Here is a 230,686-nt window from a genome sequence, read left to right on the forward strand (position 1 = left end):
GCCACGCGCTCGATATCCAGCGCCTCCTCATAGGGCATGTAGGGAATACCAAAGCCGCCGCCTAGATCGAGCTCTTCCAGCGTCACACCCAGCTCGGTATAAATCTGGCGGTACAGCCCCATGACGCGCTCCGCGGCAAGTTTGAATCCCTCCGCATTAAAAACCTGGGATCCCACGTGGCAGTGCAGGCCGCTCAGGTGCAGGTTGTCCACCTCCAAGCAACGCTTGGCCGCAGCAAAGGCCGCGCCCGTGGCGAGCGAAATACCGAACTTTTGATCCTCATGCGCCGTGGCGATGAATTCGTGCGTATGCGCATCAACGCCCGGCTTGACGCGGATCATCACCGGCTGGACCTTGCCGGCCTCGCCCGCAATGCGATTGAGCTCTTCCAGCTCGAGCTCGTTATCAATGACCACATGGCCCACACCGGCGTCTACGCACAAACGCAGGTATTCCTCGTCCTTATTATTGCCGTGCGTGGTGATGCGCTCGGCCGGGAACTCTGCGGCCAAGGCAATCTTGAGCTCATTGAGCGAGGCCGCGTCCAAGCACAGGCCTTCCTCATTGACCCAGTTCACGATCTTCTTTGAGATGAATGCCTTGGAGGCATAGTGCACGTGCTCGGGTCCACCGAAAGCGCGGGCCATGTCCTGGCAGCGGGACCGGAAGTCATCTTCATCGAAGACATAGAGCGGGGTCTGGAATTCCTCCGCCAAATCCGGCAGCGGAACACCAGCAATGGTTACTACGCCGTCTTCCTCGCGCTTTGCATTGCGCGGCCAGACGTGGGCCGGCAGCTCATTGAAATCCGCCACTTACATCTTCTCCGGGGTGCTCACGCCCACCATGGTCAAGGCATTGGCCAAGACCACGCGGGAGGCTTGTGCCAGCGCGAGGCGGGCACCATGGATAGGAGCTTCATCCTCGCCAGCCTTGGGCAGGACCTGGCAGGAGTCATAGAAGCGGTGGAATACCGCGGCGAGGTCCTCGGCATAGCGGGCGATGCGGTGCGGCTCGCGCAGCTGCGCGGCTTCTTCCACCACGGCTGGGAACTCACCCAGGGTGCGGATGAGGTCGCCCTCGCGATCATGGGTGAGCAAGGAAAGATCCGCGCCTTCCGCATCGACGCCCAGCTCGGCTGCCTTGCGGCCGATAGAGCACAGGCGGGCGTGGCCGTACTGCACGTAGTAGACGGGATTATCGGAAGACTGCGTCTCCCACAGGCCCAAGTCAATATCGATGGTTTGATCCACGGAAGAGCGCACCAGGGAATAGCGCGAAGCATCCACGCCAATGGCGGCGACGAGATCCTCCATGGTGATGACCGTGCCTGCGCGCTTAGACATGCGCACCGGCTTGCCATCACGCATGAGGTTAACCAGCTGGCCGATAAGAACCTCGACGGCATCGGCGTCGTAGCCTAGGGCAGCCGCTGCCGCCTTCAAACGCGGCACATAGCCGTGGTGGTCTGCGCCCAGCATGTAGATATTCAAATCGTGGCCGCGATCAAACTTATCGGCCACGTAGGCAATGTCACCTGCAATATAGGCTGCATTGCCATCGGACTTGACCACCACGCGGTCCTTGGAGTCGCCATAGTCGGTGGACTTGAGCCACCACGCATTCTCGGCCTCGTACATATGGCCTTCGGCCTTGAGCTTTTCCAACGCTGCATCCACAGCACCGGAGTCAAAGAGGGAGTTCTCGTGGAAGTAGACATCAAAGTCCACGCCAAACTCGTGCAGGGACTGCTTAATCTGCGCAAACATCATCTCCACGCCGTCTGCGCGGAAAGCTTCCTGGACCTCTTCTTCGCTGCCCTCTAGCGCGGATGGGTTCTTCTCCACAACAGCCTGGGCGATGTCCTGGATATAGGCTCCACCGTAGCCATCCTCCGGAGTCGGCTCGCCCTTCGCGGCAGCCACCAGGGAACGGGAGAAACGGTCAATCTGGCCGCCATGGTCATTGAAGTAATACTCGCGGGTAACCTCCGCGCCAGAGGCCTCCAGCACGCGGCCCAGGGAATCGCCTACGGCCGCCCAACGGGTGCCGCCAAGGTGGATCGGGCCGGTCGGGTTCGCGGAGACAAACTCTAGGTTGACTTTCTTGCCCGCAAAGGCATCATTATTGCCATACTCCTTGCCTGCGCGGAGAATCTGAGCGACGATTTCTCCCTGGGCGTCGGCAGCGAGGCGAATATTAATGAACCCAGGTCCCGCAATGTCAGCCTCGGCAACGGCATCATTGTCTGCCAAGGCCTCTGCCAACCAGCCGCCTAGCTCGCGCGGATTAGCACCGGCCTTCTTGGCCACCTGCAGCGCCACGTTGGTGGCATAATCGCCGTGCTCAGGGTTGCGCGGACGCTCAACGGTTACCGTTTCTGGCAAGACAGAGGAATCAAGCTCATGGCTTTGCATGACCTTAACGGCAGTTTCTTTAATCAATGTGGCCAAATCAGCTGGTGTCATGTCGCACGATTCTAGTGGACTGAAAAGTCAAGTGTGAAAAGGGCCGCGCCAGAATACTCCCCTTTGCAGCGCAAACGGTGGATAGCAGTTTTCTACAACACTAATATTGCGAAATAATTGCTGGTCAAGCGGGGGACGCATTACGCACATACTACTTAAAGGGAGTAAGGTCGTGCCTACCCCATGTAAAAAATCAACGAGGAGCACCGTATGCGCATTGCGCTATTTTCCACTTGCATTGGTGACGCCCTTTTCCCGGACGTACAAAAGGCAACGGCACTGGTTCTCTCCCGCTTGGGCCACGAAGTGGTCTTCCCGGAGGAACAGACCTGCTGTGGCCAGATGCACATCAATACCGGCTATCAGAAGGAAACCCTGGGAATGATCCGCTCCTATGCGGATGCCTTTGCCGACCCCTCCATTGATTATGTCGTCGCGGCCTCCGGCTCCTGCGTCGGCGCCGTTCGCGAGCAGCACGAGCGCATCGCTGACCGATTTGGCAACTCCGCCGACGTCGACGGTGCACGCAAGACCACTCAGAAGACCCTGGATCTCCCAGAATTCCTAGTGGATATCGCCGGTGTGACCAACGTCGGCGCATTCTTCCCGCACCGCGTAACGTACCACCCCTCCTGCCACGGCCTGCGCTTTTTGAAGCTGGGAGACCGCCCACTGCAGCTTCTCCAGGAAGTAGAAGGAATTGACCTAGTCACACTTCCCAATAAGGAAGAATGCTGTGGCTTCGGCGGTACCTTCGCCATCAAGAATGCAGAGGTATCCCGTGCGATGGTCACCGATAAGACCCGCCACGTCAAGGAAACCGAGGCTGAATACGTCACCGGCGGTGACTCTTCCTGCCTGATGAACATCGGTGGTGCCCTCAGCCGCCAGCGTTCCGGTATTCGCGCCGTTCACATGGCTGAGATCTTGGCTTCCACCAAGGAGCACCCATGGACTCCTACCTCCGCCGCTTACTCCAAGGAGACGATGCTCTAATGACCTCTTTCCTCGATACCACCCCACCGCGCGCGCCGGAAGGCTACGGCAACCTGCGCGGCAGCAAGGCCTTTGTTCCCCTGGCACACGTTGGTCTGAATAACGCCACCCAGCGCCACAACCTGCAACACGCCACCACCTCCATTCGTGAGAAGCGCTCCAACGCTGTGGAGGAGCTGGACGATTGGCAGGAGCTGCGCGCTGCGGGTTCCGCCATCAAGGAAGATGTTGCCGCTCGCATGCCAGAACTGCTCGAGCAGTTCGAAGAGGCAGTCAAGGCTCGCGGCGGCATCGTCCACTGGGCACGCGATGCCAAGGAAGCTAACCAGATCATTGAGGGTCTGATTCGCGCTACCGGCGAGACCGATGTGGTCAAGGTTAAGTCCATGGCCACCCAGGAAATCGGCTTGAATGAACACCTGGAGGCCGCGGGCATCAATGCTCGCGAGACCGACCTGGCCGAGCTCATCGTGCAGCTAGGTGAGGATAAGCCGTCCCACATTCTGGTTCCGGCTATCCACCGCAACCGTGCGGAGATTCGCGATATCTTCGTCAACAAGATGCCGAATACCGATGACACCCTGCAGGCTGAGCCGGCAGAGTTGGCCGAGGCTTCCCGCCAGTTCCTGCGCGAGCAGTTCATGCAGGCCAAGGTTGCCATTTCCGGCGCCAACTTCGGTGTAGCAGAAACCGGCACCATCAACATCGTGGAGTCCGAGGGCAATGGCCGTATGTGCCTAACCCTGCCGGAGACCCTCATTACCGTGATGGGCATTGAAAAACTGGTTCCAACCTTCCAGGATTTGGAGGTCTTCCTCCAGCTGCTGCCACGTTCTTCCACCGCGGAGCGTATGAACCCGTACACCTCCATGTGGTCCGGCGTTACTGAGGGCGATGGCCCGCAGAACTTCCACTTGGTGCTGCTGGATAACGGCCGTACCGCGGCCCTGTCCTCCCCGATTGGCCACCAGGCCCTTAAGTGCATCCGTTGCTCGGCTTGCCTGAATGTTTGCCCGGTCTACGAGCGCGCCGGCGGCCACGCCTACGGCTCCGTCTACCCTGGCCCCATCGGTATTTCCCTGACGCCGCAGCTGACTGGTATGAAGGACCACAACGATCCTTCCGCCAGCCTGCCTTATGCGTGCTCCCTGTGCGGCCGCTGCGACGAGGTGTGCCCGGTGAAGATTCCGCTTTCCGACGTCATTTTGGAAAACCGCCACCAGAAGGTCACCCACGCCACCCCACCAATCGAGCCGAAGCTCTTCAAGACCATTCAGTTGCTGTGGAGCAACCCGAAGCTGTGGAACAAGGCAACCCACATGGTCGCCTTGGGCCGCATCTTGGGTGGCACCAATAAGACCATCGAATCCCTGCCACTGTTTATGTCCGGTTGGTCCGAGGGCCGCGACACCGCGGTTCCGCCAAAGAAGTCCTTCCGCCAGTGGTTCGAGTCCGAAGAAGGCAAGGAACTTCTTGCCGAGGCCCGTGAGGAGTCCAAAAAGTGAACGCAAAGCAGGAAATCCTAAGCCGCATCCGCTCCGCCCAGAAGCAGGCTGGTCTCCCCGACCACGTTGATGCCCCGCGCGACTACCACCACGAGGGCACTCTGAACGCGGACGAACTGCGCGATATGCTCATTGACCGACTCGAGGATTACAAGGCCGAGGTGCACGTCACCGAGGAAGGCGAACTGAAGCAGGCCATCGCCAAGATCCTCAATGACCGCAAGTGCAGCGACATCCGCTACGCCGAGGGCATGGACGCCGCCCTCTTCGAGGGCTTCGACGCCAAGCCGGACGATAAGTCCGTCGATCCGCGCACCCTGAACGAGACCGACGCTGTGGTCACTTATTCCCACGTCACCTCCGCGCAGACCGGCACCATCGTCCTCCAGTCTGACGAGCGTTGCGGCCGTCGCGCACTGACCCTGGTTCCGGACCGCCACCTGTGCATCGTCCACCAGAATGAGATCGTCTACGGCATCCCCGAGGTCATCTCCCGCATGAACCCGGAGAAGCCAGCGACCTGGATCTCCGGCCCGTCCGCTACCTCCGATATCGAGCTCACTCGTGTCGAGGGCGTACACGGCCCGCGTGACCTCATCGTTGTCATCGTTAAGTAGTACTGCGTAGCCCCTCTCCTGCCTCGGCCGGTGAGGGCACCCACCTACTGTGAGTATGATGCCAAAAGCATCAAAAAAGCATAGGCTAGGTCTACCAATTACTTTTATTCTGGAGACCTAACCTATGCTTTCTTTTTCTTCTAAGCTTGCGGCCACACTCGGTGCTGCTGCGGTCGCCATTGGTGTCACTGCGCCGATTGCCACAGCCGCGCCAGCCCCCGCGCCGCAGGACACCAAGCCCGCCATTTCCTGGGAAGACTGCCCAGAGCAGGTAGACATCGACAACGCCGAATGCGGCCGCATCGACGTGCCTACGTATTACGACAACCCTGAAGCCGGCACCATTAGCGTCGGCTTCGTGCGCGTTCCCGCCGCCAACCCAGGCGCCCGCCGTGGCGCGTTGTTTACCAACCCTGGTGGCCCAAGTGGCGATGCCTACGGATGGGCCGGCAATAGCGCTATTCCGTGGCCACAGGCCGTGCGCGATGAGTGGGACACCATCGGTGTGCAACCGCGTGGCCTGCCTGGCTCCACGCCAGTAAAGTGCGATGCCACTGCTACCAGTAATCCGCTCCAAGGCAGCCTCCAGGTAGGAAAGCTCACCCGCGATGCATGCGAAAAGCACACCCCGGGCTATACCAACTCACTGACCACTGCGAATACCCTGCAGGATTGGGAAATGGTGCGCCGTGCTTTGGGTGAAGAAAAGATTGACATCGCCGGCACCTCCTATGGCACCTACCTCGGCTCCGCCTACGCCACCAAGTATCCAGAGCATACCGGCAAGGTACTGCTGGATTCGGGTATGAGCCCCAAGTTGGCGTGGAATGGCATCTTTGCTTCGCAACAGCGAGGCTATGAAAAGGGACTGCACGACCTCTTCGGGTTCATTGCTAAAAATGACGCCAAGTACCACCTCGGCACCACCCCATTGCAGGTCTATGAAAAGTGGTCACAAAAGGTAGCCCGCGAGGCCGGCGTTCGCCCCACGGTCTTACCCCCGAATGCCAAGATTGGTGACCTCCCACCAGGGCTCGAATTTGCCGGACAGCCTGGCGCGGACATCATGACCGCCACCGGCCCGCTGCGGGTGCAGGCGGAGTTCCTCAGCCAGAAGATTCAGCACCCCAATGCCGTGCAAGTGTCCTCCCCGCTTTTGGGCATGACGCGCGTCGTTGTTCCGGTTCCTGCGCAGTGGGATGCCTTTGCCAAGCACTTAAATGGCAGCGAGCCTTTGGATTCCGATCAGTCCGATCCGGAGGCAGTGCGCAAGGAGCAAGAATCCGTGGCTCAGGCGATGAATATGCAAAACCTCATCGTCTGCAATGAAAACACCGTGCCGGGCAATCCGCTGCTGTACCCGAGCTACCTGTGGGCCAATTTCGTCAGCGTTGACCCCTTTACCCTCATCAATTCCCTCTACGGCTCTGGTGCGGGTTGTGGCGGCCGCGCCCCGGTGACGGGACAGGCACCTCTCGACGGCTCTAAGCTCGCCACCAAGCCCCTCCAGATCCAGGCAACGGGCGACCCACAAACGCCGTATCAGTACCACACCAGCCTCTCAAAGCCGATGCAGTCTCGAGTTGTCACCGTCCATGGCCCTGGCCATGCCCACTTCGCATCCAAGAATAAGGTCGTCGATGATATTGGCGTGCACTACCTGCGCACCGGCGAAGTCACTACTGCCGACGCCCCTGGGTTGATTTAGTCCCCCACTAACCCATGCGCTAGAATCACATCGTTGGGAATTCTCCCAGCGATGTCTCCGTAGCTCAGCGGATTAGAGCATCGGTTTCCGGTACCGAAGGTCGCAGGTTCGATCCCTGTCGGGGACACACTCACCGCTGACCACCAGGACTTTCTGGTGGTCAGTGGTTCATTTTTCCTCCGGCCAGCTAGTCTTTCCTGGCTGGACACGAGCCTTCTATTGCCACTCCGGGTTGTCGGTATCCACCCCTTGTGCCTTAGCCGCATGCTCAATTGCGTCTGCCAGCCACTGCGCCAACCCCTCCTGCTGCGCCTCATAGTGGGCACGGAAGCGTTCATCAGCCACATAGCCGCGCGAGATTAAGAAGTGCTTTGCCGGCGTGACGGGAAAGAAGGCACTGAGTGCTGCGCGGTGCTTGTCGACGAGCGCCTGTGCCTCCTCCGACCCAGCAGCCACACCGTCTGCTACGGCCTGGGCCAGCTCCTTTTCCACCTCAGCGACGCCGGTTTGCGCATCGCTCCAGTTCTTCTCCGACCAGCCGGCAGTGCGCTGCTGATACATAGCCCAATCCTCAGTCGATCCGTAGGCCTCCTCGGCTTCTTGTTGATGCGCGGCGAAGTTGGCATCGCCGACAATTTGTCCGATTTCTTCGGTGGTGAGCTTTCGGTTATTCATTGCATCCTCCATCAAGGTGTCAATTGCTGCCAGCATGTCGCTAAGACTGTCTCGCTGCGCGAGCAGGCTTTCTCTTTGCCTCCGCAAATGTTCCAGATCGGAAGCATCGCCATCTAGCAGCTGTTTAATATCGGTCAATTTCATACCGGTAGCGCGGTAGATCAGAATCTTCTGCACGCGGGCGCAGTCTTCCTCGGTGTACAGCCGGTAATTGGACCAGCTGCGCCACGTGGGAGACAGCAAGCCTTGTGCCTCCCAGTGGTGCAAGGTGCGCACCGTAATGCGGAAGAGCGCTGCTACCTCGCCAACGGTATAAAGAACTTCATCGATGTCGTCCATGGCTTCATTGTCGCGCCTAACGCCACGTCAGGGTCAACCCCAGAGAAAATCTGCAGAAACTGTTGCCAGAGTGTTGGGTTTATGCAACACTTGAATGCATGACAGCAAACGACGCCCCTGTTTCAACAACGATCCGCGCCGAACGGTTCCGCAGGCCCGGCCCCACCCGTGGATTAATCGCGGCAATGTATGGCTGCGTGGCCGTATCCGCGATTTTCCTCATCCTCGCATTGGCGATTTCTTCTTACTGGGCACTGTTAGGAATGTCTATCGCAATGGTGCTTTCTTGCATTCCGTGGACCATTCTGCGGGTATCAATTGATTCCAAAGACCGCAAGCCGCTGTCCTCTCTTGATGAGTATGAGGCCCAGGTTCTCGACCAGTGGCGCCGGAAGGCTTTGCAGCTGTCTAACGCGTTTCTTTTTGCCGGCGGTCTTGTCACCCTTCTCGTAGGCAATTGGTTCCTAGGCGGAGGAATTACCGGCACTATTGGCACCAAATATTTGCTTGGAGCTGGCTACTACCTGCTCTTTAGTTACTTCATCTCTGCCACGTTGCCCGCTGTCGGATACGCGCTAACCTTCAACCAGAACTCGGAGGACTAACTCATGCCCACCTTGACCATTGACCACCTCAATAAGTCCTTCGGGGAGACTCAAGCCCTGCGGGATATGACCTTTAGCGTTGGTGACGGCGAAATCTTCGGTTTCGTCGGTTCCAACGGCGCCGGAAAGTCCACCACCATGCGCATTGCGCTTGGTGTGCTGGCCAAAGACTCTGGCGAGGTCTACTTCGATGACGCCCCAATCAATGACGATAACCGCCGCCGCATTGGTTATATGCCAGAAGAGCGCGGGCTCTACGGCAAGGAGCCGCTGCTTAGCCAGCTGGTTTTCCTCGGCACGCTGCACGGCATGGATAAGCCCGCCGCCAAGCGCGCCGGCATTGAACTACTAGAACAGCTGGGGCTGGGCGAGCGCATGGACGATAAGCTCGATGACCTCTCCTTGGGCAACCAGCAGCGAGTACAGCTCGCGGCCTCCCTTATCCATGACCCAGACATGCTGATTCTGGACGAGCCCTTCTCCGGGCTGGACCCGGTGGCGGTCAACGTCATGTCAGACATGCTGCGCGAGCGCGCCAATCGCGGTGTGCCCGTTATTTTCTCCTCGCACCAGTTGGACCTGGTGCAGCGCTTGTGTGACCGCGTGGGCATTGTGACGAAGGGGCATATGGTGGCTGAAGGGGGCGTCGATAAGCTGCGCAGCCAAGGCCCTCCCCGCTTTGAGGTCGCTACCCCAGCGCGCGGCTGGTATCCGGAAGGCACGGAGCTGGTGGCAGAAACTGCCGATGCCGTCGTGCTCGAGGCCGATGAAACCATCGACGACCAGGCAATCCTGCAGGCAGCCCTAGCCGCAGGCCCGGTACATTCCTTCGGACGTAAGATTCCGGATCTCACCGAGCTATTCCAAGACGTCGTCACCAGCAACCAGAACGAGGAGGCCTAAGCCATGCAGTATTCCACAATGAAGACCATCGGGGTCGTAGCCAAGCGTGAGATGGCGGTCGCGCTGAAGTCGAAGATGGTGGTAGGCACCATGCTGCTGCTCATCCTCGGTGCCATTATCGCCCCTATCGCTATCAATTTCTTCAGCGGCGATGACGAACCGGATTCCGTAGCCGTCGTGGGGATGGAAGCGTCTGCTTTTGATGATTCCGGCATCGATGCCACTGCGGCAAATGACCGCGCGGAAGCCCAGCAACTGGTGGAAAATGACGAGGCCGATGCCGCCCTGGTGCCGGCCGAGGATGATGGCTGGGATCTCGTGAGCAAGGGGGATGCCCCAGCATCCGTGTCCACTACCGTCAACCAAATCGTGTCTTCTCAAGCACAAGCAACGGCGCTGAATAAGCTAAATATCGACCCACAGGACCTAGCAGACGCTACCCCATCCACCACGGTCAATCAGGTGAACTTAGAAGAAGAGGACGGCACGGAACAAAAGATGGCCGGCGTAGCCACGGTCCTCATTGGCGCAATGGTGGTCGTCTTTTCCGTCATGACCTTCGCCGGCCTCATTGGCGGCCGCGTCACGGAGGAAAAGTCGTCCCGAGTGGTGGAAATTATCTTGTCTTCCGTGCGTCCGGTGGACTTTTTGGCCGGCAAGATTCTGGGCAATACCATCGTTGGATTCCTAGCCACGCTGCTCATTTTGGGCGGCGGTGCAATCTCGCTTGCTGCGACCGGCCTGGCTAGTGACATCGAGCTGGACTATGGCTTGGTAGCCGTGCTCCTTGTTGGCGAGATTCTAGGCCTGCTCTTCTTTGGCAGCCTCTACGCTGCAGCCGGCTCGATGGTGCAGCGCACCGAGGATCTCCAGTCCACGCAGGCACCTATCCTGTTCCTCGTCTTTGCCACCATGTATGTACCGATGTTCGGCTGGATGCACCTGGACGCCACGTGGATGCAGGTCATGACCTGGTTGCCGCCAGTCTCCATGCTGGTCGCTCCGCTGCAGGTGGCCGGAGGCAACCTCAGCTGGCTAGGCCTTGCCGCAAGCTACCTACTGATGGCCTTGACCACTGCACTTATTATCGTCATGGTTGGCCGCATTTACCGCCGCGCCATTTTGAACAATGGCCGCAAGATGACCTGGCGCCAAGCACTGAGCAAGTAAAAATAATCCGGCTCCCCGCCGATTGTGTGGGAGCCGGATTCTTTTATGTGCCGAAGCTACTGAGTAATGAACTCGTTGGTGATCGGCTGGGTGATGTCCAAGGTGCCGTGCTCGATGTAGTACATACCGAAGAACATGGCTGCCAGCATCACTACGGATAGCAGCATGGAAGGGATCCATTGAAGGAATACGGGAACCCAGCCATTGCCCTTATCGCGAGCTGCCGCTTCGCGCTGTTCCTGAGCCTCACGCTCGTTCATAATGATAAAACCTTTCGATCCACCGAGGATTAACTACGGATATCTTAACAGTTAAGTGCTTACAAGGCCGCATTCCTCGCACTTTTGATTGACACCGAAAATCGGCGATTAAATTCCTGGGTCCTCATCATTGAGCAGCGCCTCTACGAAGGACTCGCGGTCACCAAGCATGCGCTCAATGTCCTTTTCCGCGCCGACGATCCACAGCTCAGTGTCTTGGTCATAGGTGAGAGCGGAATCTGGGTAGGCCTCTAGTGCCTCCTCCATGGCGGCAACCTGGTCCTCGCTAGCTGCGTCGTCCAAGTGCACCTCTGGATCGCCGATGCGCGGGCTAAGCTCCTCCAACGCGGTGATCCCGTAGGTCTTATATTGCTTCTTCGGGTGCTCAAAGAGCTCTTGTCCCATCATGGAGCTTAATCCTTTCCGTGTAGTAGCGAATCGGGCACGTACCCCTCATAGCCCGGGATGTTTTTGACCTGAAGAACTCCGGTGAAAAAGCGCCGCAGCGCCGGTACGTCCTCGGGTTGCAGATGGTCAAAGACCATACGGCGCACGGATTCCACGTGCTCCGGAGCGGCACGCCGCAGGTGTTCTAGGCCAACGTGGGTCACGCACACGTTGATGCCGCGAGCATCTTCCTCGTCCGGTTCTTTAGTGAGCAGGCCGCGCTTTTCCATCCTGGTTACTTGGTGGGAGGCGCGGGAGCGATCCCACTCCAACTGCGTGCATAGCTCGTGCAGGCGCAGGCGTTGTTCCGGTGCCTCGGACAGGGCTACGAGCACGGCGAACTCGGAGGCAGATACCTCACCGCCGGCCTTAAGCGTCTCATCCATTCCCCTATCGATCTTGCGCACGGCGCCAAGGAGCAGGCGCCATAGCTCCTGCTCTTCGTCGTTTAACCAGCGAGTTTGATAAGGCATGGGACCTAGATTACCCCTTTGAGGGAAGCTATGCCGCGCTCATCGCGTCCCGGCACCCGGGAGTAGCGCTCTGGCATGCAGGTAAAGACCAATACCTGATTATCCCGGCCGACATGGGAAAAGAGCGTAGCCATAAGTTGCAGACGGTGCGCGTCAGTAGAGCCCAGCGCATCATCGACGATGACCGGCACCGACTCCGCCCCCACTAATTGCGCAATGGCAAAGCGGGTAAGGATGGCCAGTTGCTCGCGGGCACCACCAGAAAGGCTAGCCAGACTTACCGTCTCATCGTCCTGGGTGCGGGTGGTCACGCGGAGGTCGTCATCCAGCTCAAAGGTGATTTCGCCACCATAAACGGTGCGCGCCAACTGTGAGAGCGCGGCCACGAAGGGCGCGGCATAGCGCTGGCGGGCGGCATCGCGATGCTTGAGCAAAAGTTCGCGCAGGTAGCGGGCGGCTTGCGCACGCTTGTCCACACTCTCGTACACGGCCCGGGCCATCTCCACCCCCGCGGTGGCCTGTTGGGCGCGCTCGGCGGCACCGGAATGGAAATTCACCTCGCTAGAAAGCCGGCCAAGATCCACCTCGCAGCGTTGGATGCGTTCGGTGAGGTAATCCAGGTGGGATTGCGCGCCTTCTACCAAGGAGTTGGCGGTATTGAGGTCAACAGCTTCCATTTGTTCGAGCTGCCCGCGCAGGTCTCCCACGACGCCTTCTAGGCGGGTGACCTCGGCGCCCAGGTCCTCGTCGGCGGCGCGTTCGCGTGCGGAGGAAAGGTCTCGAGTCACGCGCTGCGCGTTTTCCCGGGCCGCAGCATGTTCGGCATCCAGGCGAACTACCTCATGAGCTAGGCGGCTTTCGCGGTACGGCAGGAGCTCGCGGTCGAGCGCATCGACCTTTTCGCTGGCTGCTTCCTCCGCGGCTTCGGCGGCGGCGAGGTCTATCTCTTTCGCGTCTGCAAGGTCCGCGGCTTTCTCAGCCAGTGCGGCATGCTGGGCACGCAGCTCGCCCAAATCATCCGGTCCCAGTTCCGCGGCAAGGGCACGGGTGGCGGCATCGAGGGCGTCGTTCTGTGCACGGTGCACCTCATGGGCTTCCTCGGCCGCGGCCACTGATTCTACGCCGAGGGTATCGAGCAGCTCGTGCAGCCGGGTGCGGGCTTGTTCCACATCGCGCTGGGTGTCCTCCGCGGAATAGGAACCGGCCGAGAAGCGGGCGGTGATATCGCCGATGGTGATTACTCGGGAATCGACAAGCTCGACGGCGGTATCCTCCCCCACCTCGATGTCCTCGCCATCGACTCGGATGGTGGAGCCGGCAGGTCCGGAAAAATGCACCTTGGCGGCGGCAGCCTCGTGCAGGCGCTCTGCCACCGACAACGCCGAGTCCGCTTTATGCAGGCCGGTGATATCGGCCGCGGTGACCTCGCGGCCGCGCTGAGCGATGGCCGCACGTGCCTGGTCTACCTCGGCGGCTAGGCCGTCAAGCGAATCCAGCCGGGCGCTGAGCTGTTCAAACTTCTGCTTATCCTGTAGGCGACGTGCCTGCTTCAAAGTGCTGCGGGCCGCGGCATAGTCCTCCTTGGCCTCCGCTAGTTGCTTCTCCAGCGATTCTTTGGACGCGGCTTCTTCTTTCGCCTTGTCTTGGGCGGCGGTCAGCTTATTCTGGGCGGCCTCGGTGGCCGCGGCAGCTTCCTCGGCCGCGGTGACGAGCCCGGCGCGCTCGGAAACGGCGGCTTGCACACGGGCAAGATCCTCTGAAGCACGGGCGAGGGTGGCCTTATGGGAGTCCAGGGTGGCCTGCGCGGTAGCGGCTTCTTCGGCCTGTGCCTGTTTTTCGGTGAGATCAGCGCGGGCGGCGGGGAGCTCTGCTTCAGCGGCGACTTGGTCGCGCTCGAGTTGCTCGTAACGCTCGACCACGGAATCGAGCTCGCGCAGAACCCGGGTAGCTTCTGTGTATTCCTCTTCGGCGCGGGCTAGGGCTGCGGCGGATTCCTTGTACTCGCCTGCTGGATTACCCTTCGCCGCGGTGAAGTAGCGCTGATATTCCTTATCCACTCGGGCCAACAACGCGGAGTCATCGCCGGAGACTTCTTCCTCAGCCAGGCCGGATTCGCGCTCTAGCGCCCGGGTTAGGCTGGGTATGCCGACGGCAGAAATGGCCTCGCCGGTGTCGTCTTGGCGCATAAAGAGGGCGTCGACAAGCGAGCGATCCAAATGCTCAGAGAGGATGCGCTCCAGCTCATCATCGGCTTGGCTGCCGGTAAATTGCGCCGGCCGGGGTGCGGTGATAGTCAGCTCGCAGGACTTTTTGGACAGCCAACGCTTGGCAATGCGGAAGCGGTACTCGCCTACGCTTAGCTCGGCCGTAACTTCCGGGGCAACGTCCTTGCCCACCGGCTGCAGGGAGCGAATTCGCTTGGAGCGGCCGCTGTGCTTTTCGGTGAGCACCACGTCGAGTGCCTCCACGATGGTGGACTTGCCGGCCTCGTTCTCGCCATGGATGACCACGACGCCGGTCTCGGGCAGCTCATCGAGGACCAAGTGCTCAATGCCGCGGACGTTGGTGAGTTCTAGGCGGTGTATGCGCATTAGGACTGTCCCTCCAGGCGGAATAGCAGGTTGGCGGCGTCGCGGGCGACGGGATCCTCGCGGTTATCCAACAGTTCATGCAGCGCCTCAGCCGCGTAGCCGGAGATATCGAGGCTGGCTAGTTCTTCCTCGTTGGGCTCCAAGTAGAGATCCATAGTGCGCTCGCGCGGGCGCAGGGAGGCAAATACGGCTTCGTACTCATCCAGGCCACGCTGCAGACGGGCGTGGGCCTCGACTCCGAGCGTGCCGCGCAGACTATATTTCACGGCTGTGCGCACCTTATCGGGGTACTCGCCTAGGCGCGCGAGGAAGCGTTCCACGTCTTCGGCGGAATCCACGGCGGCATCAATGGTTTCAAAGGTCCAGCGGCCAATACGGCGCTTGTCGACGTCCACCTTATCCCCCACGCGCACCACCAACGCATTGCCGGAATCGGCCTCGCCACCGCCGGTGCTCGTTTCCTTATAGTCCGTGGTTTCCGGACTGCCGGAAAACCACACCCGGCCGGTGGCGCCGAGGCTGGCGGTGGAGTGGGTATCTCCCAGCGCCAGGTAGTCGATCACCCCTCGGTCCAGGCAGCCCTCGACAAAGGCAAGGTCGATGGTATCGGCGTCATCCTCGCCGGAGCGGGAATCCACCTGGCCGTGGCCGACGGCGATGCGAATGCCCGCGGCCGGCTCCAACGCTTCGAGCGCTTGGCGGACCAAGTCGTGGTTCGCGCGCTTGGACAGGTACGGCGCGCCGACCAGCTCCACGCCGGGTGCGACCTCGATGGGCTCCGAGTCTGCGATGACGTGGACATTCTCCGCGCTGGTCTTATAAAAGACCGAATCCGCCACCAGCGGGTCGTGATTTCCCGGCAGGACATAGACCGGCACCGGCAGGCGCTTAAACATCTCCGTGGCGCGGGCAAGGATGTCGCGCGAGAGGGCATTGTGCTCAAAGACGTCGCCGGCCACGACGATGAACTCCGCGCCGGTCTCCTCGGCCAGCTCGCCTAGCCGCACGATGGCGGCCTCGCGGTCATCGTTAAAACGGCCTTGTGCTTCCCCCTTCAGAAACCACCGGGTCATGCCCAGCTGAAAATCGGAGGTATGGATAAACGTGGTAGCAGTCATTAGTGCGAGAGGTGGTAGTAGAGGTCTTCAATATCGGATACCGCGCGCAAGAGATCCAGGTTGGTATGCGAGACCGAGCGCATGGCCTTGCGCAGCAGGTCCGGATCGGAGTCATCGATGGCCGGGGCGACCTTGGGCTGCGGCAGCTTCGGCAGCTCGCGGCCGTTCCAGAAAATGTCATTCTTTTCTTCCTCGGACAGATCGCTCGGGGTGAAGCTTTCGCGGCTGACCGCCTTGGCCTGCTCTAAGACCATACGTTCCAGCCGGGCAAAGTCCAGCCCGCGCATATTAAAGATGACGGCCGGGTCCGCATCGGCGCGAGTGGCGAGCTTATCGCCCACCGCCACGATGTGCTTGCATACGTACTCGCCGTCGGGGCAGTCACAGGTCAGGCGCAAGTCTTCGGCCTCGTGGGCGAAGAGGGTGTCTAGGGCGGCGTCGGAAAGCATGCCCTTGCGCGCATTGGCCACGGAATTGGGGGTGCGGGCGAACTCGGTGGCTAGCTGGGCAATATCGTCGTTATTGCGGTACGGCAGCTGGATGAGCACCGCAAAGGGCTCGTTCTGGGAGCCGGCCACGCGGCCATGGATGGCGCCATTGCGCACCTCGAGGCCTACGACGTGGCCGCCCTCGGCATACTGACGGCCGCGAGTAATTCGGCCGCGATCCGCGCCATGCGAGGTAAAGGCCGCAATCCGCGCAGCCGTGGTGGACAGTATGCGCCCGCTGCGATCAACGTGATTGACCTCGGCCGGGGTGCTTACTCGTTTTCGGGTACCAAAATTGGCATAGATGACGTTGTCGTCGCCTTTAACAGCCATGGATTACTCCCTCCCCCGGTAGCTCATGAGTGCGGCCAGCTGATCTGGGTCTAGCTCGGTAAGCCAGCCTTCGCCCTCGCCCACCACGGCACCGGCCAGCTGCGTCTTACCGTCCAAGATGTCCTGGATGGATTCCTCCAGCGTACCTGCGGTGATCATCTTATACACCTGCACATTGCGGCGCTGGCCAATGCGGAAGGCACGGTCCGTCGCCTGGTTTTCCACCGCCGGGTTCCACCAGCGGTCCATGTGCACGACGATAGAGGCGGCCGTGAGGTTCAAGCCAGTGCCGCCCGCCTTGAGCGACAGGATCATCGCCGGCGGGCCGTCCTCGGACTGGAAGTCCTCCACCATCTGGTCGCGCTTATTCTTGCTTACCCCGCCGTGGAGAAAGGGGATCTCCCGGCCGAGCTGGTCGCTTAAGTAGGGCTGCAGGATATCGCCAAAGGCCTTGTACTGGGTAAACACCAGGAGACGCTCGCCGGATTCGGTGGCCTCGTCCACGATGCGCATGAGCTCTTTGACCTTGCCGGAGCGGTGCTTGCCCTTGAGCGTCACCGGCGAGTTATCGCCCAGGTAGTGCGCGGGGTGATTACAAATCTGCTTAATGCGGGTGAGAGAGGCCAGCACCAGCCCGCGCTTATTGATGCCCGTCGCTTCCTGCAGGTCCTTCTTGACCTGATTGACCAGCGCCTTATACAAGGCGGCCTGCTCGGTGGTCATGGAAACGGTAAGGATCTGCTCGGACTTTTCTGGCAGATCATCGATGATATTCGGGTCCGTCTTTACCCGGCGGAGGATAAACGGCGCGGTGAGCTGGCGGAGGCGCTCGGACATCTCCTCGTCATTATTGCGCTCGATGGCCTTGGCAAAGTGATTGCGGAAAAATGATGCGGAGCCCAGCACGCCGGGATTGCAGAAATCCAGGATAGAGCGCATCTCAGAGAGCCGATTTTCCACGGGAGTGCCGGTTAGCGCCACGCGGTGTTCCGAGGGCAGCGAGCGCACGGCCTTGGAAGAGCGCGTCGCGGAGTTCTTAATCGCCTGGGCCTCATCGAGGACAACGCGCTGCCAGCCGACCTCGCCCATGTCCTTAAAATCGCGGCCCACGGTGCCGTAGGTGGTAATCACGAGGTCGGATGTGGCGGCGGCCTGGGCAAAGTCCTCGCCACGCGGACGGCTCGAGCCATGCTGCACCATAACCTTGAAGTCTGGGACGAAGCGCTGGGCCTCGCGGGCCCAGTTGCCCACCACGGACGTTGGTGCCACCACGAGCGTGGGGCCGGTCTGCTCACCGCGGTCCTTTTCTACCGCGAGGAGGGACAGTAGTTGGAGGGTTTTGCCGAGCCCCATGTCGTCGGCAAGCACTGCCCCAATGCCATTGCGTGACATCCAATACAGCCAATCGACGCCGCGGCGCTGGTACTCGCGCAGCTCCGCCTGCACAGTCGTAGGAATCTCCACGCGCTCTGGGGCAACCTTGTCCACCCCGCCGAGCAGCGCCGTGTGCCAGGTGCTGCCGGTGAACTCAATGGGCTCTTGGGTCATGGACTCCAACGCCAGCTCGCGCAGCTCAGCCACGGTGACCTGCTCGTGCTCCTCGCCGCCCTCGTTGAATTCTTGGCGGCGGCGCTCCACGTCCGCCATCAGGGCTTCCCACCCTGGCTCGTCGAGCTGCTTGGCCATCTCCGCGGAGGCGGCTAGCTGCTCGAGCTCCTTCTTCTTGCGCGCGATGGCCTTCTCCCGCAGCGCGTCCATGTAGCCGGAGACTTGGGAGACGACCTGCTTATCGGCCATGACCCACTTGCCGCGCAGCTGGATGAGGCCGGACTTGGAATTGACCAGGTCCTCCATCTCTTCCTCGGTCAGCTCCACATCGCCCACGGACATGCGCCAGTTATAGTCCACCAGCTTATTCATGCCGATGTGCTTCTTCGTGGCGGCCTCGGCCGGATCGCGGGCCTCGTGGGTTTCTAGCTTGGCCTTAGTCTCCATCTGCGCCCATGCTTTGGGAAGCATGACGGTCACGCCGCTGGCCTTGAGCTTATCCACCTCGTGGGTAATAAAGTGGGTGAGCTGGTGGGTTTCAAGGTAGACGTCCCAGTCGCCGTCGCCAGGCTGCGGCAGTTGCGCGGTCTCCCTCAGTGTGGGTGCGATGCGCACTGCTTTGCGGTGAGCCTCGCGCAGCTTTTCCACACTCGCCCTATCCAAACTCTGCGCCGACACCGGCCGCGGAGAATCCGTGCCCGAGCGAACCCGCACGCGCACTGGCCACTTGGCCGTATCCGGGTCATCGTCAAGCGGCTCCTCCACGATGTAGACCAGCTGGAGCTCTACCTCGTAAATGGAGTTCTTCCACTCATTGAGCCCGCGCAGCAGCTGCGATCGCCCCCGTCGGATCGGCCGCGTATCGAGCAGGGCGCGAGCAAACTCGTGCCATGGCATCGGCCGCGGCGCCTCCGCCACGGGCCGCAGCTCGCGGAAGGCAATCCAGTGGGTAAGCTCATCGGCCATATCATCCGACAGCGCACGGTTATTAACGTGCAAGATTCCTGGCGCGGCCGCCATCATCTCCGCGAGCCAGCCGCGCTCGCCCAAGCCGGAGGCCAGCTGCCACATGGGGAACCACTCATTGGCCTGGTAAGCCAGCCGGAAGGTCACCCGCCCGGCGCGCACGAACTTGCACAGGCCGCTGTAGGCATGGATCAGCCACTGGAGGTCGGGCGCGATGGTGGCGGGCGGCTTGTGGTTCAGGTGCTCCATTTGGGCAAGCGCCGCCACGGCCTCTTCTGGGCCAAACATCGCCATCGGCACCATCAGGGAGACATCCTTGCCCTTGGGCGTACGCAGGGAAACCCGTGCCCGATTGCGGAAGGACTTTTTCCCCAAGATGGACTCCACCGCCGGCGGAAAGGTGCCCTCAGGAACAGCGTTGGGCATGACGATCTTGTGCCCTTCTACCTGTTCAATCCATAGACCTAGTCCCGTAACGGGGAGCCACAGTCCATGCACGAGGTAAGAAGCCATAGCCGCCAGCATAGCAGCCCATTTGATTTTGTTACACGCTCGTTATGTTCCGTTCTTTTCCCAGTTGAACGACAGAAAATCCAAACGGAGATCTGCGCCACACCTGTATTTTCGCTTGGGTTAACCTTGTGACCTCGTTAACGTAAGAATGTCCTTTACAAAATCTACAAGGAGCAAAACGTGCAAGAATCAACTTGGTACGTCATTGCGATGATCGTGTATCTCCTCGCAATGGCAGCCATTGGCTATTGGAGCTACAAGCAAACCGATCAATATGACGATTATGTTTTGGGCGGCCGTGGCCTGCACCCATTCGTAGCGGCACTGTCTGCCGGCGCCTCCGACATGTCCGGCTGGCTGCTCATGGGCTTGCCAGGCGCACTCTTCCTCTCCGGCATGTCCGAGCTATGGATGGCTATCGGCCTGCTCGTTGGCTGCTGGGCAAACTGGAAGTGGGTCGCGCCGCGCCTGCGCTCCTACTCGGAGATTGCGGCCAACTCAATTACCGTGCCGTCCTTCTTTGAAAACCGCCTGCACGATAAGTCCCGTCTGCTGCGCATTATTTCCGCAGCCATCATCATCTTCTTCTTTACCTTCTACGTCTCCTCCGGCATGGTCTCCGGCGGCCGCTACTTTGAGTCCACCTTCGGTGGCGACTACCTCACCGGCATGCTCGTTATCGCCGCGGTGACCATCTTCTACACCTTCGTCGGTGGCTTCTTGGCGGTGTCCTACACGGACGTCGTCCAGGGCGTGCTTATGTTCGTCGCCCTGATGATCGTGCCGATTATGGCAATCGTCTCTCTCAGCGATCCTGCTTCCATCTTCTCTTTCGCAAGCAATAATGCCTACGGCACCGATGGCGTAGTGGAAAATGACAACTACTTCTCCATGTTCGCGGGCGTTTCCGCTGGCGTTATCATCGGCAACCTTGCCTGGGGCCTGGGCTACTTTGGCCAGCCGCACATCATCGTGCGTTTCATGGCGCTGCGCAAGCCTTCCGACGCCCGCCAGGGCCGCTTCTACGGCGTCACCTGGATGGGCCTATCCGTCATCGGCGCTATCTTCGTCGCCCTATCCGGTACCGTTTACTTCACCCAGACCGGCCACAGCATCACCGACCAGGAGAACTTCGAAACCATCTTCCTGGATATGGCGCAAGCCATGATGCACCCACTGCCCGCAGGCTTCGTCCTGACCGCGGTTCTGGCCGCCATTATGTCCACCATGTCGTCCCAGATGCTCGTCGTCTCTACTTCCCTCATCGAGGACCTCTTCCTCATCTTTGCTAAGAAGAAGCCAGGCGAGCAGGTCCTCATTAATCTCTCCCGCACCGCCATCGTCGCCATCGCGGTCATCGCCGCCCTGCTGGCAATCAACCCATCTGACTCCATTTTGGGTCTGGTTGGCTTCGCTTGGGCAGGCTTTGGTTCTGCCTTCGGCCCGATCATCTTGCTCTCCCTGTACTGGAAGCGCCTCAACTCCGCCGGTGCCATTGCAGGCATGCTTACCGGTGCAATCGTTGCTATTGGCTGGGGCATGTCTCCGCTTTCCGACGTCCTCTACGAAATCGTCCCAGGCTTCTTCCTGGCCCTCATCGTGGCGGTTATTGTCTCCAAGCTCACGAAGGAGCCTAAGCCAGAGGTTGTTGCCGAATTCGAAGAGTCCACCAAGCTGGCCAAGCTCGTGGAAAATGACTCCAACCTCGACTTCGAGGAAGCCGCAGAAAAGGTCACCGATAAATAGTCGGAACCACCCTGCGCTCCGCGCAGTCCAATAGGACATGAAGTCCTATTACTTGGCCGCGCTATCATGCATTACCGTTCTCATCGGCGCATGGTATGCGTGGCCTTTTCCACGTTTTGATGTTGCCACTCTCCCAGCTCGCCCCGAGGCCACCGGCTACGACCGCGAAGACTTCGGCATCTGGCAGCCCCACGGCGCCTGCACCACCCGCGAGGTCATTCTAGAAAGCCAATCAAGCGATCCCCTCCACGCCTGCCACGCCCGCAGCGGGACTCTTTATGACCCCTATAGTGGCACCACCATTCCCGCTACCTCTCCCATTGAGATCGACCATATCTTTCCCCTCTCCGCGGCCTATGACCTTGGCGCTTCCGAGTGGGACCGCGAAACCAAGGTCCGCTTTGGCAACGACCCGCTCAATCTCGTAGCTACCAGCCGTGAGCTCAACCAAGAAAAGTCAGACTCCCTCCCTGCGGATTGGCTTCCTCCCGCCAACCGCTGCGGTTATTCCCGGCGCCTCGCCGACATCGCTCGAAAGTACTCCCTTCCCCTGCCTTCCAAGGACGTGCGGGTTATGCAAAGGCAATGTCGGTTAGCCGTACTCACCGGGAATTGATTAGGGTTGACGTGGCAACTTTCCGCGATTGAAGGGTTCTTTCAATGACTTCTTTCCTTGTATTCCTCCACGTGGCCGCAGCCATTCTCTTGATCGGCCCAGTATGCGTATCCACCTCCAGCTTCCAGACCCAAATGGCCAAGGCGGCACAAGGCGACCACGCGGCGCTCGGTTCCGCTCGCGCCCTGTATAACATCACCAATACCTACGGCTACATCTCTGCCATCGTGCCTATCCTCGGCCTCGGCGTATTTCTGTCCGATATTGACGCTTACAAGTCCGCGGTCAATTTCCACATCGCCATCTTGGTTGCCATCGTCGCATGGTGCCTGCTCTTCTTCGTCATTCTGCCAAAGCAGAAGAAGGCAATGGCCGCCCTCGAGTCCACTGAATCCTTCGACTACGCGGCAGCAAAGAAGCCGCTGTCCGCATTCGGCGGCGTATTCAACCTCCTGTGGATCATCTGCCTCATCCTGATGTACGTCAACTTCTAAGTGGCCTTTTAGAGAGCCATTTATTCTTCTGGGACAGTGTCTTCACTGTCCCTTTTCTCGTTTTCTAGCTCTTCCTTCAGCTTTTGCGCATCCTCGTGCGCATTTTGCCGACGCCGCTGCGTCGCCTGTGCCACAGTCTGCGCCCATCTCCGATTCTTCGGCGCGAGCGGTCCGCTGGCTTCGTCATAGACCCAAGTCGAATCTTCAAAGAGCCAGACGACGTCCCCGCTAATCGGGTCCTTGATATAAAACGCCCGCCCATCAGTCTTAATGTTGTGGTGATGTTGACACAGGCAGGTCAAGTTCGCCGCCGAAGTAGGTCCCCCGTCAGCGAAATCATGCCGATGGTCCATCTGGGAAGCCATCGCCGGCCGCGTACATCCGGGCCACCGGCAGGTTCCATCGAGCCCCTCCACAAAGGCACGGATATGCGGCGGAGTTACATAGTTTCCGCTTTCATCCTCCGCTGCTGTATCCATGTCGCGGACGGTCGTGGCCCGCGATTGCATGTCATCGGCAACCTCCGGTGAAACCCACCCCAAGCTTTGGACGAAGGCCGGAGCATCCGGCAGATCGCAGCGGTACATATTGAGCACCACCTTCGCCTTGGCTTCGGCCTCGCCGGTGAGCAACTCGACCGCAGCCTGAGCCAAGGAAATGTCCTTCTCCGTGGCCACACCGCGAATATTTCGGTCGATGATTTCGGCAGTCTCTAAGCCCACATCGAGGCACACTGCGGCCCACTCCCCGCCCGTAGGCTCGAGGTGATAGGACTCCTTGCGCCGCGGGTCGCGTGCGGCGATGGTGGGATCAAGGCGGACAATGAGCTCCCGCAGCTTTCGCCGCAGGTTGCGATGGGACGGTAATTTTTGGTTGGGACGTTTGGGGGTGAGGTAGGTGGTTAATTCGGCGTCGATAAGCAGGCATTGTTCGGTGCCAATCTCGCCCAACTTGGACAGCGTCTGGTCGATGGTAATTAAGCGGTCTAAATCTAAGTGGTAGTGCTCTTCCTGCCGGGCTTTAAGGCGCGGCAGCTCCTGTAATCGCTCAAAGGCGAAAATGATATTTCTAATTCGGGACTGCCGCGTTCCGGTGAGATCTGACAGTGATTGGCTAATTATTTCGATATCATCATCCGGGTCTGGATGCAGGCGCTTCCAGAGGAGGTATTCGGCCTTGCGGATGTCTGTTGCTGCTTGTGAGGTGGAATTTGCTGGATTGGTATTGGCAAAGTAGGGCGCATTCATGGACTTCCCCCGCAGAAGTTTCTCTAGAACATGTTTGCGCTTTCAGTATACAAAACCCCTCCGACACACTACCCCCGTTTATAGTAAAACCGCAGGTCAAAAGGCACGAAAAAATGGGCCTCCGAAAAGGCCCATTCAGTCGAAAATGCTAGTCTCGCCAGCGTCCACCGCGCTTGCGTCCGCCGCCGTGGTCACGGCGTGGCGGGCGGCCGGTGTCCTTTTGAATCTTGATCAGCTGGCCGGAAATACGGGTATCCTTCAGGCGGTCCAGCACTGCCGGGTCAAGGTTCTTTGGCAGGTCAACCAGGGTATGGCCCACCGCGATGGTGATGCGGCCGAAGTCCTTGGCCGACAATCCGCCTTCATTGGCGATGGCACCCACGATAGCTCCCGGGCGCACATTTTGCCGCTTGCCGACGTCCAGTCGGTACGTCTCAAAGTCTCCGTCCGGCCGCTTGGGGCCGCGGCCCTTGCCGCCGCCCTTGAAATCACGCTTGCGATCGTCGCGGCGTTCGCGGTCGCGCTTCGGCTTGGGAAGCGGCTTGTCTTCCATCAGGAAGTTCTTGCCGCCCTGCAGCATGACGGCGAGGGCTGCGGCAATGTCATCCATGGCCGCGTTATTGTCCTCGGAGTATTTGCGCACCAAGGTGCGGAAGAAATCCGCCTGCTTATTGTCCATGGAGTTGGTAATGGACTGCGCAAACTTTTCCTTGCGCTTTTCATTGACCTCATCGACGGACGGCAGGTCCATCTCTTCCAGGCGGGCGTTGGTCACGCGCTCGATGGAGCGCAACATGCGGCGCTCGCGCGGGGTGACGAACAGGATGGCTTCGCCGGAACGGCCCGCGCGGCCGGTGCGGCCGATGCGGTGCACGTAGGACTCGGTATCGTTCGGGATATCGAAGTTGACCACGTGGGTGATGCGCTCAACGTCGAGGCCACGGGCGGCGACGTCGGTAGCCACGAGGATGTCTAGGCGGCCATCCTTAAGCTGATCGACGGTGCGCTCACGCTGCGCCTGGGCGATATCGCCGTTGATGGCGGCGGCGCTGAAACCACGGTCACGCAGGGTCTCAGCCACTTCTTCGGTCTCGTGCTTGGTGCGGCAGAAGACGATGATGGCGTCGTAATTGATGACCTCGAGGATGCGGGTGAAGGCATCCATCTTTGCGCGGTGCGGGATGAGAAGGAAGCGCTGCGTGATGTTGTCATTGGTGCGGCGCTCGGACTTCACCGTGACCTCGGCGGGGTTGTCGAGGTACTGCTTAGACAGGCGCCGAATAGCGTTCGGCATGGTAGCCGAGAAAAGCGCCACCTGCTTGCGGTCCGGGGTGTCTTCCAGGATGCGCTCGACGTCTTCCTGGAAGCCCATGTTCAGCATCTCATCGGCCTCATCGAGGACGAGGAACTGCAGCTGGGACAGGTCCAGCGAGCCTTTCTCCAGGTGGTCGATGACGCGACCCGGGGTACCCACGATAACCTGGGCACCGCGGCGCAGACCGGAAAGCTGAATGCCATAAGCTTGGCCGCCGTAAATAGGCAGCACCTCGACGCCCTTGAGGGACTCGGCGAAGGATTGGAAGGAGTCCGCCACCTGCAGGGCCAGCTCGCGGGTTGGAGCGAGCACGAGGGCCTGCGGATGGCGGGCTTTGGTGTCAATCTGCGACAAAACCGGCAGCGCAAAGGCTGCGGTCTTGCCGGTACCGGTCTGGGCGAGGCCGACAACGTCGCGGCCTTCCATCAAGATCGGGATGGTTTCTTCCTGAATGGGGGAAGGCTTGGTGAAGCCTACTTTCGCAACGGCCTCCAGAATTTTCTCTGGCAGGCCAAGATGCGCGAACCCCTGGGAGTTGTCGTTGGCTGAATCTTCGGACTCAGCGCCGGTGTCCTCAGAAGTATTCGCAGCCCTGGTGTCCTTGGTGACACCTTGCGAGTTGTCCTGAGATTCCGACTTATTAAAATCTTCCGGCTCGTTGACGCCGCCGGTGGCGTTATCGGTAATGCTCATTGCTTCACCAACCCTACGCGATTGCAGCCACAAACTCCATTGCGCAGCTCCTCGGCTTTCCTAGCCCAGATTTCCTGCAATGTTCGAAGCAGTTCGAAAACACCGAAGCGTGGCGTCGCGTCCTTCTTCTAAGGTGCAGTTCATGTCTCATCCACGCCCACGGTTCCTTTACGACCAAGCACGTATCCGTGCCAAGCTAAGTTCGTATCCAGGGTTCAGCACGGAACTGGACCCTCCGGTAGATCTTTATCTGTCCTCGCTGTCTACGGGCCTGATCTACCCCACTAGGCGCAGCCGTCGGCCACAGCATGGCGAGTTTGTACACATTACAGACCGCCGCTTTCACCTAAACCCCGTTTTTCGCATAACTAAGGTGGAGGACAATTTTGAGTTTTATGTGGTGGAGCTAGATCCAGTGCGCTTTCACCGCACTGAATACGCCGCACGTCCTAAGCTTCTTAGCCTTGGCAGCGTGGTGGACAACGAGAAAACTACTTACTTTCCGGTGGAGTTTGATTTCGCATCTCGTGCCAAGTTTGTGACTTTTAGTGCTGTTGATAAGCCTAAGGTAGGCCGCCTATACTCCTGCTTTACTTCACGGCCTCGGCACCCTTTATGCCTGCGCATAGAATCCACGGAGGACAACAATGGGCTGGTGCGCGCCCAGGTGAGCGAGCTCTATAGCGACTTTGAGCGCGGAGAAAGAAAAGGACCGCGAAAGGACTACGGCCCCGATAACCTCCCCTACCGGCCACCGGCTATCACCCGCACGGACGTAGAGATAGAGCTAGGGCGCTTCCGTCGCCTCTACGACCCAGAGTCATGGACTGTTCATGGTGCACAAGACGAAGAAACCCTCTTTATGGTAGAAGATCCGGATGGATCGCGGGCGGTCTTTATCGGCAAAAAAGACGCGTGGCTGCATATGACAAAAGAAAAAGGCCGCCGACTATATCAGATAGCGGCGACCTTTCTAGAGGAGCGCTAGGCTCCGGCGATAAAGGTGCGATAGCTCAGTGGCATGCCTGGGCGGTAGGCCAAGTGCACGGCGCTGGGGGCGTCGAGCACGTGCAGGTCCGCGGCGGCGCCCTCCACAATGGTGCCCTTAGCGGGGCGGCCCTGCGGGTCGAGGCCGTTGCCAACGTTGTGGCGGCGCAGGGCGGTCGCTCCGCCGGTGGTGGCGGCGTGGATGGCCTCATCGACGGAGAGGTGTTGCTGCAGGACCGCGGTGGTCACGCAGTAATTCATCGAGGAGGTATAGGACGTGCCGGGGTTGAGGTTGGAGGCGATGGCGAGGGTAGCGCCGGCGTCGAGAAGCGTGCGGCCCGGGGCGAGCGGCTCGCGGGTGGACAGGTCGCACGCCGGCAGCATGGTGGCCACGGTATCGGAATTGGCCAGCAGCTCGACGTCCTCGTCGGTTAGGTGATTGACGTGGTCTACCGAGGCCGCGCCCAGTTCGACGGCGAGGGCAACGCCCGGTCCCTCGCCTAGCTGGTTGCCGTGCACGCGCAGGCCGAGGCCCAACTTTTTACCGGCCTCCAGCACGCGGCGGGATTGTTCCTCGTTGAAGGCGCCGCGCTCGCAGAAGACGTCGATCCACTGCACGTAGGGAGCAACGCCCTCGAGCATGGGGCCAACGACCTCGTCGAGGTACTCCTCCGCGTCCGCACCCGGCGGGACCAGGTGCGCGCCCAAGAAGGTCACGTCATCGACGTGGCGGGAGGCAACCTTTGCGGCCTCCACCTCGGACTCGGTATTGAGTCCGTAGCCCGTCTTAGTCTCGAAGGTGGTGGTGCCTCCGCGGCGGCCGGCGGCCACGCGGTCCGCCACCAGCTGGTCCAGGCGATCGGTCCCGGCCTGGCGGGTGGCGTCCATGGTCACCGCGATGCCGCCTGCTTCGTAGGAACCGCCGGAGATGCGGGCCTCGAATTCGGCGGAGCGATCACCGTCGAAGACCATGTGGGTGTGCGAATCTACCCAGCCGGGCAGGACGGCGCGGCCGCCTAAGTCCACCTTCTCGTCGGCGGCCGGTGCCTCGGAGGCTGGGCCGACCCAGGCGATGGTGCCGGATTGGGCGATAATGGCGGCGTCGTTAAGCGTGCCACGCTCGCTGACTGTACGGAGTTCTGAAATGCCGGTAAAAAGTGTGCTCATCTAGTCCCTTGCCTTGAATTCCATCGGAATGCGGACGCCGCGCTCGTCGGCGACCTCCTTCGCGCGAGTGTAGCCGGAATCGACGTGGCGGATAACGCCCATGCCCGGGTCATTGGTGAGCACCGCGCGCAGCTTGGCCGCGGCGAGCTCGGTGCCATCTGCAACGGTGACCTGGCCGGCGTGGATGGAGCGGCCCATGCCCACGCCACCGCCGTGGTGGAGGGAAACCCAGGTAGCGCCGGAAGATACGGCGGTCATGGCGTTGAGCAGCGGCCAGTCAGCCACGGCATCGGTGCCATCGAGCATGGCCTCGGTTTCGCGGTATGGGGATGCCACGGAACCAGAATCCAGGTGGTCACGGCCGATGACGATCGGCGCCTTGATCTTGCCCTCGCGGACCAGGTCATTAAAGAGCAGGCCGGCCTTGTGGCGCTCGTTGTAGCCCAGCCAGCAAATGCGTGCCGGCAGGCCCTCGAATTCGACGTATTCTTCGGCGGCGTCGAGCCAGTTGTGCAGGTGCTCGTTGTCCGGGAAGAGCTCCTTGAGTGCTTGGTCGGTGACCTTAATGTCCTCTGGGTCGCCGGAAAGCGCGGCCCAGCGGAAGGGGCCCAGGCCCTCGCAGAAGAGCGGGCGGATATAGGCCGGAACGAAGCCCGGGAACTCGAAGGCGCGCTGGTAGCCGGCCTTGCGGGCCTCATCGCGGATCGAGTTGCCGTAGTCGAAGACCTCGGCACCCTCATCCTGGAACTCGACCATGGCCTGGACCTGGGCGGCCATGGACTCGCGAGCCTTCTTGGTAAAGGTGGTCGGATCCGCCTTGGCCTCGTTGTGCCAGTCGTCCATGGTGATTTCAGAAGGCAGGTAGGACAGCGGGTCATGTGCGGAGGTCTGGTCCGTGACGATATCTACGGTAAATTCCCCGGCGCGCTGGCGGCGCAGGATCTCCGGAAAGACTTCAGCGGCGTTGCCCACGAGGCCGACGGACAGGGCTTTCTTGTTTTCCTTGGCATCCAGGACCAGCTTCAGGGCCTCGTCGAGGTCGGTGACAACCTCATCTAGGTAGCGCTTGTGCTGACGACGCTTCAGGCGGGTCTCGTCCACGTCCACGATGAGGCAGGCGCCGCCGTTGAGGGTGACGGACAGCGGCTGTGCGCCACCCATGCCGCCGCAGCCACCGGTCAGGGTGAAGGTGCCGGCCAAGCTGCCGCCAAAACGCTTCTTCGCCACAGCCGCGAAGGTCTCGAAGGTGCCCTGCAGGATGCCCTGGGTGGCGATGTAGATCCAGGATCCGGCCGTCATCTGGCCGTACATCATGAGGCCCTCGTCCTCGAGCTTGCGGAAGTGCTCCCAGTTAGCCCAGTCTCCCACGAGGTTGGAGTTAGCGATGAGCACGCGCGGTGCCCACTCGTTGGTCTTCCAAATGCCTACCGGCTTGCCGGACTGCACCAGCAGGGTCTCATCGGACTCGAGGTCCTTGAGGGATTCAACGATGGCGTCGAAGGCTTCCCAGCTGCGTGCTGCGCGGCCGGTGCCGCCATAGACCACGAGGTCCTCGGGGCGCTCGGCAACCTCGGGGTCGAGGTTATTCATGAGCATGCGCAGGGGCGCTTCGGTCTGCCAGGACTTGGCGGACAGTTCGGTTCCGCGCGGCGCGCGTACTTCGCGTGGTTGAGACATGGGCTTCCTTTCGTCGTGCTTGTTCGACGCCTTCCCAAGCCCCCTAGGCCGGTGTCCCGGGGCTGTCCCCGAGGACTTGTTCAGCGTCACATGTCACAAGGTACTGTGACCTAGCTCTGTGTACCATGCCACACGAACCCGAACTGTCTCGTATATGAGACACCCGCGGAGTGATCTACGATGGCCTGCATGCGTCGGTTCATCCCCCTCCTTTCCGTGGCTCTCCTCGCCGCTTGTTCCACCCCCGCCGAGGAACCGCAGCCACCCCACTATGTCGCGCTGGGGGATTCCTATGCGGCCATGGGCTCAACCACACTGCCGCTCGATCCGCCCAATACCTGCGTGCGCGCGCAGGATTCCTACCCCGAGCTTGCAGCCAAGGAAATGGACGCGGAGCTCACCAATGTAGCCTGCCAGGGCGCTAGCACCCTCGACGTACTTTCCTCGGCCGGCGAGCACCCTGCCCAGGTGGACGCCCTACGCGAGGACACCGACCTGGTGAGCCTGTCCATCGGCGGCAATGACGCCAGCTTCGTGCGCCTTACCCAGTGCGCCACGGATGATATTTGCCAGGCGGAATCCGGCGCGCAGATAGACCTGGAAATTCGCGATCTGCCCCGCCGGCTCGACAAGGTCTACGAGGAGATTCACCGCCGCTCCCCTAACGCGAAGATCCTTGCCACCGGCTACCTTCCGCTGATCAAGCGTGGGGAGACCTGCCCCTACATAGAAAAAATCCCGGCCAGTGACCGGGAGTGGTTGGCTCGCTCCATCGAGCGCATCAACCAGGCGGTGCGCGAGGCCGCCGAGCGCAATGGGGCTACTTACGTGCTTGCCGACGCCGCCCTAGACCACACCGCCTGCTCCCCCTCGCCGTGGGTGGATTTTACGGGCGAGGAGACCAATTCCTTCCCCATGCACCCCACCCACGCCGGACAGGTAGCCATGGCCAAGGAGCTACGCGCTGCCCTCTAGCCCGGCGCGCGCGGCGTCATCGGAACCGGGAACGCGCATCTCGAACCGCTCTGTGACCACGGTGTAGTCAAAGTAACCCATGCGCGCAATGGGCTTAATCTTGAGGATGTCCAGCTTGCCGTCCTCGTCGATGACGGATTCATCGATGTGAATGGTCTTAACATCCGCTACCACGAGGTCGATGGTGCCCACCTTGGAGTTGCCTGGCACGCGCAAGGTGGTCTTGTACTGACACTCGAACTTCACTGGCGATTCCTTCACCATGGGAATGCGGTGATTGTCCGCGTACTCCTTGGTCACGGAAAGGCGATCCCATTCGCTTTCGCCATAATCCAGTACTTGGGCGGATTTATTGACCTCTTCACGCAGGTCATAGGTGGCCATATTCCATACGAACCAGCCGGTGTCCTCGGCATTGAGGACCGTGTCCTTGCGGCGACCATCCGGGTACTGGTTAGCCGAGAACATCACCATGGGTGGATCGAAGGTGAGGTTTTGCCACTGGCTATAGGGGGCGATATTTTCGCGACCTTGACCGTCAACGCTGGAGAGCCAACCAATAGGTCGTGGCACCGTGCTCGCCTTAAAGGGCGAAAATGGCAAGGGGTTAGGTTCGGTCTGTGGATGCCAGGAAATGGTCGACATATTAACCACGCAGCTTTCCAGTAGCGTTCTCGACGGCGTCGATAAGAGCGCCTTCCTTGACTAGGCGTACAGTCTCCTCGATTTCCGGAGACAGGTAGCGGTCCACACCTGGACCCTTGACGGTTTCACGCAGCTTCTCAATCACCGCGCCGGTTCCCTTGGCCGGGGTGCCCTCGCGCATGTCGATGGCGCGGGCGGCGGTGAGGATCTCTACAGCGAGCACGCGCTGTAGGCCATCCACGGCCTTGCGCAGCTTGCGGGCGGCGGACCATCCCATAGACACATGGTCTTCCTGCATGGCCGAAGACGGAATGGAATCGGCCGAAGATGGGTTGGCTAGGCGCTTCATTTCGCTCACGATGCCGGCCTGGGCGTACTGGGCAATCATGTGGCCGGAGTCAACACCAGGGTCGTCGGCAAGAAAGGCATTCAGCCCGCGGTTGCGCGCCGGATCCAGAAAGCGGTCGGTGCGGCGCTCAGAAATGGAGGCCATGTCCGCGGTGACAATAGCCAGGAAGTCGAGCGCATAGGCTACCGGCGCGCCGTGGAAGTTGCCATTGGAGACCACGCGACCATCCTTGGTTACCACCGGGTTATCCACCGCGGCGGCGAGCTCGCGCTCGGCCACCTGGGTGGTATGCGCCAAGGTATCGCGGAAGCCTCCGGCTACCTGCGGGGCGCAGCGCACGGAGTAGGCATCTTGTACCTGATTCTTTTTGAACTCCTCGAGTGCAGCTTCCAAGATCTGTGATCCCTCGGCTACCTGGAGGATATTGGCCGCGGCATCAGCCTGACCTGGGTGCGGGCGCAGCTGCTGCAGGTCATCCGCAAAGACCACGAGGGTACCCAGCAGGCCCTCCACGGTCATGGCGGTGGCAATATCGGCGGTCTTTGCGGCCGCGCGCAGGTCAGTAATGGCCAGGCAGAGCTGGCCGAGCATGCCATCGGTGCCGTTGATAAGCGCTAGGCCTTCCTTCTCGCGCAGCTGCAGCGGCTCGATGCCGGCCGCGACCAGGGCGTCGCGCGCATCCTGCAGCTCGCCGTTTACGCGCACCTCGCCTTCTCCTAGCAAGGCGAGCGCACAGTGAGCAAGCGGCGCCAAATCGCCGGAGCAGCCCAGTGAGCCATACTCTCGCACCACCGGCACAATGCCGGCGTTAAGGGCCTTGGCATAGGTTTCCACCACCACGGGGCGCACACCGGTGCGGCCGGTGCACAGGGTAGACAGGCGCAGCAGCATCAGTGCGCGGATAACTTCTTCTTCTACCTCTGGGCCGGTGCCTGCAGCGTGCGAACGCACAAGGGAAAGCTGCAACTGGGCGCGCATCTCCTCTGGGATATGCCGGCGAGCGAGCGCGCCAAAGCCAGTGGAAATGCCATACACCGGGGTGGGATCTTGCGCGAGTTCTTCTACGCGCTCGCGGGTGGCGGCCACCTCTTCTAAGGCTTCGGGCGCAATCTCCACCGTCGCCCCATAGCGGGCAACGGCAACGACATCCTCGATGCTCAGCGCGCCAATGTTAACGGTCACGGTAGTTGGGTAGGCGTTAGGCATGGCAAAAACTCCTTTAAATAAGGGATCAATAAATTCCATGTGTCACGCGACAGCCTAACGCGATGAATGTATGCTACATCATATTTTCACCATGCGAGGGCTCGGCCGTTAATCTGCCGCCTTCTTGCCATAAATGCGACGCGAAAGTTCTGCAGCCAAGAGCGCCAGCCGGTCAACCACCGCGGCTTCCCTGGCAAGGTTCTCCTCGTTGATGGAAAACGTGACCGCCAATGCCGCCGACGGCCGGGCGAGGTGATCCTTGACTGCCACCGCAACCGTGGCCTGCCCCTTAGATACCTCTTCCCTCTCCTCCGCCCAACCGCGCGCACGCAAGGTGCCCACCTGCTTTTTATACGGAGCGAAATAGGCAGATGCCCCCTTATCCGAAAATGCAGCGCGCACTTCACTCTCCGATTGAAAAGCCATCATGATCTTTCCGGAAGCAGTTTTATAGGCCGGCAATCGAACCCCCTTATCCGTCACCAGAGACACAGCGCCCGGCGCGCGAACCTCTTGCAGGTAGACAATTTCAGCACCAGACATGCGGGCGATGTGCCCGGAGCCAGCCACGAAAGTGGCAATGTCGCGCAGCTGGTTTGTCGCCAAGCGCACGAGGGGCTGCTGGGTCGAATAAGCCGAAGCCATGGAATATGCCGCAAGACCAAGTCCGTAGGTTTGATTTTCCTCAATATGCACCACGAATCCGGATTCCACCATTTCATTAAGCAAGTGATAAGTGGACGAGCGGGGAAGGTCCAGTTCAGAACGGATGCGACTGGCGGAGATTGGGACATCAATAGTGGAAAGCAGCCGCAAGATAGCGAGCACGTTTCTCGCCGCTGGAACATGAGATTTAGCCACGGTCACCTACCTCCACTATGGAAATAACTATTACTGTACAGAAATAACTTACTCCTTAACGGTCTCATATACAAGACTTTCCGCCCAATTCGACTAGTGCTTTCCTATTCCGCTCACCGTAGTCTATCTCACACAGAGTGTTACAGGTTACATTCTGTCACCGAATGTGTGTTGTCTAACTTATTGGATTGGAGAACCCTATGCCCGGCCGCTACCCAGACGGAGACTTTTACGGATTCGAACAGGACCTACCCGCGGAAGAACTTGAGATTCTCCACAAGGTCCGCGACTGGACCCACGACAAGGTTCGCCCCATCGCCACCGACTACTGGAATCGCTGCGAATTCCCCCACGAGCTACTCCCCTCTATCCAAGAACTCGACATCATCAGTTTGGTTCGCCGCCAAGGCCGCTCCCATCTGCTGGCTGGTCTAGTCACGGCGGAAATTCACCGCGCCGATGCCTCCGTCGGAACGTTTTTCAGTGGCCAGGATGGTCTGTTCACGGGATCCATTGAGCTGCTCGCTTCCGAGGAGCAAAAGGAGCGGTGGCTCCCAGACATCTACGCGGTAAAGAAAACCGGCGTCTTCGCCATCACCGAGCCGGACGCCGGTTCCGACGTCGCGCAAGATATGTCCACCACCGCCACGAAGGTCGACGGCGGGTGGATCCTCAACGGTGCGAAACGCTGGATCGGCAACGCCACCTGGTCCGATTACGTCGTAGTTTGGGCACGCGATCCTGAAGACAACCACGTCAAGGGGTTCCTCGTCGATACCTCCTGGGAAGGCTACAAAGCCACCCTCATGCGCAACCGCATTGCGCTTCGCGCTGTGCAAAATGCCGATATCACGCTTAACGACGTCTTTGTTCCAGATGATTACAAGCTGGCCCACGCCAATACTTTTAAAGACACCAACAAGGTGTTGAAGTCCGCCCGCTCCACAGTGGGCTGGCAAGCAGTAGGACTGCAAATGGGTGTACTGGATACTGCCTTGGACTACACCGGCAAGCGCAATCAATTTGGAAAGCCACTGGCTAGCTTCCAGATTAACCAGTCCAAACTTTCCACCATTTTGGGCAACCTCATCGCTTCCGAATCCATGATGGCGGCCCTTACTCGCCTGGAGGCCCGGGGAGACACCCGCGGCGAGCACTCTGCACTAGCTAAGGCACACGTATCCAAGTTGATGCGCGAGTCCGCCGCACTTGGCCGCGAACTCCTCGGCGGAAACGGCATCATTTCTGACTACACCGCCGCCAAGCACTTCTGCGATGCCGAAGCAATCTACTCCTACGAAGGCACCTTCGATATCAACCAACTCGTTGCCGCCCGTTCCATCACCGGCATTTCCGCCTTTGTCTAAACCATTTCCCCGGAAAGGAGCTCCCCATGGTCGATACTGGACGCCCACACTCCCTCGAAGGCCTGCGCGTGCTGGATATGTCACGCGTGCTGGCAGGTCCCTTTTGCTCGATGATTCTGGCTGACTTAGGGGCCGAGGTCATCAAAATCGAAACCCCCTGGGGTGATGACTCCCGCAATTTTGGCCCAGATTTCAAAGGTGACTCCGCCTACTACCGGCTATTTAACCGGTCTAAGAAGGGCATCACCTTGAACCTCAAAGAAGAGGCAGACTTGAACACGTTGCGCGAGTTGGTTCAGCGTGCCGACGTACTGGTAGAAAACTTCCGGCCCGGCGTAATGGAAAAACTGGGCATTTCTCCAGAATCCCTTATGGAACTCAACCCGCAGCTCATCGTCACCAGCATCAGTGGCTTTGGCCAAAGCGGTTCTATGAGCAAGGCCCCTGCCTATGACCTTGTGGCACAAGCGATGAGCGGAATCATGTCTGTAACCGGCTGGCCAGGCGGGCGCCCCACCCGTGTAGGCATCAGTCTGGGAGATCTGATCCCCGGACTCTATGGTGCTATCGGCACGCTCGGCGCCTTGCAGGAGCGCCATCGCACCGGCCATGGACAGCACGTTGACGTCGCCATGTTTGATTCCTTGGTATCCATCCTGGAATCAGTCGCCATGCGAGACCTGTATGAAGAAGAGGTACCCACGGCCGTTGGTAGCGACCACGCCATGACCGTCCCCTTCAGTACTTACCGTGTGGATGACGGTGAGGTGGTCATCGCCATCTTGAATGAGAAGCTCTTCGGATGCCTGACTCGCGCCTTGGGCTTGGAATACATGGTCGATGATCCGCGGTACAACTCCAATCCCGCCCGCAAAGAGCGCCGCGAAGAAGTCCGCTCCATTATTGAGGACGCCCTGCGGGGCAAGACCGTCGAGCAAGCGCTCGCCCTCTTCCAAGAACACGGGGTTCCCACCGCGCCGGTCCATTCCGTTGACGAAGCCCTGCACGGAGATGTAGGCACTGAACGCGAAGTTCTCTTTACCGAATCCGATGGATTTACTACCTTAAGCTCTCCCCTGCGTCTGACTGGCTCGCGCCAGCCGGAGCCAGCACCGCAACTAGGAGAGCACAACGCCCATATCCCCGAATGGCTCGCTGAGCCGGTGCGCGGATGATTCTGAAATGGAAACACCATGACTGACACCACAAATCCTCGCACTAAAACCTCCACCCCTCCAGTGAAAAACACCTGGCGATTCTTTGTATATAGCGGACTCGGCATCTTCGCCTTCTTCGTCCCCTTTCCCTTCGGAGGAGAAAACACCATCCTGCTCGATCACCTGGTGGGTTGGATTTCTGACACCCTAGGTAGCGGCTCCAAGTACGTAGTGCTGCTGCTCATCGTTGCCGGTGCCATCGCCCCATTTGCCACGGGCACATGGAAGTCCTCTGCCGCACGCATGGTCTTCGCCTTCTTGAATATCTTGGCGGTGCTCATCACGGCCATGCTGGTGTTTAATTTCGGCCCCGCCTTCGTCTTTGAAGAAGACCTCGGTCCATTTCTCCTCAATAAACTAGTCATCCCCGTAGGCCTCTTAATCCCTGTGGGTGCCATTTTCCTCGCCCTACTGGTTGGCTTCGGCCTCATGGAGTACATGGGCGTGTGGGTCCAGCCCATCATGCGGCCGCTGTACAAAACACCTGGGCGCTCAGCTATTGATGCAGTGGCCTCCTTCGTCGGCAGCTACTCGCTAGGCCTGCTCGTGACTAACCGCGTGTATAAGGCCGGTGGATATACCGGGAAAGAAGCGGCCATCATCGCTGCTGGATTTTCTACCGCCTCCGCCACATTCATGGTGGTCATCGCCCGCGCCCTTGACCTTATGAGTGTGTGGGGAATGTATTTCGGAGCCACCCTTATCGTCACCTTCCTGGTGACAGTAATAATGGTGCGCATTCCACCCATCGCTACCATCCCAGAAGACTACTACCCCGGCGCGGAACCCAACCCGGAATCCGAGGTCGATGACAGCCGTGCGCACGCTGCCTGGGAAGAAGCTAAGACAGTTCTCCGTGATTCGCCACCGCTCTGGAAGGTACTTTGGCACAACTTCCGCGATGGCCTGCTCATGACCATGCAGGTTCTACCAGGCATCATGTCCGTAGGTTTCCTTGGCTTGGTAGTGGCCTTCTACACCCCGTTCTTTACTTATTTTGGCTACCTGTTCTACCCAGTGCTGTGGATTTTGGGAGTACCGGATCCGGGCCTTGGCTCCGAAGCACTTGCCATTGGCCTATCTGAGCTCTTCCTGCCAGCCACCTTGGTTGCCGGCGCGGAGTCCGATGTCCTAAGGCTTATTATCGCCATGGTGTCAGTCTCCCAGGTATTCTTCTTCTCCTCTATGGTGCCTTCCGTGCTGGCCACGGACATTCCACTGAGCATTAAGAACATCATCATAATCTGGTTCGAGCGCGTCATTTTGTCCACCGTCATCGCCGCACCGTTTGCCTACGGCATCGCTGCGCTGATGTAATTCCCCGCCTAACATCGATAACCATGAACACCGAAAAAGCTGAACTTTTCACCCCCGCCCCCGAATGGTCCGGCCGCTCCGATGGCCCTGGCCCAGAACATGCCCGTTGGCATAGCGTTATCAATCAGTCCACCGACTCCCCCGCCCCGGTAACCCTCCTGGGCTTTGCCTCCGATGAGGGTGTGTTGCGCAATGGCGGCCGCCAAGGTGCAGCCGCAGGCCCGGCCGCGCTGCGTTCCGCGCTGGGTTCCTTGGCGGTGCACCATGCGCATGCGCTTGCCGACGCCGGCACGATCACCACCCAAGCCGACGACCTCGACGGCGCCCACGATGCGCTCTCCGATAAGGTGCAGGAACTCGTCGAAGCCGGCACCCTCCCCATCATTCTGGGCGGCGGTCACGAAACAGCTTTCGGCTCACACCGCGGCCTTTACCGTGCGGTGGGCGCCACCAAGATCATCAACCTGGACGCCCACTTCGATCTGCGCCACGCGGACCACGCCACCTCCGGCACCCCGTTCAAGCAGATTTCAGAGCTCACCGATGACTTCGACTACACCGTGCTGGGCATCTCCCGCCCCAATAACACCGCGGTGCTTTTCGACGAAGCCGAGTCCCTCGGCGTGGCCATCACCCTGGACGAAGAGCTGGTCAACCTCTCCCCGGCCGAGTGCGGCGAGCTCGCTGCCCGCGCCACGGAGGGCAAGGACAAGGTCCACCTGTCCATCGACCTCGATGTGCTTCCGGCATCCACCGCGCCGGGCGTATCCGCCCCGGCTTCCCTAGGCGTATCCTTTGAGCGCATCCGCGCCATGGCCGTAGCTATTGCGCGGACTGGAAAGCTGGCCTTGGTGGACGTCGTCGAGCTCAATCCCACCTTTGACATAGATAACCGCACCGCCAAAGCGGCGGCGCGGCTTATCGACGACATCGCCACGGCGCACCTCACTAGCTAAACGCCAACGGCGTTGGGGTTTACCCGGGCCGTGCAGTTTATCGGGTAGCTTTCTTACTCATCCAGCGTTGGACTCCCCACCACATAGCGGGAGTAAAGGCAACGGCGATGAGCCAGTAGACAAGCCAGAAGCTACCCGCTAAGCCAGTCACCACAATGCCTATGAGCAGCAAAAGCGCTGCGCCAGCACTTGCGAGGACACATTGTGTGAAACTGCGCTGGTCATCTTTGGGCCCTTTGCGAGTGCTGGCGCCAGAAACTTTCTGGTCAACGAATCCAATAATGTCTTTGCCGAAGACAACCGAGAAAGCAATATAAAAGGCCGCGAAGCCGTGCATGAATTCGGCCGTACCGCCTTGGCTCAGGCTCACATAGAAAAATACCAAGAGCAGCAGGTCGATGATGGGGGTCGCGGCCATAAGTATCAAGCCGAGTTTGCGCAGTTTAAAGACGTAGCGCGAGAGGCAGCCAGCCACTAAGCAAAGCCAAAAAGCTACCTCAGCTGCGATAGTGGCTATAAGCATCATTGCCCTCCAGCGATATCGATCCTCTTAACCGTCTCGGGTTCAACTTATCAAAACAGCAGGTGGGCAATCGGCGTGGCGATAAGAATGGTCAGCGCCACGCGCTCGAACCAGATGATGACCAGGTGGGTCAGCTTCACCGGGATCTTGGTTGCCAGGATGCACGGCACCAGAGCGGAGAAGAAAATGATGGCAGAAACTGCCACCACTCCGATGACGAACTTGAGCACCATGCTGTCGCTGCCTGCCACTGCGGTGGCGGGCAGGAACATCTCCGCAATACCCATGGCCGCGCCCTTTCCAGCCTGGACCGGCTCCGGCAGCTGCACTACCCACGCGAACGGATAAAACAGGTAGCCAATCCACTCGAAGATGGGCGTAAAGCGCGCAAGCAGTAGGCCAATAAGGCCCACCGACATAATGGAAGGCACGATGGCCGCCGCCATGCGCACGCCATCGCGCAGATTCTCCCAGATGGACTCCCACAAGGACGGCGCGCGCTGCAGTGCCAGCATTGCTTCGCGCCACGCGTTCTTGATGCGCGAGCCTTCCACCGGCTTTTCCGGGTCTGGGTGTGCTTCTGCAAAGTACTCATCCGGAATGGTGCGCAGCGGCGGAATGCGCACGGTAATGGCCGTCACCACAAAGGTCACGATGAGCGTGACAATAAAGTAGGTGCCCCAGATTTTCATCAGGTCAAGCTGCTTGGCCACAATGACCATGAAGGCCGCAGAGACCGTCGAAAAGCCGGTGGCAATAATGGCCGCCTCGCGCCCGGTGTAGCCGCCCTTTTGGTAGACGCGGTCTGTCACCAAAATGCCCAGCGAGTACGAGCCCACGAACGAGGCCACCGCGTCAATGGCGGAGCGCCCCGGCGTCTTCCACAGCGGCCACATGATGGGCTGCATGAGCACGCCAACAAATTCCAGCAGGCCAAAGCCAATGAGAAATGCCAGGAACGCCCCGCCGATAGGCACGATGAGGCCTACCGGAATCGCGATGGAGTTCCACAGGAACGGCACCAGGTCTTCATCGCCGAGCACCCACGGCAACGCATCGATGACCATGAGGAAAGAGACCACCGCGCCCACAATGTTGAGCACCGCAAAGACTGCCTGCAGCGCGCTTTCCTTAAACGCCCCAGTGGTAAAGCTGCGCACCGTGCCATAGACCGCAAGCGCAAAGATAATCCACGGCACCGCCGCTGGAATCCCCTCGCGCACCATGGTGACCATGTGGTCCAAAGGAATGGAGCGCTTATCCTGATACGTCACCGGCAGGAAGAATACGAACGCGCCGATGGCGCTATATAAAAAGAGTTTCCACCGTCCCCCAGGCTGCGGGATTTCCCCGTCGTGGCTCTGGTGCGAGGTGTAGACAGATTCGGTAGAAGTCACAGTAAAACCGTCCCCTCAAGCTTGCATACAAAAATCAAGCCCGCGTGACAGCCTTACGCGAACATTGGGGATATGTTATCTAAGTAACAGCTCACTGTCTAGATGTTTCCGAGATCCAAGGCACAATGGAGTCATGTCTAACCCCATTCGCGTCGTTGGCGCCGTCTTCCACGACGGCGAGCGGTTCCTCGCCTGCCGCAAGAAACCAGGCAAGCCACTGGAAGGCCATTGGGAGTTTCCGGGTGGAAAGATCGAGCCTGGTGAAACCCCTGAGCAAGCTCTAGCTCGTGAAATTCGCGAGGAGCTCAACCTCATCGCCGAGGTCGGCCAGAAAGTGACGACAACAACCTATGAGTATGATTTTGCGACCATTGAGCTAACCACTTTCTACTGCACGCTTGTCGACGGCGACCTACGCCTGACCGACCATGACGATACAAGATGGGTTACCTCCGCAGAGGCCGCGCATCTGACGTGGGCCCCCGCTGATATCCCGGCAGTAGAAGTTATTGCTTCTAGTCACAGCTAAGGAAAGAAAGATTCTTCCTCTCGTATCCTCCTTCTGCCAGCATGCGGCGGATATCCTCTGCTAATCGCACTACCAATTGCGGGTCGGATTCCGCTAATGCTGCGATTTCCTGCGTTGCCTTCCCTCCGTTTGTCGTTTGTCCTTCATAGGAGGGGCGCGCCGAGTAGAGATCAAAATATTTCCGCCTCACGCCATTGACATTCCTAAATTTAGGACCTGGCTGGAACTCGGCTCCATACATGACTCCCCTGGCCAGAAGATTGGAAACCCGAGATATTTCCTCCTTAGGTCCTGAAGCCGGCCATCCTAAACGGATTCCGATTTCAGCCACCAACAGAATCTCATCTCGTAGCCACTTTGGACTTCTCAATCCATTCTCCAATCAAAAGGGATAAAAATTTAGACTGCTGGGATTGCACTTCTTAATCGAGTTCAAAGTCTCTGAGGAGTGCAAACAATGAAGATCACTTTAGGGCAACACCGTCTGGAGAAAATTAATTCGCCAATCCTTGAATCAGCCAATTTGCATTCCGAAGCCTTTAAAATTTGGTCATTATGAGTACTAACCCCGACTCTTCCCTACCTTTCGGCGTTTACGAGACCCCTATTACGGCCCGAATCCGTGAACGCATGAACGAAACGTTAAGCCAACATCCTGCTGCAGGATTCGGTATTGGAAGAAGCTCCGACGAAGAAGCTCATGGCCGCTATACCTCGGCGGTTTCACACCACATTGGTTCACTTCTAGAACGACGGCTATACGCTTTGAAGTCACCCGAAGACCGGGTTGCCCTAATCAATAACATCGCGCTTCTACTGGGCGAAGATGAGGAAATTGATTCCGAAGAACTCCTCTACGCCGTATACAACTCCGGATTGGCGGACCCTCCCCTGCTTCCGGATGTGTCTCTCACCAAGAGTGCACTATTCACTAACGCCCAAGGAGAATCTAGTTTAACCAGCGAAATCGAGAGAGAAATCAAAACTGCTGATTCGGTTGATTTGCTCTGTGCGTTCATCAAGAACTCCGGCATCAGCGTTCTTGATAGACAACTCGAGTACCTTCGCGATAACGAGATCCCTTTCCGTCTACTCACTTCTACCTACTGCGGTGCGTCCGACGCAGCTGCGCTCAAGCGATTGGTTGACAAGTATCAGGCCGAAGTAAAGATTTGCTATGAGCACAAATCCACTCGTCTTCATGCCAAAGCTTGGCTATTCCGCCGAAAAACCGGATTCGATACTGCCTTTATCGGAAGTTCCAACCTTTCCCGATCTGCTCTCGTCGATGGTTGGGAGTGGAATGTCCGCGGGTCCAATACCGCGACTCCTGAAGTAATCGATAAATTCATCAAGACTTTCGATAGCTACTGGCACGACAGCCATTTCAAGACCTTCGACCCAAATCGCGACATGGAGAGACTCGAGCAGTCTCTCCGCGTTGCCAAGGGTAGTGAGGCCTCCGGAGCACTTCGCCAACTGGAGTTATCTGGCCTTGAGGTAACTCCTTACCCCTACCAAGAAGAAATGCTCGAGGCTCTACGCTCAGAGCGTGAGGTAAAAGATCGGCATAGGAACCTCCTGGTTGCTGCTACAGGAACAGGAAAAACAGTAGTTGCCGCACTGGATTACCGGAACCTATGCGAACAATGGAAGCGACGCCCTCGGCTGCTTTTCGTTGCACACCGGAAAGAAATTCTTCAACAAGCCCGCCGGACATTCCAGGAAGTGCTTAAAGACGCGGACTTTGGCGAGCTGCTAGTCGACGGCGCTCAGCCTCGCCGCTGGGACTATGTGTTCGCCAGTGTGCAATCTCTCAGCGCTTCCCGTTTACAAAACCTAAATAGCAAGCATTTTGATGTCGTAGTAATCGACGAGTTTCATCACGCACAGGCCCCCACTTATAGAGCACTTTTGGACCACCTCCAGCCTCAAGAGCTCCTGGGTTTAACGGCAACACCAGAACGTGGTGATGGCGAAAACGTACAGAAGTACTTTGACTATCGCGTAGCTCATGAACTGCGTTTATGGGATGCCTTGCGTCTACAGCTCTTAGTCCCTATGCATTACTACGGGATTGCCGACGGAACGGACCTTTCCTCATTGACTTGGAGCCGAGGAAAAAAGGACTACAACACAGAAGAGCTCTCCGAGTTCTACATCAAAGCGGGAGAGAAGCGCACCCGCTTCATTGTTAACGAGCTAAACCGACGCATCTTCGATCTCTCAGATATGAAAGCTATCGGCTTTTGCGTCACGATTGCTCACGCAGAATATATGGCGCGCCAATTCCAGCAATTTGGCATCCCAGCGCGAGCGGTCACAAGCGATCTCACCGCCACCGAGCGTGCTCAGGCCATTAAAGATCTGGAGACTGGCGACGTCAAAGTCCTGTTCTCAGTAGATATATTTAATGAGGGCGTTGATATCCCTGCTGTAAACACCCTTCTTTTGCTCCGCCCGACACAAAGCCCTGTGGTCTTTCTACAACAACTGGGTCGCGGTCTTCGTCTATCTCCAGGCAAGGACTCCTGCGTCATTCTCGATTTCATTGGCCAGCAGCATGTCGATTTTGATTTTGAGAGAAAGTTCCATGCCTTAACCAGAAAACGCGGCAAGCGCTTGGTTGAAGAAATTGAACAGGGCTTTCCCACCGCCCCACCGGGTTCGCATATTCAATTCGATCAATCGACGACCGAGCAGGTTCTCCGAAACGTCAAGAAGGTCTCACGAAATTCCTTACGCAAAGTGCGGGCATTGCTCTCGGAAATTCGAACCACGAATCTCAAAGAGTTCCTTGAGGATTCTAACCTGCAACTAGAGGATATCTACCGCCCGTCGAAATATTCGTGGACACGGCTTCTTCGAGAAGAAGGCCTACTAGAGCAAAACGCCGATGAGACCGAATCATTTCTACTTAACAGAATTCGAGTCTTCCTTCACGTCAACGATCCACACCGAATCGATGCCTATCTGCGCATCCTTTCCACCCCAAGTCTTCACTACGCCGACATGGAGCCATCCGACCAGGCCTTCACCCGAATGCTCGTACTCGGATTCTGGGCAAACTCAAATTCTCCGCACCCTGGTTCCTATGACGCGGCCCTGACGATTTTGCGCCAATACCCACAAGTTGCTTGGGAGTTGAAACAGGTTATGCAACTGAGCAGTGACTCCTCGCGTATCGTTCCACAGCATAGCGATAGTTCAGTTTTGGAAACGCATGCGGATTACTCGTTGGCCGAGCTTATTGGCGCTTTAGAGTCAGGAAGCCTTCAGCAGCTTGTAAACCTGCCACGCGAAGGTGTGAAATATTTTCCCGATATCAACACTGATCTTTTCTTGGTGACGTTCCAAAAGGACGAACAAGTTAGTGCCTCCACGAACTACCGAGACTATCCAATATCACCCGATCTCTTGCACTGGGAATCTCAATCAACAACGACTTTGAAATCAAAGGCGGCTAGGCGATATATCGGCCATCAGGAACGTGATGGGAAAATCCTCATTGCCTCGCGCTTTACCAAGAAAAACGAAGTAGGGACAGCGAGCGCATATACCTACCTCGGTGCAGTGGATTATGTTTCCCACCATGGGGAAAAGCCGATCCAATTTGAGTGGAAGCTCCAGAGGTCGATGCCCAAGGCTCTTTATGCTGCGGGAAGAACGGTGGCTTAAATCTCCGCTCGAGGAATTGAATTCCTCGTTTTCCTGATACTAGGCAGCACTCTCCCTATAGTGATTAGAAACACAATCAATCGAGAGGGTGCTATGAGCCAGACCAGCGAATCGAATTCCGCCCGGCCTGCAGGGGGCAAGCACGACACAGAATCAACCGACCAGACAAGAGTGAAATGAACCCTGGTTGGTCCGGGACTTGTTGCGGCAGCGACGGGTGTCGGCGCAGCCGACCTAGTTGCCACCATGATTGCCGGTCAACGCTATGGCTACGCTCTCCTGTGGGCGGTCATTATCGGAACAATAATGAAGATTGTGCTGGTCGAAGGCGTCGGTCGGTATAGCCTTGCTACCGGAAACACGATGTTCCATGGTTGGCGCGAGTTGGGACGGTGGACTTCTTGGTATTTTGCCCCTTATATCGTTATTTGGGGTCTTGTCTACGGTGCCGCATCGATGTCCGGCGCTGGTCTCGCCCTTAGCGCTCTTTTCCCAGGTACCAGCCTAGAAATGTGGGCAACTATTGCCGGAATATCCTGCTTTACTCTAACTTGGCTTGGGCGATATCAGCTTTTCGAGAAGCTATCAGCCATCTTGGTCGGAATCATGTTTGTCACCGTGGTGGGTATCGCAGCCATTACGGCCCCGAACCTTCCCGAAGTCATCGGCGGTTTGGTACCGCAGATTCCGGATGGCTCCTTCGTCTACGTGTTGTCCATCGCCGGCGGAGTGGGCGGCACAATCACGCTTGCCGCTTATGGCTACTGGCTGAGAGAAAAGGAATGGTACACACCGAAATGGATGCAGGTCATGCGCATGGACAATGCGGTGGCTTACGCTGTTACCGGAATTTTTGTCTTGGCCACACTCGCACTGGGTGCCGAACTACTCTACAGCGCCAACGTCGCGGTCTCCGATAATGATCAGGGGCTCGTTGATATGGCAGACGTTCTCGAGGACCGCTACGGAACGTTCATGTCTAAGTTGTTCATCGTCGGGTTCTTCTCCGCCGCGTTCTCTTCCTGCCTTGGTGTTTGGAACGGTGTATCCCTGATGTTTGCCGACTACATAGGTCACCTCAAAAAGATCCCGCAAGGCGATCCCCGAACCAGTACTGGTGGAAAGTACTACCGCGCTTACCTCATCTGGCTAACCTTCCCACCAATGCTGCTTTTGCTCCTCGGAAAGCCAACCGGCCTTATCATCGCCTACGGAGTCCTGGGCGCTTTGTTTATGCCGTTCTTAGGCCTTACGCTTTTGGTCCTACTCAATACCAAACACACCCCAAAGCAATGGAGAAACGGTTGGATCGTCAACACGTTGATGGCGGTAATCTCCGTTGCCTTCGTTTATCTATGCGTTTCCCAATTGGCTGAAATTCTCTAGCCGAGAATAAGTGCCTACTTCCCCTGCGGCACTCGCTTGGGCTTGTTCCCCACCCCTGCGTGCGGGTCGCGGCCGAATGCCCAGGCAATGATGCCGATGAAGGCGATGGCGCCGCAGACGGTGAAGGCGAGGGGGAAGCCGGAGGCGTCGGCAAGCAGACCAATGAGCATGGGACCCAAGATTTGACCGAAGTCTCCGGCCATCTGGAAGGTGGATAGCACCTTGCCGCCGGAGCGATCATTTCCCACGATGTCACCCACCGCGGCCTGCTGGGAGGGGTTGATTAGCCCGGAAGAGGCGCCGGCAAAGGCAGAGACGAGCAGGAGGAACCACACGCTGGTAGCCATGCCCATGAGCACCATGAAGATGGCGGAGCCAAGGAGGCCGATGAGGATAAGTGGCTTGCGGCCGTGGATATCGGACCACTTGCCAGAGAACTGCAACACAATGGCGTTGCCGGCCGCAAAGACTGCGAGTGCCAGGCCGGAGGCGGCCGCGCCATTGTGGAAGATGGAGGCCGCAAAAAGCGGCAGGACGGATACGCGCACACCCATATTGATCCAGCTATGGGCAAAGTTGGAGGTCAGCACCGCGCGGTAGGCAGTATCGCCCCAGGCCTCCTGCAAGCGCATGGGTGGCAGCTTATCCTTGCTGGCTTGTTTATGGTTCACGCGAGGCATTTGCCACCAGACGACGAACGCGGCCAGCGCCACGCCCACGCCGTAGATGAAAAAAGGCCAGCGGAACCCCAGGAAGGACAGGCTGGCACCAAGAACTGGGCCGGCGACGTTACCGAGCAGGAAGGCAGTGGCGTAGGTGGCAGAGCACTTGCCGCGAATCGTCGGTGGGGACATGCGCACGATAAGGCCCATGGCGGAGACAGTGAACATGGTCGAGCCAATGCCGGCCAGGGCACGCAGGGCCACGATGTGCCAGTAGCTTTGCGCAATGGAGACTAGGCCCGTGGTCACCGCGACGGTCATAAGCCCGATGAGGTAGACGCGGCGCGAGCCGACGCGATCCACAAGCGATCCGGACATGGGCGCGAAGATAAGGCGCGAAGCTGCGAAGATGGAGACCACAAGACCCGCGGCAGCCATGGAGACATCAAAGCTCACCACGAACTGCGGAAGCAGCGGGGCGATGAGGCCGTAGCCCAAAGCGATAATAAAGGCGGCCGTGACCATGACCCAGATTTCGCGCGGAATCTTGGGCGCTTCCTCGTGTTCTACTTCCCCACTGCGTGTATTCATCATATCGGCTGCAACTCTAATCCTTGGCGTCAGGGAAAGCCATTTGCGACTTATGTTCGAACAGGTGTTTGTTTTTGGTGGGGTTGTGTCCGCGTTGAGTTCTAGTGTGATGGCCATGCACAACGTACAAAAGAAGTTTCCCCAGCCCACCGCAATGAATCTGCCCCAGTCCGCTTCCGAGATTGCGGCGGACTTGCTCTACCACGAATATGACACCATCAATTCCATCGCCGCCATCATGCACCACCCGCGCTCCCTGGCGCGCCCTACTCCCACCTGGCGCCCGCCGATAAAGCAACTGCCGACGCCCGCCGGTGGACCGGGCGGAGAGTATTGCATGAGCATTACCCGCCACCGCGTGGGCGCGCGCGTGAAGGCCCGCGTGCGCGGCTTTGGCCAAGACCGCATTCCGGCGTATCTGATTACTATCCGCATTACCGAGAACTTTGGTCAGACGGTAGAGCCGGCCGTGGCCGAGGGCTGGGTGCGCACGCTCGTGCCGGCAGAGATGGTTGGTGCAGTCCACGAGGTCTCCCGTGGCCCGAACGCCACTTACGTATGGCTCGTGGATAGCTCCTATCAGCCGGTCCACTCCCCCGAGTCGCTCTTCGCCGGCTTCAGCCAAGCCGCCTAGGCGGTCGCTCGCTGTTGTGTTGACTGCGCAGATGCGTCTGGTCCTGCATGCGGGTCAGGCGCGTGGAGCACCTTCCTCATCACCTCGTGGTTGAAGGTCACCGTGTAGTGCCGGGCAATTACCTTTGGCATAAAGCGCAGGACCAAGCAGGCGATGAGGACGGTAAAGACCTTATCCAAAATGTCCGAGGTAAGGCCCTGCAAGATGATGGCCAGGCGCTCGTCTTGGAAAATCATCTCGTAGAACTTGGTGAGGTTTTGTGGCCCCTTGCGTGGGTGACCGCTGAAGGAAAAGATGAGTACGTACACGCTCATCACGCCGGAGCCGATGCCTATTCCGAGGCCGGAGAAAATGATCCAGGACAGCTTGTTGAATACCCCGCGGCGAGCCAGCAGGCCTACTGCGGCACCGATAAAGATACCTACGGGCGCAAAGGCGAGATTATAGGCAAAGTACGCTCCGCCCAATACGGTGGTGGTAAGCCCCGTGGCCATGCCGAGCACGGGACCGGCGATGATGGCGACGATGGCGGTGCCGACAGCATCGAAGAACATCGGCACCTGCGTGCGCACCGTCAACGAGCCCAACAGCAGGTTGATGGAGGCGCCGAAGATCGGATACAGGAGGATGCAGTTAGGCACCAGCCCATGCTGCGAGGTATATAGCAGCACCGCGGCCGCTAGGAGGAGGACCCAGACGCTGGCGGTCAGGTAGGACTCGAAAGTCATATTTACCGTGGAGTACACCCCAAAGACGGTGCAAAACCACGCGGCGAGCGAGAGTGCCACGGCGACCACGACAAGGACGTAGCGCCACGTGGTATCGCGGGTCATTGCCATGGTCTTCTCCTCCTCACACGGCTTGGTTCAGGGCGGATTCCCAGCTGGACGCTGGGATTGCCCTAAAGCCTAATTGGCGGCGCGCGAAAGTAGCAACACAAAAGGGCCTCTAAAACGGGAAAGACCCAGCCTGACCGCGGAAGGCGGCGGGGCTGGGCTTTCGGAAGGCCGGGATTACTTCTCGTCGGCTTCGGGGGCGTCGGATTCATCATCCAGGTCGGCATCGTCGCCGTCCAGGTAATCCTCGTCATCGTCCTCGTCGTCTTCGCCGAAGATATCGTAGACATCGGGCTCTTCGTAGTCTTCGTCATCGAAGGAAACGAGCTGTGCTTCCCAGTCCAGGGCCTGCTCGGAGACGAGGCCTAGGACATCAAAGAGGCGATCGAAGTCGGTGTAGGTGCCAAGCTCGAGGGCCTCGGCGGGAACCTCCACGATGGGAACGTCATCAAACTCGGCGTTATCAAAGAGGGCAAGGCGGTCAGCCTCGTCGAGGTCCTCATCCTCTTCGTCCACTTCCCAGGCGAGGGCGACTGCCTCATCCTCCATGTCATCGAGATCGTCTTCGTCGAAGTCGAAGGCAAGGAAGCGCACAATGGCGGACGGGACGCCGTCAATGGTTTCCACGAGCACGCGCAGCTCCGAGTCATTGGCCACTTCAGCCACGACGAGATGCGGGTTGAGCTCATCTTGGGCAAATTCTAGTTCCGCGATGCGCTCATCGGTGCCCTCCAGCAGGTCCCGCAGGACGGTGACCACCTGGTCGGTAGCGATGTGGCGGGACACCGCCTCCACGGCGTCATCTACAGAGAAGGCGACGGAGACGAGAACTGCCTCAAATTCTTCATCGTCTTCATCAACATCCGCCGCGGCAATGTAGACGTTCGCAGCGGGGAGAAGCGGATCGATTTCAATAAATTGGATTTCCAGATCAGAGGTGATTGGAACGAACATGACGTCATCGTTGACGCGGGACTCGATGCCCTCGGCATCCAATGCAGAAGCAATATCTTCGAAAAAGCTCATGGTGGTTTAAAATCCATCCTTCGGAAGCAGAGGTTCCCACGGTAGGCAAGCCGCCGCCCGCGGTCACTGTGGAGTCTACCGTTATTCCCACCCGGATGGTTGGAAGCCCAAAGATCTCACCAGCTCCGGGCGCCCACTTCCCCATTCCAACATGTGGTATCCCTCCCAGGCTTGCCGCTTGAGCTCGTGCGGCGCGTGTTCAATATAGGCCTCGGCATCGAAGATCATGGTGGCGCGCTGAGTGAACCCGTAGCGTGGCCAACTCATCTCCGGGCGGCCGCCGTGGATAAAGGCGGACCAGTGTCGCTGCATGGTGGCGGTAAGTTCCTCCATCGCCGCGCGCGAGCCCCAATTGGTAAGGAAAGACGCGCGCGAGGAATAAGGGTCACCAAAGACGTTGCCCAGTTCCATCGAATGCATCGCGCCGAGGCCCAGCCATTTGAGGACAGCAGAGGCGAAGTCGAAGCGATACATCCACGTTGGCGCCGCCTGCGCATGGGCGGTGGCGATGCGGGTGGAGGGTGCCCAAAAGAGGGCGTCGGCAAGCAGGTGCGCAAAGTCCTCCCGGGCCACCGCACCGTCATAGGCGGCCACGACCTCGGGGGCGTGCTGGGGATCGAAGGAAGCCAGAAGGCGCAAGGCGGCGCGCTCGCGGGAGCTTTGGCGCTGGAAGAGGAATTTGCCAAAGCTAGCCTCGTCCGAGTTCGTGCCAATGAGCAGCGGAATCTGGTGCTGGTGCCCATTTTCAAAGGCGGCGATGGGATGTTCTGGAATGAGCTCATCATCCACCGTGGGCGCGTAGCAGGAATTGAGGTGAATGAGCTCGCCGGCCCGCCACATCATGGATTGGCCCGAGCGCACCAGATCGGCAAAGTTTTCCTGGCGCAGGTCCTCCACCGAGGTGCGCCGGGGCAAGGCCATGCGGTGGACCAGCTCGCGTGCCCACAAGGTGGACTGGGCGCGAGAATGGATCATGGCAATCGGCGGGGACTGGGCAATGGCGCGGTGGAAGAGGCCCTCCGCGGCCGGGCTCGTCATGAGGGTGAGAACCGCCGCGCCACCGGCCGACTCTCCCATGAGGGTGACAGAATCTGGGTCGCCGCCAAAGGCCGCAATATTGTCGCGCACCCACTGCAGCGCCAGGATCTGATCGGCCACCGCTGGGTTAGCGCAGCAGTCCCCGCCCAGGCTGCGCAGATCCAAATAGCCCAGGGAGTTGAGGCGGAAATTAATGGATACGTAGACCACGTCCATGCGGGTGGCCAGCTCAAAACCGCGGAGCATGAGCATGTGGGACGAGCCCATAATGAAGCTGCCGCCGTGTAGGTAGACCACCACGGGAAGCTTTTCTTCGGTGCGCGGGCGCACGATGTCGAGGTGAAGGCAGTCCTCGGAGCCGATAATGCGGTCGGTCCAGGAATACGTTGGTTGCGGGGCAGGTGGGCCGAATTGGCTGCAATCGCGCACACCCTCCCAGGCCGGTGCGGGCTGCGGGGCGCGGAAGCGGTTGTCCCCGGCGGTGGTATCGCCGAAGGGGATGCCGCGCCAAGTGAGCACCGGACCGGCGCTAATGGGGAGATCGGTGCGCAGGTCCTCCTCTATAACGCCGCGCACCCACCCGGAGGTGGTGCGGACGGTGAGCTCATCTGCCAGGGCGTTTTGGGCCTCTTCGTGCGCGCGGCGGGCGCGTTCGTGGGCCTGCTCTGCTTTGAGGCGCGCCGCCGCGAAAGACTCCTCCGGAGGGAAACCCCCGGAGTCGCGGTTGTTCTCGTGCGGCGTAACCATACCTACTAGCTTAGGTGGCTTGCACGCCCTCGGCGATCTCCTTGCGGCGCGGCGGCGCATTAATAGAGCCTTTACTATGCTGGGCGCAGATAAGTTTTAGCGAAAGAGAAGGAAAATGGGGCTATTTACTAAAGACAAAAAGGACAACTCCTCCGAGGTCGATACCGTCGATACCTATGACATCGATCCGGAAGATACCAACCGCTTTACCTCTGCCCTACTCAATTCCCTGGACCGCGCAGTGGCCGTGCAGTCCAGCGTCATTATCAAGTACGTAGAGAACCTGAAGAAGCGCAATAAGGACGCGAGCCCGCAGCAGCTACAGGAGCTCATTGACAAGCACTTCCTCAATATCACCTCCGGCACCGGTGCGGCCGCGGGCGCTTCCGCTGCCATCCCTGGCGTCGGTTTGGTAACCGGTGCAGCTACCATCGCCGGCGAATCTGTGGTCTTCTTGGAGGCTGCCGCGTGGTACATCTTGGCTTCGGCCTACCTGCATGGCGATGACATCAAGTCCCCCGAGCGCCGCCGCGCCCTTGTACTTTTGGTGCTGACCGGTTCGAAGGGCTCCGCTTTGGTGGATACCTTTGTGGGTGATCTCAATAGCGTGGCGGGCATGCGCTCGGCCGCTAGCCTGTCCCGTTTCTCCGGCCCGACGCTGTCTGGAATCAACGGCCGCCTGACCAAGCTTTTTACCAAGCAGATCACCAAGCGCCTGGAGTGGGCGTGGATCAGCAAGCTCATGCCCATGGGCATCGGCGCCGTGCTCGGCACTACCGCCAACCGCAAGCTGGCCAAGCAGGTCATCGAGCACGCCAGCGAGCAGCTTTCTCCCCTCACCCAAGCCTAGGGGTAGCCGGGAACCGATAAGTGGGGCAATTGATACCCCTAACATAGTGAGTTTAGGGGTATGACCCGTATCATGTAGGCAGACTCTTTGGCGAGTGACGCATGCGCTCGTGCAAAGGCCGCACTAAAGTCGAATAAACGACCATTTTAAAGCAGAGAAATGAGGCGAATACCTGCCGTGAGCACATCGAATATCTTCGGCCCCAATGCGTGGCTGATAGACGAGCAGTTCCAGCAGTACTCCAAGGACCCTAGCTCCGTAGATAAGGAGTGGCGCGACTACTTCGAAGCAAACGGCGCGCCCAAGTCTGAGGCACCTGCCAAGGAAGCCCCGAAGAAGCCGTCTAAGCCTGCCGCGAAGAAGACTGAGGGTACGACTACCGCCCGCAAGCAGGAGGCCCGCGAGACCAACGTGGATAAGTCCGTGGCCAAGGCGCAGGACAAGACCGCCAAGGCAAAGCAATCCGTAAAGAAGCCCGAGTCCCCGCTCGACCGCATTGCGGACTATAAGGGCGGCGAGGAGCGCCAGCTCAAGGGCATGTTCAAGGCCATTGCCAAGAACATGGAAGAATCCCTGGAGATTCCTACCGCTACCACCGTGCGCGATATGCCGGTCAAGCTCATGTGGGAAAACCGCTCCATGATCAATGACCACCTCAAGCGCACCCGCGGTGGCAAGATCTCCTTTACCCACATCATCGGCTACGCCATGGTTAAGGCCGTACAGCTGCACCCAGACATGAACGTGCGCTACGAGGAAAAGGATGGCAAGCCTTTTGTCATCCAGCCGGAGCACATTAACCTGGGCCTGGCAATTGACCTTCCGCAGAAGGATGGCTCCCGCGCATTGGTCGTCGCCGCCATCAAGGAGTGCGAGACCAAGTCCTTCTCCGAGTTTGTTGAGGCCTACGAGGACATCGTTACCCGTTCTCGCAAGAACAAGCTCACCATGGATGACTTCTCTGGTGTGACCATTAACCTCACCAACCCAGGCGGCATCGGCACCCGCCACTCCATCGCCCGCCTGACTAAGGGCGCCGGCTCCATTATCGGCGTGGGCTCCATGGATTACCCGGCCGAGTTCGCCGGCGCTTCCGCGGACCGCTTGGCAGACTTGGGCGTCGGCCGCCTGGTTACCCTGACCTCCACCTATGACCACCGCGTCATCCAGGGTGCGGAGTCCGGCGAGTTCTTGCGCACCATTGGCCAGCTGCTTGTCGACGGCGCCTTTTGGGACGACCTCTTCTCCTCCATGGGCGTGCCTTATGAGCCGTTCCGTTGGGCACAGGACGTGCCGAACTCCGGCGTGGACAAGAACACCCGCGTCATGCAGCTCATCGAGTCCTACCGCTCCCGCGGCCACCTGCTGGCTGATACCAACCCGCTGGGCTGGGTACAGCCGGGCCTGCCTAACCCGGACCACCGCGACCTCGACATCGCGACCCACGGCCTGACCATCTGGGATCTGGACCGCACTTTCAACGTCGGTGGCTTTGGCGGCAAGGAGCAGATGACCCTGCGCGAGGTGCTGTCTCGCCTGCGCGCCGCCTACACCCTGAAGGTCGGCTCAGAATACACCCACATCCTGGACCGCGATGAGCGCGGCTGGCTGCAGGACCGCCTGGAGGCGGGTATGCCGAAGCCGACCAACGCGGAGCAGAAGTACATCCTGCAAAAGGTCAATGCCGCCGAAGCATTCGAGAACTTCCTGCAGACCAAGTACGTGGGCCAGAAGCGCTTCTCCCTCGAGGGCGCCGAGACCCTCATTCCGCTGCTGGATTCCATCATCGATACCGCCGCCGGCCAGGATCTGGACGAGGTTGTCATCGGCATGCCGCACCGCGGCCGCCTGAACGTCCTGTTCAATATCGTGGGCAAGCCACTGGCCGATATCTTCGGCGAGTTCGACGGCAACTACAAGGGCGGCCAGCTCGGCGGCTCCGGTGACGTGAAGTACCACCTGGGCTCCGAGGGCCACCACCTGCAGATGTTTGGCGATGGCGAAATCAAGGTCACCCTTGCCGCCAACCCATCCCACCTCGAGGCCGTGGATCCGGTCATGGAGGGCATCGCCCGCGCTAAGCAGGACATCTTGGACAAGGGCCCAGAGGGCCACACCGTTGTTCCGGTCATGCTCCATGGTGATGCTTCCTTCACCGGCCTGGGCATTGTTCAGGAGACCATCAACCTGTCCCAGCTGCGCGGTTACACCAACGGCGGCACCGTCCACATCGTGGTCAACAACCAGGTAGGCTTCACCACCACCCCGGACTCCGGTCGCTCCACCCACTACGCCACCGACCTGGCCAAGGGCTTCGACTGCCCGGTCTTCCACGTCAACGGCGATGACCCAGAGGCAGTGGTCTGGGTTGGTCAGATGGCAGCCGAGTACCGCCGCCAGTTTGGCAAGGACGTCTTCATCGACCTCATGGTCTACCGCCTGCGCGGTCACAACGAGGCCGATGACCCATCCATGACCCAGCCGGAGCTCTACTCCGTCATCGACGAGCACAAGGCAGTGCGCGAGCACTACACCAACGACCTCATCGGCCGTGGTGACCTTTCCGCTGAGGATGCCGAGGCAGCCGCACGCGACTTCCACGACCAGATGGAATCCGTCTTTGCCGAGCACAAGGAAGCCGGCAAGGCTCGCCCGAAGGAGCAGACCGGCATCACTTCCTCCCAGGAGCTCACCCGCGGCCTGGATACTTCCATCACCGCCGAGGAACTCGCCGAGCTGGGTGCCGCCTACGGCAACCCACCAGAGGACTTTGAGTACCACAAGCGCGTGGGCAAGGTAGCCAAGGAGCGCGAGAAGTCCTCCCGCGAGGGCGGCATCGACTGGGGCTGGGGCGAGCTCATCGCCTTCGGTTCCCTGGCCGGCGAGGGCAAGGTTGTCCGCCTGGCCGGTGAGGATTCCCGCCGCGGTACCTTCACCCAGCGCCACGCCGTCACCTTCGACCCGCGCAACGGCAACGAGTACAACCCGATGCACGCGGTCGCCACCTCCAAGGGCAACGGCGGCAAGTTCATGGTTTACAACTCCGCTCTGACCGAGTACGCCGGCATGGGCTTCGAGTACGGCTACACCGTGGGCAACCCAGACGCTCTCGTGGCCTGGGAAGCACAGTTCGGTGACTTCGCCAACGGCGCCCAGACCATCATCGACGAGTACATCTCCTCCGGCGAGGCGAAGTGGGGCCAGCTGTCCAGCCTGGTACTCCTCCTCCCACACGGCTACGAGGGCCAAGGCCCGGACCACTCCTCCGCCCGCATCGAGCGCTACCTACAGCTGTGCGCTGAGGGCTCCATGACCGTGGCTCAGCCTTCCACCCCGGCTAACCACTTCCACCTGCTGCGCCGCCAGGCACTCGGTGAGATGAAGCGCCCGCTGGTCGTCTTCACCCCGAAGTCCATGCTGCGCAACAAGGCGGCCACCTCCGCCGTGGAAGACTTCACCGAGGTCAAGCGCTTCCAGTCCGTTATCAATGACCCGAACTTCGTTGATATCAACGGCAAGAAGGTCGGCGATACCGACAAGGTCAAGACCATCATGCTGGTCTCCGGCAAGCTGTACTGGGATCTGGAGAAGAAGCGCGAGGCCGATGGCCGCGATGACATCGCCATCGTCCGCGTGGAGATGCTCCACCCGATTCCGTTCAACCGCCTGCGCGAGGCATTCGAGGCTTACCCGAATGCCACCCAGGTCCGCTTCGTTCAGGACGAGCCGGCCAACCAGGGCCCATGGCCGTTCTACAACGAGCACCTGCGCACCCTGATTCCGGATATGCCGGAGCTGGTTCGCGTTTCCCGCCGTGCTCAGTCCTCGACTGCCACCGGTAACGCCAAGGTGCACCAGATTGAGCAGAAGAACCTGCTGGAAGAGGCCTTCGACATCTAGTCGCCTCTACCCCGTTTAAACCCCAGTGAGGACCTCCTCACTGGGGTTTATTCACGCCGACGCCAGCATTAATCCTGCTTCTGCTCTTGCTTCTGCCAGAGCACTTCCTCGGCCTTCTTGCCCTCTCACGTCCGTTCTCATCTCCCAATCCTTCGCGCTCACCAGCGGACCACTATTCTCTCGGTGATCGCTTTCCCATGAGAGCAAAGGGAGCGGGTTAAGAATTAGCGCGCCTACTTGATATGCCCAATCGTGTCGCGGATGCATGCCACTAAAACCAGGCAGCAATCCAAAGGCATTAGCGTCGGTATTCACAAGCGAGGAAGTGTTCCACGTCGAGTCACATGTGTGCTTGAGGGGTCGACTCCTGTGGAGCTGTTGGCCTGCCGGTTACTAACCGTCAGGAGCTCCGAACTGCCGACAAGCCCGGGAAACTCACACAAACCTGCCAACAGTCAAATATTAAGAACCAGTGAGATTCGACCCGCCGGAAGAATCGGAGTCGCCCTCTTCATGGGCGATGTCGACGCCGGAGGAATTCATCCAGGAGCGCACGACCTTCTCCACGCTGATGTCGTCGTTTTCTACCTCTTCGGCCATGTCAGAGATGTCTTTTTGGGTAATGAACTTAGTCAGCGAGGCCACTGCCTGGCGCTCTTCGCGGTCAAAGAGATCGTCTTGATAGAGCACCACGAAATTCTCTGGTAATTCGGGCTCGGCATCCTCGCAACCGCTTGCACCGGAAGGCTCGACCGTGGAGGTATCCGTGGGCAAGCTCGACATGAGCGCAATGTGGGTGCGGGCCAGGTAGTCCTCGCCGCCGGGCTCGGAGGCTTTCTGTGCCTTTTTGTAATCCTTAGAAATCGCCCGCGCCTCACCGGGATTGAGGATATTAAGGAACGCGCCGGTGCAGCCCACATAGAAATTGCCGCCCGGGTTCATGGAACGCCCACCCTTGGTCTCTTGGAAGATGTCTTCCTTCACAATGGACGCCTCGCGGCCCTGCCCCATCAGCTCCTGGCGGAAGATTTCCGCAAGGACAAGCTGGTCGGTCTCATTGGTATCCACCAAAATGCCAATGGGCTCGCTCTGGGGACTCTCGGCAAAGGGGTTGGTATCGAACTGGGAAGAGCAGCCGGAAAGCAGCGTTGCTGTCAACACCACACCGGCAACGGCGCGGGCGGGGCGGGTAAAGCTGCGCATAGCGATACTCTTCTCCTTATAGTTAGCGGCGCGTGAGCGTCTAGCTGATTCTACACCGAGGGTGTGTTTACCTCCTGTTGCGGCGTGACTAAGATGGCAAGGGTTATGTCTAGCGTTATTACTGAATCCGCCGTACGCGAGGCACTCTCCCGCGTCGAAGACCCCGAAATCGGCCGCCCCATCACCGAGCTCAACATGGTGAAGTCCGTTACCGTCACCGGTAATGACGTGGCCGTGGAAATTTACCTCACCATCGCTGGCTGCCCCATGAAGTCCACCATCGAGTCCAACACCCGCGCTGCGGTAGAGGATATCGAGGGCGTTGGAAACGTCACGGTGACGATGGAAGCCATGAGCGATGAGCAGCGTCGCGAGCTCAAGAAGAAGCTCCGCGGCGGCCAAGCCGAGCCGGAAATCCCGTTTGCAAAGCCTAATTCCACCACCCGCGTTTTCGCGGTGGCCTCCGGTAAGGGCGGCGTAGGCAAGTCCTCCATGACCGTAAACCTTGCCGCAGCGCTGGTCCAGAAGGGCCTCAAGGTTGGCATTGTGGACGCCGATATTTACGGCCACTCCGTACCTAACCTCTTGGGCTGCACCGACGGTCCTACCGTGCTCGATGATGAGATGCTGCTGCCACCGATTTCTCATGGCATCAAGCACATTTCCATCGGGCAGTTTGTGGAGGGTAATGCCCCAGTGGTCTGGCGCGGGCCCATGCTCCACCGCGCCCTACAGCAATTCCTGGCTGACGTATTCTGGGGCGACCTCGACGTGCTGCTCTTGGACCTGCCTCCGGGCACTGGCGACGTCGCCCTGTCCGTAGCCCAGCTCATCCCGAACGCGGAGCTACTCATTGTCACCACCCCGCAGGCCGCGGCGGCAGAGGTGGCAGAGCGCGCCGGTTCCATCTCCCAGCAGACCCGCCAGCGCGTGGCCGGCGTAATTGAAAACATGGGAGCCATGGTGATGCCGGATGGCTCCACCATGGATGTCTTTGGCTCCGGCGGCGGACAGATTGTGGCCGATCGCCTAGGCGTTATCTTGGGCCATGAGGTGCCGCTGCTGGCATCCGTGCCGCTGGATCCCACTTTGCGCAGCGGTGGCGATGCCGGCACGCCGATTGTTCTCGATTCCCCCGAGTCCCCCGCCGCCCAACAGATTCAGGCGGTGGCCGATAAGCTGGCCATCCGCTCCGATTCCCTGGTGGGCAAAAACCTCAACCTAGGCGTGAACTAACCCCCTAAGTTACATCGCCCCACAAGCCGCCGCCGGTGGATTCTTCCCCACCGCGTGGCGGCTTTTTCTCGGGCGCGGGCTGCTCCGTCGGCTGGGAGGCTTCGGTGTGTTGCTGCGGCTGGGGCTCTGGCTGCGGCTGCTCGGCATAGATCTGGGAGTAGTCGAAGCTCGGGCGCTGCTGCTGCGGTTGGGACTGCGGCTGTTGCTCCGGCTCCTGTGGCGCGGTAGCGGTTTTGACGTTTTCTGCCATTTTCTTGGGGTTGAAATCGTCCCAGGCGGAATCGTCGCCGTCGAAAAGCGCCTTGGTAATTGCACCCTTAGGGCCTAGGCGCGTCCACTGGGCAGCTTGGGTGAGCGGGCCGCGGATGTCATCGAATTCCGAGGTAATCGAGCCCATCTCGCCGTTGAGTTCCGCCTTGGCGTTATTGATAGCCTTGCGCGCCGCGTAGATGGCCGCGCGCACATCCTTAATCACCTCGGGCATGCGTTCCGGGCCGATGACGATGATGCCCAAGAGTACGATGACGAAAATCTCGGGCCAACCAATGGAAGAAAACACGGTTAAATACTAGTCCCTCACTCTTAGCCGCGCTGATTGTGCTTGATTGCGCGAACCACCATCTCCACCTTGTCCAAAAAATCCTGCTGCGGCCGGTGCACGGGCGTTGCCGCATCCGGCCCGGGCGCAACCTCTTCGGTGGCAATGCCCGCGAGTTTTGCCAGCAGGGATTGCGGCGCCTTGACCTTCGCGGAATCCGCGCAGTGGCGAACCCACTCCGAGGCATGGCGCTGCTGGTGCACATCCGCGCGGCATTCGGCGCAGTGCACCAAATGGATGCGCACGCGGTGCATGAATTTCGGCTCCATCTCCCCGTCGACGAAGGCAACGACAGCCTCAGGGCCAAGGTGCCCGATGGTATCGCTGCGCCGCGCCTTGGCTTTCGCCTTATCGCGGGCCTTGGCCTGGGCGGCATCGAATCCGCCGCGCACGCTCAGCGTGGACACGGTCCGGCGTCCTCGCAGCGAGTCCATCGACACCCTCCTCCACTAGTTGCTTGGCCTTCAGTGACACGGAAAGTCCCCGCCGGCAGCGGGGACTATGCAGTTTCTTTAAAGTTTAGCGCGCGGTGGTTTAACGCGTGCGCAGCAGCATGCGGGTTTCCGCATTGGTTTGCGCTTCCTTTTCGAGTGCCGCACGCAGCTGCGAGCGGCCACGGTGGATGCGAGAGCGCACCGTACCCATCTTGACGCCCAGGGTCTCCGCAATCTCGTCATAGCTCATGCCAACCACATCACACAGCACCACCGCCACGCGGAAATCGGGAGCCAGGCCATCGAGCGCGGACTGCAGCGCCGGGTCCAAGTTGGCCACAGTATAGGCCTGCTCTGGGGTCATATCCGTGCCGGGCACGCGCTCATAATCCTCCGGCAGGGCCTCCATGCGGATCTTGGAGCGATGGCGAACCATATCCAAGAAGAGGTTGGTGGTAATGCGGTGCAGCCAGCCTTCAAACGTACCGGCCTGGTATTTATCCAGGGAGCGGAAGACGCGCATGAAGGTTTCCTGGGTGAGATCCTCTGCATCGTGCTGGTTGCCGGAGAGGCGATACGCCAAGCGGTAGACGCCATCGGCATGTTCGGCTACGAGGTCACCCCAAGCGGGCATGTCGGCTTCGCCGGCATCGAACGCCGCGGTACCGGTCAACGCCGCCTCAGGGGTGGCGGACTGAAGGGATTCGGCATCGCGCTTCGTTGTTGTCATGCATGTCATCTTTCTATACTTCAAAGTGAAACTCCAGCCACAGTGCTGATAATTTCCTGTGAGTCCGTCACATCGTCCCCACCCACCACAACCTCGCTGGCTAGGCGCGTTTTTGCCACATCGGCGGACACTTTTCCCTAAGGTCTATTACGTGACTACTACCGCATATGAAGCACTGCGTTCTTATATCGAGACCACCAGCGAGCCCTCCGCAGCCCTGCGTGGCGCGCGCGACCACGCCGATGAGTACGGTCTACCCGTTCCAGATGAATCAACGGGCCAGCTGCTCACCACGCTGACGGCCGCCTCGGCCGGCTCTACCGAACGCCCCCAGTCCGTGGCGATCACCCCGGCCGCCAATGTGGTGGGCCTCTACCTGCTTGCTGGCATGCCCGATAATGGCATTCTGACCTGCATCGACCCCGAGGCTGAACACCAGCGCAGCGCTAAGACCGCCTTCCGCGAGGCCGGCTATGCGCCTTCGCGCGGCCGCTTTCTGCCGTCTCGCCCACTCGAGGTCATGGGCCGCCTGGCTAATGATGCCTACCAGGTCATCTACGCCGACGTCGCCGCGCTCGAGCTGCCCGCCATCATCAAGGCAGCGTGGCCACTGCTGCACCAAGGCGGCACACTGGTCTTGGCTAATTCTTTGCTCGATGGCACGCTTGCCGACGTCTCCCGGACCGACCGCGACACCGCCGCCGCCCGCGAAGCAGACGAGTACCTGCGCGAGCTCGAGGGCGCGAACGTCACCCGCTTGCCGTTGGGGTCCGGGCTCACCCTCGTTACGAAGCTCTAGACCTTCTGGTTTTTGCCGACGACAACCACGCCGCCGTCAGAAACCTTGAAGCGCTCCTCATCGCGCTCGCGGTCCACGCCGATAATTGCGCCATCGCTGACGACGACGTTCTTATCAAGGATCGCGCGGCGCACCACCGCACCACGGCCGATGCGCACGCCCGGCAGGATGACCGATCCTTCGACCGTGGCGCCATCGGCCACGTGGACATCGGACGCCAGCACGGAATTGCGCACCGTGCCGCCAGAGACGATGCAGCCCGGCGCCACCATCGAGGACTGCGCGATGCCATTTTGCACGAACTTCGCCGGCGGGAAATTGGAGTCATCCGTGGAGTGAATCGGCCAATTTCGGTTATAGAGGTTGAAGATCGGGTGCACCGAAATCATGTCCATGTGCGCTTCATAGAAGGAATCGATGGTGCCCACGTCGCGCCAGTAGCCGTGATCGCGCTCGGTAGACCCCGGCACCTCATTGGCCATGAAGTCATAGACATGCGCCTGCCCACGCTCCACAAAGTACGGGATAATATCGCCGCCCATATCGTGGGCGGAGTCCTCGTTCTTTTCGTCCTCCAAGAGGGCGTCAATAAGCGCCTGCGCCGTAAAGACATAGTTGCCCATCGAGGCATAGCTCATATTCGGATCATCCGGCGTGGCCGGTGGGTCCGCAGGCTTTTCCACGAACTCCGTGATGGTTCCCATGCCATCGGCCTGGATGCATCCGAACGCCGTTGCCTCCGAGCGCGGCACGCGAATGCCGGCCACCGAGCAATCCAGCCCCGTGGCAATGTGCTCTTCTACCATCTGCGCCGGATCCATGCGATAGACATGGTCTGCGCCGAAGACGATGACGTAGTCCGGATTCTCGTCATAGATGAGATTAAGCGACTGCACAATGGCATCCGCGGAGCCGTTGTACCACCGCTTGCCGCGGCGCTGCTGGGCAGGCACCGAGGCAATGTACTGCGGCGTCGGCCCTGCTAAGTTCCACGCCTGGGAAATATGGCGGTCCAGGGAGTGGGATTTGTACTGGGTCAGCACCGCAATCTTGAGGAAACCGGCGTTGACCAGATTGGACAGGACAAAGTCAATGAGGCGGTAGGACCCGCCAAAAGGCACGGCGGGTTTAGCGCGGTCTTCGGTCAGGGGAAAAAGACGCTTTCCCTCGCCGCCGGCGAGGACGATGGCTAGGACATTTGGCAGGCTTCTCACGTTTCCAAACCTAACCGCAAATCCCACATTTCGCAGCAGATATATGCACATTTCTACCCCCATCCCGTATTTCTGCACGCGGCACCAGAGATACGTATTCTGGGTGGGCATGAGAGCCGGAATCTTTTCCAAAGAATACCCGCCGGAAATCTACGGCGGGGCCGGAGTTCACGTAGCTGAACTCACCCGTTTTATGCGCGATATCATCGATGTCTCCGTGCACTGCATGGGCTCCCCGCGCGAAGAAGAAGACGTATTTGTCCACGGCGTGGACCCCGCACTTGAGGGTGCTAATGGCGCGCTTAAGACCTTGTCCACTGGGCTTCGCATGGCCGATGCCGCCTCCGATATCGACATCGCCCATTCCCACACGTGGTACACGGGTCTTGCCGGCCACCTCTCCGCCCAGCTCTACGATATTCCGCATGTGGTCACCGCCCACTCGCTGGAGCCGCACCGCCCGTGGAAGCGCGAGCAGCTTGGCGGCGGCTATGACGTTTCCTCGTGGTCCGAGAAGAACGCCATGGAATATGCCGACGCCGTCATCGCCGTCTCCGCCGGTATGAAGGACTCCATCCTTGATGCTTACCCACGGATCGACGCCTCCAAGGTCCACGTTGTCCTCAACGGCATCGACACCGAGCTGTGGCAGCCGCGTGAGGGGGATGTGTTGGACAAGCTGGGCGTCGATAAGCAACGCCCCATCGTTGCCTTCGTCGGCCGCATTACCCGGCAAAAAGGCGTGAAGCACCTGTTGCAGGCGGCGCAGAAATTCGACCCGGACATCCAGCTGGTGCTGTGTGCCGGCGCGCCCGATACGCCCGAAATCGCGGCGGAGACCGAGGCGCTGGTGGATGAGCTGCGCGCCCAGCGCGATGGCATTTTCTGGGTCAAGGACATGCTCCCGCGCAACGAGGTCCAGCAGATTTACTCCGGCGCGGATGTGTTTGTCTGCCCGTCCATCTACGAGCCGCTCGGAATCGTCAACCTGGAAGCCATGGCCTGCGGCACGGCCGTTGTCGCCTCCAACGTAGGCGGCATTCCGGAGGTTGTGGTCGATGGCGAAACTGGTGTGCTGGTGCCTTACGACGCCGCCGCTACCGCCGCCTTCGAAGCCGACCTCGCCGCCGCCGTCAATGACCTCGCCGCCGATAAAGAGCGCGCCGCCGATTTCGGCCGCGCCGGCCGCGAGCGCGCCATTCGCGATTTCTCTTGGGCTACCATTGCCGCCCAGACCGTCGATATCTACCGCAGCTTGATTTAAGGAAGGATAGCCGTGACAACTCACCGCCCCGAACTGCATTTTGTCCCCGAAGACGGCGTCCTCGACGCCCCCGCTGGTATCCTGCGCGACGGCGATACCTGGCACCTGTTCTACCAGTACCGCCCCACCGCAGACTCCCCTGCCCGCTGGGGACACACCTACTCCGAAGAGTCTCCCTTTGATTGGTTGGACTGCGACGATGCCCTCGCCCCCGTCGGCGGCGAGCTCTCCCTGCGCGCAGGTTCCGTAGCCCAAGGCCCGGACGATATCCATCTCTACTTCACCTCCGTGACCGCCGCCGGAATCGCCGTTCACCTCGCCCGCTACGCTGACGTGGACGAGATCTGCGAGGTCTCCGACGACCCTCAAGCGCTCGACCCCAATGTCGTCCGTTTTGGCGAGGTCGTAGGCAATACCCGCAACTTTGATCACTTCCGCTCGCCCTGCGTGGTGCCCGATTGGGCCTCCGAGGACCGCGATGCCGGCCACGATGGCTGGCTCATGCTAGCGCTCACCGGCCACTCCGACGCCCCGGTTCCCGTCATCCTCGAGTCCGCCGATGGCGTGTCTTGGCACCTGCGCGGCGGCCTCAAGTTCGACGGCAACCCTGGCTTCCTCGAGGGCGAAGTCCCCGCCACCTCGCCCATCCCGCCGGTCGTCTCGCCGCGCTTGGTCCGCCTGCGCGATGAGGTCGACGGCAATATCTACGACGTCCTCTTCGTCACCCTAGAGCGCGGCGGCCGCGACGTCTCCGGCTACCTCGTCGGCCGACTGGAGGGCACCACCTTTACCGTGGCCTCCGGCTTCCGCCGGGTGGACTTCGGCCATGATTTCTCCCGTCCGCGCAGTACCAACACCACCACCGGCACTCTCAACCCAGAGCAGCGCTACGAGCGCGCTGTCATCGTCGGCCTCCTCAACGGCAACGGCCGCGGCGACGACGCCACCGCGCACGCCTCCTGGGAGGCCGAAGGCTGGGCCAATGCCCTGTCCCTGCCTCGCCGGGTCACCCTCGAGGGCGGCGTCCTCTACCAAGCACCCGCCCGCGGCCTGCCCGATGCCGTCAAGCTGTCCGATTACGCCCGTTCCTGGACCGGCGTCATGGAGGTCCCTTCCGGTTCCTGCGTAACGGTCACTCTTCTCGACGGCGCCGGTGACCCCGCCGCCACCATCTGCCACTCCGGCGATGACATCAGCCTCGATCGCTCCATGAACAAGGCCTTCGACCACTGTTTCGCTGATTCCGACCCCGCCACCGCCACGCTTGCCGAAGGCGACTCCGATACCCTAACCATCATCCAAGACGGCTCCACCGTTGAGGTATTCGTCGACGGTGGCCTCATCGCGATGGCCTCCCGCGTCTACTTCGAAGGCGGCTGCTCCGGCCTGCGGGTCGAGACCTCCGGCGAGGCCGTCATCGAGCAGGACTGGCAGCGCTCCGGTTCCAAGCTCTAACCCCCCAGCTCTCAGCGCCGCCTCACCCGGCCCGTCCCTCCCCGCCCTTCGCGCTCACCGGCGTGGCCGCCCAGCGCGGTTCCGCCTCTCCTGGTGAGCGGCAAGGGCGGGGTTGCGCGTTTTCGGCCTCACTCCGCTGGGCCGCGTCTCCCCTCGCTCCCTCACACGCGTCCTTCGCGCTCACGGGAAGATGCTGGGGCGTCGGAAAGCGTGTGCCGGTGAGCGGCAAGGGGGAAAACCTCCCCTCGCGCTCACTGGGGAGACGAAAAGAACCACCCCACGCGCTTCCGGTGAGCGCGAAGGGCGGTGGAGGTGGCTGTGGCCGACCGGGAGCTAGACGGCGCGGAGGCGATCCAAGCGGGCGCGGGCGGTGACCGTGAGCGTCGGGGGCAGCGCGGCCATGCGCTCGGCGAGTTCGCCGGCGCTGATGTGGCGCGCGGACGGGCTCATGCCCACCTGAGCTGCGACGGAGGCCTTATCAAGCTCGATGGGGAACGAGATATCGACCGGGTCGGCCGCCTGCTCGAGGAAGCCCTCGGCCTGCTCATACATGCGCTCGACCTTGCCTTCTTCCACGCCGAGGATGCCGAGCGGCTCGCGCAGCTCATCCAGGTGTCCAGCGCCGGGCGTCAAGACGATGACCTGGCCGCCCGGGGCGAGCACGCGTTGGAATTCGGCGGGATTGCGCGGGGCGAAGACGACGGAGATTGCGTCGACGGACTCATCCCGGATAGGCAGGCGCTCCCATACATCGGCCACGACGGCGCCGACGCGCGGGTGGCACTTGGCCAAGTGTTTCGCGGCGTGCGGGGAAATGTCGAGGCCGACGCCGCGGGCCTCCGCGATGGAGTCCAGAGTATGGGCCAGGTAGTAGCCGGTGCCGGCGCCCACCTCGAGGAGGGAGGCGGGCTTGGACTCGGCCAAGGAGGCGGAATCCAGTGCGTCCTGGACGGCCCCGGTTACCGCCTCAACGAAGGGCGCGAAGTGGCCCATGGCCAGATAGGTCTCACGAGCGTTGACCATATCCATGTCATCGCCCTTGTGCTTGAGCCCGGCGCCAGCGGCAAGGGTGACATAGCCCTGCTTGGCCACATCAAAAGAGTGGCCGGATTCCGAGACGAGTCGAGAGAAATCATCGGCACCAGAAAGCGCGGTGCCATCGTTGGGATCGGCCAGAATGTCGACGATATGAGAAAGCATGTACCTAGACTAGCTAGAAACCTCGGTCAACAGGGAACCGAGCTCGGCGGCTTCGTCCTTGCTCAGCTCGATGACGATGCGTCCGCCGCCATCCGAGGGGATGCGCATTACAATTTTGCGGGACTCCTCTACTGCTTCCATTTCTCCGCCCGTGGTGCGCGGCTTCATTGCTGCCATAGTGAGTCTCCTTTAGTTAACTTCTTTTCCTTCCAGCTTAGACCTTTTCTGCGCGGAAGATAGTTGTTCCTCCAGTTGCGCGAGAAGATCGTCCACCTGATCCTGGCGGTATCCACGGGGAACAACCTCAAATTTTACCTGGTCAAGGCGGCCTTCACGGAGGGCGGCGCGGTTATTTTCCCGCACCTTCTGCGGCTCGTCGAGCGGGTGCATGACCTCGCCGCGGCCAAAAATGGAGCCCCAAACCCAGGTACCGATGACGGTCAGGGCGATCAGGACGAGGAGGAGCATAATCCAAGACAGCATGGCTTAAACCTTACCTTTTAGCGGCGGGCGTTGAGCAACGGGCGCGAGGACCCCGGCGCGGGCGAGCAGCGTGCGCGCGACTACCTCGGCCATCGGCACCAGCTCGTGCAGCGGCCGGTTGCGGTGTACCCGCGTGCCCAAGTCTACCTGTGCCACTACGCCCCGCTTGCCGACGTCCACCAGTAGCCCCGCTTCCACCCCATACCCCTCCACGAAGGGCAGTTCTAGGGCGGTGGCGCGGCGCAGGGCGTATTCGCCTCCAAGAGGCTGATCGATGTGGGCGAGATCGGGAAAGAACTGCTTAATGAGCGGCTTGGCAGTCAGTTCAGTCACGCGGCCGCCGCCGGTGGGCTGGCCGTTGAGGCTGCGGCGGTAGCGGGCTTTGACCATCTCCACCGCGGGGTCGGCGAAGGGCGCGGCCAAGGCAGTGACCATGCCGGGCGCGGCGGATTCGAGGTCGGCGTCGACAAAGACGACGATATCTCCCTTCGCCGCGGCAACCCCGCGCCAGAGGGATTCGCCCTTACCGGGTCGCGGTTCCTCAGGGAGGATATCGCGCCAATTGCGCACATCCGCTCCGGCAGCGGCAGCGCGGGAGGCGGTGGCGTCGGTGGAGTCGGCGTCGATGACGAGCACCTCGAGCGGTTCATCGGCGAGGCAGGCGCGCACGACGTCTGCGACGGTACCCTCCTCGTTGAGCGCTGGAATGATAACGGAGACGGTCATGCAAGGCCTCGCGTGGTTGCTAGCGGGGCGACCTCGCCTTGGATGGCGGCAGTCATACGGATGACATCGGCAGTCTCGGCCACCTCGTGCACGCGAAAGGCGGCCACGCCGCGGGCGGCGGACCACGCGGTGGCGGCCAGGGTGCCGGCCACACGCTCGCCTACCCCGCGGTCGAGCGTCTCGCCCACGAAGTCCTTATTGGATAGCGCCATGAGCACCGGCCAACCGGTGGCCACGACCTCGTCGATACGCCGCAGGAGCTCGAGCCCGTGGAAGGTGTTCTTGCCAAAGTCATGCGTCGGATCGATGAAGGTCAGTTCCTCCGGGCAGCCGAGGGAGGCGGCGCGCTCGGCCAGTTGGGTGGTTTCCGCGATGACATCGGCCACCACGTCGTCGAAGTGGACGCGATGCGGTCTGGTGCGCGGGGTGATGCCGCCGGTGTGCGAACACACGTAGCCCACACGGTGGTGGCCGGCGACCTCGATGAGCCCGGGGTCCCAGCCGGCCCACGTGTCATTGACTAGGCCGGCGCCGGCTGCGACGGCGGCCTCTGCCACCTCGCTGCGCCAGGTATCGACGGAGATGAGCACATCCGGGTGGCGCTCGTGCACCTCCTCGATGATCGGCACCACGCGGTCGATTTCCTCCGCCGCGTCCACGGCCTTGCCAGGACCAGCCTTCACGCCACCAATATCGACGATTGACGCACCGGCCGCAATCACCTCATCGCAGCGGCGCAGCGCCGGGTCAAGGTCAAAGGTTGCGCCCTTGTCATAGAAGGAATCCGGGGTGCGATTGACAATCGCCATCACACGCGCGAGGCTCAACGCGGCTCCCTAATGCGCTTATCACTCATGACTTGGTGGCGCTGGATGATGTGGGAGAGGGCCTCATCGGGGTCGTCGGTAAGCAGGAAAAGCTCCCGGTCGCCCTCGTTGATATACCCGCTGGCCGCGAGCGTGTTGTCCATCCATTCCAGCAGGCCGGACCAGTACTCAGTGCCCATGAGCACGATGGGGTAATTGGTCACCTTTCCGGTCTGCACCATGCACATGACCTCGAAGAACTCATCCATCGTGCCCATGCCACCAGGTAGGCAAATGAAGGCCTGCGAGTACTTCAAGAACATCGTCTTGCGAGCAAAGAAGTAGCGGAAATTCAGGCCCAGATCCACATACTCGTTAAGCCCCTGCTCGTGGGGCAGCTCGATGCCCAGGCCCACGGAGAGCCCGCCGGCCTCATGGGCGCCGCGGTTGGCTGCCTCCATGATGCCGGGGCCGCCGCCGGTGATGACGGCATAGGAGTGCTCGGCCAGCTTGCGGCCAACCTCGACGCCCAACTGGTAGCTCGCATCCTCCGGCGTGGTGCGCGCGGAGCCGAAGACGGTAACGGCCTTCGGCAGCTTGGAAAGCGCATCGAAGCCAGCGACGAACTCGCCTTGGATGCGCAGGACGCGCCACGGATCAGCATGCTGCCACTCATGGTCCGCGCCGGACTCCAAGAGCCGCTGATCAAAGGTGGAGGCCTGCTCGCCTTCGGTGCGCAGCAACATCGGGCCGCGCAGGGTGCGCATCTGCTCAGGGGTCATGGTCTATCCCTTCAGGTAGTTCAAGAGGGCGGTGGATACTTCGGTGATCTGCGCGGTAGGAACCTGCTCGTCCTTCTTATGCGCAAACCCGGGGTCACCAGCGCCGAAGTTTACTGCCGGGGTGCCCATTTCGGAGAAGCGGGCGACGTCGGTCCAGCCATACTTGGCGCGGACGTTGCCCCCAACGGCGTCGATAAGCGCCTTGGCCGCTGGTTGGCCCAAACCGGGCTGGGCGGCCGGTGCGATGTCATCGATCTCGATGGTGATGTCTTCTTCCTCGCCGATAATGGACTTCATGTAGTCCAGCGCCTCGTCGCTCGTGCGATCCGGCGCGAAGCGGAAGTTTACAAACATCCATGCTTCATCCGGCAGCGTATTGGTGGCCACGCCGGACTCGAGGTGGACGATGTTGAGGCCCTCGCGGTAGGTGCAGCCATCGATGGTGACATCGCGGGATTCATAGGCGGCGATGCGGCTCATAATGGGCGCGAGCTTGTGTGCTGCGTTGGAGCCGAGCCAGGCGCGGGCCGAGTGCGCGCGGGTGCCGTGGGCGGTAACGCGCAGGCGGATGGAGCCCTGGCAGCCAGCCTCCACCATCGCGCCGGAGGGCTCACCCAGCAGCGCGAAATCGCCCTCGAGCCACTCCGGGTGGTCCTTTTGCAGGTGGCCCAGGCCATTAAATTCAGTTGCTACTTCTTCGCCCTCGTAGGCGATGACGGTGAGGTCATGCTTGAGCTCGTCCGCTTCGTGCAGCTGGGCAAAGGCATTGAGGTAGACTGCCATGCCGGACTTCATGTCCACAGTGCCGCAGCCCCACATAACCTCTACCCCGTCTTCAGAGGTTTCCATGTGATGCGGTACATTTTCTGCCAACGGAACGGTATCAATGTGGCCGGCGAGTACTACGCGGGAATCTAGCCCGCGGTTCGTCCGGGCGCACACGGTATTGCCGTAGCGGGCAACCTCGACGTCCAATCCGCGCAGCGCTTCTTCGATGGCGTCTGCGATGGCCTCCTCATGGTGGGAGGGGCTCGGAATATCCACGAGCGCCTTGGTTAGTTCGATGGGGTCTGCATATAGATCTAAAGTCACAAAGCGCCATGCTAGCGCTCCGCGCAGCTCACCGCATTGTGTAAAGTTCACTTCACTGCAAATAATTCGTCCTCCCTAAGGTGATAACAATGGCCGAAGCCACTCAATTGAAATCCCGTCATCTCACGATGATGGGCCTTGGCTCCGCCGTGGGCGCAGGCCTCTTCCTCGGCGTGGGCCTCGGCATCCAGATTTCCGGCACCTCCGTCCTCATCTCCTATGCCGTAGCCGGCGCGCTCATCGCACTAGTGATGTGGATGCTGGGTGAAATGGCCGCCGCCCGCCCCTCTTTGGGGTCATTTTCCACCTACGCCGGCCAGGCCTTCGGTCACTGGGCGCGCTTTACCATGGGGTGGATTTACTGGTTCATGCTGATCATGGTCATGGGCGCCGAAATCACCGGCGCGGCCGCCATCATTTCCAACTGGTTCGATATTGCCCCGTGGATTCCAGCGCTTATTGCCGTGGCCTTCTTCGCGGTGGTCAACTTCGCGGCCGTGGGCGGTTTTGGTGAGTTCGAGTTCTGGTTCGCCATCATCAAGGTCGGAGTCATCGTCGCCTTCCTAGTCATCGGCGCACTCATGGCGCTGGGCATCCTGCCGGGCATGGATGTCTCCTTGGCCGGTACCAATTTCACCGATAATTTCCTGCCTAATGGCATGCCGGGCTTCGCCGCCGGATTGCTGGCCGTCGCCTTTGCCTTCGGCGGCATCGAGCTGGTGACCATCGCGGCCGCCGAGTCCGAGGATCCGGCGCATAACGTCGCCACCGCGGTGCGCGCCATCATCGTGCGCATCATGATTTTCTACATCGGCTCTATCGTGGTGATCACCATGGCGCTGCCGTTTAGCTCCATCCAGGACGCCGATGTCGCGGCCGATTCCCCCTTCACCCTAGTGCTCGCGGCCGCCAAGATTCCCTTCGCGGCAGGCTTCATGGAGGCCATTATCGCCCTCGCCCTGCTCTCCGCCTTCAACGCGCAGATTTACGCCACCTCCCGCCTGGTCTTTGATATGGCCAAGGACCACTGCGCCCCGGGATTTTTCCTCAAACAAAATCGCGCCGGCTCCCCCATCAACGCAGTCATCTTGTCCATGGTCTTCGCCTTCGCTTCGGTGGGTCTACAGTTCTGGAACCCGCCGGGACTCCTGGCATTCCTCTTCAACGCCGTTGGCGGGTGCCTGCTGGTCATCTGGTCCTTCATCGTGGCTTCCTTTATTAAGCTGCACCCCGTGCTGCGCAAGAACGGCGAGCTGACGGAAATCCACGTGCCCGGCTTCCCCTGGCTACCCTGGATCACGGCCGCCGCCCTGGGCGGACTAACCCTGCTGATGCTCTTTGATCCGGCCGCGCGCAACCAGGTCATCTCGGTTCTCATCCTGGCTGCGGTGCTCGTCATCTTGTCCTTTGTGCTTCCCACCGGCCAGCGAGCGGGGGCGCAGAATTAGTTGCTAAGCTAGCGGGCATGACTTCTGCATCCGCACGCGGCCTAGCAACCATTACCCATGACGGCACCGTCTTGGACGTATGGTTCCCGGCCGTATACACCGATAAGAACGTAGAGACCACCGAAACCAAGCGCTTGGAGGAGGTACCCCAGCAGTTCTCCGCACTGGCAGGCCCGGACGAGGAGCGTGGCGTGGCCCGCGTTGCCGTTGAGACCTCCATCAAGGATCTGGATGACGCCCCCGTCGATACCTACGATGCTTACCTGCGCCTGCACCTCCTGTCCCACCGCGCGGTCAAGCCACACGGCCTGAATATGGACGGTATCTTCGGCCACCTCAATAATGTGGTCTGGACCAACTACGGTCCGTGCGCCGTATCCGATTTCCAGATGGTGCGCGGCCGCCTGGCCTCCCGCGGTCCGGTCGTTGTTTACTCCGTGGACAAATTCCCCCGCATGGTCGACTACGTTGTGCCGTCCGGCGTCCGCATTGGTGACGCAGACCGCGTGCGCTTGGGCGCCCACCTGGCTGAGGGCACCACCGTCATGCACGAGGGCTTCGTCAACTTCAACGCCGGCACCCTGGGTGCCTCCATGGTGGAGGGCCGCATCTCCGCGGGCGTCGTCGTGGGCGATGGCTCCGATATCGGCGGCGGCGCGTCCATCATGGGCACCCTATCCGGCGGCGGCAAGGAGGTCATCTCCATCGGCGAGCGCTGCCTCCTCGGCGCCAACTCCGGCATTGGCATTTCGCTTGGCGACGACGCCGTGGTCGAAGCCGGCCTCTACGTCACCGCCGGCACCAAGGTAGCCGTCTTTGGCAAGGTGGCGGAAGCACTGGGCGTCGACAATGGCGAGAGCGTCAAGGGTTCTCAGCTCTCCGGTGCCTCCGGCATGCTACTGCGCCGCAACTCCGTCTCCGGTGCGGTTGAGGCCGTGGAGTGGAAGGCCGAGGCCGTCGCGCTCAACGACGAGCTGCACAAGAATTAACACCCCCGATTCCTATCGCCCAATCGGGCAAAATAGGATGGAGGGGTGACTGATAACTCCTCCACCCTCGGTTCTGGCCTGAAGGTCCGCCACCTGACGATGATGGGGCTAGGCTCCACCATCGGTGCCGGACTTTTCTTGGGCACCGGCGTCGGCATTTCCGCCGCCGGCCCCGCCGTGCTCCTCGCCTACGTCATCGCTGGCTTTCTGGCCATTTTGGTGATGCAGATGCTGGGCGAGATGGGCACTGTTATCCCCGCCTCCGGCTCCTTTTCCGAATACGCCGAACACGGCATCGGCCGCTGGGCGGGCTTTACCCAGGGCTGGATTTATTGGCTAGCCACCGTCGCCGTGCTCGGCGCCGAAATCACCGGCGCGGCCGGCTTCATCGGCTCCTGGTTCAACGTCTCGCCGTGGATCCCCGCCGCCATGTGCGTGGTCCTCTTCGGCATCGTCAACCTGCTGCGCGTGCGCAGCTTCGGCGAATTCGAGTATTGGTTCGCCCTCATCAAGGTCGTTGTCATCGTGGCCTTTCTCATTATCGGCGTGCTGCTCATCCTGGGCCTCCTGCCCGGCCATTCCTTTATCGGAACCTCCGTCTTCCTGGAGGACGGCTTCATGCCCAATGGCCTCGGCGGCGTCGCGGCCGGCCTGTTGGCCGTAGCCTTCGCCTTCGGCGGCATCGAGGTGGTTGCCATCGCTTCTGCCGAATCCGAGGACCCCGAAAAGTCCCTAGTCAACGCCGTGCGCTCCACCATCTTGCGCATCTCCGTGTTCTACCTGGGCTCCGTCCTCGTCATCACGTTCCTCTTGCCCTATTCCATCCTGGGCGGTGCCTCCTCGGCCGCGGAATCCCCCTTCACCATGGTCCTCGAACGCGCCGGCATCCCGGGCGCGGCCGGCATCATGGAAGTCGTCATCGTCCTCGCGCTACTCTCCGCCTTTAACTCTCAGATCTACGCGTCCTCCCGCATGATGCACTCCCTAGCCTCCCGCGGCGAGGCCCCGCGCATCTTCACCACCACCAATAAGGACGGCGTTCCCACCACCGCCATCGGCCTGTCCGTCCTCCTCTCGGCCATCATGGTGGTGCTCAACTACGCCGATACCGGCTGGCTCCTTACTTTCATGCTCAACGCCGCCGGCGCCTCCCTGCTCATCGTCTGGGTCTTCATCGCCGTCAGCCAACTGCGCCTGCGCCGCCGGCTCGAGGCCCTCCATCCCCTCCCCATCCGCATGTGGGCCTTCCCCTACCTCACCTGGTTCGCCCTCGCCCTCTTTGCGGCCATCGCGGTGCTCATGCTTACCGACGCCACCGCCCGCACCCAACTCCTCTCCGCCGCCGCCATGTTCGCGGTGCTCGCCCTCGCCGGCGTCATCAATTCCAAAGTTCGCGGCATCAACCCGACCTCGACGCTGCCCCTCACCTAGCCCCTTGTCCTAGGGAGCTCACCTCGCCTCCTCCCTCCCTCTCGGCTACTCCCCGCCCCGCCCTTCGCGCTCACCGGCACGAGGCTGGGTCTCTCTTTTCGCCCCCTCGTGAGCGCCAAGGGCGAGCTTTCCCACGCCCCTCCCGCCGCGCTCACGGGGAGCACAAATCAGGGCCACCCGGGGTCGCCGGTGAGCGCGAAGGGCAGTTATCCACAGCCATCCGGACCACCAGCAGAAAATCGCCCCCCCGAACCCCGGGTTATCCACAGGATGCTGCGACGCGCATAGCTCCAGCCGGACACGACCGCTTAGGTTAAGTCCCATGGGGGAATGGACTACCGCGGAACTACGCGGGCAAGGTTTGAGCAAGGATGCGATTCGTCGCAAGGTGCGCGAGGGGACGCTCTTTCGCGTGCATCGGGGGATTTATACCGATGAATGGACGCCCTGGGCGGTGGCGCGGGCGCTGGCGCATGGGCTCAGCCGCATCCATTTCACGGGAAAGACGGCGCAGGAGATTTACCTCGGCCGGCAGCTGTCGTTTCCTCTGGAAGCGGAGGGACCGCGCACTTTGAAGGGGAAGAACTTTCGCGTTTCGCACTCGCGACTTCAAGCCACGCACAATGTCAACGGCCTTCCGGTGGTGCAACCGTTGTGGGCCGCGCGTAAGATTTCGCGGGCCTGCAGGCCTCTTTTGGAAGAACACTACCGGGGAAAGCACGGACCCGGCCGTCTAGAAAAGGACCGTCGGCGAATGCGGCGCGTCCCGAGGTCCCTAAAGGAGACGATCCGGCACGCCGCGATTGGAGCGGATAGCCCACCGGAGCGCATTTTAAGCAGAAAGCTGCGCACTGAAGGAATTCTCCCAGAACACAATGCTCTCATTGCGGGGTACCGCTTTGATCTCAGGATTGGAAGGCTCCTTGTAGAAGTCGATGGCTGGGAATACCACAAACACAGCGTGGCCTTTCAAGCCGACCGCTCCAAACAAAACGCGGCCGTCGCCCACGGATATACGGTCTTGCGCTTTACTGCCGACGACATCAACTACCACCTCAGCGAAGCCATACTTCTCATCAAAGCCACCCTTGACGTGCTAAAAGGCCGCAACCCTGAGCTTCCGACCTCAGCAGCTCAGCCTTATTGGAAGTGGCATCTATGTGTGAAACATTTGCCTTAATAACAACTACCCTTTACATTAGGACATGTAAGCAAGACACAGAGTAAAGGAGTCCAGATGGCCGACCACCCCAACATGGTCCGCAAATGGCGCCGCTGGCTCGAATTATCCCAAGCCGAACTCGCTGAAAAAGCCGGCGTCTCCCGCCAGACCATCGCCAATATCGAACGAGGCAATTACTCCCCTTCCGTGCACCTCGCACTGGACATTTGCCACGAACTAGGTAAATCCGTCGAAGAAATCTTTGGAGCTGAACAACATGATTAACGCCATTGCCAACTACTCCCTCAATGAAATCGAGCGCGCCACTCGCGATGAATTCGAACGCGACACGCTCTATAAAGCCTGCGCAATCGGCATGACCCCGATCCCATTCCTCGAGCTCATCGTTGCCGCGATCCTCGCCTGGGTACTCCCTAGCCAAATGAGTATGCTGTGCTTCCTCGCGCTCGTACCATCCATCCTCGGCAATTCCATCGGCACAGCTTGGATGCGCAAGCGCGTCGCCACCCCGCTAGTGAGCCGCAACTGGACGGCAATGGCCGTCTACTTCATCCCGCTCATTGCCATGTTCACCGGCATTGCCTATAACGCCTACGCGCCTGCCGACGGCCACAGCCCCGCCTCTTACCTCCTCGGCGCCGCCGTCGGTGTCATCACCGTCCTCATCCTCACCCCCTTCATTCGTCGCCGCCAGCACCGCCGCGACCAGGCTCGCCTGGATGCCGAGCTCGAAGACTAATCCCCCTCCCACCCCTTCCCTTCACCCGCCCTTCGCGCTCACCGCGGACGGCGGGTTCTCTCGTTTTCACCCCCGCCGTGAGCGCGACGGTAGGTTCCTCCCCTTTGCCGCTCACCGAGAGCAAGAAAAAGCCCCACCACCGTGCGCTGGTGAGCGCGAGGGGCGATGGGGTGGGGCGAAGCTTGACAGAGGGCCAGGCTAGGCAGGCTCGGTTTCGTGAATTACCTGCGGCGTCTTCGGCTTCGAGCGGAAGGTCCACAGCTTATTCAAAATGAAATTGATCGGCATGGCAGCAATGATGGAAATTGCCGATGCCCAGTACACCTTTGTACGCAGACCGGTTGAATCATCCAGAATGTCTGAGGGCAAATGCAGCGGCGAAGTCGGGTTCATCAACAATGTCGCCACGACTTGGCTTACGAGGAAAGCTCCAACGCCAGCGAGCAGGAATGGGAAGAAGCCACGCAGCCAGGACACTTTCGTGACTGAGCGGAAGGTCCACATTCGGTTGAGTTGGTAGTTCCAAGTGTTCGCGACCAAGAAGGCGATAGTCAGGAACACGTGATACCAGCGGATATGAAAAACGGAACCAAAGAGGTTGATAAATGGATCGTCCGCATCAATGCCGCCGGACCACCAAGTAATCTTTCTGCACAAGTAAACTACGAAAAGATTGACAACGGCACCGGAACCGCCAACGATGCCGAATTTGAGAAACTGCCCAAAATTGGACACAAAGCGCGCGACGCTGAGATCTGCCATGGGCCGCCTTTCTAGCCAGTGATTGAATAACTACTCGATTGTAGTTCTTAAGGCCTGGGAACTGAAAAATTGACGCTCGGAATGTGATAGAGGATCTATAAAAGTTATAGCCTCGTGGAGCAGGGCGAGCGGGGTTCGGAAGTCATAGAGGTCGAGCTCGCGCGGGGTGGGATAGGTATCGTCGCCGAGCAGCGGGTGGCCGAGGTGATTGAGCAGCACCCGCAGCTGGTGGGTATGTCCGGTGCGCGGCCACATGGTCACCTCCCGGCCGGCGGCGCGCACATACGTGGAGGTCAGTGCGCCTTCGGGGTCCACGAGCACCTGGCGCGACCCGCAGGGCTTGTGCATGCGCAGGGCAATTTCCCGGTCCACGAAAAGCGGCTGCTTGACGATGCCCCGATACTTCTTCACCGCACTCCCCTCCAGGAAGATGCGCTGGTAAGCGGCGCGGGTTTCGGGATTGCGGGAGCAGATAACGAGGCCAGCGGTCAGGCGATCTAGGCGGTGCAGGGGTACGATGTCGTCTTCACCAAAATCCACGCGCAGGCGGGTTTGCAAAGTTTCGCGCTGGAGTCGGCCGTTGGTGGTCGTGGGGAGGAAGTGCGGCTTATCGACCACGATGAGGTCGCGGTCGACGTGGACCACGGAGTAGTCGAAAGGAATCGGGCGCTCCGGAGGAACGGAGGGGTGGTACCAAGCGGGCACGGGGTGCGGGAGCGCGGCGCCGGGCGGCAGCACGGTGCCGGGCGAAAAGGGAGAGTCGCCGGCACGGGCGACGAAGTACTCCCCTTCTTCCGGAACGCGGCCGCGCAGGACCGTTTTGCGCGGCGAAATGCCCGCGCGGCTGGGAGGCCTGCCGGAATTAGGCACCGGCGAGGCGGTCGACGGCGGCATCGATGCGCTCATCGGTGCCATTGAGGCCGATGCGCACGTGCTTCTCGCCGGCTGGGCCGTAAAAGTCACCCGGGGCCGCGAGGATGCCCCGCTCAGCAAGCCAGTCGATGGTGTCACGGCAATTCTCGCCGCGGGTGGCCCACAGGTACATGCCGGCATCGGAGTGATCGATGGTAAAGCCGGCGTCGACAAGCGCGTGCATGAGCACCGCACGGCGGGAGGCGTAGCGGTTGCGCTGGAGGGCCTCGGTGGCGTCGTCGTTTAGCGCGGCGACCATGGCGGCCTGGATGGGACCTGGAACGATGAGGCCGGCGTGCTTGCGCAGCTGGAGCAGCTCGGCGATGAGCTCGTTATCGCCCGCGAAGAAGCCGGCGCGGTAGGAGGCCATATTCGCAGTCTTAGACAACGAATGCATGGCGATGAGCCCGGTGTTATCTCCATCGGTCACGCGCGGATCGAGGATGGATACCGGCGGATTATCGTCGTTCCAGCCCAGGCTCATATAGCACTCATCGGAGGCGATGATGGCGCCGGTCTCCCGCGCCCACGCCACGATGCGGCGCAGTTCCTCCACGCCGAGGACGCGGCCGGTGGGATTGGACGGCGAATTCAAAAAGACCAGGGAGGCATCCTGGAAATCGGAATCCGCGCGCAGCGGCGTGGCGCCGGCGAGCAGGGCGCCCACCTCATAGGTGGGATAGGCCACCGAGGGGAAGGCGACGGTCTCGCCGCGCATGCCCAGAAGCGTGGGCAGCCAAGCGATGGCCTCTTTGGTGCCGACCACCGGCAGGACGCGGTCAACCTGCATGTTATAGCGGCGGGTGAGCGCGGCGGCGATGGCTTCGCGCAGCTCCGGGGTGCCGGCGGTCTGCGGGTAACCAGGGTTCTGCGCGGCCGCGGTCAACGCGAGCTGCACGCCTGGGGACACAGGGTCAACGGGGTTGCCCACCGAGAGGTCAACGATTCCACCCGGGTAGGCCTGGGCTTTCTTCTTGGCGCCAGCCAGCGAATCCCAGGGGAAGTCTGGAAGCGTCTTTCCTAGCGGTGTGCGTGCCATGTCTTACTCCTGATTCTGTGGCGGAAGCGCGGCAATCATCGGGACGTCAAAGTCCTGTGGGCCGAGGGCCGCCGCGCCGCCCGGGGAGCCCAGGTCATCGAAGAAGGCTGCGTTGGCGTCGTTGTAGTCCAGCCACTCATCGGGAACATCATCCTCGTAGAAGATGGCCTCGACCGGGCAAGCTGGCTCGCAGGCGCCGCAGTCCACGCACTCATCTGGGTGGATGTAGAGCATGCGCTTGCCCTCGTAGATGCAGTCAACAGGGCATTCCTCAACGCAGCCGCGGTCCATTACGTCAACGCAAGGCTGTGCGATCGTATAAGTCATGGAGATTCCTTGAAGCTTCCTGATTTCTCGGATTTGGGATGTTTAACAGTATGTCACTTCTGCTTGAAAAATGGCCAAACGCCCCCGCCTATCCCGGCCAAAAGCAGGAGCAGGCTGAGAATATTATTGGCCAAGAGCATGTCTCCTGTCATCGGCACGAGGAGCATGAAGGCGAAAAAGCCCAGGCTCCAGACGATGAGCGGGATGGCGCCGACCATCGGTGCGGAGCTCCATAGCCGGGCGGTGCGGGTGAGCACGGAGTTGAACCACCACGCAAGCAGGATGGTGATGGGAAAGGCCACGCTCGCGCCGTTGGATAGCGGGATGCGCGCGGTGAGGTAGATGACCTCGAGGAAGACCGATAGCAACGCGCCGATGGCCAGCCACACTAGGCCGGTGACTTGCTCGCCGCGGCTAAAATCCGTGCGCATTACAGGCCGCCCAGCAGGTCATCGGCCGGCTCGCCCTGTCCCAGCTGGAAGTACTCGGCGCGCAGCAGGGGCATGACCAGCAGATTGGATAGTCCATAGGCCCCGGGCACCTGCTCGGGTTCGTGCAGCGCGGCCACGGCGGCCTCGGGGTTGGTGCGGGTAGTGGAGCCATCGGCCACCCAGATTTGGGAGGCGTGGGCGCGCATGGCGCAGCGCTTGGCGTCAAGGGCGGCGTCGGAAAGAGCGACGGTGACATCGGCGCCCTCGTTGGTGAAATTGTCTAGGTACTCCTGGCTGGGCTTGGTCCACCCGGCCGGCGCATCCAGGGTGTCCAGGCCGGCATAGTTGGCGGCGCGTTCAAAAATGCCGTACCAAATGCGCGTGCTTGGCGCAGCCGCCTTCATCACCGCCTCATGCACCGCAATGTGGTCCGGGTGCCCGTAGCCGCCATCGGGCCCGTAGGTGAGGATGGCGTGGGGCTGGATGGCCTCAAGCTCGTCGCTGAGAAACTCGGCCGCCTCCTCGATGCGATTGACCAGTGCACGCGGGTTCTCGTGCGAGGGAGAACCCGCCATGCCGGAATCGCGGAAATGCCCGAATCCGCCCAATTGAGCTCCCTTGACGCCCAGGGCATCGAGGGCATTGGCCAATTCGCGGGCGCGGTAACCGCCCAGCTGATCGTGATCGGCCAGGCCTTGGTAAGGCTCGCCGATGACCTCGCCGTCCTCGCCCAAGGTAAGCGTAATAACGGTAACCTCGGCGCCGCGTGTGGCAAGAGTGGCCAGGGTGCCACCCATAAAGAGGGTTTCATCATCCGGGTGGGCGTGCACTGCCACCACGCGGTACCCGGTTAAGTCCTTAGTCTTCATCTATCCTCCAGCGGGGCGCGGTGATAAGACCTTCGTCCCAATCATCAATGCTTTGGCCGGGGCCTACAATACCCTGCCCGAGCGCGTGGATACGCGTCTCATCCACCAAAGGCACGTAGAGGGCCTCCTTATAGTTCACATCGCGAATGCGGGCGAGCGCTTCCTTCGGGCTCATGGCGCCGGACAAAATCTCTTCGCGAATCTCATCCGCGTTCTCCGGGCAGATTCCGGACAGGTCGCCGGCGAGCGGCTGTTTGTCATCGCAGCTGAAGATATTCGCCGCGGACACCGAGTTCAGGGAGATATCCTCCCAGGTCACCACCGCATCTACCTCGCCTTCGGGCAGGAGCTTGGAGGTGATCGTGGTCAGGCGCTCGGACACCACCTCGGCAGCGATCCCGTGGGCTTCGAGGACGTCATAAAGAGTATTGGCCGCGGCCAAGGCGGTGGGGCTGGTGGGGTCTACCGCAAAGCGAATCGGCTTCTTACTAGCGCGGGTGCGCAGCGCAGTGAGATCCGTGTCCTTACTTATAGGGTTATTCCCCGGTTCAAGGTTGGATGCGCGGCCGGTGGCCAAGCGCGCGACTTGGTCCGTATCAATCAGCGAGGCCAATCCGCGGCGCGCTGCCCTTTCTTCTAATGCTCCAACCGCGGTGGACATATGCAGGCGCAGTTGGCGCGGGCGGGTCAGTGCTTTATCGGACACATGCCCTAAAAGGCTCAGTGCCTCCTGCGAGGTTTGATCCGGGGTGAAGTCCGCGAACCCAATCTGCCCAGAGCGCAGCATATTAAGCGCCTGGGTGCTATCGCGCACCTCGCGCAGCTGAATGACGTCCACCTGGGCCGGATTAGCACCCCAGAAGCGGTCGTTTCGGTTCAAGGTAATGACTCCGCGGCCGCGGTCCACGCTATCGACGAGGAAGCGCCCGGCCGATGCCGGAATCTTATCGGCTAAGGCAGAGCCAAAGTTATCGTCCTGCAGCAGGTGGGAAGGCAGCAAATTATGGAAAAGCAGGTGCCAATCTTTCACCTTCTGAGAAAAGTCCACGGTGACTACGCGGCCACCATCGGAGGTATTGACGGCCGATATGGCGTGGTAGCCGGCGGGATCGCGCACACCAGCGGTGGTGGTCATCTGCTTCCACAGGTAGCTAAAGTCCGCGCCGGAAATGGGGGTGCCATCGGACCATTGTGCGGGCGAGGCAATGACGTAGCGCACCCGCTGCGCCACGCCCTTAGGCGCGGTGACCTCAGAGGCGGATTCGAGGATATCGGCGTCCCTTTGCCCGTTGTGGAACGCTGAGGGCAAAACCAGCTCGGCAATTTGATCCACCAGCTCGGAGTTATTGGCCACCAAGTGCGGGTTCAATCCCGCGCGCAGAGGGTCCACACCCACCGAGATGGTGGGGCGCTTGGCGGAGTCGGCATCCTGCGGCTGCTCTTCTTCCGGGGTAGGCGTGGTGGTGGTCTGATCTTCTTGCAGCGCGGAGGCATTGTCCCCCACCACCGGTGGTGGGCCGGGGTTAGCCGCGCAGGCGCTAAGTATTGCAAGGCTGGCGGTGCTGAGTACCGCTGCGATTGCCGACGCCGCGCGCCTTGGTGAAGCCGGATTCTTTTTCATCGCGGACTACTTTAGTCCCTCTACCCCGCCGAAACGAAGATTTTTGGCGCTAGACTTGGCCACAGACCGCAACTATTAAGGAGACCCCAATGCTCATCTGCCAAGAAATGTTTCTTCTACTGACCAAGGACAACGGCAAGAAGGAAGACTGGGTGTCCAATAATGAGGCCGCTCTGCGCGCCACCGTACTCGCGGACCTGCTACTGGGCGGGCACGTAGAGCTCGGTGAGAAAAAGAAGGTAGAGACCACTCCACAGCGCCCAGAGCACCCCGTGTTGGCGTGGGCTTGGGAGGAGCTGCAGCAGCACAAGGCCACCAGAATGCAGAGCCTCTTGGAGGCTTCGTGGTTCACCCCGCGGGAAATCATCGCCTTGGATTTCCACGCGAATGGACAGCTCGACGTGGAAAAGGCCAAGTGGTGGCAGATAAGCGGCGACCGCTACATCATGACGGACCTAGAGCTGGAAAAGGAACTGCGCGAGCGGTTGGTTGCGGTGCTGGAGGCGCAGCGCCCAGCCGCGGTCAATGACGTCATTATCCTGGATATCCTCCGCGAGGTCAGCGGCGCCTATACCCTGTTGAAAAACGATGCGGAGGGAATGAAGCGCCGGGAGATGCGGGCGCGCATTCAGGAAATCAAAAAAGAGGTGGAGTATGACAAAACCGCCTCCTCTGCGGTCAAGGCCGTAGTTGAGGAGGCGGCAGCGGTTGCGGCGATGGTGGCCACGTCAGCGGCAATCACCACCACCTAGGGTGCGGCTTATTACTTATTCATCTGCTTCGCGCGGGCGGCGGCACGCTTGCGGTCGGTAGCGGAAAGCTCCACCTTGCGCACACGCAGGACGTCCGGGGCGACCTCGACGCACTCGTCGTTGCCACAGAACTCCAGCGCCTCTTCCAGGGAAAGGGTGTGTGCCTTAGCAAGGGTGACCGTGGCATCCGCGGTGGCGGAGCGCATATTGGTCAGCTTCTTTTCCTTGGTGATGTTGATGTCAATATCCTCATCGCGGTTATTTGCACCAACGACCATGCCCTCATAAGCCTCAGCGCCTGGCTCGACGAAGAAGTTACCGCGGTCAGCCAGCTGCATCAGCGCGTACTGGGTGATCTGGCCGGTGCGGTCAGCTACCAGGGAACCGGTTGGGCGGGACTTGATCTCGCCGGCCCAGACATCCAGGCCGTCAGAAATGGAGTTTGCGATGCCGGCACCGCGGGTCTCCGTCATGAACTGGGTGCGGAAGCCGATGAGGCCGCGGGCAGGAACACGGAAGATCATGCGTACCCAGTCGCCCTCGCGCACGTCCATGGCCTGCATCTGGCCCTTGCGGGAGGCCAGCAGCTGGGTGATAGCACCCTGGTGCTCGGACGGGGCGTCAATGGTGAGGATCTCGTATGGCTCGTAGGTCTTGCCGTCGATTTCCTTGGTCACAACCTGCGGCTTGCCGATGGTCAGCTCAAAGCCCTCGCGACGCATGGACTCGATGAGCACGGACAGCGCCATCTCGCCACGGCCCTGGACCTCCCAAGCATCGGGACGCTCGGTAGGCAGCACGCGCAGGGAAACGTTACCGATAAGTTCCTGCTCCAGACGGGCCTTGACCATACGTGCGGTGAGCTTATCGCCGCCGCCCTGGCCTGCCATCGGGGAGGTGTTAACGCCGATGGTCATGGAGATGGCCGGCTCGTCCACGGTGATGCGCGGCAGGGCCTCAGGGTGCTCCGGATCGGCGATGGTGTCACCAATCATGACGTCAGAAATGCCGGAGATCGCCACGATGTCTCCGGCGATGGCTTCCTCGGCCGGCTGACGCTCGAAGCCGACGGTGCGCAGCAGCTCGGCGACCTTCACGGTCTTGGTGTGCTGGTTGCCATCCTCGTCGTAATGGATCCAGGCCACCTGCTGGCCTTTCTTGATGCGGCCGGCGTAGATGCGCAGCAGCGCGATTCGGCCCAGGAAGTCGGAGGCGTCCAGGTTGGTCACGTGCGCCTGCAGCGGGGCGTCGACGGTAGCGGAAGGCTCCGGGAGGACGTTGTAGATGACGTCGAAAAGCGGCTGCAGGTCCTCACCCTCTGGGACGTTGCCATCGCCTGGGTTTTCGGTGGAGGCAACGCCAGCACGGCCGGAAGCGTAGAGAACCGGCAGGTCCAGCAGCTCCTCGGCGGCGGCCGCAGCTTCCTCGTCTTCCAGGCCAGCGGCGATTTCCAGCAGCAGGTCCTGGGACTCGGAGACAACCTCGTCGATGCGGGCATCCGGGCGGTCAGTCTTGTTCACGCAGATAATAACCGGCAGCTTGGCTTCCAGCGCCTTGGTAAGCACGAAGCGGGTCTGCGGCAGCGGACCCTCGGAGGCATCGACGAGCAAGACAACGCCATCCACCATGGAAATACCGCGCTCGACCTCGCCACCGAAGTCGGCGTGGCCCGGGGTGTCGATAACGTTAATAATCAGGTCCTGGCCATCCTTGCCCAGGCCCTTGCGGTGAATGGCCGTGTTCTTGGCCAGAATGGTAATGCCGCGCTCGCGCTCCTGATCATTGGAGTCCATGACGCGGTCCGTGTGTTCACCGTGGTCACCAAAGGCGCCGGACTGCTCCAGCATGCCGTTGACCAGGGTGGTCTTGCCATGGTCAACGTGCGCGACGATGGCAACATTACGGAACTCGGTATTACTCACTAGTGGGGTTCTCCTTCGGAGGATCTACGGCGCTTGCGCGCGCGAAATTGATCTTGAACGAGCTCCCACGATACCCCCTTAAAGGGCCAAGTGCAGCATTGGGGATGACTTTACCCCGTAACGCACCGTATAGAACGGGCGAAAAATCTTATAGATTGCCAAAGCACTTGACACTCCCCCAGCCATCACTATCGTTACTGTAGGTAATATTGTTACAAATGTGACACCTGGGGTTAAACCCCTTCCCGAGACCGCACCCAAGGAATTGATAACGTGAGCCACGCCCGCACCACTTGGCGCCTGTCCGGCCGTACCAGTTATATCGCCGCTGCCACGGCCACGCTCATTGGCCTCGCCTCTCCCCTCGTCGCCCCAGCGCAGGCTTCCGCACCGGATCTTTCTTCCTTGGTGCAGCAGGCATCCTCGCATAGCCCGCTGGACGAGCTCGGCCGCCCCAACCAGGAAACCCAAGACCGCATCCGCGCTTTTGCGGCACAACCGTGGATTCCCGAGGATGTTCGCAACGCCATCTTGTCGGGCCTCGCGTTCTTCGCCGGCGGCGGCGATGGCAAGGGCGGCGTAGCCATGCCAGAGGGCAATAACCCGAACTTCCGCCAGTTCTACTGGCCCACGGTCTCCGCACACTGCATCGGCGGCACGAGCGATGCCATGGGCTCGGCAATCGCCGTTCCTGGCCCCACCGAAATGCCAGCACCGGGAGCAAAGCCTGGCGAAACCGTCTTCCTCTTCACCGCCCTCGGCACCCCACCGGCCGCACGCGAACAAGGCGGGATGAACGTGCAGTGGTTCAACCTTGACACCCTGCGCAGCGGCGTCACCCCACTGAATAACAACGGCATCAATCAAGACGGCCCTACCACCTTGTCCGGCACCGCCCAGACTGGCAAGGGCACCGTCATCGCGCTGCTTTCTGGCGGCGTGAACACCCAGGAATCCCGCTGCAATTTTGCCCCCACCGCCGCCTTCCTTGAGGTGAAGTAGATGCCGGTGGATCTCCATCCGGTCAAGCGCGAGACCTTTAATACCGCCGAGTACACCAATACCGACCCCAAGGGGTTCCTGCGCGAGGTCGACACGTACACCGAGACGGATTTCGGCCTCTACATGGCTCGCGGCGCCGATCACCCGCGCTTTGGTTACCTGGAATCGTGGCTGCTGCCCGATCTCAACCTGCGCGCCAATATCTTCCATTTCCGCCCTGGTGTAGACGTCCACCAGGACTTTTATATTGATGTGGCCGAAATCCAGCGCGATGGCGCGGTGTGGACCACCCGCGACCTTTATGTGGATCTGGTTGCCACGCGCGGCGAGCCCATTTCCGTGCTCGATATTGATGAACTCTCTGCCGCTACCTCCGCCGGCTTGATTTCCGCCGAGGACGCCGAGAAGGCGATCGACACCACACTTGCCGCGGTCGAGGGCATTACTCGCAGCGGTGATGATGCGATGGCTTGGCTGGCGCATCAGGGGATACACTTAACGTGGTCCGATACCATCACCTTAACCCCAGAAGGATAATTTATGGCCGGTGGCCTTTTTGCCCTGCTTGACGACGTCGCCCTGATCGCCCGCTCCGCTGCCTCTAGCGTTGACGATGTGGCCGCCCTTGCGGGTAAGACCTCCGTGAAGGCCGCAGGTGTGGTAGTCGACGATGCTGCCGTAACCCCACAATACGTGGAGGGAATTAAGCCGCAGCGCGAGCTGCCGATGATCTGGCGCATTACCAAGGGCTCGCTCATCAATAAGCTCGTTATCATCTTGCCCATCGCCATGATCCTCTCCTGGATTGCGCCGTGGGCGCTCACGCCCATCTTGATGTGCGGCGGAACTTTCTTGTGCTTTGAAGGTGCGGAGAAGATCTTGCACCACGTTCTCCCCCACCGGGAAAAGGAGACCGAGTCAGTCCAAGAAAAGGGCGCCGATGCCGAGGACAGCCTAGTTAAGTCCGCTATCACCACCGACCTCATCTTGTCTGCTGAGATCATGGTCATTTCCTTGAATGAAGTCATCAACGAGCCATTCTGGATGCGCCTCGGCGCCCTCATCTTCGTCGGCATCATGCTGACCCTGGGTGTCTACGGCGCCGTAGGCCTCTTGGTCAAGATAGACGATATTGGCATGGCCCTCAATAAGCGCCACAATGGCAACTCCACCATCGGCACCGCTCTGGTCAAGGGCATGCCGGTCGTACTCGATATCATCGGCGTCATCGGTACCGCCGCCATGCTGTGGGTAGGCGGCCACATCGTAGTCAAAGGCCTGCACGAATTCGGAATGGATCAGCCACACGAGTTCATTGCCTCCGTGACCGAAAATATTTCCAACGGCGCCCTGGCGTGGCTGGCAGATACCGGTATGTCCATGGTCTGCGGCCTGGTGCTTGGCACAGTGGTTGCCACCATCGTGATGGCGGTCAAGGCCTCCTTTGGCAAGACCTCGGCCACCTCCGCCCAGCCGGCGGAGGCTTAAAACGCCGTAGCCCGGCTGCATAGCCGGCTACATAAATAGCATCAGCGAAACCGCCATCACGGCCATGCCGGCAATCAAGCCGTAGATAGCGTGATGGTGCTCGCCGGTCTCCTCAGCAGTGGGTAATAGCTCATCCAGCGAGATGAAGACCATAATGCCGGCGATGGCGGCGAAGCTAATGCCCATCGTCGCCGGCCCAATAACCGGCAAGAGAAGGCCGAAGCCGATGAGCGCGCCGAGCGGCTCGGCCAGGCCAGACAAGGTGGCCCACCAAAAGGCCTTCTTGCGGGAGCCAGTGGCCTCGCGCAGCGGAACAGCCACCGCAATGCCTTCCGGGATATTGTGAATGGCGATGGCCACCGCCACCGGCACCGCAACTTCCTTAGAATCCAGGCCGGAAAGGAAGGTGGCAAACCCCTCGGGGAAATTGTGCAGGCCCAGCGCGCAAGCGGTAAACACGCCGGTTTTCATTAGCTTTTTGCGGCGGGCTTCTTCGGCCGTGGTGGCCGGCTCATGGGGGTTAATCTCCTCCGGCACGAGCCGGTCAATGATGGCGATGACGGCGATGCCAGCAAAGAACGCCCCGACGGCGGCCCAGGTGCCGGTGGTTTCGCCGCCGAGGGCGTCGGAAAGCTGTGCAATGCCCTCCGGCAGGATCTCCATGAAGGAGACATACAGCATCACACCGGCCGAAAGCCCCAGTGCAGCGGCCATAAAAGCCGGCCCCGGCTGGCGCCTTCCCACCGCCAAAGCGCCGCCAATCGAGGTCGATAGACCCGACAGCAGCACCAAGGCGAAGGCAAAGGCAAAGGTACTAAAAGTCATAGCTAGCACCCTACCTGCCAATGATTGTCAAGTATTAATTTTCTTCCTTATCTTCCGGTACCGGAGAGATGAACTCGCCATTCTTGATAGATGGATCGTTGTCCACATACTCGCCTGCCTCATAGTCATAGCCCACGGCGCGGCCCTCTTCGTCCGTGCGCGCGTACCAATCGGTCACCTCTGCTGCAGTGGAGTTAAAGTGCGCGCCCGTTGCGTAGTCGCCGTCCGTCGGCTCGATAGACAGGGCAAAGTTATCGCCATAATCGCGCACGCCCCGCACGATCGCATTAGAGACCGCTTCGTCCTCGTAGAAATGACGGATGGAGGCAGGATCATGGCGCAGCTCGCGCACCAACGCGATGCACATGAGCACGATGATGACCGCGAAAGGCAGGGCCGTCACCGTAATAAGATTCTGCAGGCCCTGCAGCGCATTGCGGCCGCCGGCAAGCAAAATGACCACGGCAATGCCAGCCATACATACCACCCAAAAGACCGTTACTGCCGGGTTGGGCTTGGGGTTGCCGCGCTGGGTGAGCTGCGAGTTCACAATGGATGCGGAGTCAGCCGTGGTAATGAAGAAGACCACCAGCATGACGATGACGATGGGCGCCATCCACTCCGCTCCTGGGAAGTGATCCAAGACCTTGAAAAAGATGTCTTCTGCCGCCGGCATGGAATCAATGGTGCCATCTGGGGCGATATCGCCATCGCGGCGCTGCAGCCAAATGGTGGTGCCGCCCAGGATGGTAAAAGCGGCAACAATGATAGCCGAGGGAATAAGCAACACACCGAGCACGAACTGGCGGATGGTTCGCCCGCGGGAAATCTTGGCTACGAAGACGCCCACGAATGGCGACCAGGATACCCACCAAGCCCAGTAGAAGGTGGTCCAGGAGGACAGGAAGGCCACCATGTCTTCCCCCTCGCCCATGTTGGCCGAGAGCATCTGTGGCATTTCATCGAGATATTCAATCACTACGGCCGGCAACATATTGGCCAAGAAGGCGGTCGGCCCCACGACGAAGAAGAACAAGGCCAGCGCCATGGCCAGCACCAGGTTGATATTGGAGAGCCACCGAATGCCCTTGGCCACGCCGGAGACGGCCGAGAAGATCGTTCCGATGGACAGCACTACGATGATTACCAGCGCCGCGGTGTTGCCGGTGGTAGACCAGCCGCTGACCAATTCCACGCCGCGACCGATCTGTAGCGCACCGATGCCCAGCGTGGCGGCGGTGCCGAAGAGAGTGGCAATAATGGCTAAGCCATCGATGATGCGCGCGGGCAGGGAATCAGAGGAGCGATTACCAAAAAGCGGCATCAGGATGGAGCTCATCAGCGGCACACGGCCGCGGCGGAAGGACACGTAGGCCACGCATAGACCCACGATGGCATAAATCGCCCAGGCATTAAAGCCCCAGTGCATGGCGGCCTGCGCCATGGCCCCCAGCACCGCTTCATCGCTCGCGGCCTCATAGGCACCAGGGCGCGGCGAAAGGTAGTAGCTCAGCGGCTCGAAGGGGCCGAAGAAAATAATGCCGATGCCAATGCCGGCACCAAAGAGCATCGCCGCCCAGCTCACCGTGGAAAATTCCGGCTTCTCTCCATCTAGCCCGAGAGGGATTTTGCCGTACTTCGAAAATGCCAAGATGATGAGCAAAAACATCAGGAACGTCGCCAAGGCGGTAAAGATCCAGCCCAAGTTACGCATCACCCAATCGAGCGCTGTCGAAGAAGCATCGAAGACCTGCTCGGGTGCAATCACACCCCAGATTACGAAGGCGACGACCAGTCCGCCGACCACAAAGAGGATCGGTTTATCCACGCCGTACTTGACCTTCTGGTCCTCAATGGAGACGCCCGGTACCAGCGCGGGGTGGATATTATGCGGGTACATAATGTCCTTTAAGATGCGCTTGGCGTTGCGGGTGCGCTTTTTGCTTTCCTCCGAATTATTCACCCCACGCACAGGGCGGGGTGAGGAAGACGGTGAAGAAGAGATGGTTCTACTCCTATTCTGTTTTCCGGGTTTCACTTTTAAGAGAGCTGTCTACACATTAATAAAAACTCGCAGGATATAAAGCTGGCGTCAGCCCTATCCCCCATATGCGTAAAATGAGCTACGCATTGTTTACCGGCCTTTAACCTTGGGAGTGACTTTCTATGGCGCTTTACCCGCTCGCGACTAGTTACTTCGGTGTGGAGCATGTTGCAGTCCTCGAGCACCCAGTGCTGGGCACCGCATTGAGTATCCCCGGCGTGGCGAAGCACGCTGCGCTTGTCGACGTCTCCCTAGAGCCCGATACCTATACCAACGGCTGGCGCGTTCGCTCGGACTTCGGTTTCTTAGGGTTCCTGGACGAGGTCGAGGCGGCGGAATACCCCGCCTTGGAGCGCTTGAAGGCCTCCTCCGCCCAGCCGCAGACGATCGCCACCGTGGAGGTAGTTGACGGCCAGGTCGAGGTTGCCGTGTCACTGGGCCTGTGGCCGTGGATGGTGCCGGTCAACGACCAACCGCAAGGAACCGCGCTGCTCTCCGGTGGGCAAGGCGTGCTCATCGATGCCGCCGCCGGCGACCTATCGCCCGCCCAGCTGGAGAGCATGGGCACGCAGCAATTCTTCGTCACACTGGAAGACCTTGCCGGCACCGCAGTGGCCACCTGCGACGATATAGTGCTCGGCCCCATCGGCGACATTCCTGCGTTCCCCGGCCTGCGCGCCGCGTTCGCCGCGGCCAGCGGCTCTGGAGCGGGGCTTTCCGCCCGCGCCTATGCGAGCCACGGCATGCTTGCCGTCGATATCCCCGCCAATGAGGCCACCCCCGAGGAGCTCTTCTCCCCCGCTGTTCCACCGCTGCGCGTGCCCGCGCCACAACCTGCGATTCCCACCGCTGCGCCCGCAGCCACACCGGCTCAACCCGAGGTCTGGGAGCACACGCTCTCCGCCGAGGCCATCGTGACGGCGCTGCCCACCGGCTCACGCCGCCCGAAAGGGCCACAGGCCCAGCCGGCTGCACCCACTGAGCCAGATGCGCCAGCTCAGCAGCACAATGAGCAATCACAACAACCGCAGGCCAGCGCCAAGCTGGCGGAGTTGGTCTCCTCCATCCCGGGCGATCAGAATTTCAGCTGGCGTGCGCTGCCGGTAGCCGAAGAACCGGGCCGCTTTTCCTCCGAATCCGCGCGCGTGCGAGCCCGGCGCGTGGCCCGCGAAACCTCTCACCACCGCGGGGGCAATCACCGTAAATAAGTGCGGCGACCGGTCACAGGGGCCTTGTTAGCGCAGGGTTCTTTGGCCCCCGTCGCCGCGCCGGGTAATCCGCTGGCCGTCGAGGTATTCCAGCAGCGGGATGGCTACCCGCCGCGTGGTACCTAGCGCCTGGCGGGCAGCCGAGAGAGTAAAGGGTTGTTCCAGTCCGGCAAGGCGCCGGCGCGCCTCCTCAGGAGCTGAGGGCAAGAGCACGATTCCCTGCTTCAGGCGCAGGAGGCGCCCGGCGCGCTCGGCGGCAGCAAGCTCCTTGGGCCCCAGGCCTAGCTCCGTGAGGTCATCTGCTTCGGGTGCCACAAAGGGTTCTGCCTTGAGTCTTTCCTCAATGGCAGCGATCCCGCGCTCCGCCGCGCCGAGGTCCGCCCGCTGCCCGGGAAGGTGCAGCACTCCCTCACTGCTTTCCACCTTCGCAGCGGCGATGGCAAGGCCCAGCAAGCCTTCTTCTTGCAGGCCGAGGGCGTCCATGGCCGCCTTGCGGGGCATTCCCGGAGCTAGGGGATGGGCGGCGGTGTGGGCATGCAGGGCGTCGGTAAGCGCGTGCTTCCACCGCGTAACTTGGGAAGCGGCAATCCACCAGTCGCGGAAGGCGATAATGCCTTGCGGCGGCGCTGCGGTAGTAAAGCCATCGCGGGCTAGGTCATCCACACGGGCGAAGCCGACGCGGTGCAGGTAAGAGGCAGGATCACGGAATGAGTGCTGGGCACTGAGCTCTTCTGCGCGGCGGCGGGCAGCACCGCGCCGGTTAAGCTCCGGCGGGCGCAGATCGACTGCCTCTACCCCGGCGACGACGTGCCGGCCACCAGGGCTGCGCACTACGAAGCGATCAAGGAGCTGCAGCGGCAGCGGGTGCGCCAGACTGATGCGCGCGAAAACGGCAGACAGGGGGCGAAGGTGGGCCTCTACCCCGGCGGTACCGGTGTGCACGACGAGGTTATCGGGCAGCCCGTCGAGCTCCGCGCCAAAGGTGCGGCGGACATCGAGGTGGTCCACTAAGCGCCACGCACTCGGGGTAAGCAGCACGTCGCCGCGGTGGATACCGGCGGCATCCGCCCCTCGCAGGTTGACGGCCGCGCGGGTGACGGGGCCGAGTGAATCCTGCGCGCGATTTTCACTATGCAGGCCACGGACTTCCACGTCCCTTTCCCCACCAGCCGTGGCTACCTTGAGGCTATCGCCTACGCGCAGAGTGCCCGCCGCGAGCGTTCCGGTCACCACGGTGCCCGCACCTTTCACGCTAAAGGCGCGGTCCACCCACAGGCGCACGGGCGCCTGCGCATCGGGAACGGGCACAGCGGCAAGGACCTCATCGAGCGCCTGCCGCAGCGCCGCAATGCCTTCGCCGGTAGGGGCGGATACGGGGATAATGGGGGCGTCGGCAAGCGGGGTGCCGGCCAGCTGCGTCCGGATTTCTGCGGTGCGGTCCACGGTGGCGCGGTCGCTGCGAGTGAGCGCAATAATGCCGTGCTCTACTCCCAGCGCGCGCAAGGCATCGCGGTGGTCGGTGGACTGGGCCTGCCATCCCTCATCGGCCGCGACGACAAAGAGGACGACTGGGGCTGGGCCCACGCCAGCGAGCATATTGCCTAAGAATTTTTCATGGCCGGGCACATCTACGAAAGCCACATCCGCGCCAGAAGGCAGCGTAGTCCAGGCAAACCCCAAATCAATGGTGAGCCCGCGGCGCTTTTCTTCCTCCCAGCGGTCCGGGTCCATCTCCGTAAGTGCGCGCACCAGGGTGGACTTGCCGTGGTCCACATGACCGGCAGTAGCGACGACGTACACCTACCCCACCGCCTTAATAGCGGCAATAACTGCGGCGTCGTGGTCGGCAGGAACGCAGCGAATATCCACCAAGCAGCGGCCCTGATGCACGCGGCCTACCACGGGCGGGTCCTGGCGGCGCAGCGCGTCCGCATAGCGCTCGGGCAGGCTCACCGCGAAGCCGGGCAGCGGGTACTCGGGCGCCCCGCCACCGCCCACGCGGCCATCATGAGACACCACTTCTGCCCCGACTGCCTGTGCAATGGATTCCGTGCGCTCGCGGTGTGTCTGGGGATCGAGGTGGAGGGCGTCCTGCACCGCATTCGAGGGCGTCGAAATGGCCGCCTCCAGCGCGTTGAGGCGCAGCTTATCTATGCGCACCGCACGCGCCAGCGGGTGCTTCTTCACCGCGGCAATCGCTTCCTTGGTACCGAGTAAGATTCCTGCCTGCGGACCGCCAAGCAGCTTATCGCCGGAGGCTATGACGATATCGGCGCCGGCGCGCAGCTGGGCCTGGATATCTGGTTCTTCTGGCAGCGCCGGGTCATGGGTGAGCAGGCCGGAGCCCAAGTCCACGATAAGTCGCGTATCGTGCTCCACCGCTAGGCGGTGCAGTTCCTCTACCCCGACTGCGGAAGTAAATCCCTCGATGCGGAAATTGGAAGGATGCACCTTCAAGATGGCACCGGTGTTATCGCTCAGCGCGCGCTCGTAGTCGGCCAGGTGCGTGCGGTTAGTCGCCCCAATTTCTTTAAGGCGCGTGGCCGTGGACTCGATGAGCTCCGGCAGGCGAAAACCAGCTCCTATCTCAATGAGCTCGCCGCGCGAGATGATGACCTCTTTGCCGGGGGCGAGCGCGGCGGTGGCCAGCAGCAAGGCGCTGGCGCCATTATTGACCACGAGGGCATCTTCTGCACCGGGGCAGGCCGCAAGCAGCGCGGCCGTGGCGCCGGCACCGCGGTTTCTTGATCGCTTGCCCGAGTCCAGGTCCATTTCCACATCGGTATAGGAAGCGGCGGCTTGGAGGGCCTCTACCGCGGCGCTGGGAAGCGGGGCACGCCCTAAGTTCGTATGAATGATGACGCCGGTGGCGTTAATGACTGGCTGCAGGGAATGCGCATTCTTTTGTTCCAGGCGCTGCGAAATCTCTGCGGGTATATCGCTGACCGGCAGCTGACCGCGGCGCGCTCGGGTGACTGCGCCCTGGATTATCGCACGGATGATGTGCTCGGCTAGGCGGTGGCGCGCGGATTCTACTTCCGGCAGCTGGAGCAGCTCGTCCATGCGGGGAATATTCCTGCGGGGATCCGAGCTGGCAGCAGGCGTGGGCGTGGGCACTGTGGCATTCCTCCTTGCGCGCGGGTGGCGGAGACGGACAGGAATCGAACCTGCCAGACCGAGATGCTCGGCCTCACCGGTTTTGAAGACCGGGGCGCCCACCAGGACACGTACGCCTCCGTATGCTCACCTTACACGGGCATTCCTCGGTACCGAGACACCTACCAGACGCTACATTCACCACGGTGCGCCACGGTGGCTCCTGCGGCGCCCGAGGAGATTCCTTTGCTGCGCACTATTCCCCCGTTAATACGCAGCAAGAAGCTCCCGTAGAACTAGTAAAATAGCCGTATGACCGAAGATATTAAGCTCACCTCTTTCGCGGCCGGTGGCGGCTGCGCCTGCAAGATCCCCGCTGGACAGCTGGAATCCGCCGTCGAAGGCCTCATTGGTAAGGCCGACCCCAACGTGCTGGTCGGCTTGGACGATGGCGATGATGCCGCAGCCGTAAAGATTCAAGATGGCCTGGCGGTTATCTCCACCGCGGACTTTTTTACGCCCATGCTCAATGACCCCTATGACTGGGGGCGGGTAGCCGCGGCCAATGCGCTCTCTGATCTCTATGCCATGGGTGGCACCCCGGTTACCGCCATCAACCTGGTGGGCTGGCCCAATGAAAAGCTTGGCCTGGATGTGCTGCGCGAGGTCTTGCGCGGCGGCATGGATATAGCCACCGAGGCCGGCATCTCCGTAACGGGTGGGCACTCCATCACCGCGCCCGAGCCGCTCTACGGCATGGCAGCTACCGGCATCGTGGCCCCCGACAAGCTCATGCGCAATGACGCCGCCGAGCCCGGCCTGCCCATCACCCTGACCAAGCCCATTGGCGTGGGCATCCTCAACAACAAGCACAAGGCCACCGGCGAGGTCTCCCAGGCCGCGGTCGATTCCATGACCACCTTGAACCGTGAGGCCGCCCGCGCCGCGGTGGAGGCGGGCGTGCGTGCGGCCACGGACGTCACCGGCTTCGGGTTGCTCGGCCACCTGTACAAGATGTGCCGAGCCTCCGGCATCGCCGCGGAGCTCGACTTTTCCGCCGTGCCCACCATCGAAGGCGCGAAAGAGGCGCTGGCGGAGGGCTTCATCCCCGGCGGCTCCCGCCGCAATCTGGACTGGGTGCGCCCACACCTCGATACCTCCTTGAGCGAGGAAGAGCTGGTGCTGCTTGCCGACGCCCAGACTTCCGGCGGCCTCCTCCTCATCGGCGAGGTTCCTGGCTACCCCATCATCGGCCACACCACCGAGCGCACCGGCGATGCGTTCATTAAGGCCTAAGATGCGCCGACGCCTCCCCGCTTTCCTCGCCCTCGCCTCCATCACCCTTGCCGGGGCGGGGCTGGTGGGGTGCTCGTCCGAGGGGGCATCGCCAAGCGGATGCTCCCCTGTTGATAGTGCCGCGGTGCGCGAGGCCCTGCCAGATTCGCTCGGCAAGTCGAAGCTCGACCCACACTCCACCGACAAGGATGAACATTCCTTCTCAGTGCTCTACCGTGCACAGGATAAGGAGCAGGTCAGCCTGCTGGGGACGAAGTATGAGGCCGAAGGCTCACCCGTCTGCCCCGATGACCCCGATGAGGCGGCGCAGCGCTACTTAGAGCTGCTACACGACGACCTCGATGCCAAAAACGCCGCCCAACAGCGCCCCGCCAATGAGTACTCCCCCTTCGAGTTCACCGCCGCTGACAGGCGCTTTTATTGCTCCGCCTGGCCGGTCGAAGATTCAGTGTCGACCACCTGCGTCACCACCGTGGGCGATGTGGCGCTGAACTACTACCTCCACCGTGATGGCCGCGACTCCGCAGCCGAGCAACAACGCATGGAAGACATCGGCTCGGAGCTCGCCCCCGCCCTGCAGGACCTGGACTAGTCCGGGCTCACCACATCGTGGTCGAGCCCCTGCTCGCGCCGGCGCTTCTCCGCCCGGCGCTTCTGCGGCCCGATGGTGGTCTCCGGGTTCTTCACCGCTTCCAAGCCGGCGTTGAGCATGCCAAAGCGCGTGCACGCCGAGCCTGCCAAGAGCGATAGCCCAGCAACCACCGAGACTGCCCGCGACTTCGTCACCGCAGCCACTGCACTACCGACACCGCCAGCCGCGATGAAGTATTCCGAGGCCTTCATCAACGCGCCCGGCCTGCCCTCGTGCAGCGCCTCGCGCGGCTCCGGCTCCATGCCTTCCTCCAGCACCTTGGTCGCCACCAGATCGCTGGCTGCCGCGGCCATACCCAACACACGGGCCGGTCCCGCGTGCTCGACCGGAGTGGTCACCATAGCCAGGCCTGACGACGCCGCGCCCGCCGAGGAAACGAAGACATACGGCAGGTGCTTTTTCATGTCATTCCACACCGGGTTCGAGGTATTGGACAGCAATACCGCGGTATAGCCCGCGAGCGGGCCGCCAAGCACGCCGGCGACCGCGCCCGCCGGCCCGGCCGATTGCTTCAGCGCCGTACGCACAAACTTCGGCAGCGGCAGCTTGTGGCCAGTCGCCGCATCCACTTCCGCGGCGGCAGGCAGCGCGGCCGCGCTGGCAAAGCCCGACAAAATCCACGAGCCTATGGACATTGGCGAGGTCACCTTGAAGACACGGAACATGTTCAGGGCGCGCTCCGGGCGACCCAAATCCAGAATCAAAAAGACCGATCCCACGGCCGCCGCGCCAAAGGCAGAGATCCGCGTGGTGCGACGCAGCGGCGCATTGCCCACGGCCTGTGCACCAGCGGCCAAGAGTCCCGAGCCACCGCTCACACCGCCCAGAAAGAGGTAGGCGCCGATGGGCCATTCCCACGGCGGTGCCTTCACCACTGGGCGGCCATAGTAAGACGAGAACTCGAAGTCTTGCGCCATGCGCTCCTCTTTGGAGCCGTCCTGCGCGCCGGCGCCCGGCCGCTTCCGCTTCTTCTTCGGCTTTGTACCGTCGAACTTCCGGTAGCGATTGCGGCGCTCCGGCTGCGGTGGACGGTATTCATCAAAGTTGCTCATTTGCGTCCCCCAATCAGGAAGGAACCGGCCACGGCCAACGCCATGCCGCCGATAGCCTTGGCTGCGGTCTTATACATCTGCGGCAAATCGGCCGTCGGCACGCGCGGATCCGGCGGCAAACCGTAGACCTCAGGTGAATCCAAAAGCAGGAAGATGGAGCCGGTTCCGCCCACGCCATCGTCCTGGTTGGCACCGTAAAGGCGGGCCTCGGTAAGCCCTTGCTCGTGCAATACGCGCACGCGTTCCTTGGCTGCGGCCACCATCTCCTCGTACGGGCCGAACTGAATGGAATCAGTAGGACAGGTCTTAGAACATGCTGGCTGTTCGCCCTGCTTCAGGCGGTCGTAGCACATGGTGCACTTTTGGGCGACGCCCAAGTTCTTAATCGGCATTGACTCGCCTGGTGTATGGTCCGGCCCTTGTGGGGCAAGCTGCTTAAGCTTTTTCAACACGTTCACGCCGGCATGGGAATTATCCACGTAGTCCACCGTGGCCGTCTTGTCATACTTCAGCGCCACACCGCCGTCATCGCGGCGCTCGATGACGCCAAACGGGCAGCCGGCCACGCAAGTGCCGCAGCCATTGCACACATCATCCTGGACCACCACAGTGCCAAACTCGGTGCGGAACAGCGCGCCCGTAGGACACACGTCCAAGCAACCCGCATGCGTGCAGTGCTTACACACATCCGAGGACATGAGCCACCGGAACGTATCCGTATCCGGCGGGGTGGTATCAACCTCTGGGTCCTGCGCCCCTACCGAAGGCATGCCCAAGGAAATGAGATTCTTTCCCTCCTCGCGGGCCTGCTCGATGCGGTCATTGTTTTGCTCCACAAAGGCCACGTGCCGCCAGGTATTTGCACCCAGTGCGCCGGTGTTGTCATAGGAATCACCCGTGACGTCATAGCCTTCTACCGGGTTGCGGTTCCACTCCTTGCACGCCACCTCGCAGGCCTTACACCCGATACACACGGAAGTGTCGGTGAAAAAGGCCATGCGGCGGTACTTGTCGTAGCCATGCCGGCTCGCGTTTTCGGTCAGCAGATTTGTCATTTACTTACCTTCTTCGCTTTCCTCGCCCTTCTCGCCGTGCTCATCCGCGTCCGCGGGCTGCTGCGGCTCTGGGTTATAGGTGAAGGAATCATCCACGGTGAGCAGATCATTACCGGAATCCAGGTTCAGGTGCGCGCGCTTCTGATACTCCTTGAGCATCTCCACACGGGCCTCGCCGCGCGGGCGACGCCCCGGCTGGATATCGCAGGCGCCGATCTTGGAATTCTGGATGAATACGTTCGGCTCCAACGTAAGGCCCAGCAGATCATTGGCGCCATCGCCTGCAACTGCCGTGGAATCGGACTCGCCATAGTGATACGGCAAGCCGATCTGGTGGAACTCCTCACCATTGATCTTCATCATCTGCATGCGATCAGTGACCAAGACCTGTGCCTCAATGACGCCGCGCGGCGAGACGATGGTGGCCCACTTGCCGTTTTCCAAGCCACGCTTTTCTGCCAAGGCCTTATCAACCTCGCAGAAAAGGCCCGGCTGCAACTCCGCCAGGTACGGCAGACGGCGCGACATCGCACCCGAGGTATACATCTCGGTGAGGCGATAGGTGGAAAAGACGAATGGGAACACCTCCGAGCCCGGCTCGCCTGGCTCTGGGCGCGACAGGTTGTCTGGGCGCTTAATGGTCAGGCGCGTCGGCGATTGCTGCTGTTTGTACAGCACATTGTGCACCGGAGACTCGTGCGGCTCATAGTGGGTGGGCAATGGGCCGTCGGAAAGCCCCGACGGCGCAAACAGCCAACCGCGGCCATCCGCCTGCATGATGAAGGCATCGGTGCCGTCGAGGGCGTCCGGACCCACGGCGTCGACCGGAGCCTTGTAGTCCGGGGCCTTGGTAGCCGGGAAGTCCGGCACGTCATCGCCAACCCATTTACCCTGGTCAGCATCCCACCACACATATTTCTTGCGCTCCGACCACGGAGTGCCGTCCGGCTTCGCCGAAGCACGGTTGTAGAGCAGGCGGCGGTTGGCCGGCCATACCCAACCCCACTCCGGAGCTACCTCGTTTTGCTCCGAACCCGGAACCTTGCGCGCGGACTGATTAATGCCGTCCTTAAACACGCCGGTATAGATCCAGCAACCACCCGAGGTACTGCCATCGTTTTTCATCTCCACGAAGGCAGGCAAAAGCTCGCCCTTCTTCGGGCCCTCTAGGTAGTAGCCGTTGATCTCCTTGAGGATATCCTCAGAATTCGGCTCGCCTTCCTCGGTTTCCACATAGTCCCACGTGACCTTCTGCAGAGGAATATCTCGCGGATCAGTGGAATCGCGCAGGCGCTCCTTAATCTTCTTGCCCAACTGGTAGAAGAACCACAGGTCACTCTTGGCCTCGCCCGGCGGCGGCGCTGCTTGGAAGCGCCACTGCAGCATCCGCTGCGTCTGGGTAAAGGTGCCAGCCTTTTCCACGTGTGTGGCCGCCGGCATCAAGAAGACCTCAGTGCCGATGTCTTCGGTCTTGAGCTCACCGTTTTTAATCTCCGGCGAGTCTTTCCAGAAGGAGGCGGTCTCAATCTCCTGGAAATCGCGCACCACCAGCCACTTCAGCGCGGCCAAACCGCGGCGCTGCATTCCGCCGTTGGACTGCGCCACGGCCGGATTCTGGCCGAAGACAAAATAGCCTTCCACCTGCTCATCCAGCATTGCCATGAGCGTTTCATAGGTTGAATGCGCGCCAGAGATGCGCGGCATGAGGTCATAGCCCCAACCGTTGTCCTTGGTTGCCGCATCGCCCCAATAGGACTTCATCAGCGAGACCGCGTAGTTCTCACCGATCTGCCAAAAGCCCTTTTGCGACTCATTACGGATTCCATCGACAAACTCTGGCCAGCTTTGCTTATCGACGCTCGGCATGGGCAAATACCCCGGCAACGAGTGGAACAACGTCGGGATATCGGTAGATCCCTGAATCGAGGCGTGACCGCGCAGCGCCATAATGCCCGAGCCAGGACGGCCCACATTACCGGTCAACAGCTGCAAAATAGCTGCGGTACGGATGAACTGCGCACCCAGGGTGTGCTGGGTAAAGCCCAACGCATAGGCAAAGCAGGTGGTGCGATCCGGCGTGGAATTCCGCGCGATCGACTCCGCCAAGTAATAGAAGTCCTCCTGCGCAATACCGCAGGTCTCCTCCACTACCTCAGGCGTATAGCGCGCGTAGTGGCGCTTGAGAATCTGGAAGACCGAATTCGGATGCTCTAGCGTCTCATCGCGTTCCACATTCCACGACGCACCCTCCGGCTTCTGTACGTACTGCCACGAATCCGTAACGTACTTGCCGGTCTCTGGGTCATAACCAGAGAACAGACCGTCCAGATCTTCGGTGTCTTGGTAGTCCTCCGAAATGATCATCGGCGCATTGGTATACGCCACCACGTAGTCATGGAAGTACAGCTCGTTTTCCAGCAAATAGTTAATGACTGCGCCCAAAAGCACCACGTCCGTGCCGCCGCGAATGCCAATGTGGCGATTCGCAAAGGCTGACGTGCGCGTATAGCGCGGATCCACGTGAATGATGCGTGCACCACGCTTCTTGGCTTCCACCACCCACTGGAATCCCACGGGGTGACACTCGGCCATGTTAGAACCCTCAATGACGATGCAGTCCGCATTCGCCATATCCTGCAGCGGTTGGGTTGCGCCGCCGCGGCCAAACGAAGTTCCTAGACTAGGAACAGTGGCGGAGTGTCATATGCGCGCCTGGTTTTCGAGCTGAATCGCACCAGCGGCGGTAAATAGCTTCTTGATGAGGTAATTTTCCTCATTATCCAAGGTCGCACCGCCCAAACCGGCGATGCCCATCGTGCGGTTGAGCGCACGTCCTTCATCGTCCACATCCTGCCAGCCATTGCGGCGGGCCTCCAAGAAACGATCCGCAATCATCTCCATCGCGGTATCTTCATCAAGATCCTGCCACTCCGTAGAGTGCGGCGCACGATATTTGATCTTGGTAAGGCGCGTAGCGGAGTTGATCAACTGCTCCGACGCAGAACCCTTCGGGCACAGGCGTCCACGAGAAATAGGCGAATCCGGGTCGCCCTCCACCTGGATGACGCGGTCATCTTTGACATAAACGCGCTGCGAGCAACCAACCGCGCAGTACGGGCACACCGACTGCACCACGCGGTCCGCTTCCACGGTGCGCCCATGCTTATCTTTACTCTTTTGAGACTGCGTATTGACGTCCCTACCGAAGGGATCGCCACTGCGCAGCTGGCGCACAACCGGCCAGTTGAGAGGGCTAAAGCGAGACATGTCCTTTAATCTATATTTCGCCGGTTAAAAAAGCCACAAAGGCTACCCTAACTAGCTTGCACCACCCGGAGTGCTCGCTTAACCCCCTCGACGATCTCCGCCAGCTCCATCATGGGCTTTTCCGTTTTCTCCTGCTCTGTAATGAACGGGACGTGGACAAATCCGGCGCTTATCCTAGTCCCCGCGAAGTGATGCAAGAGACCATAGAGCAGCTGGTTACACACGAAAGTCCCGGCCGTATTCGACAACCGCGCCGGAATATCCTCCATCGCCGCAACCATTTCCTTTACCGGCAGCGTAGAGAAGTATGCCGCCGGGCCGCCTTCCACAACCGGTACATCCACCGGCTGATAACCCTCATTATCAGGAATCTCGGCATCCATAATGTTAATCGCGACCCGCTCCGGGGTGATATGCGCCCGCCCACCGGCCTGGCCCAGACACACTATGGCATCGACCGCCGAGCCCTCCGCGGCCTCAATCGTCCGACGCAGCGATTCCCCAAACTTCGTCGGGATCACCAGCTTGATGAGCTTCGCGTCCCCAATGCGATCCGGTAGTTGCTGAAGAGCTCGTTCCGTGGGGTTTATGCTCTCTCCGCCGAAGGCGTCAAATGCGGTTACGAGGATTTTCATGCTGCCAGTATTCCAGATTCCGGGACCCTCCCTCCCTTCGCGCTCACCGGCAGCGCCAGGTTGACGCTTCCCCTTGGCCCCGGTGAGCGGGAAGGGTGTAGGCTCCAATCCCCCGCTCCCCCCGCGCTCACTGGGAGCCATACTCAAAGCACTCAGGGCCTGCCCGTGAGCGCGAAGGGCAGGCTGCCTAACCGATCTGCTGCTTCGTAGTGCAGTCGATCTTCGCGTAGGAACGCCCTTTCTTATCCACGGACGTCATGGCATAGTTTCCGCCATAAGCTCGACACCCGGTGTAGTTATCGACCACCGGTGCCGGCTGAGGTGCGGGCTGCTGCTCGGGGGCTTGATAGCCAGCCACCTCGTCAAGCGTTGGCTGCTCCGCTACCTCTACTTCCGGCGCATCGTGCTCCTGCTGACGAATCTCTTTTTGCTGCTGCTCTGCACGGCGGCGTTCTTCTTCCTGGCGCTCCTTTTCGCGCTTCTCTTCCTCCCGTTCTTTCTCCTCCAATTTCTCGAGCTCTTCGCGGGCTTGCTTCTCCTTCCCTTCAAGCTCGCGTTCCTTCTTCGAGGCAATCTCCTTGGGAGCATCCGGATATGCCGCCTTCTGGAAGGTGCTTCGAGCATCTTTGCGGTGAGTCAGAGCCGCTAATCCGGCCTTCGCTGCTGCTGACTTGTCCAGTACATCCTCGTAGCCTGCACTATCAGCTTCCCCGGAAGCTACAAATGCTGCCGCCGCAGCTTCTGCGCTGCTAAGCGCCTCGGCCATGTCCTCATCGCTGGAAACCTTGCACTCGTCCGAGACCCCAAAGATCCCTTCGCCAGCGTCTTTAGGGCCGCGTTCGGCATTGTGCACTTCGTCGTAAAACTTGTCGTTTCCGCCAAATACAACCGCCGTGGCTAGCCCTTCGGCCGCGACATCCGCGTTAATGAAGTCATCGTCAATAAAGACACCGGCAAGAGTGCGGCCGTACTTGTCGGTCCGCTCGGAGTCATATTCCAACCGAACCTCCGTCCCCTTTGGCAACCGTCCTTCCAAGTACCGCTTGGCTTCCTCCGCGAGGCACTCACTCGGTTCGCCGTTATGGCCGATTTCAGGCGTATCAATATTAAGTAGACGGACGCGGGTATTTTCGCCGTCGAGGTCGACGTCAATGGTGTCACCATCGATCACTCGATTGACCACCACAGTATCTTCATCACCACCGCCTAAAGCTACGGAAGCTACTGCGCCAACTGCAAAAATGCCAACGAGGGGTTTAACCCAGCCCATAAATGTTCCTCCTGAGAAAGATAGAGAGAATAGCTACTTAAAGTTAGCAATGGGAGACATGTGACAGCTCAAGCTCCCCTCCCTTCGCGCTCACCAGCGCCCTAAAACCAGCGCAAAAACACCTTTCCGTGAGCGCGAAAGGTGAGGTTTCGGCCACGGCAGATAACTCGCACTTTGTACCTACAGACGTAGAAGGAATAAGCTGAGCGATGTTGAAGTTGAACAGGACAGTATCTGAAAAATAGTCCGATCTGTCCATTTTTATTTTCAAAGGAATCTTTATGTCTCAACAAGAATCTTCGCGCTCCAAGCTTCCCGGCTGGGCCACGGGATTCGGTGCTCAGGTCATCGCGGGCCTCATCATCGGCCTTATCCTGGGCTTCATTGCTTCCGGCATGGATACCGACCCAGACAACCCGGGCTGGTTGACTACCCTGCTCACGGGAGTCGGCAACGCCTACGTCCAGCTGCTCAAGGTGATGATCCCGCCACTCATCTTCGCTGCAGTTGTTACCTCCGTCGCTAATCTGCGCAAGGTAGCCAACGCCGCTTCCCTGGCAGTTTCCACGCTTGTATGGTTTGCCATTACCGCATTCTTCTCCGTCTTGACGGGCATCATCGTCGCCGTCGTGATGAAGCCGGGCATCGGCACAAGCATCGATGCTGCCACCGCGCAGGATCCTTCCCACGTCGGTTCATGGACCGCGTTCTTTGAGCAGCTTCTGCCCCAGAACTTCGTAGGCCTTTCTGCCTCGCTTTCCGACGGCGAAGTATCCCTCAGCTTTGGCGCCCTCCAGCTCCTTGTCATCTCGCTGGCCATTGGTATCGCCGCTGTCAAGACCGGCAAGTCTGCTGAGCCTTTCCTGCGTTTTACCGAGTCCTTCCTGAAGGTCATTCAGGTCATCCTCTGGTGGATTATCCGCCTTGCCCCGATTGGCACCGCGGCCCTCATCGGTAAGGCCGTAGCCACCTACGGCTGGGATGCACTGGGCTCGCTGGGCAAGTTCGTCCTAGCCATGTACGTAGGCATGGGCCTGGTATTTTCCGTGGTCTACCCGGCTGTGCTGAAGTTCAATAAGATCCCGGTCATCGGCTTCTTCAAGCGCGTGTGGCCGGTGACCTCGCTGGGCTTTGTTACCCGTTCTTCGATGGGCGTCATGCCAGCTACCGAGCGTTTCAGCGAAAAGGCTATGGGCGTTCCGTCCGAGTACGCTTCCTTTGCCATTCCGCTAGGAGCAACCACCAAGATGGATGGCTGCGCTTCCGTATACCCAGCCATCGCCGCCATCTTCGTCTCCCAGTTCTACGGCATTGACCTTGACTTCACCCAGTACCTGCTCATCATCTTTGTGTCCGTTATCGGTTCCGCCGCTACCGCAGGCACCACCGGCGCAACGGTGATGCTCACCCTGACGCTTTCTACGCTCGGCCTGCCACTGGCCGGTGTTGGTCTCCTGCTTGCCATCGAGCCAATCATTGACATGGGCCGTACCGCACTCAACGTCACCGGACAGGTGCTGTGCGCCACCATCGTGGCTAAGCGCGCCGGCATCCAGGACAAAGCAACCTGGGATGCTGCCGAGAACGGCGTCAAGCACATTATGGATTCTGACTCGGCCGAGACCATCGGAGTCAAGGCTTAAACCAGTCTCCTAAAAGGCAAAAAGAAACGCCCGCAAGGTAATCCTTGCGGGCGTTTAGCTATGCGCTTTTACTTCTTGAGGCCGTCAACACCATCGGTGTCGATCTGCTCCTTGCGCAGCTCCTCAGTGTGAGTCTCGGTGTCGCGAACGGTGTCCTTCTTCAGGTTGATCTTCTCAACCGGAACGGTCTCCTTGTTCACGTCTACGCGCTCCTCGTGCAGGGTGACGGAAGCTTCCTCGGAGTCACCGGAGATAGCGCCGTTGTAGTTCTTTGCATCCTCAGCGTTGATCGGAGTGCGCTCGACGCGAACCTCTTCGCGCTCAACCGGAACCTCGACGGTCTCGGTGTCGGTCACAACGTACTTGCGCAGGCGAGCCTCACCGGTAGCCACGCGCTCCTTGTTGACGTTGAGCTGCTCCTCGGAACGGATGAGCTCGCCATCGTTGTTGGTGCGTGCAGCCGCAGCGTTGTCAGCTACGCCAGCCTTTCGCTCGGTAGCAGCGGCGTCGGTGGTGTGGGTGGCTGCCTTCTTCTCGTCAGCGTGTGCACCGGCAACGCCTGCACCTGCAACACCTGCGCCAGCACCAGCAGCGCCAGCACCTGCGGTCAGGTTGTGATCCTTGTCAGCGCCAGCCTGAACGTCGCGCTTGGAGTCAAGGTTGGAATCCTTGTAGTCGGTTACGTCGTGTGCGCTTTCCAGACCGTAGTGCTTGAAGATATCGGACTGTGCCTCAGGGGTCAGCGGCTTATCGGAGTCGAACTCCGGAGCATCCTTGATACGGTCCTTGGAGAAGCCCAGCTTCAGGTCATCGCCGGAGAAGTCGTGCCCACGCAGCGGAACCAGGCTGGAGTTCATGCCGAACAGGCCGTGGTTAACCTCAACGAAGGTAGGCTGGCCGGACTGGTCATCAACGAATACCTCGTTAACATCGCCCAGCTTCTCGCCGTTATTGTCGTATGCGGTTGCGTTAAAGAGGTCCTTAATGTTCTTACCCATTGTCAGTAAATCCTTTCTGCTATTGGTATAGCTATCTTCAAGCAAACAAAAGGACATTTTCTAACCCCAACACGTGGAGTGTGGGGGTGAAAATCTCCAATTGATTGCTGTGACAACCACCATACGGAGAATTCAAAATTTTTCGACCGGCAGAGAAAATTTTTCTGAATTTTGTTCACCGAAATCCGTCTTAATGCAGCTCAGAACAGTTGGTAACGGTTCTATAACATTGGAAACCCTGCACCATAAGCACCCGAACCACGAAAACCGAGTGTCGATTCTCTCGCCCGCAGCGCTTTACATGCACCCCTTCACGATCTCCAAATCGTCCACTGTTCACCACACCCCCAAAATGCGGTGACAGCTACCCCACAGGATTCTCTAAAGAGGGGGTACTTTTTCTCCGAGTATCCACAGGCGGTATACAGGCCCGTACACCCGAACGGGCCTACACACATATTGGTCTAGTACGCATACACCACAGTGGTCGGCAGAAAACTAAGAAGACTAAGTCTTAGCGGAATAGGTACGGGCGTCGATTTTCCAAGCCAGCCGGTTCCACGTGAATGAACGCACTGCAGCCTGGGTAAAGCTCGTCGAGGGCAACCTCCACTGCGTCTGCAACCTCGTGAGAGTGCATGACACTCCACTCCCCTGGCACCTCCATGGTCAGGTACACCAACCGCTGGCGGCCAGAGGCCACGGTGCGACGATCCGTGAAGTTTACCGAGTGTTCCTGCTCCAGCCGAGCTAGGAGCTGCCTAATGTTCTGACGCTCGTCGTCGGGAAGCGCCTCAGAAAGCAGGCTACTCACCGAATCGCGCAGGAGGCTATAGCCCGTCCATAAGATATTGATGCCCACTGCAAGCGCCACTACAGGATCCAGCCACCACCAGCCAGTAAGGAATACGGCGGCGATGCCGACAAGGACGCCGACGGAAGTCCAGACGTCGGTAAGCAAATGGTGCCCATCCGCCTCCAAGGTGGCGGAACGGTAGCGCTTACCTGCATGTATGAGCGCGATGCCCACCGCGCCGTTGAGCACGGACGAAAGGGTTGACAACGCCAAGCCCCAGCCCGGCTCTTCAATCGGCTGCGGAACAAAGAAGCGTTGGATCGCCGTGTACACGATCATGCCGGCCGCAATAAAAATCATTGCGCCCTCTACCAAGGCGGAGACATACTCGGCTTTGCCGTGGCCAAACTGGTGGTTATCGTCGGCCGGCTTAGAGGCAATCCGGAGGGCATAAAAGCCGGCGACGGCCGCGACGAGATTCACGAGGGATTCGAAGGCATCAGAGAGGAAGCCCACCGAGCCGGTAAACCACGCGGCCAAGGCCTTGAGGATGATGGTAGCCACAGCGGCGGCGATGGATAGCTGCATGAAGCGCTCAAGAATGCGCTGCTCTGAGCCTATGGAGGACATAGTCACTTCTCCCTTCGGTTCGGTTGCGGACCGAAGGTCTCGTTCACGGCCGCGGGCACTGCGGGCGCTGGCTGGCCGGGCTAAACGCCAGTATGTCGACCAGTCATCTCGGAATTAACCGAGGGAACTACTCCCCTTCTGGAAATCCTAACTTTATAGGGCATGTGACACCGGCGCAAGATCGAAAAAAGCCACGGGAAACTCCCGTGGCTTAAATTCGTGAAGCTTTAGTGCTGGCCCTCTGCAAACTCTTCTACCAGCTTGGCGTTAAAGGCTGGCAGGTCATCTGGAGTGCGGGACGAGACCAAGCCCTGGTCGCAGTGGACTTCCTCATCTACCCAGGTGGCACCTGCATTGCGCAGGTCGGTCTGCAGGGACGGGAAGGACGTCAGGGTGCGGCCCTTGAGGGCTTCAGCATCAGCCAGGATCCAAGCACCGTGGCAGATGGCGCCGAGCGGCAGATCCTTGCTCATGTGGTTGCGCACGATTTCCACCGCAGCCTTATCCAAGCGGATGAGGTCAGCATTATCGGTACCGCCAGGCAGAATGATGCCATCGAAAGACTCGCTAGTGGAGTCAGCGGTAGCGGCGTCAACGGAAATCTCCGTGCCCTTCTTGCCGGTAATGGTGCCGGCCTCTGGGGCGAGGACACGCACGATAGCGCCTGCGTTCTTCACGGCCTCCAACGGGGAGGTCAGCTCAGAGTCTTCGAAGCCATCGGTAGCGATGATGGCAATGGTCTTGTTATCTAGTTCAGCCATGTTGCAACCTCCTTTGTTCGGGTGCGCCGCCCACAGTAACGCGGAAGTTTCGTCTTCGCTACCTTCTCTTGCGCGCGAGTGGGTTGCGCCTTCCCCCTCTAACAAAGGGCCACTTCAGAGCGGTGTGGAATCAGCCACCAATCTTAAAGTCGCACACATCGCCGTCCTGCATGATGTAGTCCTTGCCCTCTTGGCGGACCTTGCCATGCGCACGAGCCTCAGCCATGGAGCCGGCCTCTACAAGATCATCGAAGGAAACGATCTCGGCCTTAATGAACTTCTTTTCAAAGTCGGTGTGGATAACTCCAGCTGCCTGCGGTGCGGCAGAGCCTTGCTTAATGGTCCACGCACGGGCCTCCTTCTCCCCGGCGGTGAGGTAGGTCTGCAGCCCCAGGGTGGCAAAACCTGCCTTAGCCAGGGTGGCTAGGCCCGGCTCATCTTGTCCTACGGCCTCGAGCAACTCGCGGGCTTCGTCTTCTTCTAGCTCGAGCAGCTCGGTTTCGGTCTGCGCATCGAGGAATACGGCCTCAGCCGGGGCGACGAGCTGGCGGAGTTCTTCCTTCTTAGCGTCGTCGGTAAGCACTGCTTCATCCGAATTGAAGACATAGAGGAAGGGCTTAGCCGTCATCAGGTGCAGATCGCGCACGAGTGCGAGGTCAATCTCGCCCTCCTTCGCCGCGGCGAAGAGGGTGCGATCATCTTCCAGAATCTCCTGGGCCTTCTTGGTTGCCTCCACCTCGGCGGCCAAATCCTTGTTCTTGCGCGCATCCTTTTCCAGGCGCGGCAGGGCCTTTTCGATGGTCTGGAGGTCCGCGAGAATGAGCTCGGTATTAATAACGGAGATATCGTTGCGCGGGTCCACCTTGCCATCAACGTGAATAACATTGTCATCAGAGAAGGCGCGCACCACCTGGCAAATAGCGTCTGCCTCGCGGATATTGGCTAGGAACGCGTTGCCCATACCTTCACCCTGGGAAGCGCCGGAGACGATGCCGGCGATGTCCACGAAGGACACGGTGGCAGGAAGGATGCGCTCAGAGTTAAACATCTCCGCCAGTTGGGTCAAGCGGGAATCCGGCAGCTCCACCAGGCCCACGTTGGGCTCGATGGTGGCAAATGGGTAGTTCGCCGCCAGGATCTCGGAACGGGTCAGGGCATTAAACAAAGTGGACTTGCCCACATTGGGCAGGCCGACGATTCCTAGTGTAAGACTCACGGGGCCAATCCTAACGCACCCGCCTTCTTTTAAGGCAAGATGGTGGGGTGAATTCTGATAGCCAACCGCTGCCCGATGACCCTCAAGCGGGCTTGGGCGATAAGTTTGATGAAAGCTTCGACACCAGCAAGCTGGAAGATGTATCCCCACATCCACCAGGCGATCAGGTTGACCGCTCCGTCATCGCCGGCGAGGTGGTTAAGTCCGCCTCCCTATGGGCCGTTCGGCTGCTCATCATCTGCGTTTTCCTCTACGCCCTCTACCGTTTACTGGGTAACTTCTGGCAGGGCCTTTTGCCGGTGCTTTTGGCCCTTATTATCTGCACCGTTCTGGCGCCGGTGGCGAAGAAGCTGCGCAATATTGGCCTGCCCGCCGCGTTGGCGGCCGCCGTAACCATTTTGGTTTCTTTCACGGCTGTTGGCGGCCTCATTGCGTTTGTTGCCCCAGATTTCATGCGGCAATCCCGGTCACTGTATTTGCAGACGGTCTCCGGCATCCAAAGCCTGCAGCTCTGGGCCCAGGGCCCACCGCTTAACCTCGATAGCGATGACATGAGTAGCTACATCGACGAGGCGGCGTCCTGGCTGCAGCAACGTGCCGGCGCCATCGCAGGCTCGGTCTTTACCGGCATCGGCACCGCCACGTCCATCTTGGTCACGCTCTTCATCGTGCTGGTGCTGACCTTCTTCTTCTTGAAGGACGGCGCCAAGTTCCTTCCTTGGCTGCGCGATGCCACGGGCAAGCGCGCCGGCTGGCACCTTACTGAGCTGCTTACTCGCGCCTGGAATACGCTGGGCGGCTTCATTCGCGCGCAAGCGGTTGTCTCGCTTGTCGACGCCGTCTTTATCGGCGTCGGCCTCGCCCTTATCGGCGTTCCGCTGGCCATGGCTTTGGCGATCATCACCTTTATCGCGGGCTTCATTCCTTTCGTCGGCGCGATCGTCGCCGGCGCCCTCTCCGTCACCATCGCGTTGGTCTCCCTTGGCGTCACCAAGGCTCTGCTCGTCCTCGGCCTAGTGTTGCTGGTCCAGCAGTTGGAAGGCAATGTCCTCTCGCCCTGGCTGCAGTCCAAGGCCATGGACCTGCACCCGGTCATCGTCCTGGTTTCCGTAACGGTAGGCTCAGCTCTCTTTGGCCTGATAGGTGGCTTCCTCGCGGTTCCGGCGGCCGCGATGTTTGCGGTGGCCTACCGCTACGGCCAAGACATGATGAAGCTGCAGTCGGGCGAAAAGACCGCCGCGGATCTCGACTTTTCTACCGTGGCTGGTTATCTCATCGGCCGCTACACCGAAGACCAAGGGCGTTATAAGCGCGAGGCATGGCTCAAGATGCCGGACTATGCAGCCCCAGAAGGCGCGTTTGCCGACGTCTCCGCGGACGGCGATTCCACTTCCCTCGACGCCGCCCTCAATGTGGAATCCACCCCCAAGGAGCATGAAAAGCCCGGCATGCGCGCAAACCTGCGCCGCGCCCGCGATGCCTTCGAAGGCCTGTTGAACGGAGATTCGAAAAAATAGTGAGTCGTGTCGGCGGCGCGTGCCATGCTGGAAGCCATGACTTCCACTTTGCCCGTGCTGCTACTTTTTATCGGCCTCATCCTCGGCGCGGTAATGGGCTGGTTAGCCCATTCTTACTCCGCTACGCGCTCCGCGCCGAGCGCCGAGCACCGCGCGCTGCAAGACTCGCAGCGCCGCCAAGCCGAACTCCAACCGCTAGAAAAGGCCATGGACCGCTTGGGATTTCAGCTCCAAGAAATTGAGGAAGACCGCACCGCGCTGCTCGCCTCCCTCTCCAGCCAGGTGCAGGCGGTGACCCGCACCTCTTCCCGCCTGACCGAACGCACCGACAAACTAGTGACCGCTTTGCGCTCACCCAATGTGCGTGGCCGTTGGGGCGAGGTGCAATTGGAGCGCGTGGTTGAGCTCGGCGGTATGACCAAACATGTGGACTTTGATTGCCAGGTCTCCGCCCCATTGGGCGGGCGCATCGTACGCCCTGACATGCTCATCCATTTGGCCGGTGGCCGCCACATCATCGTCGATGCCAAGGTTCCTTTTACCTCTTACCTTGACGCCCTGGAAACCGATGACCCGGAAGAGCACGCCGGCTTCCTCCGCCGCCACGCGCATTTAATGCGCGGCCACGTCCAAGCACTATCGCAGAAGGACTATATTGAGGCGTTTCAACCAACGCCCGAGTTCGTTATCCTCTTTGTTCCCGCAGACCCCTTCCTTGATGCCGCATTATCGGTAGACCCGGAACTTATCGAGTACGCCTTTGAACGCAATGTAGTGATCGCCACCCCCAGCTCGCTTTTTGCCCTCTTGCGCACGGTGGCCATGGGGTGGCACCAGGAAGATATTTCCGCCAAGGCAAAGGAGGTCCAGCGCTTGGGGCGCGAACTGTATACGCGCCTGAATACGCTTTCTGATCACTACGGAAAGGTGGGCCATAACCTGGAAAAAGCAGTCGAAGCTTATAACGCCACGCTTTCCTCGCTCGATTCCCGCGTGGGCGTCACCGCCCGCAAATTGCATGAGATGGATATCCCGGGCCGCACGGATCGCACCCCGCGGGAGCCCTTGCCTATTGATACGTGGCCACGCGGAAATTCGGCACTATAAATCCGCCGCTTTCGTGCGTGGAAATAGCCATAGGCCGGCGGCAACCGGTAGGATCTTCCGACGTGTCACAAGCCAAGCAAAGAAAGTCCTCCGCCGCCCAAAGCTCCGGTCTCCCCAGCATCACGCTGGGTAAGGGCCTTGGGCTGCTCGCGGCACTCTTGCTCACCGGCGCGTTTATTTCCATGCTGATGGGTTCCATCGGGTGGGCTTACCTCGCGTTCCTCGTAATCGGCTCACTGCTGGTGGCGCTCATCGTGGAAGAGCGCGGCCTCTTCCTCACCGTGGCTTCAATCCCCATTGTGTATGCCATAACGGTGGGCTTGGCCGGTTTCTTTATCACCAAGGCCAACTTGCCAGAGGGCGCATCGGCTTTTTCCAAGACGGCGACCATCACCGCGGCTTTCCCCCTTGTCCAGAGGTTCCTGTGGCTCCTCATTGCCCTGGTGGGCGCGGCAATCATCGCCTGGCTGCGCTGGGTACGCTTCCGCAAGACGGCCAAGCGCACCGCCGAAATGGAAACCGCTTCCCGCCGTGCCGACGCCAAACAAGACCGGCGCAACCGCGAGGAGCGCCTATCGGTTGCAGACTTGATGGCGCGCGATAAACCGGCAAGGAACTCCAAGCAGTCTCAAGCCGCTCCGCAGCGCGCCCGCGCCTCGCACACGTTGAAGAAGTCACGCCCCGCGCCCAAGGATCGCCTCCGTGGTCGCGACCGTGAAGAGCGTCGCCGAATGCAACAAGAGGAACGCGACAATCCACTGCGCCCGGATCCAGCCCGGCGCGCTGGCGATTCGGTTCCGGCGTCTCAGCAGGAGAAGGAACAGCCCAAGCAAGGTTGGGACGATAACCTCTACGACGAGGATTAAAGCAAAAAGAAAGGCCCGTTTCTGGGCCTTTCTTTCGTTTTAACCGCCGTATAGGCGAACGCTACTTACGTGCGTGCAGGACGCAGGTCGCGCGGTAGGGCGAAGGTAATCGTCTCGGTAGAAGTCGTTACCTGTTCTACGTCGCTATAACCGTGCTCGTGCAGGAACTCCAGTACTTCGCGTACCAGCAACTCAGGTACCGAAGCACCGCAGGTTACGCCGACGGTCTGGACGCCTTCCAACCAAGATTCGTCGATTTCCTTGGCAAAATCCACGAGGTGGGAAGCCTTGGCGCCTGCCTCCAGCGCCACCTCGACCAAGCGCACCGAGTTAGAGGAGTTCTTAGAGCCCACCACAATCATCAGATCACACTGTGGGGCGATGGCCTTAACGGATTCCTGGCGGTTTTGGGTGGCGTAGCAAATATCGTCTGAAGGCGGGTTCTCCAGGTGCGGGAAGCGTTCGCGCAGCTTATTGACGATGGTGATGGTCTCATCCACCGATAGCGTGGTCTGGGACAGCCAAATAAGCTTCTCATCCTGCAAGAAATCTGGCAGCTTGGCGACGCCCTCGACGCCATCGACGAGGTGGGTGACCTCAGGCGCTTCGCCGGCGGTGCCTTCCACTTCTTCGTGGCCTTCGTGGCCAACCAAGAGGATGTGGTAACCATCGCGCTGGAAACGCTGGGCTTCCTTGTGCACCTTGGTTACCAATGGGCAGGTGGCGTCCAAAGTAAGCTGCTTGCGCTGCGTTGCCTCTGCGCGCACGGCTGGGGAAATGCCGTGGGCGGAGAAGACTAAGTGGGCGCCTTCTGGTGCCTCAGAGGCCTCGTCGACGAAGATGACGCCGCGTTCTGCTAGAGACTCTACGACGTAACGGTTGTGCACGATTTGTTTGCGTACATAAATGGGCGCGCCGTACTTTTCCAGCGCCTTTTCTACGGTCTCGACCGCGCGGTCCACGCCCGCGCAGTATCCGCGCGGGGCCGCGAGGAGAACATTTTTGCCATCAGTCATGGCTCCCAGAGTATCGAAACACTACGCAAAACAATAGTGGGGTCTAACGTCACCTTTCTGGCTACCCCGAGCGGGGCAATAGACCGCGCTGGCCCCTAAACTAGACGGAAGAACACGGCAGACTGAAGAAAGGGAGGCTGTGTGAATCAACCGGCAAATACACCGGATACTCCTTGGCCCGTTGGCAAGGTCAATGACCAAGTCAAGGGCTGGATCGAGCGCCTGGGTTACCTGTGGGTAGAGGGTCAGTTGACCCAAATTAACTTCAAACCCACCTGGAAGCTGTCCTACCTCACTCTGCGTGACGTACAGCAGGAAAAGTCCGTGCAATTGACTTGCCCATCATCGATGTTGCAGTCATTGTCAGCGCCGCTGAAAGACGGCGACCGCGTCATTGTCCACGGTAAGCCTGCCTTTTACGCTGGACGCGGCTCCTTTTCACTATGGACCACCGAAATTCGTCATGTGGGCATAGGAGACCTGCTTGCTCGCATTGAAAAGCTGCGCAAACAGCTATCCGCTGAAGGCCTTTTCGATCCCGCTCGCAAGCGGCCTCTCCCCTACCTGCCGCACAAAATTGGGCTGATTACCGGCCGTGGTTCTGCTGCAGAGCGGGATGTGATGGCGGTAGCCCATGACCGCTGGCCAGCGGTGCAGTTCCGCGTCCTCAATACTGCGGTCCAAGGTGCGAATACCGTACCCGAGGTTATTGATGCGCTCCAGCAACTTGATGCGGATCCTGAAGTCGACGTCATCATCATCGCCCGTGGCGGCGGCTCCGTGGAAGATCTGCTGCCCTTCTCGGAAGAAGCACTGCAACGCGCAGTGGCTGCGGCAGGCACCCCAGTAGTCTCCGCCATTGGTCACGAGCCGGATAGCCCAGTGCTCGATAACGTCGCCGACCTGCGCGCTGCCACGCCTACCGACGCCGCAAAACGCGTCGTGCCCTCTGTGGCCGAGGAACGCGCCATCGTCGCAGAAGCTCGCTCTCGCATGGCGGCCGCGCTGCGCGGCTGGGTGGAAAGGGAACGTCGCGGCCTCGACAATATTCGTTCCCGGCCTGTCATGGCAGACCCGATGTCCCCTATCCGTGCGCGCCGCGAAGAAGTAGAGCGCACCCGCGCTACCATGCGGCGAGAAATTGAAGTCATGGTGGAGCGAGAAACCCGCCACGTGGAGTCGCTGCGCGCCCGCGTATCGGCGTTGGGACCGTCGGCGACTCTCGCCCGCGGGTACTCCATTGTCCAGGTAGTGCCCAAGGACGGTTCCGGGCCCGAGGTTGTCACCTCTTATAGGCAATCCCCGCCTGGCGCTCAACTGCGCATTCGCGTGGGCGATGGATCTATTACCGCAGTTTCTATGGCCTCCCAGGCCGCCGATTAATCACGAGACGAGGAGAAAATCATGTCCGATGACACCATTGGTACCGGCCAGCCAGGCCAGGATGCTTTTACCCCTGTAGAAGAATTGAGCTATGAGCAAGCTCGCGATGAGCTCATTGAAACCGTCAAGATTCTCGAGCTTGGGCAGATGGGCTTGGATGAGTCGCTAAAGTATTGGGAGCGCGGCGAGGCCCTTGCCCGTGCGTGCGAGGCGCACCTCGACGGCGCGGCGAAGCGTGTGGAAGACGCGCTCGATAAGGCCGAAGAAGCAGACGCTGAAGGAGACGAGTAGTGCAGATTTATGGGTATCCAGGCGAGCGCGTGGACTTTGTATCGAAATCCGCGGCCGCCGGTTCCATCATGGCGGGAGATTCCCGAGAATTCGTAGAAGAATTCTTCGGTCCTGCACACACCCGCGACGATAATGAGGTGAGCTACTTCTCCCAATCCGTGGTGCTGCGCTTTACGGACGACAAAGTACGCGAGATTGCCATTTATCCGCAGCGCTCGCAGCGTGAGCGCATCGATGTCTTCGCAGGAAAGACACGCCTCAGCGGCCTGGATGCGGAGGCTTTGGCGGAGGTTATTGCCCAGTCCGGCGACGGTCTTAGTGCCACCGCCGCGGAAGAAGGCTTGGGCGAAGTTATTTTTCGGCTATAGGTGCGGCGTCGATAAACGCAGCGGTAGCCGCCTCAAAGTCACTGTCGTTCGCGGCGCCGGAGATGATGAGGCGGGCATCGCCCAAATCCGTAACCCACAGGCGGCGCACGGAATCATCGTCGCTTTCTAGCACCCGCACTTGGTGCCCCTTGACCTCGCGGGCAGATTCAATGCCGCGGTAGTTGGAGTCGTACGCCTCGCCTGCTTTATCGGCCGCGACCTGCGTCTGCGTAGATTCCACAAATCCTTGGTCAGCGGTCACCCAGCTGACCACGGTGGCGTTCTCGCCGCCCATATCTACGCGGCGGGCAGCATTGGCCTCCCAGCCCTCCGGCATTTCGGGATTGCGAATTGCACCGACCCCTGCGCGGGCTTGGGTGTCTAGGAAGGTTTGTTCATCCACTTCCTGCACCACTCCCTGCTGGGTTTCGGAGTTAATTGAGCACAGGCCGGTCGCTCCCACGGCGAGCAACATCATAATCACCACGACGGCGAGGGACAGGGAGATGTCCTTCGCGCCTTCAAAAATCTTTGGTCTTTCTTCTGCAGCCACGCGCCTTAGTATCGCACGGCCTGCTTTCAAAAAGCCACACGGCCCCTTTTGCCCCGAAAGATCTGTCAATCCCCCACAAATGGGGCGCAAAATCGAACCCATTAGAGCAAAAAAGTGCGAGAATGGAAAGGTAGAGCATCAAGGGGAACACCCCTCGATGAGAAAACTATGGAAGGCAACCACTACACATGTCCGAAAATACGTCTTATCTTCCTGACCGCAACCTGGCAATGGAACTGGTTCGTGTCACCGAGGCAGCAGCGCTCGCTTCCGGCCGTTGGGTAGGCCGCGGCCAGAAGAATGAGGGCGATGGCGCGGCGGTCGACGCCATGCGCAAGCTCATCAATTCCGTAGCGATGAGCGGCGTCGTTGTCATTGGTGAAGGCGAAAAGGATGAGGCCCCCATGCTCTTTAACGGCGAAGAGGTAGGCACCGGCGAGGGTGCCGCCATGGATATCGCCGTAGACCCGGTCGACGGTACCCGTTTGATGGCAGAAGGCCGCCCCAACGCTATCTCCGTCATTGCGGCTGCCGAACGCGGGACCATGTATGACCCTTCCGCAGTCTTCTACATGGAAAAAATTGCCGTTGGCCCCGAGGCAGTTGGCGCTATCGACATCAACGAGTCCGTGGAATGGAATATCCAGTCCGTGGCAAAGGCAAAGAATATTCGCCCCACCGATCTGACCGTGGTGGTTCTTGACCGTCCCCGCCACGAACAGCTCATCTCTGAAATTCGCGCCGCAGGCGCCAAGGTGCGCCTCATCATGGATGGTGACGTAGCCGGCGCCATCGCCACCTGCCAGGATTCAAACTCCATCGACATGATGATGGGCATCGGCGGCACCCCAGAGGGCATCATCACCGCCTGCGCTATGCGCTGCATGGGCGGCGAAATCCAGGGCAAGCTGTGGCCGAAGGATGAAGAGGAAGCAGAAAAGGCCCGCGCCGCCGGCCATGATTTGGACCGCGTCCTCACCACTACTGATCTGGTCTCCTCTGAGAACTGCTACTTCGCTGCCACCGGCGTGACCAATGGTGACATGCTGCGCGGTGTTTCCTACCGCAATTCCGGTGCTACGACCCGCTCGCTGGTTATGCGCTCCAAGTCCGGCACCATCCGCTACATCGACTCCTTCCACAAGCTGTCCAAGCTGCAGGAGTATTCCGTCGTGGACTACGACACGCCAACCAAGAAGTAGGGTTCACCCCCGAAGGCGGCCCTTCTTTTGGTTCTCCGCCATACTGGAAAGCACACACTACCCAATTAACTGAGGTGATCTTCACATGACTGAATACCGCATTGAACATGACACCATGGGCGAAGTTAAGGTTCCTGCAGATGCCCTGTGGCGTGCACAGACCCAGCGCGCAGTAGACAACTTCCCTATCTCCGGCCGTGGCCTGGAAAATGCGCAGATTCGCGCCCTTGGCCTGCTCAAGGCAGCCTGCGCCCAGGTAAATAAGGACTCCGGCAAGTTGGATGCGGATAAGGCCGATGCCATCATTGCTGCCGCCACCGAAATCGCCGAGGGCAAGCACAATGACGCCTTCCCTATCGACGTATTCCAGACCGGTTCCGGCACCTCCTCCAATATGAACACCAATGAGGTTATTGCCTCCTTGGCACATAACAATGGCGTGGAAATTCACCCGAATGACCACGTAAACATGGGACAGTCCTCCAATGACACCTTCCCCACCGCTACTCACGTGGCCGCTACGGAAGCTGCTGTTAATGACCTCATCCCGGGCCTGAAGGTCCTGCACGAGTCCCTGACCAAGAAGGCCAAGGAATTCGCCGATGTGGTCAAGGCCGGCCGCACCCACCTGATGGATGCCACCCCGGTTACCCTGGGCCAGGAATTCGGCGGCTACGCCCGCCAGATCGAGCTGGGCATCGAACGCATTGAGGCCACCCTGCCGCGCTTGGGCGAGCTGGCCATCGGCGGCACCGCCACCGGTACCGGCCTGAATACCTCCGCTGACTTCGGCGCCAAGGTCACCGAGGAGCTGAAGAAGCTCACCGGTGTAAAGGAACTGAAGGAAGCAGAAAACCACTTCGAGGCACAGGCTGCCCGCGATGGCTTGGTGGAATTCTCCGGCGCCATGCGCTCGATTGCTGTATCCCTCAATAAGATTGCCAATGACCTGCGCATGATGGGTTCCGGCCCGCTGACTGGCCTGGCCGAGATTCACCTCAAGGACCTGCAGCCGGGTTCCTCCATCATGCCGGGTAAGGTCAACCCGGTTATCCCAGAGGCCGTCACCATGGTGGCGGGCCAGGTGGTGGGCAACGACGCAGCCGTAGCCTTCGGCGGCGCTCAGGGCCACTTCGAGCTCAACGTCTTCATCCCGATGATGGCGCGCAACGTACTCGAGTCCGCTCGCCTGCTGGCTAATGCTTCCCGCGTCTTCGCCGATAAGTGCATCGATCACATCGAGGCCAACGAGGAGCGCATGAAGCACTTTGCGGAGTCGTCCACTTCCATCGTGACCCCGCTCAACTCCGCCATTGGCTACGAAAACGCAGCTAAGGCAGCAAAGCACGCCCTGCACGAGAAGATCACCGTCCGCCAGGCCGTTATTGACTTGGGCTTCGTCGACGGCGAAAACCTCACCGAGGAAGAGCTGGATAAGCGCCTCAACGTGCTGAGCATGACTAACCGCGACCGCGATAACTTCTAAGTAATCGCCGTACCGCTTCCCCGCCCGGGCAGGACTCGGGCGGGGTTTTGCATGTCTGGGGTAAGGGGGCGTCGACAAGCGCTATGGCATAGCACACATTAGAGGAAACGCACCTCTAAAATCACCACTTTTGCACTTGGTGCAAGTTTGCACCGAGTGTAAAGTTGCATGGCGTGCAAGAAGAATTATCACTACGCGAGCAGAAGCGCCTCGAGACTCGCCTGCGCATCGAGGATGCCGCCACGAAGCTGGTGGATGAACAATCCTTTAGCGCGGTCACGATTGAGAGGATCTGCGAAGTAGCCGGTATTTCTCGGCGCACTTTCTTCAATTATTTCGATTCCAAAGAATCCGCCGTACTGGGCGCCCCGAGCACCGAGTTTACGGAGGAGATGCGGGAATTCTTCCTCACTGAGCCAACGACCAGCATGGTAGGACTCGTCCTCCAGTTGGTCAGGCAACACATGGAAGGCCACCACATCAACCCGACCATCCGGGACCGCCGCAAGCGCATCTCTAATGATCCGGATGCGGCCGCGGCGGCAATAAGCCGGAAGCGGGCAAAATCCATTGAGCTTATCGATCTCATTGAAGAACGCCTCACCACAGAACCGGAGCTTCGCGTCCTCGATAGCTGCTCCTCGAGCACCGAGGCGATGCTCATCGCCGGCCTCGTCCGCGAGGCACTTTGGCTCGCGATGGCATCCCCCGATGCGGATTGCAGCAAGGACCTCCACGCGCGACTCGATGCCTCCCTCACGCTAATAACAGATTTTATGAAAGGAATGCGATGGTAGATACGGCTACTAAGGCCCCCTCGCAGGGCCAATCCCGAGCCGATAACCTCGGGCTTATCTTCTCGGCTTTGATGCTCACCATGCTGATGAGCTCTTTGGGCCAAATGATCTTCTCTTCTGCTCTTCCAACCATCGTTGGTGAGCTGGGCGGCGTCGACCACATGAGCTGGGTCATCTCCGCCTTCCTTGTCACCATGACCATCGCTATGCCTATTTCCGGCAAGTTGGGTGACATGCTGGGCCGCAAGTGGCTCTACATCGGCGGTATCGCCACCTTCGTCGTGGGCTCTACCCTCGGCGGCTTTGCTAACTCCATGACGCTGCTGATCATCGCCCGCGCTGTGCAGGGCTTTGGCGCAGGTTTTATGATGATTTCCTCCCAGTCCATCATCGCCGAGGTCACCTCCTCCCGTGAGCGCGGCAAGTTCATGGGCATCATGGGCGGCGTCTTTGGCCTGTCCTCGGTTCTCGGCCCCGTCCTCGGCGGCTGGTTCACCGACGGCCCAGGCTGGCGCTGGGGAATGTGGATGAACATTCCGCTGGGCATCCTCGCCATCATCGTGTGCACTCTCGTGCTGCACCTGCGCGTGGGTGATGCCGATATGAAGCGCTTTGACTGGCTCGGCGCCACCTTCATCGCGATTACTACCGCTTCACTTATCCTCATGACCACCTGGGGTGGCACCGAGTACGAATGGGGCTCTTCCATGATCCTCACCTTGGGTGCCATCACCATCATTGGCGCCATCATCACCATCCTGGTGGAGCTACGCGCTAAAGAACCTCTCATCCCGGTCCGTCTGTTCAAGAACCGCAACATGGCCCTAACCACCCTCTCCGGCGTGGTACTTGGCCTGGCAATGTTCGGCGTTCTGGGCTACATGCCAACCTATCTGCAGATGGTGCACACCCTGACCCCAACCAAGGCGGGTCTCATGATGATCCCGATGATGGTGGGCCTCATCGGTACCTCCACTGGCGTAGGCTTTATCATCGCCCGCACCGGTCACTACAAGGTCTACCCCATCATCGGCCTGGCAATTACTGCTGGTGCATTGTTCTGGATGTCTCACCTAACCGTGGAGACTTCCCTGAAGCAGCTGGGCTGCGAGTTCCTGGTCTTCGGCATCGGCTTGGGCATGGTTATCCAGGTCCTCGTGCTCATCGTCCAGAACTCCTTCCCCCTGTCCCAGGTGGGTACAGCTACCGCAGCGAATAACTTCTTCCGCCAGATCGGTTCTGCACTGGGCGCTTCCCTGGTTGGCTCCATGTTCATCCACAATATGAAGGATGAGATGGCCACCCGCATGCCGGAGGCTTTCCAGAAGATGGGCCCGGAGGGTGCCGCCTATGCAGAGAAATTCGGCGATGCTGACGGCGGTGCCAATAGCCTCACCCCGGATTTGGTTGCCTCCTTCCCTCAGCCCATCGAGGAAGCAATCCTCAACTCCTATAATGACGGCCTGACCCCGGTCATCGCCCTGATGGTTCCATTGGTCATCGTCGCCCTCATCCTCCTCCTGCCACTGCGCGAGGAACGTTTGAAGGAAACGATTGACTAATGTCACTTTCACCTGCAGAAGTACAGGCCACAAGCCGAGAGCTGCACGCCTTGCGCGATGCACTCCCGCTTGCCGACGCCCCCATTGAATCCGCCCTCGGCTATGCCCCCGGCGGCCTTCACGCGGCGTTGGAAATCCAGTCCGGTCCCATCGAGGTGTGGCGCACAAGGGACTATCCAGTGTCCCTAGCCCGTGCGCACGATACCCCAATCCCGCGCTTTTGCCGCTTGAGCGATGACATGCGCTCACAAGCTCAGCGTTGGTTTGGCACCTGGGACGTTCCTGCAGTGTAGCGTTTCCCTCGTTCTAAGGTCTCAGCAAAAAGCCCCTGCCATCGTTACCACGAGTGTGGTTCGAGCAGGGGCTTGTATGCGCTGGGGAAGCTACCGCTTCTTTTCCTCCGGCTTGGGCAAAAGCAGCTCATATACGTCGGTATCGCGCCACTGGCCCGCAAGCTCGCCGTAGGTCATCTTCGCCATATGCGAGTAGGTGCCCACCTTCACGAAGCCGCGCGACTTATGCAGTCCCGCAGAACCTGCATTTTCAGGGAAAATCCATGAGTGGATGGCCCACTTGTGCAGGTCCTGGCACACCTCGATCAGGCGGTCTAGAAGTGCGCCGCCAATGCCGCGGCCCTGTGCCTCGGCTCCTAGGTAGATGGAGTCCTCCACTACTCCGTGGAAGACGGTGCGGGTAGATACCGGTGCCGCGGAAACCCACCCCAAGACCTTAGAATCATCATCTGCTTCAACGGCCACATGCACCGAAGGCATGATCTTGCCAGCTTTAAATTCTTCAAAGGTCAGGGATCGGGTCTCATAGGTAGCGTGCCCAGTATTGAGCCCCTGTTCATAGATCTCTCGCATCTGCGGATAGTCCGCCGCGGTAAAGGGGCGGATGCGGAAATCTTTCTTCTTGTCGTCCGAAGACGTCTGCTTAGCGTTCTCGCTCATATACAACATTATTACTGGGCTATGCCCAGCTTCGCCACGCTGTACACATAAAGATCGCCAAACGCGAACGAACTCGAACTAGTTGCCGCCTTCCAACAGGTCAGTGACGAGCTCCGCAATGGCAGAGCGCTCAGAACGTTGCAGAGTAATATGCGCAAAAAGCTCGTGCCCCTTGAGCTTTTCAATCACTGCTTGGACTCCGTCGTGTCGGCCCACACGAAGGTTATCGCGCTGTGCCACATCGTGAGTAAGAACTACTCGCGAGCCCTTCCCCAACCGAGAAAGCACAGTAAGCAAGACGTTTCGCTCCAAGGACTGCGCCTCATCCACGATGACAAAAGCATCATGCAGCGAGCGCCCGCGAATATGCGTCAGCGGCAAGACTTCGATAAGGCCGCGCTCGTGTACCTCTTCCATGACATTGTCAGACACCAAGCCCTCCAAGGTGTCATAGACCGCCTGCGCCCACGGGTTCATCTTGTCCGATTCAGTGCCCGGTAAGTATCCCAGCGACTGCCCGCCAACCGCATACATCGGGCGAAAGACCACAATGCGCCGGTGCTCCCCGCGCTCGAGCACCGCCTCCAAACCGGCGCACAGCGCAAGTGCCGACTTGCCGGTGCCGGCGCGGCCACCGATGGAGACAATTCCCACGTTTGGGTCCATCAGCAAATCCAAAGCGATACGCTGCTCCGCGGAGCGCCCCTGAAGGCCAAAGGCATTGATATCACCACGTACGAGCTCGACCACGCCATCAGCACTCATGCGCCCCAGCGCGGATTGCGCACCCGCCGCCAAGGTCAAGCCGCAGTGCACCGGCAGATCCTCCACGGCGGTACCCTTTTCAGTTTCGACGCCGTCTAGCATGACTTCCCCATTACGATAGAGGGCATCGATGACATCCGAGCTGGCTTGCACCGTCGCCATTCCGGTATAGCCGGTCAAGACTACGTCCTGGGCGTGATACTCATCCGCCTGCACGCCTACCGCACCGGCTTTCACACGCAGCGGCACGTCCTTCGTGACCAGCACGGTGTCCTTCCCTTCGTGCGCAAGGTTGAGAGCGCACGCCAAGATGCGGTGGTCGCCTTCTGGCCCGCGGAACGCGGTAGGCAGCAAGGATTGGTCTTGATGGTTCAATTCCACGCGCAGGGTGCCGCCATCCACGTTGACGGGCACCGGCTGGTCTAAGGCCTCATAGGTAGCGCGCAGCTCCTCCAAAAAGCGAAGAGCTTGGCGGGCGAACCAGCCAAGCTCCGGGTGATGACGTTTTCCTTCCAGTTCAGAAATAACTACAACGGGAAGGACCACATCGTGTTCTGCAAATTTGCGCAGGGCCCAAGGGTCAGACAGCAAGACCGAAGTATCCACTACATAGGTCTTGGTAGCGACGGCGTTATCAGTAGTGGCAAGCGGAGTAGAAAGTACAGAGGGACGAGACATAGTGGCAGGGTTCTCCCTTAGTGTGCGGTAGATCAGACTTCTTCCGAATGACCCCGAATCCCCGGGGTTGCCACCCAAAGTAGGCACCGAAGGTTGAAATTACATGGGTGCAAGATGAACATTAAGAAAACGAAAAATCCCTCCGCAGCACATGCTGCAGAGGGAGAAGCTCTAAAGGAGCTTTTTACTTCTCTACGGAGGAGGTGAACTTGCCGCTCTCGTCCTGGATCCAGGAGATAACACCATCGTCGAACTGCTGGGTCCAGCCCTTGCCCTGAGCAGCCTTTTCCTCAGCAGCCTTAGGCAGGCCTACCTCAGAGTCCAGGCCGCCCTGCTCCTTCCAGGTTTCAGCAATCTTGCCGACGATAGGCTGAGCGCCCTCATCGTCGTCGAAGGTCAGCAGGTTGCCGTTATCGAAGTTAGCGAGGAACTCATCATTGTCACCCTGCTCGATGTTCTTTACGTCGCCCCACTCAGCCTTCTTCTCTTCAATAGCGGAAGCGAAATCAGCCGGAACATCTACGTCACCGTTAGCGGTAGCGATGGACTTGGTAGCGCCGCCCTGGTCGTCAGCGTCATCCTTGTCGTCGGCGTCGTCGGAAGCATCCGCACCTTCGGAAGCGTCCGCATCGTCGGCGTCATCCTTGTCGTCCGCGTCATCATTGGAAGTAGCCTCAGCAGCAGCGGAGCCAGCAGCGTCGGTAGCGTCTGCTGCTACGGAGCCGGCGGAATCCTTAGCGTCGTTAGCTGCATCCTCAGCATCGGAGCACGCTACGAGAGCAACGGACAGGGTTGCGGCTGCAAAACCACCTGCGATACGACGGGTCATCTTCTGCATTACTGCATCATCCTTTCATCAAGAAAGTAAGTTAATTCTAAATTTATTGTTAAATCGCCCTTCATGACGAACGACGCCCACCGTAACGACGACTCCCAGCTGGTGCCACCCACCCGGACAGGAAGTAGACAGCAAACAGTAAAGGGCTACCTACGTTTGCGCTGCTTAGGGGCCTTCTTTTTCTTTTGTAACAAATTGTTAACGTTTCTCCGCGCCTGCTTCGCTTTCGCCTTTTCCCTGGCGCTGCGCCTCGGCTTCTCTTGGCGGGAGGAACGCGCCGTGCGGCCCTTAGCGACGCCCACGAAGTCCTGAATTGCCTCCCCGTCATCGTCCTTGCGCCACACCAATGCAATCTCCGTTACCGGCACGGACTCGTCCTTAAGGCTCAACGGCACCACCTGCTTTTTGCTCAGGACCTTCAACAGGGGCCGCGGCGCAATCGCAATTCCCACATTGGCCGCCACTACCTGCAGGGCGTCGCGGACTGCGGGGACATCGACAAGTCCGGAATCGGCGAGGCGGTAGTTGAGGGGTTCATCGGCGACGTCGGCAAGCGCAAGCTCCTCGCCCACCTCCGCATAGACTGAGTCTTTGGGAACGGCAATGCCAGGGGCCTCTTTATAAAGTCGCACCACATGAAAGGTGTCATCCACCCGCGCATCCGGCAGGCGCGCAAGAGCTAGGTCCACCTCGCCGGCTACCAGCGGAGCTAGCGCATCGTCCGCATCAACGGTGTACAAGCCACCATGAGCAGTATTTTCCTCGAATCGGCGAAACCACTTTCCAGGTTCTGTACCAGTGGCAAAAGCTAAGCGCAGCATAGAGGACAGTCTACTGAAAGTGCTACGGTAAAAGCGTGACTGAAGAACAAAAGCAACCATCCGGCACCGCAATGCGTGCCCAAACCGCGGCGAAGAAGTTAGGCATCTACCTGCCCGCCGCGCCGGACGAGTTCCAGAATAGTGCCATTAGCCACGAAGAGCTGCGCGAATTGCAGCATAACCCACCCGAGTGGCTACAAACCTTGCGCCGCGAAGGCCCCCATCCCCGCCCCGAGGTTGCCCATAAGTTGGGGATCTCTGTAACCGCGCTCAAGAAGAACGATATGGATAAGCCGCTGACCACAGCGGCAATCAATCAGCTCCTCCAAGAGCAGCCGGAATGGCTCCAGCAGGCCCGCGCCACCATGGCGCAGGCCCGTGGCCATGAGGTTAAAGACTAGACCAGCTTCCAGTCCTCGAGGCCCTCATACAGCGGGTAGTGCTGGGCAATCTTGTCCACGCGAGCACGCAGGGCCTCTACATCGGCATTCTTGCCCTGCACCAGAGCGGTACCGATAATATCTGCAACCTCGGTGAAAGCTTCGGCATCGAGGCCGCGGGTTGCTAGCGCAGAAGTACCAATGCGCAAACCGGAGGTGACCATCGGCGGACGCGGGTCATTCGGTACGGCATTGCGGTTAACGGTAATGCCTACCTCGTGCAGCAGATCCTCTGCCTGCTGTCCATCCAATTCGGAATTGCGCAGATCCGCCAAGACCAAGTGCACATCGGTGCCGCCGGTCAGCACGTCCACGCCAGCCGCCTTGGCATCTTCTGCGGTAAGGCGCTCTGCCAGAATGCGAGCGCCCTCCAAGGTGCGCTCCTGGCGCTCCTTGAATTCCTGGGTAGCGGCAATCTTCATAGCAATGGCCTTGGCAGCGACCACGTGCATCAGCGGTCCGCCCTGCTGGCCCGGGAAGACGTTGGAATTGATCTTCTTGGCATAATCCTGCTTCGCCAAAATCATGCCGGAGCGCGGGCCACCCAGGGTCTTATGCACGGTGGTGGACACGATATCCGCGTGAGGCACTGGACTCGGGTGCAGGCCGGCCGCCACGAGACCAGCAAAGTGAGCCATATCCACCCACAGGTAAGCGCCGACCTCATCAGCAATTTCACGGAAGGCCGCGAAATCCATGGTTCGCGGGTAGGCCGACCAGCCGCCGATAATGACCTTCGGCTTTTCCTTCAGCGCCTGCTCGCGCAGCTTATCCATGTCCACACGCATGGTCTCTGGATCCACCTCGTAGGCGGCGACATCATAAAGCTTGCCAGAGAAGTTCAACTTCATGCCGTGGGTAAGGTGGCCGCCGTGAGCCAGGGACAGGCCCAAAATCTTGTCGCCCGGCTCAGCGATGGTGGAAAGCACCGCTGCGTTCGCCTGCGCACCGGAGTGCGGTTGAACGTTGGCGAATTCCGCACCAAAGAGTTCCTTAGCGCGGTTGCGGGCTAGGTCCTCCACGACGTCGACATGCTCGCAGCCGCCGTAGTAGCGGCGACCCGGGTAGCCCTCGGCGTACTTGTTAGTGAGCACGGAGCCCTGTGCTTGGAGCACGGCGCGAGGCACAAAGTTCTCAGAGGCGATCATTTCCAGGGTTTCGCGCTGGCGGGAAACCTCTCCCTGAATTGCGCCGAATACGTCCGGATCGAGGTCGCGGAGGTCAGAGGTAAAAGAAGCCATAAAGGTGTGGTCCCCTTCTCAAAATCAAGCGGTATGGGATGCTGCATATCTTATCGTGCCATGCTCCCTAAGGGGGCATACTTTTACCCACAGATTATGCAAGTGCAACAATGGAGCCATGGCGCGCACATTGGATTCGAGTCCCTACCTAGATTTTGACCGTGAGACCTGGCGTGAACTGCGCAAATCCATGCCTCAGGTGCTCACGGAAACCGAGGTGGAAAAGCTTCGCGGCCTAGGAGACCGCATAGACCTAGACGAGGTAGCTGATGTCTACCTCCCCCTCTCCCGCCTCATCCATATGCAGGTCATGGCACGCCAGCAACTCACCACGGCTACCGAATCCTTCTTAGGCAATCCTCCGACGCACGTTCCCTTTGTCATCGGTGTGGCTGGCTCCGTGGCAGTGGGAAAATCCACCACCGCCCGCCTCCTTCAGGTGCTCCTGCAACGCTGGGAGTCCCACCCCAAGGTGGCGCTCGTAACAACGGACGGCTTCCTCTTCCCCACCGAAACCCTCAAGAAACGCGGCCTCATGCAGCGCAAGGGATTTCCAGAATCCTACGACCGGCGTGCACTCCTTCGCTTCGTCACGGACGTAAAATCAGGAAAGCCTCTGGTCAAGGCGCCGCTGTATTCCCATATCTCCTATGACATTGTGGACGGGGAATATCAAGAAGTTCACCAGCCCGACATCCTTATTCTGGAAGGGCTCAATGTACTACAAACGAGCCCCACGTTGACCGTGGCGGACCTCTTTGATTTCTCGGTATATGTTGATGCCCGCACCGATGATATCGAGCAGTGGTATATCGACCGTTTCCTTACTCTGCGCCACACCGCTTTCCGCGAGCCCAACGCCCACTTCTCTGCCTTCGCAGACATGAACGATGAGGAGGCCCGCGACCAGGCCCGCGAAATTTGGCAGTCCATTAACCTGCCGAACTTGGTCGAGAATATCCTGCCCACCCGTGTGCGAGCCTCCCTCGTGCTGAAAAAGGGCTCACATCACCTGGTAGAACAGGTGCGGATGCGCAAGCTCTAGCGCCTATTTGCCAAAGCGGCGCGAACGTTGGGAATAATCCCGCAAGGCGCGGAGGAAGTCCACCTTGCGGAATGCAGGCCAGTAGGTATCCGTGAACCAAATTTCGGAGTACGCGGCCTGCCACAGGAGGAAGCCCGACAGGCGTTGTTCACCAGAGGTGCGGATAACCAAATCCGGGTCCGGAAGTCCCTTGGTATACAGGTGCTCCCCAATGGATTCTGCGGTGACCCGGTCCGCCATCTCCGCTGCGGTAGTTCCCTTCTCTGCTTCCGCACGCACCAAGTTCTGCACGGCGTCCACAATTTCTTGGCGCCCGCCATAGCCCACCGCCACATTGACGATGACACCCGTATTGTCTTTGGTTTCCGCCGCCGCCGTCACCATGCGCTGGCGAATATCATCTGGGAGCAGATCGAGGTGTCCAACAAGGCGCACCTGACAACCGACGTCGCTATGGGATAGGTGCGTGACCACGTCCAAGATGATGTCAAAGAGCAGCTCTACTTCCTGCTCGCTGCGCTTCAGGTTCTCCGTGGACAGCAAATAAATGGTGACCACTTCGATATCGGTATCGCGGCACCACGAAATCATCTCTCCGATTTTCTTCGCGCCTTGGCGGTGACCATGGCTGATATCGGTAAACCCAGCCTCACGCGCCCACCGACGATTGCCATCGGCCATGATGGCGATGTGCTTAGGCTGCGGCTTGCCCTTGATCAGGCGCGCCAGACGCGCTTCATAAGCTGGGTAGGCCAGCTGCTTGAGAGAACTCACGCTCATTAGTCTATCCGCCTAGAAAATGGACTTCTTGCGGTTATCGTAAATGCCGGCTTCCTTCATCGCCTCATCCACGGCTTCCTCATCGAACGGATCGATTCCGTGATCTTCCGCAAACATCATGCGGCGGCGAAAGCGAGAGTAACGGCGATGGAAATTCCAGCCCGCAAACAACACCGCAACACCCATAAGCGCCAAGATCAGCAGGCCAATGGGCGAAGCTTTGCCAAATTCAGGGCCCATTGGGCCACCTTCGGCGCCCTCGGTTCCTTGGGCGAGTACAAATACGTCATGTGCGGCAAGCACGAAAGAGCCATACATGCTCATATCTTAAGCCTCCTCTTCCTCTTTGATGCCGGCGAAGAGGTCATTTTCTGGCAGGGAGGTAGAAACACGAGTCTTCGCCAGCTCGAACTCCTCGGTGGGCCAAAGGCGCTGCTGTACCTCCACCGACGTCGCCAAGAAGGCACCCGCCGGATCGATCTGCGTGGCGTGCGCCCGCAAGGCCTCCTCGCGATTGCTGAAGTAATCCGCGCATTCCACCTGGGTGGTTACACGCGCCATGATATCTCCAAAAGTGGTGTCCCAGCGCGCCAGCATCGGCCCATAAGGGCTGGTCTTCCCCTCTTCTAACAGCAGATCATGGAACATCTTCATGCGCTGATAGACGAAACCGTGCGAGTAGTAAAGCTTCAGCGGCGCCCACGGTTTACCTAGCTCTGGGTGATACTCGGCATCGCCCGCCTTCTCCCACGCGATCATGGAAGCCCGGTGCACCATTAGGTGGTCTGGGTGCGGGTAGCCACCATTTTCGTCATAGGTAACAATGACGTGTGGACGAAATTCGCGTATAACCTGGACGTACTCCTGCGCAACGGTGTCATCCCCCAGCAACGCAAAACAGCCCTCCGGCAGCAATTCCTCCATAGTCTTGCCTTCAACCGGGTCCGGCAATCCGGAATCAACGTGGCCCAGCCAGCGATGTTGTACGCCCAGCGCCCGCGCAGCGTTAGCCATCTCTTCCCGGCGCACCTCGCCCATCTTTTCCTTGATTCCCGGGCGATCCATGGCGGGGTTAATCACATCGCCGCGCTCGCCGCCGGTACAGGTCAGCACCAAAACCTCATTGCCTTCTGCGGCATAGCGCGCGGTGGTTGCAGCACCCTTGGACGATTCATCGTCTGGGTGCGCGTGGATAGCTAGTAGGCGAAAATCGCTCACTGAAAATCCATCCCCTTATTAATCTAGGTTCTTTGAACAGATGATTATCCTAGTAGATAATTGGAAAACAGTTGCCCTCGGCTAGAGTGGAAGCCATGACTTCCGCCGGAAAATCTCGCTCAGCCGCCCGCTACGGCTCCCGCGGCTCCTCTGAAAAGAACTCTGGTAGCTGGACTAATAGGGCGCTGGTGCTCATCTTTGTCGCCATTTTTATCGCGCTTATTTTCTTCGGATTCCGGTATTTCCAGGAAAAAGAGCGCGTGAACGCACAGGTGTCCATCGTGACCCAAGAGGTTTTGAGCGATGATTCCACCCGCGTTTGGGTCGATGTCACCCGCAATCACACCGATGAAGATGCTTATTGCATTGTCCAGGCATTTGACTACTCCAAGTCCGAAGTAGGCCGCCGCGAATTCCCCGTTCCCGCGGGCGGAAACGAAACCCAGCGCATCGCTGTCGACGTCCCAACCAACGCTCGTGCCGTAGCCGGCGGGGCCTATGGTTGTTCCGGCAATATCCCCGAATACTTGGATATGGATAACCCTGACTACGCGGAAAGCCGCTAGCCGCGTGTGCTAGGATTTGTAGCGCCTAGAACTGGGCATATGCCCGGTTCCACTTTTACCTATAGCCCCAGGGATTAGCAGGGGCTTTGACCACAATTCCTATCTACGGAAGGTTGCAGAATGGCTGAGCAGCAAAAGCAGTACATCACCCCAGAGACCAAGGCAAAGCTCGAGGCCGAGCTGCAGGAGCTCATCGACCACCGCCCAGTAGTCGCGGCTGAGATCAACGAGCGCCGTGAGGAAGGCGACCTCAAAGAGAACGCCGGTTACGACGCCGCTCGTGAGATGCAGGACCAGGAAGAGGCCCGCATTAAGCAGATTTCTGAGGTTCTTGCGAATGCCACCACCGAGCGCGGTGCTGTTCAGGAGGGCGTCGCCCACACCGGTTCCGTAGTTCACGTTTACTACAATGGTGACAAGGACGATAAGGAGACCTTCCTCATCGGTACCCGCGCCGCTGCTTCCGATAACAAGGACCTAGAAACCTATTCCGAGCAGTCCCCGCTGGGCGCTGCCATCCTTGGCGCACAAGAGGGCGAGACCCGCGAGTACACCGCTCCGAATGGCAAGACCATTTCGGTCACCATCGAATCCGCAGCGCCGTATGATTCTGCTAAGGCCGCTGCTCCACGCGAGTCCTAAACTTTTAACCACATACCACTCTGGAGAAAGAGCACATCCCCATGAAGAAGTTCTCCCGTTTCGCCGCCGCTGGCCTGGTCTTCACCGCTGGCCTCTCCCTCGCTGCTTGCCACCCACCTAACCAGCAGGATTCTGATTCCAAGGTAGAAAATGCCTCCACCTTCACCGGTGAGGCCCCGATGCAGAAGGATGCTGAGACCAGCTCTTCCGCACCCGAGACCGTTATTGAAGAGGAAGCACCTGTAGTCGAGTCCGGTGTTCCAGAAGAGCCAGCACAGCCGCACTTGAACGGCACCGCCACCGAACTGCCACAGCAGTAATATGGCTTGAAGGGCCGAGGGATTTCCTCGGCCCCTTTTTTATGCTATTTTTCTGGGTCCACTTCCCGCACCCAATCCCCGATGACACCGGGTACGACAGCGGGCGGCTCTCCCAGCAGGTCCCGCTTATTTGGATCCCGTTCCACCTGCGTGGTGACGGACTTTACGCGCTTTTTCTCACTATCTTTGCCTCCGCGCATCCCCATCATTGGACCATAGGCTCGCGCCCCTCCGGTTGAGCGACCTGCATTGCCACCGCGCGCTGCCACAGCACTTTCACTGCTGCCTGTTCCAAGACCAAGGCCGCCACCCACGCCGGGCCGCATACCCGAACCACCGCCGAATGCATTGCTATGGCTAGCGCGCACGCCTGAACCGACACCGGCGTAGGGCGCTCCGGCTCCTCGTCCAAAGTGGTGGCCCGACTGCGCTCCTCTTCCGGCACGCGCAATATCGGCGTTGCCATTTACCTTTCCTGCGGCGGATCCAATTCCGCCTCGTGGCGACTGACCGCCGAGTACGCCGCGGCCCGCATCCGCAGGCCTTCCGGGGGCCATCATCGGCGCCATCCCGGAAGTAGCGGATTGTCCTGTAGCTGTCGGCGCCATCGCACCGCCGCCGTGAAGCGCGCCTGCATGTGCTCCTGCGGCAACCGGATGCGCTGTACCACCAGGAACCTGCCCCATCGCCCCGTTCGGCGCAGTTACGCCCGGCGTGGATGCACCTTGGGTGGACACTTCATTTCCATCGATGGCTAGGTGGTCTCCCAGGCCCAGCTTTTCCAGCGCATTCCTGCCGCTAGTATGCATCTGCTGGTGAAAATCATTAATTTCTTGTGGGCTCATCCCCACTGCTTCTAGCCCGTCCACATTGCCATTGACGACGTCGAAGTTCCCCGGCCCCAAATCACCTCGCGCTATCGCTTCCGCAATCTTCTTTGGCCATACCACGACATCGGTGGTGTATCGCTGCCCATCACCGTCAACTCCGGCGAGGCCCGCGTCGACACCGCCGCCTCCTGACGCCGGCGATTGTTCCATCAAAGCGTGCTGGTACGGCATTGCCTCAACCGCGAAACGCTGCAGGTCAGGTTGCAATGCGGCCAATGCGGCCTTTTCCGCAATCTCGCGCTCGACCGGTTCTGGAATGGCCATCACTTCCATCGCCATGGCCATCGCAGTAGGCTGCATGCCCATCAGCTTAGCGTGAAATCCGGTCAGCTTCTCCCCCATTACCTTGGCATTTGCCACAAAGTGGCTTCCCGACGCCGCCACTTCCCTAATCTTTGCCGCCGCTCTCGACGTGGCTTCGCTGTCGTTCTCGCCTTCCAAAGACCCGGCTGCTTCCTGTAACCCGCTAACGATATCGTCAACTTCCGACGCCAACGAGCTCCACCGCGCATTCGCCTCCGACACATTCCAAATCTGCGTTGACATCAGGTCCGTAGCCAGCTTCACGATGTCCGTACCGACATTCACCACCGGCATGGAAAACCCAAATGGGCTGTACCCCGGCTCCGGCTGGTTCATAATCGGCATCGACTCAATGCCAATATCCCCACCCGCATCCGCGATCTCCATTCCCCGACTATTCGCGTCCTCCTGCGCCTGAAACCCTCGAGCTTCCCTACCCAGACTATCTTGTAGCCAATCCAACTGTTCCGAAAATGCCTTCAACGAAGACCGTGCAGAGCCAGGATCAGTTTCAAGAACTCGTTGGTGAACGGATCCCACATGGTCAATCCCAACAACGGGAGAAAATCCAGCATCAAGAGGCGAATATGTGCGACCTCCAGATAGTGCAATTTCCTCCTTCAGATTTTCCGTTTTCATAGCAGTAGCCATGACGTTGTCCGGTCGCAATTCCATAATTCCCCCGATGCTTATTTTCAGTAAAATTTGTTTAGCAGTTTTTCGGCGTGTGAGCATTTAGCTTCGTAGTCATCGACAGCTCGTTTCCCAGAATGACTAACTTTTAGAATTCCACGCGAAGTAGAAACGCCGACAGTACAGAACATATCTCCGAACAATTCACTTTCGATCTGCACTATCGGCACACTGTGTCCGCCACCGTCAGATAGGGAGGCTATTTGTACTTCTGCGCCATCAAATGATTGCCTAGAAGTAGTCAATCCAATGACAGCTCCTCCAGTGCCTTCGACACTGTCAAAAGCACAAAAGGAAAACCCCGATTGCTGTCCTGAATCCTCAATCTGATCACCGAGTCCGAAGGCTCGAAGATGCTCGCGAGGAATCTCCGTACACGGATCAAAAAGCTCGAAGCTCGGGTCTGCCGGATCGAATTCCCCCAGTGGTGGTAGGACGCCGGAAATGTCTTCCGACCCCGTGGCGCCGGCCTCCCCCGGTTGGCCGGCGCCGTCCGCATTCTTCCCGCCATTAGTGTCTGCCGATTCCCCCTGATTGCCTTCCGCGTCATCCCCCAGGTCCCCGTTGGTTCCCCCTGCACCGTCGGCCGAACTAATGCCACCAGATTCGTCCACCTTGGTGGTTTCCTCTGACGCGCTCCTCGTGCCGATATCCGCAACGCAGCTACTCAGCATAACGGTACTGACCATCAACGTTGCTACGGTGACCTGACGCTTCACAACAATCCTTCGCGCACTCACTTCCTGACGAGAGGAACAGGAAGAGTGAAACAGAGAACTTTTCACTTCGTATTTCCCGTTCCAGTACACAGCATGCATGAGACTCCAAGAATTTTCTACGCAACTGCAAAGGTTAACGGCAATTTAACAAATCTATTTGTCCCATACGTCACATCCATCACGTCTAAAGGGCGAAATTTCCTGCTCATTAGCTGTATCAGTCCTGGGAGTGGTTTTGTAGACCAAATGAAGGTTAAACCCGCACTTTATCCCCCAGAATTACCCCAGAAATTACACGTTTGTAAGCGATTCTCGGCAACAAAAAGGCCCGCACCGAAGTGCGGGCCAATACAACAGAGTCAATTAGTCTCGCTGGAAATAGCTCAGCAAACGGAGAATCTCAGTGTAGAGCCAGACCAAGGTCACAGCGAGGCCGAGAGCAACGCCCCACGCATTCTTAGCGGGAGCACCAGCGCGGATCATGCGGTCAGCCTGATCAAAGTCGGTCAGGAAGGACAGGGCACCAAGAACGATGCAGACAAGCGAGAAGATGATGGCAATCGGGCCACCATCACGCAGTGGGTTGAAGTCAAAGAAAACCGCGCCCAAGAAGTTAACAAGGGCCATGACAGCAACGCCAGCAATCAAGCCGAAAAGGATCTTGGTGAACTTCGGAGTCACCTTCACTGCGCCAGTCTTGTACACAATCAGCATGCCAATAAATACACCAATCGTGCCGACAATCGCTTGGCCAATGATGGCCATGCCGCCCTCGCCATGGAAGTTGACGTTGGCGAACATCAAGGAGAACCCACCGACAAATAGGCCTTCAAAGACGGCATAAATCAGGGTGACTGCAGCAGAACCCCACTTCTTGCCAAAAGAGGCAACGAGAACGGTAATGAAGCCACCGATACCACCGACCAGAGTCAAAGCCATGGCGATACCTGGGCTTACTAGCATTCCCAGGGCAAAGTTGATGGCTGCGGCAACGATGATAACGCCGAGGGTAATACCCGTCTTGGTCACTACGTCATCCACGGTCATGGGACGGGTAGATACGTCCGCGTAACCAGAATTTTGGCGGCTACTATTTTCGGTCAGAGAACTCATTACCGGATTGCTTGAACGCACGGTTGTCCTTTCTAAGAGAGGTGCAATTTAGCTATCTCACCCCATTCAACGAGACACCACCGCATAAAGTTCCACATTCTTTCCATTTAGCTAGAAGTTTTGTGGGTAGCTCCCGTATAAAGTCTGTGGAGACCTATTGACGAGAAAAGTCTCGAGACACCTTTCAGAACGATGTCTCGAGACTTCACATGGTGCCCCCAGTGGGACTCGAACCCACACTGAATCGATTTTAAGTCGACTGCCTCTGCCGATTGGGCTATGGGGGCAAGGGCAAGGAATATTTTAGGCCACCTCACCCTGCGGGAGTTAACGAGGGGTACCCTCCGCAGCCAGACCAGCGATAATGCCGTCGAGAATATCCTTTTCACTGATGAAAAAGCTGCGCGCATCGCAATTGCGCTCGATAAGCTGCATGATACCTTCGACGGCTACCGCCCCACCGCCAATGACGTCGGCACGGCCGGGGTGAATGACGGGGTTGAGGGCGCGGACGTCGGAAGGCAGGCTAATAAGCTGCTGCAAAAGCACGCGCAGGGCATCGAAGCGGAGTTCAGACCCGTGAATGGCATCGGCGTCGTAGCGCTCAAGGCCCTGAGCCAATGCAGAAAGAGTGGTGAAAGTGCCTGCGCAGCCGACGATGGTACGGGCCTTAGAAATAGGTACTATCTTCTCCACTTCTGACGTGCGCTCGCCGACGTACTCGGAAGCGATCTCAATCTCCGACTCGGTAGGCGGATCTGTTCGCATAATGCGCTCGGTTAGCCTGACGCACCCCATGCGAGCCGAGTGGGTGCCCAAGATATCGCCATCGGCCGTGCCTACGACGAACTCGGTCGAACCGCCGCCCAGATCGATGACACAGAATGGCCCGCGGTCTGGCTCCACATCGGCCACGGCACCATTAAAGGACAACAGAGCCTCTTCCTCGCCCGAGACGACCTCGGCCTGTGCGCCAGGCTGAATTTGGCCGAGCAACTCAGCGGTCATGTCGAAGAATTCCTGTTGGTTCTTGGCATCGCGAGTAGCGGAGGTAGCGACCATCCGCACGCGGGTGACCTTCTCAAACTTCATCTGGCGTACGTAGCCTTCCAAGGCCACGCGGGCGCGGTCTAGGGCCGCAGGGGCGATTTCGCCAGTGGCATCGACTCCTTCTCCCAGGCGGATGATTTCCATGGTGCGGGTAATATCGCGAACTTTGCCGTCATCCTGAATTTCAGAGATGAGCAAGCGAATCGAATTGGTACCGCAATCAATCGCAGCAACGCGAGTCATAGCAGCCCTCCTATTCCGCATTAGAGAAATCGAATTGGGCCAGGTCAATCCCCAGTTCCTCTACGCTGGGCCAATCTTGCGGGATGGCAGAGCCTCGAAGCTTGCCGTGGTCAGCGGCCATGGCCACTGCTTCAGTTCCCAATCGGAAATGCTGTGGGCCTTCAGCAAGCGCGTACGCGATGAGCACATGCAGGCACTTGACTCGATCGGGCATGCCACCACCGGAGAAATCGGTGCCAAGGTCTTCAATATCATTGCGCTTGGCCAAGAAATATTCGTGGGCGCGCTGATAGTCGGCAGCCAATTCCTCGTCCTCACCCAAGCGGGCTTCCATCCACTTCATCACGTGGGCGACCTCCAAGCGTGAAGCTTCGGCCGTAAGCCGTGGGTCGGTGAGGTAGTAGAGGGTGGGGAATGGGGTGCCGTCGGCAAGCTTGGGCGCCGTCTTAATTACCGCGGGCTGCCCATCCGGCGTGCGATAAGAAACCTCGAGGACCCCGCGCGGGGTACGGCCCAATTGCTCAGTTACTACAGCGATATCTGCATCAGTGACGGTCATGCGGACAATTATCGCACATCCGGGTTTTCTTCCGGCGCCGGCTCGATCGGAAGATGATTTACCTGCTCGGATGGAGCTTCCTCCTCAGGGGGCTCGGCTACGGAATCCCACAAAACTTCGTACCATTCGCGGGAATCTTCTTCCTTCTGACCATCTGTAGTGAGCTGGTCATCCGGCTTAATCTGCGGGTCAATGATGCGGTAGGCGGTCTCGCCCTCATCGACGACCCCGAATCGGCGCCGCGCCTCCTGCTTGATGTACTCATCGGACTTATATCTATCAATCTTCTCCAGCAAAGCAGCCTTCTCATCCTGCTTGGCGGCGATTGACTCATTGAGGCGGGCAATTTCGGACCGGCCATGGTAGTAATTGCGCAGCGGAATAGCGATGGCAAACAAAACCACAAGCACGATGGCAACGATCACGCCCACTCCGGCAATACTCATCCGGTCCGGCTTCTGTTTCTGCTTCAGTTGTGCACGCTGAGCTTTGCGGATATCCGCAGCACGCGAGGCCACCGGAACCCTAGTGCGGCTCCGGTTTCGCTGCGTCTTCTTTTCGCGTGCCATAGGTCTTTAATCCTAGCGTCGTCACTCCTGTAACAGGGACGTGGCACGCGCAATTTGGATACACTAAAAGAAATTCTCCCTCCCAGGAAGGAAGTTTCATGTCCCTCAAGCGCATCCTCCCCGTTCTCACCGCAACCCTATTCCTCGCCAGCTGCAGCCCCTCCGCCCAAGACGGCGAATATCCCGTCTACGGTGATGGCTACGACCTGAACACCACCGACGGCATGACCGAGTACCTCAAGGAGTATAAGACCCTGCCGGACGATTACATCAACCATGATGCTGACGAGCTCGAGGGAGACGATCAGCCCGAGACCTTTGAAACCAACGCGGACTCCGTCAAGAAGGCCGGCGAAGCTACCTGCGAGAATGATGAATTGCTCGACATCTCAAAGGAGTATTTCCGAGGCAACACCGACAAATTTGGGGAAGCTGTTATGTCATCAGTCAGCGGCTCTGATGGTAAATACAGTGATGTTTTTGAAGCACTGAACATCCCCGATGACGCACCAGACAATGACAAGATCATGGCTGCAGCGATGTCCCCACTCGGTGCCGTGATGTCTTGCGGCGATGAATTCAGCGATGAGGAACTGGAAGAGGTCGCTGAGGCCATCCATTCCAGCTAGAACCTCGAATCATATTCCCCACTTAAGGAATAGCTATGCCCCTCAAGCGTCTCCTCCTTCTAGCCGCCGTAGGCACCCTACTTACCGGGTGCAGCTCGACCGACCACAAAGAAGAAGCCACCAGCGAAGCGGAATCCCCCACTAGCGAAATCCCTACCAGCAGCGAAACCCCCAGCACCACAAGCAGAAAACACGACCTCAATACCAAAAGCGGCTTCATTTACCATATAAAAGAACACGGCACTATCCCGGACTTTTACCTAGACGTGTTCGGCGCTGGGGCTTCCGAAGAGGACGATGGCCCTACAAGCTACGAGGTCAATGCCACGACCCTGAAAAAGGCTGGAGCTGTTGCCTGCGAGAATGAGCAAATCCTGGACGACGCCAAGTATTTGCTAACCCATGGCGACAGCGCATTTGAAGAACTCGTCCCTAATCTTGAAGAGTTCGATAGGAAATACGCTCCCGTCTACGAAAAGCTTGAGATATCAGCGGCTTCTCCCCTTCCAGATAAGCTTTTTACCATGTACATGGCTGGCGTGGGTTCCCTCGCCACCTGCGGTGACAAGTATGACGATAAGGAACTCGAAGCAGTGGCTGACAAAATTTTCAGCTACTAAACCTCTCCCGGAGTTTCGCACAATTTTTCGTTTCGGGGCTTGCGCAAGCCAGCAGGGCGGCTTATACTAAGGGCAGAAATTCGATTGGGTGTGCGATTTATTCCAGAGGGGGAACTTTCCGTGACAGCCAGCGACGCACCACCAAAGAAAGCTTATTTTTCTACCAATAACCTCGACGATACGGTTTGTGTTTTGGGTATGCTCCAACGCATTCAATCTTGGCAGCTATACCAATCCGTACTTCCACGATTAGAAGACGATGTCGAATGCACTACCGCTGCTTTAGCTAAACGGGTGGGCTTGAGCTACTGGCGCGTTTTATCCGCACTGCGCTCTCACCTGCGCATGCGTGAATTGCCCCTAACCACTGCAGTGCAAACCGAACATTGGATTCTAGACCTCCCGCGACTGCACGTCATCGATGCCGAGCTTGCCCCGCTTGGCGACGACGCCGAGGGCATCCAACTAGTCGATGCCGCCCTTGCAGACTTTCTCACCCCGAAGGAACCTGCTCAGCATGTACCCACGGAATCTGAAATCCGTAGATTCTTGCGCGACTACATCGATGGCATTCTCAAACCAGATATTGAGAAGGAAATCGAGCGCTCCGTTTCCATTTCTTATTCCAAAGGCCAAGCCACCATCACTCTGAAGACGGATAAAGCAACCGCCAGTGCTATTTCACGGCACATCGATAAGGCAGCGCGAAAGAAGAACATCACTAAGTCAGAGGCTTTGGAGGCGCTGATCTTTAATCGCACCCAGACAAAAGTAGTAATCAATACCTATGCAGCGGGTGACGATGCTTCTCGGGTATATATTCCGTCGGCGGGATGGTGCGTCCTTACCGAACACTTAAGCACTTACTCGATGACTCGCGAGCTGTGCCCAGAAGAAACATCATCCTACGTCCCCACCGAGCAAATCAGGACATGGGTCCACGGTCGCGATGCCACGTGCCGTTGGCCGGGGTGTTCCATGCCGGCGCATTACTGCCAGCTTGATCATCGGGTGGAGTATGCCGACGGCGGGCCGACGAGTGTCGATAATCTTGTCACCCTTTGTCAGCACCACCACAATGTGAAGACCGATGGTAGGGCCCGCTACATCATGGATCCCATCACTGGGGACGTCGCCTGGCTCTTTTCGGACGGCACCTTCGAAATTGACCGAGCGGAGGGTCCTTTGGCACCGCGAACCATGAATTGGAAGCAAACCTGGCAACAATACCTAGACATGCGAAAGCGCCCCCGCGGCAATGCGAGGGCGCTACAAAGGGAGGCGTTTAGGCCTTAAAGCGCGGGAAAGCGGAGCGGCCGGCGTAGACTGCGCCGTCGCCAAGCTCCTGCTCGATGCGCAGCAGCTGGTTGTACTTAGCTACGCGCTCGGAACGAGCCGGTGCACCGGTCTTGATCTGGCCGCAGTTCAGAGCGACAGCCAAGTCTGCAATGGTGGTGTCCTCGGTCTCACCGGAGCGGTGGGACATCATGGTGCGGTAACCATTGCGGTGAGCCAGCTCGACAGCATCGAAGGTCTCGGTCAGGGTACCGATCTGGTTGACCTTAACCAGCAGGGCGTTGGCAGCCTTCTTCTCAATGCCTTCCTGCAGACGAGCAGGGTTGGTGACGAAGAAGTCATCGCCAACGATCTGCACCTTCTCGCCAATCGCGGCGGTCAGGGCGGTGTAGCCATCCCAGTCATCTTCCTGCAGCGGATCCTCGATGGAGACGATCGGGTACTCGTCGATGAGGCCCTCATAGACCTTGGACATTTCTTCAGCGGTGTGCTCGCCGCCCTCGAAGTGGTACTTGCCGTCCTTGAAGAACTCGGAGGAAGCAACGTCGAGTGCGAGTGCTACGTCCTTGCCTGGCTCGAAGCCGGCCTTCTTGATGGCGTCCACGATGACGTCGAGAGCAGCCTTGGTGGAGTCAACGGACGGAGCGAAGCCGCCCTCGTCGCCCAGACCGGTGGACAGACCCTTGTCCTTCAGCACTGCCTTCAATGCGTGGTAGACCTCGGCGCCCATGCGAAGAGCCTCGGCGAAGGACTCCGCACCAATCGGAGCGATCATGAATTCCTGGACGTCAACGCCGGAGTCAGCGTGTGCGCCGCCGTTGAGGATGTTCATCATCGGCACTGGCAGTACGTGAGCATTCGGGCCGCCGATGTAGCGGTACAGAGGCAGTGCAGCGGACTCTGCAGCGGCCTTGGCTGCGGCGATGGAAACGCCCAAGATAGCGTTAGCGCCGAGCTCGGACTTGTTATCGGTACCGTCCAGCTTAATCAGTGCCTGGTCAATGAGGCGCTGGTCGTCAGCTTCGAAGCCAGCAATTTCGTCGGCAATCTTCTCGTTGATGTTCTCAACAGCCTTCAGAACACCCTTACCCTGGTAGCGCTCGCCACCGTCGCGCAGCTCGTGAGCCTCGTGCACACCGGTAGAAGCACCGGAAGGAACGCCGGCAACACCGCGGGCGCCGTCATCAAGGAAGACCTCGGCCTCAATGGTTGGGTTGCCACGGGAATCAAGAATTTCGCGGGCGAAAGTGTGGATGATATCGGCCATGCTGTTTTTCACTCCTCGTAAATAAATTCGCTCTGGACCAGCCGGCCCAGCTACGTTCTCAATTGTTGCAGAAAACTCTGCTGCGTGACACTACTTGGCACTTTGCGGAACCGAGTAGGCATTGGCGGCACGTGCAACTTTATGCAAATACTCGCTGGACTGGTTGTAATTTAGGACTGCTTCCTCCCACTGTTCTGGGTTAGAGAGATCTCTATCACCAAAGCATAGAAGTCCGGCGGCGCCGACTGCGGCGTCGTCAATTTGATTGGGATCTGCCTTCCCATCGCCGTTAGCATCAGCGCCCACCGATTCCCATGTAGTCGGGATAAATTGCATTGGGCCAACGGCACGGTCATATTCAGAATCCCCATCGATTTTGCCGTTATCGGTATCTGGGGTGTGCGCCGTATTGTTTAGTCCATCGAGGGCGATGCCGTTGATGGGTGGCTGGGGGTAGCCGGCGTCGTCAAGCTTGGAGGGCTTAAACCAATTGCCGTTGTAGGTGCCGTGGCGGGTCTCCACGTAGCCTAGGCCGGCAAGGGTATTCCAGCGCAGATGGCAATTCGGCCATTTTTGTTGAGCGATGAGTTCGGCGTTGCCATAAGCGCGCAAGGCGGCCGGTGGGATACCGGTCTGCTCAGCTAGGTCAGAGGCCCAGTAGGTGAGCTTATCCGCCGTGCGGCCGGGGGCGTTGACGTCAATGTGCGCGACCTCTTTGCCTTCAACGGGCGGAATGTTTTCCGGTACGGGCTCTTGGGAAGTGCCGTGCCCCGTCAACAGCCAGGCCACCAGCGCGATGATCACGGCTACGGCCACCCCGCAGCCCCCGAATATCTGCAGCAGCCTCTTCATGAGAAGCCATCCTACATTCCCTTGCCTTCGCGCCACAGCCTCTCTTGCGTGTCAACGTCGACAATCTCCGTGGTGCCATCAAAGAGGTATGGGGCGCGGGCGCGCATTTTGGTGAGGAAGCTCTGGGCGACGTCGTCAAGCGAAAAGGTGGAGATTTCCGCATGGAAGAGTACTTGGAGGAAGACATCGCCCAATTCCTTCAGCATCTCGCTTTCCGGTTCGCGGTTACGCACGGCCGCGGCGAATTCGGCGGACTCCTCCTCAAGATAGGGCAAGAGCGAGGTGTGGGTTTGCTCGCGCTCCCACTCCCCAATGCGCCGCGCCATGGCCATGGTCTGGCGCGCCTGCATGATGGGATCCGCGAGGGATTCGGCGCGAATGACGGGCTCGCCGGTAGCAAGGCGGGTGCGAGTTTCCGGATCGTATTCGTCGGTGCTTACCAAGGTGCCGGTGGCGTCCTCGCCTACCAGCAGATCGGAAAAATTCCACCGTACGGACACGGGTACCTCACCCGTGAAGTGGACAGGGCCACGCAGCTTCCCGTGCGCCTGCATGGGGATCATGGTGGGCCAGCGTTCATCGAGCAACAGCACAGTCATGTGCACAAAGTCTAGCCCGAGTTCCCATAATGGGGCTATTCAAGGTATTTTAGGCCAATGACCTCCAGCCAGAATAGATCCCACTCCGTGACGTTGTGGACCCTCGTCGCGCTGATTATCGGTTCCACCGTGGGCGCGGGCATTTTCTCGCTGCCCCAAAACATTGCCTCCGTTGCCGGCCCAGGCGCGATGCTTATTGGCTGGCTGGTAGCGGGCATCGGCATGCTGTCTGTGGCGTTTGTTTTTCAAATTCTGGCCCGCCGCAAGCCGCACCTTGATTCTGGCGTTTATTCCTACGTGCGTGCCGGCCTCGGCGATTTTATTGGTTTTACCTCCGGCTGGGGCTATTGGCTGGGCTCCGTTATGGCACAGGTGGGCTATGCCACCCTCTTTTTCAATACCTTGGGCCATTACCTGCCGCTTTTCGACGCCGACCATTACTGGACCTCCGCCATCGCCGTCTCCCTCCTTTCCTGGGGCATTTTTGCGGTTCTTGCTCGCGGTATCAAGCAGGCCGCGTTCATGAACCTCATCACCACAATTGCCAAAATTGTGCCCATCCTGGCCTTTGTGGTGCTCATTGCTTTCCTCGGGTTCAGCTGGGATAAATTCACCTTGGATTTCTGGGGACGCGCTTCTGAGGCCAGCGTCTTTGAGCAGGTCCAGGGAATCATGCTCTTTACCGTGTGGGTCTTCATTGGCGTGGAGGGCGCATCCGTTTATTCCAAGCAGGCTTCTAAGCGCACCGACGTCGGCCGCGCGACCGTCATCGGCTTCTTCTCCGTGCTGGCGCTGCTGGTTTCCGTGTCTACCCTGAGCTTTGGCGTGATGAGCAAAGAAGAACTGGCCGCGCTGCCAGATAATTCCATGGCATCCGTGCTCACCGAGGTCATCGGCCCCTGGGGCGGCGCGCTGGTGTCTATTGGACTGTGCTTGTCGGTTTTGGGTGCCTACGTCTCCTGGCAGATGTTGTGCGCCGAGCCCATCGTAATGATGGCCATCGACGGCCTCATTCCCCGCCGCATTGGCACCATTAACGTGGCGGGTGCGCCGTGGGTAGCGCAGCTGATTTCCACGATGGCCATCCAGCTGTTCATCATCGTCTTCTACCTCAACGAGGCGTCTTATAACGCCATGGTGCAGCTGGCAACCATCATGTACTTGCTGCCCTATATCTTCTCTTCCCTGTATCTATTGCTCTTGGCACTGCGGGGCAAGGGGCTGTCTCACCCTCAAGCGGGTATCAAGTTCGATCTTTCCGGACCAGAGGTAGGCCGCAAGGAAAACCGCAAGCACTTGGTCATTTCTTTGCTCGCGTTCATCTATTCCCTGTGGCTGATTTATGCGGCCGACCTCGTCTACGTCCTACTCGGCGCATTGGCCGTGGTCCCAGGCCTCATCCCGTATGTCGGCACCCGGTTGTGGAAGAAGGAACGCATCTTCAACACCTTCGAGTGGTGCGTGGTGGCCATTGTCCAGGCCGGTGCCGCCACCGCCATTTGGGGCTTGAGCACCGGCTGGCTCACCCTCTAGCTACTCCCCGACGCTGACCACGTTCGAGGTGGGCTGGGCGCCGCTGACGTTGATGGGGTCGACGTCGAAAAGCGCGCTCAAGAAGTCCGCCGCCCACTGAATGAGCTCGGTATCGCGCAGCTTCGGCGAGGTGACATTTCGCCCGGCCTTGGGGAACGGCACGTTGATTGCCTTCGCCGCCGCACGGAAGCTGGAGCCCGGGTATAGGCGCTTGAGACGCACCTGCTTGGAATCCGGCAGCTCCACTGGGTGGAACTTGACGCGGGTGCCCTGCACGGTGATATCGGAAATGCCGGCGCGGCGCGCTTGGTGGCGCAGGCGAGCAACGGAAAGCAAGCGCAGGACCTCTTGCGGCAGCGGGCCGAAGCGGTCTTCCATTTCCTCGATAACGGCCTTGAGATCATCGTCATTCTGCGAAGCCGCAAGCTTGCGATAGACCTCCAGGCGCAGGCGCTCGGAGTCGATATAGCCTTCCGGAATATGCGCATCCACGGGGAGATCGATGCGGATTTCCTTCGGGCCCTCATCGGTAACGGTGGGGGCCTCGCCGCGGGCGAGCGATTTGAAGGTCTCGACCGCCTCGCCCACGAGCCGCACGTAGAGATCGAAGCCCACACCGGCAATGTGGCCGGACTGTTGGGCACCGAGCACGTTACCGGCACCGCGCATCTCCAAGTCCTTCATGGCTACGGCCATGCCAGCACCAAGGTCATTGTTTTGAGCGATAGTTGCCAGGCGGTCATAGGAGGTTTCCGTGAGCGTAGCTCCCTTGGGGTACAGGAAGTAAGCATAGCCGCGCTCGCGGGAGCGGCCCACGCGCCCGCGCAGCTGGTGCAGTTGGGACAGGCCCATATGGTGGGCGTTTTCCACAATGAGGGTATTCGCGTTAGCGATATCCAGGCCAGTTTCCACGATGGTGGTACATACCAAAACGTCATACTCGCGATCCCAGAACCCTTGGACGGTCTGTTCGAGCACCTCCTCGTTCATCTGTCCATGCGCGACGACGACGCGGGCCTCCGGTACCAGGTCACGCAGCTCGCGGGCCTTCTTTTCGATATCAGAGACTTTGTTGTGGATGAAAAAGGTTTGACCATCGCGCAGCAGCTCGCGGCGGATGGCCGCAGCTACCTGCTTGTCCTCGTAGGCACCGACGTAGGTCAACACCGGGTGGCGGTCTTCCGGCGGGGTCAAGATGGTGGACATCTCGCGGATGCCAGCCATGGACATCTCCAAGGTGCGCGGGATAGGTGTTGCGGACATGGTGAGCACATCCACGCTGGCCTTAAGCGCCTTAATGTGTTCCTTGTGCTCCACGCCGAAGCGCTGCTCCTCGTCCACGACGATGAGGCCGAGGTTCTTCCAGTGCACACCGGTCTGGAGGAGGCGGTGGGTGCCGACGACGATATCGACGCTGCCATCGGCCAGGCCCTTGAAGATGTTCTTGGCTTCCTTCTGTGAGGTAAAGCGCGAAAGCACCTCAATCTTGACGGGGAAGCCGGTCATGCGCTCGCTGAAGGTATCAAAGTGTTGCTGCGCCAGCAGCGTGGTGGGCACGAGGACGGCAACCTGCATGCCGTCTTGCACGGCCTTGAAGGCGGCGCGGATGGCCACCTCGGTCTTGCCGTAGCCCACATCGCCGACGACGACGCGGTCCATCGGCACCGTGGACTCCATATCGTGCTTGACGGCGTCGATAGCCAGCATCTGGTCTTCGGTTTCGACGAAGGGGAAATTATCCTCCATCTCCGCCTGCCACGGATTATCCGGGGAGAACTGGTGCCCCGGCGCAGCCTGGCGCTTAGCGTAGAGCTCGACGAGCTCGCCGGCGATTTCGCGCACGGCGGCGCGCGCCTTCTTCTTGGTGTTCTTCCAGTCGGAACCGCCCATCTTGGACAGGTGAGGCGATTCGCCACCGGTGTACTTGCTGAGGAGATCCAGCGAGTCCATGGGGACCCAGAGCTGATCGGCGGGCTGACCACGCTTGGAGGGCGCGTACTCGAGCACGATGTATTCGCGGCGGCTGGTTTCATCGCCGGACTGGATGGTGCGCTCGGCCATCTTGAGGAACTTGCCGATGCCGTGGGTTTCGTGCACCACAAAATCGCCTTGCTTGAGCGCGAGCGGATCGACCTTATTGCGGCGTTTGGCGGGCCGGCGCTTTGCTTCGGCGATATCGCCTACGCGGTTACCGGTCAGGTCCGTCTCGGTCACAACGACCAGTGGGAGGGCCTCGGCATCCTTAGGCTTTTTCACCTTGGGAAATACCAGGCCGGCGTGGCTTAGTGCTTGGTAGAGGGTGACTTCACCGGCGGTGGGTTCCCAGCCAGGGGTAGCTACCTTGGTGCGGATACCCTTTTCTGCAAAGCGATCCACCATGCGCTTGATGGCACCTTGCGCCGGCGCGATGAAGGCTGCCCGGCCGCCGGCGTTGGTGTGCGCGAGGAGCTGGGCCATCATGGCGTCGATTTCTTCGATGTTGCCGCGCGGGGTGGGCCCTGGTTCGAATTCGAGCGGGAGGGTCTCCTCTTCCGGGGCGGCGAGCATTCCCGGTGGGGAGAAAGTCCACAAAGACAGGCCGGACTCGCTAATGGAGACCTCGAGCGACTCATAGGAGCGGTAGCTGGATGCCTCGGTATCGAGTCCTTCGGTAGCCAGCGGGCCATCGGCGCCCATGGCCGCGGCTTCCCAACCGGCGGCGAGGAATTCCGCATCGGTCTTTTCTAGATCCGCCACGCGGCGGCGAATCTTTTCCGGGCCGACCATCACCACGTGGGTGGTGGGGCGCAGGATTTCGGGGAGGGTGATCATGGGGGCGTCGGAAAGCGCGGGCAGGAGCGCCTCCATACCTTCGGCCGGGATGCGCTCGCTTACCTTGGTCAATAGTTCCACCAGGGCGGGATTGCCGGGGTGCTTGACGGCGAGATCGGCCGCGCGCTTGGCAATGGCGTCCGTAATAGGCAGCTCCCGGGCAGGGAAAATGTCTACACGGCCCACCTCGATTTCCGGAATGGTGCGCTGGTCAGCTACGGAGAATTGGCGGATATCGGTTATCTCATCGCCCCAAAACTCCACGCGGACCGGATAGTCCAACGTGGTGGGGAAAATATCGATAATGCCACCGCGCGTAGCGTACTCACCGCGCTTAGCCACCATGTCTACGTGCTTGTAGGCGCGGAATTCAAGCTCGCGGACCACCTCATCAAAGTCATATTCTTGATCTTCTTCAAGGTGGACGGGAGCTCGGCCTTCTACCTCTTTGAGGATGGGTTGGGATAAGCCGCGGGCAGCGGTGACGATGACCTGCAGGCTATCGAGGTTGTGCAAAACCTCGGCGCGGCGGCCGATGATGTCTACGCCGGGGCTTAGGCGCTCGTGCGGCAGGGTCTCCCAGGCGGGGAACATGGCTACCTTCTCCCCCAGCATCGCCGTAAGCTCCGCCGTGAGGTCCTCAGCCTCGCGGCTCGTAGCGGTTACCACGAGCACTGGGGCATGATGGGCCAAGGTACCCAAGGCCCACGGCCGGGACTGATCCAAGCCTGTGATGTGGAGGTCTTCGCCCACATGAGAAATCATGCCCTTGAGCTTGGGATCTGAGGCCGCTACCTTAAGCAGGCCGGCCAGCATTGGGGTCGCCATCTATTTGCCTCCTAGCTTGGGCTTTACTTCCATACCGGACAAACCATTCCAGCATAGATTGACAATATGCGTGGCGACGACTTCCTTGTCCGGGGTGCGCTCATCCAGCCACCATTGCGCGGTGGTCGATACCATTCCCACCAGCGCTTGGCCGTAAATATCCGCCAAATCTGGGTCAATTCCACGGTGCTCGAATGCTTCTCGCAGGATATAGGAAACCTGACCCACCGCGGAATTCAACAGCGTGGAGAAGCTGCGTTCATCGCCGGGCTTGGCATCGCGCACCAGGATGAGAAAGCCATCAGTTTCTTCCTCGACATAGGTCAAAATGGCCATGACGGCCTGCTCGATACGCTCGCGCCAGCTTCCAGTCTCCAAGGAATCAGTAATGACTTTTTCCAGCGCCAGCATCTCGCGGTCCACGACCACCGCGTAGAGGCCTTCTTTACCCCCGAAGTGCTCATAGACTACGGGTTTGGACACCCCGGCGCGTGCCGCAATTTCTTCGACACTAGTTCCTTCAAACCCTAGTTCCGCGAATGCGGCGCGTCCGATGGAAATGAGTTGTTCGCGGCGTTCCCGGCCGGTCATCCTTTGTCGAGCCATGCCCTCTACCCTATCCTTTGCCCCGCAATTTGTGATTTACCCGGGGGCGTCAGGTACGCTATGCCTACAGCTTTTGCTGTGTTTCCCCATGGTGTAATCGGCAACACTACGGTTTTTGGTACCGTCATTCTAGGTTCGAGTCCTGGTGGGGAAGCTTTTTTAGTTTTTCTTCCTGCCGCGGCGAAAGCCTTTGAGCTCGGCTTTCTTCGCAATCGCTGCCACCTGGGCGGCGGTGTAGTTAACGGGGGCTACACCGGCGCGGGGCAGGACCCAGCCGCGCCAATAGGACACGATGGCCATGCCACTGCCGACGATCGGCGCGACCACCATGCCGAGTGCAAACTGTCCGTAATCGGCAAAGGTAACCATGACGATGCCGGTGAGGATAGAGGGCACGGCATACAAGGGGCTGCCGCCAAAGATGGACGGGATTTCCCCGGAGGCAATATCGCGGACCATTCCCCCGCCCACTGCGGTAAGCACGCCCAGGAAGACACAGGGAATAAGTGGCATGCCGTGGGTGAGCGCCTTAACGCAGCCGGTGGTGGACCACACGCCGAGGATGATGGCATCGCCGTGTTCGCGGAATAGCTCCCACGCCTTGCCCTTGAGATCAATGAGGAATGCGATGAGTGCACCGCAGCAAGCAAGGCCGAGATACCACGGGTCTGAGATCGCTGCCGCTGCTCCATCCCCGATGAGCATGTCACGGATCATGCCACCGGCCAACCCAGAAAAGAGGGCGAGGAACACGAAGCCCACGATGTCGAATTCACGGCGGCGGGCAAGGGTGCCGCCAATGATGCCGTTCAAAACCACGCCGAGAAGATCGAAGGCTTGGTACAGCGAATTGATGAGGGGATCGACATCGTGCATGATTCTTAGGCCTCCTGCCGCGCGGGTAGAATTTCGGCGTGACTGCGGCCGTGTTTTACTCTCCGGCGTGTCAGCATGGCTTTAATTTAACCAACTCGTCCCTCTGAAAGATCGCATTTCTCATGTCTAAATCCAATGCCCGGTATTTCATCTGGTCCAATGGTCTGCAAAATTTGGGCGATCAGATTGTTGCGGCGAAGACGGTGCTGCCCGCGCTCTTTAGTGCGGCCGGAGTGCCTGCCTTCTTTACCGGCCTGCTCACCCCTATCCGCGAGTCCGGTTCGATGCTGCCGCAGGCGGCGCTGACCCCGTGGGTGACTACGCATAGGGCGCGCAAGCGCCTATGGATTATCGGTTCGCTGGGACAAGCGGTATCCGCCGCGGTCATCGCGCTCGCGGCATTTTTTACCCGCGGGGCAATTCTAGGCATCATTGTGCTGCTGGCGCTGGCCGCGCTCTCGCTTTTCCGCGCGCTGTGCTCGATTGCGGGCAAGGACGTGCAGGCGCGCACCATTTCTAAGGGTGCGCGCGGCCGAGTGACCGGCAGCGCGGCAGCCCTTGGTGGCGGCGCCACTTTGCTGACCGGCATTATCCTCTACTTTTTGGGCGAGCTCAGCATTCCCATGATGGGCACGGTCCTCGCCATTGGTGCAGCCACGTGGGCCATTGCCGCGTGGGTCTTTTCGGGCGTGGATGAGCCGGTGCCAGAGGAAACCGAAGAGGGCATCGATAAGCGCTGGTGGCAAGATACCTGGCAGCTTTTTACTAGCGACGGCCGATTTCGCAACTTCGTCATCGTCCGCGCGCTGCTGCTCGTTTCAGCGCTATCTACCTCTTTTATTGTGCTGCTCAGCAGCAACCTTTCCGGGCTCTACGGATTTGTGCTTGCTTCAGGCCTAGCCTCCCTGGTGGGCGGGCGCATCTCCGGGGTGTATTCGGATAAGTCCTCTAAAAACACCATGGCCGTGGGCGCGGCCGTGGCTTCCGTCGTGCTGGTGCTTTTGGTCGCCAGCTCGCACTGGGCACCGGATGCGGTCAATGCCTGGGTCATGCCGATTGGTTTCTTTGCTGTGAACTTGGCGCACACGGCCATTCGCGTGGCGCGAAAGACCTACGTGGTGGATATGGCCGGCGGCGATAAGCGCACCCAGTATGTAGGTGCGGCCAATACGATGATGGGCATCATCCTCCTCATCGTCGGTGGCATTTCCTCCGTGGTGGCACTGGCCGGCCCCGAGGCAGCGCTGCTTTTCCTTGCCCTCATTGGTTTCCTCGGCGTGTGGCGCGCCCGCGGCCTGAAAGAGGTTTCTCACACATAAATCGCACTTGGGCTATAGGATGTAGTCCGGATAAGAATCAGACTCGACCCCCAGGAGTTCAATAACCCGTGGTAGCAACAACCTCGTGTGCTGTCGTCGTCCTTGCGGCTGGCGCCGGCACCCGCATGAAGTCCACCAAGCAGAAGACCTTGCATGAGATTGGCGGGCGCACCTTGCTCGGCCACGCTCTGCACGCTGCGGCCGGGATCAACCCGGAGCGCATCGTGACGGTGGTGGGCCACCAGCGCGATCAGGTCTCCCCCGCTGTGGATGCCATCGCCGAAGAGCTGGACTGCGAGGTACTGCAGGCGGTGCAGGAGGAGCAGCTGGGTACCGGTCATGCCGTGGCCTGCGGCTTGGAGCCGATTCCGGACTTCGAGGGAACCGTCATTGTCACCAACGGCGATGTCCCGCTACTTACCCCAGAGACCATCGAGGGCCTGCGCGCCACCCACACCGAGCAGGGCAACGCGGTCACTGTGCTCTCGATGCGCCTCGATGACCCGACCGGTTACGGCCGCATCATTCGCGGCGAGGACGGCAGCGTGTCTGCCATCGTGGAGCAAAAGGATGCCACCGAAGAGCAGCGCAAGGTCGACGAGGTCAACTCTGGCGTTTTCGCGTTTGATGGGCGCGTGCTTGCCGCAGCCCTCCAGAAGCTGGACTCCAATAACGCCCAAGGCGAGCTGTATATCACCGATGTGCTCGAGATTGCCCGCACCGCTGGACACGGCGTCGGCGCGCATGTAGCAGCGGATCCGGCCGAACTCGCAGGCGTCAATGACCGCGTGCAGCTCGCCTCTGCCGGCCGAGAGCTCAACCGCCGCATGGTAGAAAAGGCGATGCGCGGCGGCGCCACCATCGTGGATCCGGAGACCACCTGGATTGGTGTCAACGTCACCGTGGGCTCCGATGTCATTATTCACCCAGGCACCCAACTGTGGGGCACTACCAGCATCGCCGATAACGCCGAGATTGGCCCCGACACCACCTTGACCAATATGCAGGTGGGCGAGGGCGCTTCTGTCGTGCGCACCCATGGCAGCGATTCCGTCATTGGTACCAACGCTAAGGTCGGCCCGTTTACCTATATCCGCCCGAAGACCGTGGTGGGAGAGGACGGAAAGCTCGGCGGCTTCGTAGAGGCAAAGAACGCCCAGATTGGCCGCGGCTCCAAGGTTCCGCACCTGACCTATATCGGCGATGCCACCGTGGGCGAGCAGTCCAATATCGGTGCCTCCTCCGTCTTTGTGAACTACGACGGCGTGAACAAGCACCACACCACCATCGGCAGCCACGTGCGCACCGGTTCTGACACAATGTTTATCGCTCCGGTCAATGTCGGTGATGGCGCATACTCCGGTGCGGGTACAGTAATTAAAGACGATGTTCCTGCGGGAGCACTCGCAGTCTCCGGTGGCAAACAGCGCAACATCGAGGGCTGGGTTCAAAAGAAGCGTCCGGGTACTCCCGCGGCTGAGGCCGCAGCCCGTGCGCAGGACAACGAAAAGTAAGGGGCACATTCTCCCATGACTGGCAAGGTAACTGGTAGCAGCAAGAACATGAAGCTCTTCTCTGGGCGGGCACACCCAGAGTTGGCGGAGGCTGTGGCTAAGGAGCTCAAGACTGATCTGGTTCCTACCACCGCCCGCGACTTCGCCAACGGCGAAATCTTCATTCGCTTTGAAGAGTCCGTGCGTGGCGCCGACTGCTTCGTAATGCAGTCTCACACCCAGCCGCTCAACAAGTGGCTAATGGAGCAGCTCATCATGATCGATGCTTTGAAGCGCGGCTCCGCTAAGCGCATCACCGCCATCCTCCCCTTCTACCCATATGCACGCCAGGACAAGAAGCACCTGGGCCGCGAGCCAATTTCCGCCCGCCTGGTGGCAGACCTTCTGCAGACTGCTGGTGCGGACCGCATCGTGTCCGTGGACCTGCACACCGATCAGATCCAGGGCTTCTTCGATGGCCCGGTCGATCACATGCACGCTCAGCCCATCCTGACCGATTACATCAAGTCCAAGTACGCCACCGATAACATCACCGTGGTCTCCCCGGATGCTGGCCGCGTGAAGGTGGCAGAAAAGTGGGCCCACGACTTGGGCGATGCCCCGCTGGCCTTCGTGCACAAGACCCGCTCCAATACTGAGGCCAATAAGACGGTGTCTAACCGCGTGGTCGGCGATGTAGAGGGCAAGGACTGCGTGCTTCTCGACGACATGATTGACACCGGTGGCACCATCGCCGGCGCCGTGCGCGTTCTGAAGGACGCCGGTGCGAAGAAGGTCATCATCGCCTGCACCCACGGCGTTTTCTCTGACCCAGCCCGCGAGCGCCTGTCCGAGTGCGGCGCGGAGGAAGTTATCACCACCGATACCCTCCCGCAGTCCACCGAGGGCTGGTCCAACCTCACGGTGCTGTCCATTGCACCGCTGTTGGCACAGACCATCCACGAGATCTTCGAGAATGGTTCCGTGACCACCCTCTTCGATCGCGCCTAAGCGCAGCATAACCAAAGGCGGTGAGCATTATTTTGCTCACCGCCTTCCTTTTTGCTGCGAAACCAGAATAAGTCTCCTACCCTAAACCTCGTCTCTAGTAATTTTCTCTTTCAGTTTTAGGGTTTTCAGTGAAAAAGGTTTTTCTCTTAGCTCTCGCGTATTTCAGCTCCGTCGTCGGCGCCGGATTCGCTTCTGGGCAGGAGCTTTTGCAGTACTTCACCGCTTTCGGAATCTGGGGCATTGTGGGCGCAGTCGCTGGTCTCATCCTTGCCCCGCTGACCATCATGATTGCGATGCAGTACGGCTCCTACTTTCAGGCAACATCCCACGGGCGCGTGTTTTCCTCGATTGCTTCCAAACCAGTAGCACGCTTTGTGGATTACGCGATTATCTTCACTCAGTTCTGCCACACGTTTGTCATGCTCTCTGGCGGCGGCGCTAACCTGAACCAGCAATGGGGACTGCAGCCGTGGGTTGGCTCCGCACTTATGGCTGTCCTGGTCCTCATCGTCGGCTCCATGAACGTGGCCAAGGTAACGAATGTCCTCGGTGCGATTACTCCCTTCGTCCTCATTCTCCTTCTCTTGGCCGTAGGTGCTGCCTTTATCGATCCACCTTCTGGCCTGCAACAAGCACACGAATTCGCCACCACCAACGTTGAGTCACCGCTTCCATCCTGGTGGATAGCGGCACTGAACTACCTTGGATTGTCTCTCATGGCCTCCACCGCGATGAGCATTGTGATGGGTGCAGATACGCTCAATTCCAAGCAAGCCGGCCGCGGTGGCTTCTTCGGCGGCCTGCTCTTTTCCGGCATGCTGGTTTTGTTGGTCATCGCGCTTCTGCTCAGTGTGGAAGATGTGTGGGACGCGGACCTGCCTACCCTTGCCATGCTTAATGAGATTCACCCGTGGTTGGGGATCGCTGCAGCGATCTTTGTCTATCTGATGATTTTCTCTACCGCGATCTCCAATTTTTATGGAATGGCTCGGCGCCTCAGCGCCCGGCGGCCAAATAGGTACCTTCCGATTTTGGGTGCCAGCGTCATCATCGCCTTCATTTTGTCGTTCGTTCCGTTCGGCACCCTCGTCGGAATGGTCTTTCCAATTTTGGGTTATATCGGCATTATCGTCATCGGCTTGCTCATCTATACCTGGATACGCCGCGGCCGCGGCATCGTGAACGCAGAATCCCGCCGCCGCGACAAAATTCGAGCCCTACTGCTACGCATGATCGACCCGAAGGAAAAGTTCACCAAGACAGACCAAGCTCAGCTTTCTCGCGCGGTGTATAACTCCAACCTTTCCGGCACGCACCTGCGTACAGAAGTGGCGAATGATGTCATCACAGAATTAGACCACGATGAATCCTCCTCGTTCCGAGCAGAGGACTACCAGATCGACAAGGATTGGCAGAAACTCGAAGCAACGCAACCATCCGCTGAAGAACTTCGGGATCCGAACACCGAGCATTTCCGCATTCCAAAGAACGACGACAACCACTAAGGAGCCAATAAGGGTTTTGATTCCAAACTGGCTGACGTGCTAATCTAACTCAGTCTCGGCGAGGGCGACCTCAGGATGAGGAAGCCGTTATCGACGCGATTGAAGTTAGAGCATGTTGCTTTTATATACGCCTGCGATGACTCGTCCAAGACGTCCATCGGCAGGCTTTCGTCGTTTTTATCGCGTTGGCCGCGCCGCACTACTTTAACTAAGGAGAATCAAGCATGGCACAGCGCCCAGTAATCAAGGCTGAAGCACGTACCGAATTTGGCAAGGGTGTCGCACGCCGCCTGCGCCGCGAGTGGAAGGTCCCAGGCGTCATCTACGGTTCCCACCAGGAGCCAGTCCACTTCGCAGTTCCGCTGCTGGACATCCAGTCCCTCGTCCGCAACAACGGCGTCAACGCCGTTCTGGAGCTGGAGATTGACGGCGAGCAGTACCTGACCATGGTTAAGCACGTTGACCAGAACGTCCTGACCTTCGACATCGACCACGTTGACCTGCTGGCTATTAAGCGCGGCGAGAAGGTTGAGGTTGAGGTTCCGCTTACCCTGACCGGCGAGCCGGCCCCAGGCACCATGCACATCCAGGATGCTGACGTACTGCTGGTTGAGGCAGACGTACTGAACATTCCGGAGGAGATCGAGGTTTCCATCGAGGGCCTCGAGGACGGCGCAGTTGTCACCGCTGCCGACCTCACCATGCCGGAAGACACCACCCTGGTGGCAGAGGAAGACACCGTTATCGTCTCCATCTCCCTGCCTGAGGTTGATGAGGAGCTCGAGGAAGCAGCCGAGGCTGCTGAGGAAGGCGGCGCTGACGCTGGCGCCGAGTCCGTCGACGAGGGCGCAGAGTCCTCCGACTCCGAGGAGTAATCCCCTCCCCTTCACACGCATAGGCCGCCGTGAGATTCGCTTCTCACGGCGGCCTTGCCGTTTTTCTCTCTGCCTATGAGACAATTGAGCGCGTGACTCCACTTCTCGTAGTAGGCCTTGGCAACCCCGGCCCCAAGTACGCAGGCACCCGGCACAATATCGGCTTCGATGTGGCAGATGAACTCGCACGAGAGCTCATGAGCAGCTTTTCGGTACACAAGAAGACCAACACCGAAGTCGCTGAGGGCATAGCTGGCGGCCGCAAAATTATCTGCGCAAAGCCACGGTCCTATATGAACCTCTCCGGCGGTCAGATCAAGGCTTTGGCCCAATACTTTCATCTCTCTGCCGCCGCCATCATCGTTGTTCACGATGAGCTAGAACTCGATTTCGGCACCATTAAGCTCCGCAAAGGTGGCGGCGACCATGGTCACAATGGGTTGCGTTCAACCACAAAGTCCCTGGGTACCAAAGACTATCAGCGCCTTTCGGTAGGAATCGGGCGTCCACCGGGGCGCATGGACCCGGCGTCGTTTGTGCTTAAGCCTTGGGCAAAGCAGGAAAAGGCAGAAATCCCCATCCTTTGCGCCGACGCGGTCGAGGAAATCTTGCGCGTAGGATAGTCGCCATGAAATTGGCTACCCTACGCACTGGCTTTGGCACTTCCGCTATCCGCATCGACGGCGATAACGTGGGTGTTGAATTGGATTATGAAGACATCGGCCAGCTACTGCGCAGCGAAGATTGGCGCAAGGCCGCCCAGCTTTCCGGCGAGCCCGTGGTCTTTAACCACACTGATTTGGAAGCCGTCGTACCAACTCCGGGCAAAGTGATCTGCGTTGGACTCAATTACGCCAAGCACATCCGCGAGATGGGACGCGAATTCCCCGAACATCCCACCTTGTTCATCAAGTTCGCCGATGCCCTCACCGGCCCCTATGATGATGTCTTCATTCCCGAATATGGCACACAGAAGCTGGATTATGAAGGTGAATTGGCGGTCATCATCGGCGAGCGCGCCCACCGCGTCAACCGCGACGAGGCCCTAGATTATGTGGCCGGCTACGCCATCATGAATGACTACACGCTGCGTGACTTCCAGCGCCAAACTTGCCAGTTCCATGCCGGTAAATCCTTTTATCGCACAGCCGGCTTCGGCCCTTGGCTTACCACCGCGGATGAGTGGTCACCGGGGTCCGGAGCTGCCCTCACCACTACCGTAGACGGTGAGGAAAGACAGCGCGATAATACCGATGACCTCATCTTTTCCGTAGCTGAGCTCATCGAGTTCTGCTCACAGCTCTATCCACTCAATCCGGGCGACGTCATCATTACCGGCACACCGGAGGGCGTGGGCTTTGCCCGCACCCCGCAGCAATTTATCGAAGACGGCCAGAACGTCACCATCGCCATCGAAGGTTTGGGGCATATTTCCAATACCACCCGCTATGGGAAGCCCGGCTGCGGCCCCGGCTGCACCTGCTCCTAAGCTGTGCCCAGGTTCTCACTCCAAAGTGGGCGGTAGCGTTTTCATCCCAGCCGCTTGTGCCGGTTAAGCTGGATTAATGAGCACAAAAAGCAGTAAAGCCCCTAAGAAACTCAACAAGAAGGCCTACGAAAAGGAGCTCGAACGCCTCCAAGCCGAGCTCGTGGACATGCAGCAGTGGGTCGTTGAAACCGGCGCCCGTGTAGTCATCATCATGGAGGGCCGCGACGCCGCCGGCAAGGGCTCCGCGATCAAGCGCATCACCCAGTACCTCAACCCGCGTACCTGCCGCGTCGAGGCACTACCTGCACCGAACTCGCGCGAACAAGGCCAGTGGTACTTCCAGCGCTACGTGGAAAAGCTGCCCACCAAGGGCGAAATCGTCATCTTTGACCGCTCTTGGTACAACCGCGCCGGTGTCGAGCGCGTCATGGGCTTTTGCACCGATCAGGAATACGTCCGCTTCCTGCACCAAGCACCCATCTTTGAGCAGATGTTGGTAGAAGACGGCATCATGCTGCGCAAGTACTGGTTCTCTGTTTCTGATGAGGAGCAGATTAAGCGCTTTGAATCCCGCCGCAACGATCCGCTGCGTCGTTGGAAGCTCTCCCCTATGGATCTGCAGTCCATTACCCGCTGGGAGGACTACTCCCGTGCCAAGGATGCGATGTTCATCCACACCGATACCCCAACTGCGCCGTGGTACACCGTGGAATCAGAAGACAAGAAGCGCTCCCGTATTAACGTCATTTCGCACCTTCTGAGCACCATTCCGTACGAGAAGCTCGAGCACGAGATGCCGGAAATTCCGCAGCGCCCGGATTCCGATGGCGAAACCTATGAACGCCCTGCCCGCGAAGAGTTCCGCTACGTTCCGGACGTCGCTGCAAAGCTAGAGCGCAAGTCCGAACAGAAGACAGCGAAGAAGACGTCCAAGAAGGGCAAGAAGAAGGATAAGAAGAAGTAGCAGTCAGGGCTGTATTACTATCTTCTTTTATGAGCACTGACACCGCCGCGCGAGCGCGCTTAGGGGATAAAATCCTCACCGCGGTGGCGGTGCTCATTGCGCTGTTTTATGTGATTTCTGCCGCGAAGAATCCCAGCATAATTGAGATTATTCAGGCAGGTCTATCGTTGCTATTCCTGCCATTTATGTGGGTCTGGCGGAGCCGTCCCGTGCTCAGCGCCACGGGCTTTATTGTGCTGCTCGCGGCATGGGCCGTGGCTTGGATGAGCCAGCTGCCCACCAATCTAGGGCTTACCCCCTGGGCCCTGACTGCACCCATGGCGGTGTATGCCACCTCCCGCTATGTCACGCGCCGCGTTATTCCCCGCACGGTACTGGCGCTGGCGATTCTTGGCTCCTTCATCTCGCCATTCATGTGGCGCATTGATCCGGAGTCATTCCTGCTGCACTACCAGCTAGACCGCCGCTTCTTGGCCATGCTGGTGGTGCACTGGGCAGTTTTGGGCAGCACCTATTTCATAGCCGCGCGCTACTTTGACTTGGCGCGCCAACACGAGCGGCTAGCCCAGGAGCGTTTCCACCAAGCCCAAGAAGAAGAACGCCTGCTCATTGCTAGGGAATTGCACGATGTACTCGCTCATTCTCTTACTTTGATCAAAGTTCAGGCGAATGCCGGGATCATTGCCGGGCGTGTAAATAGTGACGCTGCCCAGGATGCTCTTGCCACTATTCGTGAGGGCGCGGATTCTGCATTGGAAGAGGTCCGCGGCATTGTCACGGCACTGCGGAGCACCGGCCCCTCCGCTCTCAAACCGACAGAGCAGCTAGAGCACCTCGAGGGCATCATCGACGGTTTCCGCGCGGCGGGCTTAGAGATTGCAGCGGACTTACCGGTGACCTATGAGGCGCCTGCACTTACGCAATTGGCCTTGGTACGTATCATTTCTGAAGGCCTGACCAATGCGCTGCGCCACCAGGGCCCTGGCACGCACGTAGAAGTAGAGCTCGCGCTTGCCGACGCCGCTCAGATCACCCTTACCTCTACCAATCCCTCCCCGACTCCCAGCGAAGTTACTGGCAGCGGAGTCGGCCTCATCGGCGTCGAAGAGCGCGCCCACGCGCTGGGTGGAAGACTAGAGTGCTCGGGTGATGCAACAAAGTTCATACTGCGTGCCGAACTACCGATGCAGAAGGAAAACCGTGCCTAAGATTCGTGTCCTACTCGCCGATGACCAAGCAATGCTTGTTGCCGCATTGTCTACCATCCTTAACGCACAAGATGATATTGAGGTCGTGGCCACCGCAAATACCGGCTCAGAGGCCGTCACCGCAGCGTTGAGCCACCGCACTGACGTAGCCATCCTGGATATCCGAATGCCCGGCATGGATGGCATCTCAGCGGCCCAAGCGATCCTTTCCCGCGTCCCCGAATGCCGAATCATCATGCTCACCACGTTTAATGAAGAAGAATTGGTGGCTCAATCTATCGCCGCTGGCGCGCATGGGTTCCTTCTCAAAGATGCAGATCCGGAGGTGCTAGTGGGAGCAGTCCGGGACGTCGCCAAGGGCGAATCGGTGCTGGCTTCTCAGGTCACCGGACCAGTTTTGGAGGCCTATCGCACCGCCCTTACCCGCGGCCAGTTGAGCGCGCAGGAGCGCCAAGGGCTTAGCCTGGTAACCCGGCGCGAGATGGAAGTTCTTTCGCTCATCGCACGCGGTGCTACAAATTCCGAGATCGCCGCCGAGATGGTCATTGCGGAAACGACGGTAAAGACGCACGTCTCTTCGCTCATGTCTAAGCTTGCGGCGCGCGACCGCGTGGCGCTGGTGCTGTTCGCCCAGCGCGCTGGAATTGCCTAGTCTCCTACTGCAGTAGGAGACATTCACTGCGAAGTCCATATTGTGGACGGAAGATATTCGCGTCCCTGCACGCGAGACTTCACAGTATGAACTATGACATCTCTTTTGAGCACGTCTCGAAGTCTTTTGGCTCCCACACAGTTTTGCGGGACGTAGATTTTCGCATCACCCCTGGTCGCGTCCATGCTCTTTTAGGGCGTAACGGCGCCGGCAAATCTACGCTCTTTTCCATCTTTCTAGGCCTGCTGACCGCCGATTCCGGGACTATTCGCGTGGCTGGTGCGCCCTGGTCACGCGGGGTTCTCGACCACGTGGGGGCTTCCGTTAACGGTCCAGCCTTTTATGGGCACCTTTCTGCAGCATCCAATCTTCGCGTCCATACGCGGTTGCTTGGTCTACCAGAATCCGAGATAGAGCGAGTGCTTGCCATCGTGGGCCTCAACGGGGCTGGGAAGAAAAAGGCTAAGTCATTTTCTACTGGCATGAAGGCACGGCTCGCCCTAGGCCAAGCACTGCTGGGTGATCCCGAAATCCTCGTTCTCGATGAACCACAAAATGGCCTTGATCCGCAGGGCATTGTAGAACTGCGGCACCTCTTGCAAAAGCTTGCTTCTGTCGGCCACACCGTAATCGTGAGCTCACATCAGCTCGGCGAGATTGTCCATCTAGCCCAAGACATCACCATCCTTGCTGAGGGTTCCATTCGCTATTCCGGCGCACTGGAGAACTTGGCTCCTAGTGGTCAACTTGAAGCAGAATTTTTCCGCCTGACGTCTCCGGATGGTGAGCGCCATGTTTAAGCGCTACCTTTCCGCCGAGCTCCTGCGCAGCCGCGGTAGCGCGCTGCAATGGCTCCCGCTCCTAGCCATACCGCTCGTGGTGATGACCGTACTATTTTCCTCCTTTGCTTCTTCCGCGAAGGACGCTACTGGCGTCTTAGGATGGCAGTCCATGTTCATCACGGGCATGTATGCACCTCTCATTGCGCTTTTTGCCACTATTCCCGAACACCGAGAGGCCCGTACCCGGAGCGGCGGTACGCTGTGGCGGAAAGTCAATCCTCACTATGAACAGGCATCCCGCTTTCTTGTCATACTCGCCAGCCTTGCGGCCTTCCATCTCCTGAATTTCGGAGTTTCCTGGGCAGTGGTCGCACTTCAAGGACGAGCGAACCATCAACTGCTACTAGTAGCTGGAGTCTATTCCTTCCTGGGCGCCATCGGTATCGCCGGTCTCGCTGCAGCGAGTGCACGTCGTTGTGGTCTTGCCGCCGCGCTCGTTGCAGGTATTGTCTGGCAGGTAGTTAGTGTTTTACCGAGCATTGTCGAAGGCAATGCGTGGTGGGCTTTCCCGCCAGCATGGCCGCTGCGGCTATTACTTCCTGCACTGCGCATTCATCAGAATTCCGTTCCTCTCGATCCGGGAGATCCGCTGCTGCATGAAAGTCCATTGCCCGCTGCGGTGCTATGTCTCCTATTGGCGGTAGTCGGTGCCTGCGCCGCAATCCTTACTCCTCGCCGCATACGACCTCTTTCTCTGCTCCGCCGCGCGGAGGCACCTGCTACTACTGCCGCACCAACTACCGCTGCTGGAACTTGGACCCCCGCAGTTATACCTCGTGCCGCCGCTCGTTCCCGGCTTTTGGGCGCGGTGCGCGGACTTCATCGTGCCGCTTTGAGCCCCGCACTCATCGCCTGCCTAGCTTTAACCGCACTGGCTCTGGTTTTCCTCTCCGCTATCTACTCGCCTAGCTATGTAGAAGGGTTCTTCCTCTTCTTATTGCTACCGGTAGGTGCGGGGATCCTTCCCGTGATGGTGTGGCCCCTTCTCGCGCCCTCGTGGCCTCTCAGTTATATTGAGTCGCGCTATAGCCCAATCGCACTCCTTTTGTGGCTACTTGGCACTGTTGTGCTCGTGTGTTCTGCCGCATCGCTCGCGATGGTCTGCTCTGGTGGTTCTGCCACGGCCGCAGCAGCACAGTTGCCTCTGGCTGTGGGGGTGGGCTTTGCCATCACAGTAGTTTCCCTAGTTATCGTGCTGCTTTTCGGTATTTTGAGCGCGCTCGCCTTCACTATCGTAGGCACGATAGTCTCCGTAACCCTCGGCGGTGATGTACTAGCCAAGACCTTCTTGTGGCTCCTTGCCTTTCCAGTGTGGCCGATGAATGCCGATTCTCCTGGACGCTACACCGTCGCGGCGCTTTTGACGTTGTTGATTGCTGTCGCTGGTTCATGGGCATCCACACGGTTACTACGGACTACTGCTCTGCGGCCCACAGGGTAGAAACGCTACAAAGCAGCCACGATATCCGGCACTTCGGTCCGTTTTGAGTCAACAACGCGGCCGCAATATCGGCCCAGCACCGGGACACAAGGATAAAACGGCAAAAGCCCGCGGAAACCGCGGGCTAGAGCTAGGTGAAATTAGAGCTCAGAAGGAGATACGCGCTTCGGCAGAACAACCGGGCGGGTGTGCGCCAGCTCTTCTACGATGCGTACTACCTGGTTGGAGTAACCATACTCGTTGTCATACCACACGTACAGCACCAGGTGCTTGCCGGAGGCGATGGTAGCAACGCCGTCGACGATGCCGGCGTGGGTATTGCCGATGAAGTCAGAGGAAACAACCTCTGGAGAGGCAATGTAGGAAATCTGCTGGCGCAGGTCGGAGTGCAAAGAGACATTGCGCAGGAAGTCGTTGACCTCATCGCGCTCTACTTCCTTGGACAGCTCGAGGTTGAGCACGGCCATGGACACGTCCGGGGTAGGAACGCGGATGGCGTTGCCGGTGAGCTTGCCCTCAAATTCCGGCAGAGCCTTAGCCACAGCCTTGGCTGCGCCGGTAGCGGTAAGCACCATGTTCAGGCCTGCAGCGCGGCCGCGACGATCGCCCTTGTGGTAGTTATCGATGAGGTTCTGGTCATTGGTGAATGAGTGCGCGGTCTCCACGTGGCCGTGGTTTACACCGTAGCGGTCATTGATGACCTTGAGAACAGGGGTAATGCCGTTGGTGGTGCAGGATGCAGCGGAGAGAATCTGATCCTCATCGCTGATGTTGTCGTTATTGATGCCGTAGACGATGTTCTTGATATCGCCCTTGCCCGGTGCGGTCAGCAGCACGCGGGAGATGCCCTTGGCCTTGAGGTGCTGAGACAGACCCTCGCGGTCGCGCCATGCGCCAGTGTTGTCCACCAAGATGGCGTTATTGATGCCATAGGAGGTGTAATCGATCTCGGCGGGATCATTGGCATAGATCATCTGGATCTTGGTGCCGTTAGCCCAGATAACCTCGTTTTCCTCGTCCACAGAGATGGTGCCGTTGAACGCACCGTGAACGGAATCGCGGCGCAGCAAGGAAGCGCGCTTGAGGATGTCACCATCGCCCTTCTTGCGCAGGACGATGCCGCGCAGGCGAACGCCACCGTATGCTGCCTCGCGGGCGACGAGCAGGCGGGCCAGCAGGCGTCCGATGCGGCCGAAGCCGTAGAGGACGACGTCGGTGGTCTCTAGGTCAACGCCAGCACCGACGATCTCGCACAGCTCGCCTTCCAAGTACATGCGGAGGTTTTCCTCGTTGGATTCCTCCCACCCGAGGACCAAGCGGCCGAGGTCGACGCTTGCGGCGCCCAGATTCATGTCTGCCAATTCCACCAGGATAGGCAGGGTCTCCGCCGTGGACAGGTGGCGCTGCGCAATGCGGCGGCCGTAGCGATGAGACTTGATGATGTCGATATCGGTCTGTCCCACCAGTGGGCGGCCGAAGATGGTGGTGACAACGTTATTGTTGCGGTGCAGCTGGTGGATGAGCGGAATCATCTGCTGCGCCAGCTCGAGGCGCTCGTTCCAATCATCATGGCCAACATGTGCGTTCGCAGTCACGTAATTCATTCCTTTTCTGTCACGGGGGGTGGCATTAAATCTTCAAACATAAATATTAGCGCTTACTAGTGTGGGTTTTGGCATAGATCGTTCAGGATGTTGGCCACAGTACCCCCGTTAATTTTTGCCACGTCGGTACCTACGAGGCAGTAAGCTACGGCATCATCGTGCTGCGCACGGCGTTCCTTAAGCACAGGGTTCAAGAGCGGATAAACCGGTGGAAGGTTGGGGTGACTGCGGGTGTACTGAGTTTCTAGTCCACGAGCAAAGCGGCCCGAGAAAGCACGGGTAGACACGGTTTGCCCACCACGGCGCAGTAGCTGCCGGTTGTAGTCACTCGTTCCTGCCTCTTCGGTGAGCAAGAATGCGGAACCACAGGAACATGCGGCGACGCCATCCCAGGACATAGCGGTGGCTATATCGTCTGCGGTGCGCAGGCCGCCGGCGGCAATGAGGGGAACTTCTGGGGCTGCGGTATGCACGTCGGACACCAATTCCTCCAAGTCCCGGGAATCGGGTGTCGCGGCTAAGTCCCAGGTTCCGCGATGGCCGCCGGCGGCTGGGCCTTGGACGCAGAGCACGTCGACGCCCCGACGTGTGGCGGCGGTTGCCTCCGCAGAAGTGGTGACGGTGGTCCAGGCCTCTGCGCCCGCGGCGTGGATTCGCTCTATCTGTTCGGGTGTGAAGGTGCCAAACATAGACCACACCACGCGGGCACCGCCGCGCAACGCTAGGTCCAGCTTCTCTTCAAAGCCAAAGGAGTAATCGGGATCAGGCAGTGGCTGGTTTTCTGCTTGCGCCAGCTCGCGTGCGGCGGCACGTTGCACCCCGGAAAGCGGCTGTTGTGGGCAAAAGAGGTTTACCCCAAACGGAATGCCGGTGCACTGGTCAATCTGTGTGCGGGCAGTGTCTATGCTGGCAGAGCCCACACCTAAGGTGCCAAAAGAACCGGCGGCATGGGCGGCGCGCACTAGTTCCGGGGTGGTGGGACCGCCGGCCATGGGCGCGGGGATTACGCTACGGGAAAGGGAGCTTATAACCTGACTCATAGCACCCCACCTTACTGAGAGAGGAAGCTAGTGCAGTGGCACCTTTAGGAGATTTTTTAGCGCGGTTCTTTGGCTCGAAGAATAAACCCACACCAGGCCTCAATCCGGACGAGCTAGAGGCGGAGTGGCTTATTGTGGGCCTGGGCAATCCCGGCGCGAAGTATGCCGCTACCCGCCACAATGTGGGCTATATGGCCATCGATGATCTGTTAGCCGCAGGCGGTGACGTGCTGGAGCCGGTTCGTGGGATGGATGTGCAGGTCGCGCCACTTAGCTGGGCGGGACAGAAAGTACTTGCCGTGCGTTCGGGCACGTTTATGAATCTTTCTGGCGATCCAGTAGCGCCGCTGGCACAGAAGCTAGGCATCGCCCCAGATCACGTCATTGTTCTCCACGATGAGCTGGACCTTCCGGCCAATAAGATCCGGATCAAGCAGGGCGGAAATGAAAACGGGCACAACGGCCTCAAGTCGCTCACCGAGCGCTTGGGCACCCGCGACTATCTGCGCGTGCGCATTGGCATTGCCCGGCCGCCCAAGGGTTCGTCCATTCCGGATTACGTATTGGGCCCCGTGGATGCGGGCGCTGGCTTTGATGACGCCATCGCCACCGCGGCCGAGGCCGCCCGCCTCATCGTGACGGACGGGCTAGGCAAGGCCCAGAACCAGATCCACTCGCGCTAGCACTGGGAAAATTTTTCTAGTGCCTTGGGGCTGCCGGCGGCGACGATGAAATCGGTGGGGGTGAGCTCGGTGGCGTCGGCAAGCGGGGCCCACTCCCCTTCCGCGCGGCGCACAGAGACCAATTGCACGCGGTGCGTGCGCCAGATGGCAGAAAGGTCGAGCGGCCGGCCCACCAATGAGCTAGGAACGGCCATCTGGGTCACGCCATAATCGGTGGCAATCTCCGCAAAATCACGGAAACGCCCGCCCAGAAGGTAGGCCACGCGGCGGCCGGTATCACGCTCTGGCCGGATGACATGGTGGGTGCCAATCTGGCTGAGAATGCGCGCGTGCGCCTCCGAATCAGCCTTGGCCCAGATGTCTTTGACCCCCAACTCCACCAGATTGGACGCGGTGAGGATGGAATCTTCCAAGTGGGAGCCGATGGCGACGATGACGCGCTCGACCTCCTCCACGCCCAGCTGGCGCAAGGCCTCTGGGTCGGTGGTATCGGCCGCAATGGTCTCGGTGAGGTAAGGTGCTTCTTCGCGCACGCGCTTTTCGCTGGAGTCGATGCCGAGGACCTCAACCCCATTGGCCATCAGCTCATGAGCAAGCGAGGAGCCAAATCGGCCTAGTCCAATAACGACGACGGGTGGAATATCGATGCCGGCGCGGGTGCGTCCCAGCGCCTTGAGAATATTAGCCAAGGAACGGCCTTTCTTCGGGGAAGCTATAGCGCCGGCTGACGGATTTCGCCGCCAGCGCTGCTACCAAGGTGGTTGGGCCAACGCGGCCCAGGTACATGATGAGGCACAGCACTATCTGCGAGGGCGCAGACAGGCTTGCGGTAATTCCGGTGGACAAGCCCACCGTAGCGAAAGCAGAAAGAACTTCGAAGGAGACTTGATCACCGCTAAACTCCGGATCAAAAAAGCGCAGCGCCGCCACGCCCAACGTGACCACCATGACGCCGGCAAAGCTCAGGGCTAGGGCCTGGCGAGTCACCGATCGCGGAAGGCTGCGGTGGCCAATGGTGGTGGTTTCCCGGCCCGAAAACTCCGCGGCCATGGCAGCCAAGAGCACGCAGGCGGTGGTGACTTTAATACCGCCGGCCGTACCGGCCGAGCCACCACCGATGAACATCAAAATGTCGGTGCCCATCAGCGTAATGGGGTGTGCCTGCCCATAATCAATGGCGTTAAAGCCCGCCGTGCGCGGAGAAGCGCTGGCAAAGAAAGAGTTGAGCAACTTATCCCCCAGCGACATCGAGGACAAAAGCCCGGTCCACTCCATGCACGCGAAGAAGACGCCACCGGCGAGCAAAAGCACGGTCGTGGCCGCTAGGGTCATGCGGGCGGTAATGGAAATGCGATGGACCACATGGCGATCGCGGCGTACCAAGCGCACCAGCTCCGCCCACACCGGAAAACCTAAACCGCCACCGATTAAGGCGGCGGCCAACGGCAGCAAAATCCAGGCATCAGAAACAAAGGGCACCAGGTTATCGCTATTGGTACTGAAGCCGGCATTGTTAAATGCAGATACCGCATGGAAGATGCCTTCCCACACCGCGCGCGGAAAGGAGTACCCATAGCCAATCATCAAGCGTGCGGCCACAATGATGGCGATGATGGTCTCAGCCACCGCGGTAAAGACGAAGGTAAAAATCAGCGTCTTGCGGATACCACCGGGGGCGATGGGGCGCCCCTCATAGGCACCGGTTTTGCGAGCCTTAAAGCTAATCCGGCCGGTAAATAGCAGGCCAGATAGCGAGGCGAGCGACATGATGCCTAGGCCGCCAAGTTGAATCAGCGCCAAGATGACGACCTGGCCAGCTGGGCTCCAGAAGCTACCGGTATCCACCACGATAAGCCCGGTCAGCGATACCGCAGACGTGGCGGTAAAAAGGGCAGACAGGAAGGAAGCGCGGGCGGTGCCGGCCTCTGCGAACGGCAGCATGAGCAAAACCGTTCCCACCAGAATCAGCAAGAGGAAGCCAGCCGCGGTCAATCGCGCCGGGCCCCACTGCCGTATGGAAAGCAAGTGTTTCACCAGCGGAAGTATAGACCTGCTTAAGGCGCAGGGAAACTGCTGGCCGGTGCTGCCCTCGGTGGGCGGTTAGGATTGGTGCTATGACTTCGCCAAATAGCACTGCCAAGACCATTGTGATTACCGGCGCATCCGGCGGGTTGGGGGCCGCGGCTGCTCGTCAGTTGCACCGCACCCGGCCACAAGACAACCTGGTTATCGTCGGCCGCAATCCGGAAAAGACCCGCGCGGTGGCCGAGGAAGTCGAAGGCCAGTACTTCCTAGCGGACTTCGAATCCCTGGGCCAGGTACGCCGCTTGGCACAGGATTTGGAAGGCCTAGAGCATATCCACGCCTTGGGCAATAATGCCGGCGGCATTTTTGACGGCCCCTCCACCACCGCCGATGGATTTGAGCGCACCTGGCAGGTCAACGTGGTGGCGCCCTTTCTCTTAACCTCGTTGCTGCGAGACAAGCTGCGCGCGGATAACGCGAACGTGGTTCAGACCGCTTCCCTAGCCAATTTCCTTATGTCTAAATTCGACCTCAGCGATCCCACTACGCTGGAGCACTTCAGCCCCGAGCGCGCCTACGGCAACGCCAAGCTGGGCGATATCCTGCTCACCCGTTATTTTGATGCCCACGGGCTTTCCGCGGTGTCCTTCCACCCCGGCGTGCTTGCCACTGACTTTTCCAAGTCCTCTACCGGCATGATGTCCAAGATGTATTCCGGGCTGATTGGCAAGACCTTTGGCAAGCCTGCCGAAGGCGGCGATAACCTCGCCTACTTTTTGACCGGCACCGAGGGAATCCACTTTGAATCCGGCGAATACTACAACGACAAGCGCAAACCAGGCCTCCAGCGCCCCATTGCGAAGAAGCTGTCGGTGGCTCGCCGCGTCTTTGATGATTTGGGGCGCCGCCTCAATGTGGAGTGGTAGCGCGAAACCACTAGACTATGCCGCATGAGTTCTGTCGCTTCTGAGGCCTCGCGCCGCCGCACGTTTGCCGTTATCGCCCACCCGGATGCTGGTAAGTCCACGCTGACGGAGGCGCTGGCGCTGCACGCACACGTTATTAATGAGGCCGGCGCGGTCCACGGCAAGGGCAACCGCAAGTCCACCGTGTCTGACTGGATGGATATGGAAAAGGACCGCGGTATTTCCGTGGCTTCCTCAGCGCTGCAGTTCGAGTATGCGCCGGAGGGCCACGAGGGCGAGCCCTACATGATCAACCTGGTTGATACCCCGGGCCACGCGGACTTCTCGGAGGATACCTACCGCGTGCTCACCGCGGTGGATGCGGCAGTCATGCTTATCGACGCCGCCAAGGGCCTCGAGCCCCAGACCCTCAAGCTCTTCCGCGTGTGCAAGGCCCGCGGCCTGCCTATCGTGACCGTCATCAATAAGTGGGACCGCGTGGGCCGCGAGCCTTTGGAGCTTGTCGACGAAATTGTCAACGAAATCCAACTGCAGCCTACCCCGCTGTACTGGCCGGTCGGCATTGCCGGTGACTTCCGCGGTCTGGCGCATATCAACGATGACGGCGAGGCCGATGAGTATATCCACTTCATCCGCACTGCCGGTGGTTCCACTATCGCCCCGGAGGAACACTTCGATCCGGATGCCGCCGGTGAGAAGGAAGAAGGCGTGTGGGAGACCGCTGTCGAGGAAGCCGAGCTGCTTGCCGCCGATGGCGCCCTGCATGACCAGGAGCTATTTGAACAGTGCGTGACCTCCCCACTCATCTTCGCTTCTGCGATGCTGAACTTTGGTGTGCACCAGATTTTGGACACCCTGTGCGCCATTGCCCCGGCTCCGCACTCGCGCGACTCCGACCCAAAGGCAGTTGAGGCTGCCACCAGCGCCATTGATGAGGTCCGCGAGGTCAGCGATGACTTCTCTGGCGTCGTCTTCAAGGTCCAAGCAGGCATGGACCAAAAGCACCGCGATAATTTGGCCTTTATGCGCGTGGTCTCCGGTGAATTCGAACGCGGCATGCAGGTCAACCACGCCCAATCCGGCCGCAGCTTTTCCACCAAGTACGCCCTGACCGTCTTTGGCCGCACGCGCGATACCGTGGATACCGCCTATCCAGGCGATATCGTGGGTTTGGTCAACGCAGGCTCGCTTGCCCCTGGTGACACCATCTATTCCGGCAAGAAGGTGCAATTTAAGCCCATGCCGCAGTTCGCGCCGGAGGCCTTCCGCATTCTGCGCGCGAAGTCGCTGGGCAAGTACAAGGCCTTCCGCAAGGGTCTGGAGCAGCTGGCGGCCGAGGGCGTGGTCCAGATTCTCAAGAACGAGGCGCGCGGCGATGCCTCCCCGGTCATGGCGGCGGTGGGCCCCATGCAGTTCGAGGTCATGCAGGCCCGCATGGAGTTCGAATACAACGTGGAAACTGTCACCGAGCCAATCCCCTATTCCGTGGCTCGCCGCACCGATGCCGAATCCGCCCCAGAGCTCGGCCGTCAGCGTGGCGTGGAAATCTTTACCCGCCAAGATGGCGAGCTCATCGCGCTCTTTGGCGATAAGTGGAAGCTCGCTTTCATTGAGAAGGAACACCCAGAGCTGACCATGGAAACCCTCGTGGCGGATTAGAAACCACACAGTTTCACACGGCAAACAAAATGGCCGCTTCCCGTTCTGGGAAGCGGCCTTTTCCGTTGAGTGTTAGACCATCAACATCACAGGGACAACGGCAATCTTGACCACCTGCGCCACCACAATGGTGGCGGCATAACCGGTCATGATGCGCGAGTCGGAGCTCAGCCCCGTGGCGTAGTTGACCACGGCGGGCTGAGCGAAGATGCCAGAGAGTCCGCCGGAGGTACGGGTTTCGGACTGACCCATGAAGCGATTCGCTACAGCGAATAGGACCGCAACCACCACGGTGACAATAGCGGCGAGGATCATGCACTTCAGACCCATCCAGGAGAAGGCAGTGGACAAGAATGCCTCGCCGGATGAGAGGCCCACAGACGCCAAGAAGATGACGAGGCCCCACTGCTGGAATGCAGTATTGATGGAGGCCGGCACCTGCCACGGAATGCGGCGGGTACGGTGCAGCGCACCGAGGATAAGGCCCGTAATCAGCGGGCCAAGCGCGAAGCCCAGCTCGAAGGAGGCGCCACCCGGCATCGGAACCACGACCTGGCCCAGCAGGTAACCCAAGAACAGGCCACCACCCAAGGCCACCCAGTTCAGCTCGGAGTAGGACTTAATCGAGTCACCGAAGTAATCCTGGATGTCGCCCAAGCGGTCAAACTTCACGATGAGCTCCAGCATATCGCCAGAAGCCAAGTGGGTTTCATTATTGGCCAAGAATTCTTCATCGCCGCGCTGCACGCGCACGATGCGACCGCCATAGCGAGAGAACAGGTTGAGCTCTCCAACGGTGCGGCCGGCGATATCTTGGTTAGAAATAGCCACGGTTTCGATGACCAGGCGCTTATCCACGAACGGAGTTTGCGGCTGACGCTTGCCCAGCATCTGGGTCAGTTCACGGGCCTTAGCCTTGGTGACCATAACGCGCAGGATATCGCCCTTGTGCAATTCGGGGCGATCGCCGGCAACCCGGACCTTATTACCGCGGCGAATGGTAGCGATAACAAAGTGATCCTTGAACTGCTCTTCCAAGTCGTCGTAGTTCACGTCTTTGGTAACGCGAATGGTGCGGGAGCGGAAGATCTTGGAGGCAGAATTGTCCTTATCGCGCTTGGCGGGCCAATTCTGCTTGAGCAGGAATGCCACGACCAAAATGGCCACCGCCACACCCACGGGATAGCCCAGCGAGTAGCCCACGGCGGGTAGCTCTTCACCAGTTTGTTGCTGGGCAACGGCCAGCGACGGCGTCGAGGTCGTGGCGCCGGCGAATACGCCAACGGAAGCCAAGGTATCCAACCCGAGCATGCCACCAAAGAGGAGGGCTGCGCCCGCGGCCACCACAATCGCAATGGCTGCGGTGAGCATGTGCTTCATCTGCTTGGAAAAGCCCTTGAAGAAGCGCTCACCGGCGGACAGGCCTTGCATATAAATAAAGAGTCCCAAGCCCAGCTCTTGCAGGGAGCTTAAGATGTCTTTATCTAGGTCAATAAACGAGCCGAAGGCCAAGCCCACAAACAGCGTGCCCGCCGCGCCAAAGCGCAGCGGACCGAAGGGGATCATGCCAAATAGCGTGCCGAGCAGCACTATGAAAAAGATGCTCAGCCATATATTTCCATCAAAAATTGCTAACACGCTGGAGTATTTTAGGCATTTTCCCCCAAAGTGCCACGTGAAAGGCACATTCTTTAACGACCACCAATGGCATCGCTACTGCTTAGACCCTTTTCGTCAGGGGCCACCCACCCCCAGCAGCGGCACATCTCACAGCAAACGCACATAGTGAACTAATCGAGGAGGAATTCCTTCCACCGTGGCCACTCCGTATAGGTCTGGGCTTTCCCCGCCTGATAGTTCGCCCGCAGCTTGTGTACGTTGCGTTCAGTGGAGGTCACCTGCATATCTTCCGGAAAAAATAATTGCGCTTTGCCTTGGCGCTCCAACTCCAAAAGCCGGTCTTTGGCCGCATTATAGAGGGCGGGGCGGGCTATGAGGGCGTCGGCAATAGCGGGGTACCTGCGGAAGACGCGCCGGACAAAGGCTGGGCGCGCCACCTCAGGGCGCACATACCCACGCGGCTTAGTGCCGATAAACAGAAACCTCTCGTATCCGGCCTCTTCTGCCTGCACAATGGTAATGCCACCGGAAGAGCCCAAAGCACCGTCCACGTACGGCGCGCCGTCGATAAAACGCATCGGCATAATCAACGGCAGCGTGGAGGAAGCGCGCACACGCACAAAGAGATCCTCGGGGGTATGCACGTCCTCGCGCGTCCAGTAAACGGACTCGCCAGTATCGGCGCGCGCTGCAGCGAGCACCATATCGGCCGGATGCTCGCGGTAAGCCTGCCAATCAAAGGGCAAATCCTTGTCCGCGGCGCGCTCATAGATGTACTCAGCATTGAAATACCCGCTACCACGCACCAGCGAACCCACTCCGCCGAAGCTGGGGCTTTGAGCAAAGTCCGTAAAAGACTCTTCTGCGCGCCAGGCATCGCGCGACAAGTAATTAACGGTGTGCGATGCCCCGGCGGATACCCCGCCTACCCAGCCAAAGTCCACGCCCTCTTCGATGAGCTTGACCATACAGGCAGCCGTATAGGAATTGCGCATGCCGCCGCCTTCAATAACAAGTGCGGTGTTGCTGGCGTCAATCATGGTGCCCCATACTACGCTGGGCCCAATGAAGCGCATTTTCCGGCAATTGCTCGCGGACGAAGAAGGCACCTTCGATATCGAAACCGGCCAACAGCCCCGCACCGGGTTCGCCTATAACCCCACCGGGAAGGCGCTGCTGCGGGTGACGGAGCCTACCCCAGCCGCGGTGAGCAAGGCCTTGGCCTTAGCCAAGGAACACGGCGCGCGGTATCTCGGCACATGGCGCCAGCCGGATGGCCCGCTCGTCTTCCTCGCCACGGCCGTGACCCACAATGAGTCCGTGGCCCGCGAGCGCGTTGCCACTACCGGGCAGCGTGCGTACTTCGACTTGGAGCGCTGCCGCACCATCACCGTGAGCGCTCACTAGACTGGGCTCCCATGGGATTAAAAGATGCACTTGCCCGGCTGACGGGCGCGCAGTCCCCGCGCCTGGCCCGCCCAGATTCCGCGGCGCTCACTGCCCACATTGACCGGCTGGAAATCCACACCGCAGGGCCGCTTATCATCGTCGTTACTGACCAGCCCGGCGCCGAGGTACTGCTGGAGGTAGCCCGCGCCCGCGAGTCGGCTACGCTGGAATCCCCCACCACGACGGTGCACTTTCCCGCCGTGAAAAAGGAAGCCCTGCCCATCAAAGATCCCCGGCGCGGCTGGGTCATTCCGCTTACGCCCGCGCTTGCCGACGCCCTCGTAGACAACCTCCCCTACCCCGGCGACTATGAACTTTCCCCCACCCTAGCCGTGGTGGTGGAATAGTTTCCTTGAAAGGACTGACATGCTGCTTTTGCCCTGTGCTGGAAAGAAGCCGCGCATCCACCGCAGTGCGTGGGTTGCGCCCAATGCCACCATCATTGGCGATGTAGAAATCGGCCCGGATTCTTCCGTGTTTTATGGCAGTGTCCTGCGCGGCGACGTGGGCGCAATTCGCATTGGCGCTAGGTGCAATATCCAGGACAATTGCGTCTTCCACGTAGAAGAGGACACGCCGTGCGTACTGGAAGATGATGTCACGGTGGGACACATGGCGATGGTCCATGCCGCGCACGTGGAGGCCGGTTCCCTAGTGGGAATGTCCTCTTCGCTGCTCTCGCGCTCCACTATTGGCACCGGCTCGCTCATCGCGGCAGGCGCCGTGGTGCTGGAAGGAACCACCATTCCACCGCGCAGCCTTGCCGCCGGCGTGCCAGCGAAAGTGCGCCGCGAGCTCAGCCCGGAAGAGTCACAGGCCTTCATTGCGCATGCTGCCCGCTACGTGGACTGCGCGCGCAGCCAATCCGATGTGGTGTTGAGCCTGGATGAGGTCACCTTTGATTAAAGGGAAAGCACGCCCATAAGGATGAGGAAGACCGCCACGAGGTAGCCGCCGAAGAGCGCCACCTGGGTGCTATTGGCGCGCGCCGCAGCAAAAAGACGGCCGGCGGCCGATTCCGGATGGGCGCGCACCACCGCAATAAAAAGACCACAGATAGTGGGCAGGGACAGAGCCAGGCTGGCGTACCACACCAAGCCCCCGTACTGAGCGGCCGGAGCGATATCTTCGGTAGCCAGGTGCATGAGCCCGTAATAAAACGGCACCGAGGTCAGCGATTGCACCACGCCCATAATGAAACCGATGATCGCGGTAAGCAGCGATGGAGTACGCAACGGCTCAAGTAGTCGATTTACTAAGGCATTGGGCTGGCCTTGAGAGCGCCACGAGCCGAACCCCACCGCGATGCCGACTGCGACAAGTACCCAGCCGGCAATAGGCGAGCTCAAAATGGCCTCAATCTGGTCTTTTACTCCTAACAAAACAAACATCACCACGGCCGCCGCGGCGAGGACTCCAATCCAGTCTCCTACCACCACTAATGTGGCAATGCGTCGATACTTGCCGCGGGGCAAGATGATGCCAATGGCCACGAGGATCCCAATGAGTAACGCATTGACGGAATCCAAGAGGGCAAAACTAACGGCGTGGAGCATGCCGGTCAGTCTACCGCCCCATGCCGCCATCGCCGATACGCCCGAGGGAACAAGACCTATATCTCACGAGCAGCTTCCTATGGTCCACCGCACATGTCTTTGCACACATTCCGCAATTTTGCGTACACTATGCAATGTTTCGCACGGGGTGCAAATTTCTCCCCGCGGATTCCATATTCACTGTCACCCGCGCGCAGGCCATTGCACGCATACTGCACAAGAAAGCATATTTATGTCTAAAATCCTCTACCGGCTAGGTAGCTGGTCCTACCGCAAGGTGTGGCCCTTCCTCGCCTTTTGGCTCATCGTCTTGGTGGCCATGGCAGGACTTACCGCCGGCTTTGCCAAGGCCCCCAACCCTAATTTCTCCATGCCGGAGATGGACTCCACCACCACCCAAGACAAGATGATGGAGCGCTTCGGCCAAGATACCGATGCCATGAGTGCACCCGAAGGCACCGTGGTCATCCAAGCTCCAGAGGGAAAGAACCTCGCCGATAAGCAGGTAGCCGGCGAGGTAGATGACCTCCTTGGCGAGCTCAAGGACACCGGCGCTCTCAAGGACCAGGACAAACTGGTCAGCCCGGTGATGGCTGCAGCCGGTATGGAAAAGCAAATGGGCGAAAAGATGAAGGCCCAGCACATGCCAGACGAGCAGATTCAAAAGAACCTGCAGCAGCTCTCCCCTCTGAGCGAGGATAAGTCCACCGGTACCGTCACCATCACCTTTGATGCGGAAACCGTCATGGACATCCCAGAAGAGGACATGACCAGGGTCACGGACGTACTCAATAAGTACGACGAGGGCGACCTCACGGTGAAGTACCAAGGCAACGCCTTTAGCTCCGCCGGCCAAGAGATGGGTGGCAGCGCCGAGATTATCGGCCTCATCGTCGCCGCAATCGTGCTGCTCATTACCTTCGGATCCTTCGTAGCCGCTGGCATGCCGCTCATCTCCGCCATTATCGGCGTGGGCATCGGCATCCTCGGCGTGCAGGTATCCACGGTCTTTACGGATACCGTCTCCGATATGACCCCGACGTTGGCCTCCATGATTGGCCTGGCCGTCGGCATCGATTACGCGCTGTTTATTGTCAACCGCTTCCGCAACGAGCTCATCACCTCCTCTGGCCTCAACGATCTTTCGCCAAAGGAACTGGCCCAAGAGCTCAAGAAGATGGATAAGGCCACCCGTGCCCACGCCATGGGCATGGCGCTTGGCACCGCGGGTGGTTCCGTTGTCTTCGCCGGCACCACCGTGGTCATCGCCTTGGCCGCGCTGACCATTATCGGCATCCCGTTCCTGGGCACCATGGCCATCGCTGCTGCGGCTACGGTCATCATCGCCGTATTGGTTGCCAATACCTTCATCCCCGCCCTGCTGGGACTCTTGGGCACCAAGATCTTCGCCGGCCGCGTGCCTGGCCCCAAGGTTCCAGACCCAGAAGACGAAAAGCCCACCATGGGTCTGCGCTGGGTTCGCCGCGTGCGTGCCCACCCGTGGCTGCACCTTATCGCGGGCGTCGTTGTGCTGGGCATCCTGGCCGTACCATTTGCCCAGCTGCGCCTGGCCATGCCCACCGATGGCACCGCAAAGCCCGGCACCCCGCAGCGCGAGGCCTATGAGATCACGGCAGACGCCTTTGGCCCTGGCCGCAATGCGCCGATGATCGCGTTCGTTGATGTGGCCGACGTCCCTGAGCAGGACCGCATGCCGGCCTTTCAGGAACTGCTGCAAGAATTCAATGACAACGACGGCGTAGAAAACGCCCAGATCGTGCAGACCACTGACAACGGTGATGCTGCGCAGATCATGATCACGCCTACCACCGGCGCAACCGATGAGGAAACCACCGAAACCCTTAACCACTTGCGCGATTACCAGGGTGAGTTTGAAAAGACCGGCGGTTCCTACGGCATTACCGGTATCACCCCGATCTTCGATGACATTTCTGAGCGCCTCAATAACGTGCTTATCCCATACGTAGCCATCGTGCTGGGCCTGGCCTTCATCGTCTTGATGCTGGTCTTCCGCTCCATTTGGGTACCGCTCATCGCTGCTGCTGGATTCGCGCTTTCGATGGCTGCCACCTTCGGCATCACCGTGGCCATTTGGCAAGAAGGCATGTTCGGCATCGTCGACGACCCACAGCCGCTGCTTTCCTTCCTGCCCATCATGCTCATCGGCCTTACCTTCGGCCTGGCCATGGACTACCAAGTCTTCTTGGTGACCCGCATGCGTGAGGGATTTGTCAATGGCAAGACGGCCGGCAACGCCACCTCGAATGGCTTTAAGCACGGCGCGCGCGTGGTCACCGCCGCGGCCCTCATTATGGTTTCCGTCTTTGCCGCCTTCATCTTGATGGACGAGCCGTTCATTAAGACCATGGGCTTTGCCCTGGCTGCGGGCGTGCTTATCGACGCCTTCGTAGTCCGCATGATGATCATCCCCGCTACCATGTTTGTGCTGGATAAAAAGGCATGGTGGTTCCCGCGCTGGTTGGATAAGATCACCCCTAATATGGACATTGAAGGCGAAGCCCTGCACTCCGACCGCGAGGAACTCCTGCGCACCCAACGAGAGAAGGTAGGCGAAGCACACCGTGACTAGTCTGCGCGAAGAAAAGAAGCGAGCTACGCGTCAGGCCATGGCCGATGCGGCAGCGCGCCTCGTCCTCGACGGCGGTGCCGAAGCCGCCACGGTATCAGGCATCACCGCGACCGTCGGGGTCTCCCCGCGCACCTATCACAACTACTTTTCCTCGGTGGCCGATGCGCTGCTGTACTTCACGGCTGACGTACTGGAATCTTTCGCTGCGGATATCCCCTCCGTGTGCCCTGGCAAGAGCGTTACCGCCGTCTTAGAGGCAGCGCTGCTCGAATCCTTGGAAGACGAAGAAAAGGAACTGCGGTCCCTCCATACGCTCTACCGCATTGGTGAGGCCCTGGATAGCCTCAGCCACACCCCCGAAGAAAGGCGGCGTTTCGAGCGCGTATCTGACACCATCATTTCCGCGTTCCAGCAGCGCGGTACTGACTACTCAGACTATGAGCTAAGCGTCGTCCTCAATGCGTGCGCCGGCGGCAGCCTCGCCTTCCGGCAGGAACTCGATCGTCGCCAAGCGGCGGGAGAAAGCATCAGCCTGGCTGATAAGAAGAAGCTGGCTAAGACCACTTTTTCCGTCCTGCGCGCCCTCGACTAGGCGCTAGCGCGCTACACCATAGGTTCATTCACTGTTAACCCTGCATGGCCCAAATATACGGGCTATGCAGGGTAAAATTTTCCCTTAGCCTCAGCACGACTACTAGCTCTGGAGAATGACACAGTGAAGATAGCGATTCTTGGTGGCGATGGCTTTTGTGGATGGCCCGCTTGCCTATTCCTTTCGGATCAAGGCCATGAGGTCGCCATCGTTGATAACCTCTCCCGGCGCGCCATTGATGCGGAACTAGGCGCCGAATCCCTCACCCCTATCGCTTCCATTGAGGAACGCCTGGCGGCGTGGAAAGAGGTCAGTGGGAAAGACATTTCCTTCGCCAACATCGATATCGCCCAGGATTACGCCGGGCTCGTGGAGTTCCTCCGTTCCTTCGCTCCGGATGCCGTCGTGCATTTCGCGGAGCAGCGCGCCGCACCCTACTCCATGAAAAGTCCCACCACCAAGCTCTACACGGTGGATAACAACATCAATGCCACCCATAACCTTTTAGCTGCAGTTGTAGAAACCGGCCTCGATATTCACGTCGTTCACCTAGGAACCATGGGAGTCTACGGTTACGGCACTGCCGGTATGCAGATCCCTGAGGGTTACCTGGACATCAAGGTAGCCGTACCGGAGAAAGGTGAGGTAGAAGAGTCCATCCTCTACCCTTCCAATCCGGGCTCGATTTACCACATGACCAAGGTTCTGGATCAGCATCTTTTTGCCTACTACGCCAAAAATGATGAGCTGCGCATCACCGACCTGCATCAGGGCATTGTCTGGGGCACCCACACCGCCCAGACCCAGAGGGATGATCGCCTGATTAATCGCTTTGATTATGACGGCGACTACGGAACGGTTCTGAATCGCTTCCTCGTGCAGGCCGGCATCGGCTATCCGCTGACGGTACATGGAACCGGTGGCCAAACCCGCGCCTTCATCCACATTCAAGACATGGTGCGCTGCGTCGAGCTCGCCCTGGAAAATCCACCATCGCGCGGTGACCGCGTAAAGATCCTTAACCAAATGACCCAAACCCACCGTGTGCGTGACTTGGCGGAACTCATCGCTGATATCTCTGGCGCCGAAGTAGCCTATGTTCCCAATCCACGCAAAGAGTCGGCTGAGAACGAGTTGCACGTATCCAATGACACCTTTCTGGGGCTCGGCCTTAATCCCACCATGCTGTCTGAAGGCCTACTCCACGAGGTCGAAGAGGTTGCTAAGAAGTACGCGGACCGCGTTGACCGCAGCAAGATTCCGGCTCAGTCTGTGTGGACCGCACAACAGGCAGCGGGCGTTCCTGTCACCACGCAGCAGAAATAGACAGTGATTTGCCTACTATGCGCATTGCCATTGTTACCGAAGTTTTCTTGCCCAAAATTGATGGGGTGGTCACCCGCCTGACCAATACGCTGGACCAGCTCGCGGAGCTCGGGCATGAGGTACATATCTTTGCCACCGGCACTCCGCCAGAAACTTATGCGGGTTTCCCGGTTACCCGCATCCCCAGCCACTCACTGTGGGTCTATCCGGAAATTCACTTTGGATTACCAAGCCTCCGGTTCTTCCGCGCCATCCGCGACTTTGATCCGGATGTCATTCATGCCGTCAATCCCATTTGGACCGCGGCACTCGGAGTTTTTGCCGCCGAGCGCGATGCCGTACCGCTGGTTGCTAGCTTTCACACCAATGTGCCGGAATACACCGAGGCCCTTGGCATTGGTTGGCTGCGTCCGATTACGCAGAAGGCCATTACGTTTCTCCATAATCGGGCTGCTATCAATCTCTGCACCTCCGGCCCCATGGTGGATAAGGCACGCAACATAGGCATCCATACCGTGCGGCTGTGGCCTAAGGCCGTTGATACGCAGTCCTATCGCCCTGACAACTATGACGTCCAGATGCGCTCGCGCTTAACCGGCGGGCGCCCAGAGGCCCCGTTGGTTACGTATATCGGCCGAATTTCGCACGAAAAGGATGTGGCGCGGCTCAACGAGGTCATGCGCCAGGTGCGCACGCGCGTGCCGGCCGCGCGCCTCGCCCTTATTGGCTCCGGTCCCGCGCTAGAGGAGTTGCGTGCCCAGTTTGATTCGGCCACCACTGTGTTTACCGGCTATCTTTCTGGAGCAGAGCTGCAGGCAGCCTTCGCGGTCGGCGATGTATTCGCCTTCCCCTCCGCCACGGAAACGCTGGGTTTGGTTGCTTTAGAGTCCTTTGCTTCCGGGGTGCCGGTGGTCGGCACCAATGCCGGCGGGATCCCCTTTGTTATCGAGCATGGAAAGACCGGGCTGCTGGTAGATGAGGAAGCCACGAATGAGCAGTGGGCTAGCGCCCTGTGCTCTTTGTTGGAGGATCCGCAGGCGCGACAACGCATGGGGCGCGCCGCGCGCGAAGAAGCGGAGCGCTACTCTTGGCGGGAATCAACCAAGGCTTTGGTAGCCGCCTATGAGTATGCCTGCCGGCACCCGTATCATCGTGAGCAACCATGAATGCTTACCACTCCATTGAACGTGCCGCGGCCGACGCCCGCTTTATCCGTGCCGGAATTAACGCTGCCTTTCGTGAACGCATCGGGAAGGCGACCGACGTGGAATTCAATTTCCTCGGCCCCTCGGCTGGCGATAGCGAAGCAAGCTATACCACCGACCAGCTCGTGGAGGTACGGGTAAGCTCCGCGCAACACGTGGCAGATTTTCGTGGCGTGCGCCTCGCCGTCATCGCCGCAGACACCTGGCACTGGACTACCGCTGCGACCGAGCACTTTGCTGACCTTCCACAGACAGGCTCGGCTACCGCAGACATTGACCGCATGGTTGCTTATGCCTCCCTCATCGTGGGAAATATGCCGGTGCTGCGCGCCCAGCAGGGCGAGCACGTGGCCATCGTTGCGGTAGATTTCCATCCCTACCTGGACTTTCGCCAGACCTTGCTGCGCGGTCTCCAACACAGCAACGCGGACATGGACGAGAAAGGGCCGGCCCTCGCACTCGCCCGCTACCTAGACATGGATTCCACCGCGGAAGAGCCTTACCTGCATTTTTCTGATGGCACCACGGTGCGTTTTGAACAGCCAAGCCCCGAGGTACACAAGATTTCCAGCATCACCCCGGGCTTGGCTGCCGCGCGCGTCTTGGAGGACGCCTTTTACTTAAGCACCGAAAACCAGATGTTTTTCCAGGGCAACTTCCCAGATGCCACGGTAGAACTCGATGTGGATAAGGCCACCGCCACGGTGTCTTATCGCGGCGGGCAGATTGCGGCCAATGCGGTGCTTATCGCGACCATTTCGGACGAGGAGTTCACGTGGGCCTGGGCAGATCCGGTGTTTAAAGACACCGCGGCGGCGCGGTTGGCAAGAAACCTAGCGCGCTTTGGCATCGACGAGGCCGTGCCCGAATTGGTGCGCCCGCACCTTCCGCTTCCGCTGGCGCGCGGGCACCAGCTGCCGCACCTAGCTTTGCCCATTTTGGGGATCTGGACGCTGGCGGGCACTACGCTTGCCGACGCCCGCGTGGGCCTCGTCCTGCTCGATGCTCCACAGCTGCACCTCCCGGAGCCGACGCCAGCCGCCACCGAAGCTACTTTGGCGGTAGCCCCTCCCTCATGGATCAACGCCGATCGCGCCCGCGCCGCCTATGGATCATTTCGCGGGGTGGACGTGTAGGGCGTTGCGGAGGGCGTCCACGTCGACGTCGGCAAGCGCGGCAGGTTCAAATGCCGCATCGTTGGTTTTATCCATCAAAACCGCTCGCACGCCCTCGGCAAAGTCCCCACGCCGATACATATAGGCGCCCAGGTTGGTCTCCATATCTAGCGCTTCGCGGATGCTGCTGCACTCCTGCTCGGCGTGGAATAGCTCCATGGCCGCCACGATGGAGGTGGGGCACGCCTGCGCGGTCAGCTTTTCTACCTGTTGTTTCAGTTCTGGGTACTCTTCCAGGGCCGCAGAAATGTCTTGCCAGGTGTTGTGGGAAAAGGCGTCCTCGATGCCGTCGATAAGCTCGGCCAAGGCAGCCTCGCCGCTAGGTGCGGTGGCATGCTGGGCTAGCGCCGTGGCTAGTCCATGCTCGATAACCGCACTAGCAAAAGCTTCGCCGTCTGCCACATAGTGGGTGGCCAGCCCGCTCCACAGAAGGTCTGCGGCATACATACGGTAGCCGGTAATCCCCCAGAACTTCGCCAACTCGGCCGAGGCCTTCCCGCGCGTTCCCACCGCACGCTGGGCGGCATAGGCCATGCCTACGTCCGTGACATAGCCAATATTCATCTCTGGCATGGAGGCAAAGGTTTTCTCCGTAACCACGCGGTGGGCCCCATGGGCGGAAATGCCCAGACCCCCTCCCATAGCGATGCCATCGATGAGCGCCACGATGGGCTTGGGATACTCCGCGATATCACCGTTCAACGTGTATTCGGTGGCGAAGAAGGCATCGACCTCATCCACTTTGCCCTCCTTGACCGCATCGCGGGCGTAGCGAACATCGCCGCCGGCGCAATATGCCTTGGGGCTAGTCGAGGTAAACAGCACCTGTTCCACTTCATCGTTGGCGCGCCACTGCGCCAGCGACTCCGCAATGAGGTGGATCATTTCCGGGGTGAGGGAATTGAGAGCCTTGGGGCGGTTGAGTTCAATGACTCCGGTATGGTTACGGATTGAGGAAACGATAGGTGCAGCAGTAGTCATAGCCCCTAGTGTGACACAGAACGCATGCACCTATCCACCATAAGCCAATTCACAGATAGGTTCGGAATTTTGCTCCCACAGCTCATCGCCCTGGATATGGACGGCACCCTTCTGGACGGCAACGGCCAGCTTCCACCAGATTTCGCCGCGATTAGCACCCGTGCCCACCAGCTCGGCGTCACCCTAGTACCCGCCTCGGGCCGCCAGCTCGCCACCCTGCAAGAGATGTTTCCGCACGAGGACACCTTCATCGCCGAAAACGGATCCGTGGTCGTCCACGATAATCGCGTCATTAGCGCCACTACCTTGCCCAGCGCAGCTGTGCGCGCCGCCATGGCCGCACTCCAGTCTGTCGAGACCCCGCATACCGTAGTGCTATGCACGCCAGATACCGCCTATGTACACAAAGGCGCCGATGAACAGGCCCGTGCTGAGATTGCCAAGTACTACAGGTCAGTGGAATGGGTAGATGACCTCGATGCACTATTGGATGCGAACATCATCAAAATCGCCGCTTACTGCGCCGACGGCAGCGAAAAGCACCTACACCAGCCCCTTCTTGCGGCCGTACCGGAACACAATATCGCCATCTCTGGCGCCGTATGGCTCGATGTCATGGCCACTGGCGTCAATAAGGGCGTAGCACTACAAACCATGGCCAAGCTCCTCTCGGTTCCCATGCCTCGTACCGCCGCTTTTGGCGATTTCCTCAATGACTACGAGCTCCTCCGCGAGGCAGGCACCGCGATCGCAATGGAAAATGCGCACCCAAAGTTGAAGGAAATTGCCGATCGCATTGCCCCACCCAATACCGAATATGGGGTCATGACAGTTCTGCGTCAGCTTTTTGACAGCGAAGAGTCCTAGACTCGAATTTTCGCCTCCGCCCCGCGCGCCGCACCGTTACTCCCCTGCATGGGGAGAAGTGCTGGTGCGCAGGCTAAAATAGTCCGTTTAGAAAATATACGTAGTGCTTTGGGAGTTTTTGTGAAGCAAATTTTGCGCTCACTGCTGGGGAAGAAGAAACCTGGGCGTTCGAACGAACCACGCACACCGGTCTATCAGCCAGTACCGCCCAAAGCTGGCTCAACCAGTGCGCCCCAGACCCCTAAAAACAAGGATTCTGCGCCCCAGAAATCGGCCAACACCGAATCCACCACGGGTGCCCAATCCACCGAGCCAAAGGGCAAGCCCCAGGACCGCACCGCTAAGGACGGCGAGTCCAAGAACCAAGCTAAACAGGCACCTGCGCGCAAGCCCACCCCGGCAAAAGCTGCACAGGCTTCCGAATCCAAGCCTGCTGCTGCGAAGCCGAAAGGTGCGAAGCCTGCCGCCAAGCCCGCGGCTAAGGACACTACACGGCCCAGCACTGAAAAATCCCAGGCAAGCAAGGCCACTTCCGCAAAACCGCAGCAGGCTAAGTCCGCCTCGCCATCGCCTGCAGCCAAGGCACCAAAGACCAAGCCTGCAGCCCAAGGTTCTGCCGCCAAGCCATCCCCCACACAGCAAAACAAGGCAGAATCCTCCCCCAAAACAGCTGTTAAAAAGCAACAAGACTCGCCTGCTCAGGACAAGAAGCCACAGCGCAAAGCGCACGAACCGGTTCAGCGACCACGCCGCGGCGCAAGCTTTAGCACCACCCCGTCTAAGAACTCCCCAAAGACTCCGTCTACCCGCAGTACTTCCCCAAAGCCGGCCGCGAAGCCTGACGCCCAACCCTCTCAGAAAGGCGCGGTAAAGCCCGCACCTCAGGCTCAACCCACTACCCAGAAGCCGAAGCAGACGCCCAAGCCGTCCTCTTCTTCCAGCGCGAAGAAGGCTTCCCCGCAACCGGCAAAGCCGCAGAAATCCCAGCCGGCTAAATCCAAGCCGGCCACCGGCCAGCAGCAAGCGCAGAACCCACGTTCCCCCAAGCGCGTTCCGGCAAACTCGGCAAAGCAGCAACCACAGCTGCAACCTGCGCCGAAAAAGAATGCGCAGTCGTCGAGGTCCTCGCAACCGTCCAAGGGCCAAGGATCAGCACGGACTCCCGGCTCTGCAAAGCAGAAGGCTGCCCCACAGGTCTCGACTCCTAGCGCTCCAGCGCCAAAAAAGGGCACCACGACCCCCAAGCCGAAGGTAGCTGCGCCAAAGACTCCAGCCGATGCATCCCAGCAGAAAGCTGGGCCGGCGCAGAACAAGACTGCCGACAATGGAAACAAGATAGTCCAGCCGAAATCGCAGCAAGGGACCTCCTCTAAGGACGAAAAGTCCAAGCAACAGGCGAAGAAGCAACAGCCACAGCCGAAGGCAAAGGAAGCGACGCCGCAAAATAAGGCCAAGAAGGCAACAAAGCGCCGCCCGCAGGTTAAGCCCTCCGATATCAGTCGCGGTTTGGCCCGCAAATCACAACAGGTGGGCACTCCTACCCCGGCCCAGCAAAAGCCGTCGCGAGCCGTCCAAAAGCCCAAGGCAAAGCAACAGCCTGGTTCACCCCAGCCGAAGAAGGCCGAGCCTCAAGCCGCTGCGAAGACGGCGCCTGCAAAGGCCGACAAGTCCGCTGCGACAGGCGCTGTAGCAGCTGGGGCGGGTACGCCCGCCGCCGCTGCCGCCGCTGAGAAAAAGCGGGAGAAGGCACAACCGTCGAAGAAGCAACATCCAGCCCCTGAAAAGCCACAGGCAAAGGCGGCACCGCGCCAGCCACAACAAGCTGCGCAAAAGCCAGCATCACAGAAAGCCTCGAGCACGCAGGTAGATACTAAGTCTAAGTATCCGCTACAAAAGCAGGCCAAGGATCCTGAAGCGCTGGCTACGCCGCCAGAGAGCAAGGTAGTTAAGAAGAAGCGCCACGCCCGTCTGCGCCAGGTCAAGGGGCTGGATGGACTGCGCGGCCTCGCAGTTATTGCCGTGGTGCTGTACCACTTCTTCCCTTCCCTACTTCCCGGTGGTTACTTGGGCGTTGACCTCTTCTTCGTCCTCTCCGGATTCCTCATCACCTCGTTGCTGGTGCGCGAATTCCGTACCTCCGGCACAATCAGCTTGAAGGACTTCTGGGTGCGTCGATTCCGGCGCATCCTCCCAGCCGCTGTATCCGTCCTGGTCATGTGTACCGCTTTGGTGGCATGGATAGGCGGGGACCTAGCGGTCGGCTTGCGCCAGCAGTTCTTGGGTACTCTATTCTTTGTCAATAACTGGACCCAGATCGCCACCTCCCAGTCCTACTTTGCGGACAATGAGATTCAGGTCTTTGCCCACTATTGGTCGTTGGCCGTGGAGGAGCAGTTCTATGTCATCTGGCCGCTTCTTATTACCGGCGTTTTCCTGATTTCTCGCCGCAAGCCGCGCAGGCTTCCTATCCTCGTAGCCGCAGTCTTAGCTATCGGTTCCGCCGTGGCCATGGCGCTCATCTACGTGCCGGGTGAAGACCCGACGCGCGTCTACTACGGCACTGATACCCATGCTTTTGGCCTGCTCACAGGCGCCGTGCTGTCTTTGCTGATGACCTCTACCAAGTCCGACCCGCAGGCGGATTCGTGGGCAGCGGCAGGCAAAGCCGAATCGCGCATCGCCGGAATTATCGGCACTGTGGCGCTCATCGGCTACGGTGTCCAGCTATTCCTCATGCCGGATGACGCGGAGATCACCTACCGGGGTGGGCTCTTCCTCACTAGCGTGCTTGGCGTCCTGATGGTGTGGGGCGTGGTTCGCGAATACGGCCCGATGACCCCGCTCTTTAGGACCAAGGTCATGCGCTGGTTTGGCCAGCGATCCTTCTCGCTGTATCTCTGGCACTGGCCGGTCATTATGATGCTCAAGGCACTTTTCGAGGGCAACCAGAACTCCGATAAATCGTGGATCCTGGGCCTTGTAGCCGTGCCTATTTCGCTGCTCCTGTCCGAGATTTCCTATCAGTTCATTGAGAATCCGTTCCGCCGCGGCGGCTATAAGAAGACATGGAAGACCTACTGGTCCTCCCGCCCAGGATTTAGCGAATTGCGCGATGGCTTTGGCAAGACCATGTGGCCGGTAGTCCCATTCCTGGTCGTTGCCTCTGTAGCCGGCGTAGTCTACGGCGTCGTCAATTCCAGCGATAAAACCGAGTTGGAACAGCAGCTGGAGCAGCTCCAGCAGCAGAACCAGAGCAGCAACAATGCCTCGGCGCAGCCGAACAACACTGCCCCACAGCCGCCTGCTGAGGACAACGATGATAAGGCTGCCACGAAAGATAAGAAGACCCGCCCGATGCCGCAGGGCAAAGACATCACCGCTGTCGGCGACTCAGTGATGCTGGCTTCCAGTGGCGCCCTCAAGCAGCGCTTCCCGCAGATTTACGTCGATGCAGATGTATCCCGCCACTACACTGCGGGTATCCAGGTTCTGCAGCAGCTCAAGGATTCCGGCCAGCTGCGCGACACCGTCTTCCTCGGGTTTGGTACTAACGGCCCTGCCTTCCCGGACCAAATTAAGGAAGCGCTGGACATCATCGGCGAGGACCACACCGTTGTCATGGCTGTTCCCTATGGTGACCGCGAATGGATGGCCCAATCCCAACAGGATGTCCTCGACGCCGCCAAGGAATACGACAACGTATATATCGCTGACTGGTGCGGACATGCCCAGAGCAACCCGGAGATCCTCTACTCCGATGGCGTCCACCCGATGCCGGAGCGCACCGGCGAGTACTCGGATGCCTTCTACGATGCTCTAAAGCAGTACTCGAATGGCGACAAGACTGTGTCCTCTCAGTGCGTGCCGCAGTAAAGCACAGGCCGGCGCGGGGCGGGGCGTCGGAAAGCGCCTAGCTCCCTCCCCTCCCGCCCTTCGCGCTCACCGGAAGGTGTGCTCCGCTAGCAGCAGCATCCGCTGTGAGCGCGAAGGGCGCTGGTGCGCCTAGGCATAGATAAAGCTCGCCCCCTACATCACGGTAGAGGGCGAGCTTTATTCGTTGGGATTAATCGACGGAGAATTCACCCATCTTGTCCCAACCGGTGCGGCCATCGATGTGAACGTTAATGATATCCGGGGTTTCCACGAGGTACTTCGGGAATTCCTCGCAGGAGCGCTGGAAGTGCTCGCTCTGGACGTGCTCTACGTCCTTGCCGTCTGCGTAAGACTCCAGCAGCAGGAAGCGCTGGCGGTCTTCTGGATCGCGGAACCACTTGAAGTCGATGCAGCCCGGCTCCGCATTGCAGGCCTCGGTGTACCAATTGATTTCTTCGAGGAAGGTTTCTGCGTATTCGGGCTTAACGTGGAACTGTACGTTGATCAAAATCATGCCCCGATCCTACCGGCACCGTGCAGCCTCGTCATCGCTGCAGATAGAGGCCACGAATGCGGTGAAATCGGGACTAGTGGAATGCAGTTTAGTTGAGGAAGAACTCCGCAACGTAAATGTAGGTTCCGTCATAAGCAGTTGCTACACCAAAGCCGTGTGCGGAACCAGCGTTGACTGGTACATCACGGTTAAACCAGTTCAGACGGTCTTGTGCCTGCTGCTCGGTGAGACGGTGAACAGAACCCTGGCCTTCATCCTTGTGATTCAGGCCGTGGGCTACCCCGCCCTTGTAGTCGAGCTTGCCGGCGGCACCCTGGTTGGCCCATTCCTGGGCGATGGCGGTCGCGTGAGAGTCCTTGCGGTGCCCAGCCTTCTCGAGGTGGGCGGTGGTGGCGGCCCCCAACTCACCAGCGACCTTGGGTGTGTGGCCCGCTGGCTTGGCCAGGAATTCTGGCAGCGAGATATTGTACTTCTCGGCCAGCTCATAGGCCTGCGGTGGCAAGGTGAGGCGGAAATCCTGCACAGCGGCGAAAGGATCAGAAGAAAGCTGCTGAGCTTGCGAAGAAGCCTGCTGAATCTGCGGCGGCAAGGCCTGCTGAGCAGAGGCCACGGTGGATGTACCAGTAATGACAAGAGCGGTGGACAGGGCGGCTACGGTTGCACGGTGAGAAAGCTTCATGCCCTCCACCGTGCCATAGGTGGCCGGCGGTCTGGAAGGAGTTTCCGGGCTGCGCAGGTATTTCGATACAACTTTGTTATGCTCCCTGTGGTCTTGAGGGAATACGGATGGTGAGACTATATCCTCACCGCGCTTTTGGAGTACTGCGAAAGGTTATTGACTGCTGCTGGACGTATTGACCGGGTTCGCGATTATTTTAATAGTCATCGGCGTCAGGTTTGTGCTGGCTCACAGGGGTGTTATCGGCAGGGCGAGGGGTGCTTGTAATTCAATCGCACGGCCTTCTGGGCGGCTACTCCGGCACTCGTCTTTTCCAGCGTGGCTACATCCAACACCTCCGCGTTTGCATCCCCAGTGGTGGCCGTGATCGCTGCGGCGGCGAGCTACTACATCTCGGTCAATATTGGCCTGCCCATTGCCACCTATGCCATTGGTGATGCCACCTACGTCATCCCAGCATTGGTTCTCCAGATGGCGGTGCTCTCCCCGTTTATCATCGCGGGTCTCAATGCGCAGGGCACGAGCCTGCGATCGATATGGAACTCCGTGCTCGCAGGGATTACCGCGCCTGTGGTGTTGGCTGCGGTGGCGGGATTTATTGTCTCCGCGGCGCAGTGGCAGGTACCGGATGTAGTGATGAAGCCGCTGGAGATATTAGGTGGCGCCTCTATTCCTATGATCCTGATGAGCTTTGGTGCCTCGTTAAAGGGCGACGGGCTGTTGGAGGAGGACCGTCTGCCCACCCTTACCGCGACGGTATTGAAGTTGGTGGGCATGCCCGCTTTCACGCTGGCCGTGGGCGCAGCGCTGGGGCTAAACGGCGTGGAGTTATATGCGGCATTGATTCTGGCTGCCTTGCCTACGGCACAGAATGTGTATAACAATGCCGCCACCTATGAGGTAGGAGAAACCGTGGCCCGGGATACGGTCTTTCTCACTACGTTCCTGTCGCTTCCTGCGATGCTGGTCATCGCAGCATTGTTTGGCTAAAGCGCACTTAGTATATGCCGACGTCGAGCGCGGCAAATTGGCGTTGCAGCTCATCGGGGTCAATGGCTCCTGCCACGTCTGGACCAGCGATGGCGGCAAAGCCGTCGAGCACCGATGCCCCGTAGTTATGACCGTGCCCATCGGGTACGTCCTTTGCGCCGGGCAGATCGGCGGCAACTTGGAGGGAAGAGATGAGGGGCATCCACTGCATCACGCGCTTGGCAGAATAAGGTGTCCGCTCGCGCATCCAATCCGGCTCCTTAAAGGCCATCTGTGGTGACCACCAGGCCACCGGATCCGAGGGGTGTTGGATATAGAGCATGCGGGTGCGTCCCCACTCCTCTTCTGGCACCGTGCCCCATTGGCGCACCTGCGCGTCATCGTTGGCAAAGCGCACGACGAGGCCGCCGGCGTATTCGGGAGTTATCTCAGAAGAGCCAGGGTCGCGGCGCTCCACAAACTGAGTGCGCAAGCGATTAAAGTGCGGCGGCCCCGTCAATAGGATGCCGTCGACGGAATTGGCGATATCGCGCACCCCGGAAAAGGCCGCCTCAATGCCCGTGGTGCCTAAGGATTCGCCGTAGAGGTAGAGCTTCGGGCGTTTATCCTCCGGCAGCCCGTTCCACCAGTCCACGATAGGGTTGATGAATTCCTCCCCGGCGCGCTCTACTTGGCCGCCGCCGGACAGGAAATGCAAGGCCGAGGGCATGGCAGAGTATTGGGCGGCCGCAATGGCGGTGTCTCCGCCATAGAGCAGCTCGAAGGCTTGGGCGGAATAGGAAGACACCCACCCGGTTCCGGTAGTCATAATAAGCAGCAGCGCCTTGCGGTCTTGGGCGTGGGTGCGCTCGAGTTCGTCGATAAGCAGCTGCGCTCGCTCCTCATTAGAGGCGCGATTGCCCAGGCCGGCATAGGCGCGAATGGGTTCTTTAGCCGGCTTTCCGGTAACCTCTTCCAATTCCGCGCGGTGTGCACCGGAGGAGAGGAAACGCGAGCCCTGTAGTCCCACCCCATTCCAGTCCACGCGGGAGTCTGGGGAGCCACTGCGCTCAGCAGACGTGGGACGCTGCGTTGCGGGATCGGGTTCGGCATTTTGGGCGGTAAAGGTTCTTTCCCCCACACCCACAATGGCGCCGGGAATGAGGTTTTCCACGGTATACGTGCCCACCAGTGCCACGATGAGTACCGCGCCCACAACGCGGTAGGCGGCGCGGAAGCGCTGGGGAAAGTGGCCGGAAAGCCAGCGCACGCAAAAGCGAAGCAGGCGCAGGAGGAAAAGAAAGGCGGTAAATACCGCCAGTGCCAGCGGAACCACCAGCACATAGCTGGCAATGGTGGGTGCCGGTGCGGACAAGGCATCTGCGAGTTGGCGCTGCCACCGCACGGCAAAGATCGCGAAGCCTATCATCCACACCACAAAAGCGGCGGTGGCGATGCGGGAGGCTAGGCGGTAGCGCCGAGCTGGCCACGTGGCGGCATCGAGCCAGGCATGCCGAGGCGCCACATAACGCACCACCAGCCGGTACCACACGAGCTTGAGGGCGATGCCCAGCGTATAGCCGAGTCCTGCGGCGATGCCGGAGACGAGCCCTTGGTAGAGCCAATCGCGCGGCAGAATGGATGGGGTAAGCCCCAGGGTAAAAAGCGCTGCGGCGCCGATAATGCCCCACAGGTCAAGGTGGCTGACAATATCGGCGATGTGGGCTTCTACCCTTCGAGTTTCTCCCCCAACTCCAGCCATTCCATCTCCAATTCCTCGTAGGCGCTGCGGTTTTCCTTTAGTTCTCCATCCAATTCGGTCAAGGCCTGGGTATCAACCTTTTCCGCAGCGGTGGCCATCTTCTCATTGATCTGCGCGGCCGCCTTTTCCAGTTTTTGCATCTTGCGCTCGAGGGCGTTCATCTTCTTGGTGATTTCGCGCTCTTGCTGGGACGAGAGCTTCTTTTCTGGCTTCGGTGCAGCGTTGTCTGCCTTCTTTTCTCCCAGGTTGAGCACACCGGAGCTCTGCTGCGCCTCAAGTGCGGCGCGCTTGCGCAGGTACTCGTCGATGCCGCCGGGAAGGTTGGTGAGCTTGCCATCGCCAAAGAGCGCGTAGGTGTTATCCGCGATGCGCTCAATGAGGTAGCGATCGTGCGAAATGACCACCATGGTGCCTGGCCAGGAGTCCAGGAGAGACTCCAGTTCCTGCAGGGTATCGATATCGAGATCATTGGTGGGCTCGTCCAGCAGCAACACATTGGGCTCGGCCATCAGCACGCGGGTCAACTGCAAGCGGCGGCGCTCGCCACCAGAAAGGTCACCTACCGGGGTGCGCTGACGCTTGGCGGAAAATCCCAAGCGCTCGGCCAGCTGGGAGGCGGAAAGCTCCTTTTTACCGAGCTGGACATAGGTGGCGACGTCCTCGACGGCGTCGATAAGCCGGCGCTGCGGATCTAAGTCATCGAGTTCCTGGCGCAGCCAACCGAGGCGCACGGTTTGGCCCTCGATGCGTTTGCCGGCCGCCAGCTCGTACTCGCCGGCCAAGGTGCGCAGCAGGGTGGTTTTTCCGGAGCCATTAACACCCACCAAACCAATGCGTTCGCCAGGGGCTAGGCGCCAGGTGAGGTGATCTACCAAGGTGCGACCGTCCGGAGACTGCACGGTGGCATCCTCTAGCTCGATAACCACGCGGCCTTGGCGCTGCTTGGAAAAGGCCATGAGCTCGACCTTATTGCGTGGCTCCGGCACGTCGGCGATCAGCGCCTCAGCGGCCTCGATACGATAGCGCGGCTTGGAGGTACGCGCCGGTGCGCCGCGGCGCAGCCAGGCCAGCTCCTTGCGGGCGAGGTTCTTGCGGCGCTGCTCCATGGCATCGGCCTGGCGGGCACGCTCGGCGCGGGCAAAGGTCCAGTCGTTGTAGCCGCCCTCGTAAGTATCGACCACGCCATCGTGTACCTCCCAGGTCCACGTGGCCACGGTATCGAGGAACCAGCGATCGTGAGTAACCACGACCACGGCCAGGTTGCGCTTGAGCAGGTGGTCCGCGAGCCACTGCACGCCTTCCACGTCGAGGTGGTTGGTCGGCTCATCGAGCACCACGAGGTCCAAATCCTGCACTAGCGCGGCGGCCAGGTTCACGCGGCGGCGCTCCCCACCGGAGAGCGAACCCACCGGAGTATCGAGCCCCAGATCTACGATGCCCAGCCCGCCCAAGACATCGCGCACCTTGGCATTGGAGGCCCACTCATAGGTCTCCAATTCCAGCGGCTCAATAATCACTTGCGCGATGGTCAGCTCATCGGGCAGGTCAAAGCGCTGGGTAACCACAGCCATGCGCAAATCAGAGGTATGGGATACGCGGCCGGCGTCGGGCGGCTCGATGCCGGTGAGCACCTCCAGCAGGGTGGTTTTGCCACCGCCATTAACGCCGACGATGCCGATGCGATCGCCGCTTTGCACACCTAGGGATACCCCGTCTAGGAGGGTTTTTAATCCATAAGTTTTGCTGACTCGCTCGAGGTTAATCAGGTTTGCCATAACGAGTGTCCATCTTAATACCTCCCTGCACATACCCCCGCATTCCTCCAACCTATTGCTATTGATTTTCACGTCCAATAGTGTGCCTATGTATGAAGCATTACACACTTTCCCTCTGCGCGGTGCTCTCTGCCGCGGCAGTAGCCATTACCTCCTGTTCCGCCCCCACCGAAGAGGAAAAGGACTCCCTGCACTCCCACGACCACGCGCACAGCGAGGAGGACCACGCTCACGAGCACGACCATGAGCATGAGCACGGCCATGACCACGCCGGGCACTCGCACGAAGGTTTCGAAGCCGAGGAGGGCGAGACCGAGGTAGCCCAGCTGCCCACCCGCATTGTCATTTCCCACGCGGAGGGTCTGCGAACTTATGACGCCAAGACCGGCAAGGTAATCGGCGAGGACAAAATGAATGCCTTCCTGCGCCTGAGCGATGCCGGCGACGACCGCCACGTCATGGTCACCAAAGGCGATAGCTTCCTCACCTACGACACCGGGCGCATCACCAAGGGCCACGGCGATCACAACCACTACTACACCGCTGAGCCCTCGCTTGGCGACGCCACTATTAACGCACCCCATGCCGGCCACGTGGTCCACCACGACGGCTTTACCGCACTGTTTTCCGATGGCGATGGCGTAGCGAAAATTTACAAGACCGAAGACATGGGCAACGACGATGCCCAGCCGGTCAATACCGTAGACACCGGCGCCGCACACCACGGCGTGGCTGTACCGCTGAAGGATGGCTCGGTAGTTATCACCAAGGGAACCGAGGACGAGCGCCACACTATCCAGCATCTGGATAAGGAGGGCAAGGTCCTTACTGAAACCACCAAGTGCCCTGGCGTGCACGGCGAGGCCGCCGCTGGAAACGGCAATATCTTCTTCGGCTGCGAGGACGGCCCTGTAATCTTCGATGGCACAAAATTCCACAAGGTGGACACCTCCGCCTATGCCGGCGCAGGCGGCTACCAGCGCTCGGGCAATGCTGCCGGATCGGAGGAATCCGATGTCATTCTGGCCGATAATAAGACCGACGAGGATGCAGAACTCGAGCGCCCCACCTCCGTGACCCTGGTGGATACTAAGGACTTTTCCGCGAAGAAGGTTGACCTCGATGCTTCCTATTGGTTCCGCTCCCTAGCCCGCGGCCCGCTGGGCGAGGCACTGGTGCTCACTACCGACGGCAAACTCAACATCATCGACCCAGATTCCGGCGAAATCACCTCGCAGATCGATGTCATCTCCAGGTGGAAGGAAAATAAGGAATGGCAGCAGCCGGGGCCCATCCTGCAGGCTGCCGATGGCTACGCCTTTATTACCGACGCCCAAAAGAAGCAGCTCGTGGTCATCGACCTTCTCCAAGAAAAGGAAGTCAACCGTTTCGACCTCGACATTGAGCCCACCGAGATGACGGTGCTCTAGCTACAGCACCACGGCGCCGCTGGCGGGTCCATGGGTAGCCACACCCTTGGTTCCGGGAATCTCTACCGTCACTTGGGAGACCACTTCCCTAGCCTCCTCTGCCCCAGCGCAGAGGAAGGCACAGGTCGGACCACTGCCGGAGACAATGCCCGCGAGGGCTCCGGCGGCCACACCCGCCTCCAGCGTCTTACGCAGATCCGGGCGCAGGGAAAGCGCCGCCGGCTGCAGGTCATTATGCAAGTGCTCTGCCACCCGGTGCGGGTCGCCTGAGATGAGCGCCTGCGATACCGCCGCGGTATCCATGTGCGGCGCGCCGCCGCGACCCTTTTCTCGCATCTCATCCAGCTTGTGAAAGACCTGCGGGGTAGATAACCCGCGGTCCGAGGCGATGAGCGCCCAATGGTAGGTACCGCGCGCCATCATCGGGGTCAGCTGCTCGCCGCGCCCCGTACCGAGCGCGGTGCCACCCAACAAGGTAAAGGGAACATCCGAGCCCAGCGCCGCGCCTAGCGCGTCCAAGATCGGCTCGCCCACCGAGTCGATGTTGTAATAGCCGCCATAGCAGCGCTCGGCTAAGCGCAACGCGGCGGCCGCATCAGCAGAGCCGCCCGCCATGCCTCCGGCGGTAGGGATGGCTTTGTGGATTTCCAGCGCTACCTCTGGCAGCGCCTTCGGCCCATGGGTGGTGTATAGGTACTGCATGATGCGGTTTACCGCGGTCCACGCCAAGTTTGTATAGTCCTCTGGCACGCCCTGTGCATGAGGGCCCGTAACCTTTAAGCCTTGAATGCGCGGCTTATCCACCTCGGGATTACCCAAGTCCGTGAGCGTCACGGTGTCATGCAGTTCCAAAGACTGAAAGACGCTGGCGAGCTCATGGAACCCATCCTCGCGCGGTTCCTCCACGCCGAGGTGAATATTGACCTTGGAGTGAGCGCGCGCGGTATAGACGAATGGATCGCTATCTAGTGGTGCACTCATTTAGATTCCTGCCAATCGTACGAAGTCCTCCACGGCGAGCTTCTCACCGCGCTGCTTCGGATCGATATCCGCCGCTCGCAGGGCCTCCTCGGCGGCGGCACCCGAACCAAAGTGGCCGGACAATGCCGCGCGCAGGGTCTTACGGCGTTGGGCAAAGGCGGCGTCGATAACCGGCCAGACCTTAGCCCGCGACTCATCGGTAACCGGCCAAGGAGCATCTTCAAAGACATCGATGCGCACCAGCCCAGACTCAATATTGGGCGCCGGCCAAAAAACGTTCTTGCCAATCGTGCCGGCCTTGGAGACCTTGCCATAAAAGCCCGCCTTGACCGAGGGCACGCCATAAACCTTGCTGCCCGGCTGGGCGGCGAGACGATCCGCCACCTCCAACTGGACCATCACCAGCACGCGGCGAATGGAGGGGAATGTCTCCAGCAAATGCAGTAGAACCGGCACAGCGACGTTATACGGCAGGTTGGCCACGAGGGCAGTCGGCTCCGTGACATCAGAATCCGTCACGCGCAACGCGTCCTTTTCCACTACGCGCAGGCGCGGCGCATACTCAGGGGCGCGCTCTGCCACGGTATCGGGCAGCTGCGCGGCTAGGCGGGAATCGATCTCTACCGCGGTCACGTCCCCCACGGCCTCAACCAAGCCAAGGGTCAGCGAGCCCAATCCGGGGCCCACCTCGAGGACGCGATCTGTGGGATCCAGCTCCGCCGCAGCGACGATGCGCCGGATGGTATTCGGGTCATGCAGAAAGTTCTGCCCCAGCTTCTTGGTGGGCACGATGTCGAGCTTCTCCGCGAGGGCGCGAATCTCTACGGGACCCAAAAGCGCGGCGCCGGTGGAATCAGTCATGCCTTCTAACTTAGTAGAAGAGACAAAAAGGCCGCACACCACAGTGGGTGTGCGGCCAAGAAGCGCTGCGGTTTAACGCAGGCCCAGCTTGGAAGTACATGCCGGCCATGCGCCCCAGCCCTGCGCTGCCTGCACCTTTTCTGCCACGGCAATCTGCTGCTCGCGGGAAGCCTGCCATGCCTCCGGTGCGTACTCGGTGCCACCGAACGCGGCCCAGGTGGATGGGGTGAACTGCAGACCACCGGAGAAGCCGTTGCCGGTATTAATAGACCAGTTACCGGTGGCCTCGCACTGCGCGATGGAATCCCAGACGGAGCCATCGGCTACCGCTGGGGCAGCAGCACCGGAGTTGCCGCCCTCCTCCGGCTTTTCCTCCTCGGCCTTCTTGGTGCCGCGGGCGATGGTGGCAGCCTTAGGCTCGACGGTCACCTTTTCCTTGATGACGTCATTGGATTCCTTAGCGCCGTCCTTCATTACCAGCTTGTGGGTAATAACGCGCTTGCCCTTAACGCCTTCCTCGCGGACCTCTTCGGTGCCCTCTTCCAGCTCCGGGTCATCGACAAAGTTGGGCTCAGCGTCAAACTCTTCTTCCGAGTCATAAACGGTGGTAGAAACCTGGTCCACCTTGATGGACATGCCCTCGGTTACCTTGGTCTCCTTGGACGGAAAGACGCGGTCATCGTCATCAACGTCGATATTGCGGGCCTTAAGAACGTCCTCAACAGTCTTAGCGGCAATCTTGGTGTAGGTTACCTTGCCGCCATCATTAATCTTGACGATCTTCGGGGACACAACCTCAAGGTCCATGCCCTCTTCCAGCTGGGCGTCCTCGTCCACGTCAGCATCACCGGACTTCACGGAAGCACCCTTGACCACGCCGTTGAGGCTACCCAGCAGGTCAGAAACGGTGAGGTCGGTGGTGGACAGCTGCTGCTGCACACCGTCGATGGTCACGGCCACCGGCTTGGCGGTGCGCACGGAAATCTCATCGCCATCACCCACGGATTCGGACGGGGCCGGGGAGACGATGTCTTCCTCACTCACCTGCACGCCGGCTGCCTCCAGCGCGCCGTCGACATCCTTGGCAAAGGTAGCCAACTCCACCTTGTCGCCGTTGATGTCCACGGTGACGTCCTTTTGTGCCGCAACGGCTACCACGCCGCCGACGGCCAGGGTGCCCAATACGCCACCCGTTGCCAGACGCAGTGGCAGCGAGCGGGAGTTATTGAGGCGCTTGATCTGATGAGGTGACATGCTGAATGAATCTCCGGTAGTGCAGGTTTCAACAATTACAAGAGTTTAGGTCAGCAAAGAAGTCCACGCAGGCAATTCCCTTGCTCAGATCCGCTGCTGCCGCACCGAGGGTGGCGCTGCACGACCTTAGAACCTAAACGAACGATTAATAACGATACGATAACAGCAAGATAAAGTCGAGGGCTAATCCACCACACGCCTCACTGGCCACACAACCGCCACACCAAACACCCCCGCCACCTCTGACCAGCGGGTTTCATTTTTGTGAAAACCGTCACCTAGGCGTTAGCGAAGGCCGTAAACGCGATCAAAAGTGTCGTTTACCTCCGCCGCTAGCGCCTGCACCGTCTGGTGGCGAACGCGAGCGATGCATTCATATGTGTGCCCAATAAGAGCCGGTTCATTGCGCTGGCCCCGGTAGGGCTCTGGCGTCATATATGGCGCATCGGTTTCCACCAGAAGTTGGCCGGCCGGCGCCTTCGCTGCCGCCTGCCGCAGCTCGGCATTGCGCTTGAAGGTGACGTTACCGGCAAAGGACAATACGTAGCCGCGCTCCAGGGCTTCCTCTGCCACTTTCAGCGGCGAGGAAAAGCAGTGCAGCATGACGGTGTCGGGTGAGGGGGCGTCGGCAAGAATACGCATTAAGTCCGCATCCGCCTCGCGGTTGTGGATCATCAAAGTCTTGCCATGGCGTACCGCAAGGTCAATATGCCAGCGCAGGGATTCCTCCTGCTGGGCCATGGTCGCGGTGGTCTCCGGCTCGTGGTTGGCCCAATAGGCATCGAGGCCGGTCTCTCCCACCGCTACGCAGCGCGGATCCGCCACCATCTCCTCCAATGCCACCTTGGTGGGTGCATCCAACTCGTTGGCGCGCACTGGGTGGATGGCACAGGCGGCATAAACATCCGGAAAGGAATGTGCAGTAGCCAGCGCCGCTGCCGATTCGCGGCGGTCATCGCCCACCGTCACCATGCGGCTAATACCGGCGGTACGCGCGCGATCGACCAGCACCTCATCAGTGTCCTTGTGAGAAAACAGATGCGTATGCGCATCGATGAGGCCGCTTAGGCCCGGTGCCGGAACGGGAGTGGGACGTCGCTTCTTTTTAGCCATGTAGGCAATTGTAATATTGGCTGCCATGTTGATCAGACCCGCTGGCCTTGCGGATGTGCCCGCCATGACCGAGACCCTCAACTGGGCCATCGAACACACCGACGTCATTTTCCGCGCGAGCCCCGCCAGCATCGCAGAGCGCGAGGCCTACCTGCGCCACATCTGGGAAGAGGGCTGCCCGTGTCTCATCGCGGAGTCCGATACTGGCACCTACCTGGGGTGGGCGCTCTACCATCCTTACCGCGATCCGCAGGTGTGGACAGGCTGTTATGAGACCACCATTTATCTCTCCCCCGCCGCTCAGGGCCAGGGAGTGGGCACTGCGTTGCTTGGCGCCTTGGTAGATGCGGCCCGCGCCGATGATAAGGTCCATTCCTTGCTCGCCCTTATCGTTTCCACCAATGTTGCATCGCTAAAGTTGCATGAAAAGTTCGGGTTTGAAAACGTGGGTACTCTTAAAGAGGTTTGCTACAAGTTCGATCACTGGTTGAGCCTCACCCACCTACAACTTCTGGTGTAAAGGAATTTCTATGCATATCCGTCCTGCTGAGCTTGCCGACGCCCCCGCACTCACCGCAATCTACAACGCCGGCTCCGCAGCGAAACCCGCCGCTAACCTGGTCACGTGGCAAGAAGATGTCTCTGACCGCGAAGAGTGGCTCAAGGAGATGTTTCAGGCCGGCTCCCCGGTCTTCGTAGCCGTGCACGATGATGAAGTCATTGGCTGGGCGGCCTACTTCCAGTTCGTGACCCCCGCCATCTATTACGGCACCGTGGAAGACTCCGTCTACATTGCCTCCTCCGCTCAGGGCAAGGGCGTGGGCTCCGAGCTTCTCGACGCCCTCATGGACTTCGCCGCCGACGACGCCTACGTGCAGACGATGATCACCTATATCGTTGATACCAACGAGGGTTCTATTGCCCTGCACAAGAAGTTCGGCTTTACCGAGACCGGCCGTATGCCAAATATCCATACCAAGGATGGCGTCCGCCTCGGCTTGGTGCACCTCCAGCGCGATTTCGAGCGCTAAACCACCCTTCCCGGCAAGGATTCGGGTACTTCGTGCTCCTTTTCTTGACCGGAATGCAGAAATGGCCGCGTTATTGCCCTTTTCTTTGTTGGAAAAGGGCAATAACGCGGCCATTTTAGGTGCTGTTACTTAGTAACAGGCGCCCACTCTGGGCCCGTCTCGCCCAACTCTGGGTCGAGCTTTGAGATGAGCGGCTTCGGCTTGGCCAAGGCGGTGCCCGGCTCTACCTGGATGCGCTCCCACTTTGCCTGCTGCTGGGTGTAGTCACCCATGATGACCGGATACTCATGACCCTCTGGCGGCAAGCCAGCACCAACGAGCTCTACCGGGATATCGTCCTTGACATCATGGACCTCCGGCTGGGCTGCCCACACACCGCTGCGGCCCAAGGTTTCATGGACCTTCTGCGCGGTAAACGGCAGGTACGGTGTGAGCATGACATTGCAGTCAGAAACCACCTGGAGAGCAGTCCACAGCACGGTAGCTAGGCGCTCGCGCTGGGTCTCATCCTTAGCCAACTTCCATGGCTCTTGGTCTGCAATATAAGCGTTGGCTTCGCCGACGACGTGCATGATAGCGGTAATCGCCTGCTTGAACTTGGACTGTTCCAGCAAAGAACCGGCGGTCTCGAAAGTCTCTTCCGCCAGCTGCAGGATTTTCTTATCCTTTTCTTCCAGCGCTGCTGGTGCTGGAACCTCACCGAAATTCTTAAACGCCATAGAAACGGTGCGGTTGACCAGGTTGCCCCAGCCATTGGCCAGCTCATTATTGATACGGCGGACGAATTCATCCCAGGTAAAGTCCGTGTCATTGTTTTCCGGACCGGCCACGGCGATGAAGTAACGCAGGGCATCTGGGCCAAACTCCGCCAAGAAATCCTTGACATAGATGACAACGCCCTTGGACGAGGAGAACTTGGAACCAGACATGGTCAAGTACTCAGAGGAGACAATTTCCGTTGGCAAATTCAGCTCGCCGTACTGGTGAAGCTCACCGCCCTTGTTGCCCTTGCCTGCATAGCCCAAAAGCTCGGCCGGCCAGATCTGGGAGTGGAAGGTGATGTTGTCCTTGCCCTGGAAGTAATAGTGGCGGGCCTCCGGGTTCTGCCAGAAGTCCTTCCAGGCTTCAGGCTGACCAGTGCGGTATGCCCACTCGATAGAGGAAGACAGGTAACCGATGACCGCATCGAACCACACGTAGAGCTTCTTGGCGTTATTGTCCTGCCAGCCCTCAACGGGGATCGGAATGCCCCAGTCAATATCGCGCGTCATGGTGCGCGGGCGCATATCCTCCAACAGGTTTAGGGAGAACTTCAGGACGTTCGGGCGCCAGTCCTCACGGGTAGACAGCCACTTTTGCAGCTCATCCTTGATGGAGGGCAGATCCAGTAGGAAGTGCTCGGTTTCAATGAACTTTGGGGTCTCGCCGTTGATCTTGGATACGGGGTTGATCAGGTCCACCGGGTCGAGCTGGTTTCCACACTCATCGCACTGGTCACCGCGGGCGCCATCCGCGCCGCAGATGGGGCAGGTGCCCTCAATATAGCGGTCCGGCAGGGTGCGCCCGGTAGACGGCGAAATAGCACCCTGGGTGGTCTCTTTGAGCATGTAGCCATTGGCATACAGGCCCTTGAAGAGTTCCTGTACCACGGAGTAGTGGTTACGGGTGGTGGTACGAGTAAAGAGATCGTAGGACAGGCCGAGGTTGGCTAGGTCAGTGACGATCTGGCGGTTGTAGCGGTCTGCGAGCTCGCGAACGGACACGCCTTCTTTGTCCGCTTGAACCAATAACGGAGTGCCGTGCTCGTCCGTACCGGAGACCATGAGTACGTTGCGGCCACGCATTCGCTGGAAACGTGCAAAGACGTCAGAAGGAACACCAAAGCCGGCCACATGGCCGATGTGGCGCGGGCCGTTGGCATAGGGCCAGGCAACATTTACTACTACAGACTCAGTCATGGGTTCTACTGTATCGAAGCCAGCTCGTGCCCACACGATTAGGGCAGACATTTACTCCGCAGGTGAACCGCATTTTCAGAACAAAGCGCCCACCGCTTCCCCACTGCTGAGGAAACGATGGGCGCTATGAAAGCAACCGCAAAGGACGCGAATTACTTGCGCTTCATCGGGTGCTTGAGACGCTCGTTGCGGCGCTTCTTAAGTACCTGCGTGCGCTGGTATTCGCGGTGCAGGCGGCGCTCGCGGGCCATCTTGCGCTGGAACTGCTGTGCCTCGCGGTACTCGAGGTAAATGACATCCTCGCTCAGAGCCTTGTAGATGGCGAACATCAGGCCAACGACAATGAACAGGAACGGCAGTGCAGCGACGATGGTGACGTTTTGCAGGTTAGACAGCGCGTCTTCATTAGCCAAGAGCAGGGTCAGGCCTACCAAGGCAGTCAGTGCGCCCCATGCCGCGGATAGCCACGGCTTAGCGGTAGAAGCACCATTTTGGGACATAGAGCCCATAACCGTGGACGCGGAGTCTGCAGAGGTGACGAAGAAGGTAGCCAGAAGGACCGCTGCAACAATACCGGCAACGAAGCCGCCGGGCATGGACTGCAGGAGATTAAACAGCTCTTCCTCAGCCGACTCGCCGGTAATGGATTCACCGTTTTGCTCCATGTGGATAGCAGTGCCGCCGAAGATAGCGAACCACAGGGTGGATACGCCGGCTGGGATGAGCAGGACGCCCAGGCAGAACTCGCGGACGGAACGGCCACGGGAGATGCGCGCCAGGAACATGCCCACGAATGGGGACCAGGAAACCCACCATGCCCAGTAGAAGATGGTGTAGCCGGACAGCCACTCACCGGCGGTGCCGTTTTCGGACTCGGCGGTGCGGCCGATCATCTCGGTAAAGTAGTTGAGGTAATTACCAATGGAGCCAGGAATCTGGTTCAGGATGGTAACGGTCGGGCCCAAAATGAACACGAAGATCGCCAACACTGCGGCGAGGACCATATTCGCATTGGAAATGTACTGAATGCCCTTGCCCACACCGGACATCGCGGACAGAAGGAATGCGAGGGTAAGGACCAGCACGATGCCGATAACCACGGAATTGGTGGGGTTATCGATGATTCCGGATGCCTTCAGGCCGGCCTGAATCTGCAGGGCACCCAGGCCCAGGGAGCAGGCGGTACCGAAGACGGTGGCGAAGATGGACAGGACATCGATGAACTTGCCCACCGCACCGTTGGCGTTACGCTCGCCGATAAGCGGCACGAAGGCTTGGCTTAATAGCTGCTTGCGGCCAATGCGGAAGGTGGAGTACGCGATGGCCAAGCCAACAATGGCGTAGACCGCCCAGGGATGCAGCGTCCAGTGGAACATGGCATAGGCCATGGACGATCCAACGTTGCCAGTGCCCTCGCCCGGGGTGCCGTCACGGTAGTTGGCCAACGGCTCGGAAGCGCCGTAGAACATCAGGCCAATGCCCATGCCGGCGGCGAACATCATGGCAATCCACGATGGGGTGGAAAATTCCGGCTCCTCATTAATGTGGCCCAACTTGATGGAGCCGAACTTGGAGGCGGCAATAAAGACAACGAACACCACGAAGACGGTGCCGAAGAGGATATAGGCCCAACCGAAGTTATCCACGACCCAGGTCAGGGCCGAAGAGGAGAAGTTGGCAAAGTTATCCGGGGCGGCCAGGCCCCACACAACGATGGCGGCGATCAAAACACCGGCGATGCCCACGATGGACCAATCGATTGGCATATTGTCACGATCGGCCGCGATTTCCACCTCAGGATCGTCATAGCGCTCCGGGTGGAAACCATCGGAGTGAATCATATCCTGAAGCTGGCCGGTGGCAGATTGTGCGTCCAGCTGTTCGTCTACAGTCTGATAATTCTCAATAGGCTGCCCGCTCGAAGAAGCAGAGGCCGGCTGCGCCTGGGCGCCGACCGGTTCCTTTCCTTCTTCTGGCGCGCCTGTGCCCATGTTTTCCGAGTTTGTCATGAGCTATACAGTGGTGCGGAACTACTCAATTATCAAACGAAGCACGTAGAAACTTCGCTGCTCAACACCGTTTCCCAGGGATTTTCCACGATAATTTGAAAGGTTTTTACGCTTCATTTCCCCATGTAAATACCGCTTTAAGCCGCCCACACGCCCGAGCACTATAACAATTCAATTACAAAGCCCCCGTTAGTGAAGCCATCTACGCGCGCTACGGGGTGTGACGTAATCGAATAGGCGGTAGGGACTAGTCCTTGCGGGCTGCTAAAGCGGCATCATAAAGCTCGCGGTTGGAAACCTCAGTACCTTTGGCAACCTGCTTGCACGCGTCCTTCAGCCGCATCCCTGCCTCCGCTAGCTCGAGCGCCTTGGGCACCAAGTCCGCGGCGGTAGCGGCAGCGGCCGTACCGCCCTCGATCACCACGGTGATCTCTCCCCGAGCGCCGTCTACTGCCCACTCGGCAAGCTCGCCCAAATTCCCGCGGCGGATTTCCTCATAGGTCTTGGTCAGTTCCCTGCACACCGCGGCCGGGCGGTCGGCGCCGAGAATTTCCGCTGCTTCGGCCAGGGTTTCGGCCACGCGGTGAGGAGATTCGAAGAATACAATGGCTCGCTTTTCGTTGCGCAGTGATTCCAGCCAGGCCTTGCGGGGACCGGGCTTGCGAGGAGGAAAGGCGTCGAAAAGGAAGTGCCCCACGCCCAGGCCCGAAAGTGCCAGGGCCGTCGGCACTGCGGACGGGCCGGGAAAACAGGTCACGGGAATATCGCGCTCGGCCGCCGCGGCCACAAGGGACAGGCCTGGATCAGAAATAATCGGCATTCCGGCATCGGTGACGACGAGGACGGTGCCTGACGCGGCGGCGTCGATAAGCTGCTGGGCTCGGTCCTTTTCATTGTGATCAAAATTGGACACCACCCGCCCGGAAATCTCGATCCCTAAGGCCTGGGCCAGATTACGCACGCGCCGCGTATCTTCGGCCGCGATGACGTCCGCATGCTGCAAGGCATGCATTAAACGCGCGGAGGCATCTCCTACGTTTCCCAGCGGCGTGGCGGCGAGGATTACCCCGCGCGGTAGTGGATCCAGACCTAAAACAGACATGCCTCTAGCATTCCATACTCTCTAATGCGCGGTCGCGCTACGTTGTCGCCTAGACTCAACCAAGTGACTATTGCTACCGCTGCCCCATCGCGCACCACGCACGACATCGTGGCTCCGCCAGCACCCCGCGCCTATCAGTGGGGCAAAGCTGACTGGATAAGCACTAGCGTCGTCGGCGTCCTTGCGCTCATTACCCGTTTTGTCGGACTTACTGCGCCCGTTTCCAAGGGCACGCCCGTCTTTGATGAAAAGCACTATGTTCCCCAAGCCTGGGACATGGTGCGAAGCTGGGATAACCTTTTTATCGGCGGCATTGAAACCAACCCCGGCTACGGGCTGGTGGTTCACCCACCGCTGGGCAAGCAGATCGTGGCACTTGCCGAATGGATCTTTGGTTATTCCCCTCTGGGCTGGCGTTTTATGACGGCCCTCTTCGGTGCAGCCACCGTGCTCTTGACGATGTCCCTGGCCCGCCGAGTCTCTTTATCCTGGCAGGTGGCAACCCTAGCTGGCCTCATCGCCGTATTTGATGGCGTGCTCTTGGTCTCCTCCAAGTTCGGCATGCTGGATATCTTCCAAGTCTTTTTCGTTGTAGCCGCCGCCTGGGCGCTCGCCCGCGATCATAATCAGATGCGTGAGCGCCTCCACAACGCGTTTTTGAAGGGCGGGATGGGCTCTTCCGCCTTTGGCCCGCGCTTTGGATTCCGCTGGTGGCGCCTCCTCGCAGGTGTCTGCCTTGGTCTTTCCCTGGGCGTGAAGTGGTCCGGCCTGTACTTCATCATGTTCTTTGGTCTGATGTCCGTCTTTAGCGACCTTGCCTTGCGCAAGCGCTATGGGGTACGCCGCTATATCCTCGGCACCCTGGTGCGCGATACCCCTGCTGCCTTGGCCTCCCTCGTGCTCGTGCCGGTACTGCTCTACGCCTGGACCTGGCGGGCTTGGTTTGCCTCCGAAACCGCCGTGTACCGCCATGCCAAGGTGGATGGCACCATCGAGGATGGATCGTGGCTGCTGAACCTGCCTGATTCCTTGGCCGGCTGGTTCTACTATCACTCCTCTGTCTTGGAATTCCATGCCAGCCTAACCTCTTCCGGCGGCCACCATCACCCGTGGGATTCCAAGCCCTGGGCTTGGCTCGTGGCCGCCCGCCCCATCTTGTACTACTCCTCCACCGACCTGCAGTGCGGTGATGGCAGTAACGAATGTCGCAAGATGCTCTACCTCTTTGGCACCCCAGCCATCTGGTGGCTGGTCATCCCGGCCGTATTGTGGGGCCTGTGGTCGCTCATTATTCGCCGCAACCGCGCTTTCCTTATCCCCTTGGTGGGCTTTGCGGCAGGCTTCTTGCCCTGGCTCGCGGCCTTTGACCGCCAAATGTACTTCTTCTACGCCACGGCTTTTATCCCCTTTGTCATCGTGCTTATTGCGTTAGCTTTAGGCCAGCTCATCGGGCATGGCAGGCCTGTGCGGTGGGGATGGCTGAAGAACTTGGCCGGCGGCCCCGTACGTTGGGGTACCATCGCCGCCGTGTTCTACCTAGCCCTGGTAGTGGCAATGTTCTTCTACTTCTCCCCCATTTTGTACGGCTACAAGATTCCAGATTCCTGGTACCACTCCATGATGTGGCTGCCGAGCTGGACCTAACCTGGCCAGAGCGGAGTTTATTGCGGCTGCGCGTTGAGGGACTTCCACCACGCGCGCACCAGGTAGCCCTTTTCCGCCGCCCAGGCCCACGCCAGGCTAAGAGTCGCAAGCGCAGTGGCGATAAGGAAATACACCTGCTCAATGGTTACGGTACCCAGCGCTATATCGCGCATGCCAAAGCCGAAGAGGAAGGCAAACATCGTGGCCGATACCGGAAGCAGTCCGGTGACCGCCGCGGGGCGCCAGGCGCTGAAGAAAAGACCACAGGCCATGCCAAAGCGCACTGCCGCGCCCTCCATCAGCAGGTTGGCTCGCTCCGGATCCGCAGTGGGATCTAGAACTCTTCCTTCCGCACCCAACGGTACGAGCCCGGAGGCGTGCACGATGAGCACCACTGCCCAGATTGCAAAGATGGCCCCCATAAGAACCATGGCGGCGCGCGCGACCGTCAGGTTAGCTTGGCGCGCGCTCGAGGTACGTCGCCATTCCGGCTCCACGCCGGCCAAGATGACATCAGAAAGATCCGTGGGCGGAGCCATGCCGGAATCCACGGGCTCCACAAAGCTCAATGAACGCGATAGCGCGGCCGCCTTGTCGCGAAAAGCGCGGCATTCGGCGCAGCTTTCCAGATGAGTATCAATGACGTCCTGGGACAGATCGGAGTGCTCTCCATCCATGTGCGCGGAGATTGCCGCTTGGACCTGGCTATGCGTCAACATTGCTGAGCACCCCGTCCATGCTGGCTCTACCGGAGCCAAAAATTACGATCATCAGCAGGGATAACAGCAATACCAGTGGGTATTCGATTCCACCATCGGCAGCAAATAACCCGTGGCCCAGGTGCACGAAATACAGGGCACACCCCATGAGCAATGCGAGTGCCCCGGCGACAAAAGTGGTGAGCAGACCAACGACGAGGAATGCACCGCCGGCCATCTCCCCGATGGCGGCGATATAGCCGGAAAGCTGTGGCTGCGGCACCCCCAGGGCGGAAAATTGCCCCACGGTTTCATCCATGCCGGTCATAAACATCTTGTCCACGCCGTGTGCGATAAAGATTAATCCGAGGACCGCTCGAAAAAGAAGCAGTGCGGCATCGCGTACGGCAGGTCTATTCATGCTGAACAGATTACCCTGAACCCCTCACCCGATGCGAAGGCAATGGACTACACCCATACTCCTGGGAAATTCGCCCTTTGGCGGGGGAAGGAAAAGACCACGGCCGCGCGGGCTGATTCAATGGGAACCACGCACAAAAGATAAAAGGAGAACACACCTTGAGCGAACCAACTACGCAGTCCGAAGAGCGCACCACCTTGGTCTATGACGATGATGGCCTGGGCCGCCCGCCTTGGGCGATGTCCTCGCCAATGCTGAAGGAGTATTACGACACCGAATGGGGCCTGCCCATTTTCGATGAAGCTGGACTCTACGAGCGCTTGAGCCTCGAGTCTTTCCAGTCCGGCCTGTCCTGGGCTGTGGTGCTCAAGAAGCGCGAGGCGTTTCGCGCGGCCTTTTGTAACTTCGATCCGGACAAGGTCGCCCAATTCGGCGAGGCAGACGTGGAGCGTTTGCTTGGCGACGCCTCCATTATCCGCAACGAAACCAAAATCCGCGCCGCGATTAATAACGCCAAGGCGACCATCGCTCTGCGCGAGGAAGGCGGGCTGGCAGAGTTCATTTGGGCCTACCAACCTCCGGAGAACCTCTACCCCACAGTGATGGAAGATATTCCGAAAAAGAGCTACGAGTCCAAGCTCATGTCCCGCGAGCTTAAGAAGAAGGGCTTTCGCTTCGTTGGACCGGTTACCTGTTTCGCCCTCATGGAGGCCATCGGCATGATTGACACGCACCTTATCGGCTCCCATCGCCGCGGTACCTCCGGGGTGTGGCTGGAGAGCGGCGTGCCGAATTATGGCCTAGCGCAGGAATACAACGCGCTCGCGAACTCGCAGACAACGAGCGCTGACGAGCTTCACGGCGCTGCTAGCTAGTCCGCTACGCGCGCTTATCCAGCGCGGCGGGCCGCTAGGTCATCGCGACGGCCATAACCATCGGGCCCGGCGTGCGGGCCGTCAAAGTCGCCGTCCTCACCATCGCTATAGCTCAGCGGAAGGTGCACGAAGTCCGGGCTTTCATCGTCGATTTCCACAACCACGGCGCCTGGGCGGCGCAGATTGCGCGGAATCTTCAGCTCTTCATCCTCGGTGTTGCGCACGCCCAAGCGGGCGCGGCGCAGGTGGCGCACGCGGCGGCGCATTAGTGCCTGTTCCTGGCGTACCTGGGAGCGAAGGGCGATCAAGTAGGCCACGGTGAGCACGCCGGCGACGGCAGCCAACCACCAAGTCCAGCCACCGACTACAATGCCGAGGGCTACCGTGAGCACCACGGCCACGGCAAGCCCCAGCAGGGTGCGCTGACGGCGCTGGTAGCGCGTCGCCGACTTTTCCTTTTCCGCTACCGGGTCCCAGCCACCGCGACCCAAACGACGCTGGGCGAACTCGACCTCGTCCTCGGACAGGTCGGTATCCATGCCGGCGTCGTCTGCTTCGGCGGTCTCAGCGAGTTCTTCAGCTCCCTCGGTATCCACCGTTTCTGCAGATGCAGGCTCGGCATCATCCGCGCTGGCAGAATTTGCGCAGTCGTCTTCACTGTCCTCGGCCTTGTCTACGGCACCCGGATACATGAGGTCTACCGGCGAGGTATAGGTTTCGTCATAGGCATAAGCATCGCTCGCCACGCTAGAGACAGCTGGGGCGCTAAAGACCTCAGCCTCGGCGGCGGCAACATCGGAGGCTTTGTCCTTAGTGGACTCGTCCGCGGCGTCGTCCTCGTCCTCCAGGAGCACGTCATCGACATCGTCCGCCTCTGCGGTGCTGGCTTCCTTGTCCGCATCTGCCTGCTGGGAGACAGGAACCGCAGCTGCCTGTGGCTCGACTGCAGACTCGTCTTCTTCTGCAACCGCTTCTTCCACCAATTCACCATCGATGGTTTCTGCCTGTTGCGTGGATTCTTCACCAGCGGTGGAGGCGGATGCTGCAGTAAACGCACGGCTACCGCTACCGAAGGGCTGGGACTTGGCCCGGCGTGCGGCACCGGCAATAGTTACGGAGCGCGACGAGGACTTGGTGGCCTTACTATCGGATTCACTGTCGGCAGCGTCTGCGGCCTCGACGACTTCGTAGTCCGCCTCGGCCTCATCGTCACGGCGGTGGACGTCGCCGGCGCGCAGGCGCGGACGGCGCCGGCCAGCGACCTTGCCGGAATCTCCTTCAAAGAGGACACGGGTATCTTCAAAGGCCTCACCGGTATGGCTCATTGGGCGATTATTCCTACCCAATAGCCACGGTGCGAGCACGAAGAGCCACACCACGATGATCGCGATAATCGGCACAGCTGTCGACACGAAAAGGACCTTCCCCTTGAATACAGATGATTACTCCACCTTAAACGGTGAAACCGCACCGTAGCACCCCAAATTCGCACAAATTACAATGTTGTGACTTATGTGAAAATTGAGGTGGAAATCCCAGCGATTGGGACGCTATTTCACGCCAGTCGTCCAGCTTGACGCAGGCGCTCCACCGCCGTAGAGGCAAAGTCTTCTTTCACCAACGCCACGTAGTGGTGGTCCTGCCACGCGCCGTCGATATGCAAATTGCGCCGCAAATACCCTTCATGCCGGAATCCGTTGGCGGCCAAGACGCGACCCGAGGCCGGGTTATGCTCCAAATAGGTGGCGGTCACGCGGTGCAAACCCACCCGCCCAAAGGCGTGGTCCACCCCCAAGGCGGTGGCGGCCGTAGCCACCCCGGCGCCGTGAACCGCGGAATAGACCCAGTAGCCAATCCAGCAATCGCGAATGCTGCCATGCTGAATATTTCCCAGGGTCACCTGCCCCGCGAATTTCCCCTCCACCTCAATGACGAGCGGGACCACCAGCGCCTCACGCACGGCGGTGCGCAGGTACATCAGGTGATTCCACCACGCCTGCTGGCTATGCGCCTCCGCCCACGGTGCGGCTTGGGTCGGCTCAACCGGGCGGAGGAAGTTTTCATCGTCGATGCGCTGACGCCGCCACTCATGGCCGTCGGAACGCAGCAGGGGGCGCAAACGCATCCGCGCCCCCGAGGGAAAGACAGAAGAGGGGGGAAGCTGGACAAAAGGAGTAGATTCCGGCCACCCCGGATGCATGGCATCGGTGGGGCCGGTAGCAGGATGGCGGAACCTATCCGCCGCGTTGCCGAAAGGATCGAGCATTAGCTGCGCTGGGTCAAAAACAACACATCAACCACATCGCCCGGGCGGATTTCCGTGACCTCTTCCGGCACGCGAATCATGGCGTTGGCCTCTGAAAGGCCGGCCAAGAGGTGTGCCGGGGCCCCTGCGGCACCGCCGAGGCCTTCCACCAAGTAGTCCGCGGTTTCGGCATCGCGCATCAGACGAGCACGGATGAAGCCGCGCCGGCCAGGACGAGAATCGATGTGGTTTAACGCGCGGGCACGCACCACGCGACGGTGCGCATTGCGCTTGCCCAGCGCCAAGCGGATGAGCGGGCGGATATACACCTCAAAGACCACAAGCGCGGACACCGGATTGGACGGCAGCAAGAAGGTAGGAATGCGCTCCTCGCCCACCAGTCCAAAGCCCTGAACGGAGCCGGGATGCATGGCCACGCGGGAGGTATCGACATCACCAAGGTCGTCGAGGATCTCGCGGATAGCCTCGGCACCAGCGCCACCCACTGCGCCGGAGATTACCAGCACCTCGCTGCGGGCAATGTGCTTTTCCAACGCTTCGCGGATGCGGCGCGGCTCGCCCTCGGCAATGCCTACGCGGTGCACCTCTGCCCCGGCTTCACGGGCCGCGGCAGCTAAGGAATAAGAGTTCACGTCAAAAACCTGACCCAGTGCCGGTTCTTGATCCAAGTCAACCAACTCGCGGCCAAAGGAAATGATGGTAATACGCGGCCGCGGATACACCAGCACCTTTGAGCGGCCCACCGCGGCTAGAAGGCCAATCTGGGCAGGCCCCAAGACGGTGCCGGAAGATACGGCGACATCGCCAGGCTGAATATCGTCGCCCACTCGGCGCACAAAGTCACCAGAACGCACCGGGCGGTGGGCGGTAACGCGCTTGCGGCCGCGGTCAGTCCACTCGAGGGGAAGGACGGCGTCGGCAAGCGTGGGCAAAGGCGCACCCGTATATACGCGCACCGCTTGCTTAGGTTGCAGGCGCAGCGGCTGCTTGGAGCCGGCCGGAACCTCGCCCACCACGGGCAAGGAACGCTCTACCTCCGGCTGCGGGGAATCCGCATCCTCTTCGCCCTCTGCGGACTGTTCTTCCTGGTCCTTGTGGCGGCGCACCCGCAGGCCCCGCTCGCCTCCAATATCCACGGCGCGCACCGCGTAACCATCGATCGCCGCCTGCGGGAAGCCTGGCAGGGGCTGGTTAGCCTGTACCTGCTCGGCGCACATCAAACCCAGCGCGTTGGAAATACCGATGCGCACCGGCTCCGGCGTCGTCGCCGCATCCGTTACCAGCGCCAACTGGTCATCAACTGAACGCATAAGGTCTATGCCCGCCCTTTCTTCGCTTCCACGTCCTTGGCCACCGGGAAAATCCCTAGGCTAGGCCGTGCTCGTCCTCATACTCGGCCATGATTTGCTTAATCGCTTTATACAGCGTGGGACCATACTTTTCATCGCGCAGGCCAAAGTCCACGTTGGCGGGGATATAGCCGCCGGGATTGCCCAAATCATGGCGCTTTCCTTGGTGGACTACCACGTGGACGGGCTCACCTTCCTCAATGAGGAGCTCGATGGCGTCAGTAAGCTGCAGCTCGCCGCCCTTGCCCGGCTTAATGCGGCGCAGGGCATCAAAGATCTTGCGGTCCAAAAGGTAGCGGCCGGTGGCCACGAGGTTAGAAGGAGCATCCTCTACTGCCGGCTTTTCCACCATGCCAACGACCTTCTTCACGCCAGGGGCATCGGTATCCTCCACGTCGAAAACGCCGTAGTTGTAGGTCTGCTCGCGCGGGACCTCGAAGGCACACAGCACGCTGCCGCCCAATGCCGCGCGCACACGCGCCATATCCGCCATGACGGTGGCGGGCAAGACAATGTCATCAGGGAGCATGACGGCGAAGGAATCCTCGTCTTCCCCAAGCACCTCTTCGGCAAGGCCCACCGCGTGGCCCAAGCCCAGCGGCTTTTCCTGCTCCACCGCAACGGGGTGAATGATCTGGTTGGCGCGCTTGACCTTGGCCACCTGTTCGTCCTTGCCGCGAGATTCGAGGGTCTCTACCAGCTCGGGGAAAGCCTCGAAGTGGCGCATGACTTCTTGCTTATCGGGCGCGGTAATCACCGCAAGGCGGCGCGCGCCGACAGACGCTGCCTCCTCTGCGATGAGTTCGATACCGGGAGTATCAACAACGGGCAGCAGTTCCTTTGGAACCGTCTTGGTGGCGGGCAAAAATCGGGTGCCCATACCTGCCGCTGGAACTACAACCGTGGTGATTCCGCGGGCGGAATCTTCGCGTTCTATAGCCATGCACAATAGCGTACAACGCCACATTATTTTCCTGTGCACCGCTACGCCGTGGGGTTATGATTTATTTATGACCTCTTCCATCACCGCCAAAAACGAGCTGCGCGCCCGCTTGGTCCAGGCCCGCCGCCAACTTTCCTCCGAGGACCACGATGCTTTTACCGCCGCCGTGCGCAAGCATCTCGAATCCGAGCTCACCGAGTCCATGACCGTGGCCGCCTACTGGCCTTTGGGCTCTGAGCCTGGTGGTGCGGACTTTGTGCCGTGGCTCAAGGCACATGTCTCCCGCGTCCTCCTGCCAATTTCCGGTGAGAATGGCACGTTGACCTTTGCCGAATACCGCGGCAAGGAAGCCATGCACACCAGCCCATTGGGTTTGAATGAGCCCCAAGGCCCAAGTTTTGATAGCAGCGTGCTGGCCGAGTGCGATTTGGTGCTTGCCCCCGCCATGGCAGTAGATGCCAAGGGCAACCGCATGGGCAAGGGCGGCGGCTACTATGACCGCGCGCTGGAGCCGCTTCCCCACGGCAAGCCGCCGGTTTTCGCCATGGTCTACCCTTCCGAATTCCTAGACGAGCTGCCTACCGAGGACCATGACCGCAAGGTTGACGCCGTCGTCACCGCAGAGGGCATCACACGCTTCTAGTTTTAGGGTGCGGGAACCATGCGCGGTTTCGGGCAGTCTAAAAGAGTATGTCCACTTCGCGTATGCCCCGCCTCATTTCCACCCTTCGCACTCCTGGCCACCGCCGCGGCGTTGTAGTGCGCCGCGCCATTGCGGTGGCCCTTCTTATTGCCGCGCTGGCTTCGGCCTTATCTGCGGCCAAGGAGCTGCCGCGCGTGCCCGTCTTCAGCCGCGATCTTCCTGCGGGCGCGGAGCTGGCGCTTGCCGACGTCGACTTGGCCCGCCTTCCCTCCTCCTCCATCCCCGATTCCGCGGTAGCGGCAAAGCCAGAAGAACTTACTGGCCGCGTGATAACCGCCGCAGCCGGCAAGGGCGAGGTAATTACCGATGCTCGCCTATTGGGAGAAGACCTCGTCTCCAGCTTGGTCGGAGGCTCCGACGCCACGGCTGCGCGGATGATCCCGGTGAAGCTCGCCGAGCCAGACATCATCCCCCACCTACACCATGGCGATACCGTGGACGTGGTAACCGCCGTCGACGCCGCATCCGCCCCAGCCGCAGAGGGGTCGGCTCCCGCCACGCCCACCGCGCGCGTTATCGCCACCGGCGGCCGCGTGGTGTCGACCTCCAGCTCCGAGGGCGAGGCCTCTTCCTCTACTGTTTTGCTCGCGCTGCCTCAAGACCACGCCAATGATGTAGCCGCGGCGTCGCTAAGCCAGCCACTCACTGTAGTTATCGTGGGTGACCGCGCTCACCCGCAACAACGCTAGTCCATTTCAGCCACAACAGTTGTGGTTGGTTAACAGCTGCACTAAAGTTTCGCGGTGTCCATGGTTTATACCAACCCTTAGTTATTCCCAGAAAGGTTCGTGCATTTCACCATGCTCAAGGGTTTTAAAGACTTCATTATGCGCGGCAACGTCATCGAACTTGCCACCGCGGTCATCATCGGCTCCGCCTTCACCGCAATCGTCACTGCCGTTACTGACTCCATCATCCAGCCGATCATCAATTCCCTTGGCTCCGCTGAGGTGGACGGATTGGGCTTCCAAATCACCGACAACAAAAACACCCTCGTTGACTTCGGCGCAGTAATCACCGCAGCGATCAACTTCCTCATCATCGCCGCAGTGGTCTACTTCCTCATCGTCATGCCGATCAACAAGCTCACCGAGGCCACTAAGCGCCGCCACGGTGTGGACCCTGAGGCCCCTGCCCCAACTTCCGAGGAACTGCTTGCGGAAATCCGCGACCTGCTCGAGGCCCAAAACGTCTCCGATCAGGACATCGCAGGAACCGGCATTGACGGTTCCGCCCGCGGCGCTACCGACGCCGATAACGGTTCCACCGGCGGCGGCCGCCACCAGGCCTAGTTCCCTTCGCTGCATATACAGCGCAGAGCCCGCGGTTTCACTTCTTCGGAAGCGAAACCGCGGGCTTTTATGTACCGCTATGGCTCCAGACCTGCATCCTGCCTTAGGCACTAGCCGCCGTAGTGTGGGGGCTGATTCTCTCGGTAGAACTGTTCATCGCGCTGGCCGGACTCCCCCTCTACCGCCACCGAATCCGCGTCATCGACGGTAACGATTCTCTCTTCATCAACACCGTGGGCAGCGGGTCCGCCGGGCTTATCAGCACTACGGTCATAGTCGGCAGCAGCAGATTGGCGAAATACTCGCCGGCGATTTCTCCGCGACGTCATAGAAAATACCCTGCGCCTACTGGACGCTCGATTGCTGCAGCTGGTCAATCAGGTGGTGCACCAGAGGCGCCAAGGTAGCCATACCATCGCGGACGGCAGCGCGGGAGGAGGCAAGGTTGACCACTACGGTAGAGCCCGAAACACCCGATAGACCGCGGGACGTACAGGCATCCACCGCGCCACAGGCTTGGCCAGAAGAACGCAGCGCCTGCGCCACACCCGGAACCATCTTGTCGATGACAGACCGAGTAGCCTCCGGAGTCTTATCGCGCGGGCCCACGCCGGTGCCGCCGACGGTGAGGACCAAGTCCACGCCACCGACCACAGCGGTCTCAATGGCCTGGCGGATCTTGGATTTCTTGGAACGCACCACGATGGCGCCATCAACGCGGAAATTGGCCTCCGCGAGCAGCTCACTTACCAGCTGCGAAGTGCTATCGGATTGCTCACCGGGATGATCGGTGACAATAACGATGAGCCCACGGCGCGGGGCGGCAAGGCTATCCTCCTGCTCGCTCGCCAACAGGAAGGCATCATCGGGTTCGGCAACATCCATCAAGGAATCGCGCTTATTCGCGCCGTCGGGCTGCGCGGAGTCGGTCACATCGTGCTGCGAATCTGGCATTTTTCTCCTTAAGTTAAGGCAGTACGGCCTTGTGGCGGGGTGAGGTACGGCGCATTCAGCACCTAATGAGGTCTTGCACAGTAATTTACTCGCCCGAGAGGGTTACCTCTACCTGACGAGATTCATCCGAGTCTTCGCGGGTAACTTCCAAGGTCACCGTCGCGCCAAAATCTTGGGATCGCGCCGCCGCGATGAGCGCATCAGCGTTTTCAATCAGGCGGTCGTTGACGCGGGTGACAATGTCGCCATCCTTCAAGCCCGCCTTATCTGCTGGACCGCCCGGCTCTACCTCGGCGATGCGGGCACCATTGCCGTCGTCGCGCGCTAGCACCTTCACTCCAAGGGTTGGGTGGGAAACTTTGCCGTCATTGATGAGCTCATCTGCCATGCGCTTGGCAAAGTTGGATGGAATTGCAAAGCCCAAGCCAATGGAGCCGCCCTCGCCGGAGGAGTTATTAGACAGCGAAGCAATCATGGAGTTCATGCCCACGATATTGCCGTCTCGATCCACCAACGGGCCGCCGGAGTTGCCAGGGTTAACTGCAGCATCGGTCTGAATGGCGTCAATCAATGAGGACTCGCCACCCTCCTGGGATGCGCGCACGGGACGGTTCTTTGCCGATACGATGCCGGAGGTCACGGTAGCGTTCAGGCCCAAAGGAGAACCCACGGCCACCACCTCTTGACCCACGGCAACGGAATCGGAGTCGCCGAACTGCAAGAAGGGCAAGTCCTTGACGTCCTTGATTTTCACGATGGCCACGTCCGTATTCGCATCCGAGGCCACCACGTCAGCTTCATGCTTGCTGCCGTCATTCATGGTCACCTGCATCATGCCACCCTGCTCAGCACCGGCAACCACGTGGTGGTTGGTCAGTACATAACCATCTGGGGAGATGACAGAACCGGAGCCTTCAGCCCCACCAGTTCGAGTCATCGTCTGGATAGAAACCACCGCCGGCAAAACCTTAGAGGCAACTTCTTCAACGGAACCCTGCTCCGGTTCCTTACCGGTGCTATTGTTGGCCGGCTCAGCCTTGAGGGCTTCATTGACTACAGAGGTATCGTTATTGCCTCCCCCGGAACTCATGCCGACCACAGCACCGGCAATCGAGCCTGCGGCGATGGCGGCAACGGCCGCCAGAGCGGTGGCGGCGCCCAAGCCAATTTTCTTCTTTTGCTCCGGCTGCGGAGGCAGCGGAGTGACCATCGGGCCTTCCTGCCCCTGACCGCTAAAGCTTTGTGTTTGTGGGGCATCCGGATAGGGCCCCAGCGAACCTAGCGTTCGCGGGTCAGTGCCTTCAGCACCGCCGCGCGGTTGGTTCCAGCCTTGCGAATAGGAGCCGGTCTCTTGTGCCTGCGCGCCAGCGCCGCTGTGAAGACCAAATCCGTCACTGTAGGGGCCAGCGTTGCCAGCCACGGCATCTTGCTGGTTGGTTTCTCCAAAGTTCGGACCACCCTGAACCGGCTCGGCCCTACCCGGACCTTCCTGGGACGCTCCCTCCGGGGAGTTTCCATCAAAGCCGCGGTAATCGTCATTCCTCATGTTCATGAGAAAACTATGCCTCACTTCGCTTGGTCAAGACTGATACTGATCTGCCAACCTACTAGGAATTCCTGAAAGGTTGCTGTATTACCTCACCAGTATAAACGCTTATACGCTAGCCCTGATTGAACCAGCGCTGCGCAAAGATTTCACCGCGGTCGTTCGGGTCTTCCTTACCACCCGACAGCCCCTCATGCGGATCTGCCAAACCGTCCACGAAAACCTCACCCGACACAGGCTTGCCCGGCAAGATGACTTCCATGCGGGTACCACCATCATTAGACTCGCGGATCTTGATGGTGCCATCGTGACGTTCAATCACCGATTTCACAATGGCCAGGCCCAAGCCTGAGCCCGGCATGGAGCGCGCTTCTGCCGAACGGTAGAAGCGCTCAAAGACCTTCTCCCTCTCCTCCGGTGCAATGCCAGGCCCGGAGTCATCAAAGCGCAGGCGCACCTCGTGGGTGGATAGCTGCTCCATAGACACGCGCACCGTGCCAGTAGCCGGCGACCACTTAGCCGCATTATCCATAAGATTAAGCGTGGCACGGCCCAATGCGAAGGGGTCGCCGTCCAGCTCCCACGGGATAAAACGCACCAAGAACTCCACATCGGGACGGCGGCGGCGCGCACGCTCCAGCGAAGCCATCATGACTTCACAAAGGTCCACCGGCTCCGGTTCGCGTTCATTGCCGTCCTCACGCGCCAAATCAACGAGGTCTCCAATCAAGGTGGAGAGCTCATTCATCTGGGACATGACGTCATCTTCGAGGTCCTTGCGGTCCTCATCGCTCATACCAAAGCCACCACCGGCGCGATTGAGCATCATCAAAAGCTCAATATTGGTACGCATAGAGGTCAGCGGGGTCTTCAGCTCGTGTCCGGCATCGGCTACGAATTGAGACTGCTGCGAACGGGATTCCTGCAGTGCCTCCAGCATCTGGTTAAAGGAGGTGGTCAACTGCGCCATCTCGTCGTTATTAGAGACCTCAATAGGACGCAGGTCGTTGGTCTGCGTCACGTAATCCACCGCTCGCTTCAACCGGGCGATGGGTTGCATACCGGTTTTGGACACGATGAGGCCTGCAAAAATGGCGAGCAAGATGCCAAGGCCAACGATAATCAGAAGCACCGTGCCCAAGATGGCTATGAGCCCTTGCGTAGGAGCGAGAGACTGAGCGACGACCACGGTAGAACCGAGATCATGGCGCTTGGCCAACACCCGCTCGCCACCGACGGTACGCACGGAAGTTTCCGTGTAATCCTCCGTCCGGTGGAAGTCCCCGCCCACAGGAATGGTGTCGCCGTAGGAAAAGCTCATGGAGGGCGGCGATAGGGCTACGCGGGTGCCGGGGTTATAGGACTTAAAGTCCTCGATTTCCTGATCCACGTTATCCATGAACCGCGGGTCTTGGCTTTGCCGCAACAAGACATCGGCCTTGGCCTCCAAGCGGTCATCGACGGAGGCAGTAAGGGACATAGAAACAACCCAATACGTTGCCAACGTCATCAAGGCAACGGCTACGGCCACCACAAGGCCAGTAACAGTAGCAAGGCGCCACCGCAGTGGCGCCCGTGAAGCCCAACTCCCCTGACGATCAGAGAACTCGGTAAGAGGGGTGGACTGTACTTTCCCGGAAGCCACCGCAGGGGAAGCGGGCTTCCTTAAAATCACGGATTAGACTCCCTCAAGACATAACCCACGCCACGGACGGTGTGGATGAGGCGAGCATCGCCCTCGCCCTCGGTCTTCTTACGCAGGTAGCCGATATAGACCTCGAGAGCATTGCCGGAGGTAGGGAAATCATAACCCCAAACTTCTTCCAAGATCTTGCTGCGAGAGAGAACCTTGCGGGGATTTTCCATCAGCAATTGCAGCAGCGCGAACTCGGTACGGGTCAAGGAAATGGCGCGGCCCCCGCGGCTGACTTCGCGAGTATCAGCGTCGAGTTCAAGGTCCTCGAAGCTCAGCTTGCTTTCCACTGGGGTTTCAGCCGCGATGGAATCTGCGGAGGCGCGGCGCACCAAGGAGCGCACACGGGCCAAGAGCTCCTCCAAAGCGAACGGCTTTGGCAGGTAGTCATCAGCGCCGGCATCGAGGCCAACCACTCGGTCCGAAACACCATCGCGCGCAGTTAGAACGAGGATCGGACGGTCCCAACCCTCACTGCGCAGGCTGCGGCACACCTCAAGGCCATCCATGTTGGGCATCATGACGTCCAGAATAAGCAATTCGGGATTCTCAGCGCGTACCGTCTCCACGGCCTCCAAGCCGTCGTTAGCGGTCAGCACTTCGTAGCCGTTAAAGCGTAAGGAACGGCGTAGCGATTCGCGGACGGCTTGTTCATCATCCACCACAAGGATTTTCATAGTCCTAATTATTACTTATGGCAGTCAACTTCATGAAGTTAAGGGAAATATTTACCCCCACAGTCCCCCAAATACGGCTAAAACATGCTTATAGAACGCTTCTAAAGCTAAAAATCCCCGCCCAGCCCTCTAATCGAGAGCGGACGGGGAGATTAAAGAGCGAGCTTAGAACTGCTCTACGTCAACCAGGCCCAGCTTGGCAGCCTTAACCAGGCGGCGCGGGATGCGGACGGTCTGGCCGTCGATGGTGACTTCCTGGAGGGCTACATTGTCAGCCTTCCACTGGGAACGGCGTGCGTGGGTGTTCGCACGGGACTTCTTAAACTTAGGAGTTGCCATTTTCTACTCTCCTCCTTACGCGTTCTTCTTCTTGCGGCGTGCCATGCCACCGAAGCGCTGGTTGAAGCGCTCGACGCGGCCGGCGGTATCCATAACGCGCTGTGCACCAGTCCAGAACGGGTGGGACTCAGCGGTAACGTCAACGACGATCAGTGGGTACTCGTTGCCGTCTTCCCACTCAACGGTGCGGTCGGAGGAAGCGGTGGACTTGGTCAAAAAGGAGTGACCGGTACCAGCATCACGGAAGACTACCGGGTGGTAATCCGGGTGAATATCTTTCTTCATATATATTCCCTCAGGGTTGGACTACGGGTCGGTTCCACACCCTTAGCGTGGATCGTGCCCGAGTTGGGACGTACAAATTTCACTCTGTTAACCGCGCGCCGCGCGGCACGGGTCAACAACCTGAATTATCCTACAGTCAACTAACCCATATGCGAAATCCCCAACCAGCGGCAACCACTCATTTCACTCCCGTTTCTTACGCCACGCTTAACGGTGCCCCACAGGCAAACACCACCCCAGCACGGCAAACGGCCCACCTGCCACAGCAAGATAGCGATTAGGTAATTCGCGTCCGAGGCTGTAAGATTTTCCCTTGCTGTTGTCAAAATATACGTTTTACGCCCCGTCTACTGGTGTTTGACGATGGCGCCGCACCCGCTCACACCTCACTTTTGAGCACTGCCACCCTCACACGGCAGTCGGCGCTTCATTGTCTATAGCCATGATGTGGGCGGCTAGGAGAAAGAAGACCCATGTCGGCTATTTGCCAGGTAACGGGCCGCAAGCCGGAATTCGGCAAGCAGGTCTCGCACTCGCACCGCCGCACTTCGCGCCGTTGGAACCCCAACGTGCAGCGTCGTCGCTACTACCTGCCCTCTGAGGGCCGTACCATCACCCTGAATGTTTCCACGAAGGGCATGAAGATCATCGACCGCGATGGCATCGAGTCCGTTGTGGCTAAGATTCGCGCACGTGGGGAGAAGATTTAAGTATGGCACGTAACGATATCCGCCCAATCATCAAGCTTAAGTCCACTGCGGGCACCGGTTACACCTACGTGACCCGTAAGAACAAGCGCAACAACCCGGATCGCATCACCTTGAAGAAGTTCGATCCGATTGCCCGCAAGCACGTCGAATTCCGCGAGGAGCGATAATCAATGGCTAAGAAGTCCAAGATCGCTAAGAACGAGCAGCGCAAGGAAATCGTCGCCCGCTACGCGGAGCGTCGCGCTGAGCTCAAGAAGATCATCAAGAACCCGAACACCCCGGATGAGGAGCGCCTGGAGGCTCAGTTCGAGCTGAACCGCCAGCCTCGTGACGCTTCCCCAGCCCGTGTACGTAACCGTGACGCTGCCGATGGCCGCCCACGCGGTTACCTCCGCAAGTTCGGCCTGTCCCGTGTCCGTATGCGCGGCATGGCTCACCGTGGTGAGCTGCCGGGCGTTCGTAAGTCCAGCTGGTAAAGGGGTAATTGCACAATGGCTAATAAGCGCAATAACCAAAAGAAGTTCCGTATGGAGCAGAGCCGTCGCCCAAAGAAGAACCCTTTGAAGGCTGAGGGCATCGAGAAGGTGGACTACAAGGACACCAAGACTCTGCGTCTGTTCATCTCGGATCGTCACAAGATCCGTTCCCGTCGCGTCACCGGTCTGACCCCGCAGCAGCAGCGTCAGGTTGCTACCGCAGTCAAGAACGCACGCGAAATGGCTCTCCTGCCGTTCACCACCCGCTAAACAGTAGCTGGGTATCAACAGCGCACTTTTGCCGCTGGCAAGTGTGACACGGTAAAAGAACCATAAGCTTTCGCCGCCTCCCTCCTCGAGGGCAGGCGGCGAAAGTCGTTTTAGCCCCCCCTATCCCTCCTCGTGGCCCACATGCACGGCTTACCAGGCTGAGGTGTTAGATTGAAAACATTCGTGTACCCCGCAGCCGGCGGGGTACACTGGCCCCGCACTAGTGAAAGGCAGTGAGCAATGGCCCTGCACCAATCCCTACTCGATCTCTCCGAGCTCGCCCCGCACTGCCAGTCTCGCGCTACGGCCCGCGGACTGCTCGCAGAGGCCCAAGATATCTTGCGCAACGCGGTCGCCCACCAAGACAATGAGATTGAATTGGCCCACTGGTATTCCCGGCTGATTACGGATATTGTTCGCTCCCCGGGGGTCAACTCCCCGGTCCGCCTTAGCGGCGCTGCCGCCCGTGGCGACCAGTTGCCCTCCATGCCCGTGGTGTGGATGGGTGAAGATGCCGATCTGCAAGAGGTCTTCGCTGATGTCGGTCTCCAGGCTCACGTAGCCGCCGATTCCATCGCCGCGCGAGTCGACGCCGGCCTGCCCCTTGGAAACGGCGGGGAACAAGCGCTACTGGAAGAAGCCTTGAGCCAGCGCCCTCCTGCCCTAAAGATGGTCGATGGCCTGCCGGACCGCGATACAGCGGTGGATATTAAAGTCACACTGCTCTCCCCCATCGCGGCAATCGCACGCTGGGCGGCGCCGGGGCCGCGCCCCACGGTGGATCGCTTAGCGATCGGCGTGGAACGCGGTCTGCTTAGCGCTGCTGATGCAGAGGCTTTGGACCTAGCGTGGCGCACTGGCTATGCGTTAGAGTTGCGCCGTTGGTACGAGGGCGTTAGTGATCACTCGGCAATATTGCGCGATCTCCCGCCGTTGGACCGCACTGCTTATGGCTCCGCGTGCCGCATTGTCTCGGCGGCGTTTGAGTCTATTGCCCGTCGGACGGAAGAATATAAATAGTCTCTACGGTGCGGATTCGGAAGCAGTACCTAGTCGGGCATAAGATTGTACAGTTGATTATTAGAAGTGATTTCTCTTTTGCGAAAGGAGGCGTCCCACCGCATGGCAGGCAATGTCGGTAGGCCGCGTAAACACAGCCCGCGGCGCAGGGGCAATAGCGCCCGAGAGGAGATCCTGGACGCCTCCTCCGAGCTTTTCACTACTCAGGGTTTTGCTACCACGTCCACGCACCAGATCGCAGACGCGGTGGGCATCCGTCAGGCGTCGCTGTACTACCACTTCCCGTCCAAGACGGAGATTTTCCTGACGCTGCTCAATTCCACCATCGAGCCCTCCTTGGAGTTGGCCGATGAGTTGGCAGGTACCGACGCGGCCCCAGCACAGCGCCTGTGGTCTTTGGTCGCCGCAGAATCGCGTCTGCTGCTCACCAGTGGCTGGAACGTGGGCCGCCTGTATCAGCTGCCGGTGGCTAATTCTTCGGAGTTCTCCGAGTATCACGAGTCCCGCGACCGCCTACAGAATCATTTCCGCTCCACCGCCGCCGCCATTGTGGGCGAGGATGACCCCCGCGTGGAGCTGCCCTTCCACATCGCGCTGTCCGTTATTGAAATGCGCCCCAATAACGGCACCCCTCCGTTCGACGCTTCCCAGTCGGTTCCGGAGACTGCCGCCATGCTTGCCGACGCCGCCTTGGCCGTCCTCGGCGCCTCCGTCCCCGACAATGCCGAGGAAACTACCCTCGAGCTACTGAAGAATCGCAACGACTCCATCTCTGCGGCCGCCGCCGCAGCGGCCGACCGCAAGAAGAAGTCGCGCTAGCCCCTCGTTTTCCGCGTTAGCGCTGCCACGACTCCGTGAACTCGCCCGTGGCGGCCAATCCGCCGCCCTCGCGCACGCTTACGCCACTCGGCGTCACCACAATGATCGACGGATCCGCATTGACGTAGTAGTTGTTGCCGTCTTGGGTAACGTCACCCGATTCAAACTGGCCATCAAACATCGATGAGCGATAGAACTTGTAGCCACCTCCGGTCTCGCAAATGATAACCCTGCCATCAGGACCAGTACCGGCAAACAGGGCACGTTCAAACCGGTTGCAACTTGCGTAGCCACCATCGAGCCATCCGTGCCCATTGAAATCAGAAATATAGTTGCCTTCGCCAGTCTTTTGTCCCCCACCGGTGGAAGACGAGGCCTCCTGCTTTTCCGTCTGCGTGACCGTAACTACCGGCGGTTCCTCCGAGGCTTCCTCTTGCTTGGTTACAGTCTCTTGCGCGGCCGTGGATTCCTCGGCGTTTTCCTCTTCTCTGTCGGAGTTATTGACCGTGGTCATTCCGCTGCCCTTCCCTTTGAAGCTCGGGGCAGCGTCGTCCGTGGAGTCACTGCAACCGCTCAGCGCGAGGCTGGCGGCCACGAGCGGGACGAAGCCTGCGGCAATGAGCGAACGGAGGCTTAAGCGAGAAGTCATGAGTTTTCCTTTCTACTGACGGGCTTAGCAGGCAGGGCTGGACCACTGGGAATCAGCCTGCGCTAGGGCTTCGGCCATGGAGGTAAGCACCGTTTGGGTGGAGGCGTACTGGCCATCAGAGGATGAGGCAATCAGTGCCACGGCGACGTCGTGCCCGCCCAGCTGCACGATGCCCATCTGCCGCACATCGTAGGAACCGGCCGGGCTCGGGCCCCAGCCGCCCTTCATCAAGGCCCCCGGCAGGCTGCGCAGGCCGTAGCCTTGGGCGGGATCGGCGACACCCATGGCGTCGATAATCGGCTGCACTCCTTCAACGCAGCGCAACCCGGCCATAAACTTTGCTTGGTTGCCCACGCTCCACATGGTTTGGCCAAAGGCCGTAAATTCCGGGCGGGTGACCTGGGATTGGACTTGGGTGGCGACATCGCCCGCCTCCGCGATGACGCTTTGCGTGGCCTGCGCGGCTGCGGTCCCCTCCCCTAGCCCCGCCCACGCGGTCTTGGCAGCCTCGTTATCGGAGTAGGTGATTGCAGAGGACACTAGCTGGCTATCGGCAGCACCCACTCGATTCGCCGCGATGAGCACCGGCACCTTGGAGGTTGACCACGCGGCTTCGGGAGCGGTGCGCCCCGCTTCAATGGTGGTGGTGCCATCGGAGACCGCAATGCCCACGTTTCCATGTTCTGCCACGATGCGGTCAAGCACGGCTTGAACGTCACCGGCGGGTGCCGCGGCCGATGGATCCGAGGAAGAGGCAGGCGGTGCCGCGGATAAGGACGCGGGCGCTGCGGACGTGCTCTCTTTTCCGTAGAGGGGATCGGCCGTGCCGCGTGCCTCGGTGTTGACAAAGTTAGGGGAATTATTCGCCGCGTCCTCGTCGCCGCAGGCGCTTAGGGTGAGCGCGCAGGCGATAAGGGCGGCTGCCGGGCCCCAGGCCCGGCGGATAGGGAATGTCATGGCATTTAGCTTAGGCTAGTGCGCGAAGTGGCGGGTACCGGTCAGGTACAAAGTAACGCCGGCTTCCTTCGCTGCCGCGATGACTTCTTCGTCGCGGATGGAGCCGCCGGGCTGGACAACGGCCTTGACGCCGGCGTCGAGAAGCACCTGCAAACCATCGGCGAATGGGAAGAAGGCGTCAGAAGCGGCGAAGGAGCCCTCGGTGCGGTTGGCACCATCGGCCAAGGTGTTGGCGCGCTCGACGGCCAGCTTGGCGGAGTCAACGCGGTTGACCTGGCCCATGCCTACGCCCACGGTGGCATTGTCCTGGGCCAGCAAGATGGCATTGGACTTCACCGCGCGCACGGCGCGCCATGCGAATTCGAGCTCAGCCAAGTCGGACTCGTTGAGGGCCTCGCCCGCAGCCAGGGTCCAGTTGGCCGGGTTATCGCCCTCGGCCTGGTAGGTGTCTGGCTCTTGGGTGAGCACGCCGCCGGAGATGTACTTGCGCTCCTCGTGCTGGTCTTCGTGCTCTGCCTGCAGCACGCGCAGGTTCTTCTTGGCCTTGAGCACCTCGATGGCGCCGTCCTCATAGGAAGGCGCAACGATGACCTCGGTGAAGATCTCCTTGACCTGCTCGGCCATCTCTACGGTGACCTCACGGTTGACGGCAATCACGCCACCGAAGGCGGACATTGGGTCGCACGCGTGCGCCGCACGGTGGGCGGCGGCGATGGACTCCTCGGACACGGCAATGCCGCATGGGTTAGTGTGCTTGATAATCGCAACACAGGGGCGCTCGTGGTCCCACGCGGCGCGCCACGCGGCATCCGCATCCTGGTAGTTGTTGTAGCTCATCTCCTTGCCATTGAACTGGGTGGCATTGGCAAGGCCCTTAGAACCGATGCGGGTGACGGTCGCCGCCTGGTGAGAGTTCTCGCCGTAGCGCAGCGGGGTGGTTTGGCCCTCCTCACTGAGCTGATCCACGAACCACGCGGAGACGGCCGCATCATAATCCGCGGTGTGCAGGAAGGCGTCGCGCGCCAAGCCGCGGCGCTGCTCCAGGGTAAAGCCACCGTTGTTCACGGCCTCCACTGCCTCACCGTAGCGGGAAGGGTCTACCACAACGGCGACGGACGGGTGGTTCTTGGCGGCCGCACGCACCATGGATGGGCCGCCGATATCAATCTGTTCCACGCAGCCATCAAAGTCCGCGCCCGAGGCCACGGTCTCGCGGAAGGGATACAGGTTGACCACGACGAGCTGGAAAGGCTCTACCTCGAGCTCGGAGAGCTGGTTGAGGTGGTCGTCCTTGCGGGTATCGGCCAGGATTCCGGCGTGCACGCGCGGGTGCAGCGTCTTGACGCGGCCTTCCAAGCACTCCGGGAAGCCGGTGAGCTTTTCTACCGGTGTGACCTCGATGCCTAGGTCCGCGATCTTCTTCGCGGTGGAGCCGGTGGAGACGATTTCCACGCCTGCCTTATCGAGGGCGCGGGCTAGATCCTCCAGCCCGGTCTTGTCGTACACGCTGATAAGGGCGCGCTTTACCTGCTTGCGGTCTTCGCTCATGAGGAGGATTAAGCCTTTCGAAAAGTCTTAGTCTGCGAGTTGAATAGTTAGTTTCTCGTCGTGGACGTTAGCTGCACGCAGCACCTCCACGATGAGATCGCGCTCTACTTGTTTAATGCGTTCATGGAGGGTGGACTCGTCATCGTCCGCGTCAATGACAACGGGGCGCTGCGCGATGATGGAGCCGGTATCCACGCCCGCGTCCACAAAGTGGACGGTAGAGCCAGTGATCTTCACGCCATAATCTAGGGCGTCGCGCACCGCGTGCGCTCCCTTGAAGGCAGGCAGTAGCGCCGGGTGGGTATTGATGGTGCGGCCTTCGAAGCGGTCCAAGAATTCCTGGCCCAGGATCTTCATAAAGCCCGCAGAAACAACAACGTCTGGCTGCGCAGCATCTACTGCGTCAACCAGACGTTGATTCCATTCGGCGCGATCCGCACCCAGCGCCACGACCTCGGTTTCAATCCCGTGACCCTGTGCGCGCGCAATACCGTGGCATTCCTTATCCGCCACCACCTTCACTACCTGGTAATGCCCGGCCTGGGCATCCACAATGGCTTGTAGCAGGGAACCCGTTCCAGAAACGAGCACAACCACTCGGAGGCGTTCAGGGTCAGCGGTATAGCGCGGAGGCATCGGTGAAGTCACGCGCTATAGCCTAGCCCCTCTCCCCCTCCTCGGGGGAATCTTCGCCCGCAGAGTCCTGCTCACTCTCCCCCATTTGGTCCTTGAGCTGTTGGCTCAGCGGCTTGGCGACGCCCCTTTCATTGCCCTCCTCAGCCTCATCCTGCTGCTCTGCTGTTTCTTCGGCTGGAGTGTCCTCTTCTTTCTGCTCTTCTTCCGGTTCCTCTGCGGCCTCGCCAGGTGCGGAATCCTGGGGCTCGTCCTCGACTACCTCGGCATCAACGATTTCCGGATCGGTGATGGGCTCGCGCTCCGGTTCGGCGGGGGCGTCGTCAGTTTCGGCGGTCGCTGCATCGGTCACCTCGGTAGTGGTGGCATCAGCAGCGGGCTCATCGGCGGCTGGATCCACACCAGGTACCGTGCGGGCCGCGCGCCAGGCCACGAAGGCGAAGCCTGCGGCAACGGCACAACCAACGACAGCCATCCACAGGGCGGTAAGGCCTGCGGCAGTCCACAGCTGCGGGCCGGTCGCGCCGTAGTAGCCAAGGTCACCGCTGACAAGGTAGCAGGCAACCAGCATGAGTACTGCGGAGGCCACCGTAGCTACGAGGACGTCTTGAAAGCTCGGACGTTTCTTGTACAAAGAGTAGATTGCAGCGCAGAGGGGGACGATCAATAGCGCCACCGCCCAGCTGGGCGCGGAAGCAGGAATGCCGCCGGTAATGGGCAGCGGTGGCAGCGGCACGAGGTGGGCGCTAAAGAGGCTTACCGAGCCTTCGCCTACGGAGAACTCCGAGCCCACCAATACCGCCGCGGTGCTCACGATGGCATTGGGAATGTAGAGCACGCTCAGCAGCACGAGTCCGGCAATGCCTAAGCCGGAGATCGTAGGATAGTCATTCATCATCTCGCCCTGGCGGGAGACATTGACAAGGAATACCACCGCAAAGACTGCGGCTGCGCCAATGGCCAGGTAGGCGAGATAGCGAAGGGCGATCTGGGTGGCGTCGACAAGCGGGCGCGGTACCCCATAACGCTTGGCCAACGCCCGCCACAAGCGCCACCCCATACCGGACGTCATGGCGGCCAGATGCAGAACAATAACGCGCAGCAACGCCTGCGCCAGATTAGGCGGGGAGACGTCATAGACATTGCCCGCATCCCACAGCATCAGCCACGCGATGATGGTAAATACCACCGGCACGCCAAGCACGCAGGCCAAAAGAGTAAGCAGGTCCTTGACGCTGACCTTGTGTTTTACCGCGCTGCGCACACGAACCGCCACCACCGCGGCGAGAATAAGCGCTGGCAAGGCCGGCAGGAAGGAAATATGCACATCAGCCGCAGAGACCGGGGCGAGGTTAAAGACCATCCAGGCCTCCGCCACGATGGTGTACCACCACGCCATGGGAGAGCCGGTGAGCATGAGACTGCCAAGCGCGATGGCCATAATGATAAGGACAATAACCACGTTGGGCACTGCCGCCGTAATAAGCATGCGGCGAATGCGCCCGGCTTTGGTCAACGGCGCGGGGGTACGGCGCGCCTTGGCCTTGGAGCCGGCCTTGCGGGCGACGCGCTGCGCCGATCCAGAGGACTGGCGTGACCCGCTGGGATGAGGCGCGCGTGGGGTGCGCTCCGCGCGCACCGTACGGCCCCGCGCCTGGCTACGCGGGCGGGGCGTTGACCGAGATTGGGGGCTGGTGTTTTTGTTCATCGGCGTCCACTTTGCCACCTTCCGGAAGTGAAATCGGGGTGGCGCGACGAAGCGCTCGCAAAATCACCGGCGGCAACCCCTGCACCTGAGCTATACAAATATATAAGGAGTATAAAATCTGCCCTGGTTTCACACTCTTAACTCTGGCTGTAACACTATTGAAGGCAAAGACCGCTAGTTTTGCGTGACGCACGCGGAGCTCGCGTGGGATCTTTATCGCACTAATGATATTCCGCGTGCCACATGTTGCCTGCTCGTGGACAATTTCCCCGAGGAGGGCCTGAAAGTTTCTTAATTTGGGTTGCTGTTATCTTTTCGAGACGCTACTGTTACATCTCGTTGGTAACAAGATGGTCACAATCTCGTAACTAACTCGGTGGGGATGTAACACCCGTTCTGCGCAGATTGTGAAAATGACGAAAGAAGACCTAATGCGAAGCAAAGTTCAGCGTGGCGCCGGCCGCCATCGCAAGATTGTCACCTCGCAGACCGCGAAGGGTCGCATTGCCGTAATGACGGTTGCGGCAGGTGCAGT

215 protein-coding genes, 3 tRNA genes and 1 pseudogene (2 of these 219 cut by a window edge) are annotated in these 230,686 nt (G+C 59.8%); 102 read left to right on the plus strand and 117 right to left on the minus strand.

Features of this window, described 5'->3' with window-relative positions; genetic code table 11:
* Together lysA and argS are read right to left on the minus strand one after the other, a co-directional pair.
* A protein-coding gene (gene lysA / locus QP915_RS00805) for a diaminopimelate decarboxylase (protein ID WP_284767489.1) crosses the window boundary here: on the minus strand, positions 1-815 show its 5' portion. Its footprint begins 523 nt before the window's first position; the window shows 815 of its 1,338 coding nt (coding positions 1-815); the start codon lies at positions 813-815; the stop codon falls past the left edge of the window.
* Positions 816-2,468 carry an arginine--tRNA ligase gene (argS, locus tag QP915_RS00810; protein ID WP_284767490.1) on the minus strand — a complete coding sequence of 551 codons (1,653 nt, stop codon included), beginning with the start codon at positions 2,466-2,468 and terminating at the stop codon, positions 816-818. It lies immediately after the preceding gene.
* Between the two features lie 210 nt (positions 2,469-2,678).
* On the opposite strand from argS, the gene QP915_RS00815 reads away from it, so the two are divergent.
* The 5 genes from QP915_RS00815 to QP915_RS00835 all read left to right on the plus strand — a co-directional run bounded on the left by QP915_RS00815 (position 2,679) and on the right by QP915_RS00835 (position 7,421).
* Positions 2,679-3,464, plus strand: coding sequence for a (Fe-S)-binding protein (locus tag QP915_RS00815; protein ID WP_198493254.1), 786 nt, complete (start codon positions 2,679-2,681; stop codon positions 3,462-3,464).
* Positions 3,464-4,969: a lactate utilization protein B gene (locus QP915_RS00820; RefSeq protein ID WP_239278031.1), complete on the plus strand. Its 1,506-nt coding sequence runs from the start codon at positions 3,464-3,466 to the stop codon at positions 4,967-4,969. The genes QP915_RS00815 and QP915_RS00820 overlap by 1 nt, the downstream gene beginning before the upstream one ends.
* Complete coding sequence (locus QP915_RS00825; RefSeq protein ID WP_198492877.1) at positions 4,966-5,586, plus strand: LutC/YkgG family protein; 621 nt, start codon at positions 4,966-4,968, stop codon at positions 5,584-5,586. Before QP915_RS00820 ends, QP915_RS00825 begins: the two co-directional genes overlap by 4 nt.
* Positions 5,587-5,710: 124 nt before the next feature.
* On the plus strand, positions 5,711-7,294 hold the full coding sequence (locus QP915_RS00830) for an alpha/beta fold hydrolase (protein WP_284767492.1): 1,584 nt from the start codon (positions 5,711-5,713) through the stop codon (positions 7,292-7,294).
* A gap of 53 nt (positions 7,295-7,347) precedes the next feature.
* Positions 7,348-7,421 (plus strand) — tRNA-Arg (locus QP915_RS00835).
* Between the two features lie 89 nt (positions 7,422-7,510).
* Here QP915_RS00835 and QP915_RS00840 read toward each other — a convergent pair.
* Complete coding sequence (locus QP915_RS00840; RefSeq protein WP_284767493.1) at positions 7,511-8,308, minus strand: MerR family transcriptional regulator; 798 nt, start codon at positions 8,306-8,308, stop codon at positions 7,511-7,513.
* Positions 8,309-8,406: 98 nt separating this feature from the next.
* Between QP915_RS00840 and QP915_RS00845 the strand changes: the two genes are divergently transcribed.
* Genes QP915_RS00845 through QP915_RS00855 form a run of 3 tightly spaced genes read left to right on the plus strand, consistent with a single transcriptional unit; the run spans position 8,407 to position 10,986 of the window.
* The gene (locus QP915_RS00845) at positions 8,407-8,913 is read left to right on the plus strand and encodes a hypothetical protein (RefSeq protein WP_284767494.1); all 507 of its coding nucleotides are present in this window, start codon (positions 8,407-8,409) and stop codon (positions 8,911-8,913) included.
* 3 nt (positions 8,914-8,916) lie between these two features.
* Positions 8,917-9,816, plus strand: coding sequence for an ABC transporter ATP-binding protein (locus QP915_RS00850; RefSeq protein ID WP_284767495.1), 900 nt, complete (start codon positions 8,917-8,919; stop codon positions 9,814-9,816).
* 3 nt (positions 9,817-9,819) lie between these two features.
* Complete coding sequence (locus QP915_RS00855; RefSeq protein ID WP_284766302.1) at positions 9,820-10,986, plus strand: ABC transporter permease; 1,167 nt, start codon at positions 9,820-9,822, stop codon at positions 10,984-10,986.
* 56 nt (positions 10,987-11,042) lie between these two features.
* On the opposite strand, the gene QP915_RS00860 is transcribed toward QP915_RS00855, so the two are convergent.
* The 7 genes from QP915_RS00860 to QP915_RS00890 all read right to left on the minus strand — a co-directional run bounded on the left by QP915_RS00860 (position 11,043) and on the right by QP915_RS00890 (position 19,723).
* Positions 11,043-11,246, minus strand: coding sequence for a hypothetical protein (locus QP915_RS00860; RefSeq protein WP_284766303.1), 204 nt, complete (start codon positions 11,244-11,246; stop codon positions 11,043-11,045).
* Positions 11,247-11,354: 108 nt separating this feature from the next.
* Positions 11,355-11,654 (minus strand): molecular chaperone GrpE, encoded by a 300-nt coding sequence (locus tag QP915_RS00865; protein WP_179386355.1) that lies wholly within the window; start codon positions 11,652-11,654, stop codon positions 11,355-11,357.
* A gap of 5 nt (positions 11,655-11,659) precedes the next feature.
* Complete coding sequence (locus tag QP915_RS00870) at positions 11,660-12,166, minus strand: MarR family winged helix-turn-helix transcriptional regulator (protein ID WP_284767496.1); 507 nt, start codon at positions 12,164-12,166, stop codon at positions 11,660-11,662.
* Positions 12,167-12,171: 5 nt separating this feature from the next.
* Entirely contained in the window at positions 12,172-14,757 is a 2,586-nt protein-coding gene (locus QP915_RS00875) for an AAA family ATPase (RefSeq protein WP_284767497.1), read from the minus strand.
* Positions 14,757-15,875 carry a metallophosphoesterase family protein gene (locus QP915_RS00880; RefSeq protein ID WP_284767499.1) on the minus strand — a complete coding sequence of 373 codons (1,119 nt, stop codon included), beginning with the start codon at positions 15,873-15,875 and terminating at the stop codon, positions 14,757-14,759. The genes QP915_RS00875 and QP915_RS00880 overlap by 1 nt, the downstream gene beginning before the upstream one ends.
* Entirely contained in the window at positions 15,875-16,696 is an 822-nt protein-coding gene (locus QP915_RS00885) for an SWIM zinc finger family protein (protein ID WP_284767501.1), read from the minus strand. The genes QP915_RS00880 and QP915_RS00885 overlap by 1 nt, the downstream gene beginning before the upstream one ends.
* 3 nt (positions 16,697-16,699) lie before the next feature.
* Entirely contained in the window at positions 16,700-19,723 is a 3,024-nt protein-coding gene (locus QP915_RS00890; RefSeq protein ID WP_502869300.1) for a DEAD/DEAH box helicase, read from the minus strand.
* 180 nt (positions 19,724-19,903) lie between these two features.
* On the opposite strand from QP915_RS00890, the gene putP reads away from it, so the two are divergent.
* From putP to QP915_RS00905, 3 genes are read left to right on the plus strand one after another with little or no spacing between them, the layout of a single operon-like run.
* Complete coding sequence (gene putP / locus QP915_RS00895) at positions 19,904-21,469, plus strand: sodium/proline symporter PutP (RefSeq protein ID WP_284767504.1); 1,566 nt, start codon at positions 19,904-19,906, stop codon at positions 21,467-21,469.
* A 37-nt stretch (positions 21,470-21,506) separates the two neighbouring features.
* Positions 21,507-22,085, plus strand: coding sequence for an HNH endonuclease family protein (locus tag QP915_RS00900; protein ID WP_284767505.1), 579 nt, complete (start codon positions 21,507-21,509; stop codon positions 22,083-22,085).
* A 44-nt stretch (positions 22,086-22,129) separates the two neighbouring features.
* The gene (locus tag QP915_RS00905) at positions 22,130-22,579 is read left to right on the plus strand and encodes a DUF2269 domain-containing protein (RefSeq protein ID WP_284767507.1); all 450 of its coding nucleotides are present in this window, start codon (positions 22,130-22,132) and stop codon (positions 22,577-22,579) included.
* Between the two features lie 20 nt (positions 22,580-22,599).
* Here the strand turns inward: QP915_RS00905 and QP915_RS00910 are convergent, their stop codons facing one another.
* A complete protein-coding gene (locus QP915_RS00910) occupies positions 22,600-23,826 on the minus strand; it encodes an HNH endonuclease signature motif containing protein (RefSeq protein WP_284767509.1) in 1,227 nt (408 codons plus the stop codon).
* A gap of 148 nt (positions 23,827-23,974) precedes the next feature.
* Positions 23,975-25,834, minus strand: coding sequence for a DEAD/DEAH box helicase (locus QP915_RS00915; protein WP_284767510.1), 1,860 nt, complete (start codon positions 25,832-25,834; stop codon positions 23,975-23,977).
* Positions 25,835-25,913: 79 nt separating this feature from the next.
* Between QP915_RS00915 and QP915_RS00920 the strand changes: the two genes are divergently transcribed.
* Positions 25,914-26,822: a hypothetical protein gene (locus QP915_RS00920; protein WP_284767512.1), complete on the plus strand. Its 909-nt coding sequence runs from the start codon at positions 25,914-25,916 to the stop codon at positions 26,820-26,822.
* On the opposite strand, the gene hutI is transcribed toward QP915_RS00920, so the two are convergent.
* A complete protein-coding gene (gene hutI, locus QP915_RS00925; protein WP_284767513.1) occupies positions 26,819-27,988 on the minus strand; it encodes an imidazolonepropionase in 1,170 nt (389 codons plus the stop codon). The two genes, QP915_RS00920 and hutI, sit on opposite strands and share 4 nt — an antisense overlap.
* The gene (gene hutU, locus QP915_RS00930) at positions 27,989-29,665 is read right to left on the minus strand and encodes a urocanate hydratase (RefSeq protein WP_284767515.1); all 1,677 of its coding nucleotides are present in this window, start codon (positions 29,663-29,665) and stop codon (positions 27,989-27,991) included.
* Positions 29,666-29,854: 189 nt separating this feature from the next.
* Here hutU and QP915_RS00935 point away from each other — a divergent pair, with 189 nt between their 5' ends.
* A complete protein-coding gene (locus QP915_RS00935) occupies positions 29,855-30,640 on the plus strand; it encodes an SGNH/GDSL hydrolase family protein (RefSeq protein ID WP_284767516.1) in 786 nt (261 codons plus the stop codon).
* Here QP915_RS00935 and QP915_RS00940 read toward each other — a convergent pair.
* The 3 genes from QP915_RS00940 to QP915_RS00950 form a co-directional block, all read right to left on the minus strand.
* The gene (locus QP915_RS00940; RefSeq protein ID WP_284767517.1) at positions 30,623-31,213 is read right to left on the minus strand and encodes a flavin reductase family protein; all 591 of its coding nucleotides are present in this window, start codon (positions 31,211-31,213) and stop codon (positions 30,623-30,625) included. The two genes, QP915_RS00935 and QP915_RS00940, sit on opposite strands and share 18 nt — an antisense overlap.
* Before the next feature lie 73 nt (positions 31,214-31,286).
* Positions 31,287-32,840 carry a histidine ammonia-lyase gene (gene hutH, locus QP915_RS00945; RefSeq protein ID WP_284767519.1) on the minus strand — a complete coding sequence of 518 codons (1,554 nt, stop codon included), beginning with the start codon at positions 32,838-32,840 and terminating at the stop codon, positions 31,287-31,289.
* A 108-nt stretch (positions 32,841-32,948) separates the two neighbouring features.
* Positions 32,949-33,701 (minus strand): IclR family transcriptional regulator, encoded by a 753-nt coding sequence (locus QP915_RS00950; protein ID WP_284767522.1) that lies wholly within the window; start codon positions 33,699-33,701, stop codon positions 32,949-32,951.
* Positions 33,702-33,901: 200 nt separating this feature from the next.
* On the opposite strand from QP915_RS00950, the gene QP915_RS00955 reads away from it, so the two are divergent.
* Genes QP915_RS00955 through hutG form a run of 4 tightly spaced genes read left to right on the plus strand, consistent with a single transcriptional unit; the run spans position 33,902 to position 38,558 of the window.
* Positions 33,902-35,068, plus strand: a complete 1,167-nt coding sequence (locus QP915_RS00955; protein ID WP_284767524.1) for an acyl-CoA dehydrogenase family protein — start codon at positions 33,902-33,904, stop codon at positions 35,066-35,068.
* A 26-nt stretch (positions 35,069-35,094) separates the two neighbouring features.
* Complete coding sequence (locus QP915_RS00960) at positions 35,095-36,243, plus strand: CaiB/BaiF CoA transferase family protein (RefSeq protein WP_049378335.1); 1,149 nt, start codon at positions 35,095-35,097, stop codon at positions 36,241-36,243.
* An 18-nt stretch (positions 36,244-36,261) separates the two neighbouring features.
* Positions 36,262-37,602: a YjiH family protein gene (locus QP915_RS00965; RefSeq protein WP_284767525.1), complete on the plus strand. Its 1,341-nt coding sequence runs from the start codon at positions 36,262-36,264 to the stop codon at positions 37,600-37,602.
* A gap of 23 nt (positions 37,603-37,625) precedes the next feature.
* The gene (gene hutG / locus QP915_RS00970; protein ID WP_284767527.1) at positions 37,626-38,558 is read left to right on the plus strand and encodes a formimidoylglutamase; all 933 of its coding nucleotides are present in this window, start codon (positions 37,626-37,628) and stop codon (positions 38,556-38,558) included.
* A gap of 37 nt (positions 38,559-38,595) precedes the next feature.
* On the opposite strand, the gene QP915_RS00975 is transcribed toward hutG, so the two are convergent.
* Entirely contained in the window at positions 38,596-39,084 is a 489-nt protein-coding gene (locus QP915_RS00975; protein ID WP_284767529.1) for a hypothetical protein, read from the minus strand.
* A gap of 47 nt (positions 39,085-39,131) precedes the next feature.
* The gene (locus QP915_RS00980) at positions 39,132-40,478 is read right to left on the minus strand and encodes a YjiH family protein (protein WP_284767531.1); all 1,347 of its coding nucleotides are present in this window, start codon (positions 40,476-40,478) and stop codon (positions 39,132-39,134) included.
* 133 nt (positions 40,479-40,611) lie between these two features.
* Between QP915_RS00980 and QP915_RS00985 the strand changes: the two genes are divergently transcribed.
* The 3 genes from QP915_RS00985 to QP915_RS00995 all read left to right on the plus strand — a co-directional run bounded on the left by QP915_RS00985 (position 40,612) and on the right by QP915_RS00995 (position 46,071).
* Positions 40,612-41,007, plus strand: a complete 396-nt coding sequence (locus tag QP915_RS00985; protein ID WP_284767532.1) for a (deoxy)nucleoside triphosphate pyrophosphohydrolase — start codon at positions 40,612-40,614, stop codon at positions 41,005-41,007.
* Positions 41,008-41,562: 555 nt separating this feature from the next.
* Positions 41,563-44,685, plus strand: a complete 3,123-nt coding sequence (locus QP915_RS00990) for a DEAD/DEAH box helicase (protein ID WP_284767534.1) — start codon at positions 41,563-41,565, stop codon at positions 44,683-44,685.
* Positions 44,686-44,868: 183 nt separating this feature from the next.
* Entirely contained in the window at positions 44,869-46,071 is a 1,203-nt protein-coding gene (locus QP915_RS00995) for an Nramp family divalent metal transporter (protein ID WP_284767752.1), read from the plus strand.
* Positions 46,072-46,085: 14 nt separating this feature from the next.
* Here the strand turns inward: QP915_RS00995 and QP915_RS01000 are convergent, their stop codons facing one another.
* Complete coding sequence (locus QP915_RS01000) at positions 46,086-47,327, minus strand: MFS transporter (protein WP_284767535.1); 1,242 nt, start codon at positions 47,325-47,327, stop codon at positions 46,086-46,088.
* 112 nt (positions 47,328-47,439) lie between these two features.
* On the opposite strand from QP915_RS01000, the gene QP915_RS01005 reads away from it, so the two are divergent.
* Positions 47,440-47,958, plus strand: a complete 519-nt coding sequence (locus QP915_RS01005; RefSeq protein ID WP_284767536.1) for a hypothetical protein — start codon at positions 47,440-47,442, stop codon at positions 47,956-47,958.
* Here the strand turns inward: QP915_RS01005 and QP915_RS01010 are convergent.
* The 3 genes from QP915_RS01010 to QP915_RS01020 all read right to left on the minus strand — a co-directional run bounded on the left by QP915_RS01010 (position 47,955) and on the right by QP915_RS01020 (position 51,605).
* A complete protein-coding gene (locus QP915_RS01010; protein ID WP_284767537.1) occupies positions 47,955-48,797 on the minus strand; it encodes a hypothetical protein in 843 nt (280 codons plus the stop codon). The two genes, QP915_RS01005 and QP915_RS01010, sit on opposite strands and share 4 nt — an antisense overlap.
* A gap of 174 nt (positions 48,798-48,971) precedes the next feature.
* Entirely contained in the window at positions 48,972-49,820 is an 849-nt protein-coding gene (locus QP915_RS01015; protein WP_284767539.1) for a DNA primase, read from the minus strand.
* A gap of 81 nt (positions 49,821-49,901) precedes the next feature.
* Positions 49,902-51,605 (minus strand): carboxylesterase/lipase family protein, encoded by a 1,704-nt coding sequence (locus QP915_RS01020; RefSeq protein ID WP_284767541.1) that lies wholly within the window; start codon positions 51,603-51,605, stop codon positions 49,902-49,904.
* 115 nt (positions 51,606-51,720) lie between these two features.
* Between QP915_RS01020 and QP915_RS01025 the strand changes: the two genes are divergently transcribed.
* Both QP915_RS01025 and QP915_RS01030 read left to right on the plus strand, forming a co-directional pair.
* Positions 51,721-52,455, plus strand: a complete 735-nt coding sequence (locus QP915_RS01025) for a hypothetical protein (RefSeq protein WP_284767543.1) — start codon at positions 51,721-51,723, stop codon at positions 52,453-52,455.
* Positions 52,456-52,614: 159 nt separating this feature from the next.
* Entirely contained in the window at positions 52,615-56,355 is a 3,741-nt protein-coding gene (locus tag QP915_RS01030; protein WP_284767544.1) for a multifunctional oxoglutarate decarboxylase/oxoglutarate dehydrogenase thiamine pyrophosphate-binding subunit/dihydrolipoyllysine-residue succinyltransferase subunit, read from the plus strand.
* 462 nt (positions 56,356-56,817) lie between these two features.
* On the opposite strand, the gene QP915_RS01035 is transcribed toward QP915_RS01030, so the two are convergent.
* Positions 56,818-57,558: a hypothetical protein gene (locus QP915_RS01035; RefSeq protein WP_284767545.1), complete on the minus strand. Its 741-nt coding sequence runs from the start codon at positions 57,556-57,558 to the stop codon at positions 56,818-56,820.
* A gap of 105 nt (positions 57,559-57,663) precedes the next feature.
* On the opposite strand from QP915_RS01035, the gene QP915_RS01040 reads away from it, so the two are divergent.
* Positions 57,664-58,794: an Mrp/NBP35 family ATP-binding protein gene (locus tag QP915_RS01040; RefSeq protein ID WP_284767547.1), complete on the plus strand. Its 1,131-nt coding sequence runs from the start codon at positions 57,664-57,666 to the stop codon at positions 58,792-58,794.
* Between the two features lie 4 nt (positions 58,795-58,798).
* Here QP915_RS01040 and QP915_RS01045 read toward each other — a convergent pair whose 3' ends face one another.
* The 3 genes from QP915_RS01045 to sigE form a co-directional block, all read right to left on the minus strand.
* Entirely contained in the window at positions 58,799-59,353 is a 555-nt protein-coding gene (locus tag QP915_RS01045; protein ID WP_284767549.1) for a twin-arginine translocase TatA/TatE family subunit, read from the minus strand.
* Positions 59,354-59,376: 23 nt separating this feature from the next.
* Positions 59,377-59,826, minus strand: a complete 450-nt coding sequence (locus QP915_RS01050) for an anti-sigma factor family protein (RefSeq protein ID WP_034668126.1) — start codon at positions 59,824-59,826, stop codon at positions 59,377-59,379.
* 100 nt (positions 59,827-59,926) lie between these two features.
* Entirely contained in the window at positions 59,927-60,556 is a 630-nt protein-coding gene (sigE, locus tag QP915_RS01055) for an RNA polymerase sigma factor SigE (RefSeq protein WP_284767552.1), read from the minus strand.
* Between the two features lie 151 nt (positions 60,557-60,707).
* Here sigE and QP915_RS01060 point away from each other — a divergent pair, with 151 nt between their 5' ends.
* Positions 60,708-61,355: an O-methyltransferase gene (locus tag QP915_RS01060; RefSeq protein ID WP_225747145.1), complete on the plus strand. Its 648-nt coding sequence runs from the start codon at positions 60,708-60,710 to the stop codon at positions 61,353-61,355.
* Here QP915_RS01060 and glgC read toward each other — a convergent pair.
* A complete protein-coding gene (gene glgC, locus QP915_RS01065) occupies positions 61,352-62,569 on the minus strand; it encodes a glucose-1-phosphate adenylyltransferase (protein ID WP_239277895.1) in 1,218 nt (405 codons plus the stop codon). The genes QP915_RS01060 and glgC overlap by 4 nt on opposite strands.
* 109 nt (positions 62,570-62,678) lie before the next feature.
* Between glgC and glgA the strand changes: the two genes are divergently transcribed.
* Positions 62,679-63,833 (plus strand): glycogen synthase, encoded by a 1,155-nt coding sequence (gene glgA, locus QP915_RS01070; RefSeq protein ID WP_284767553.1) that lies wholly within the window; start codon positions 62,679-62,681, stop codon positions 63,831-63,833.
* A gap of 12 nt (positions 63,834-63,845) precedes the next feature.
* Positions 63,846-65,288 carry a GH32 C-terminal domain-containing protein gene (locus QP915_RS01075; protein ID WP_284767555.1) on the plus strand — a complete coding sequence of 481 codons (1,443 nt, stop codon included), beginning with the start codon at positions 63,846-63,848 and terminating at the stop codon, positions 65,286-65,288.
* 333 nt (positions 65,289-65,621) lie between these two features.
* On the opposite strand, the gene QP915_RS01080 is transcribed toward QP915_RS01075, so the two are convergent.
* The 7 genes from QP915_RS01080 to dapE are packed head-to-tail and all read right to left on the minus strand — an operon-like array spanning position 65,622 to position 70,377.
* Positions 65,622-66,488 carry a methyltransferase domain-containing protein gene (locus QP915_RS01080; RefSeq protein ID WP_049377983.1) on the minus strand — a complete coding sequence of 289 codons (867 nt, stop codon included), beginning with the start codon at positions 66,486-66,488 and terminating at the stop codon, positions 65,622-65,624.
* Positions 66,489-66,497: 9 nt separating this feature from the next.
* The gene (locus QP915_RS01085) at positions 66,498-66,665 is read right to left on the minus strand and encodes a DUF3117 domain-containing protein (RefSeq protein WP_005323535.1); all 168 of its coding nucleotides are present in this window, start codon (positions 66,663-66,665) and stop codon (positions 66,498-66,500) included.
* A 12-nt stretch (positions 66,666-66,677) separates the two neighbouring features.
* Positions 66,678-66,971, minus strand: a complete 294-nt coding sequence (locus QP915_RS01090; protein ID WP_005327512.1) for a DivIVA domain-containing protein — start codon at positions 66,969-66,971, stop codon at positions 66,678-66,680.
* A 3-nt stretch (positions 66,972-66,974) separates the two neighbouring features.
* Complete coding sequence (locus QP915_RS01095) at positions 66,975-67,697, minus strand: glucosyl-3-phosphoglycerate synthase (RefSeq protein ID WP_284767558.1); 723 nt, start codon at positions 67,695-67,697, stop codon at positions 66,975-66,977.
* Positions 67,694-68,506 carry a dihydropteroate synthase gene (folP, locus tag QP915_RS01100; protein ID WP_284767753.1) on the minus strand — a complete coding sequence of 271 codons (813 nt, stop codon included), beginning with the start codon at positions 68,504-68,506 and terminating at the stop codon, positions 67,694-67,696. The genes QP915_RS01095 and folP overlap by 4 nt, the downstream gene beginning before the upstream one ends.
* A gap of 14 nt (positions 68,507-68,520) precedes the next feature.
* The gene (locus tag QP915_RS01105; protein WP_198492838.1) at positions 68,521-69,285 is read right to left on the minus strand and encodes an LOG family protein; all 765 of its coding nucleotides are present in this window, start codon (positions 69,283-69,285) and stop codon (positions 68,521-68,523) included.
* Between the two features lie 3 nt (positions 69,286-69,288).
* Complete coding sequence (gene dapE, locus QP915_RS01110; RefSeq protein WP_284767559.1) at positions 69,289-70,377, minus strand: succinyl-diaminopimelate desuccinylase; 1,089 nt, start codon at positions 70,375-70,377, stop codon at positions 69,289-69,291.
* 89 nt (positions 70,378-70,466) lie between these two features.
* Here dapE and QP915_RS01115 point away from each other — a divergent pair, with 89 nt between their 5' ends.
* The 6 genes from QP915_RS01115 (at position 70,467) to QP915_RS01140 (ending at position 76,167) form a co-directional block, all read left to right on the plus strand.
* Entirely contained in the window at positions 70,467-71,825 is a 1,359-nt protein-coding gene (locus tag QP915_RS01115; protein WP_284767560.1) for an amino acid permease, read from the plus strand.
* Positions 71,826-71,842: 17 nt separating this feature from the next.
* The gene (gene dapD / locus QP915_RS01120; RefSeq protein ID WP_284767561.1) at positions 71,843-72,814 is read left to right on the plus strand and encodes a 2,3,4,5-tetrahydropyridine-2,6-dicarboxylate N-succinyltransferase; all 972 of its coding nucleotides are present in this window, start codon (positions 71,843-71,845) and stop codon (positions 72,812-72,814) included.
* A gap of 99 nt (positions 72,815-72,913) precedes the next feature.
* On the plus strand, positions 72,914-74,245 hold the full coding sequence (locus QP915_RS01125) for an amino acid permease (protein WP_350309418.1): 1,332 nt from the start codon (positions 72,914-72,916) through the stop codon (positions 74,243-74,245).
* Between the two features lie 322 nt (positions 74,246-74,567).
* Entirely contained in the window at positions 74,568-75,425 is an 858-nt protein-coding gene (locus tag QP915_RS01130) for a DUF559 domain-containing protein (RefSeq protein ID WP_284767564.1), read from the plus strand.
* 57 nt (positions 75,426-75,482) lie between these two features.
* The gene (locus tag QP915_RS01135; protein ID WP_049377975.1) at positions 75,483-75,692 is read left to right on the plus strand and encodes a helix-turn-helix transcriptional regulator; all 210 of its coding nucleotides are present in this window, start codon (positions 75,483-75,485) and stop codon (positions 75,690-75,692) included.
* A complete protein-coding gene (locus QP915_RS01140; protein ID WP_284767565.1) occupies positions 75,685-76,167 on the plus strand; it encodes a transcriptional regulator in 483 nt (160 codons plus the stop codon). Before QP915_RS01135 ends, QP915_RS01140 begins: the two co-directional genes overlap by 8 nt.
* 198 nt (positions 76,168-76,365) lie before the next feature.
* Here QP915_RS01140 and QP915_RS01145 read toward each other — a convergent pair whose 3' ends face one another.
* The 7 genes from QP915_RS01145 to QP915_RS01175 are packed head-to-tail and all read right to left on the minus strand — an operon-like array spanning position 76,366 to position 82,128.
* Positions 76,366-76,929, minus strand: a complete 564-nt coding sequence (locus QP915_RS01145) for a GtrA family protein (RefSeq protein ID WP_284767566.1) — start codon at positions 76,927-76,929, stop codon at positions 76,366-76,368.
* Positions 76,930-76,959: 30 nt separating this feature from the next.
* Positions 76,960-77,835, minus strand: a complete 876-nt coding sequence (locus QP915_RS01150) for a pseudouridine synthase (protein WP_284767567.1) — start codon at positions 77,833-77,835, stop codon at positions 76,960-76,962.
* On the minus strand, positions 77,792-78,880 hold the full coding sequence (gene dapC / locus QP915_RS01155) for a succinyldiaminopimelate transaminase (protein WP_284767568.1): 1,089 nt from the start codon (positions 78,878-78,880) through the stop codon (positions 77,792-77,794). The genes QP915_RS01150 and dapC overlap by 44 nt, the downstream gene beginning before the upstream one ends.
* A gap of 3 nt (positions 78,881-78,883) precedes the next feature.
* Positions 78,884-79,207, minus strand: coding sequence for a ferredoxin (gene fdxA / locus QP915_RS01160; protein WP_005327491.1), 324 nt, complete (start codon positions 79,205-79,207; stop codon positions 78,884-78,886).
* Between the two features lie 53 nt (positions 79,208-79,260).
* Entirely contained in the window at positions 79,261-79,638 is a 378-nt protein-coding gene (locus QP915_RS01165) for a hypothetical protein (protein WP_284767569.1), read from the minus strand.
* Positions 79,638-80,507 carry a PIG-L family deacetylase gene (locus QP915_RS01170; RefSeq protein ID WP_284767570.1) on the minus strand — a complete coding sequence of 290 codons (870 nt, stop codon included), beginning with the start codon at positions 80,505-80,507 and terminating at the stop codon, positions 79,638-79,640. Before QP915_RS01170 ends, QP915_RS01165 begins: the two co-directional genes overlap by 1 nt.
* Positions 80,497-82,128, minus strand: coding sequence for an ABC transporter family substrate-binding protein (locus QP915_RS01175; protein ID WP_284767571.1), 1,632 nt, complete (start codon positions 82,126-82,128; stop codon positions 80,497-80,499). Before QP915_RS01175 ends, QP915_RS01170 begins: the two co-directional genes overlap by 11 nt.
* Positions 82,129-82,217: 89 nt before the next feature.
* Between QP915_RS01175 and QP915_RS01180 the strand changes: the two genes are divergently transcribed.
* Positions 82,218-82,880 carry a GOLPH3/VPS74 family protein gene (locus QP915_RS01180; protein WP_284767573.1) on the plus strand — a complete coding sequence of 221 codons (663 nt, stop codon included), beginning with the start codon at positions 82,218-82,220 and terminating at the stop codon, positions 82,878-82,880.
* 11 nt (positions 82,881-82,891) lie between these two features.
* Here the strand turns inward: QP915_RS01180 and typA are convergent, their stop codons facing one another.
* Positions 82,892-84,802: a translational GTPase TypA gene (gene typA / locus QP915_RS01185; RefSeq protein WP_284766354.1), complete on the minus strand. Its 1,911-nt coding sequence runs from the start codon at positions 84,800-84,802 to the stop codon at positions 82,892-82,894.
* 273 nt (positions 84,803-85,075) lie between these two features.
* Between typA and QP915_RS01190 the strand changes: the two genes are divergently transcribed.
* The 3 genes from QP915_RS01190 to QP915_RS01200 are packed head-to-tail and all read left to right on the plus strand — an operon-like array spanning position 85,076 to position 87,292.
* Complete coding sequence (locus QP915_RS01190) at positions 85,076-85,804, plus strand: Rv1157c family protein (protein ID WP_284767574.1); 729 nt, start codon at positions 85,076-85,078, stop codon at positions 85,802-85,804.
* Complete coding sequence (locus tag QP915_RS01195; protein ID WP_284767575.1) at positions 85,805-86,341, plus strand: ribonuclease FAU-1 family protein; 537 nt, start codon at positions 85,805-85,807, stop codon at positions 86,339-86,341.
* Between the two features lie 3 nt (positions 86,342-86,344).
* On the plus strand, positions 86,345-87,292 hold the full coding sequence (locus QP915_RS01200) for a DUF808 domain-containing protein (RefSeq protein WP_284767576.1): 948 nt from the start codon (positions 86,345-86,347) through the stop codon (positions 87,290-87,292).
* A gap of 27 nt (positions 87,293-87,319) precedes the next feature.
* On the opposite strand, the gene zupT is transcribed toward QP915_RS01200, so the two are convergent.
* Positions 87,320-88,117: a zinc transporter ZupT gene (zupT, locus tag QP915_RS01205; protein WP_284767577.1), complete on the minus strand. Its 798-nt coding sequence runs from the start codon at positions 88,115-88,117 to the stop codon at positions 87,320-87,322.
* A gap of 34 nt (positions 88,118-88,151) precedes the next feature.
* Positions 88,152-90,089, minus strand: a complete 1,938-nt coding sequence (locus QP915_RS01210) for a BCCT family transporter (RefSeq protein WP_284767578.1) — start codon at positions 90,087-90,089, stop codon at positions 88,152-88,154.
* 194 nt (positions 90,090-90,283) lie between these two features.
* Here QP915_RS01210 and QP915_RS01215 point away from each other — a divergent pair, with 194 nt between their 5' ends.
* Complete coding sequence (locus tag QP915_RS01215) at positions 90,284-91,369, plus strand: hypothetical protein (protein ID WP_284767579.1); 1,086 nt, start codon at positions 90,284-90,286, stop codon at positions 91,367-91,369.
* 27 nt (positions 91,370-91,396) lie between these two features.
* Here QP915_RS01215 and selB read toward each other — a convergent pair whose 3' ends face one another.
* From selB to QP915_RS01230, 3 genes are all read right to left on the minus strand, one after another.
* On the minus strand, positions 91,397-93,169 hold the full coding sequence (gene selB / locus QP915_RS01220) for a selenocysteine-specific translation elongation factor (RefSeq protein ID WP_284767580.1): 1,773 nt from the start codon (positions 93,167-93,169) through the stop codon (positions 91,397-91,399).
* A complete protein-coding gene (gene selA / locus QP915_RS01225) occupies positions 93,170-94,432 on the minus strand; it encodes an L-seryl-tRNA(Sec) selenium transferase (RefSeq protein ID WP_502869307.1) in 1,263 nt (420 codons plus the stop codon). It lies immediately after the preceding gene.
* A gap of 79 nt (positions 94,433-94,511) precedes the next feature.
* Positions 94,512-94,606 (minus strand) — tRNA-Sec (locus QP915_RS01230).
* 171 nt (positions 94,607-94,777) lie between these two features.
* On the opposite strand from QP915_RS01230, the gene selD reads away from it, so the two are divergent.
* Both selD and QP915_RS01240 read left to right on the plus strand, forming a co-directional pair.
* Complete coding sequence (gene selD, locus QP915_RS01235) at positions 94,778-95,761, plus strand: selenide, water dikinase SelD (protein WP_284767583.1); 984 nt, start codon at positions 94,778-94,780, stop codon at positions 95,759-95,761.
* A 1-nt stretch (position 95,762) separates the two neighbouring features.
* On the plus strand, positions 95,763-96,353 hold the full coding sequence (locus tag QP915_RS01240; RefSeq protein WP_284767585.1) for a hypothetical protein: 591 nt from the start codon (positions 95,763-95,765) through the stop codon (positions 96,351-96,353).
* On the opposite strand, the gene nrfD is transcribed toward QP915_RS01240, so the two are convergent.
* The 5 genes from nrfD to QP915_RS01265 all read right to left on the minus strand — a co-directional run bounded on the left by nrfD (position 96,350) and on the right by QP915_RS01265 (position 103,692).
* Positions 96,350-97,465: an NrfD/PsrC family molybdoenzyme membrane anchor subunit gene (nrfD, locus tag QP915_RS01245; protein ID WP_284767587.1), complete on the minus strand. Its 1,116-nt coding sequence runs from the start codon at positions 97,463-97,465 to the stop codon at positions 96,350-96,352. The genes QP915_RS01240 and nrfD overlap by 4 nt on opposite strands.
* Positions 97,462-98,520, minus strand: coding sequence for a 4Fe-4S dicluster domain-containing protein (locus tag QP915_RS01250; protein ID WP_284767589.1), 1,059 nt, complete (start codon positions 98,518-98,520; stop codon positions 97,462-97,464). The genes nrfD and QP915_RS01250 overlap by 4 nt, the downstream gene beginning before the upstream one ends.
* On the minus strand, positions 98,521-101,787 hold the full coding sequence (gene fdnG / locus QP915_RS01255; RefSeq protein ID WP_284767590.1) for a formate dehydrogenase-N subunit alpha: 3,267 nt from the start codon (positions 101,785-101,787) through the stop codon (positions 98,521-98,523). It abuts the gene before it with no gap.
* A gap of 47 nt (positions 101,788-101,834) precedes the next feature.
* Positions 101,835-102,422 (minus strand): pyroglutamyl-peptidase I, encoded by a 588-nt coding sequence (gene pcp, locus QP915_RS01260; protein WP_284767591.1) that lies wholly within the window; start codon positions 102,420-102,422, stop codon positions 101,835-101,837.
* 187 nt (positions 102,423-102,609) lie between these two features.
* The gene (locus QP915_RS01265) at positions 102,610-103,692 is read right to left on the minus strand and encodes a thermonuclease family protein (RefSeq protein ID WP_284767593.1); all 1,083 of its coding nucleotides are present in this window, start codon (positions 103,690-103,692) and stop codon (positions 102,610-102,612) included.
* Positions 103,693-103,973: 281 nt separating this feature from the next.
* Between QP915_RS01265 and QP915_RS01270 the strand changes: the two genes are divergently transcribed.
* Positions 103,974-105,335, plus strand: a complete 1,362-nt coding sequence (locus QP915_RS01270) for a dicarboxylate/amino acid:cation symporter (protein ID WP_284766368.1) — start codon at positions 103,974-103,976, stop codon at positions 105,333-105,335.
* A 68-nt stretch (positions 105,336-105,403) separates the two neighbouring features.
* Here the strand turns inward: QP915_RS01270 and QP915_RS01275 are convergent, their stop codons facing one another.
* The 4 genes from QP915_RS01275 to ychF form a co-directional block, all read right to left on the minus strand.
* Positions 105,404-106,333, minus strand: a complete 930-nt coding sequence (locus QP915_RS01275) for a PRC and DUF2382 domain-containing protein (RefSeq protein WP_239277863.1) — start codon at positions 106,331-106,333, stop codon at positions 105,404-105,406.
* Between the two features lie 514 nt (positions 106,334-106,847).
* Positions 106,848-107,759 (minus strand): cation diffusion facilitator family transporter, encoded by a 912-nt coding sequence (locus QP915_RS01280; RefSeq protein ID WP_225747177.1) that lies wholly within the window; start codon positions 107,757-107,759, stop codon positions 106,848-106,850.
* 227 nt (positions 107,760-107,986) lie between these two features.
* Complete coding sequence (locus tag QP915_RS01285) at positions 107,987-108,520, minus strand: type 1 glutamine amidotransferase domain-containing protein (protein ID WP_225747178.1); 534 nt, start codon at positions 108,518-108,520, stop codon at positions 107,987-107,989.
* A gap of 130 nt (positions 108,521-108,650) precedes the next feature.
* Positions 108,651-109,736: a redox-regulated ATPase YchF gene (gene ychF, locus QP915_RS01290; protein ID WP_239228025.1), complete on the minus strand. Its 1,086-nt coding sequence runs from the start codon at positions 109,734-109,736 to the stop codon at positions 108,651-108,653.
* Between the two features lie 47 nt (positions 109,737-109,783).
* On the opposite strand from ychF, the gene QP915_RS01295 reads away from it, so the two are divergent.
* The 3 genes from QP915_RS01295 (at position 109,784) to QP915_RS01305 (ending at position 113,226) form a co-directional block, all read left to right on the plus strand.
* Positions 109,784-111,253, plus strand: a complete 1,470-nt coding sequence (locus QP915_RS01295) for an AI-2E family transporter (protein WP_284767595.1) — start codon at positions 109,784-109,786, stop codon at positions 111,251-111,253.
* Positions 111,254-111,289: 36 nt separating this feature from the next.
* Positions 111,290-112,360, plus strand: a complete 1,071-nt coding sequence (locus QP915_RS01300) for a DNA recombination protein RmuC (RefSeq protein WP_284767596.1) — start codon at positions 111,290-111,292, stop codon at positions 112,358-112,360.
* A gap of 62 nt (positions 112,361-112,422) precedes the next feature.
* The gene (locus tag QP915_RS01305; protein WP_284767597.1) at positions 112,423-113,226 is read left to right on the plus strand and encodes a DUF6542 domain-containing protein; all 804 of its coding nucleotides are present in this window, start codon (positions 112,423-112,425) and stop codon (positions 113,224-113,226) included.
* Positions 113,227-113,291: 65 nt separating this feature from the next.
* Here QP915_RS01305 and QP915_RS01310 read toward each other — a convergent pair whose 3' ends face one another.
* Entirely contained in the window at positions 113,292-114,242 is a 951-nt protein-coding gene (locus tag QP915_RS01310) for a 4-hydroxy-3-methylbut-2-enyl diphosphate reductase (RefSeq protein WP_284767598.1), read from the minus strand.
* Between the two features lie 141 nt (positions 114,243-114,383).
* On the opposite strand from QP915_RS01310, the gene xseA reads away from it, so the two are divergent.
* From xseA to QP915_RS01325, 3 genes are read left to right on the plus strand one after another with little or no spacing between them, the layout of a single operon-like run.
* Positions 114,384-115,625, plus strand: coding sequence for an exodeoxyribonuclease VII large subunit (gene xseA, locus QP915_RS01315; protein ID WP_284767599.1), 1,242 nt, complete (start codon positions 114,384-114,386; stop codon positions 115,623-115,625).
* Between the two features lie 21 nt (positions 115,626-115,646).
* A complete protein-coding gene (locus QP915_RS01320) occupies positions 115,647-115,916 on the plus strand; it encodes an exodeoxyribonuclease VII small subunit (RefSeq protein WP_005323588.1) in 270 nt (89 codons plus the stop codon).
* The gene (locus QP915_RS01325; RefSeq protein ID WP_284767600.1) at positions 115,916-116,284 is read left to right on the plus strand and encodes a hypothetical protein; all 369 of its coding nucleotides are present in this window, start codon (positions 115,916-115,918) and stop codon (positions 116,282-116,284) included. The genes QP915_RS01320 and QP915_RS01325 overlap by 1 nt, the downstream gene beginning before the upstream one ends.
* Here QP915_RS01325 and QP915_RS01330 read toward each other — a convergent pair.
* The gene (locus tag QP915_RS01330; protein WP_284767601.1) at positions 116,268-116,837 is read right to left on the minus strand and encodes a DUF4245 domain-containing protein; all 570 of its coding nucleotides are present in this window, start codon (positions 116,835-116,837) and stop codon (positions 116,268-116,270) included. The genes QP915_RS01325 and QP915_RS01330 overlap by 17 nt on opposite strands.
* A 188-nt stretch (positions 116,838-117,025) precedes the next feature.
* Here QP915_RS01330 and glpX point away from each other — a divergent pair, with 188 nt between their 5' ends.
* The 5 genes from glpX to QP915_RS01355 all read left to right on the plus strand — a co-directional run bounded on the left by glpX (position 117,026) and on the right by QP915_RS01355 (position 122,177).
* Positions 117,026-118,039: a class II fructose-bisphosphatase gene (gene glpX, locus QP915_RS01335; RefSeq protein WP_284767602.1), complete on the plus strand. Its 1,014-nt coding sequence runs from the start codon at positions 117,026-117,028 to the stop codon at positions 118,037-118,039.
* Between the two features lie 85 nt (positions 118,040-118,124).
* Positions 118,125-119,525, plus strand: a complete 1,401-nt coding sequence (locus QP915_RS01340) for a class II fumarate hydratase (protein WP_239228018.1) — start codon at positions 118,125-118,127, stop codon at positions 119,523-119,525.
* A 173-nt stretch (positions 119,526-119,698) separates the two neighbouring features.
* Positions 119,699-120,322: a TetR/AcrR family transcriptional regulator gene (locus QP915_RS01345; protein ID WP_284767603.1), complete on the plus strand. Its 624-nt coding sequence runs from the start codon at positions 119,699-119,701 to the stop codon at positions 120,320-120,322.
* A complete protein-coding gene (locus QP915_RS01350) occupies positions 120,316-121,884 on the plus strand; it encodes an MDR family MFS transporter (protein ID WP_284767604.1) in 1,569 nt (522 codons plus the stop codon). Before QP915_RS01345 ends, QP915_RS01350 begins: the two co-directional genes overlap by 7 nt.
* Positions 121,884-122,177 carry a DUF2316 family protein gene (locus QP915_RS01355; protein ID WP_284767605.1) on the plus strand — a complete coding sequence of 98 codons (294 nt, stop codon included), beginning with the start codon at positions 121,884-121,886 and terminating at the stop codon, positions 122,175-122,177. Before QP915_RS01350 ends, QP915_RS01355 begins: the two co-directional genes overlap by 1 nt.
* A 90-nt stretch (positions 122,178-122,267) precedes the next feature.
* Here QP915_RS01355 and QP915_RS01360 read toward each other — a convergent pair whose 3' ends face one another.
* The 4 genes from QP915_RS01360 to QP915_RS01375 form a co-directional block, all read right to left on the minus strand.
* Positions 122,268-122,837 carry a GNAT family N-acetyltransferase gene (locus QP915_RS01360; RefSeq protein ID WP_049378460.1) on the minus strand — a complete coding sequence of 190 codons (570 nt, stop codon included), beginning with the start codon at positions 122,835-122,837 and terminating at the stop codon, positions 122,268-122,270.
* Between the two features lie 78 nt (positions 122,838-122,915).
* Positions 122,916-124,280 carry an RNA 5'-3' helicase PhoH2 gene (gene phoH2, locus QP915_RS01365; RefSeq protein WP_284767606.1) on the minus strand — a complete coding sequence of 455 codons (1,365 nt, stop codon included), beginning with the start codon at positions 124,278-124,280 and terminating at the stop codon, positions 122,916-122,918.
* A gap of 184 nt (positions 124,281-124,464) precedes the next feature.
* Positions 124,465-125,118, minus strand: coding sequence for an LGFP repeat-containing protein (locus tag QP915_RS01370; protein ID WP_284767607.1), 654 nt, complete (start codon positions 125,116-125,118; stop codon positions 124,465-124,467).
* A gap of 146 nt (positions 125,119-125,264) precedes the next feature.
* A complete protein-coding gene (locus QP915_RS01375; protein ID WP_284767608.1) occupies positions 125,265-125,939 on the minus strand; it encodes a LysR family transcriptional regulator substrate-binding protein in 675 nt (224 codons plus the stop codon).
* Positions 125,940-126,010: 71 nt separating this feature from the next.
* On the opposite strand from QP915_RS01375, the gene QP915_RS01380 reads away from it, so the two are divergent.
* Positions 126,011-126,340, plus strand: coding sequence for a DUF5997 family protein (locus QP915_RS01380; RefSeq protein WP_284767754.1), 330 nt, complete (start codon positions 126,011-126,013; stop codon positions 126,338-126,340).
* Here the strand turns inward: QP915_RS01380 and glyA are convergent.
* On the minus strand, positions 126,337-127,620 hold the full coding sequence (glyA, locus tag QP915_RS01385; protein WP_284767610.1) for a serine hydroxymethyltransferase: 1,284 nt from the start codon (positions 127,618-127,620) through the stop codon (positions 126,337-126,339). The two genes, QP915_RS01380 and glyA, sit on opposite strands and share 4 nt — an antisense overlap.
* Before the next feature lie 118 nt (positions 127,621-127,738).
* On the opposite strand from glyA, the gene coaA reads away from it, so the two are divergent.
* Entirely contained in the window at positions 127,739-128,665 is a 927-nt protein-coding gene (coaA, locus tag QP915_RS01390; RefSeq protein ID WP_005327431.1) for a type I pantothenate kinase, read from the plus strand.
* A 3-nt stretch (positions 128,666-128,668) separates the two neighbouring features.
* On the opposite strand, the gene QP915_RS01395 is transcribed toward coaA, so the two are convergent.
* From QP915_RS01395 to mca, 3 genes are read right to left on the minus strand one after another with little or no spacing between them, the layout of a single operon-like run.
* On the minus strand, positions 128,669-129,445 hold the full coding sequence (locus tag QP915_RS01395; protein ID WP_284767611.1) for an isoprenyl transferase: 777 nt from the start codon (positions 129,443-129,445) through the stop codon (positions 128,669-128,671).
* A gap of 12 nt (positions 129,446-129,457) precedes the next feature.
* Complete coding sequence (locus QP915_RS01400; protein ID WP_204609642.1) at positions 129,458-129,769, minus strand: hypothetical protein; 312 nt, start codon at positions 129,767-129,769, stop codon at positions 129,458-129,460.
* A 3-nt stretch (positions 129,770-129,772) separates the two neighbouring features.
* Positions 129,773-130,663 carry a mycothiol conjugate amidase Mca gene (gene mca, locus QP915_RS01405; protein ID WP_284767612.1) on the minus strand — a complete coding sequence of 297 codons (891 nt, stop codon included), beginning with the start codon at positions 130,661-130,663 and terminating at the stop codon, positions 129,773-129,775.
* 95 nt (positions 130,664-130,758) lie between these two features.
* Here mca and QP915_RS01410 point away from each other — a divergent pair, with 95 nt between their 5' ends.
* From QP915_RS01410 to QP915_RS01420, 3 genes are all read left to right on the plus strand, one after another.
* A complete protein-coding gene (locus QP915_RS01410; protein WP_239277841.1) occupies positions 130,759-131,229 on the plus strand; it encodes a DUF4307 domain-containing protein in 471 nt (156 codons plus the stop codon).
* Positions 131,230-131,349: 120 nt separating this feature from the next.
* Positions 131,350-131,871, plus strand: coding sequence for a transcription elongation factor GreA (gene greA / locus QP915_RS01415; RefSeq protein WP_005323614.1), 522 nt, complete (start codon positions 131,350-131,352; stop codon positions 131,869-131,871).
* A gap of 41 nt (positions 131,872-131,912) precedes the next feature.
* The gene (locus QP915_RS01420; protein WP_239192640.1) at positions 131,913-132,191 is read left to right on the plus strand and encodes a thiamine biosynthesis protein X; all 279 of its coding nucleotides are present in this window, start codon (positions 131,913-131,915) and stop codon (positions 132,189-132,191) included.
* Positions 132,192-132,235: 44 nt separating this feature from the next.
* On the opposite strand, the gene QP915_RS01425 is transcribed toward QP915_RS01420, so the two are convergent.
* The 7 genes from QP915_RS01425 to QP915_RS01455 all read right to left on the minus strand — a co-directional run bounded on the left by QP915_RS01425 (position 132,236) and on the right by QP915_RS01455 (position 138,330).
* Positions 132,236-134,059, minus strand: a complete 1,824-nt coding sequence (locus tag QP915_RS01425; protein ID WP_350309417.1) for a hypothetical protein — start codon at positions 134,057-134,059, stop codon at positions 132,236-132,238.
* 20 nt (positions 134,060-134,079) lie between these two features.
* Entirely contained in the window at positions 134,080-134,895 is an 816-nt protein-coding gene (locus QP915_RS01430) for a DUF3558 family protein (protein ID WP_284767614.1), read from the minus strand.
* Positions 134,896-135,159: 264 nt separating this feature from the next.
* Positions 135,160-135,930, minus strand: coding sequence for a Bax inhibitor-1/YccA family protein (locus tag QP915_RS01435; protein ID WP_284767615.1), 771 nt, complete (start codon positions 135,928-135,930; stop codon positions 135,160-135,162).
* 189 nt (positions 135,931-136,119) lie between these two features.
* Positions 136,120-136,196: transfer RNA gene (locus QP915_RS01440), tRNA-Leu, on the minus strand.
* A gap of 40 nt (positions 136,197-136,236) precedes the next feature.
* The gene (locus QP915_RS01445) at positions 136,237-137,202 is read right to left on the minus strand and encodes a Ppx/GppA phosphatase family protein (RefSeq protein WP_284767616.1); all 966 of its coding nucleotides are present in this window, start codon (positions 137,200-137,202) and stop codon (positions 136,237-136,239) included.
* A gap of 10 nt (positions 137,203-137,212) precedes the next feature.
* The gene (locus tag QP915_RS01450; protein WP_284766909.1) at positions 137,213-137,761 is read right to left on the minus strand and encodes a DUF501 domain-containing protein; all 549 of its coding nucleotides are present in this window, start codon (positions 137,759-137,761) and stop codon (positions 137,213-137,215) included.
* Positions 137,762-137,769: 8 nt separating this feature from the next.
* Positions 137,770-138,330 carry an FtsB family cell division protein gene (locus QP915_RS01455; RefSeq protein ID WP_150850942.1) on the minus strand — a complete coding sequence of 187 codons (561 nt, stop codon included), beginning with the start codon at positions 138,328-138,330 and terminating at the stop codon, positions 137,770-137,772.
* Positions 138,331-138,428: 98 nt separating this feature from the next.
* Between QP915_RS01455 and QP915_RS01460 the strand changes: the two genes are divergently transcribed.
* The 3 genes from QP915_RS01460 to QP915_RS01470 all read left to right on the plus strand — a co-directional run bounded on the left by QP915_RS01460 (position 138,429) and on the right by QP915_RS01470 (position 140,875).
* Positions 138,429-138,959: a ribonuclease gene (locus tag QP915_RS01460; protein WP_284767619.1), complete on the plus strand. Its 531-nt coding sequence runs from the start codon at positions 138,429-138,431 to the stop codon at positions 138,957-138,959.
* 35 nt (positions 138,960-138,994) lie between these two features.
* Complete coding sequence (locus QP915_RS01465) at positions 138,995-139,579, plus strand: hypothetical protein (RefSeq protein WP_284767620.1); 585 nt, start codon at positions 138,995-138,997, stop codon at positions 139,577-139,579.
* Between the two features lie 294 nt (positions 139,580-139,873).
* Positions 139,874-140,875: an HNH endonuclease signature motif containing protein gene (locus QP915_RS01470; protein WP_284767756.1), complete on the plus strand. Its 1,002-nt coding sequence runs from the start codon at positions 139,874-139,876 to the stop codon at positions 140,873-140,875.
* On the opposite strand, the gene eno is transcribed toward QP915_RS01470, so the two are convergent.
* From eno to QP915_RS01485, 3 genes are all read right to left on the minus strand, one after another.
* Positions 140,865-142,142, minus strand: coding sequence for a phosphopyruvate hydratase (eno, locus tag QP915_RS01475; protein ID WP_239277829.1), 1,278 nt, complete (start codon positions 142,140-142,142; stop codon positions 140,865-140,867). The two genes, QP915_RS01470 and eno, sit on opposite strands and share 11 nt — an antisense overlap.
* 90 nt (positions 142,143-142,232) lie before the next feature.
* The gene (locus QP915_RS01480) at positions 142,233-142,994 is read right to left on the minus strand and encodes a lytic transglycosylase domain-containing protein (protein ID WP_239277828.1); all 762 of its coding nucleotides are present in this window, start codon (positions 142,992-142,994) and stop codon (positions 142,233-142,235) included.
* An 11-nt stretch (positions 142,995-143,005) separates the two neighbouring features.
* Complete coding sequence (locus QP915_RS01485) at positions 143,006-143,593, minus strand: MazG nucleotide pyrophosphohydrolase domain-containing protein (protein WP_284767621.1); 588 nt, start codon at positions 143,591-143,593, stop codon at positions 143,006-143,008.
* Positions 143,594-143,650: 57 nt separating this feature from the next.
* Between QP915_RS01485 and QP915_RS01490 the strand changes: the two genes are divergently transcribed.
* On the plus strand, positions 143,651-145,126 hold the full coding sequence (locus tag QP915_RS01490; protein WP_284767622.1) for an amino acid permease: 1,476 nt from the start codon (positions 143,651-143,653) through the stop codon (positions 145,124-145,126).
* On the opposite strand, the gene mfd is transcribed toward QP915_RS01490, so the two are convergent.
* From mfd to QP915_RS01505, 3 genes are all read right to left on the minus strand, one after another.
* Complete coding sequence (gene mfd / locus QP915_RS01495) at positions 145,127-148,765, minus strand: transcription-repair coupling factor (protein WP_284767624.1); 3,639 nt, start codon at positions 148,763-148,765, stop codon at positions 145,127-145,129.
* A complete protein-coding gene (locus QP915_RS01500; RefSeq protein WP_239277823.1) occupies positions 148,766-149,371 on the minus strand; it encodes a TetR/AcrR family transcriptional regulator in 606 nt (201 codons plus the stop codon).
* 159 nt (positions 149,372-149,530) lie between these two features.
* Positions 149,531-150,247, minus strand: a complete 717-nt coding sequence (locus QP915_RS01505) for a trimeric intracellular cation channel family protein (protein WP_225747260.1) — start codon at positions 150,245-150,247, stop codon at positions 149,531-149,533.
* A gap of 122 nt (positions 150,248-150,369) precedes the next feature.
* Here QP915_RS01505 and QP915_RS01510 point away from each other — a divergent pair, with 122 nt between their 5' ends.
* The 12 genes from QP915_RS01510 (at position 150,370) to QP915_RS01565 (ending at position 163,046) form a co-directional block, all read left to right on the plus strand.
* On the plus strand, positions 150,370-151,566 hold the full coding sequence (locus QP915_RS01510) for an MFS transporter (protein WP_284767625.1): 1,197 nt from the start codon (positions 150,370-150,372) through the stop codon (positions 151,564-151,566).
* A 68-nt stretch (positions 151,567-151,634) separates the two neighbouring features.
* The gene (glmU, locus tag QP915_RS01515; RefSeq protein WP_284767626.1) at positions 151,635-153,080 is read left to right on the plus strand and encodes a bifunctional UDP-N-acetylglucosamine diphosphorylase/glucosamine-1-phosphate N-acetyltransferase GlmU; all 1,446 of its coding nucleotides are present in this window, start codon (positions 151,635-151,637) and stop codon (positions 153,078-153,080) included.
* A 15-nt stretch (positions 153,081-153,095) separates the two neighbouring features.
* Positions 153,096-154,070 carry a ribose-phosphate diphosphokinase gene (locus tag QP915_RS01520; protein WP_239277820.1) on the plus strand — a complete coding sequence of 325 codons (975 nt, stop codon included), beginning with the start codon at positions 153,096-153,098 and terminating at the stop codon, positions 154,068-154,070.
* A 128-nt stretch (positions 154,071-154,198) separates the two neighbouring features.
* Positions 154,199-155,575, plus strand: a complete 1,377-nt coding sequence (locus QP915_RS01525) for a YkvI family membrane protein (protein WP_284767627.1) — start codon at positions 154,199-154,201, stop codon at positions 155,573-155,575.
* Positions 155,576-155,799: 224 nt separating this feature from the next.
* The gene (locus QP915_RS01530; protein ID WP_284767628.1) at positions 155,800-156,450 is read left to right on the plus strand and encodes a 50S ribosomal protein L25/general stress protein Ctc; all 651 of its coding nucleotides are present in this window, start codon (positions 155,800-155,802) and stop codon (positions 156,448-156,450) included.
* 92 nt (positions 156,451-156,542) lie between these two features.
* Positions 156,543-157,073, plus strand: coding sequence for an aminoacyl-tRNA hydrolase (gene pth, locus QP915_RS01535; RefSeq protein WP_284767629.1), 531 nt, complete (start codon positions 156,543-156,545; stop codon positions 157,071-157,073).
* 5 nt (positions 157,074-157,078) lie between these two features.
* The gene (locus QP915_RS01540; protein WP_284767630.1) at positions 157,079-157,939 is read left to right on the plus strand and encodes a fumarylacetoacetate hydrolase family protein; all 861 of its coding nucleotides are present in this window, start codon (positions 157,079-157,081) and stop codon (positions 157,937-157,939) included.
* A gap of 76 nt (positions 157,940-158,015) precedes the next feature.
* Positions 158,016-158,903: a polyphosphate kinase 2 gene (ppk2, locus tag QP915_RS01545; protein WP_284767631.1), complete on the plus strand. Its 888-nt coding sequence runs from the start codon at positions 158,016-158,018 to the stop codon at positions 158,901-158,903.
* Positions 158,904-158,932: 29 nt separating this feature from the next.
* Positions 158,933-160,111 carry a sensor histidine kinase gene (locus QP915_RS01550; protein ID WP_284767632.1) on the plus strand — a complete coding sequence of 393 codons (1,179 nt, stop codon included), beginning with the start codon at positions 158,933-158,935 and terminating at the stop codon, positions 160,109-160,111.
* The gene (locus tag QP915_RS01555; RefSeq protein ID WP_284767633.1) at positions 160,104-160,763 is read left to right on the plus strand and encodes a response regulator; all 660 of its coding nucleotides are present in this window, start codon (positions 160,104-160,106) and stop codon (positions 160,761-160,763) included. Before QP915_RS01550 ends, QP915_RS01555 begins: the two co-directional genes overlap by 8 nt.
* Positions 160,764-160,849: 86 nt before the next feature.
* Positions 160,850-161,563, plus strand: coding sequence for an ATP-binding cassette domain-containing protein (locus QP915_RS01560; protein WP_284767634.1), 714 nt, complete (start codon positions 160,850-160,852; stop codon positions 161,561-161,563).
* Positions 161,556-163,046, plus strand: a complete 1,491-nt coding sequence (locus tag QP915_RS01565; RefSeq protein ID WP_284767635.1) for an ABC-2 family transporter permease — start codon at positions 161,556-161,558, stop codon at positions 163,044-163,046. The genes QP915_RS01560 and QP915_RS01565 overlap by 8 nt, the downstream gene beginning before the upstream one ends.
* A gap of 140 nt (positions 163,047-163,186) precedes the next feature.
* Here the strand turns inward: QP915_RS01565 and QP915_RS01570 are convergent, their stop codons facing one another.
* Positions 163,187-164,641, minus strand: coding sequence for a glyceraldehyde-3-phosphate dehydrogenase (locus QP915_RS01570; RefSeq protein ID WP_371744497.1), 1,455 nt, complete (start codon positions 164,639-164,641; stop codon positions 163,187-163,189).
* 65 nt (positions 164,642-164,706) lie between these two features.
* Positions 164,707-165,690 carry a nitronate monooxygenase gene (locus QP915_RS01575; protein WP_284767636.1) on the minus strand — a complete coding sequence of 328 codons (984 nt, stop codon included), beginning with the start codon at positions 165,688-165,690 and terminating at the stop codon, positions 164,707-164,709.
* Positions 165,691-165,725: 35 nt separating this feature from the next.
* Here QP915_RS01575 and pth (QP915_RS01580) point away from each other — a divergent pair, with 35 nt between their 5' ends.
* On the plus strand, positions 165,726-166,373 hold the full coding sequence (gene pth, locus QP915_RS01580; RefSeq protein WP_284767638.1) for an aminoacyl-tRNA hydrolase: 648 nt from the start codon (positions 165,726-165,728) through the stop codon (positions 166,371-166,373).
* On the opposite strand, the gene QP915_RS01585 is transcribed toward pth (QP915_RS01580), so the two are convergent.
* Positions 166,370-167,062, minus strand: a complete 693-nt coding sequence (locus QP915_RS01585) for a potassium channel family protein (RefSeq protein WP_239277808.1) — start codon at positions 167,060-167,062, stop codon at positions 166,370-166,372. The two genes, pth (QP915_RS01580) and QP915_RS01585, sit on opposite strands and share 4 nt — an antisense overlap.
* Positions 167,055-168,407 (minus strand): TrkH family potassium uptake protein, encoded by a 1,353-nt coding sequence (locus tag QP915_RS01590; RefSeq protein ID WP_284767640.1) that lies wholly within the window; start codon positions 168,405-168,407, stop codon positions 167,055-167,057. The genes QP915_RS01585 and QP915_RS01590 overlap by 8 nt, the downstream gene beginning before the upstream one ends.
* Before the next feature lie 80 nt (positions 168,408-168,487).
* Here QP915_RS01590 and QP915_RS01595 point away from each other — a divergent pair, with 80 nt between their 5' ends.
* Together QP915_RS01595 and QP915_RS01600 are read left to right on the plus strand one after the other, a co-directional pair.
* The gene (locus QP915_RS01595; RefSeq protein WP_284767641.1) at positions 168,488-169,324 is read left to right on the plus strand and encodes an SDR family NAD(P)-dependent oxidoreductase; all 837 of its coding nucleotides are present in this window, start codon (positions 168,488-168,490) and stop codon (positions 169,322-169,324) included.
* Positions 169,325-169,348: 24 nt separating this feature from the next.
* Positions 169,349-170,983 carry a peptide chain release factor 3 gene (locus QP915_RS01600; RefSeq protein ID WP_284767642.1) on the plus strand — a complete coding sequence of 545 codons (1,635 nt, stop codon included), beginning with the start codon at positions 169,349-169,351 and terminating at the stop codon, positions 170,981-170,983.
* Positions 170,984-171,055: 72 nt separating this feature from the next.
* Here QP915_RS01600 and QP915_RS01605 read toward each other — a convergent pair whose 3' ends face one another.
* Complete coding sequence (locus QP915_RS01605; protein WP_284767643.1) at positions 171,056-172,621, minus strand: aspartate-alanine antiporter-like transporter; 1,566 nt, start codon at positions 172,619-172,621, stop codon at positions 171,056-171,058.
* A 152-nt stretch (positions 172,622-172,773) separates the two neighbouring features.
* Entirely contained in the window at positions 172,774-173,643 is an 870-nt protein-coding gene (locus tag QP915_RS01610; protein WP_284767645.1) for a patatin-like phospholipase family protein, read from the minus strand.
* A gap of 25 nt (positions 173,644-173,668) precedes the next feature.
* Between QP915_RS01610 and QP915_RS01615 the strand changes: the two genes are divergently transcribed.
* The 3 genes from QP915_RS01615 to QP915_RS01625 are packed head-to-tail and all read left to right on the plus strand — an operon-like array spanning position 173,669 to position 174,958.
* Entirely contained in the window at positions 173,669-174,010 is a 342-nt protein-coding gene (locus QP915_RS01615; protein ID WP_284766881.1) for a hypothetical protein, read from the plus strand.
* A gap of 11 nt (positions 174,011-174,021) precedes the next feature.
* Positions 174,022-174,399 (plus strand): hypothetical protein, encoded by a 378-nt coding sequence (locus QP915_RS01620; RefSeq protein WP_284767647.1) that lies wholly within the window; start codon positions 174,022-174,024, stop codon positions 174,397-174,399.
* A gap of 19 nt (positions 174,400-174,418) precedes the next feature.
* Positions 174,419-174,958, plus strand: a complete 540-nt coding sequence (locus QP915_RS01625; protein WP_284767649.1) for a gamma carbonic anhydrase family protein — start codon at positions 174,419-174,421, stop codon at positions 174,956-174,958.
* Here the strand turns inward: QP915_RS01625 and QP915_RS01630 are convergent.
* Entirely contained in the window at positions 174,955-175,608 is a 654-nt protein-coding gene (locus QP915_RS01630) for a hypothetical protein (RefSeq protein ID WP_284767650.1), read from the minus strand. The two genes, QP915_RS01625 and QP915_RS01630, sit on opposite strands and share 4 nt — an antisense overlap.
* Before the next feature lie 232 nt (positions 175,609-175,840).
* Here QP915_RS01630 and QP915_RS01635 point away from each other — a divergent pair, with 232 nt between their 5' ends.
* From QP915_RS01635 to QP915_RS01655, 5 genes are all read left to right on the plus strand, one after another.
* On the plus strand, positions 175,841-178,219 hold the full coding sequence (locus QP915_RS01635) for an MMPL family transporter (protein WP_284767652.1): 2,379 nt from the start codon (positions 175,841-175,843) through the stop codon (positions 178,217-178,219).
* On the plus strand, positions 178,212-178,811 hold the full coding sequence (locus QP915_RS01640; RefSeq protein WP_284767653.1) for a TetR/AcrR family transcriptional regulator: 600 nt from the start codon (positions 178,212-178,214) through the stop codon (positions 178,809-178,811). The genes QP915_RS01635 and QP915_RS01640 overlap by 8 nt, the downstream gene beginning before the upstream one ends.
* 123 nt (positions 178,812-178,934) lie before the next feature.
* Positions 178,935-180,137 (plus strand): NAD-dependent epimerase/dehydratase family protein, encoded by a 1,203-nt coding sequence (locus QP915_RS01645; RefSeq protein ID WP_284767654.1) that lies wholly within the window; start codon positions 178,935-178,937, stop codon positions 180,135-180,137.
* A 17-nt stretch (positions 180,138-180,154) separates the two neighbouring features.
* A complete protein-coding gene (locus QP915_RS01650) occupies positions 180,155-181,303 on the plus strand; it encodes a glycosyltransferase family 4 protein (RefSeq protein ID WP_284767655.1) in 1,149 nt (382 codons plus the stop codon).
* On the plus strand, positions 181,300-182,478 hold the full coding sequence (locus tag QP915_RS01655; RefSeq protein WP_284767656.1) for a DUF6882 domain-containing protein: 1,179 nt from the start codon (positions 181,300-181,302) through the stop codon (positions 182,476-182,478). Before QP915_RS01650 ends, QP915_RS01655 begins: the two co-directional genes overlap by 4 nt.
* Here QP915_RS01655 and QP915_RS01660 read toward each other — a convergent pair.
* Entirely contained in the window at positions 182,455-183,498 is a 1,044-nt protein-coding gene (locus QP915_RS01660) for a 3-hydroxyisobutyryl-CoA hydrolase (protein ID WP_284767657.1), read from the minus strand. The genes QP915_RS01655 and QP915_RS01660 overlap by 24 nt on opposite strands.
* Before the next feature lie 24 nt (positions 183,499-183,522).
* Here QP915_RS01660 and QP915_RS01665 point away from each other — a divergent pair, with 24 nt between their 5' ends.
* Complete coding sequence (locus tag QP915_RS01665) at positions 183,523-184,365, plus strand: HAD family hydrolase (protein ID WP_284767659.1); 843 nt, start codon at positions 183,523-183,525, stop codon at positions 184,363-184,365.
* A 120-nt stretch (positions 184,366-184,485) separates the two neighbouring features.
* Positions 184,486-188,238, plus strand: a complete 3,753-nt coding sequence (locus QP915_RS01670) for an acyltransferase family protein (protein ID WP_284767661.1) — start codon at positions 184,486-184,488, stop codon at positions 188,236-188,238.
* A 190-nt stretch (positions 188,239-188,428) separates the two neighbouring features.
* Here the strand turns inward: QP915_RS01670 and QP915_RS01675 are convergent, their stop codons facing one another.
* Together QP915_RS01675 and QP915_RS01680 are read right to left on the minus strand one after the other, a co-directional pair.
* The gene (locus tag QP915_RS01675; RefSeq protein WP_284766873.1) at positions 188,429-188,752 is read right to left on the minus strand and encodes a putative quinol monooxygenase; all 324 of its coding nucleotides are present in this window, start codon (positions 188,750-188,752) and stop codon (positions 188,429-188,431) included.
* Positions 188,753-188,840: 88 nt separating this feature from the next.
* The gene (locus QP915_RS01680; RefSeq protein ID WP_284767663.1) at positions 188,841-189,431 is read right to left on the minus strand and encodes a hypothetical protein; all 591 of its coding nucleotides are present in this window, start codon (positions 189,429-189,431) and stop codon (positions 188,841-188,843) included.
* A 163-nt stretch (positions 189,432-189,594) separates the two neighbouring features.
* Here QP915_RS01680 and QP915_RS01685 point away from each other — a divergent pair.
* Positions 189,595-190,421: pseudogene (locus QP915_RS01685) on the plus strand (AEC family transporter).
* 7 nt (positions 190,422-190,428) lie between these two features.
* On the opposite strand, the gene QP915_RS01690 reads toward QP915_RS01685, so the two are convergent.
* Together QP915_RS01690 and QP915_RS01695 are read right to left on the minus strand one after the other, a co-directional pair.
* Positions 190,429-192,162 carry an alpha/beta-hydrolase family protein gene (locus QP915_RS01690; protein WP_284767665.1) on the minus strand — a complete coding sequence of 578 codons (1,734 nt, stop codon included), beginning with the start codon at positions 192,160-192,162 and terminating at the stop codon, positions 190,429-190,431.
* Positions 192,129-193,937 (minus strand): ABC-F family ATP-binding cassette domain-containing protein, encoded by a 1,809-nt coding sequence (locus QP915_RS01695; RefSeq protein WP_284767667.1) that lies wholly within the window; start codon positions 193,935-193,937, stop codon positions 192,129-192,131. The genes QP915_RS01690 and QP915_RS01695 overlap by 34 nt, the downstream gene beginning before the upstream one ends.
* A 92-nt stretch (positions 193,938-194,029) precedes the next feature.
* Between QP915_RS01695 and QP915_RS01700 the strand changes: the two genes are divergently transcribed.
* Positions 194,030-195,367: a hypothetical protein gene (locus QP915_RS01700; RefSeq protein ID WP_284767669.1), complete on the plus strand. Its 1,338-nt coding sequence runs from the start codon at positions 194,030-194,032 to the stop codon at positions 195,365-195,367.
* On the opposite strand, the gene QP915_RS01705 is transcribed toward QP915_RS01700, so the two are convergent.
* From QP915_RS01705 to QP915_RS01720, 4 genes are all read right to left on the minus strand, one after another.
* Complete coding sequence (locus QP915_RS01705; protein ID WP_284767670.1) at positions 195,368-196,348, minus strand: 4-(cytidine 5'-diphospho)-2-C-methyl-D-erythritol kinase; 981 nt, start codon at positions 196,346-196,348, stop codon at positions 195,368-195,370.
* Positions 196,349-197,209 (minus strand): 16S rRNA (adenine(1518)-N(6)/adenine(1519)-N(6))-dimethyltransferase RsmA, encoded by an 861-nt coding sequence (gene rsmA / locus QP915_RS01710; protein WP_284767672.1) that lies wholly within the window; start codon positions 197,207-197,209, stop codon positions 196,349-196,351.
* 72 nt (positions 197,210-197,281) lie between these two features.
* Positions 197,282-198,463, minus strand: coding sequence for a resuscitation-promoting factor (locus QP915_RS01715; RefSeq protein WP_284767674.1), 1,182 nt, complete (start codon positions 198,461-198,463; stop codon positions 197,282-197,284).
* A gap of 285 nt (positions 198,464-198,748) precedes the next feature.
* Complete coding sequence (locus tag QP915_RS01720) at positions 198,749-199,603, minus strand: TatD family hydrolase (RefSeq protein ID WP_284767676.1); 855 nt, start codon at positions 199,601-199,603, stop codon at positions 198,749-198,751.
* On the opposite strand from QP915_RS01720, the gene QP915_RS01725 reads away from it, so the two are divergent.
* A complete protein-coding gene (locus QP915_RS01725) occupies positions 199,602-200,096 on the plus strand; it encodes a GNAT family N-acetyltransferase (protein WP_284767679.1) in 495 nt (164 codons plus the stop codon). The two genes, QP915_RS01720 and QP915_RS01725, sit on opposite strands and share 2 nt — an antisense overlap.
* Before the next feature lie 10 nt (positions 200,097-200,106).
* Complete coding sequence (locus QP915_RS01730; protein WP_284767680.1) at positions 200,107-200,607, plus strand: GNAT family N-acetyltransferase; 501 nt, start codon at positions 200,107-200,109, stop codon at positions 200,605-200,607.
* 125 nt (positions 200,608-200,732) lie between these two features.
* Here QP915_RS01730 and metG read toward each other — a convergent pair whose 3' ends face one another.
* The 3 genes from metG to rsmI form a co-directional block, all read right to left on the minus strand.
* On the minus strand, positions 200,733-202,565 hold the full coding sequence (gene metG / locus QP915_RS01735) for a methionine--tRNA ligase (protein WP_284767683.1): 1,833 nt from the start codon (positions 202,563-202,565) through the stop codon (positions 200,733-200,735).
* Between the two features lie 152 nt (positions 202,566-202,717).
* Positions 202,718-204,574 (minus strand): BCCT family transporter, encoded by a 1,857-nt coding sequence (locus tag QP915_RS01740; protein ID WP_284767685.1) that lies wholly within the window; start codon positions 204,572-204,574, stop codon positions 202,718-202,720.
* Positions 204,575-204,821: 247 nt separating this feature from the next.
* Entirely contained in the window at positions 204,822-205,676 is an 855-nt protein-coding gene (gene rsmI / locus QP915_RS01745) for a 16S rRNA (cytidine(1402)-2'-O)-methyltransferase (RefSeq protein WP_284766860.1), read from the minus strand.
* A 24-nt stretch (positions 205,677-205,700) separates the two neighbouring features.
* On the opposite strand from rsmI, the gene pmt reads away from it, so the two are divergent.
* The gene (gene pmt, locus QP915_RS01750) at positions 205,701-207,320 is read left to right on the plus strand and encodes a protein O-mannosyltransferase (RefSeq protein ID WP_284767688.1); all 1,620 of its coding nucleotides are present in this window, start codon (positions 205,701-205,703) and stop codon (positions 207,318-207,320) included.
* Positions 207,321-207,337: 17 nt separating this feature from the next.
* Here the strand turns inward: pmt and QP915_RS01755 are convergent, their stop codons facing one another.
* The gene (locus QP915_RS01755; RefSeq protein WP_284767689.1) at positions 207,338-208,039 is read right to left on the minus strand and encodes a zf-HC2 domain-containing protein; all 702 of its coding nucleotides are present in this window, start codon (positions 208,037-208,039) and stop codon (positions 207,338-207,340) included.
* On the minus strand, positions 208,026-208,439 hold the full coding sequence (locus QP915_RS01760; protein ID WP_284767690.1) for a DoxX family protein: 414 nt from the start codon (positions 208,437-208,439) through the stop codon (positions 208,026-208,028). Before QP915_RS01760 ends, QP915_RS01755 begins: the two co-directional genes overlap by 14 nt.
* 158 nt (positions 208,440-208,597) lie before the next feature.
* Here QP915_RS01760 and QP915_RS01765 point away from each other — a divergent pair, with 158 nt between their 5' ends.
* Positions 208,598-209,314, plus strand: a complete 717-nt coding sequence (locus QP915_RS01765) for a DNA-3-methyladenine glycosylase I (protein ID WP_239277777.1) — start codon at positions 208,598-208,600, stop codon at positions 209,312-209,314.
* 14 nt (positions 209,315-209,328) lie between these two features.
* Here the strand turns inward: QP915_RS01765 and sepX are convergent, their stop codons facing one another.
* The 4 genes from sepX to QP915_RS01785 all read right to left on the minus strand — a co-directional run bounded on the left by sepX (position 209,329) and on the right by QP915_RS01785 (position 213,872).
* Positions 209,329-210,726, minus strand: coding sequence for a divisome protein SepX/GlpR (gene sepX / locus QP915_RS01770; protein WP_284767692.1), 1,398 nt, complete (start codon positions 210,724-210,726; stop codon positions 209,329-209,331).
* A 143-nt stretch (positions 210,727-210,869) separates the two neighbouring features.
* On the minus strand, positions 210,870-211,580 hold the full coding sequence (locus QP915_RS01775) for a GNAT family N-acetyltransferase (RefSeq protein WP_284767693.1): 711 nt from the start codon (positions 211,578-211,580) through the stop codon (positions 210,870-210,872).
* Entirely contained in the window at positions 211,580-212,890 is a 1,311-nt protein-coding gene (gene glp, locus QP915_RS01780) for a molybdotransferase-like divisome protein Glp (protein ID WP_005329134.1), read from the minus strand. The genes QP915_RS01775 and glp overlap by 1 nt, the downstream gene beginning before the upstream one ends.
* A gap of 55 nt (positions 212,891-212,945) precedes the next feature.
* Positions 212,946-213,872, minus strand: coding sequence for a UTP--glucose-1-phosphate uridylyltransferase (locus QP915_RS01785; RefSeq protein ID WP_179386230.1), 927 nt, complete (start codon positions 213,870-213,872; stop codon positions 212,946-212,948).
* Positions 213,873-213,939: 67 nt separating this feature from the next.
* On the opposite strand from QP915_RS01785, the gene QP915_RS01790 reads away from it, so the two are divergent.
* From QP915_RS01790 to mscL, 3 genes are all read left to right on the plus strand, one after another.
* Positions 213,940-214,515: a 5-formyltetrahydrofolate cyclo-ligase gene (locus tag QP915_RS01790; RefSeq protein WP_284767694.1), complete on the plus strand. Its 576-nt coding sequence runs from the start codon at positions 213,940-213,942 to the stop codon at positions 214,513-214,515.
* A 47-nt stretch (positions 214,516-214,562) separates the two neighbouring features.
* Positions 214,563-215,264 (plus strand): SAF domain-containing protein, encoded by a 702-nt coding sequence (locus QP915_RS01795; RefSeq protein ID WP_502869301.1) that lies wholly within the window; start codon positions 214,563-214,565, stop codon positions 215,262-215,264.
* A gap of 111 nt (positions 215,265-215,375) precedes the next feature.
* Entirely contained in the window at positions 215,376-215,867 is a 492-nt protein-coding gene (mscL, locus tag QP915_RS01800) for a large conductance mechanosensitive channel protein MscL (protein ID WP_284767759.1), read from the plus strand.
* Between the two features lie 110 nt (positions 215,868-215,977).
* Here mscL and QP915_RS01805 read toward each other — a convergent pair whose 3' ends face one another.
* The 7 genes from QP915_RS01805 to QP915_RS01835 all read right to left on the minus strand — a co-directional run bounded on the left by QP915_RS01805 (position 215,978) and on the right by QP915_RS01835 (position 221,361).
* Entirely contained in the window at positions 215,978-216,196 is a 219-nt protein-coding gene (locus tag QP915_RS01805; RefSeq protein WP_284767696.1) for a hypothetical protein, read from the minus strand.
* Positions 216,197-216,212: 16 nt separating this feature from the next.
* Complete coding sequence (locus QP915_RS01810; RefSeq protein ID WP_179386229.1) at positions 216,213-216,821, minus strand: MogA/MoaB family molybdenum cofactor biosynthesis protein; 609 nt, start codon at positions 216,819-216,821, stop codon at positions 216,213-216,215.
* An 85-nt stretch (positions 216,822-216,906) separates the two neighbouring features.
* A complete protein-coding gene (locus QP915_RS01815) occupies positions 216,907-218,373 on the minus strand; it encodes a S1C family serine protease (protein WP_284767697.1) in 1,467 nt (488 codons plus the stop codon).
* A gap of 109 nt (positions 218,374-218,482) precedes the next feature.
* Positions 218,483-219,847, minus strand: coding sequence for a HAMP domain-containing sensor histidine kinase (locus tag QP915_RS01820; RefSeq protein WP_284767698.1), 1,365 nt, complete (start codon positions 219,845-219,847; stop codon positions 218,483-218,485).
* Positions 219,848-220,038: 191 nt separating this feature from the next.
* On the minus strand, positions 220,039-220,737 hold the full coding sequence (locus QP915_RS01825) for a response regulator transcription factor (RefSeq protein WP_284767699.1): 699 nt from the start codon (positions 220,735-220,737) through the stop codon (positions 220,039-220,041).
* A 165-nt stretch (positions 220,738-220,902) separates the two neighbouring features.
* Entirely contained in the window at positions 220,903-221,076 is a 174-nt protein-coding gene (gene rpmF / locus QP915_RS01830; protein ID WP_005279913.1) for a 50S ribosomal protein L32, read from the minus strand.
* 15 nt (positions 221,077-221,091) lie between these two features.
* Positions 221,092-221,361 (minus strand): type B 50S ribosomal protein L31, encoded by a 270-nt coding sequence (locus QP915_RS01835; RefSeq protein WP_005323793.1) that lies wholly within the window; start codon positions 221,359-221,361, stop codon positions 221,092-221,094.
* 473 nt (positions 221,362-221,834) lie between these two features.
* Between QP915_RS01835 and rpmB the strand changes: the two genes are divergently transcribed.
* The 6 genes from rpmB to QP915_RS01865 all read left to right on the plus strand — a co-directional run bounded on the left by rpmB (position 221,835) and on the right by QP915_RS01865 (position 224,656).
* Positions 221,835-222,071 carry a 50S ribosomal protein L28 gene (rpmB, locus tag QP915_RS01840; RefSeq protein WP_005279911.1) on the plus strand — a complete coding sequence of 79 codons (237 nt, stop codon included), beginning with the start codon at positions 221,835-221,837 and terminating at the stop codon, positions 222,069-222,071.
* A 2-nt stretch (positions 222,072-222,073) separates the two neighbouring features.
* Positions 222,074-222,238, plus strand: a complete 165-nt coding sequence (gene rpmG, locus QP915_RS01845; protein ID WP_005279910.1) for a 50S ribosomal protein L33 — start codon at positions 222,074-222,076, stop codon at positions 222,236-222,238.
* A 3-nt stretch (positions 222,239-222,241) separates the two neighbouring features.
* Entirely contained in the window at positions 222,242-222,547 is a 306-nt protein-coding gene (gene rpsN, locus QP915_RS01850; RefSeq protein WP_005279906.1) for a 30S ribosomal protein S14, read from the plus strand.
* A 15-nt stretch (positions 222,548-222,562) separates the two neighbouring features.
* Positions 222,563-222,817 carry a 30S ribosomal protein S18 gene (rpsR, locus tag QP915_RS01855; protein ID WP_005279904.1) on the plus strand — a complete coding sequence of 85 codons (255 nt, stop codon included), beginning with the start codon at positions 222,563-222,565 and terminating at the stop codon, positions 222,815-222,817.
* Positions 222,818-223,057: 240 nt separating this feature from the next.
* The gene (locus QP915_RS01860; RefSeq protein WP_284767700.1) at positions 223,058-223,837 is read left to right on the plus strand and encodes a putative nucleotidyltransferase substrate binding domain-containing protein; all 780 of its coding nucleotides are present in this window, start codon (positions 223,058-223,060) and stop codon (positions 223,835-223,837) included.
* A gap of 102 nt (positions 223,838-223,939) precedes the next feature.
* Positions 223,940-224,656: a TetR/AcrR family transcriptional regulator gene (locus QP915_RS01865; protein WP_204609795.1), complete on the plus strand. Its 717-nt coding sequence runs from the start codon at positions 223,940-223,942 to the stop codon at positions 224,654-224,656.
* Between the two features lie 16 nt (positions 224,657-224,672).
* On the opposite strand, the gene QP915_RS01870 is transcribed toward QP915_RS01865, so the two are convergent.
* Genes QP915_RS01870 through QP915_RS01890 form a run of 5 tightly spaced genes read right to left on the minus strand, consistent with a single transcriptional unit; the run spans position 224,673 to position 230,169 of the window.
* Entirely contained in the window at positions 224,673-225,305 is a 633-nt protein-coding gene (locus tag QP915_RS01870) for a hypothetical protein (protein WP_284767702.1), read from the minus strand.
* 24 nt (positions 225,306-225,329) lie between these two features.
* Positions 225,330-226,262: a hypothetical protein gene (locus tag QP915_RS01875; protein WP_284767704.1), complete on the minus strand. Its 933-nt coding sequence runs from the start codon at positions 226,260-226,262 to the stop codon at positions 225,330-225,332.
* Positions 226,263-226,277: 15 nt separating this feature from the next.
* Positions 226,278-227,810, minus strand: coding sequence for a bifunctional phosphoribosylaminoimidazolecarboxamide formyltransferase/IMP cyclohydrolase (purH, locus tag QP915_RS01880; protein ID WP_284767706.1), 1,533 nt, complete (start codon positions 227,808-227,810; stop codon positions 226,278-226,280).
* A gap of 27 nt (positions 227,811-227,837) precedes the next feature.
* Positions 227,838-228,446 carry a phosphoribosylglycinamide formyltransferase gene (gene purN / locus QP915_RS01885; RefSeq protein ID WP_251068576.1) on the minus strand — a complete coding sequence of 203 codons (609 nt, stop codon included), beginning with the start codon at positions 228,444-228,446 and terminating at the stop codon, positions 227,838-227,840.
* A gap of 22 nt (positions 228,447-228,468) precedes the next feature.
* The gene (locus tag QP915_RS01890) at positions 228,469-230,169 is read right to left on the minus strand and encodes a cell division protein PerM (protein ID WP_284767707.1); all 1,701 of its coding nucleotides are present in this window, start codon (positions 230,167-230,169) and stop codon (positions 228,469-228,471) included.
* Between the two features lie 413 nt (positions 230,170-230,582).
* On the opposite strand from QP915_RS01890, the gene QP915_RS01895 reads away from it, so the two are divergent.
* A protein-coding gene (locus QP915_RS01895; RefSeq protein WP_284767708.1) for a M23 family metallopeptidase crosses the window boundary here: on the plus strand, positions 230,583-230,686 show its 5' end (the start). Its footprint extends 646 nt past the window's final position; the window shows 104 of its 750 coding nt (coding positions 1-104); it begins with the start codon at positions 230,583-230,585; its stop codon lies beyond the right edge, outside the window.

Source organism: Corynebacterium sp. MSK158 (assembly GCF_030229085.1).
GTDB lineage: Bacteria > Actinomycetota > Actinomycetes > Mycobacteriales > Mycobacteriaceae > Corynebacterium.

Bases quoted from the DNA above. Each gene is read 5' to 3' on its own strand.
- QP915_RS01630 (WP_284767650.1), bottom strand. From the start codon at position 175,608: ATGCTCCACGCCGTTAGTTTTGCCCTCTTGGATTCCGTCAATGCGTTA.
- QP915_RS00965 (WP_284767525.1), top strand. From the start codon at position 36,262: ATGACTGACACCACAAATCCTCGCACTAAAACCTCCACCCCTCCAGTG.
- QP915_RS01620 (WP_284767647.1), top strand. From the start codon at position 174,022: ATGGGATTAAAAGATGCACTTGCCCGGCTGACGGGCGCGCAGTCCCCG.
- QP915_RS01540 (WP_284767630.1), top strand. From the start codon at position 157,079: ATGAAATTGGCTACCCTACGCACTGGCTTTGGCACTTCCGCTATCCGC.
- QP915_RS01715 (WP_284767674.1), bottom strand. From the start codon at position 198,463: ATGTCACCTCATCAGATCAAGCGCCTCAATAACTCCCGCTCGCTGCCA.
- glp (WP_005329134.1), bottom strand. From the start codon at position 212,890: ATGCGTTCAGTTGATGACCAGTTGGCGCTGGTAACGGATGCGGCGACG.
- QP915_RS01725 (WP_284767679.1), top strand. From the start codon at position 199,602: ATGTTGATCAGACCCGCTGGCCTTGCGGATGTGCCCGCCATGACCGAG.
- ppk2 (WP_284767631.1), top strand. From the start codon at position 158,016: ATGAGCACAAAAAGCAGTAAAGCCCCTAAGAAACTCAACAAGAAGGCC.
- folP (WP_284767753.1), bottom strand. From the start codon at position 68,506: ATGGCGATTGTCAATCGCACCCCGGATTCCTTCTATGACAAGGGCGCA.
- QP915_RS01635 (WP_284767652.1), top strand. From the start codon at position 175,841: ATGTCTAAAATCCTCTACCGGCTAGGTAGCTGGTCCTACCGCAAGGTG.
- QP915_RS01500 (WP_239277823.1), bottom strand. From the start codon at position 149,371: ATGGCTCGACAAAGGATGACCGGCCGGGAACGCCGCGAACAACTCATT.
- QP915_RS00830 (WP_284767492.1), top strand. From the start codon at position 5,711: ATGCTTTCTTTTTCTTCTAAGCTTGCGGCCACACTCGGTGCTGCTGCG.
- QP915_RS00850 (WP_284767495.1), top strand. From the start codon at position 8,917: ATGCCCACCTTGACCATTGACCACCTCAATAAGTCCTTCGGGGAGACT.
- rpmG (WP_005279910.1), top strand. From the start codon at position 222,074: ATGGCACGTAACGATATCCGCCCAATCATCAAGCTTAAGTCCACTGCG.
- zupT (WP_284767577.1), bottom strand. From the start codon at position 88,117: ATGACTTTTAGTACCTTTGCCTTTGCCTTCGCCTTGGTGCTGCTGTCG.
- QP915_RS01165 (WP_284767569.1), bottom strand. From the start codon at position 79,638: ATGCGCACGGATTTTAGCCGCGGCGAGCAAGTCACCGGCCTAGTGTGG.
- QP915_RS01860 (WP_284767700.1), top strand. From the start codon at position 223,058: ATGGCCCTGCACCAATCCCTACTCGATCTCTCCGAGCTCGCCCCGCAC.
- hutG (WP_284767527.1), top strand. From the start codon at position 37,626: ATGAACACCGAAAAAGCTGAACTTTTCACCCCCGCCCCCGAATGGTCC.
- rpsR (WP_005279904.1), top strand. From the start codon at position 222,563: ATGGCTAATAAGCGCAATAACCAAAAGAAGTTCCGTATGGAGCAGAGC.
- QP915_RS01445 (WP_284767616.1), bottom strand. From the start codon at position 137,202: ATGACTCGCGTTGCTGCGATTGATTGCGGTACCAATTCGATTCGCTTG.
- rsmA (WP_284767672.1), bottom strand. From the start codon at position 197,209: ATGACTGATTCCACCGGCGCCGCGCTTTTGGGTCCCGTAGAGATTCGC.
- QP915_RS01090 (WP_005327512.1), bottom strand. From the start codon at position 66,971: ATGCTGTCTTGGATTATGCTCCTCCTCGTCCTGATCGCCCTGACCGTC.
- QP915_RS01250 (WP_284767589.1), bottom strand. From the start codon at position 98,520: ATGACAAATCTGCTGACCGAAAACGCGAGCCGGCATGGCTACGACAAG.
- QP915_RS01355 (WP_284767605.1), top strand. From the start codon at position 121,884: ATGTCACTTTCACCTGCAGAAGTACAGGCCACAAGCCGAGAGCTGCAC.
- QP915_RS01705 (WP_284767670.1), bottom strand. From the start codon at position 196,348: ATGAGTGCACCACTAGATAGCGATCCATTCGTCTATACCGCGCGCGCT.
- QP915_RS01485 (WP_284767621.1), bottom strand. From the start codon at position 143,593: ATGACTGTGCTGTTGCTCGATGAACGCTGGCCCACCATGATCCCCATG.
- QP915_RS01000 (WP_284767535.1), bottom strand. From the start codon at position 47,327: ATGATGAATACACGCAGTGGGGAAGTAGAACACGAGGAAGCGCCCAAG.
- QP915_RS00855 (WP_284766302.1), top strand. From the start codon at position 9,820: ATGCAGTATTCCACAATGAAGACCATCGGGGTCGTAGCCAAGCGTGAG.
- QP915_RS01380 (WP_284767754.1), top strand. From the start codon at position 126,011: ATGCGTGCCCAAACCGCGGCGAAGAAGTTAGGCATCTACCTGCCCGCC.
- QP915_RS01175 (WP_284767571.1), bottom strand. From the start codon at position 82,128: ATGAAAAAGAATCCGGCTTCACCAAGGCGCGCGGCGTCGGCAATCGCA.
- QP915_RS01595 (WP_284767641.1), top strand. From the start codon at position 168,488: ATGACTTCGCCAAATAGCACTGCCAAGACCATTGTGATTACCGGCGCA.
- QP915_RS01320 (WP_005323588.1), top strand. From the start codon at position 115,647: ATGTCCGATGACACCATTGGTACCGGCCAGCCAGGCCAGGATGCTTTT.
- QP915_RS01680 (WP_284767663.1), bottom strand. From the start codon at position 189,431: ATGAAGCTTTCTCACCGTGCAACCGTAGCCGCCCTGTCCACCGCTCTT.
- rpmB (WP_005279911.1), top strand. From the start codon at position 221,835: ATGTCGGCTATTTGCCAGGTAACGGGCCGCAAGCCGGAATTCGGCAAG.
- QP915_RS01375 (WP_284767608.1), bottom strand. From the start codon at position 125,939: ATGCTGCGCTTAGCTTTTGCCACTGGTACAGAACCTGGAAAGTGGTTT.
- QP915_RS01085 (WP_005323535.1), bottom strand. From the start codon at position 66,665: ATGGCAGCAATGAAGCCGCGCACCACGGGCGGAGAAATGGAAGCAGTA.
- QP915_RS01675 (WP_284766873.1), bottom strand. From the start codon at position 188,752: ATGATTTTGATCAACGTACAGTTCCACGTTAAGCCCGAATACGCAGAA.
- QP915_RS01815 (WP_284767697.1), bottom strand. From the start codon at position 218,373: ATGAACATGAGGAATGACGATTACCGCGGCTTTGATGGAAACTCCCCG.
- QP915_RS01150 (WP_284767567.1), bottom strand. From the start codon at position 77,835: ATGAGCGCATCGATGCCGCCGTCGACCGCCTCGCCGGTGCCTAATTCC.
- QP915_RS00900 (WP_284767505.1), top strand. From the start codon at position 21,507: ATGAAGTCCTATTACTTGGCCGCGCTATCATGCATTACCGTTCTCATC.
- glgA (WP_284767553.1), top strand. From the start codon at position 62,679: ATGAGAGCCGGAATCTTTTCCAAAGAATACCCGCCGGAAATCTACGGC.
- QP915_RS00915 (WP_284767510.1), bottom strand. From the start codon at position 25,834: ATGAGCATTACCGATAACGCCACCGGCGGCGTCAACGAGCCGGAAGAT.
- QP915_RS00885 (WP_284767501.1), bottom strand. From the start codon at position 16,696: ATGGCTGTTAAAGGCGACGACAACGTCATCTATGCCAATTTTGGTACC.
- QP915_RS01180 (WP_284767573.1), top strand. From the start codon at position 82,218: ATGCTCATCTGCCAAGAAATGTTTCTTCTACTGACCAAGGACAACGGC.
- QP915_RS01270 (WP_284766368.1), top strand. From the start codon at position 103,974: ATGTCTCAACAAGAATCTTCGCGCTCCAAGCTTCCCGGCTGGGCCACG.
- QP915_RS01425 (WP_350309417.1), bottom strand. From the start codon at position 134,059: ATGGAATTGCGACCGGACAACGTCATGGCTACTGCTATGAAAACGGAA.
- QP915_RS01665 (WP_284767659.1), top strand. From the start codon at position 183,523: ATGCACCTATCCACCATAAGCCAATTCACAGATAGGTTCGGAATTTTG.
- QP915_RS01615 (WP_284766881.1), top strand. From the start codon at position 173,669: ATGAAGCGCATTTTCCGGCAATTGCTCGCGGACGAAGAAGGCACCTTC.
- greA (WP_005323614.1), top strand. From the start codon at position 131,350: ATGGCTGAGCAGCAAAAGCAGTACATCACCCCAGAGACCAAGGCAAAG.
- QP915_RS00860 (WP_284766303.1), bottom strand. From the start codon at position 11,246: ATGAACGAGCGTGAGGCTCAGGAACAGCGCGAAGCGGCAGCTCGCGAT.
- glyA (WP_284767610.1), bottom strand. From the start codon at position 127,620: ATGGCTTCTTTTACCTCTGACCTCCGCGACCTCGATCCGGACGTATTC.
- QP915_RS01420 (WP_239192640.1), top strand. From the start codon at position 131,913: ATGAAGAAGTTCTCCCGTTTCGCCGCCGCTGGCCTGGTCTTCACCGCT.
- QP915_RS00870 (WP_284767496.1), bottom strand. From the start codon at position 12,166: ATGCCTTATCAAACTCGCTGGTTAAACGACGAAGAGCAGGAGCTATGG.
- QP915_RS01565 (WP_284767635.1), top strand. From the start codon at position 161,556: ATGTTTAAGCGCTACCTTTCCGCCGAGCTCCTGCGCAGCCGCGGTAGC.
- QP915_RS01105 (WP_198492838.1), bottom strand. From the start codon at position 69,285: ATGACCCCTGAGCAGATGCGCACCCTGCGCGGCCCGATGTTGCTGCGC.
- pcp (WP_284767591.1), bottom strand. From the start codon at position 102,422: ATGAAAATCCTCGTAACCGCATTTGACGCCTTCGGCGGAGAGAGCATA.
- QP915_RS01005 (WP_284767536.1), top strand. From the start codon at position 47,440: ATGCACAACGTACAAAAGAAGTTTCCCCAGCCCACCGCAATGAATCTG.
- QP915_RS01400 (WP_204609642.1), bottom strand. From the start codon at position 129,769: ATGAGCATGTATGGCTCTTTCGTGCTTGCCGCACATGACGTATTTGTA.
- QP915_RS01560 (WP_284767634.1), top strand. From the start codon at position 160,850: ATGAACTATGACATCTCTTTTGAGCACGTCTCGAAGTCTTTTGGCTCC.
- phoH2 (WP_284767606.1), bottom strand. From the start codon at position 124,280: ATGTCTCGTCCCTCTGTACTTTCTACTCCGCTTGCCACTACTGATAAC.
- QP915_RS01300 (WP_284767596.1), top strand. From the start codon at position 111,290: ATGACTTCCACTTTGCCCGTGCTGCTACTTTTTATCGGCCTCATCCTC.
- QP915_RS00840 (WP_284767493.1), bottom strand. From the start codon at position 8,308: ATGGACGACATCGATGAAGTTCTTTATACCGTTGGCGAGGTAGCAGCG.
- rsmI (WP_284766860.1), bottom strand. From the start codon at position 205,676: ATGTCTGTTTTAGGTCTGGATCCACTACCGCGCGGGGTAATCCTCGCC.
- hutH (WP_284767519.1), bottom strand. From the start codon at position 32,840: ATGCCTAACGCCTACCCAACTACCGTGACCGTTAACATTGGCGCGCTG.
- QP915_RS01690 (WP_284767665.1), bottom strand. From the start codon at position 192,162: ATGGCTGGAGTTGGGGGAGAAACTCGAAGGGTAGAAGCCCACATCGCC.
- QP915_RS00905 (WP_284767507.1), top strand. From the start codon at position 22,130: ATGACTTCTTTCCTTGTATTCCTCCACGTGGCCGCAGCCATTCTCTTG.
- QP915_RS01730 (WP_284767680.1), top strand. From the start codon at position 200,107: ATGCATATCCGTCCTGCTGAGCTTGCCGACGCCCCCGCACTCACCGCA.
- QP915_RS01490 (WP_284767622.1), top strand. From the start codon at position 143,651: ATGACCTCCAGCCAGAATAGATCCCACTCCGTGACGTTGTGGACCCTC.
- QP915_RS00890 (WP_502869300.1), bottom strand. From the start codon at position 19,723: ATGGCTTCTTACCTCGTGCATGGACTGTGGCTCCCCGTTACGGGACTA.
- hutU (WP_284767515.1), bottom strand. From the start codon at position 29,665: ATGTCTCAACCACGCGAAGTACGCGCGCCGCGCGGAACCGAACTGTCC.
- QP915_RS01015 (WP_284767539.1), bottom strand. From the start codon at position 49,820: ATGAGCTTTTTCGAAGATATTGCTTCTGCATTGGATGCCGAGGGCATC.
- QP915_RS01510 (WP_284767625.1), top strand. From the start codon at position 150,370: ATGTCTAAATCCAATGCCCGGTATTTCATCTGGTCCAATGGTCTGCAA.
- QP915_RS01550 (WP_284767632.1), top strand. From the start codon at position 158,933: ATGAGCACTGACACCGCCGCGCGAGCGCGCTTAGGGGATAAAATCCTC.
- QP915_RS01875 (WP_284767704.1), bottom strand. From the start codon at position 226,262: ATGACATTCCCTATCCGCCGGGCCTGGGGCCCGGCAGCCGCCCTTATC.
- QP915_RS01575 (WP_284767636.1), bottom strand. From the start codon at position 165,690: ATGAGTCAGGTTATAAGCTCCCTTTCCCGTAGCGTAATCCCCGCGCCC.
- argS (WP_284767490.1), bottom strand. From the start codon at position 2,468: ATGACACCAGCTGATTTGGCCACATTGATTAAAGAAACTGCCGTTAAG.
- QP915_RS01125 (WP_350309418.1), top strand. From the start codon at position 72,914: ATGATGGGGCTAGGCTCCACCATCGGTGCCGGACTTTTCTTGGGCACC.
- QP915_RS01695 (WP_284767667.1), bottom strand. From the start codon at position 193,937: ATGGCAAACCTGATTAACCTCGAGCGAGTCAGCAAAACTTATGGATTA.
- QP915_RS01240 (WP_284767585.1), top strand. From the start codon at position 95,763: ATGCGCCGACGCCTCCCCGCTTTCCTCGCCCTCGCCTCCATCACCCTT.
- QP915_RS01030 (WP_284767544.1), top strand. From the start codon at position 52,615: ATGAGGCGAATACCTGCCGTGAGCACATCGAATATCTTCGGCCCCAAT.
- QP915_RS00935 (WP_284767516.1), top strand. From the start codon at position 29,855: ATGCGTCGGTTCATCCCCCTCCTTTCCGTGGCTCTCCTCGCCGCTTGT.
- QP915_RS01050 (WP_034668126.1), bottom strand. From the start codon at position 59,826: ATGGACTCGCTGCGAGGACGCCGGACCGTGTCCACGCTGAGCGTGCGC.
- QP915_RS01035 (WP_284767545.1), bottom strand. From the start codon at position 57,558: ATGCGCAGCTTTACCCGCCCCGCCCGCGCCGTTGCCGGTGTGGTGTTG.
- QP915_RS01810 (WP_179386229.1), bottom strand. From the start codon at position 216,821: ATGCCAGATTCGCAGCACGATGTGACCGACTCCGCGCAGCCCGACGGC.
- QP915_RS01170 (WP_284767570.1), bottom strand. From the start codon at position 80,507: ATGAAGACTAAGGACTTAACCGGGTACCGCGTGGTGGCAGTGCACGCC.
- QP915_RS01650 (WP_284767655.1), top strand. From the start codon at position 180,155: ATGCGCATTGCCATTGTTACCGAAGTTTTCTTGCCCAAAATTGATGGG.
- QP915_RS01660 (WP_284767657.1), bottom strand. From the start codon at position 183,498: ATGACTACTGCTGCACCTATCGTTTCCTCAATCCGTAACCATACCGGA.
- fdxA (WP_005327491.1), bottom strand. From the start codon at position 79,207: ATGACTTATACGATCGCACAGCCTTGCGTTGACGTAATGGACCGCGGC.
- QP915_RS01040 (WP_284767547.1), top strand. From the start codon at position 57,664: ATGTCTAGCGTTATTACTGAATCCGCCGTACGCGAGGCACTCTCCCGC.
- QP915_RS01865 (WP_204609795.1), top strand. From the start codon at position 223,940: ATGGCAGGCAATGTCGGTAGGCCGCGTAAACACAGCCCGCGGCGCAGG.
- QP915_RS01450 (WP_284766909.1), bottom strand. From the start codon at position 137,761: ATGACCGTCACTGATGCAGATATCGCTGTAGTAACTGAGCAATTGGGC.
- QP915_RS00815 (WP_198493254.1), top strand. From the start codon at position 2,679: ATGCGCATTGCGCTATTTTCCACTTGCATTGGTGACGCCCTTTTCCCG.
- QP915_RS01870 (WP_284767702.1), bottom strand. From the start codon at position 225,305: ATGACTTCTCGCTTAAGCCTCCGTTCGCTCATTGCCGCAGGCTTCGTC.
- pmt (WP_284767688.1), top strand. From the start codon at position 205,701: ATGCGCGGTCGCGCTACGTTGTCGCCTAGACTCAACCAAGTGACTATT.
- rpsN (WP_005279906.1), top strand. From the start codon at position 222,242: ATGGCTAAGAAGTCCAAGATCGCTAAGAACGAGCAGCGCAAGGAAATC.
- QP915_RS01285 (WP_225747178.1), bottom strand. From the start codon at position 108,520: ATGGCTGAACTAGATAACAAGACCATTGCCATCATCGCTACCGATGGC.
- QP915_RS01760 (WP_284767690.1), bottom strand. From the start codon at position 208,439: ATGAATAGACCTGCCGTACGCGATGCCGCACTGCTTCTTTTTCGAGCG.
- QP915_RS00875 (WP_284767497.1), bottom strand. From the start codon at position 14,757: ATGCGCATACACCGCCTAGAACTCACCAACGTCCGCGGCATTGAGCAC.
- QP915_RS01395 (WP_284767611.1), bottom strand. From the start codon at position 129,445: ATGAGCGTGAGTTCTCTCAAGCAGCTGGCCTACCCAGCTTATGAAGCG.
- QP915_RS00845 (WP_284767494.1), top strand. From the start codon at position 8,407: ATGACAGCAAACGACGCCCCTGTTTCAACAACGATCCGCGCCGAACGG.
- QP915_RS01600 (WP_284767642.1), top strand. From the start codon at position 169,349: ATGAGTTCTGTCGCTTCTGAGGCCTCGCGCCGCCGCACGTTTGCCGTT.
- QP915_RS00910 (WP_284767509.1), bottom strand. From the start codon at position 23,826: ATGAATGCGCCCTACTTTGCCAATACCAATCCAGCAAATTCCACCTCA.
- eno (WP_239277829.1), bottom strand. From the start codon at position 142,142: ATGGCCGATATCATCCACACTTTCGCCCGCGAAATTCTTGATTCCCGT.
- QP915_RS01520 (WP_239277820.1), top strand. From the start codon at position 153,096: ATGACTGGCAAGGTAACTGGTAGCAGCAAGAACATGAAGCTCTTCTCT.
- QP915_RS01740 (WP_284767685.1), bottom strand. From the start codon at position 204,574: ATGACAAACTCGGAAAACATGGGCACAGGCGCGCCAGAAGAAGGAAAG.
- QP915_RS01200 (WP_284767576.1), top strand. From the start codon at position 86,345: ATGGCCGGTGGCCTTTTTGCCCTGCTTGACGACGTCGCCCTGATCGCC.
- QP915_RS01280 (WP_225747177.1), bottom strand. From the start codon at position 107,759: ATGTCCTCCATAGGCTCAGAGCAGCGCATTCTTGAGCGCTTCATGCAG.
- QP915_RS01655 (WP_284767656.1), top strand. From the start codon at position 181,300: ATGAATGCTTACCACTCCATTGAACGTGCCGCGGCCGACGCCCGCTTT.
- QP915_RS01625 (WP_284767649.1), top strand. From the start codon at position 174,419: ATGCTGCTTTTGCCCTGTGCTGGAAAGAAGCCGCGCATCCACCGCAGT.
- QP915_RS01360 (WP_049378460.1), bottom strand. From the start codon at position 122,837: ATGAGCGAGAACGCTAAGCAGACGTCTTCGGACGACAAGAAGAAAGAT.
- QP915_RS01010 (WP_284767537.1), bottom strand. From the start codon at position 48,797: ATGGCAATGACCCGCGATACCACGTGGCGCTACGTCCTTGTCGTGGTC.
- QP915_RS01610 (WP_284767645.1), bottom strand. From the start codon at position 173,643: ATGATTGACGCCAGCAACACCGCACTTGTTATTGAAGGCGGCGGCATG.
- QP915_RS01135 (WP_049377975.1), top strand. From the start codon at position 75,483: ATGGCCGACCACCCCAACATGGTCCGCAAATGGCGCCGCTGGCTCGAA.
- glpX (WP_284767602.1), top strand. From the start codon at position 117,026: ATGTCCGAAAATACGTCTTATCTTCCTGACCGCAACCTGGCAATGGAA.
- QP915_RS00960 (WP_049378335.1), top strand. From the start codon at position 35,095: ATGGTCGATACTGGACGCCCACACTCCCTCGAAGGCCTGCGCGTGCTG.
- QP915_RS01410 (WP_239277841.1), top strand. From the start codon at position 130,759: ATGACTTCCGCCGGAAAATCTCGCTCAGCCGCCCGCTACGGCTCCCGC.
- selD (WP_284767583.1), top strand. From the start codon at position 94,778: ATGACCGAAGATATTAAGCTCACCTCTTTCGCGGCCGGTGGCGGCTGC.
- QP915_RS01080 (WP_049377983.1), bottom strand. From the start codon at position 66,488: ATGCTTTCTCATATCGTCGACATTCTGGCCGATCCCAACGATGGCACC.
- QP915_RS01480 (WP_239277828.1), bottom strand. From the start codon at position 142,994: ATGAAGAGGCTGCTGCAGATATTCGGGGGCTGCGGGGTGGCCGTAGCC.
- QP915_RS01140 (WP_284767565.1), top strand. From the start codon at position 75,685: ATGATTAACGCCATTGCCAACTACTCCCTCAATGAAATCGAGCGCGCC.
- QP915_RS01350 (WP_284767604.1), top strand. From the start codon at position 120,316: ATGGTAGATACGGCTACTAAGGCCCCCTCGCAGGGCCAATCCCGAGCC.
- QP915_RS01310 (WP_284767598.1), bottom strand. From the start codon at position 114,242: ATGACTGATGGCAAAAATGTTCTCCTCGCGGCCCCGCGCGGATACTGC.
- QP915_RS00820 (WP_239278031.1), top strand. From the start codon at position 3,464: ATGACCTCTTTCCTCGATACCACCCCACCGCGCGCGCCGGAAGGCTAC.
- QP915_RS01805 (WP_284767696.1), bottom strand. From the start codon at position 216,196: ATGACGTCGCGGAGAAATCGCCGGCGAGTATTTCGCCAATCTGCTGCT.
- QP915_RS01505 (WP_225747260.1), bottom strand. From the start codon at position 150,247: ATGCACGATGTCGATCCCCTCATCAATTCGCTGTACCAAGCCTTCGAT.
- purH (WP_284767706.1), bottom strand. From the start codon at position 227,810: ATGAGCGAAGACCGCAAGCAGGTAAAGCGCGCCCTTATCAGCGTGTAC.
- QP915_RS01835 (WP_005323793.1), bottom strand. From the start codon at position 221,361: ATGAAGAAAGATATTCACCCGGATTACCACCCGGTAGTCTTCCGTGAT.
- QP915_RS01795 (WP_502869301.1), top strand. From the start codon at position 214,563: ATGTCCACTTCGCGTATGCCCCGCCTCATTTCCACCCTTCGCACTCCT.
- metG (WP_284767683.1), bottom strand. From the start codon at position 202,565: ATGACTGAGTCTGTAGTAGTAAATGTTGCCTGGCCCTATGCCAACGGC.
- QP915_RS01530 (WP_284767628.1), top strand. From the start codon at position 155,800: ATGGCACAGCGCCCAGTAATCAAGGCTGAAGCACGTACCGAATTTGGC.
- selA (WP_502869307.1), bottom strand. From the start codon at position 94,432: ATGGACGAGCTGCTCCAGCTGCCGGAAGTAGAATCCGCGCGCCACCGC.
- coaA (WP_005327431.1), top strand. From the start codon at position 127,739: ATGGCGCGCACATTGGATTCGAGTCCCTACCTAGATTTTGACCGTGAG.
- rpmF (WP_005279913.1), bottom strand. From the start codon at position 221,076: ATGGCAACTCCTAAGTTTAAGAAGTCCCGTGCGAACACCCACGCACGC.
- QP915_RS01195 (WP_284767575.1), top strand. From the start codon at position 85,805: ATGCCGGTGGATCTCCATCCGGTCAAGCGCGAGACCTTTAATACCGCC.
- QP915_RS00990 (WP_284767534.1), top strand. From the start codon at position 41,563: ATGAGTACTAACCCCGACTCTTCCCTACCTTTCGGCGTTTACGAGACC.
- QP915_RS01700 (WP_284767669.1), top strand. From the start codon at position 194,030: ATGAAGCATTACACACTTTCCCTCTGCGCGGTGCTCTCTGCCGCGGCA.
- QP915_RS00975 (WP_284767529.1), bottom strand. From the start codon at position 39,084: ATGATGCTTATAGCCACTATCGCAGCTGAGGTAGCTTTTTGGCTTTGC.
- QP915_RS01790 (WP_284767694.1), top strand. From the start codon at position 213,940: ATGACCTCTTCCATCACCGCCAAAAACGAGCTGCGCGCCCGCTTGGTC.
- QP915_RS01455 (WP_150850942.1), bottom strand. From the start codon at position 138,330: ATGGCACGCGAAAAGAAGACGCAGCGAAACCGGAGCCGCACTAGGGTT.
- QP915_RS01720 (WP_284767676.1), bottom strand. From the start codon at position 199,603: ATGGCAGCCAATATTACAATTGCCTACATGGCTAAAAAGAAGCGACGT.
- QP915_RS01825 (WP_284767699.1), bottom strand. From the start codon at position 220,737: ATGAAAATCCTTGTGGTGGATGATGAACAAGCCGTCCGCGAATCGCTA.
- QP915_RS01460 (WP_284767619.1), top strand. From the start codon at position 138,429: ATGTCCCTCAAGCGCATCCTCCCCGTTCTCACCGCAACCCTATTCCTC.
- QP915_RS01785 (WP_179386230.1), bottom strand. From the start codon at position 213,872: ATGGCTATAGAACGCGAAGATTCCGCCCGCGGAATCACCACGGTTGTA.
- QP915_RS00865 (WP_179386355.1), bottom strand. From the start codon at position 11,654: ATGATGGGACAAGAGCTCTTTGAGCACCCGAAGAAGCAATATAAGACC.
- QP915_RS00880 (WP_284767499.1), bottom strand. From the start codon at position 15,875: ATGACTGCTACCACGTTTATCCATACCTCCGATTTTCAGCTGGGCATG.
- mfd (WP_284767624.1), bottom strand. From the start codon at position 148,765: ATGGCGACCCCAATGCTGGCCGGCCTGCTTAAGGTAGCGGCCTCAGAT.
- QP915_RS01775 (WP_284767693.1), bottom strand. From the start codon at position 211,580: ATGCTCGATCCTTTCGGCAACGCGGCGGATAGGTTCCGCCATCCTGCT.
- QP915_RS01265 (WP_284767593.1), bottom strand. From the start codon at position 103,692: ATGGGCTGGGTTAAACCCCTCGTTGGCATTTTTGCAGTTGGCGCAGTA.
- QP915_RS01020 (WP_284767541.1), bottom strand. From the start codon at position 51,605: ATGGTTACGCCGCACGAGAACAACCGCGACTCCGGGGGTTTCCCTCCG.
- dapC (WP_284767568.1), bottom strand. From the start codon at position 78,880: ATGGCACGCACACCGCTAGGAAAGACGCTTCCAGACTTCCCCTGGGAT.
- QP915_RS01025 (WP_284767543.1), top strand. From the start codon at position 51,721: ATGGGGCTATTTACTAAAGACAAAAAGGACAACTCCTCCGAGGTCGAT.
- QP915_RS00920 (WP_284767512.1), top strand. From the start codon at position 25,914: ATGTTCGAAGCAGTTCGAAAACACCGAAGCGTGGCGTCGCGTCCTTCT.
- dapD (WP_284767561.1), top strand. From the start codon at position 71,843: ATGACTTCTGCATCCGCACGCGGCCTAGCAACCATTACCCATGACGGC.
- sigE (WP_284767552.1), bottom strand. From the start codon at position 60,556: ATGACAACAACGAAGCGCGATGCCGAATCCCTTCAGTCCGCCACCCCT.
- QP915_RS01465 (WP_284767620.1), top strand. From the start codon at position 138,995: ATGCCCCTCAAGCGTCTCCTCCTTCTAGCCGCCGTAGGCACCCTACTT.
- QP915_RS01430 (WP_284767614.1), bottom strand. From the start codon at position 134,895: ATGCATGCTGTGTACTGGAACGGGAAATACGAAGTGAAAAGTTCTCTG.
- nrfD (WP_284767587.1), bottom strand. From the start codon at position 97,465: ATGAGCAACTTTGATGAATACCGTCCACCGCAGCCGGAGCGCCGCAAT.
- mscL (WP_284767759.1), top strand. From the start codon at position 215,376: ATGCTCAAGGGTTTTAAAGACTTCATTATGCGCGGCAACGTCATCGAA.
- QP915_RS01130 (WP_284767564.1), top strand. From the start codon at position 74,568: ATGGGGGAATGGACTACCGCGGAACTACGCGGGCAAGGTTTGAGCAAG.
- QP915_RS01145 (WP_284767566.1), bottom strand. From the start codon at position 76,929: ATGGCAGATCTCAGCGTCGCGCGCTTTGTGTCCAATTTTGGGCAGTTT.
- QP915_RS00955 (WP_284767524.1), top strand. From the start codon at position 33,902: ATGCCCGGCCGCTACCCAGACGGAGACTTTTACGGATTCGAACAGGAC.
- QP915_RS01820 (WP_284767698.1), bottom strand. From the start codon at position 219,847: ATGTCCCTTACTGCCTCCGTCGATGACCGCTTGGAGGCCAAGGCCGAT.
- QP915_RS01275 (WP_239277863.1), bottom strand. From the start codon at position 106,333: ATGGGTAAGAACATTAAGGACCTCTTTAACGCAACCGCATACGACAAT.
- QP915_RS01340 (WP_239228018.1), top strand. From the start codon at position 118,125: ATGACTGAATACCGCATTGAACATGACACCATGGGCGAAGTTAAGGTT.
- hutI (WP_284767513.1), bottom strand. From the start codon at position 27,988: ATGAGCACACTTTTTACCGGCATTTCAGAACTCCGTACAGTCAGCGAG.
- QP915_RS01115 (WP_284767560.1), top strand. From the start codon at position 70,467: ATGGCCGAAGCCACTCAATTGAAATCCCGTCATCTCACGATGATGGGC.
- QP915_RS01755 (WP_284767689.1), bottom strand. From the start codon at position 208,039: ATGTTGACGCATAGCCAGGTCCAAGCGGCAATCTCCGCGCACATGGAT.
- QP915_RS01215 (WP_284767579.1), top strand. From the start codon at position 90,284: ATGGCGCTTTACCCGCTCGCGACTAGTTACTTCGGTGTGGAGCATGTT.
- QP915_RS01370 (WP_284767607.1), bottom strand. From the start codon at position 125,118: ATGCAGAAGATGACCCGTCGTATCGCAGGTGGTTTTGCAGCCGCAACC.
- QP915_RS00985 (WP_284767532.1), top strand. From the start codon at position 40,612: ATGTCTAACCCCATTCGCGTCGTTGGCGCCGTCTTCCACGACGGCGAG.
- QP915_RS01095 (WP_284767558.1), bottom strand. From the start codon at position 67,697: ATGACCGTCTCCGTTATCATTCCAGCGCTCAACGAGGAGGGTACCGTC.
- purN (WP_251068576.1), bottom strand. From the start codon at position 228,446: ATGCCTCCGCGCTATACCGCTGACCCTGAACGCCTCCGAGTGGTTGTG.